Annotated in this window: 193 protein-coding genes and 6 pseudogenes (1 of these 199 only partly in view); 78 read left to right on the top strand and 121 right to left on the bottom strand. The window is 60.8% G+C overall.

Annotation, left to right across the window (positions count from 1 at the left end; genetic code table 11):
- Position 1: a 1-nt sliver of an isovaleryl-CoA dehydrogenase gene (locus L0U84_RS24055; RefSeq protein ID WP_233853233.1), read on the bottom strand. It extends 1,181 nt beyond the left edge of the window; just 1 of its 1,182 coding nucleotides falls inside the window; the start codon is cut by the window's left edge — 1 of its three bases falls inside, at position 1; its stop codon lies beyond the left edge, outside the window.
- A gap of 248 nt (positions 2-249) precedes the next feature.
- Between L0U84_RS24055 and L0U84_RS24050 the strand changes: the two genes are divergently transcribed.
- The 3 genes from L0U84_RS24050 (at position 250) to L0U84_RS24040 (ending at position 3,386) form a co-directional block, all read left to right on the top strand.
- A complete protein-coding gene (locus L0U84_RS24050; protein WP_233853231.1) occupies positions 250-1,038 on the top strand; it encodes a TetR/AcrR family transcriptional regulator in 789 nt (262 codons plus the stop codon).
- A 39-nt stretch (positions 1,039-1,077) separates the two neighbouring features.
- The gene (locus tag L0U84_RS24045) at positions 1,078-2,004 is read left to right on the top strand and encodes a DUF72 domain-containing protein (protein WP_442794044.1); all 927 of its coding nucleotides are present in this window, start codon (positions 1,078-1,080) and stop codon (positions 2,002-2,004) included.
- 263 nt (positions 2,005-2,267) lie between these two features.
- A complete protein-coding gene (locus L0U84_RS24040) occupies positions 2,268-3,386 on the top strand; it encodes a 3-deoxy-7-phosphoheptulonate synthase (protein WP_326491198.1) in 1,119 nt (372 codons plus the stop codon).
- 243 nt (positions 3,387-3,629) lie between these two features.
- Here L0U84_RS24040 and L0U84_RS24035 read toward each other — a convergent pair whose 3' ends face one another.
- Positions 3,630-3,908, bottom strand: a complete 279-nt coding sequence (locus L0U84_RS24035) for an HU family DNA-binding protein (protein ID WP_013092091.1) — start codon at positions 3,906-3,908, stop codon at positions 3,630-3,632.
- A 350-nt stretch (positions 3,909-4,258) separates the two neighbouring features.
- Between L0U84_RS24035 and L0U84_RS24030 the strand changes: the two genes are divergently transcribed.
- The gene (locus tag L0U84_RS24030) at positions 4,259-4,642 is read left to right on the top strand and encodes a hypothetical protein (protein ID WP_233853228.1); all 384 of its coding nucleotides are present in this window, start codon (positions 4,259-4,261) and stop codon (positions 4,640-4,642) included.
- 239 nt (positions 4,643-4,881) lie between these two features.
- A complete protein-coding gene (locus tag L0U84_RS24025; protein ID WP_233853226.1) occupies positions 4,882-6,855 on the top strand; it encodes a putative bifunctional diguanylate cyclase/phosphodiesterase in 1,974 nt (657 codons plus the stop codon).
- A 27-nt stretch (positions 6,856-6,882) separates the two neighbouring features.
- Here the strand turns inward: L0U84_RS24025 and L0U84_RS24020 are convergent, their stop codons facing one another.
- Positions 6,883-7,596 (bottom strand): DUF899 family protein, encoded by a 714-nt coding sequence (locus tag L0U84_RS24020; protein WP_233853224.1) that lies wholly within the window; start codon positions 7,594-7,596, stop codon positions 6,883-6,885.
- Positions 7,597-7,669: 73 nt separating this feature from the next.
- A complete protein-coding gene (locus L0U84_RS24015; RefSeq protein WP_233853222.1) occupies positions 7,670-7,876 on the bottom strand; it encodes a hypothetical protein in 207 nt (68 codons plus the stop codon).
- A gap of 63 nt (positions 7,877-7,939) precedes the next feature.
- On the opposite strand from L0U84_RS24015, the gene L0U84_RS24010 reads away from it, so the two are divergent.
- Both L0U84_RS24010 and L0U84_RS24005 read left to right on the top strand, forming a co-directional pair.
- Positions 7,940-8,887 carry a LysR substrate-binding domain-containing protein gene (locus tag L0U84_RS24010; protein ID WP_233853220.1) on the top strand — a complete coding sequence of 316 codons (948 nt, stop codon included), beginning with the start codon at positions 7,940-7,942 and terminating at the stop codon, positions 8,885-8,887.
- A gap of 82 nt (positions 8,888-8,969) precedes the next feature.
- Positions 8,970-10,250: an MFS transporter gene (locus L0U84_RS24005; protein ID WP_233853218.1), complete on the top strand. Its 1,281-nt coding sequence runs from the start codon at positions 8,970-8,972 to the stop codon at positions 10,248-10,250.
- Positions 10,251-10,293: 43 nt separating this feature from the next.
- On the opposite strand, the gene L0U84_RS24000 is transcribed toward L0U84_RS24005, so the two are convergent.
- Positions 10,294-10,899: a peroxidase-related enzyme gene (locus L0U84_RS24000; protein ID WP_233853216.1), complete on the bottom strand. Its 606-nt coding sequence runs from the start codon at positions 10,897-10,899 to the stop codon at positions 10,294-10,296.
- A 176-nt stretch (positions 10,900-11,075) separates the two neighbouring features.
- On the opposite strand from L0U84_RS24000, the gene L0U84_RS23995 reads away from it, so the two are divergent.
- The 7 genes from L0U84_RS23995 (at position 11,076) to L0U84_RS23965 (ending at position 17,887) form a co-directional block, all read left to right on the top strand.
- Positions 11,076-11,492: a cupin domain-containing protein gene (locus L0U84_RS23995; RefSeq protein WP_129959213.1), complete on the top strand. Its 417-nt coding sequence runs from the start codon at positions 11,076-11,078 to the stop codon at positions 11,490-11,492.
- Between the two features lie 307 nt (positions 11,493-11,799).
- Entirely contained in the window at positions 11,800-12,819 is a 1,020-nt protein-coding gene (locus tag L0U84_RS23990; protein ID WP_233853214.1) for a VTT domain-containing protein, read from the top strand.
- A 247-nt stretch (positions 12,820-13,066) separates the two neighbouring features.
- Complete coding sequence (locus L0U84_RS23985) at positions 13,067-13,288, top strand: hypothetical protein (protein WP_233853204.1); 222 nt, start codon at positions 13,067-13,069, stop codon at positions 13,286-13,288.
- A 269-nt stretch (positions 13,289-13,557) separates the two neighbouring features.
- Positions 13,558-14,358: a gamma-glutamyl-gamma-aminobutyrate hydrolase family protein gene (locus tag L0U84_RS23980; protein ID WP_233853202.1), complete on the top strand. Its 801-nt coding sequence runs from the start codon at positions 13,558-13,560 to the stop codon at positions 14,356-14,358.
- Between the two features lie 34 nt (positions 14,359-14,392).
- Positions 14,393-15,727, top strand: coding sequence for a glutamine synthetase family protein (locus tag L0U84_RS23975; protein ID WP_233853196.1), 1,335 nt, complete (start codon positions 14,393-14,395; stop codon positions 15,725-15,727).
- Positions 15,728-15,777: 50 nt separating this feature from the next.
- Positions 15,778-17,232, top strand: a complete 1,455-nt coding sequence (locus L0U84_RS23970) for an aspartate aminotransferase family protein (RefSeq protein WP_326491197.1) — start codon at positions 15,778-15,780, stop codon at positions 17,230-17,232.
- Between the two features lie 136 nt (positions 17,233-17,368).
- On the top strand, positions 17,369-17,887 hold the full coding sequence (locus L0U84_RS23965; protein ID WP_233853195.1) for a hypothetical protein: 519 nt from the start codon (positions 17,369-17,371) through the stop codon (positions 17,885-17,887).
- A 386-nt stretch (positions 17,888-18,273) separates the two neighbouring features.
- Here L0U84_RS23965 and L0U84_RS23960 read toward each other — a convergent pair whose 3' ends face one another.
- Together L0U84_RS23960 and L0U84_RS23955 are read right to left on the bottom strand one after the other, a co-directional pair.
- Positions 18,274-20,265, bottom strand: coding sequence for a DUF11 domain-containing protein (locus tag L0U84_RS23960; RefSeq protein WP_233853194.1), 1,992 nt, complete (start codon positions 20,263-20,265; stop codon positions 18,274-18,276).
- 115 nt (positions 20,266-20,380) lie between these two features.
- Positions 20,381-22,780 carry a glycosyl hydrolase family 28 protein gene (locus L0U84_RS23955; RefSeq protein WP_233853193.1) on the bottom strand — a complete coding sequence of 800 codons (2,400 nt, stop codon included), beginning with the start codon at positions 22,778-22,780 and terminating at the stop codon, positions 20,381-20,383.
- A gap of 1,074 nt (positions 22,781-23,854) precedes the next feature.
- On the opposite strand from L0U84_RS23955, the gene L0U84_RS23950 reads away from it, so the two are divergent.
- A complete protein-coding gene (locus tag L0U84_RS23950) occupies positions 23,855-24,577 on the top strand; it encodes an alpha/beta fold hydrolase (RefSeq protein ID WP_233853191.1) in 723 nt (240 codons plus the stop codon).
- A gap of 261 nt (positions 24,578-24,838) precedes the next feature.
- Positions 24,839-25,570, top strand: coding sequence for a DUF2278 family protein (locus tag L0U84_RS23945; RefSeq protein ID WP_233853189.1), 732 nt, complete (start codon positions 24,839-24,841; stop codon positions 25,568-25,570).
- A gap of 108 nt (positions 25,571-25,678) precedes the next feature.
- Here the strand turns inward: L0U84_RS23945 and L0U84_RS23940 are convergent, their stop codons facing one another.
- The 5 genes from L0U84_RS23940 to mdlC form a co-directional block, all read right to left on the bottom strand.
- Positions 25,679-26,824: a porin gene (locus tag L0U84_RS23940; protein WP_233853188.1), complete on the bottom strand. Its 1,146-nt coding sequence runs from the start codon at positions 26,822-26,824 to the stop codon at positions 25,679-25,681.
- A 233-nt stretch (positions 26,825-27,057) separates the two neighbouring features.
- Positions 27,058-28,476 (bottom strand): MFS transporter, encoded by a 1,419-nt coding sequence (locus L0U84_RS23935; protein ID WP_442794043.1) that lies wholly within the window; start codon positions 28,474-28,476, stop codon positions 27,058-27,060.
- Positions 28,477-28,562: 86 nt separating this feature from the next.
- A complete protein-coding gene (locus L0U84_RS23930; RefSeq protein ID WP_326491224.1) occupies positions 28,563-29,486 on the bottom strand; it encodes a ketopantoate reductase family protein in 924 nt (307 codons plus the stop codon).
- Between the two features lie 26 nt (positions 29,487-29,512).
- Complete coding sequence (locus L0U84_RS23925; RefSeq protein ID WP_233853185.1) at positions 29,513-30,964, bottom strand: aldehyde dehydrogenase; 1,452 nt, start codon at positions 30,962-30,964, stop codon at positions 29,513-29,515.
- A gap of 36 nt (positions 30,965-31,000) precedes the next feature.
- Entirely contained in the window at positions 31,001-32,638 is a 1,638-nt protein-coding gene (gene mdlC, locus L0U84_RS23920; protein WP_233853184.1) for a benzoylformate decarboxylase, read from the bottom strand.
- A 104-nt stretch (positions 32,639-32,742) separates the two neighbouring features.
- On the opposite strand from mdlC, the gene L0U84_RS23915 reads away from it, so the two are divergent.
- The 5 genes from L0U84_RS23915 to L0U84_RS23895 all read left to right on the top strand — a co-directional run bounded on the left by L0U84_RS23915 (position 32,743) and on the right by L0U84_RS23895 (position 39,042).
- On the top strand, positions 32,743-33,660 hold the full coding sequence (locus tag L0U84_RS23915; protein WP_233853182.1) for a LysR family transcriptional regulator: 918 nt from the start codon (positions 32,743-32,745) through the stop codon (positions 33,658-33,660).
- 166 nt (positions 33,661-33,826) lie between these two features.
- Positions 33,827-34,516, top strand: coding sequence for a DUF969 domain-containing protein (locus L0U84_RS23910; RefSeq protein WP_233853180.1), 690 nt, complete (start codon positions 33,827-33,829; stop codon positions 34,514-34,516).
- The gene (locus tag L0U84_RS23905) at positions 34,516-35,466 is read left to right on the top strand and encodes a DUF979 domain-containing protein (RefSeq protein ID WP_233856749.1); all 951 of its coding nucleotides are present in this window, start codon (positions 34,516-34,518) and stop codon (positions 35,464-35,466) included. The genes L0U84_RS23910 and L0U84_RS23905 overlap by 1 nt, the downstream gene beginning before the upstream one ends.
- Positions 35,467-35,476: 10 nt before the next feature.
- Positions 35,477-36,487 (top strand): DUF2891 domain-containing protein, encoded by a 1,011-nt coding sequence (locus tag L0U84_RS23900; protein WP_233853178.1) that lies wholly within the window; start codon positions 35,477-35,479, stop codon positions 36,485-36,487.
- Positions 36,488-36,642: 155 nt separating this feature from the next.
- Positions 36,643-39,042 (top strand): DNA polymerase II, encoded by a 2,400-nt coding sequence (locus L0U84_RS23895; protein WP_233853176.1) that lies wholly within the window; start codon positions 36,643-36,645, stop codon positions 39,040-39,042.
- A 36-nt stretch (positions 39,043-39,078) separates the two neighbouring features.
- Here the strand turns inward: L0U84_RS23895 and L0U84_RS23890 are convergent, their stop codons facing one another.
- The 4 genes from L0U84_RS23890 to L0U84_RS23875 form a co-directional block, all read right to left on the bottom strand.
- A complete protein-coding gene (locus L0U84_RS23890; RefSeq protein WP_233853174.1) occupies positions 39,079-40,098 on the bottom strand; it encodes a fimbrial protein in 1,020 nt (339 codons plus the stop codon).
- Entirely contained in the window at positions 40,095-40,832 is a 738-nt protein-coding gene (locus L0U84_RS23885; protein ID WP_233856747.1) for a fimbrial biogenesis chaperone, read from the bottom strand. Before L0U84_RS23885 ends, L0U84_RS23890 begins: the two co-directional genes overlap by 4 nt.
- A 40-nt stretch (positions 40,833-40,872) precedes the next feature.
- A complete protein-coding gene (locus tag L0U84_RS23880; protein WP_233856745.1) occupies positions 40,873-43,311 on the bottom strand; it encodes a fimbria/pilus outer membrane usher protein in 2,439 nt (812 codons plus the stop codon).
- A gap of 192 nt (positions 43,312-43,503) precedes the next feature.
- Positions 43,504-44,031: a fimbrial protein gene (locus tag L0U84_RS23875; protein ID WP_233853172.1), complete on the bottom strand. Its 528-nt coding sequence runs from the start codon at positions 44,029-44,031 to the stop codon at positions 43,504-43,506.
- Between the two features lie 1,288 nt (positions 44,032-45,319).
- Between L0U84_RS23875 and mgtA the strand changes: the two genes are divergently transcribed.
- The 4 genes from mgtA to L0U84_RS23855 all read left to right on the top strand — a co-directional run bounded on the left by mgtA (position 45,320) and on the right by L0U84_RS23855 (position 50,862).
- A complete protein-coding gene (gene mgtA, locus L0U84_RS23870; protein WP_233853170.1) occupies positions 45,320-48,073 on the top strand; it encodes a magnesium-translocating P-type ATPase in 2,754 nt (917 codons plus the stop codon).
- Between the two features lie 76 nt (positions 48,074-48,149).
- Positions 48,150-49,262: a porin gene (locus L0U84_RS23865; RefSeq protein WP_233853167.1), complete on the top strand. Its 1,113-nt coding sequence runs from the start codon at positions 48,150-48,152 to the stop codon at positions 49,260-49,262.
- A 127-nt stretch (positions 49,263-49,389) separates the two neighbouring features.
- Positions 49,390-49,641, top strand: coding sequence for a hypothetical protein (locus tag L0U84_RS23860; RefSeq protein ID WP_233853164.1), 252 nt, complete (start codon positions 49,390-49,392; stop codon positions 49,639-49,641).
- 849 nt (positions 49,642-50,490) lie between these two features.
- Positions 50,491-50,862: a BON domain-containing protein gene (locus L0U84_RS23855; protein ID WP_233853162.1), complete on the top strand. Its 372-nt coding sequence runs from the start codon at positions 50,491-50,493 to the stop codon at positions 50,860-50,862.
- 112 nt (positions 50,863-50,974) lie between these two features.
- Here the strand turns inward: L0U84_RS23855 and L0U84_RS23850 are convergent, their stop codons facing one another.
- The 4 genes from L0U84_RS23850 to L0U84_RS23835 all read right to left on the bottom strand — a co-directional run bounded on the left by L0U84_RS23850 (position 50,975) and on the right by L0U84_RS23835 (position 56,418).
- The gene (locus L0U84_RS23850; protein WP_233853160.1) at positions 50,975-52,453 is read right to left on the bottom strand and encodes an MFS transporter; all 1,479 of its coding nucleotides are present in this window, start codon (positions 52,451-52,453) and stop codon (positions 50,975-50,977) included.
- A gap of 141 nt (positions 52,454-52,594) precedes the next feature.
- Complete coding sequence (locus L0U84_RS23845) at positions 52,595-54,550, bottom strand: aconitase family protein (protein ID WP_233853158.1); 1,956 nt, start codon at positions 54,548-54,550, stop codon at positions 52,595-52,597.
- A 132-nt stretch (positions 54,551-54,682) separates the two neighbouring features.
- Positions 54,683-55,585 carry a LysR family transcriptional regulator gene (locus L0U84_RS23840; protein ID WP_233853156.1) on the bottom strand — a complete coding sequence of 301 codons (903 nt, stop codon included), beginning with the start codon at positions 55,583-55,585 and terminating at the stop codon, positions 54,683-54,685.
- 104 nt (positions 55,586-55,689) lie between these two features.
- Complete coding sequence (locus L0U84_RS23835) at positions 55,690-56,418, bottom strand: 2OG-Fe(II) oxygenase (protein WP_233853154.1); 729 nt, start codon at positions 56,416-56,418, stop codon at positions 55,690-55,692.
- 268 nt (positions 56,419-56,686) lie between these two features.
- On the opposite strand from L0U84_RS23835, the gene L0U84_RS23830 reads away from it, so the two are divergent.
- Entirely contained in the window at positions 56,687-57,334 is a 648-nt protein-coding gene (locus L0U84_RS23830; protein WP_233853152.1) for a DsbA family oxidoreductase, read from the top strand.
- 29 nt (positions 57,335-57,363) lie between these two features.
- Positions 57,364-57,846 (top strand): CPBP family glutamic-type intramembrane protease, encoded by a 483-nt coding sequence (locus tag L0U84_RS23825; protein ID WP_233853150.1) that lies wholly within the window; start codon positions 57,364-57,366, stop codon positions 57,844-57,846.
- 85 nt (positions 57,847-57,931) lie between these two features.
- On the opposite strand, the gene ppnP is transcribed toward L0U84_RS23825, so the two are convergent.
- Positions 57,932-58,252 (bottom strand): pyrimidine/purine nucleoside phosphorylase, encoded by a 321-nt coding sequence (gene ppnP, locus L0U84_RS23820; RefSeq protein WP_008917257.1) that lies wholly within the window; start codon positions 58,250-58,252, stop codon positions 57,932-57,934.
- A gap of 196 nt (positions 58,253-58,448) precedes the next feature.
- Here ppnP and L0U84_RS23815 point away from each other — a divergent pair, with 196 nt between their 5' ends.
- Entirely contained in the window at positions 58,449-59,024 is a 576-nt protein-coding gene (locus tag L0U84_RS23815; RefSeq protein WP_233853140.1) for a cysteine hydrolase family protein, read from the top strand.
- A 30-nt stretch (positions 59,025-59,054) separates the two neighbouring features.
- Here L0U84_RS23815 and L0U84_RS23810 read toward each other — a convergent pair whose 3' ends face one another.
- Both L0U84_RS23810 and L0U84_RS23805 read right to left on the bottom strand, forming a co-directional pair.
- Positions 59,055-59,843 carry a GNAT family N-acetyltransferase gene (locus L0U84_RS23810; protein WP_233853138.1) on the bottom strand — a complete coding sequence of 263 codons (789 nt, stop codon included), beginning with the start codon at positions 59,841-59,843 and terminating at the stop codon, positions 59,055-59,057.
- A 3-nt stretch (positions 59,844-59,846) separates the two neighbouring features.
- Positions 59,847-60,026 carry a hypothetical protein gene (locus L0U84_RS23805; RefSeq protein ID WP_233853136.1) on the bottom strand — a complete coding sequence of 60 codons (180 nt, stop codon included), beginning with the start codon at positions 60,024-60,026 and terminating at the stop codon, positions 59,847-59,849.
- A gap of 61 nt (positions 60,027-60,087) precedes the next feature.
- On the opposite strand from L0U84_RS23805, the gene L0U84_RS23800 reads away from it, so the two are divergent.
- Positions 60,088-60,474, top strand: coding sequence for a BON domain-containing protein (locus L0U84_RS23800; RefSeq protein WP_233853133.1), 387 nt, complete (start codon positions 60,088-60,090; stop codon positions 60,472-60,474).
- Positions 60,475-60,616: 142 nt separating this feature from the next.
- Here the strand turns inward: L0U84_RS23800 and L0U84_RS23795 are convergent, their stop codons facing one another.
- Positions 60,617-61,393, bottom strand: coding sequence for a hypothetical protein (locus tag L0U84_RS23795; protein ID WP_233853131.1), 777 nt, complete (start codon positions 61,391-61,393; stop codon positions 60,617-60,619).
- 517 nt (positions 61,394-61,910) lie between these two features.
- On the opposite strand from L0U84_RS23795, the gene L0U84_RS23790 reads away from it, so the two are divergent.
- A complete protein-coding gene (locus tag L0U84_RS23790; RefSeq protein ID WP_233853129.1) occupies positions 61,911-63,050 on the top strand; it encodes a major royal jelly family protein in 1,140 nt (379 codons plus the stop codon).
- Positions 63,051-63,392: 342 nt separating this feature from the next.
- On the top strand, positions 63,393-63,542 hold the full coding sequence (locus tag L0U84_RS23785; protein ID WP_233853127.1) for a hypothetical protein: 150 nt from the start codon (positions 63,393-63,395) through the stop codon (positions 63,540-63,542).
- A gap of 30 nt (positions 63,543-63,572) precedes the next feature.
- Here the strand turns inward: L0U84_RS23785 and L0U84_RS23780 are convergent, their stop codons facing one another.
- The 4 genes from L0U84_RS23780 to L0U84_RS23765 all read right to left on the bottom strand — a co-directional run bounded on the left by L0U84_RS23780 (position 63,573) and on the right by L0U84_RS23765 (position 66,579).
- Entirely contained in the window at positions 63,573-64,565 is a 993-nt protein-coding gene (locus L0U84_RS23780) for a bifunctional helix-turn-helix transcriptional regulator/GNAT family N-acetyltransferase (protein ID WP_233853124.1), read from the bottom strand.
- A gap of 174 nt (positions 64,566-64,739) precedes the next feature.
- The gene (locus L0U84_RS23775; protein WP_233853123.1) at positions 64,740-65,282 is read right to left on the bottom strand and encodes a hypothetical protein; all 543 of its coding nucleotides are present in this window, start codon (positions 65,280-65,282) and stop codon (positions 64,740-64,742) included.
- A gap of 95 nt (positions 65,283-65,377) precedes the next feature.
- Positions 65,378-65,737, bottom strand: a complete 360-nt coding sequence (locus L0U84_RS23770; RefSeq protein WP_233853122.1) for a protocatechuate 3,4-dioxygenase — start codon at positions 65,735-65,737, stop codon at positions 65,378-65,380.
- Complete coding sequence (locus tag L0U84_RS23765; RefSeq protein ID WP_233853116.1) at positions 65,737-66,579, bottom strand: gallate dioxygenase; 843 nt, start codon at positions 66,577-66,579, stop codon at positions 65,737-65,739. Before L0U84_RS23765 ends, L0U84_RS23770 begins: the two co-directional genes overlap by 1 nt.
- Positions 66,580-66,970: 391 nt before the next feature.
- On the opposite strand from L0U84_RS23765, the gene L0U84_RS23760 reads away from it, so the two are divergent.
- Positions 66,971-67,672 carry a GntR family transcriptional regulator gene (locus L0U84_RS23760; protein ID WP_233853114.1) on the top strand — a complete coding sequence of 234 codons (702 nt, stop codon included), beginning with the start codon at positions 66,971-66,973 and terminating at the stop codon, positions 67,670-67,672.
- Positions 67,669-68,976 (top strand): LysR family transcriptional regulator, encoded by a 1,308-nt coding sequence (locus L0U84_RS23755; RefSeq protein ID WP_233853112.1) that lies wholly within the window; start codon positions 67,669-67,671, stop codon positions 68,974-68,976. Before L0U84_RS23760 ends, L0U84_RS23755 begins: the two co-directional genes overlap by 4 nt.
- 23 nt (positions 68,977-68,999) lie before the next feature.
- Here L0U84_RS23755 and L0U84_RS23750 read toward each other — a convergent pair whose 3' ends face one another.
- Positions 69,000-69,899, bottom strand: a complete 900-nt coding sequence (locus tag L0U84_RS23750; RefSeq protein WP_233853109.1) for a DUF1932 domain-containing protein — start codon at positions 69,897-69,899, stop codon at positions 69,000-69,002.
- A 293-nt stretch (positions 69,900-70,192) separates the two neighbouring features.
- Here L0U84_RS23750 and L0U84_RS23745 point away from each other — a divergent pair, with 293 nt between their 5' ends.
- Entirely contained in the window at positions 70,193-70,789 is a 597-nt protein-coding gene (locus L0U84_RS23745; RefSeq protein WP_233853107.1) for a molybdopterin-dependent oxidoreductase, read from the top strand.
- On the opposite strand, the gene L0U84_RS23740 is transcribed toward L0U84_RS23745, so the two are convergent.
- Entirely contained in the window at positions 70,784-72,919 is a 2,136-nt protein-coding gene (locus tag L0U84_RS23740) for a tetratricopeptide repeat protein (RefSeq protein WP_233853105.1), read from the bottom strand. The genes L0U84_RS23745 and L0U84_RS23740 overlap by 6 nt on opposite strands.
- A gap of 288 nt (positions 72,920-73,207) precedes the next feature.
- Here L0U84_RS23740 and L0U84_RS23735 point away from each other — a divergent pair, with 288 nt between their 5' ends.
- From L0U84_RS23735 to L0U84_RS23715, 5 genes are all read left to right on the top strand, one after another.
- Complete coding sequence (locus L0U84_RS23735; RefSeq protein ID WP_233853103.1) at positions 73,208-73,618, top strand: DUF2946 domain-containing protein; 411 nt, start codon at positions 73,208-73,210, stop codon at positions 73,616-73,618.
- A gap of 82 nt (positions 73,619-73,700) precedes the next feature.
- Positions 73,701-76,076, top strand: a complete 2,376-nt coding sequence (locus L0U84_RS23730) for a TonB-dependent receptor (RefSeq protein WP_233853101.1) — start codon at positions 73,701-73,703, stop codon at positions 76,074-76,076.
- Positions 76,077-76,155: 79 nt separating this feature from the next.
- The gene (locus tag L0U84_RS23725) at positions 76,156-77,652 is read left to right on the top strand and encodes a PepSY-associated TM helix domain-containing protein (RefSeq protein WP_233853099.1); all 1,497 of its coding nucleotides are present in this window, start codon (positions 76,156-76,158) and stop codon (positions 77,650-77,652) included.
- A gap of 109 nt (positions 77,653-77,761) precedes the next feature.
- Positions 77,762-78,556: a DeoR/GlpR family DNA-binding transcription regulator gene (locus tag L0U84_RS23720; RefSeq protein WP_233853097.1), complete on the top strand. Its 795-nt coding sequence runs from the start codon at positions 77,762-77,764 to the stop codon at positions 78,554-78,556.
- Positions 78,553-79,698 (top strand): MFS transporter, encoded by a 1,146-nt coding sequence (locus L0U84_RS23715; RefSeq protein WP_233853095.1) that lies wholly within the window; start codon positions 78,553-78,555, stop codon positions 79,696-79,698. Before L0U84_RS23720 ends, L0U84_RS23715 begins: the two co-directional genes overlap by 4 nt.
- Positions 79,699-79,704: 6 nt before the next feature.
- Here the strand turns inward: L0U84_RS23715 and L0U84_RS23710 are convergent, their stop codons facing one another.
- The 6 genes from L0U84_RS23710 to L0U84_RS23685 form a co-directional block, all read right to left on the bottom strand.
- Positions 79,705-80,571: a sterol desaturase family protein gene (locus L0U84_RS23710; protein WP_233853093.1), complete on the bottom strand. Its 867-nt coding sequence runs from the start codon at positions 80,569-80,571 to the stop codon at positions 79,705-79,707.
- 804 nt (positions 80,572-81,375) lie between these two features.
- On the bottom strand, positions 81,376-82,320 hold the full coding sequence (locus L0U84_RS23705; RefSeq protein ID WP_233853091.1) for a M23 family metallopeptidase: 945 nt from the start codon (positions 82,318-82,320) through the stop codon (positions 81,376-81,378).
- A 360-nt stretch (positions 82,321-82,680) separates the two neighbouring features.
- Positions 82,681-82,908 carry a hypothetical protein gene (locus L0U84_RS23700; protein ID WP_129963069.1) on the bottom strand — a complete coding sequence of 76 codons (228 nt, stop codon included), beginning with the start codon at positions 82,906-82,908 and terminating at the stop codon, positions 82,681-82,683.
- Between the two features lie 97 nt (positions 82,909-83,005).
- Positions 83,006-83,149 (bottom strand): hypothetical protein, encoded by a 144-nt coding sequence (locus L0U84_RS23695; protein WP_233853089.1) that lies wholly within the window; start codon positions 83,147-83,149, stop codon positions 83,006-83,008.
- 58 nt (positions 83,150-83,207) lie between these two features.
- A complete protein-coding gene (locus tag L0U84_RS23690) occupies positions 83,208-83,498 on the bottom strand; it encodes a hypothetical protein (RefSeq protein ID WP_233853086.1) in 291 nt (96 codons plus the stop codon).
- Between the two features lie 249 nt (positions 83,499-83,747).
- Entirely contained in the window at positions 83,748-84,080 is a 333-nt protein-coding gene (locus tag L0U84_RS23685) for a DUF2322 family protein (RefSeq protein ID WP_233853084.1), read from the bottom strand.
- A gap of 803 nt (positions 84,081-84,883) precedes the next feature.
- Here L0U84_RS23685 and L0U84_RS23680 point away from each other — a divergent pair.
- Entirely contained in the window at positions 84,884-87,076 is a 2,193-nt protein-coding gene (locus L0U84_RS23680) for a hypothetical protein (RefSeq protein WP_233853082.1), read from the top strand.
- A gap of 140 nt (positions 87,077-87,216) precedes the next feature.
- On the opposite strand, the gene L0U84_RS23675 is transcribed toward L0U84_RS23680, so the two are convergent.
- On the bottom strand, positions 87,217-87,666 hold the full coding sequence (locus tag L0U84_RS23675; RefSeq protein ID WP_233853081.1) for a hypothetical protein: 450 nt from the start codon (positions 87,664-87,666) through the stop codon (positions 87,217-87,219).
- Between the two features lie 36 nt (positions 87,667-87,702).
- Here L0U84_RS23675 and L0U84_RS23670 point away from each other — a divergent pair, with 36 nt between their 5' ends.
- On the top strand, positions 87,703-87,912 hold the full coding sequence (locus L0U84_RS23670) for a hypothetical protein (RefSeq protein WP_233853080.1): 210 nt from the start codon (positions 87,703-87,705) through the stop codon (positions 87,910-87,912).
- A gap of 129 nt (positions 87,913-88,041) precedes the next feature.
- Here the strand turns inward: L0U84_RS23670 and L0U84_RS23665 are convergent, their stop codons facing one another.
- The 5 genes from L0U84_RS23665 to L0U84_RS23645 all read right to left on the bottom strand — a co-directional run bounded on the left by L0U84_RS23665 (position 88,042) and on the right by L0U84_RS23645 (position 94,451).
- Positions 88,042-88,893: a carbohydrate ABC transporter permease gene (locus L0U84_RS23665; protein ID WP_233853079.1), complete on the bottom strand. Its 852-nt coding sequence runs from the start codon at positions 88,891-88,893 to the stop codon at positions 88,042-88,044.
- Between the two features lie 10 nt (positions 88,894-88,903).
- Positions 88,904-89,878, bottom strand: a complete 975-nt coding sequence (locus L0U84_RS23660) for a carbohydrate ABC transporter permease (protein WP_373683111.1) — start codon at positions 89,876-89,878, stop codon at positions 88,904-88,906.
- A gap of 67 nt (positions 89,879-89,945) precedes the next feature.
- Positions 89,946-91,199, bottom strand: coding sequence for an ABC transporter substrate-binding protein (locus L0U84_RS23655; RefSeq protein WP_233853078.1), 1,254 nt, complete (start codon positions 91,197-91,199; stop codon positions 89,946-89,948).
- 88 nt (positions 91,200-91,287) lie between these two features.
- Complete coding sequence (locus tag L0U84_RS23650) at positions 91,288-93,264, bottom strand: beta-galactosidase (RefSeq protein ID WP_233853077.1); 1,977 nt, start codon at positions 93,262-93,264, stop codon at positions 91,288-91,290.
- Positions 93,265-93,284: 20 nt separating this feature from the next.
- The gene (locus L0U84_RS23645) at positions 93,285-94,451 is read right to left on the bottom strand and encodes an ABC transporter ATP-binding protein (RefSeq protein WP_233853076.1); all 1,167 of its coding nucleotides are present in this window, start codon (positions 94,449-94,451) and stop codon (positions 93,285-93,287) included.
- 194 nt (positions 94,452-94,645) lie between these two features.
- Here L0U84_RS23645 and L0U84_RS23640 point away from each other — a divergent pair, with 194 nt between their 5' ends.
- The 5 genes from L0U84_RS23640 to L0U84_RS23620 all read left to right on the top strand — a co-directional run bounded on the left by L0U84_RS23640 (position 94,646) and on the right by L0U84_RS23620 (position 100,310).
- Positions 94,646-95,689, top strand: coding sequence for a LacI family DNA-binding transcriptional regulator (locus tag L0U84_RS23640; protein WP_233853075.1), 1,044 nt, complete (start codon positions 94,646-94,648; stop codon positions 95,687-95,689).
- Between the two features lie 415 nt (positions 95,690-96,104).
- Positions 96,105-97,109 carry a sugar ABC transporter substrate-binding protein gene (locus tag L0U84_RS23635; RefSeq protein ID WP_233856725.1) on the top strand — a complete coding sequence of 335 codons (1,005 nt, stop codon included), beginning with the start codon at positions 96,105-96,107 and terminating at the stop codon, positions 97,107-97,109.
- 97 nt (positions 97,110-97,206) lie between these two features.
- Positions 97,207-98,196: an ABC transporter permease gene (locus L0U84_RS23630; protein ID WP_129957067.1), complete on the top strand. Its 990-nt coding sequence runs from the start codon at positions 97,207-97,209 to the stop codon at positions 98,194-98,196.
- A gap of 20 nt (positions 98,197-98,216) precedes the next feature.
- On the top strand, positions 98,217-99,020 hold the full coding sequence (locus L0U84_RS23625; RefSeq protein WP_233853072.1) for an ATP-binding cassette domain-containing protein: 804 nt from the start codon (positions 98,217-98,219) through the stop codon (positions 99,018-99,020).
- A 45-nt stretch (positions 99,021-99,065) separates the two neighbouring features.
- Positions 99,066-100,310, top strand: coding sequence for an ROK family transcriptional regulator (locus tag L0U84_RS23620; protein WP_233853070.1), 1,245 nt, complete (start codon positions 99,066-99,068; stop codon positions 100,308-100,310).
- 88 nt (positions 100,311-100,398) lie between these two features.
- Here L0U84_RS23620 and L0U84_RS23615 read toward each other — a convergent pair whose 3' ends face one another.
- Both L0U84_RS23615 and L0U84_RS23610 read right to left on the bottom strand, forming a co-directional pair.
- A complete protein-coding gene (locus L0U84_RS23615) occupies positions 100,399-103,518 on the bottom strand; it encodes a transglycosylase domain-containing protein (RefSeq protein WP_233853067.1) in 3,120 nt (1,039 codons plus the stop codon).
- A gap of 304 nt (positions 103,519-103,822) precedes the next feature.
- The gene (locus L0U84_RS23610) at positions 103,823-104,782 is read right to left on the bottom strand and encodes a LysR family transcriptional regulator (RefSeq protein ID WP_233853065.1); all 960 of its coding nucleotides are present in this window, start codon (positions 104,780-104,782) and stop codon (positions 103,823-103,825) included.
- A gap of 159 nt (positions 104,783-104,941) precedes the next feature.
- Between L0U84_RS23610 and L0U84_RS23605 the strand changes: the two genes are divergently transcribed.
- The 3 genes from L0U84_RS23605 to L0U84_RS23595 all read left to right on the top strand — a co-directional run bounded on the left by L0U84_RS23605 (position 104,942) and on the right by L0U84_RS23595 (position 108,132).
- Entirely contained in the window at positions 104,942-105,874 is a 933-nt protein-coding gene (locus L0U84_RS23605; protein ID WP_233853063.1) for a dihydrodipicolinate synthase family protein, read from the top strand.
- Positions 105,875-105,981: 107 nt separating this feature from the next.
- Positions 105,982-107,271 (top strand): NAD(P)/FAD-dependent oxidoreductase, encoded by a 1,290-nt coding sequence (locus tag L0U84_RS23600; RefSeq protein ID WP_233853060.1) that lies wholly within the window; start codon positions 105,982-105,984, stop codon positions 107,269-107,271.
- A 105-nt stretch (positions 107,272-107,376) separates the two neighbouring features.
- A complete protein-coding gene (locus L0U84_RS23595) occupies positions 107,377-108,132 on the top strand; it encodes a TetR/AcrR family transcriptional regulator (protein WP_233853058.1) in 756 nt (251 codons plus the stop codon).
- 97 nt (positions 108,133-108,229) lie between these two features.
- Here the strand turns inward: L0U84_RS23595 and L0U84_RS23590 are convergent, their stop codons facing one another.
- The 4 genes from L0U84_RS23590 to aroQ all read right to left on the bottom strand — a co-directional run bounded on the left by L0U84_RS23590 (position 108,230) and on the right by aroQ (position 113,048).
- Positions 108,230-109,789 carry a glycoside hydrolase family 28 protein gene (locus tag L0U84_RS23590; RefSeq protein ID WP_233853057.1) on the bottom strand — a complete coding sequence of 520 codons (1,560 nt, stop codon included), beginning with the start codon at positions 109,787-109,789 and terminating at the stop codon, positions 108,230-108,232.
- 451 nt (positions 109,790-110,240) lie between these two features.
- Positions 110,241-111,608 (bottom strand): MFS transporter, encoded by a 1,368-nt coding sequence (locus L0U84_RS23585; RefSeq protein ID WP_233853056.1) that lies wholly within the window; start codon positions 111,606-111,608, stop codon positions 110,241-110,243.
- Between the two features lie 49 nt (positions 111,609-111,657).
- A complete protein-coding gene (locus L0U84_RS23580; RefSeq protein ID WP_233853055.1) occupies positions 111,658-112,596 on the bottom strand; it encodes a shikimate dehydrogenase in 939 nt (312 codons plus the stop codon).
- Entirely contained in the window at positions 112,593-113,048 is a 456-nt protein-coding gene (gene aroQ / locus L0U84_RS23575) for a type II 3-dehydroquinate dehydratase (RefSeq protein ID WP_233853054.1), read from the bottom strand. The genes L0U84_RS23580 and aroQ overlap by 4 nt, the downstream gene beginning before the upstream one ends.
- Positions 113,049-113,368: 320 nt before the next feature.
- On the opposite strand from aroQ, the gene L0U84_RS23570 reads away from it, so the two are divergent.
- The 3 genes from L0U84_RS23570 (at position 113,369) to L0U84_RS23560 (ending at position 116,204) form a co-directional block, all read left to right on the top strand.
- On the top strand, positions 113,369-115,261 hold the full coding sequence (locus L0U84_RS23570) for a bifunctional sugar phosphate isomerase/epimerase/4-hydroxyphenylpyruvate dioxygenase family protein (RefSeq protein WP_233853053.1): 1,893 nt from the start codon (positions 113,369-113,371) through the stop codon (positions 115,259-115,261).
- Between the two features lie 200 nt (positions 115,262-115,461).
- Positions 115,462-115,794, top strand: a complete 333-nt coding sequence (locus L0U84_RS23565) for a hypothetical protein (protein WP_129957079.1) — start codon at positions 115,462-115,464, stop codon at positions 115,792-115,794.
- 155 nt (positions 115,795-115,949) lie between these two features.
- Positions 115,950-116,204 carry a hypothetical protein gene (locus L0U84_RS23560; RefSeq protein WP_233853052.1) on the top strand — a complete coding sequence of 85 codons (255 nt, stop codon included), beginning with the start codon at positions 115,950-115,952 and terminating at the stop codon, positions 116,202-116,204.
- Between the two features lie 74 nt (positions 116,205-116,278).
- Here L0U84_RS23560 and L0U84_RS23555 read toward each other — a convergent pair whose 3' ends face one another.
- From L0U84_RS23555 to L0U84_RS23525, 7 genes are all read right to left on the bottom strand, one after another.
- Positions 116,279-116,608, bottom strand: a complete 330-nt coding sequence (locus L0U84_RS23555; protein ID WP_008922170.1) for a hypothetical protein — start codon at positions 116,606-116,608, stop codon at positions 116,279-116,281.
- A 17-nt stretch (positions 116,609-116,625) separates the two neighbouring features.
- Positions 116,626-117,393 carry an AraC family transcriptional regulator gene (locus L0U84_RS23550; RefSeq protein ID WP_233853051.1) on the bottom strand — a complete coding sequence of 256 codons (768 nt, stop codon included), beginning with the start codon at positions 117,391-117,393 and terminating at the stop codon, positions 116,626-116,628.
- Between the two features lie 189 nt (positions 117,394-117,582).
- On the bottom strand, positions 117,583-118,875 hold the full coding sequence (locus tag L0U84_RS23545) for an FAD-dependent oxidoreductase (RefSeq protein ID WP_233853050.1): 1,293 nt from the start codon (positions 118,873-118,875) through the stop codon (positions 117,583-117,585).
- The gene (locus L0U84_RS23540) at positions 118,872-119,147 is read right to left on the bottom strand and encodes a (2Fe-2S)-binding protein (protein ID WP_233853048.1); all 276 of its coding nucleotides are present in this window, start codon (positions 119,145-119,147) and stop codon (positions 118,872-118,874) included. Before L0U84_RS23540 ends, L0U84_RS23545 begins: the two co-directional genes overlap by 4 nt.
- A complete protein-coding gene (locus L0U84_RS23535) occupies positions 119,134-120,291 on the bottom strand; it encodes an NAD(P)/FAD-dependent oxidoreductase (protein ID WP_233853047.1) in 1,158 nt (385 codons plus the stop codon). The genes L0U84_RS23540 and L0U84_RS23535 overlap by 14 nt, the downstream gene beginning before the upstream one ends.
- The gene (locus L0U84_RS23530; protein ID WP_233853046.1) at positions 120,288-121,244 is read right to left on the bottom strand and encodes a 4-hydroxyproline epimerase; all 957 of its coding nucleotides are present in this window, start codon (positions 121,242-121,244) and stop codon (positions 120,288-120,290) included. The genes L0U84_RS23535 and L0U84_RS23530 overlap by 4 nt, the downstream gene beginning before the upstream one ends.
- A gap of 255 nt (positions 121,245-121,499) precedes the next feature.
- Positions 121,500-122,243 (bottom strand): response regulator transcription factor, encoded by a 744-nt coding sequence (locus L0U84_RS23525; protein WP_233853045.1) that lies wholly within the window; start codon positions 122,241-122,243, stop codon positions 121,500-121,502.
- 550 nt (positions 122,244-122,793) lie between these two features.
- Between L0U84_RS23525 and L0U84_RS44030 the strand changes: the two genes are divergently transcribed.
- From L0U84_RS44030 to L0U84_RS23510, 3 genes and pseudogenes are all read left to right on the top strand, one after another.
- Positions 122,794-123,240 (top strand): helix-turn-helix domain-containing protein, encoded by a 447-nt coding sequence (locus L0U84_RS44030; protein ID WP_326491196.1) that lies wholly within the window; start codon positions 122,794-122,796, stop codon positions 123,238-123,240.
- Positions 123,216-124,139, top strand: a pseudogene (locus tag L0U84_RS23515) (MFS transporter); the annotation flags it as partial. The gene L0U84_RS44030 and the pseudogene L0U84_RS23515, both read left to right, overlap by 25 nt.
- 191 nt (positions 124,140-124,330) lie before the next feature.
- Entirely contained in the window at positions 124,331-125,791 is a 1,461-nt protein-coding gene (locus L0U84_RS23510) for an MFS transporter (protein WP_233853044.1), read from the top strand.
- Positions 125,792-125,813: 22 nt separating this feature from the next.
- Here the strand turns inward: L0U84_RS23510 and L0U84_RS23505 are convergent, their stop codons facing one another.
- From L0U84_RS23505 to L0U84_RS23480, 6 genes are all read right to left on the bottom strand, one after another.
- Entirely contained in the window at positions 125,814-126,086 is a 273-nt protein-coding gene (locus L0U84_RS23505) for a hypothetical protein (protein WP_233856721.1), read from the bottom strand.
- Between the two features lie 82 nt (positions 126,087-126,168).
- Entirely contained in the window at positions 126,169-126,603 is a 435-nt protein-coding gene (locus L0U84_RS23500; RefSeq protein WP_018434221.1) for a DoxX family protein, read from the bottom strand.
- Between the two features lie 103 nt (positions 126,604-126,706).
- Positions 126,707-127,114: a VOC family protein gene (locus L0U84_RS23495; RefSeq protein WP_233853043.1), complete on the bottom strand. Its 408-nt coding sequence runs from the start codon at positions 127,112-127,114 to the stop codon at positions 126,707-126,709.
- Between the two features lie 35 nt (positions 127,115-127,149).
- Positions 127,150-127,614 (bottom strand): RbsD/FucU family protein, encoded by a 465-nt coding sequence (locus tag L0U84_RS23490; protein WP_233853042.1) that lies wholly within the window; start codon positions 127,612-127,614, stop codon positions 127,150-127,152.
- A 79-nt stretch (positions 127,615-127,693) separates the two neighbouring features.
- Positions 127,694-127,975: a hypothetical protein gene (locus L0U84_RS23485; protein WP_233853040.1), complete on the bottom strand. Its 282-nt coding sequence runs from the start codon at positions 127,973-127,975 to the stop codon at positions 127,694-127,696.
- Between the two features lie 22 nt (positions 127,976-127,997).
- Positions 127,998-128,366 carry a nuclear transport factor 2 family protein gene (locus tag L0U84_RS23480; RefSeq protein WP_233853039.1) on the bottom strand — a complete coding sequence of 123 codons (369 nt, stop codon included), beginning with the start codon at positions 128,364-128,366 and terminating at the stop codon, positions 127,998-128,000.
- Between the two features lie 425 nt (positions 128,367-128,791).
- On the opposite strand from L0U84_RS23480, the pseudogene L0U84_RS23475 reads away from it, so the two are divergent.
- Positions 128,792-129,819, top strand: a pseudogene (locus L0U84_RS23475) (IS1595 family transposase).
- A gap of 501 nt (positions 129,820-130,320) precedes the next feature.
- Here the strand turns inward: L0U84_RS23475 and L0U84_RS23470 are convergent.
- From L0U84_RS23470 to L0U84_RS23395, 16 genes are all read right to left on the bottom strand, one after another.
- Positions 130,321-131,196: an alcohol dehydrogenase catalytic domain-containing protein gene (locus L0U84_RS23470; protein ID WP_233853038.1), complete on the bottom strand. Its 876-nt coding sequence runs from the start codon at positions 131,194-131,196 to the stop codon at positions 130,321-130,323.
- Between the two features lie 373 nt (positions 131,197-131,569).
- A complete protein-coding gene (locus tag L0U84_RS23465; RefSeq protein ID WP_326491223.1) occupies positions 131,570-131,806 on the bottom strand; it encodes an NAD(P)(+) transhydrogenase (Re/Si-specific) subunit beta in 237 nt (78 codons plus the stop codon).
- Positions 131,807-131,829: 23 nt separating this feature from the next.
- Positions 131,830-132,681, bottom strand: coding sequence for a 3-hydroxybutyryl-CoA dehydrogenase (locus tag L0U84_RS23460; RefSeq protein WP_233853037.1), 852 nt, complete (start codon positions 132,679-132,681; stop codon positions 131,830-131,832).
- 123 nt (positions 132,682-132,804) lie between these two features.
- On the bottom strand, positions 132,805-133,191 hold the full coding sequence (panD, locus tag L0U84_RS23455; RefSeq protein ID WP_233853036.1) for an aspartate 1-decarboxylase: 387 nt from the start codon (positions 133,189-133,191) through the stop codon (positions 132,805-132,807).
- A 1,038-nt stretch (positions 133,192-134,229) separates the two neighbouring features.
- Positions 134,230-135,174: an electron transfer flavoprotein subunit alpha/FixB family protein gene (locus L0U84_RS23450; RefSeq protein WP_233853035.1), complete on the bottom strand. Its 945-nt coding sequence runs from the start codon at positions 135,172-135,174 to the stop codon at positions 134,230-134,232.
- Positions 135,175-135,188: 14 nt separating this feature from the next.
- Positions 135,189-135,938: an electron transfer flavoprotein subunit beta/FixA family protein gene (locus tag L0U84_RS23445; protein WP_233853034.1), complete on the bottom strand. Its 750-nt coding sequence runs from the start codon at positions 135,936-135,938 to the stop codon at positions 135,189-135,191.
- Positions 135,939-136,038: 100 nt separating this feature from the next.
- Complete coding sequence (gene bktB / locus L0U84_RS23440; RefSeq protein ID WP_233853033.1) at positions 136,039-137,229, bottom strand: beta-ketothiolase BktB; 1,191 nt, start codon at positions 137,227-137,229, stop codon at positions 136,039-136,041.
- A gap of 247 nt (positions 137,230-137,476) precedes the next feature.
- Positions 137,477-138,550: a phosphotransferase gene (locus tag L0U84_RS23435; protein WP_233856719.1), complete on the bottom strand. Its 1,074-nt coding sequence runs from the start codon at positions 138,548-138,550 to the stop codon at positions 137,477-137,479.
- Positions 138,543-139,736: an acyl-CoA dehydrogenase family protein gene (locus L0U84_RS23430; RefSeq protein WP_233853031.1), complete on the bottom strand. Its 1,194-nt coding sequence runs from the start codon at positions 139,734-139,736 to the stop codon at positions 138,543-138,545. The genes L0U84_RS23435 and L0U84_RS23430 overlap by 8 nt, the downstream gene beginning before the upstream one ends.
- A gap of 17 nt (positions 139,737-139,753) precedes the next feature.
- Positions 139,754-140,509, bottom strand: coding sequence for an SDR family NAD(P)-dependent oxidoreductase (locus tag L0U84_RS23425; RefSeq protein ID WP_233856717.1), 756 nt, complete (start codon positions 140,507-140,509; stop codon positions 139,754-139,756).
- A 150-nt stretch (positions 140,510-140,659) separates the two neighbouring features.
- On the bottom strand, positions 140,660-141,610 hold the full coding sequence (locus tag L0U84_RS23420) for an NAD(P)-dependent oxidoreductase (RefSeq protein ID WP_233853029.1): 951 nt from the start codon (positions 141,608-141,610) through the stop codon (positions 140,660-140,662).
- Positions 141,610-141,984: a carboxymuconolactone decarboxylase family protein gene (locus tag L0U84_RS23415; RefSeq protein ID WP_233853027.1), complete on the bottom strand. Its 375-nt coding sequence runs from the start codon at positions 141,982-141,984 to the stop codon at positions 141,610-141,612. The genes L0U84_RS23420 and L0U84_RS23415 overlap by 1 nt, the downstream gene beginning before the upstream one ends.
- A gap of 126 nt (positions 141,985-142,110) precedes the next feature.
- A complete protein-coding gene (locus L0U84_RS23410; RefSeq protein WP_233853025.1) occupies positions 142,111-143,607 on the bottom strand; it encodes an aldehyde dehydrogenase family protein in 1,497 nt (498 codons plus the stop codon).
- A gap of 68 nt (positions 143,608-143,675) precedes the next feature.
- Positions 143,676-145,058 (bottom strand): MFS transporter, encoded by a 1,383-nt coding sequence (locus tag L0U84_RS23405; RefSeq protein ID WP_233856715.1) that lies wholly within the window; start codon positions 145,056-145,058, stop codon positions 143,676-143,678.
- Between the two features lie 189 nt (positions 145,059-145,247).
- On the bottom strand, positions 145,248-146,252 hold the full coding sequence (locus tag L0U84_RS23400) for an amidohydrolase family protein (protein ID WP_233853023.1): 1,005 nt from the start codon (positions 146,250-146,252) through the stop codon (positions 145,248-145,250).
- A 386-nt stretch (positions 146,253-146,638) separates the two neighbouring features.
- Complete coding sequence (locus L0U84_RS23395; protein ID WP_233853021.1) at positions 146,639-147,802, bottom strand: acyl-CoA dehydrogenase family protein; 1,164 nt, start codon at positions 147,800-147,802, stop codon at positions 146,639-146,641.
- A gap of 680 nt (positions 147,803-148,482) precedes the next feature.
- On the opposite strand from L0U84_RS23395, the gene L0U84_RS23390 reads away from it, so the two are divergent.
- The gene (locus L0U84_RS23390; RefSeq protein WP_233853019.1) at positions 148,483-149,310 is read left to right on the top strand and encodes a FadR/GntR family transcriptional regulator; all 828 of its coding nucleotides are present in this window, start codon (positions 148,483-148,485) and stop codon (positions 149,308-149,310) included.
- 482 nt (positions 149,311-149,792) lie between these two features.
- Here the strand turns inward: L0U84_RS23390 and mdtD (L0U84_RS23385) are convergent, their stop codons facing one another.
- The gene (gene mdtD / locus L0U84_RS23385; RefSeq protein WP_326491222.1) at positions 149,793-151,220 is read right to left on the bottom strand and encodes a multidrug transporter subunit MdtD; all 1,428 of its coding nucleotides are present in this window, start codon (positions 151,218-151,220) and stop codon (positions 149,793-149,795) included.
- Positions 151,221-151,271: 51 nt separating this feature from the next.
- On the opposite strand from mdtD (L0U84_RS23385), the gene tnpA reads away from it, so the two are divergent.
- Both tnpA and tnpB (L0U84_RS23375) read left to right on the top strand, forming a co-directional pair.
- Positions 151,272-151,688, top strand: a complete 417-nt coding sequence (gene tnpA / locus L0U84_RS23380; protein WP_267940024.1) for an IS66-like element accessory protein TnpA — start codon at positions 151,272-151,274, stop codon at positions 151,686-151,688.
- Positions 151,685-151,852, top strand: coding sequence for an IS66 family insertion sequence element accessory protein TnpB (gene tnpB / locus L0U84_RS23375; RefSeq protein WP_408426680.1), 168 nt, complete (start codon positions 151,685-151,687; stop codon positions 151,850-151,852). Before tnpA ends, tnpB (L0U84_RS23375) begins: the two co-directional genes overlap by 4 nt.
- A 12-nt stretch (positions 151,853-151,864) precedes the next feature.
- On the opposite strand, the gene L0U84_RS23370 is transcribed toward tnpB (L0U84_RS23375), so the two are convergent.
- Positions 151,865-153,958 carry a recombinase family protein gene (locus tag L0U84_RS23370; RefSeq protein WP_233847935.1) on the bottom strand — a complete coding sequence of 698 codons (2,094 nt, stop codon included), beginning with the start codon at positions 153,956-153,958 and terminating at the stop codon, positions 151,865-151,867.
- Entirely contained in the window at positions 153,936-154,133 is a 198-nt protein-coding gene (locus L0U84_RS23365) for a hypothetical protein (protein WP_233847938.1), read from the bottom strand. Before L0U84_RS23365 ends, L0U84_RS23370 begins: the two co-directional genes overlap by 23 nt.
- 300 nt (positions 154,134-154,433) lie before the next feature.
- On the opposite strand from L0U84_RS23365, the gene tnpB (L0U84_RS23360) reads away from it, so the two are divergent.
- On the top strand, positions 154,434-154,652 hold the full coding sequence (tnpB, locus tag L0U84_RS23360; protein WP_049789866.1) for an IS66 family insertion sequence element accessory protein TnpB: 219 nt from the start codon (positions 154,434-154,436) through the stop codon (positions 154,650-154,652).
- A gap of 29 nt (positions 154,653-154,681) precedes the next feature.
- Positions 154,682-156,274 (top strand): IS66 family transposase, encoded by a 1,593-nt coding sequence (gene tnpC / locus L0U84_RS23355; protein ID WP_233853016.1) that lies wholly within the window; start codon positions 154,682-154,684, stop codon positions 156,272-156,274.
- A 354-nt stretch (positions 156,275-156,628) separates the two neighbouring features.
- On the opposite strand, the gene L0U84_RS23350 is transcribed toward tnpC, so the two are convergent.
- The 18 genes from L0U84_RS23350 to L0U84_RS23265 form a co-directional block, all read right to left on the bottom strand.
- The gene (locus tag L0U84_RS23350) at positions 156,629-156,928 is read right to left on the bottom strand and encodes an antibiotic biosynthesis monooxygenase family protein (RefSeq protein WP_233853015.1); all 300 of its coding nucleotides are present in this window, start codon (positions 156,926-156,928) and stop codon (positions 156,629-156,631) included.
- Between the two features lie 774 nt (positions 156,929-157,702).
- Positions 157,703-158,467, bottom strand: a complete 765-nt coding sequence (locus L0U84_RS23345; protein WP_233853014.1) for an alpha/beta fold hydrolase — start codon at positions 158,465-158,467, stop codon at positions 157,703-157,705.
- Between the two features lie 34 nt (positions 158,468-158,501).
- A complete protein-coding gene (locus L0U84_RS23340; protein WP_233853013.1) occupies positions 158,502-159,401 on the bottom strand; it encodes an NAD(P)-dependent oxidoreductase in 900 nt (299 codons plus the stop codon).
- Between the two features lie 197 nt (positions 159,402-159,598).
- Positions 159,599-159,931: a carboxymuconolactone decarboxylase family protein gene (locus L0U84_RS23335; protein ID WP_233853011.1), complete on the bottom strand. Its 333-nt coding sequence runs from the start codon at positions 159,929-159,931 to the stop codon at positions 159,599-159,601.
- A 149-nt stretch (positions 159,932-160,080) separates the two neighbouring features.
- The gene (locus L0U84_RS23330) at positions 160,081-161,403 is read right to left on the bottom strand and encodes an MFS transporter (RefSeq protein ID WP_233853009.1); all 1,323 of its coding nucleotides are present in this window, start codon (positions 161,401-161,403) and stop codon (positions 160,081-160,083) included.
- Between the two features lie 149 nt (positions 161,404-161,552).
- Positions 161,553-162,701 carry a porin gene (locus L0U84_RS23325; RefSeq protein WP_233853007.1) on the bottom strand — a complete coding sequence of 383 codons (1,149 nt, stop codon included), beginning with the start codon at positions 162,699-162,701 and terminating at the stop codon, positions 161,553-161,555.
- A 1,338-nt stretch (positions 162,702-164,039) separates the two neighbouring features.
- Entirely contained in the window at positions 164,040-165,122 is a 1,083-nt protein-coding gene (locus L0U84_RS23320; RefSeq protein ID WP_233853006.1) for an MBL fold metallo-hydrolase, read from the bottom strand.
- A 484-nt stretch (positions 165,123-165,606) separates the two neighbouring features.
- Positions 165,607-166,812: a CapA family protein gene (locus tag L0U84_RS23315; RefSeq protein ID WP_233853005.1), complete on the bottom strand. Its 1,206-nt coding sequence runs from the start codon at positions 166,810-166,812 to the stop codon at positions 165,607-165,609.
- Positions 166,813-167,037: 225 nt separating this feature from the next.
- Positions 167,038-168,360, bottom strand: coding sequence for an MFS transporter (locus L0U84_RS23310; protein ID WP_233853004.1), 1,323 nt, complete (start codon positions 168,358-168,360; stop codon positions 167,038-167,040).
- A 286-nt stretch (positions 168,361-168,646) separates the two neighbouring features.
- The gene (locus L0U84_RS23305; protein ID WP_233853003.1) at positions 168,647-170,005 is read right to left on the bottom strand and encodes an acetyl-CoA hydrolase/transferase family protein; all 1,359 of its coding nucleotides are present in this window, start codon (positions 170,003-170,005) and stop codon (positions 168,647-168,649) included.
- A 52-nt stretch (positions 170,006-170,057) separates the two neighbouring features.
- Positions 170,058-171,677, bottom strand: coding sequence for an AMP-binding protein (locus tag L0U84_RS23300; RefSeq protein WP_233853002.1), 1,620 nt, complete (start codon positions 171,675-171,677; stop codon positions 170,058-170,060).
- An 11-nt stretch (positions 171,678-171,688) separates the two neighbouring features.
- Positions 171,689-172,462 (bottom strand): enoyl-CoA hydratase/isomerase family protein, encoded by a 774-nt coding sequence (locus tag L0U84_RS23295; RefSeq protein ID WP_233853001.1) that lies wholly within the window; start codon positions 172,460-172,462, stop codon positions 171,689-171,691.
- 33 nt (positions 172,463-172,495) lie between these two features.
- A complete protein-coding gene (locus L0U84_RS23290) occupies positions 172,496-173,944 on the bottom strand; it encodes an MmgE/PrpD family protein (protein ID WP_233852999.1) in 1,449 nt (482 codons plus the stop codon).
- A gap of 572 nt (positions 173,945-174,516) precedes the next feature.
- Positions 174,517-175,476 carry a hydroxymethylglutaryl-CoA lyase gene (locus L0U84_RS23285; protein WP_233852997.1) on the bottom strand — a complete coding sequence of 320 codons (960 nt, stop codon included), beginning with the start codon at positions 175,474-175,476 and terminating at the stop codon, positions 174,517-174,519.
- Positions 175,477-175,488: 12 nt separating this feature from the next.
- Positions 175,489-176,274 carry an enoyl-CoA hydratase/isomerase family protein gene (locus L0U84_RS23280; protein ID WP_233852995.1) on the bottom strand — a complete coding sequence of 262 codons (786 nt, stop codon included), beginning with the start codon at positions 176,272-176,274 and terminating at the stop codon, positions 175,489-175,491.
- A 41-nt stretch (positions 176,275-176,315) separates the two neighbouring features.
- The gene (locus L0U84_RS23275; protein ID WP_233852993.1) at positions 176,316-177,437 is read right to left on the bottom strand and encodes a CaiB/BaiF CoA transferase family protein; all 1,122 of its coding nucleotides are present in this window, start codon (positions 177,435-177,437) and stop codon (positions 176,316-176,318) included.
- A 66-nt stretch (positions 177,438-177,503) separates the two neighbouring features.
- Positions 177,504-178,436 (bottom strand): 3-keto-5-aminohexanoate cleavage protein, encoded by a 933-nt coding sequence (locus L0U84_RS23270; RefSeq protein ID WP_233852991.1) that lies wholly within the window; start codon positions 178,434-178,436, stop codon positions 177,504-177,506.
- A gap of 88 nt (positions 178,437-178,524) precedes the next feature.
- Positions 178,525-179,688, bottom strand: a complete 1,164-nt coding sequence (locus tag L0U84_RS23265; protein WP_233852989.1) for an acyl-CoA dehydrogenase family protein — start codon at positions 179,686-179,688, stop codon at positions 178,525-178,527.
- Between the two features lie 280 nt (positions 179,689-179,968).
- Between L0U84_RS23265 and L0U84_RS23260 the strand changes: the two genes are divergently transcribed.
- On the top strand, positions 179,969-180,796 hold the full coding sequence (locus L0U84_RS23260) for a FadR/GntR family transcriptional regulator (protein ID WP_233852988.1): 828 nt from the start codon (positions 179,969-179,971) through the stop codon (positions 180,794-180,796).
- A gap of 498 nt (positions 180,797-181,294) precedes the next feature.
- Here L0U84_RS23260 and L0U84_RS23255 read toward each other — a convergent pair whose 3' ends face one another.
- Positions 181,295-182,521 carry a multidrug effflux MFS transporter gene (locus L0U84_RS23255; protein ID WP_233852987.1) on the bottom strand — a complete coding sequence of 409 codons (1,227 nt, stop codon included), beginning with the start codon at positions 182,519-182,521 and terminating at the stop codon, positions 181,295-181,297.
- Between the two features lie 127 nt (positions 182,522-182,648).
- Between L0U84_RS23255 and L0U84_RS23250 the strand changes: the two genes are divergently transcribed.
- Positions 182,649-183,590, top strand: coding sequence for a LysR family transcriptional regulator (locus L0U84_RS23250; RefSeq protein WP_233852986.1), 942 nt, complete (start codon positions 182,649-182,651; stop codon positions 183,588-183,590).
- A 91-nt stretch (positions 183,591-183,681) separates the two neighbouring features.
- Here the strand turns inward: L0U84_RS23250 and L0U84_RS23245 are convergent.
- Both L0U84_RS23245 and L0U84_RS23240 read right to left on the bottom strand, forming a co-directional pair.
- Positions 183,682-184,082: pseudogene (locus L0U84_RS23245) on the bottom strand (transposase); the annotation flags it as partial.
- 290 nt (positions 184,083-184,372) lie between these two features.
- Positions 184,373-185,014, bottom strand: a complete 642-nt coding sequence (locus L0U84_RS23240) for a LysE family translocator (RefSeq protein WP_233852985.1) — start codon at positions 185,012-185,014, stop codon at positions 184,373-184,375.
- 114 nt (positions 185,015-185,128) lie between these two features.
- Here L0U84_RS23240 and L0U84_RS23235 point away from each other — a divergent pair, with 114 nt between their 5' ends.
- Complete coding sequence (locus L0U84_RS23235) at positions 185,129-185,572, top strand: Lrp/AsnC family transcriptional regulator (RefSeq protein ID WP_233852984.1); 444 nt, start codon at positions 185,129-185,131, stop codon at positions 185,570-185,572.
- Between the two features lie 1,194 nt (positions 185,573-186,766).
- Here L0U84_RS23235 and L0U84_RS23230 read toward each other — a convergent pair.
- The gene (locus L0U84_RS23230; protein ID WP_233856711.1) at positions 186,767-187,861 is read right to left on the bottom strand and encodes a branched-chain amino acid aminotransferase; all 1,095 of its coding nucleotides are present in this window, start codon (positions 187,859-187,861) and stop codon (positions 186,767-186,769) included.
- Between the two features lie 215 nt (positions 187,862-188,076).
- A pseudogene (locus L0U84_RS23225) lies at positions 188,077-189,225 on the bottom strand (2-isopropylmalate synthase); the annotation flags it as partial.
- 333 nt (positions 189,226-189,558) lie between these two features.
- On the opposite strand from L0U84_RS23225, the gene L0U84_RS23220 reads away from it, so the two are divergent.
- The gene (locus tag L0U84_RS23220) at positions 189,559-190,395 is read left to right on the top strand and encodes a transposase (protein ID WP_233852983.1); all 837 of its coding nucleotides are present in this window, start codon (positions 189,559-189,561) and stop codon (positions 190,393-190,395) included.
- A 276-nt stretch (positions 190,396-190,671) separates the two neighbouring features.
- Here L0U84_RS23220 and L0U84_RS23215 read toward each other — a convergent pair.
- Positions 190,672-191,426: pseudogene (locus tag L0U84_RS23215) on the bottom strand (IS6 family transposase).
- 435 nt (positions 191,427-191,861) lie between these two features.
- Positions 191,862-192,749 (bottom strand): LysR family transcriptional regulator, encoded by an 888-nt coding sequence (locus tag L0U84_RS23205; protein ID WP_233852982.1) that lies wholly within the window; start codon positions 192,747-192,749, stop codon positions 191,862-191,864.
- A 709-nt stretch (positions 192,750-193,458) separates the two neighbouring features.
- On the opposite strand from L0U84_RS23205, the gene L0U84_RS23200 reads away from it, so the two are divergent.
- The 5 genes and pseudogenes from L0U84_RS23200 to L0U84_RS23180 all read left to right on the top strand — a co-directional run bounded on the left by L0U84_RS23200 (position 193,459) and on the right by L0U84_RS23180 (position 199,241).
- On the top strand, positions 193,459-193,971 hold the full coding sequence (locus L0U84_RS23200; RefSeq protein WP_233852980.1) for an MFS transporter: 513 nt from the start codon (positions 193,459-193,461) through the stop codon (positions 193,969-193,971).
- A 71-nt stretch (positions 193,972-194,042) separates the two neighbouring features.
- Positions 194,043-195,308 (top strand): IS256 family transposase, encoded by a 1,266-nt coding sequence (locus L0U84_RS23195; RefSeq protein WP_233849448.1) that lies wholly within the window; start codon positions 194,043-194,045, stop codon positions 195,306-195,308.
- A 50-nt stretch (positions 195,309-195,358) separates the two neighbouring features.
- Positions 195,359-196,264 (top strand): annotated as a pseudogene (locus L0U84_RS23190) (MFS transporter); the annotation flags it as partial.
- A gap of 164 nt (positions 196,265-196,428) precedes the next feature.
- A complete protein-coding gene (locus tag L0U84_RS23185; protein WP_233852978.1) occupies positions 196,429-198,009 on the top strand; it encodes a carboxylesterase/lipase family protein in 1,581 nt (526 codons plus the stop codon).
- Positions 198,010-198,158: 149 nt separating this feature from the next.
- Positions 198,159-199,241 (top strand): porin, encoded by a 1,083-nt coding sequence (locus L0U84_RS23180; RefSeq protein ID WP_233852976.1) that lies wholly within the window; start codon positions 198,159-198,161, stop codon positions 199,239-199,241.
- A 924-nt stretch (positions 199,242-200,165) separates the two neighbouring features.
- Here L0U84_RS23180 and L0U84_RS23175 read toward each other — a convergent pair.
- Both L0U84_RS23175 and L0U84_RS23170 read right to left on the bottom strand, forming a co-directional pair.
- Positions 200,166-200,567: a heme-binding protein gene (locus L0U84_RS23175; protein ID WP_233852975.1), complete on the bottom strand. Its 402-nt coding sequence runs from the start codon at positions 200,565-200,567 to the stop codon at positions 200,166-200,168.
- A gap of 48 nt (positions 200,568-200,615) precedes the next feature.
- Positions 200,616-202,232, bottom strand: coding sequence for an MmgE/PrpD family protein (locus tag L0U84_RS23170; protein ID WP_233852974.1), 1,617 nt, complete (start codon positions 202,230-202,232; stop codon positions 200,616-200,618).
- Positions 202,233-203,093: 861 nt separating this feature from the next.
- Here L0U84_RS23170 and L0U84_RS23165 point away from each other — a divergent pair.
- Entirely contained in the window at positions 203,094-203,645 is a 552-nt protein-coding gene (locus L0U84_RS23165) for a hypothetical protein (protein WP_233852973.1), read from the top strand.
- A gap of 77 nt (positions 203,646-203,722) precedes the next feature.
- Here L0U84_RS23165 and L0U84_RS23160 read toward each other — a convergent pair whose 3' ends face one another.
- From L0U84_RS23160 to L0U84_RS23135, 6 genes are all read right to left on the bottom strand, one after another.
- Entirely contained in the window at positions 203,723-204,754 is a 1,032-nt protein-coding gene (locus L0U84_RS23160; protein ID WP_233852972.1) for an amidohydrolase family protein, read from the bottom strand.
- 134 nt (positions 204,755-204,888) lie between these two features.
- Complete coding sequence (locus tag L0U84_RS23155) at positions 204,889-206,238, bottom strand: MFS transporter (RefSeq protein ID WP_233852971.1); 1,350 nt, start codon at positions 206,236-206,238, stop codon at positions 204,889-204,891.
- Positions 206,239-206,388: 150 nt separating this feature from the next.
- Entirely contained in the window at positions 206,389-206,766 is a 378-nt protein-coding gene (locus L0U84_RS23150; RefSeq protein WP_233852969.1) for a carboxymuconolactone decarboxylase family protein, read from the bottom strand.
- Between the two features lie 310 nt (positions 206,767-207,076).
- A complete protein-coding gene (locus L0U84_RS23145; protein WP_233852968.1) occupies positions 207,077-208,393 on the bottom strand; it encodes an MFS transporter in 1,317 nt (438 codons plus the stop codon).
- A 150-nt stretch (positions 208,394-208,543) separates the two neighbouring features.
- Positions 208,544-209,698, bottom strand: coding sequence for a porin (locus L0U84_RS23140; RefSeq protein ID WP_233852967.1), 1,155 nt, complete (start codon positions 209,696-209,698; stop codon positions 208,544-208,546).
- 258 nt (positions 209,699-209,956) lie between these two features.
- A complete protein-coding gene (locus L0U84_RS23135) occupies positions 209,957-210,715 on the bottom strand; it encodes an alpha/beta fold hydrolase (protein ID WP_233852966.1) in 759 nt (252 codons plus the stop codon).
- Positions 210,716-211,211: 496 nt separating this feature from the next.
- Here L0U84_RS23135 and L0U84_RS23130 point away from each other — a divergent pair, with 496 nt between their 5' ends.
- From L0U84_RS23130 to L0U84_RS23120, 3 genes are all read left to right on the top strand, one after another.
- Positions 211,212-211,538: a carboxymuconolactone decarboxylase family protein gene (locus tag L0U84_RS23130; protein WP_233852965.1), complete on the top strand. Its 327-nt coding sequence runs from the start codon at positions 211,212-211,214 to the stop codon at positions 211,536-211,538.
- Positions 211,481-212,494, top strand: a complete 1,014-nt coding sequence (locus tag L0U84_RS23125; protein ID WP_326491195.1) for an NAD(P)-dependent oxidoreductase — start codon at positions 211,481-211,483, stop codon at positions 212,492-212,494. The genes L0U84_RS23130 and L0U84_RS23125 overlap by 58 nt, the downstream gene beginning before the upstream one ends.
- A 229-nt stretch (positions 212,495-212,723) precedes the next feature.
- Positions 212,724-214,232, top strand: coding sequence for an aldehyde dehydrogenase family protein (locus L0U84_RS23120; protein ID WP_233852963.1), 1,509 nt, complete (start codon positions 212,724-212,726; stop codon positions 214,230-214,232).
- Positions 214,233-214,351: 119 nt separating this feature from the next.
- Here L0U84_RS23120 and L0U84_RS23115 read toward each other — a convergent pair whose 3' ends face one another.
- Positions 214,352-215,257: a LysR family transcriptional regulator gene (locus L0U84_RS23115; RefSeq protein WP_233852962.1), complete on the bottom strand. Its 906-nt coding sequence runs from the start codon at positions 215,255-215,257 to the stop codon at positions 214,352-214,354.
- 269 nt (positions 215,258-215,526) lie between these two features.
- Here L0U84_RS23115 and L0U84_RS23110 point away from each other — a divergent pair, with 269 nt between their 5' ends.
- Positions 215,527-216,945 carry an MFS transporter gene (locus L0U84_RS23110; RefSeq protein ID WP_233852960.1) on the top strand — a complete coding sequence of 473 codons (1,419 nt, stop codon included), beginning with the start codon at positions 215,527-215,529 and terminating at the stop codon, positions 216,943-216,945.
- Between the two features lie 74 nt (positions 216,946-217,019).
- On the opposite strand, the gene L0U84_RS23105 is transcribed toward L0U84_RS23110, so the two are convergent.
- The 5 genes from L0U84_RS23105 to L0U84_RS23085 all read right to left on the bottom strand — a co-directional run bounded on the left by L0U84_RS23105 (position 217,020) and on the right by L0U84_RS23085 (position 223,689).
- Positions 217,020-217,262, bottom strand: a complete 243-nt coding sequence (locus L0U84_RS23105) for a hypothetical protein (RefSeq protein ID WP_233852958.1) — start codon at positions 217,260-217,262, stop codon at positions 217,020-217,022.
- A 25-nt stretch (positions 217,263-217,287) separates the two neighbouring features.
- The gene (locus tag L0U84_RS23100; RefSeq protein WP_233852956.1) at positions 217,288-219,315 is read right to left on the bottom strand and encodes an acyl CoA:acetate/3-ketoacid CoA transferase; all 2,028 of its coding nucleotides are present in this window, start codon (positions 219,313-219,315) and stop codon (positions 217,288-217,290) included.
- A 786-nt stretch (positions 219,316-220,101) separates the two neighbouring features.
- A complete protein-coding gene (gene mdtD / locus L0U84_RS23095; RefSeq protein ID WP_233852955.1) occupies positions 220,102-221,529 on the bottom strand; it encodes a multidrug transporter subunit MdtD in 1,428 nt (475 codons plus the stop codon).
- 237 nt (positions 221,530-221,766) lie between these two features.
- Complete coding sequence (locus L0U84_RS23090; protein ID WP_233852954.1) at positions 221,767-222,528, bottom strand: alpha/beta fold hydrolase; 762 nt, start codon at positions 222,526-222,528, stop codon at positions 221,767-221,769.
- Between the two features lie 354 nt (positions 222,529-222,882).
- Positions 222,883-223,689, bottom strand: a complete 807-nt coding sequence (locus tag L0U84_RS23085; RefSeq protein WP_233852953.1) for an SDR family NAD(P)-dependent oxidoreductase — start codon at positions 223,687-223,689, stop codon at positions 222,883-222,885.
- Positions 223,690-223,999: 310 nt separating this feature from the next.
- Here L0U84_RS23085 and L0U84_RS23080 point away from each other — a divergent pair, with 310 nt between their 5' ends.
- Together L0U84_RS23080 and L0U84_RS23075 are read left to right on the top strand one after the other, a co-directional pair.
- The gene (locus tag L0U84_RS23080) at positions 224,000-224,821 is read left to right on the top strand and encodes an SDR family NAD(P)-dependent oxidoreductase (RefSeq protein ID WP_233852952.1); all 822 of its coding nucleotides are present in this window, start codon (positions 224,000-224,002) and stop codon (positions 224,819-224,821) included.
- A gap of 120 nt (positions 224,822-224,941) precedes the next feature.
- Positions 224,942-225,934, top strand: coding sequence for an amidohydrolase family protein (locus L0U84_RS23075; RefSeq protein WP_233852951.1), 993 nt, complete (start codon positions 224,942-224,944; stop codon positions 225,932-225,934).
- Here L0U84_RS23075 and L0U84_RS23070 read toward each other — a convergent pair.
- Both L0U84_RS23070 and L0U84_RS23065 read right to left on the bottom strand, forming a co-directional pair.
- Positions 225,927-226,826: a LysR family transcriptional regulator gene (locus tag L0U84_RS23070; protein ID WP_233852950.1), complete on the bottom strand. Its 900-nt coding sequence runs from the start codon at positions 226,824-226,826 to the stop codon at positions 225,927-225,929. The two genes, L0U84_RS23075 and L0U84_RS23070, sit on opposite strands and share 8 nt — an antisense overlap.
- 530 nt (positions 226,827-227,356) lie before the next feature.
- A complete protein-coding gene (locus L0U84_RS23065; RefSeq protein WP_233852949.1) occupies positions 227,357-229,132 on the bottom strand; it encodes a flavin-containing monooxygenase in 1,776 nt (591 codons plus the stop codon).
- A 246-nt stretch (positions 229,133-229,378) separates the two neighbouring features.
- Between L0U84_RS23065 and aceA the strand changes: the two genes are divergently transcribed.
- Positions 229,379-230,683 (top strand): isocitrate lyase, encoded by a 1,305-nt coding sequence (gene aceA / locus L0U84_RS23060; RefSeq protein ID WP_233852948.1) that lies wholly within the window; start codon positions 229,379-229,381, stop codon positions 230,681-230,683.
- Positions 230,684-230,686: the final 3 nt, after the last annotated feature.

The following is a 230,686-nucleotide window of genomic DNA, read 5'->3' as shown; positions in this document are numbered from 1 at the left end:
TTGCGGTGTCTCCTGAGTTCGTGGGCGGCCGCTGATGGAACGCGAAGCGGCACGCGAAAACGTGTCATGGCGCATTTCACGCCAGATTGACGTAAGCGTCAATAGGTATTTTTGAGTCTTACTCAGAAAATTGACAAATCCGCGTCAGCCGGCTGATTCGGTGCTACGATCGCGCTCATCGGGTACATTCGCGGCGTTCAAGCGCCAGCTTGACCCTCAATCCGCATCGAAAATCTGAATTTTACTCATATGACGGTTGCCGAGAAGGCCGGACTACCTGTCTCGCGTCGCCAGCCGGCCGGGCGCAAGTCACAGCAGCGCGTGAAGGAGATTCTTCAGGCGGGGCGCGACGTGTTCTCCGAAAAGGGCTACGAACGCGCGACCACCGCGGAAATCGCGCAGCGCCTCGGCATCTCCGAGGCGACGGTGTTCAGCTACTTTCGCGGCAAGCGCGAGTTGTGCGCCCGGGTCATCGGCGATTGGTACGACGAGATCATCGACGCGATCGAGGCGGGCCTGCCGCGCGACGGCAACCTGCGCCAGCAGTTCGCGTTCATCGTGCGCATGCATCTGCGGCTGATGCTGGTGAACGGCACCGACCTGTGCGCGCTCGTGCTGTCCGAAGGCCGTGCGCGTCATCACGAACTGAGCGAAGCGCTGACCGAATTGCAGCGCCGCTACACCGCGCCGTTGATGCGCGTGCTCGCGCAAGGCCAGCAAAGCGGCGAGGTTCGCGCCGACATGCCGCTGCGCCTGTTGCGCTCGATGGTGTTCGGCCCGATGGAGCACGTGCTGTGGGACGCGACGCTGGCGAACCGGCAGATCGATATCGAGGCCACCGCCGATCAGCTGATCGACGTGCTGTGGGCCGCGCTGACGCCGCCCGACCTCGCGCTCGGCGCGTTGCAGCGCTTTCGCGTGGAAGTGGCCGAGGCGAGCCGTCGTTTCGACGAAGCCAGCGCCGCGGCCGGCGAAGCCAAAACCGAGGCCAAAACCACCGGTCCGGCAAGCGCCGCGCGCCGCGAGAAAAGCGGCTAATCTACGAGCTTTCCCGTCGCAGCCCGAAGGAGAGCCCAAGTGCCCGCAGCGAAAAGCGCGAAGGAAAGCAGGAAGCAAAGCGAGAAGTCCGGCGAAGAACCCGGCGACAAGCCGAACGCCGCGAAGAAAGCGCCAACCAAAAATTCAACCGGAAAGCCTTCCAAAAACTCCACCTCCGCCGCGCGTATCCGCATCGGTATCGGCGGCTGGACCTACGCGCCGTGGCGCGGCCCGTTCTATCCGGATGACCTCACGCAAAGCCGCGAACTCGAATACGCGAGCCGGCATCTGACGTCGATCGAAATCAACGGCACGTTCTATGGTTTGCAGAAACCGGCCAGCTACGAGAAGTGGTATCAGGAAACGCCCGACGATTTCGTGTTCTCGCTGAAAGCGCCGCGTTACGCGACCAACCGCAAGGTGCTCGCCGATGCCGGCGACACGATCGAGCGCTTCTTCGCAAGCGGCGTGCTGCTGCTCAGGCAGAAGCTCGGGCCCATCAACTGGCAGTTCGCGCCGACCAAAAAATTCGACGCCGCCGATTTCGAGGCCTTTCTGAAGCTGCTGCCCGCGAGCATCGAAGGACAGACGCTGCGGCATGCGGTCGAGGTTCGTCACGACTCGTTCAGGACGCCGGAATTCATCGCGCTGGCGCGCAAGTACAAGGTCGCGGTCGTGCTCGCGGCCGACAGCGAGTATCCGCAGATCGCCGACCTCACCGCGCCGTTCGTCTACGCGCGCATCATGGGCACGAGCGAGAAGCAAGCCAAAGGCTATTCGGCGAAAGCGCTCGACGCATGGGCGCAACGCGCGCGCCAGTTCGCCGCCGGCACGACGCCGGAGGACCTGGAGAGCTGCGCGGAGCCGCCCGCGAAAGCAGCGAAGCGCGACGTCTATCTGTACGTGATCAGCGGCTTCAAGGAGCGCAATCCGGCCGCCGCGATGGCGTTGATCGGGAAGCTCTGACTCCGCCGCGCCGCCTGCCCGCCTGTGCGCCTGCCATCAGGCCGGCGCGAGTGTCATAATCGCGCCAGCGCATCCGTGCGCGGTCGCGTCGGCTTCGTGTCAAGCCCGACGCAAGACCTTGCGTCGAACCTCGCCCGAGGCACGCAGCAATCCAACCCGCACGGTCCACGTCAAACCCACGCAGCGCCCACGCGCCCCCAGCGCGGCGGCGCTCGCATAATCAGGCGGCAACGCCGCCTCATCAACCGATTGCGGAGAACATCTTGAGCGCCCTCGACAATCCCCTGCACGATCAGGAAGTCGGCTCGGCCGACGCCACCCAGGACACCACGCGCATCGACGACGTGCGCATCGGCGCGGTCCGTCCGCTGATTTCCCCCGCGCTGCTGCAGGACGAACTGCCGGTGCCGCCCGCGGTGCAGACGCTGGTCGAGAAGACCCGCGTCGAAATCGCCGACATTCTGCACGGCCGCGACGACCGGCTCGTGCTGATCGTCGGTCCGTGTTCGATTCACGATCACGACCAGGCGATCGAATACGCTCGCAAGCTGAAAGCCGCCGCCGATCACTACCGGGACGATCTGCTGATCGTGATGCGCGTGTACTTCGAGAAGCCGCGCACGACGGTCGGCTGGAAAGGCTATATCAACGATCCGCGTCTGGACGGCAGCTTCCGGATCAACGAGGGCCTGCGTCTCGCCCGGCAATTGCTGCTCGACATCAACGGCCTGGGCCTCGCCACCGCGACCGAGTTTCTCGACCTGCTGAGCCCGCAATACATCGCCGATCTGATCGCGTGGGGTGCGATCGGCGCGCGCACCACCGAGAGCCAGAGTCATCGTCAGCTCGCCTCGGGACTGAGCTGCCCGATCGGCTTCAAGAACGGCACCGACGGCGGCGTGCAGATCGCCGCCGACGCGATCGTCGCGGCGCGTGCGAGCCATGCGTTCATGGGCATGACGAAAATGGGCATGGCCGCGATCTTCGAAACGCGCGGCAACGACGACGCGCACGTGATCCTGCGCGGCGGCAAGAAAGGGCCGAACTACGACAGCGCGTCGGTGCAGGCGACCTGTGAAGCGCTGGGTTCAGCGGGTCTGCGCGAGCAGGTGATGATCGACTGCTCGCATGCGAACTCGAACAAGTCGCATCTGCGGCAGATCGAAGTGGCGGACGATATCGCCCGGCAACTGTCGGCGCGCGAAAGCCGCATCATTGGTGTGATGCTCGAAAGTCATCTGGAAGAAGGCCGTCAGGATCTGAAGGCCGGTGTGCCGTTGCGTTACGGCGTGTCGATCACGGATGCCTGCGTGAGCTGGGCGCAGACCGAACCGGTGCTCGCCACGCTCGCCGAGGCAACCCGCAAGCGTCGCGCGGGCTGAGGGCGCCACGCACGGACCGCGAGACCGCGACTTGCGCGGCGGGTCCGTTCCACACTCGATCGAAGCCGATCGAGCCCACGAACGCCTGGCCCAAAGAGCCAGGCACACGCGCCGCGCCAGCCGCCGGGCGAGCCGCCTGGCCGGATTGGGCAGCGCGTGATCCTCACGACGCATCACTCTCGCGCGCGCCTCACAGCAGGGCTGCAGAGCGCACCGCGAATGCTCCGGCGTGAAGCGCGTTGCTTACGACGCGTTGACGGCTTCCTTGAACGCTTTGCCTGCGGTGAACTTCACCGTCTTGGCCGCGGCGATCTGGATCTCTTCGCCCGTCGACGGATTGCGGCCCACGCGTGCTGCGCGCGCGCCGGTCGAGAAAGAACCGAAACCGACCAGTTGCACCGTATCGCCGCTCACCACGGCCTTGGTCACTGCCTCGACGATCGCGTCGATGGTCTGGCCGGTTGCCGCTTTGCTTTCGCCCGTCGCTGCGGCGACTGCATCAATCAGTTCCTGTTTGTTCATAGCACTTCCCGTATGGTAATCATGGAACCGGCGCCCCTATAAGGCGCCGGGACCGACACACTAACGCATAGGCGCACTTTCGCGCAAACCCTTGGTGTAAGGCTTGTTTCAAGGCAGGGGCGCCGATTTGACGATTTTCCACCCCAAACTGCCATAAGAATCGCGGGCTTATGCATGCCCGATGCCTGATGAGTGCTCGCCGCGCCTCACAATCCGTTGCAATTTCAGTGCTTTAGCTAACGATCCGTGAGCCCGCCCGGCCTTCCCGGTGACGATAGCCCTTTTCTCGAAGCGCGGGCGCGCTATTTGCGGAAGACGTCACAAGTTAACTATCGGCAAGACACAAAAAAGTGAGAATTCGCCACTTTGCAACATGCGTGCTGCTCACCGCGCTGTCGTCGGGGGCTGCCGCGGCCGACGACAACGCGTGCGCCACCCTCGTCGGCGCGTCGAATTCCAGCGCCGCGCAGAACTTTTCTCTACGCGACGGCGAACCGGTCGACTTCGTCGGCGCCGGGAAAACGGTGCACGGCAAGCTGCTTCTGTTTACCGACGGCGACGTGTTTCGCGCGTACTGGCAGCCGGACGACAGGCCGGAAAAATACGTGCTCGCGAATGCGGGCGCAGACGCGGTGCGGCTCGTCGCGTCCGCGCCGCGGGGCACGCCCGCGCCGGCCGGTCAGCCCGGCACCGCGATGCGGCCGCAGCGAGTGCTGTCGTGTCCCATACTTTGAGCATGCGCAATACCCGCCTTTCGTCGGAGTTTCGCCGTCGGCATCCGGCACAAACGTCTGCTTCCAGCGCCACCGCACGCGCCACCAGGTAGTACTTACCGCCCGACGACCCATGCGCGCGGTCGGGTTCAAAGATCCCCGGCCACGATGCTCCGTTATCTCCTCGGAGCGCTCAAGTTAATCAGCGTCGCGCCGATATAAACAGCTGCGTTTAGCGCGCAAACGTTAAAGGGATGCTGATGGTTTGGCTTGCAAGATTGAAGAAGGTGCTGTCGGTCGCCGACGGTGACCGGGAGCTGATGCATGCGCAGTTGCGCGCGTTCAGCCGCCATGTACCGCTTCTCTACTTCATCCTGCTCGTCAACACGGCGGCGGTCGCGGTGACGCATCTGGACAGCGCGCCGGCCTGGCTGTCCCTGTATATTCCCGCCGCGCTCGGCGCACTGTGCGTGTTTCGCTGCGTGCGCTGGTGGCGCAAACGCAACCAGACAATGACGGACGCCCAGGCGGTCCGCGAATTGCGCGGCGTGACGTGGATGGTCGGCCTGTTCGGCGTCGCGTTCACCGGCTGGTCGCTGCTGCTGTTCCCGTACGGCGGTGCGTACCAGCAGGCGCAGGTCACGTTCTATCTGGCGACGACGCTGGTCGGCTGCATGTTCTGCCTGATCAATCTGCGCAAGCCCGCGCTTCTGCTGCTTTGCATCGTCGTCCTGAGTTTCCCCGGGTTCGTCTTGGCCAACGGCTCGCCGGTATTCTTCGCGATGGTGGTCGACATGACGCTGGTCGGCGTCGCGCTCGCGGTGGTCATCCAGCTCTACTGCCGCACGTTTGCGGACGCGGTGCACGCACAACGCGAACTGCGGGCAAGCCAGCAAAACACCCAACAACTCAGCGACGACAACTACCGGCTCGCCAACCTCGACAGTCTGACCGGACTGCCGAACCGGCGCAGTTTTTTTGCGGCGCTGAGCGCGATATCCGAGCAGGCGCTCGCCAGCGGCGGCGGCTTCAACGTCGGGCTCATCGATCTGGACGGCTTCAAGCAGGTCAACGACATCTACGGTCATGCAAGCGGCGATCTCGCGCTGCAGGAAGTCGGCGCGCGGCTGCTGTCGATCGGCGAAACGGGCCTGATGTTCGCGCGTCTGGGCGGCGATGAATTCGGCGTGCTGGTGCGCCACAAGCTGTCGAACGAAGCGCTTGTCGAGTTGGGGCAGCATATCTGCGACGCGCTCAGTCAGCCGTATCTGGTCGCCGCCAATGTCGCGGAACTATCTGGCACGATCGGCTGGGCCGCGTTTCCCGAAGCGGGCTCGACGGTCGCGCAGGTGTTCGAACGCGCCGATGCGGCGCTGTACGTCGGCAAGGAAAACCGTCGCGGCATGCCGGTGATTTTCTCGACCGAACACGAAACCCGGATGCGACGGCTGAGCCTCGTCACGCAGGAGCTGCGCCATGCGGACCTGGATGCCGAGCTGTTCCTCGAGTTCCAGCCGATCTACGATCTGCTCACGCGCCGGCCGATCGGACTCGAAGCGCTCGGGAGATGGCACAACGCGCGGCTCGGCATGGTCAGGCCGGAGGAATTCATTCGGATTGCAGAGCGTAGCGAGCTGATCCTCGGCATCACCGACGTGCTGCTGCGCCAGGCGCTCGCCGAAGTCGCGCAGTGGCCGGCGGACCTGTATCTGTCGTTCAACCTGTCCGCGATCGATATCTCGACGTCGACGCGCGCGCGCCGCCTGATCGACATCGTCGCGGCAAGCGGGGTGTCGCCGCATCGTGTGACGTTCGAAATCACCGAAACCGCGTTGACGCGCGATTTCGAGCAGGCGCGCAGCGCGATGACGATGCTCAAGCAGGCCGGCTGCCGGCTGTCGCTCGACGATTTCGGCACCGGCTATTCGAGCCTCAGCTACGTGCATCGGCTGCCCTTCGACGCGATCAAGATCGACCGTAGCTTCGTGACCGACGTCGATACCAACAGCGCATCGAAGAAGATCATCAAATCCGTGATCGACCTGTGCCGCAACCTCGGACTCGAATGCGTGGTGGAAGGACTCGAAACTCCATTGCAGGCCCAGGTCGTGAAGGCGCTCGGCGCGCGCGCGGTGCAAGGCTATCTGTTCAGCCTGCCGATGCGGGCGAGCGCGATCGGCACGTTTCTGTGGACGGCGCTCGCGCAGAGCCAAGCGACCGAAACGCTTTCGTAGCGCTCGCGCGCGAGAGGGCGGCGCCGCTCAGTACGCGAGCTTCGGATACCAGTCGGTGCCGCGGCCGCCCGGTGTCATGTCGAGGATCGTCCATAGCGGCATCGGATCGGGCGCGCCGCGCGGATCCTGACCGGGGTCCGACGTCGACGGCCCCATCTCCTCGGCCCAGAAGTGCCGCACGACGCCGCCGGTGCGCGTGAATACGTTGAGCGCGGGAACGTCGTCGCCGGCGGGATCTTCGGCCGCGTAATCGCGATTGAACGTGTTGCCGCCCGACGAATAGAGCCGCAAATATCGCCAGCCGCGCTCCTGCTTGAACGCGACTAGCTTGTCGATCGGCGAGCGGCCGATCACGGCGAACGCGACGCGCTGCAGGATATCGGGCGTTTCGCCGTCCCACGCGCTCAGTAGCGACGTGCACATCGGGCACGGCCGCGCGCGTTGCGGTCCGAACATCCAGTTGTAGGTCACGAGCGTGTCGTGCGGGCCGAACATCTGCGATAGCGTGACCGGGCCCGCTTCGCCGTCGAAACGGTAATCCTCCGGCACGATGCCACCTGCCGGCAGCGCGCGACGCCGCGCGGCGACGCGCTCGATCTGGCGGCGCAACTCGATCTCCTCGGCAAGCAACGCGTTGCGGGCGCGTCGATATTCGGGGCTCTCGCCGGGAAAGCGTTGCGGCAGGTCGGCCAGTTCGCGGGCCGGCTTCAGCGTATGCATCGAGGTGTTTGCGTCGTTCATCGGTCATCTCCTTGTGAGAAATCGTCAGAAAAACGGGTGGAAGACGGGCGCTCGCCTGCGCTTGCCGCTCTCCCTACAACGACGACGGATGAGGCCGCGGAAAATCGACAGGCTTTGGCGATGATTTTTTGGCGGCGATTTTTGCGGCGATCTCGTCAGCGGTCTTGCGGGTAGTCTTGCCGGCTTGCGCACGCTGGCGTGCAGGCAGTTTTATCGACGGTTTGCCCACGCACTCGCCATACGCCACCGCAAGGTATGCTTGGGCCAGATAGCAGCCCATCACACCCGCCACCACCACGCGGCACGCGCGCCAAGCACGACGCGGCCGCCCTGGGGAACGCACATGCCGCTTCGTCTGCCACCCCTGCCCGCGCTTCGTTTTTTCGAAGCGGCCGGCAGGCATCAAAGTTTCAAGCTCGCCGCCGCCGAGCTGAACGTCACGCCGAGCGCGATCAGTCACGGCATCGTCGGACTCGAGCAAGCGCTCGGCGTCGAACTGTTCGTGCGCGAGCCGCGCGGCATCTCGCTGACGGCGATTGGCGCGGATTATCTGTCGTACGTGTCCGAGGCGTTTTCGCTGATCGCGATCGGCACGCAACGTCTGCCCAATCATCGCGCGGATCGGACCATTGCGCTCAGCTGCGCACCGACTTTCGCGTCGCGCTGGCTGCTGCCGCGCCTCGCCGGCTTTCGCTCGCGCTGGCCGAATGTCAACGTGAGCGTGGACACGTCGCATCGCCAGGTGGGCTTTCCGGTCGATGGCTTCGATTTCGCGATTCGCATGAGCCGCGCGCCGGTCGCAGGCACCGCATGGACACGCCTGTTCGGCGAGCGCTTCGTGCCGGTGTGCAGCCCCGCATACCTGGCAACGCTGCGCGACGAGCGCGGCGTCCCGAGCCTGCGACACGCGACGCTGATTCACGTGAACGCCGCGAGCGAAGACTGGCAGGCGTGGCTCGATGCAACCGGTGCCGACACCATCGAGCCGGGCGGCGGCTTGCACGTCGACACGATCCAGCTCGCCTTCGAAGCGGCCAGCATGGGCCTCGGCGTCGCGCTCGGCCGCAAGCCGCTGGTCGACGGCGATCTGGCAAGCGGCGCGCTGGTCGAGGCTTGCGCGCACACCGTCGCCTCGACCACCGCCTACTGGCTGGTCAGCGCGGAGAATGCGGACAGCGCGATCCGGCGCCCCGAACTCGCCGATTTCAAGCGCTGGCTGGTCGACGAGGCGCAACGTTTCGACGCGCATGCGGACGCGGCCGCGGACGGCGGCGTAAAAGCGCACAGGTGAGCCGCGCTCACCTGTCGTCGAAGTCTTTTCCTTTGCCGGCCAGGCGGCCGGCTGCGACGATGGTGGCCAAGGAGAAGCCGCCATGTCGACCACCCACAGCAAGCAACCTGCTTCCGTCCTCGCGCCTGCGACGACCACCACCACGACGCTCGTCATCGTCGCCGGCGCGCTGATACTGAGCGCCGCGATGGGCATTCGCCAGACCTTCGGCCTGTTCATCGGCCCGTTCTCGTTCGACCGCGGTCTGCCGGTCACGCTGATCGCCTTCGCGATTGCGCTGCACAACCTGGTGTGGGGCTTCGCACAGCCATTCGCTGGCGCGGCTGCGGATCGCTATGGCTCGGCGCCGGTCGTCGCGTTCGGCGCTTCGACCTTCGCGGCCGGGCTCGCGCTGTCGGCGCTCGCGCCGAGCGGCGCACTGCTCGTGATCGGCATGGGGCTGCTGGTCGGCATCGGCGTCAGTTGCACGACGTTCGGCGTAGTGTTGCCGGCGGTCGGCCGCATTGCGTCGCCGCAGCAGCGCAGCGTCGCGATGGGGCTCGTCAGCGCCGGCGGCTCCGCCGGACAGGTGCTGATGGTGCCGCTCGTGCAAGGCATCCGGCTGCACGCGGGCATCGCGACCTCGCTATTCGTGCTCGCTTTCGTGATGCTGCTGATCGCGCCGCTCGGCATCGTGCTCGACCGGCGCGCGCAGATACGAGCGACTGCTCAGACCCGCTTTGAGGACGCACCCGAGGCGCCGCTGCGCGAAGTTCTGTCACAAGCGACGCGCCATCGCGGCTACCGTCTGCTGACGCTCGGCTTCTTCACTTGCGGCTTCCAGCTCGCGTTCATCGCGACGCATCTGCCCGAGTATCTGACGCTGTGTCATATGCCGATCGGGCTGGGCGCCACCGCGCTGGCGCTGATCGGCCTGTTCAATATGGCGGGCAGTTGGGCATGCGGTTGGCTCGGCGGCCGGTTCCGCCAGCATCAGGTGCTCGGCTGGCTTTATCTGATTCGCAGCGCGACGATCGCCGCGTTCTTCGCGCTGCCGAAAAGCACCGTGTCCGTGGTGATCTTCGCGGCGGTGATGGGCCTCACGTGGCTCGGCACCGTACCGCTGACGAGCGGGCTCGTCGCCAAGGTGTTCGGCACGCGTCACCTCGGCAGCCTGTTCGGCGTGTGCTTTCTGAGCCATCAGATCGGCTCGTTTCTCGGCGCGTGGCTCGGTGGCCTCGTGTTCGATCTGACGGGCTCGTACTCACCGCTATGGGCAGCGACGGTCGCAGCGGGATTGATTGCGGCACTGCTGCATTTCCCGATCGACGACACAGCGGTGACGACGCCCGCGCGGCGTTCACCACGCCCCGCGCAGGCGTGATCCAACCTGGCCGTCAGGGATGCTGAAGCAATTCGAGTCGCAGCTACTTCTTCGGCGCATCCGCCGCGGCTTTCGGCACACGCCCCATCAGATAGAACTCGTCGTTCGGACGCATCGAAATCACGTTCGCCATCCGGTTCGACAACCCGAAAAACGCGGTAATTGCAGCGATGTCCCAGATGTCTGCATCGGTAAAGCCGTGGCCGCGCAGCGTCTGGAAGTCCGCTTCGTCGACCGTGCCCGACTCGCGGCACACCTTCACCGCGAAATCGAGCATCGCCTTCTGACGCTCGGTGATGTCGGCCTTGCGGTGGTTGACCGCGACCTGATCGGCGAGCAACGGCGCTTTTTCGTAGATGCGCAGAATCGCACCGTGTGCGACCACGCAGTAAAGACAATCGTTCAGCGCGCTCGTCGCGACCACGATCATCTCGCGCTCGCCTTTCGTGAGACCGCCTTCTTTCAGCATCAACGCGTCGTGATAAGCGAAGAACGCGCGGAATTCGTCGGGCCGATGCGCGAGCGTCAGAAACACGTTCGGCACGAACCCCGCTTTCTCCTGCACTTCGAGAATGCGGGCGCTGATGTCTTCGGGCCACTCGCTCGGCTCGGGGACCGGGTAGCGGCTGATGGGCTGAAGCGTGGCCATGCGCTGTCTCCGTGATCTGTGTCGGGGATGCCGGCCATTGTAGCAACGCGTTTTCACGGCCGCCCGCGCCTCACCACGTCCGCTCGATCACGTCCGATATTGCCGCTCGTATCGTCTAGACTTTCAGTTCGGCATGCGTGAAGCCGCCCGGCACGGCGGTGACGAAAGGAGCGACCATGTCAAACGTTACGCACGACGCGCGGGCCCCGGTGATCAAGGTACGCCCGGAACGGGAAATGGCGACGATGCAGCGGCTGCCGTATTTCGTCGGCATTTCGGCGGGCACCGCGGGCACCACCGGCCTGTCGATGTACATGGTCGTGGTTCCGCCCGGCGGCCATGCGGAGCCGCACTATCACGCCGACTACGAGACCGCGATCTATATGCTCGAAGGCAAGATCGAGACACGCTACGGCCCGGGCTTGCGCGAGTCGGTCATTACCGAGCCGGGCGACTTCCTGTTCATTCCACCGGGCGTCCCCCATCAGCCGTTCAATCTCGATGCGAACACCGCGGCGCGCGCGATCGTCGCGCGCAATCATGCGGACGAGCATGAGCGCGTGGTGCCCTACGATCCGTCCGAGGATGCGTGAGGCGATACGCCTCTTTTCGGAGCGCCTCGCCTGAAGCGAGGCAATTCATGCTACTCAGTCCGATTTGATCCACTTGCCGCGCGGCGCATGCGGGTCCGCGCCGCGCCGTTTTCCGCCCCGATTCGTCGCGCGCGCGCGACTTCGTCGGCGTTGTTTCACAACGCCGACTCGCCACCTGTGCTTAAATCCGTCTTTCGCGTCGACGCGCGCGCGTGCCCCCGCACGGCCGTTCGCGTCGCTCGTGGCATGCATCGGCCTCGGCGCGGACGATTCTTTTTTCTTTTATTGCCTTATCAGGAGCGCGGTTGTGTGGCATTTCCCGGTCGCTATTCCACCGTCCGCCGGCGTGTGGGCCGTCTTCATGAGCGTGCTCGTCACGCAACTCGGCATGCCGATTCCGGCCGCGCCGATGCTGGTTCTCGCGGGAACGATGGCCGCGGTGGGGGAAGCCTCGTACGTCAACGTGATCTGCGCGGCGGTCGGTGCGACGCTGATCGCCGATTCGCTGTGGTTTTTCACCGGACGCGCGTACGGCCGCCGTCTGCTCAGTTACCTCGTGCGCTTCTCTCTGTCGCTGGACACCACGGTGCGCGTCGCGCGCAATACCTATGAGCGATACGGCGCGCCGATTCTGACGGTCGCGAAGTTCCTGCCCGGTCTCGGCCTGATTTCCGCGCCGCTGCTTGGCACGACCGCGATCAGCGTCGGCGTGTTTTTGTGGTGGGACGTGGTCGGTGCCACGCTGTGGGCGAGCGTCTGGGTGATCGGCGGCGGCGCCCTGCACGACCAGATCGTGCAACTGATGCTGCTCGTGCGGCACAACGGCGGCACGATCTTCGATACGTTCGCGGTGATCTTCGCGGCGGTTCTGCTGTATCGCTGGCTGCGCCGTTTGCAGTTTCGCCGCTGGCTCGCGCATACGCGCATTTCACCCGATCAGCTCGACACGATGATGAAGTCGAACGAACCGCCGCTGATTCTCGACGCGCGGCCGAGCGCCGTGCGCGAACAGGAATCGCACCGCATTGCCGGCGCGCGCCCGCTCGATCTCGAGTCGCCCGATCCGATTCATCCGGCGTATCTGAAGCGGCCGATCGTCGTCTATTGCGTGTGTCCCAACGAAGCGAGCGCGAAGCGCATCGTCAGGCAGTTGCATCGCAAGAACATTCATCATGTGCGCGCGCTGAAGGGTGGTCTCGATGCATGGGAAAAGCGCGGCTATCCGGTCGAGCCATTGCCGCCCGACTTCAATACCGCGATGGCGCACATGCTCGAAGACCAGGGCAACGAAGGCGAATACACAGTGCGCGCGCGTCTCGCGAAGTGAACGAATAGCAGACAAATCAGACGGCATCACGCTTGATGCCGTTTTGCCAAAAAACAAAAATAAATTGACGGCATTTTTAGCTCGTATATCCTAGCAATTGGGCAATCGCATGGGCAGCGCTGCGAATTAAGCTACTACCGTTTAGCGCCGCTTCTTCCCGATCAACCCATGTCCTGTTTCTTCAATGTCCGCTGTGGATTCGAAACAGGCCGTTCAATCCCCTCAACTACGCTAGTCGAGTGTCATCGTGAGAGTCCGAGGCCCTTTGGTGAATTGGAATCGCAGTCAGGCGCGTTGTATTTGCGCTGACGGCGCCAGCGCCGACGGCAGCAACGGCAGCCTTGCGTTTCGCCGCTTTCTGTCCGTCATCACAGTCCTGTCGCGTCGTTCCGTTCGACGCCGCAACGTCCTCTCCGCACGCGCATTCATCGCGGTGCGCACAGACGAAGTCGCTTCGCTGCTGCCGTAGCGCCTCTCTTCTCGCATCTCTTTTCGCTGCTCGATTCGTCCGTTTGCGCGCGTTTTCCGCGAGCTGTCTGTTTGCGTCCGCGCGGCGCTGACCGATTGCCGCGCATCGCCACGGATTCAATCGAACCGCTTCTAATCTGATTAGCGCTGCGCGTTATTGCGCGGATTCGCTTTGGCATTAACTCGCCTTCGCGTTTTCTCTTATCGCCGCACGCGCTGTTGAACGCCGCTCACCTGATGCGCGGCGTGGGATCGACACGCCTATTCTTTATGCGAAACAAACCGATAGTAGGAATCACAGCCGATAGAACGATGCTCGGCGCTCATCCATCGCACGTGGTCGGTGAAAAGTACATCGCCGCGATCGTCGAGGGCTCGCACGCGTTCGCGCTGCTGTTGCCGGCGTTCGGCGAACGTCAGTGCATCGACGATGTGCTCGCCGCCGTCGACGGCTTGCTATTTACCGGCAGCTATTCGAACGTCGAGCCGCACCGCTATGGCGGCACTCACCGCGCTTCGAGCGCGCCCAGCGCATTGCACGACCCCGCGCGCGATGCAACCACGTTGCCGCTGATCCGCGCGGCAGTGGCGGCGGGCGTACCGGTTCTCGCCATTTGTCGCGGCTTGCAGGAAATGAACGTGGCATTCGGCGGAACCTTGCATCAAAGCGTTCACGAGGTCAGCGGACTGAACGACCATCGCGAGAACAGGAACGACTCGCTCGACGTGCAATACGCCGCATCACACACGATCGCGCTGACACGCGGCGGCATGCTGCAGCACCTCGCAGGCGGCGCCCTTGAAGCACGAGTGAATTCATTGCACGGTCAGGGCATCGCGCGGCTGGCGACAGGCCTCACGGCCGAAGCAATCGCAGCGGACGGCCTGATCGAAGCAATCGGCGTCAGCACCGCTCCCGCATTCGCGCTCGGCGTGCAATGGCACCCGGAATGGAAATATGCGGACGACGCGTTATCGACCGGGATATTTGCCGCGTTCGGCGACGCGTGTCGCCAACGCATGAGCGCGCGAAGCAGTAGCGCCGACGCCGTTGCAACCCTGCACGAATGACCCGGATCGCGGATCAAGACAGAGAGAAACAATCATGCATGACATCGACGAATTTCTGAAAAAGCATCACGTCACCGAAATCGAAGCGATCATTCCTGACATGGCCGGCATCGCGCGCGGCAAGATCATTCCGCGCAGCAAGTTCGAATCGGGCGAATCGATGCGTCTGCCGCAGGCGGTAATGATTCAGACCGTGACCGGCGACTATCCTCAAAGCGATTCGCTGACCGGCGTCACCGATCCCGACATGGTGTGCGTACCCGACGCGAGCACGATCCGGATGATTCCGTGGGCAGTCGACCCGACCGCGCAGGTGATCCACGATTGCGTTCATTTCGACGGCACACCGGTCGCGATCTCGCCGCGCTGCGTGTTGCGCCGCGTACTCGATCTATACAAGGCGCGTGGCTGGAAACCCGTGATCGCGCCGGAGCTCGAGTTCTATCTGGTCGATATGAACCGCGACCCTGACCTGCCGTTGCAACCGCCGGTCGGGCGTACGGGTCGCGCCGAAACCGGCCGCCAGGCGTATTCGATCGAAGCGGTCAACGAATTCGATCCGCTGTTCGAAGACATCTACGAGTACTGCGACGTGCAGGAACTCGAAGTCGACACGCTGATACACGAAGTCGGCGCCGCGCAGATGGAAATCAACTTCATGCACGGCGATCCGCTCAAACTCGCGGACAGTGTGTTTCTATTCAAGCGCACCGTACGCGAAGCGGCGTTGCGTCACAAGATGTACGCGACCTTCATGGCCAAGCCGATGGAAGGCGAACCCGGCTCGGCGATGCACATGCATCAAAGCCTCGTCGATATGGAGACCGGCCGCAATCTCTTCACCGCCGCCGACGGCGAGCCGACCTCGCTTTTCACCGGCTATATCGCCGGCTTGCAGAAATACACGCCGGCGCTGATGCCGATCTTCGCGCCGTACATCAATTCGTACCGGCGTCTGTCGCGCTTCATGGCGGCCCCGATCAATGTCGCGTGGGGTTATGACAATCGTACGGTCGGCTTCCGGGTGCCGCATTCCACGCCGGTCGCGCGCCGCATCGAGAACCGCATTCCGGGCGTCGATTGCAATCCGTATCTGGCGATTGCCGCGACCTTGGCGGCCGGCTATCTCGGCATTACGCAACGCCTCGCCGCAACCGAACCGCTGGCAAGCGACGGCTACGCATTGCCCTATCAATTACCGCGCAATCTGGAAGAAGGCCTGACGTTGATGAGTGCATGCGAGCCAATTGCCGAAGTACTCGGCGAACAGTTCGTCCGCGCTTATCTCGCGCTGAAAGAGACCGAATACGAAGCGTTCTTCCGCGTGATCAGTTCGTGGGAACGCCGCCATTTGCTGCTGCATGTGTGAATTGCGCGGGCCAATCGGTCAATCAGAACCTTTGAAAAGACGGAGGCAGTATGAGCTATAAGAATGAAGACGTGATGGATGCGGAACAGGCAACGCCCGCGCCCGACGGCACGATAAGCACGGGGACATCGCAAGCCACATCGCGCAGCACCGCCGAATACCGCGCGCTCGATGCCGCGCATCACATCCACCCGTTCTCGGATATGGGCTCGCTCAATCGCGCGGGTTCTCGCGTGATCGTCAAGGCGCAAGGCGTATATCTGTGGGACTCGGACGGCAACAAGATCATCGACGGGATGGCGGGACTCTGGTGCGTGAACGTCGGCTATGGCCGCCAGGAACTGGCCGATGCCGCATTCCGCCAGATGCGGGAACTGCCGTTCTACAACACGTTCTTCAAGACGACGCATCCGCCGGTGATCGAACTGTCGGCCCTGCTCGCGGAACTGACGCCCGCGCCATTCACTCACTTTTTCTACTGCAACAGCGGCTCGGAAGGCAACGATACGGTGCTGCGCATCGTCCATCAATACTGGGCGACGCAACGCCAGAGCGCGAAGAAGTTCGTCATCGCGCGCAAAAACGCTTATCACGGGTCGACGATCGCTGGGGGCACGCTAGGCGGTATGGGTTATATGCGCGAGCAGATGCCGTCGAAAGTCGAGAACATCGTGCATATCGACCAGCCCTATTTCTTCGGCGAGGCGGCAAGCGATCAGACGCCGGAAGAATTCGCACTGGCTCGCGCGCGGCAACTCGAAGCGAAGATTCTCGAACTTGGTGCGGACAATGTCGCCGCGTTCATCGGTGAGCCTTTCCAGGGAGCGGGCGGCGTGATCTTTCCGGCCGAGACTTACTGGCCCGAAATCCAGCGCATTTGCCGCAAGTACGACGTACTGCTCGTCGCGGACGAAGTGATCGGCGGCTTCGGCCGGACCGGCGAATGGTTCGCGCATCAGCACTTCGGCTTCGAGCCGGATCTGATCACGCTCGCGAAGGGACTGACGAGCGGTTACGTGCCGATGGGCGCTGTCGGCATACATGATCGCGTTGCCCGCGCACTGATCGAGAACGGCGACTTCAATCATGGCCTCACCTACTCCGGGCATCCGGTGGCGGCGGCCGTCGCGCTTGCCAATCTGAAACTTCTGCGCGACGAGAAGATCGTCGAGCGCGTCAAAGCGGATACCGGTCCGTACTTTCAGGCGAAGCTGCGCGAGACGTTCGCCGCTCATCCTATCGTTGGCGAGATCAGCGGCGCGGGTCTCGTGGCGGCCGTGCAACTCGCCGAGAAACCACTCGAGCGCAAGCGCTTTGCGAATGGCGGCGAGGTCGGTACGTTGTGCCGCGACTTCTGCTTCGACGGCAACCTGATCATGCGCGCGAGCGGCGACCGGATGCTGCTGTCGCCGCCGCTCGTGATCAGTCGGCCGGAAATCGACGAAATCGTCTCGAAGGCCAAAGCGGCGATCGATGCGACCGCGCGGCAGGTGGGAATACGGTAGCGCCGCGTCGGGCGGTGTCAGCCGTCAGCCCTGCACCGCCCGCCCTTCGAAACGCGGAAACACTCGCCACACAGCGCTGGTTATTGGAGAATACAGGCTTGTTCAAAACGATACCCCTACTCCCGGGCATGCCTTGATGAAGCAGTTTTTCCTCTCCGCTCCGGGCACATTGCTGGCCCTGACGCTAGCCGTCGTTGTTCCTGCACCAGCCGAAGCGCTGACGGAAACACCTGTGTCGCACAAGGAAACCACGCTCGATCAAAATGCGCCGGCCTTTGCCGCCGCCAGCGTACGCGCCATCGCCGGAACGTGGGACGCGCGCGAGATGATGAAGCGGGCCGCGCCTGAAATCATGACACCATTCGTGCGCCATGAATTGCCGAACAGCTATGCGCGCCTCAATGCGAAGCTCGGCAAGCTCAAGACGCTGAGCGCGCCGGTCAGCGACAACGGTCCGCCACTTCCAGGCAAGAACCCGATGGAAAATCCCGCTCCGGTTACGGTGCCTGAACCGCATGACGGGATGATTCAGCGCTACATGTTCAACGCACAATTCGCGACAGGTGGTCCGGCGCAAGTTGAAATCGTGATGCGTTACCGCGGGAAGTGGCAGATCGTCGGCTTGCATGTCGACTCTGGAGTGCTTCCGAACTAGTGCTCAGATTTGCATTGGACCAGGGGTACGCTCAGGCAATCTGACGGGCCCCTTTCCACATCGCCCGGCATGCGGGCCCGTAGCGTGTGATTCGAGCAGTTGAGGTGATGAGAGTCGGAGTACACCTGGCCCTGTCGTGACGGCGTGCCATCGTACGAGCCGCACGCGCGGCTGGCTGTCGCGCGTGACCTTCTTCGCGACGGAGGTTGCTTTACCGCCCGAACTCGCCGGCCAATTTCGGAAAGTGGTGTGGCCGGTTTGCCAAAGTCAACCGGCCACATTGCCCGAAAGAGAATAGATAACTGCCTGATGCGCAGGTATACGAAGCAGCCTTTACCGCGCATCTTTCTCATCCCGAGACAGGGGGCAATCGCCCCCTAAGCATCTTACGGCTGGATCATGAGTTTCTGGATGACCATCGTGCCGCTCGTGTTGATATTCTCGAGGCGCAACAGCACCGGTACTGTAATTGGCGCAGTCGGCGTGAACGACGTTGCGCCTGATGGCGAACTCGTCAGGAGGTCGGTCTCAGCGCAGACATCGTTCGTGCATGTCGTGCGCGTGGCCGATGTTGTGACGATGTTGTGCCACGTCGTACCGTCGGTCGAGTAGTCGAGCTGATAGCCGTTCGACCCAGCGCGGAAGAACTCGAAGCTGAAGTTGCTCAGGCTGGGAAGATTGAACATCACAAAGCCAGGGTTATTTTGAGCCTTGGATATCTGGATGTTGCCGGCAAGGCTGGTCGGCGTGCCGGACGTCGGGTTCGTCAGGTCCGATGTGTACTTGACCGTCGAGCTCGCTCCAGTCACCGACGCGCTAGTGGCGTTCTGGCTTGCGCAAATGAACTGCCCGCTTTGCGCAACCACCATCGTGCCGCTGGCGGGGCCGTTATACGTACCAGGCCAGCTTTCGATCGTGACCGGATCGCCCGACGTTCCCATGCCGACCAGATAGGTACTGCTGTCAGGGCCAGCGGTCGAAGTCGTGCCGAGGCCGCTCAGGCCCACCGTCTGGCCCGTCGAACCGCCGAAGTTGTTGTTCAGTGTGGTGCGGTCGGTCATCACACCGCAACTACCTGCGATCTGGGCGCCCGCACTGATAGTCGTCGTCGTCGTGCAGTTCGCGGTGCTAGTGCAGCTTGCTCCGGAACCGGGCACAACCGTATTGACGAGCGTACCCACGGCGCTCGCCGCCGTCGTGACGACCACGCTGGCTGTACCGCCGTTGGCCGCAAGGCCGGCCGGAATCGTGCAGGTCAGCGTGTTACCGGCGATCGCGGTACAAGTCGCACCATTCGGTGTGTCGGTGACGCTGCCGATGCCACTGGCGGGCAAGGTATCGGTCAGCGTGATCGGTGCGCTCGAAGCGGCGGTGCCAGAGTTCGTCGCGGTCAGAGTCCAGCTGATCGTGTCGCCGACGAGGCCGCTATTCTCGTTGACGCTACTGCTAACCGTGACATTGGGTGCCGTCGGGACGGAGGCCGAGGTCGTTGTCGTGCATGCCGCGGCAGACGAGCAGGTGGCGCCTTTACCGGGGCTCACCGTGTTCACCAGGCTTCCGGCGGTGCTGGCCGTCGTCGCGATTGCAATCGTCGCCGGGCCGTTCGTCGAAGTCAGACCGGGTGAAATCGTGCAGTTCAGCGTGTTGCCGTTGACGATGGGCGCGCAACTCGCACCAGTCGGCGTGACCGTGACAATGCCGATGCCGCTCGCGGGCCAGGTGTCGGTCACCGTAATTGGCGAGGTCGTCGGGCCGCCGGAGTTCGTCGCAGTGATTGTCCAATTGACGGCCGCGCCAACCACCACGTTGGCCGAATTGACGGCGGAGTTGATGGTCACGTTCGGCGGCGCGTTGACCGTGGTCGTGGTGCTGCAGTCGGCCGTCGAGACGCAGGCCGTCGCAGCGTCGCCTGAAGGCTGCACTGAACTGGTCAGCGTCCCGGTCGCGGTCGTCGTGCCCGAGAACGTTACGGTCGCTGACGCGCCTGCCGCGAAACCGGCCGGGACTGAACAGCTCATCGTACCGCTGGCAGGGCTGCAACTTGCGCCGGTCGGCACGACCGACAAACCGGACAGTGCCGTCGGCACATTGATGAGCAGCGTTGCCGTGCCGGTGGTCGCGGCATTGCCGCTATTGCTCACCGACACCGTCCAGGTCACAGGGCTGCCAACCGTCACAGTCGAGGTCGAGGCGGTTTCGTTGACATTGAGCGCCGCGGCTTGCGGCGTTGTGCCTTGGGGGGCGCTCGACGGACTCGTGCTCGACGAAGTCGTGCTCGACGCAGCCGTGTTACTGCCGCCGCAAGCAGCCAGGCCGAGCGCTAGCACGCTGCTCGCGAGAAGGCGGGCAATCCCATGCGGGTTTTTTATCGATTTCATTGTGTATTTTTTCAATGGTCCAGGTTTCGGCGTGTGGCGTTCTGTCCCGGAACGGCGAGCACCACCGCATCCACAGTGGTGCTCCTCGCCGGTGCAACGAGTGCCTATGTGCTCATCATGGGAATTGCTGCCCCGGGAACGGCGAGCTGATCGGTTTGCCATTGGCGTCGGTGTTGCCCGAAATATTCGCGAACGCCTGGCTGCAATCGACGGTTGCAGTCCCCGCGACCGGCGCGTTCTGCGTGACCGTCACGCTGTTGGCCGTCGACGACGCCAGCGGCGCGGTGCTATTCAGGTTGACGTTCGAGCCCAGTGTGATGTTCGCGACGCTCGCGTTGACCGTACCCGGCGTATCCGAGACCACGTTGTTCAGCGTCAGACCGAGCGGGTTCACCACGTTTGCAGCGAGCGGCGAACCCCAGCCCGAACCCGACATCTGCGAACTGCTCGAATTGAAGCCTTCGAAGTAGAACGTCATTGGGCCATTGCCCGGACCCGTGCCGCCGCCAGGATAACCGACGTCGTGCAAGCCGTTGACCGTGATGTTCTGGTAGCTCGGATACAGGCCGGTGTCACTCGTGGCCGAATAGTATGGGTAGATATAGATCGGCGACTGCGGTGCCGTATCTTCCGGGCTCGGCGACGGGTTGGCCTGCAGGCAGATGTTCGTGTAGTTGATGTTCGACACGAGACCGCCTTCGCTCCAGTTCGTCTTGATACGCAAGCCGTTGTCCGTGTAGTCCAGCACCAGGTCATAAACGTTGATGTTGGACACGGCCGGATACAGCAGCGCATTGCCCGACGTGTTGGTCGCCGTGTAGTAGAGCGGCGTCGTGTTGGCAACCACCCCTGCGCTGTTCTTGCCGACTGCCGTGCCGCCCGAGGTCTGGCTGCCGATCGACATGCCATGACCGTAGAAGAAGTGGTCGTGCGCCACGATCATGTTGTAGAGCGCACCATCACTGGCGATCGAGGTGGGATTGCCACTCTCGCCCTTCACCGCGATGTTGTCATCGCTATCGCTGATGTACGAGTACGCGAGCACGATATTGTTCATGTCACCGAGGTAGGGTGACGACGGGTACGGTGCGCCCGCAGCGGGAACGAATGCGGGTGCTACCGGCGTCGTCAGGCTGCTCTTCGAGCCCTTGAGTTCCGGGTCGAAGCCGTCCGTGTTCTTCACCGAACCGTAGTCGTAGTTCGCGCCCCAGTAGTTCGTCATGCTCTGGTACGCCTTGGTCGGCGTGAAGATACGCAGGCTCCAGGCCGTGAAACCAGGAATGGCGGCCGGCGAGACGTGAATCTTCGGCGCATTCTGCAGCGTGAGGTTGAACAGCGTGAAGTTGTAGCCGTACTGCGGGTAGATCAGACGCGGATTGTTCTGGTCTTCGCCCGAGAGCGCTTCGTTGCCTTCCCAGCCGAGATCCCACCAGCTCATCGCCACGTTACCCGTTGGACGCATGATCAGCGCCGGGGGCGTCCACGTGGTCGCGGAACTGCCCGAGCCGACCGCCACGGCCGTGCCAGCCATCAGCGAATAGAGCGGCTGCCCGCCCTGGCCGTCGATCGTGCCCGGACCCATCACCGCGTTGTTGCTGGTCTGGATCGTCGAGGGCTTCAGTGACGTTCCGGTATAGACGAGGTTGCTGATCAGCGGATTGCAGCCGTCGTCGTTCGGCGAGATCTGGCCGCAGTAGTAAGTGCCCGTGTTCACAGTCGACGGATTCGGGGCCGAGCTCAGCGTTGCACCGGTGGATGCCGTGGTCGGTGTGCTGTAGTACGTGCCAGTCGGTGCGCCCGTCGTGGCCGATTCATAGAGCACCGGGTCACGCGAAGCAAACAGCGTTACGCCGTTGTCGATCAACAGCGTCACGCCGCCCGGCATCGACAGCGGACCCGACACGAATGCCGTTTGCCCACCCGTGCCCGCAGTGAGTTCGACTACGCCGTTGCTCGCGATATCGTTGTTCGAGTCGTAGGCGCTGTTCGCGTTTGCGCAGGCGAACAGCGCGGCCTGAATACGGTTCGTGTCGGGTGCCGTCGGATAACCGTCCGGTACGTTCAGGCCGTTCCCGTTCATATTGATCTTCGACGACATGCCCGGGACGATCGGTGACGGGCCCTTCCAGTTGGCCCCCAGCGCCTGATCGACGTTCTCGGTGCCGTTAGCGGTCAGCGTCGGAATGGCCGGGGAACCTGACGAGAAGTAGTTCGCGGGAATCTTGCAGGTCGTCACCGCCGGATTCTGCGTCGTTGTCGTGCCTGTGGGACCGCTATACGCCGTAGCTGTGCCATAGGTCGTCGCACCGTAGGCGGTCACCGCGGTGGCCCCGCTCGGCGCAACCGGTGCCGCAGGCAGCTTCGCATCGGCCGGATTCAGGCCAACCTGATAGCCGGCAGTCGACCCGCCACTCGGGGCAGTCGACCCAGTCGTGGTAGTCGATCCAGTCGCGGTAGTCGACCCGCCCGCTGAATCCGACGATCCGCCGCTGCACGCGGCAAGCAGCAGGGCCATGAGGCCGGCTGCGCAAAGTTTATGAGGCACCCCGATCATCCACATCTCCAATTGAAATCTTTTTATGAGCGTCACGGCCTTACCACTGGCAATGCGCGCCCAACGCCGACATTCGGCAGCAAATCATAGGATTTGCCCGAAATTTTTGTCAAACAACATGGACGCTATAAAACAAGAAATCTGACCACTCTTTGGTCCCCATGCTTGACACGGGACCGCGTCGACGCGGCCGCACCGTTACGCCAGTGCCGCTGCAACCTGCTTGTAGTTGTCCTTGTGCTCGTGCTCGCCGACTTTCCTTTGGACCTTCGCGGCAGGGAAGGTCATCTTTCTCATGCGAGCCGTGGCTCACATTTATCTTTCCGATTCAGAGGCCCCGAATAAAACAGTAATGTTTTCGCAATCTGTTTTAGCTGCCGCCGTGCGTGCCCAGGACGTTCCCTGGGTCCCCTATTCGAGCGATGATTTCCGCGAGCCGCTGCTTCCAGATCGACTTCCCGACTTCGCGGTCGATTACGAATTAGCATCACACGAGTGCCGCAAACGAACCGTGACGACTTTCGCGCACTTGCGCTGATGAACACGCCGGTTTCGCGACACGTCTCCGCTGGCTGGACATGCCTGCCTTGCTCCAACCCCTGCCGTACGCGCCGGACTCGAAGACACCGCGAATACCAATTTGTCATACCTCACGTGTTTATCGGGCTTGCAAACGGGGCGACTTTCTTCTCGTGGCTCGAAGGATGCTGAATTGGCGAATAAGTTGTCAAGCAACAATCGCTGATAACTTGTTCCGCGTTCCAGCGTTTTCGCACGCATCGACGTAATGCGGCGCCAATTCCGTAATCTGCGGCGACGCAGTCCGCTAAATATCAGCTTACGCTTAGCCTTCTCAGCCCAATCATTTGTCAAACAACATGCCTCCTTTAGGGTTTCAATCAGGCGCAATCGCCCGCGCGCACGCCGACATGCGCGTTTCGTTCAGCGTTTTGCTCGCGCGCCGTTACCATTCGACGATGGCGTCGTATCGAGTGCCTCTTTCTTTATCCGTCTAACGCATCACAGGACCCTCCCATGACCCACCAAATCGTTTTGCTCCCTGGCCTGCTCTGCGACGACGCAGTGTGGGCCGATCAGCGCGGCGCGATCGGCGCGATCGGCGACTGCTTCGTGCCGGACTACGGCATGCGCGACTCGCTCGGCGCGATGGCCGACCTCGTGCTCGAGTCGGTATCGGGAGACCGTCTGCTGGTCGCGGGTCATTCGATGGGAGGACGGGTTGCGCTCGAAGTGATGCGGCGCGCACCGGAGCGCGTCGCCGGGCTTGCGTTGCTCGACACCGGCTCTACCCCGCGCGCCGCCGGCGAAGCCGGTGAAAGCGAGCGCGCGCAGCGACTGCGGCTGCTCGAGCTCGCGCGCACGAAGGGCATGCGCGCCATGGGCAACGAGTGGGCGCCCGGCATGGTCAACGCCGATCGCCACGATTCCGCCGTCTACGAGGCGGTACTCGATATGATCGAGCGAAGCACGCCGGACAAATTCGCGGCGCAGATCCGCGCGCTGCTCGATCGTCCTGATGCGACCGCGCTGCTTGGCGACATCGCATGCCCGACGATGATCGTGTGCGGCCGCGACGACAAATGGAGTCCGCTGGCGCGTCACGAAGAGATGCACGCGCAGATTCGCGGCTCGCGACTTCGCGTGATTGAACGAAGCGGTCACATGTGCACGATGGAGCAGCCGGACGATGTGACCGGCGTGCTGGTCGAATGGGCGCGGTGGGCGGCTGGATTCTGAACCGCGCGCTGATGCTGGCCCCGTCGACTGCACTGTAGCGACGGCGCCGAATTACGCGTCGCTGAGCCCGCGACCTGCCCTTTTGAAAGTCGCTCGCGCTTTGGTTTGGACACCGCAATAGCAGTGGAACAAAAGCATCGAGCTGCCCGCATCGACATTGCAATCGTGTGACAGCCAACGCGGTTGTCTATCCACGAGTAGCACCGTATGCTTGAATGCGAGTCGCTTTCCGTTCGTCAACTTCGACAAGGTCATTCGGTCATGAACGAATATTGCATGTTCAAGGGAACACTACTGCGCGCGGCACCTTTCAAAGATTCGTATGTAGGCAGTCCGCACTATGTGATTACGGTTTCCGGCAACGACAACACGCCATTCAACATCGTCGTGAATTCGGCGTCGACGCAACCGGGCGCAGGCGGTAACGACGACGTGTACTTCTATGCCGATCTGAACTTCGCCGATCCGCTAACCGCGAAACTGCAGCCGCTGAACCTCGGCCTTTACACCAGCGGCTTTCCGCGGCTCGATTACTTCCAGGACAGCAGCCTGCTCGACATTCACCGCATGCGGCCGGTCCCCTACGAGGATCAAAACGGCAATCGCACCGACGTCAACGACATCATCGACGAGATCCTGACCATCGACGAAACGCAGCCGTCGCAAAGCCTGCCTTTCGACAACGGCAGCGGTCAGTTGCACAACCGCGATTTCTGGACACCGACGACAGCGGGCATCGTGGTCTACGGGTTCGGCTTTCTGTTCCTGCCGAAAAAGGACGGCCTTCACGAGACCCACATGAATCAGGGGAATCCGCGCGGCCCGCATTACAACGAAAACGGTGCGTTCCAGGATGGCGCGGTGATCGTGCAGCGCGCCGATGGTTTTGCCGCGATGTTCACCGCGTTTCAGACACAGTATCTGCCGACCAATTCGGCCGGCGATCCGGTCGCGAATGCGCTGGCGTTGCCCGCTTATATCCAGCAAGGTTGATCGCGCTGCGTGTGCGTTTGGCCAATGCGATTCGGCCACGCTCGAATGGAGTGTGGCTGAAACAGCGCGGCAACTACGATGCGGCCGCGCTGTCGCGCAACACGACGATCAGAAGCTGTGCCGCAGCCCCACCATCACCCCAAGCTGACCCGCGCCCGGCGCCGGCGTCGTCCCGCCGCCGCCCTGACTGACCGTATAGGCGGCCTTGTCGCTATTCCACAGATATGCGCCCTGCAGATACACCGCCGTACGCTTCGACAGCAGATACGTCGTGCGCAATGCGGCGATCGTGCCGCGTGCATCGTCGCGGCTATTGACGATGTGATACACGCCGCCATCGACGATCAACGCCGGCGTAACCGGATACGACGCGCTCAGATAGTACTGATCCGAATGCACGTTCGGCGTGGCCGGCGAAACCGTGTCGACACGCCGCCCGAGCCAGCCGCCGCCCACTCGCAAGTTGCCGATGTGGCCGTAGCCGTTCAGTTGCATACGCACGTCGGTGTCGTCCGGATTGGTGAAGTCGAACGTCGGCGTACCGTCGTACATATTCGCCATCGCGCCCGGGCCGCCGTGTTGCTGATCGTAGGCCGCGGCGACACCGTAGCCATTGCGGTCGTAGCGCAGCATCGCGGACCATTCGCGGCAAGTCGGTCCGTTGCCGGCTGTCGGCCCCGCGCAGGTTCCCTGCCCCGGCGAATTGCCGGTGCCCGTCGAATCGCGGCCGAACGACCATGTCGCGCCCAGCGTGAAACCCGCATAGCTGCCCTTGTAGACGATCGTATTGTCGCTACGCGCGCTCGGCAGATACTGATCGAACGACGCGGTGCCGCCGTAGATGTCGGGGCCGAACAGGTCCGCGTCCGACAGCGCCCAGTAGGTCATCGTGTATTGGCGGCCGAACGTCAGCGCGCCATATCGCGTATCGAAGCCGACCCATGCCTGGCGTCCGAACAGCCGGCCCCCCTGATTCAACGTGCCATTACGCATGTTGAAGCCGCTTTCGAGCGCGAAGATCGCCGACAAACCGCTCCCCAATGTTTCGTTACCACGCAAGCCCCAGCGTGACGGCATTTCGCCGGTGATGCCGGGCATCCGCACGACGCTTTCGCCTGCCGCATTCGCGTGCGAGACGTATTCGACACCCGTGTCGACGATCCCGTACAGCGTCACGCTGCTCTGCGCGCACGCCATTGCGCTGACGCTGGACAACACGAGTGCTGCTGCAATCCGCAACTTCGAAGTCTCCATGATTTCCTGTTTATTGTTGGCCTGCCGGTACGAGCGGATAGGCGGCCGGTTGTTATAGGGCGTACCAGACTACGCACGCCCGGCGGCTTTTCGGTTTGCATACCTGACTACATACGGACGTGCTCCATCCACTCGCGATGTGCGAGAAACGGATAACCGCAAGGGGGAAAATCAGAAGATCACGCGCAAACGTCCTTCGCGATACGAACGCACCGCGAAGGACGTCGCGTCGATCAGCGCGCTGTCTCGGCGCCTCGACGCGGAATATGCCGCTGCACCACGGCCAGTGCGATCAGCACGACGACCATCGCGATACCGAGCATCAGCAGATAGCCCGATGCGCCGCCGGCCGTAATCACCGCCGCGCCCGCGAACGCGCTCAGAATCGCACCGACGCGCCCGAACGCGAGTGCCGACGCGGTGCCCGTTGCCCGCACGCTGGTCGGATAAACGTAGGCGCACAGCGCGTACATCGTCGATTGCACCGCATTGACGAACAGGCCGTGCAAGCCGAGGCCGACGATCATCAACGCCGTATTCTGCGTCGCGCTGACGCCGAGCAGCATCCATGCACTCGCGACGCCGCCCACGCAGCACAGCAGCAGCGGCCAGCGCGAGCCGTAACGCCCGATCGCAAGCGCGCACAGCAGCGCGCCAATTACGCCGCCGAGGTTGTACGCGCTCAGGCCGTAGCCCGCCAGCGACACGCTCAAACCCTCGCTGGTCAGCATCGACGGCAGCCAGCTGAATGCCGCGTACACCGCGAGCAGGCACATGAAGAACGCGCCCCAGATCGCGACGGTGTCGCGCGAACGGCCATCGCGGAACAGCGCGGTAAAGCCGACGTGTCTCTCGGCGCTTTGTTCGCGCACGTCGGTGAAGCTCGCATCGGCCGACACGTCGCGCGCCATGCGCCGCAGCAGCTTCACGAGGTCGGGCCAGCGATGCGGACGGCGCGCCATAAAGCGCGGCGATTCGGGCAGCGCGGCGAGCAGGACGATGCCGAGCACGAGCGGCAGCACACCACCCGCCACGAACAGACCGCGCCAGCCATAAACCGGCAGCACCTGGCCGGCGAACAATCCCGCGACCATGCCACCCAGTGGCACGCACAGAATGGTCGCCGTCACAGCGAAGGTACGAAAACGCGCGGGCGTGAACTCGGCGGTCAGCGTCGTCGAGGTCGGCAGCGCGCCGCCAATGCCGAGCCCCGCGATGAAGCGCAGCGCCGCGATGGCCGCGACGTTCGGCGCGAGACTGATCGCGCAGGTCGCCAGGCCGAACACGAACACGCTGCCGATCACGGCCCAGCGGCGGCCGAAGCGATCGGCGAACAGTCCCGCGAACGCACTGCCGATACCCATGCCGATCAGCCCCGACGCGACCACCGGCGCAAACGCGTTGCGCGTGATGCCCCACTCCTTGATCAGCATCGGAATCGCGAAGCCGATCAGCTGGCTGTCGAAGCCGTCGACGACGATCGACAGCGCCGCGAGCACCACCGCGATCTTCTGCAGCAGCGTGTAGGGGCCGTCGTCCAGCGCATGACCGATGTCGACCGTGTTGCCGCCACGCGCGATGCCGGCGAGCGCCGCGCCGTCGCGCGCGGTCGAAGCCGCGGCCGAAGCGGGAGGAACGTAATTCATGAACATGTCTCCGTTGTTTGCGCTGCACGCGCGATTTCTTGTTGTCGTCAGTATGGCCAGCACGATTCGCGCTGGACGTGGTCCGTCAAGCGTCAGTGCGAACCGCGCGCATCGACGAGCCGCACGAGTTGCAGCAGACACTCGGTGCAAGGCACGGCCACACCCGCCGCGCGCGCCGCCGCGACGACCGCGCCGTTGATCGCCTCGATTTCGGTCCGGCGGCCCGCGAGCACGTCCTGCAGCATCGACGGCCGATGCGCGCGATGATGCGCGAGCGCATGCCGCACGGAATCGACGACATGCGCTTCGTCGAACGCGATCCCGCTTGCGCGCGCAACCGCCGCGACCTCGGCGACGATCTTCAGCGTCAGCGCCTCGCCGTCCGGCACGTTCGACAATTCGCCGACCGTGCATTGCGTGAGCGCGCACAGGCTGTTCAACGCGGCGTTGAACGCAACCTTCTGCCAGATCGCCGACCACACATGCGGATCGGCGATGCAGTTCAGGCCGGCGGAGTTCAGTGCATCGGCCGCGCGCCGCACGTGCGCATGCATGTCGCCGTCCGCGCTCATCAGGCGGATTTCTCCGGCACCGTGCGAGCTGACCTGCGCGGGCGCAGACTTGTCCGCGGGCCACGTCGTCATGCCGACCATCACGCGTTCGCGCGGTACGTACCGCTCAATCCGCTCGACGTTGCCAAGCCCGTTCTGCAACGACAGCACCGCCGTGTGCGAACCGAGCAAACCACGCGCCGACGCGAGCGCCGCGTCGGTATGTTGCGTCTTCGTGAAGACGATCAGCAGTTCGGGCGCCGCCTCGGCCTGCTCCGGGCGACCTACGCGCAGCTTGCCGATCACGCGCGAACCAGCGTCCGTAGTGACACGCAGCCCTTCGCTGCGAATCGCGCCGAGATGCGCTTCATCGATATCGACCAGCGTGACGCGATGGCCCGCTTCGGCGAGCAGGCCGCCGAACAGCGAACCCATTGCGCCCGCGCCGAGAATCGCGATGTCCAAAGGCTCAAGCATCGAGATCGTCCTCGTTAGAACGGATAGTGACGCGGCGTCGTTTGCAGCGTGACCCAGCGCAGATCGGTGAACTCGGCGATCCCCGCCTTGCCGCCGAAGCGGCCAAAGCCGCTCGCCTTCACGCCGCCGAACGGCATCTGCGCTTCGTCGTGAACGGTCGGGCCGTTCACGTGGCAGATGCCCGACTCGATGCGCTTCGCGACGTTCAGCGCGCGCGCCGTGTCGCGGCTGAACAGCGCCGCCGACAGGCCGTACTCGTTGTCGTTCGCGCAGGCGATGGCGGCTTGCTCGCCGCGCACGCGCACGATCGGCTTGACCGGCCCGAACGATTCGTCGTGATAGATGCGCATATTCGGCGTCACGCGATCGAGCAGCGTCGCGGGCATCAGCGTGGTTTCGCTCCTGCCGCCGCACACGAGCGTCGCGCCTTTGGCCAGCGCGTCGTCGATCAGCGCATTGCAGCGCTCGACGGTGCTCATGTCGACCACCGAGCCGAGCACGACCGGCCCCTTGCGCGGATCGCCGAGTGGCAACGCGCGCGCACGCGCGGCGAGCCGCTCGACGAACGCGTCGGCGATGCTGTCGTCGACGATGATCCGCTCGGTCGACATGCAGATCTGCCCGGAATTCGCGAACGCGCCGAACACGGCCGCATCGACGGCGGCGCCGATATCGGCGTCATCGAGCACGACGAGCGGTGCCTTGCCGCCGAGCTCGAGCACTGAGGGCTTCAGATTGCGCGCGCAGGTTTCGGCGATCAGGCGACCCACGCGCGTCGAACCCGTGAAGTTCACGCGACGCACGGCCGGATGTTCGATCATCGCGTCGACGATGCGCGCGGCGTCGGCCGGCGCATTGGTCACGAAGTTCACGGTGCCGCGCGGCAGACCCGCCTCCTGCATCGCCTCGATGATCAGGCCGTGCGTGGCCGGGCAGATCTCCGAGCCCTTCAGCACGACCGTGTTGCCGCACGCGAGCGGCAGCGCGATCGCGCGCACCGCGAGAATCACCGGCGCGTTCCACGGCGCGATGCCGAGCACCACGCCCGCAGGCTGGCGCACGCCCATCGCGAGACTGCCGGGCACGTCGGACGGAATCAGTTCGCCGGCGATCTGCGTGGTCAGCGCGGCCGCTTCGATCAGCCCGGCCGCCGCGAGATGCACGTTGAAGCCGGCCCAGATACCCGACGCGCCGGTCTCGGCGGCCATGGCGGCGGCGAAGGCGTCGGCCTTCGCTTCGAGTGCGTGCGCGGCCTTCGTCAGCAGCGCGCGGCGCTCGCTCGGGCCGAGCGCGGACCACACTGGAAAGGCTGCGGCGGCGGCATCGACGGCGGCGACGGCATCTTCGACGGTCGCGGCCGGCGCGCGCGTGGCGACTTCGCCGTCGAGCGGGTTGCGGCGCTCGAAGGTCGCGCCGTTGCGCGCTTGTACCTGTTCACCGGCAATCAGCATCGATACGTTTTTCATCGTTTGTCTCTCTCCACTCCAGATGGGAAATACGCGTTATGCGACGATCGCTTCGACGAGCGTGGGACCGCTTTTCACGTCATCCGCGGACAACGCGCGACGCAACACGTCGGCAAGTTCAGCCGCCTCGCTGACGCGCGCGCCCGGGCAGCCCATGCCCGCCGCGATCGTCACGAAGTCGAGCCCCGGCAGGTCCGTGCCCTGCACGGTCTCGTCCGGCGCGAAGCCGAACACCGGCGCGAAATCCTGCAACGCCGCGTAGCGCGTGTTGTTCAGGATCACGAAGGTGATCGGCAGCCGCATCTGCACCGCGCTCCAGATCGCCTGGATCGAGTACATGCTCGAACCGTCGCCGATCAGCGCGATCACGCGCTCGCCCGGCCGCGCAAGTGCAACGCCAACCGCCGCCGGCATGCCGTAGCCGAGGCCGCCGCTATCCATCGTCAGGAACGTGCCGGCGCGCGCGATCGGCAGATAGGTCTGCATGACGGGCCGCGAGCTCGGCGCTTCCTCGACGACGATGCCATCGGGATCGCGCACTTCGGCGAGGGTCTGCAACGCGAACGCGACCGACATCCGCTCGCCCTGCGCGGGCGGCAGCGCACGCGGCGCCACCGTGCGCGGCGCGGGCAACTCACGCGCTTTGGGCGCGGCGCGCGCGAGCAGATCCTGCACGCCGAGCCGCACGTTGCCGACCGCGGCGATGCCCTGCGGCGTCCATGCGGCCACGCCCGGATCGTCGATCAACTGACACAGCCGCGCGCCCGGCGGCACATGCGGACCGCTGCCTTCGACGTGATACGTGAACGCGGGCGCGCCGATCGCGAAGATCGCGTCGTGCGCGCCAAGCAACTCGACGATGCGCTCGCGCATCGCCGGCAAAAAGCCCGCGAACAACCGGTGCGTTTCGGGGAAGCTGCAACGTCCGGTCATCGGCGCGACGTAGACGCGCGCGGCATGCCGCTCCGCGAGCCGCACGACTTCCGCCGCCGCATCCGCGCGATCGACCGCGCCGCCGACCACGAACGCCGGCCGCTCGCAAGCATCGAGCACCGCGCCGATCCGCTCGAGCATCGCCGGATCGGGACGCATGATGTGCGCGACCTCACGATCCGCGACCCGCTCGGCCGGCCGATCCCAGTCGTCGGCGGGAATCGACACGAACACCGGGCCGCGCGGCTCCTGCATCGCGATCGCGTACGCGCGCGCGATCGCGAGCGGCACGTCCTCTGCGCGAGCCGGCTCGATGCTCCACTTCACGTAGGGCTTCGGCAATTCGGTGGCCTGGGTCGCGGCGAGGAACGGATCGAACGGCAGGATGGAGCGGGCCTGCTGACCCGCGGTGACGACTAGCGGCGTGCGGTTGCGAAACGCCGTGAAGATATTGCCCATCGCGTTGCCGACGCCCGCCGCCGAATGCAGGTTCACCAGCGCCGCATTGCCGGTGGCCTGCGCGTAGCCGTCGGCCATGCCGACCACGACCGCTTCCTGAAGACCGAGCACGTAGCGGAAATCCGCGGGGAAATCGCGGAACATCGGCAGCTCGGTCGAGCCTGGGTTCGCGAAGATCGACGTCATGCCGACGCGGCGCGCGAAGTCGATGACCGCGTCGCGCACGGTCCATTGGGTGCCCTGAACCTGTGCCTGATTCTGTTGCGGCGCGCTGCCTGTCATGCGAGGCCTCCTGTCTGGTGAGCGCGAAAAATCGAAAGGCCATTATCACGGCCACCCTGGTAACCGAAAATTGCCTAAATTGCCAAAAGGCATTACCTTTTGGCATGACTTACAACCTTCAACAACTGCAGGCGTTCGCGGTGATCGTCGAGAGCGGCAGCCTCGGGCGTGCCGCCGAAGCGCTGCACATCACACAGCCGGCGCTCAGCCGGACCGTCCGACGTCTCGAGGAACAGGTCGGCGCGCCGCTGTTCGAGCGGCATTCGCGCGGCATGCATCTGACCGCGGTCGGCGAGGCGCTGCTGCCGCACGCAATCCTGCTGCAGCGCGAAGCCGAACAGGCGCGCGAGGAAATCGACGCGATGCGCGGGCTCGCGCGCGGCACGATCCGCGTCGGCGCGGTGGGCAGCATCGCGAGTCTCGTGCTGCCGCTTGCGGTCAGCGGTGTGTTGACGAAGTGGCCGAACCTGCGCGTGGAGATCATCGAGGGCGTGTGGGACCGGCTGGCCGATGCGCTCGTCAAACGCGAGATCGATCTCGCGCTCAGCATGGCCGTGCCCGATACCGACGAGATCACCGCGATCGCCGATTGCCGCTGGGAAGACGCGAGCTACGTGGTCGCCGCGCTCGATCATCCGCTGCGGCGCAAGCCCGACCTCACGCTCGCCGACACGCTGGGCGAGCGCTGGGCGATTCCGCCGCGCGGCACCGGGCCGTTCGAACACATGCAGGGCGTGTTTGCCGAGCGCGGGCTGGGTCTGCCGAACGTCGTCGTCGAAACGCGCTCGGTCACGGCGCTGAAGAGTCTGGTCGCGCGTTCCGGCTTTCTGAGCTGGATGGCGTCGACGATGTACGTGACCGAAAGCAAGGCCGGCGTGTTCGATACGCTCGGCATTCCGGGCGTGGTCGGGCGGCGCACGTTGACCGCGTTCCGGCGGCGCCAGGGAATCCTGCCGAGTCCAGCGGTCAAGCTGCTGGAGCAGTTGCGGCAGTTGACGTCGGAAGGAATGACCACGGGTTGAGCGCTTCCGGCACGCTCTACCCTCTTCTCGGCGTTTACCCGATAAATAGATTTTCTCGACTATTTATCGATAAATTCTCGTGTTAGATTTCGTCGCCCTGCGCGGCTGCGCCGTGACGCAGTCAGCGCAATCGGGGGCGTCGCGAGAACGAAACAAGGAGATCCGGATGGGGGTTTTGATTGGCGTGCCGATCGTGGTGCTCGGCTTCGCATTGCGCTTCAACGCGCTGCTGGTGGTGACGATCGCGGGCGTCGCGACCGGTATAGCCGGCGGCTTGCAGACGGTGGAGATCGTCAGCGCGTTCGGCAAGGCATTCGCGGACAACCGCTACATGGGCCTGATCTGGCTCACGCTGCCGGTGATCGCGCTGCTCGAACGCAACGGTCTGAAGGAACAGGCGCGGCATCTGATCTCGCGCCTGCATGCGGCCACCACCGGCCGCGTGCTGATGCTCTACTTCGTGATTCGCCAGCTCACGGCCGCGCTCGGCCTCACGTCGCTCGGCGGCCACGCGCAGATGGTACGGCCGCTGATCGCGCCAATGGCCGAAGCGGCCGCCGCGAATCGTCACGGCGAGTTGCCCGATGCGGTCCGCCAGCAGATTCGCGCGAACGCATCGGCCGTCGACAACATCGCCGTGTTCTTCGGCGAGGACATCTTCATTGCGATCCAGTCGATCCTGCTCATCAAGGGCTTTCTCGAACAGAACGGCGTCGTGGTCGAGCCGTTGCAAGTATCCGTATGGGCGATTCCGACCGCGATCGCCGCGCTCGTCATTCATGCGATCCGCCTGATCCTGCTCGACCGCAATCTGTCGCACCAGATGAGCGCGTTCAAACGGAGCGCGGCGCGATGATGATCAAACTCGAATCTCTCTATGTGCTCGCGGGCCTGATGTTCGCCGCGTTCGCGCTGTTCAACCTGCTCGACCGTACCAACCGGCGGCGGGTCGTCAACTGTCTGTTCTGGGGCATTTACGCGGTCACGTTTCTGTTCGGCGCGGAACTGCCGCACTTCGTGACCGGCTGCCTCGCCATCGCGCTCGCGTTGATCGCGGGCTCGGGCAAGCTCGGCAAGGGCCGCAACGACAGCAATGGCGCAGCGGCCGCCGCGCGCCGCGAAGCGAACGCGCGGCGCTTCGGCAACCGGCTGTTCATTCCGGCCCTACTGATTCAGCTCATCACGCTGGCCGGTACGCTGACCCTCAAGTACGCGCCCTTCGTCGAAACGAAGAACGTCACGCTGATTTCGCTCGTGCTCGGCACGCTGGTTGCGTTCGGCGCGGCGCTTTTCATGCTGCGCGACTCGCCCGTGCATGCGTTGAAGGACGCCCGCCATACCATGGACACCGTCGGCTGGGCCGCGATCCTGCCGCAGATGCTCGCCGCGCTCGGCGCGCTGTTCGCGGTCGCGGGCGTCGGGCACGTCGTGTCGGATCTCGTGAAAACGTGGATCCCCGTCGACTCCGCGTTCGCGGTCGTCGCGGCGTATACGTTCGGCATGGCCATCTTCACGATGATCATGGGCAACGCGTTCGCCGCGTTTCCGGTGATGACGGCCGGCATCGGCCTGCCGCTAATCGTGCATCAGTTCAACGGCAACCCCGCGATTCTCGGCGCGATCGGCATGCTGTCCGGTTTCTGCGGCACGCTGATGACGCCGATGGCGGCGAACTTCAACGTCGTCCCCGCCGCGCTGCTCGAACTGAAGGACCAGAACGGCGTGATCAAGGCGCAATGGCCGACCGCTTTACTATTGCTGATCGTCAACACCATACTGTTGTACCTGTTCGTATTCCGTTTCTGAGGAGCCGCCGATGACCACCCAGCTCACCCGCGAATTCGCGTCGAAATTCGCCAATGTCGCGCTCGCCCACCTCACGCGCGAATACCCGAACAAGCTCACGCACTCGCTCGATGGGCCGCAGGACGTGCAGGGTCCGCGCGCCTTGCATCCGATCTTCTACGGCAGCTACGACTGGCATTCGTGCGTGCACGGCTACTGGTTGATCCTGCATCTGCTGGAACGCTTCCCCGATCTGCCCGAGGCCGCGCGCATCGTCGCCGTGGTCGACGAGCATTTCACCGCGGCGAACGTCGCCGGCGAGCTTGCGTATCTCGACCTGCCGCACAACCGCGGCTTCGAGCGGCCGTATGGCTGGGCGTGGCTGCTCGCGCTCGGCGCGCAGCTGCAGTCGCTGAAAATTTCGGAAGCCGCGCGCTGGGCGAAGACGTTCGCGCCGCTCACCGAGGCGTTCGTCGAGCGCTTCCAGGAGTTCCTGCCGAAAGCGACCTATCCACTACGCGTCGGCACGCACTTCAACATGGCGTTCGCGCTCGCGCTGACGCTCGATTTCGCGCGGCAAACCTCGCGCGAAGCGCTCGAGGCGCTGATCGTCAGCACCGCGGAGCGCTGGTATCTGGACGACGTCGCATGCCAGGCGTGGGAGCCGGCTGGCGACGAATTCCTGTCGCCGTCGCTGATGGAAGCCGAGTTGATGCGGCGCGTGTTGCCGCCCGCGCAGTTCGCCGACTGGTTCGGGCGCTTCCTGCCGGACCTCGGCGCGAAAAAGCCGTCGACGCTGTTCGAGCCCGTCACCGTGACCGATCGCAGCGACGGCAAGATTGCGCATCTGGACGGCCTCAATCTGAGCCGCGCGTGGTGCCAGCGTGCGCTCGCGCGTGCGCTGCCCGCCGGCGACGTGCGTCGCACCGTGCTGTTCGATGCGGCCGAGCGTCATCTGCACAGCGCGCTGCCGCATGTGGCCGGCGACTACATGGGCGAGCACTGGCTCGCCACGTTCGCGACGCTGGCGCTCGAAGCTTGAGCGAACCCGAAAGGAACTGAACTGGCGGCGAAGAAGTAAAGCTGTGCCGGTTGGGGCGCTTCGATGTGAAGCGCCCTTTTTATTGCCCGCTCAACAGTGGCTGCCCGCGGCGGTAAAATCGCGCAAGGCGATCGCGCCGCTTTAAAGGTGGAAGTTTGACTGAGTTCGAGCAGGGTTTCATTTTGACCCGACATTGGCGGGACACGCCCGCCGGCACGGAAATCGACTTCTGGCTGGCCACGGACAGCGGGCCTCGCCACATCCGTCTGCGCCCTCAGCCGTCCGTCGCCTTCATTCCAGCCGAACATCGCGAGCGCGCCGAAACGATCCTGCGCCGCGATGCGCCGCTCGATCTGCGTCCGCTCGAGTTGCAAGACTTCCAGCATCGGCCGGTCAACGGGCTTTACTGTGCGCAATACCGGCAATTGAAGGGCTTCGAGAAGCGCCTCAGAGAAGGCGGCGTCGATGTCTACGAAGCCGATATCCATCCGCCCGAGCGCTACATGATGGAGCGCTTCATCACCGCGCCGGTGTGGTTCAGCGGCGAGCCGCGGCACAAGGGCCCGGGGCTCGACGGCCCGTGGCTCGACGGCGAACTCAAACCGGCCAACGAATATCGCCCGCCGTTGAAGCTCGTGTCTCTCGACATCGAAACGAGCGCGCATGCCGAGCTGTATTCGATCGCGCTCGAAGGCTGCGGCGAGCGGCAGGTGTATATGCTCGGGCCGCCGAATGGGAACATGGCCACCGTCACCGATGCCGGCTCTCTCGACTTCAAGCTCGAATACTGCGAAACCCGCGCACAACTGCTCGAAAAGCTCATCGAGTGGATGGAGCGGCATGATCCCGATGCGATCATCGGCTGGAATCTCGTGCAGTTCGATCTGAAGGTACTGCAACAGCATGCCGAGCAGTATCGCGTGCCGCTGCGCATCGGCCGCGGCGGCGCGGTGATGGAGTGGCGCGAACACGGCGTTACGCGCAATCACTTTTTCGCGGGCGTGGCGGGTCGTTGGGTCATCGACGGCATTGAGGCATTGCGTTCGGCGACGTGGAGCTTCCCGTCGTTCAGCCTCGAATATGTGTCGCGCTCGGTGCTCGGGGAAGGCAAGGCGATCGACAATCCGTATCAGCGCATGGACGAAATCCAGCGCCGCTTCGACGAAGACAAGCCCGCGCTCGCGCGCTACAACCTGAAGGACTGCGAGCTCGTCACGCGCATCTTCGCGAAGACCGAGTTGCTGCCGTTCCTGCTCGAACGCGCGACCGTGACCGGCCTGCCCGCCGATCGCAGCGGCGGCTCGGTCGCGGCGTTTACGCATCTGTACATGCCGCGCATGCATCGGCAGGGCTACGTCGCCCCGAATCTCGGCGACGTGGCCGGCGCCGCGAGCCCCGGCGGCTTCGTGATGGATTCGCGGCCCGGCCTCTACGACTCGGTGCTCGTGCTCGACTACAAGAGTCTGTATCCATCGATCATTCGCACGTTTCTGATCGACCCGCTCGGGCTCGTCGAAGGCATGCTGCATCCCGACGACGCGCACTCGGTGCCGGGCTTTCTCGGCGCGCGCTTCTCGCGCACGCGCCACTGCTTGCCGTCGATCGTCGCGCAGGTGTGGCAGGCACGCGAAGCGGCCAAGCGCGAGCACAACAAGCCGCTGTCGCAGGCGCTGAAGATCATCATGAACGCGTTCTATGGCGTGCTCGGCTCGACCGGCTGCCGCTTCTTCGATCCGCGGCTCGCGTCGTCGATCACGATGCGCGGTCACGAGATCATGCATACCACGCGCGAGCTGATCGAGGCGCAAGGCTACGAAGTGATTTACGGCGACACCGACTCGACCTTCGTCTGGCTCAAGCACGCGCATGACGAGGAGGACGCCGCGCGCATCGGGCGCGCGCTCGTCGAGCATATCAACGCGGCGTGGCGCGAGAAGCTGCAGGCGCGCTTTCGCATCGACAGTGCGTTGGAATTGCAGTTCGAGCGACACTATCGACGCTTCTTCATGCCGACGGTGCGCGGTGCCGAGGAAGGCAGCAAGAAACGCTACGCAGGCCTTACGGTATTGCCGGACGGCCGCGAAGACGTGGTCTACAAGGGGCTCGAAACTGTGCGCACCGATTGGACGCCGCTTGCGCAGCAGTTTCAGCAGGAGCTGTATCTGCGCATCTTCAAGCAGCAGCCGTATCAGGATTACGTGCGCGACTATGTGCGCGATACGCTCGCGGGGCGGCTCGACGATCAGCTCGTCTATCGCAAGCAGTTGCGCAGACCGATCGACGCCTACGAGCGCAACGTGCCACCGCATGTGCGCGCGGCACGCGTCGCCGATGAGTTCAATCGCCAGCAGGGACGTCCGCTGCAATATCAGAACGGCGGCTGGATCAGCTACGTGATCACGGTGGCCGGCCCCGAGCCGCTCGAAACGCTGCGCTCGGCAATCGACTACGAGCATTATCTGACGCGGCAATTGCAGCCGGTGGCCGACGCGATACTGCCCATGCTGCGCGACGATTTCACGACGCTGATGTCGGGGCAGAAGCAGTTGTTCTGATGGCGATTTGCTGTTGCGCGACGGCGCTCGGAACCTTTAGTTGTACAGGACCAACACGGTCGCCGTCGCGGTAAACGGTCCGATTTTAGGTGTACCCAACGCATTGAGCGTGGCGGTAAACGGGATCGAGGCCTGAGTCTGCAAGGGGCCGAAATTCATCAGCTCGAAGGGTTCGCCAATCGGTACCTGGTTGCCGCTCCTATCCTGAATTCCAATGCCGAAATTGCTATCCGATGAGGGAACAATCAGGTTGTTCTGCACCGGATTCGAACTTTGGAAATAGCCCAGGATATTGACGCCGGTATCGCACTGCTGCTTGTTTAGAAGAAGGCTGAACGGCCGGGTCGGTTTCGCCGGCGAGAAGCCGGTCGTCGTTGCCTGAATCTGACCAAAATCGACGATACCGGGCTCGGGAGTGACAGTGACGTCGACCGTACACGGCGACGGGGCGAGATTGCTCAGGCCACTAAGCCAGTACTGAAAGTTGTGGTTACCTATGGCGTTGAGGCCAAGCACCCCGTCGAACTGGAAGGCCGCATAGGTGTCCGGTAGCGCACCCGTCCACGTTCCCTGCTTGAGAATCACCACCTGATAGGTGAGGGGCACCGTCGTCGACCGGCACCTTCCCGCATTGAAGTTGGCCTGCGTGCAAGCTGGCACGGAATAGCCCGTGGACATTCTTGCACCGCCATAATAGTCCTGTCCGTTATAACGGATGCCGATCTGTAGCCCAGGCAGCGGCGCACTGTTCGGATTGGGATAGAAGTAAATATCTTCGGCAACCAGATTCTCTGAGCCACCCTGGTCTTTCGAGCAGACCACGTTTGTCGTGCGGCTCGGCGAGATCCAGATGATGGCGCCATTCCCGGCATTGACCGGATAGGTCTGAACCGAACCAATCGGCTCGGTCAGTCTGGTGCTGCCGGTTGTCGACAGACATTGCAGCGCCCACGCCGAGTGCGCCGATAAAGCCAGCGCGACAACGAGCAGTACGCGCACCAGAGTCCGCAGGCCCGAGATTCTTCTGCTCGTCCATTCATTCAGGCCGCTTTTCATTGCTGAACACTCCTGCAGATACCGGCATCACACTGATAACGCACCCGCGTTTGTCCGCCGAAGTCATTCATGTGGGTGACGTACAGCGTCGATAGTTGCGTCTCCTTGAACGGCACGCTCATTTCGCTCATCGGACTCACCATGACGGACTCGAACGGCACGGCGGTCTTATTCTCGCCGGCGCTCAGTTCGACCACGGTCACGTAATAAGGCGTCGGGTTATCGAAGGTCAGCTTGTGCGAAGCGGCATCGATCTTTATCGTCATCAGCAAGGTCGGATCTTCGTCGCGTTTCGCTTTCACACTTTGAGGCCTGTAAAACAGCTTCAATTTTGAGTGCAGCGCAATCTGCAGCGCGTTGACCGCGTCGGTTTTCGGCGGAATTTCACGGATGTTCAGATAGAACACCGATTCGCGATCGGCCGGCAATGCATTGCCCGGCAACATGACGATGCGCAGAATATTGCGCTCGGCCGGCTCGATGCGTTGCAGCGGCGGCAACACCATCAATGGCGCGGATATTTTCTTGCCGTTTTCGTCTTCGATCCACGACTGGATAAGATACGGATACTTTTCGCTCTTGTTTGTGACCGTGATACTTGCCGACTGCGCGCCTTCATCAAAGACAAGGCGCGTTCGATCCGGCACAACCGCGGCATGCGAGACGGCCGGAGCGACCAGCGCGATGGCAGCGCAAAGTCGAGGCAGTATTGAGTTTAAACGTCGTGTATTCATGGCATGAAACTCTTCGATCAGGGGTGGCCGGACGCGTCCCTTATGGATTGCAGGAGACGGGTGTGGCATTCCCGTCCATCTCGAGGTTCTGCGGCAACTCTCCAAGCCGGCACACGGTGTTCTCGCCGACTTGCACGACAAGTTCGCTGTCAGGTTGAACCTGCGACAGATAGGTCACTCCGTGTTCGCCGACAATGCCGACTTCCTTGCCGGTTTTGCGGTCCATCACCGAAGCGCCGAACTGTACGTTGTGGCCTTCGGCGCTCGCCAGCGTGACGAGCAGGTTGCGCCCGCGAGCCGCGTCGAAATGCACGTAGCCGATCGCACCGTCCGTGAGTACCAGTCGCTGCACCGGGTTCGTGACCTGGGTGTCGAGCGACATCTTGTTGACGTTCACGCGTGCGTCGAACGTATCGAACGGCGAGACCGAGCCGATCACGGCCAGACCGGACGCATTCGTGCTCGCCTGTGAGCCGGTCAGCGGCACGTTCGCCACGCCGTCGGTCGACACGAGCAGGCGTGTGTCGCCGTTGTTGCCGTTGGCATGCGGCGTCAAGCCATGGCTCGTCGCCACCAGCGAGCCGTCGAGTTCGAGCGATGCCGCGACGTAGGAATTCACGACCGTCGAAGCCTGCATGCTGACCTGATACGCCGAGGTCATCTTGCGGACGTTTCCGTTCAGCAACGGCCGTCCGTCCGACGATCCGGTGAATACCGAATAGCTGAGGCCTTCGCCGTTGTCGCCACTGACGCCCGCGTTCACGTTGACTCCACCGCCTGTGACCGACGACACGCTCGTCGACGCCGTCTGGCGATTGCCGAGCGGAATCGTCGCGGAAGCGAAGATCTGGTTACCGCTGCCGGTCGACCCGGTCGAGCGGAACGCCGAAAAGTTCAGCGACACGTTCTTGAGTTTGCCGACCGACACAGTACGCGCAAGCGTCAGGCCGACGCGGTCGTCTGATTGTCGATCCCAGTAACTCGAATGGTCGTAAGACAGGAACGTCGAGACGCCGAACATGCGCCTCGCGAGTGTCATCGAAAATCGCTGGCGGCTGCCGGCGAGGCCATAAGAAGTCGGGTCGCCGCTGAACTGCGGAAAAGTGGTGTAAGTTCGATCGGAAAAGCGGTAGCCGAAAAAACGCAGATCAGTGTCGAGCGAATCGAAGTGCTTCGAGTAGTTGATGCGATAGGACTGGCCATTCTGGCTCTGACCGTTCCACCACAGGCGCGCATTCGATGTAGTCACGTCGACCGAAACCGCACCGACCGGGCCGAGGTCCTTGCCGACACCGACCGCGAGCGACTTATACCCCGACGCGTCGATCGTACCGCCGTACAGCGTGAAGTCGAGCGGCAGGCCGTACGCGGCCTCGGCGAAGCCGAACCACGGCGTAATGCCGGGGCTACCGAACAGGCGCGGCTGCCCAGTCGCAAACTTGTAGCGCAATTCGCCCTGGCGCGCGAGAAACGGCACCGACGCGGCTGTAACCGTGAAATGCTGCACCGAGCCGTCTTCTTCCTGAACCGTGACGTCGAGCGTGCCTTGCACGTTCGCGTTGATATCCTGCAACGCGAATGCGCCTGCCGCGACCTTCGTCGCGTACAGCACGCGTCCCTGCTGCGACACGGTGACCGTCGCGTTCGACTGGGCAACGCCAGTCACGAGCGGCGCGTAGCCGCGCATCGACGGCGGCAGCATCCGGTCGTCGCTTTGCAACGCGGCGCCAGTGTACGCGAACGTGTCGAAGATATCGGAATTCAGGTAGTTGTCGCCGACCGAGACCGTCGAGCGAATGCCTGTCAGCGCGCGGAACGCATAGAGGCGGTTGAACTGGAAATTGTTGTTCGAGCCACCGAATCCGCTGCTGGCCCCGGAATTGACTTGCGCCTGATAGTCGCCGCGAAAGCGCCATGCGCCGAAGTTCGAGCCGACCGTGCCGTAGGTTTGCAGCGAATTGTTCTGAGTCTCACCGTAGCCCGACGAGAACTGCCGGTTGGTGGTGCCGATCACGTGATAGTCGAGCATCGCACCGTCGATGCCATCGCTCCAGCGTTCGCGCGGAATGTAGTTGGGGTCGTCGTACTCGAACGCGATCTGCGGGATGCTGATCTTGAGCGCCGCGGTGCTCTTCACGTACTTGATCGTCACACCGTCGATCTGATCGAGCTTCACACATTCACCGTCGTGAATGCGTGGCAGCGACTCGAACAACTTCGGCTTCAGGCCGAAACTTTTGACTAGCGATTCGGGCAGGCACGCGTAGCTCGTGCCAGCTTCGTCGCCTTCAACGAATCTGATCGACTGCCGTCCGTAATACTGGTCGTTGACTGAAATGTCGAGCAGATAGTCGCCCGGCACCGTATGCCCTGCATGCGCAAACTGTGACAGGTCGAGATTCTTTGCATCATCGACACTCAGGAACGCCTTGTTGAATTCGACCGCGTGCGCATGACTGCCGATGAGCACGGTCGACATGCACAGCACGGACTTCTTCAGACGTGCGGACAGAACATTCCAGCGGCCATCCGATAACTCGGGCAACCGGAATGCGGACTTTTCGATACACACAACTAAAGCCTTGGAAACGGTGATGGACGATATGCCTATAAGCGAAGACGAAAGGGGGCATGCCCCCTTTCGTGTCAGCCCACTTCGATGGGCTCGGGATTACTGGTAGCGAACCGTAAAGTTGGCGACCGAGTCTGCAACGCCCGGCGTGACCGTAGCCTGGGTCGCTTCGTACATTGCGGCGAAACGAACCGTGTTGTTGCCGTTCGACAGGACGACCGTGGACTTCTGCTCGGCGCCGTTGTCGAGGTATTCACCAGAGGCCGTTTGCAGGCGGATGCCGACGTTGCCCGCACCGCCCGTTACCGCGAACAGCCCCGGCACGTCTACGTCGGACGTGCCCGTGAACGTGAAGAAAGCGTTCTTCGCGGTCGCGATGTTGCAGTCGGTCAGAACGATGTTGAAGGGGGCCGGGGTCTGCGAACGGTCGCCCGCCTTCGCGAATTCTCCGGCCGGCACCTGACCGAGCGACACGGTCTGGTCGAGCGTGTCCGCGCTGATGCCGCATGCGCCCGCAACGATTTCACCGATGAAATTGATCGTGCCCGGATTGCCGGTAGGCGTTGCTGCGAATGCCGACGACGAGAGAGCCGCAAGAGCTGCCACAGCGATAAGGGCCTTTTTCATGGATTTGTCCTTTAGTGTTAAAAAATATAAAAGCCGTAGTAATGGCGCCACATTTCCTACATCGATAAACAGATGTTTGCGGCGGACTTCATTATTGAGAATCGACTCAATTCGAAAAAGATCCACATTCCTAAAATTTTTATAAAAATCGTAAAACCTATTTATTGGGAAAACAGGACTCTCGACAATTGGTTTTCAGCTCGATGGCTATGTTGATGAAATTTCAATCGGACCAGTCTGCAATCCAGACCTCCCGCATAGACGCGAATCCGGACGCAAAATAGAGTGAGGGAGTCGCCACTGATCCTTCGTTCCGACAAAGGTTCGCGGGCCGAGTCGAACAGTTACTCCGTAGAGCTAATCTTTTAAGTTGACGTTTTCATTAACCAGCCATTAGAATCCGTCCGTCTTCACCAAAGGGGCTCAAGCCTTGGACAGTTGCAGTAGTTACTTTTCGAACAGTTTGATTGCCTGACAGGCAGAACATCCGCTAGCCTCATTCAGCCACCGTTCTGCCAACAGGCAAACGGTGCGCGTCGTAGTACTTCCGTATCACTACTCCCGCGCCCTCCATTTCAGCGCCGCTTCGGCACGCTTGATTGCGTTCGTCCGTACGGCACGTTTTCCGGGCTCATTCGGAATCACGTTCACATGCGCCCGCAGATTGATCCCTGAGGATGCTTGAACAGACACGCCCGTGCGCAACGCATGGGAAAGGAGACGTCATGCCCGACAGCGACATATGGCCTTTACGCCACTCACGTTCTTTCTTTGCCTGATGGATGCCTGCATGCGTCGACCGTCATTTGACTGACTGTCCGAGCGTTGCGCTGCGGGTGTTCCGGCAACCTCGAACCATCAGACGGGCTTAGGCCCGAACGGAGAAACCACATGTATTTCGCTCTTCTCGTATCCCGACTTCCGCAGGTCCGCGAGCCGCACCACTACTACGTCGCACCGGCTGCATGCGCGGCGCAAGCGCCCATCAAACCGTCGCAACGATGCTTGGCGGCGGTCCGGGCCCTGCTCCGGTCAGCAGCAGGTCATCTCTGATCCTGGCGTCGACAGCGAGTGTTCGTCGTATCGAGACGGTGCGCGCGCTGTCGCGCTTTCACATGGTTTCCACCTGATTCAGATAGCGCCCGCGTGTGTCGCGCCATCCGCGCATCAGAGTGGTAGTGGATGCGATCTGCCCGGGTGATCACGGACAGGACCGCTCAATCCACCTATTTCCCGACTTTCAAAAGCCGCGGACTTTTCGCCGCGTGCATTGCAGCAGGTACAGCCCATGCAATACGAATCCATAAACAAACCGCACACCTCCAGGACGACGCAGAAGGGTTTTGTGTCCGGCTCCGCCAACCGCGAACAGCGATCGCGGCCGCACGTTGTGAGTGAAGACAACGAATCCGTCAGCGCCACGCTCACGAAGACCAACAGTTCGCTCAACGGACTGCTGATGTCGGACGCGCTGGAACGACTCCATCTGGCGGGCCCGAACGAAGTCGCCCATGACAAGGCGCCGCATGCACTACTGCAACTGCTGCTGGCCTTCAGGAATCCGTTCGTGCTGGTGCTGCTCGGCCTGTCCGTCATCACCTTCTTCACGGACGTGTACTTTGCCGAGCCCGACGATCGCAGTTGGACGGGAGTCAGCATCCTGCTCACGATGGTGACCGTGAGCAGCCTGCTGCGCTTCGTTCAGGAATACCGGTCGAACAAGGCGGCGGAGCGGCTCAAATCGATGGTCCGGACCACCGCGACCGTAATCCGTCGCGCGAGCGCATTCGCACATCCGGAGAAACAGGAGATTGCGATACGTGATCTCGTCGTCGGCGATATCGTCTGCCTTCAGGCCGGTGACATGGTCCCTGGCGACATCCGTCTGATCGAGTCGCGCGACCTGTTCATCAGTCAGGCCGCATTGACCGGCGAGGCGTTGCCGGTCGAGAAATACGACACGCTCGGCGCAGTGGCGGAGAAATCGGCGCATGCCGCCCCGGATAATGGCACCGATCTTCTCGATCTCGCCCATATCTGCTTCATGGGCACCAACGTGGTCAGCGGGACGGCAACGGCGATCGTCATTGCCACCGGCGCCGATACGTATTTCGGTTCGCTGGCAAGAAACGTCGTTAGTCACAAACGCGTCGAAACCAGCTTCGACCGTGGCGTCAACAGCGTCTCGTGGCTGCTGATCCGCTTCATGCTGGTGATGGTGCCAGTGGTATTCCTGATCAATGGGCTGACCAAGGGCGACTGGCTGTCTGCCGTGACGTTCGCACTCGCGGTCGCAGTCGGACTGACACCAGAGATGTTGCCGATGATCGTGTCGGCGAATCTCGCGCGAGGTGCTGTCGCGATGGCGCGGCGCAAGGTGGTCGTCAAGCGTCTGAACTCGGTGCAGAACTTCGGCGCGATGGATGTTCTGTGTACGGACAAGACCGGTACGCTCACGCAGGACAAGATCATCCTCGAACATCACCTGGACATCAACGGCAACAGGGACGAGCGGATTCTGCAACTGGCCTGGCTGAACAGCTTCCACCAGAGCGGACAGAAGAATCTGATGGACATCGCCGTCGTCGAACATGCCAATGAACCGGGTGCGCCGGCCAGGCTCACGCAGTACGCCAAGGTCGACGAACTGCCGTTCGATTTCGTGCGCCGCAGGCTGTCCGTGGTGGTCGAGGCGGTGGACAGCAACCAGCTGATGGTGTCGAAGGGCGCGGTCGAAGAGATGCTGGCGGTATCGACGCACATCCAGAATGGAGACACGGTCCATGAGCTGACCCTGCTCGAGCGCGAGATGCTGATCGCCCGCGCCCGGGAGTACAACGAGGAAGGCTATCGCGTACTGGTCGTCGCCACCCGCGAGATTCCGCGGGTCGAAGCAAAGTCCCAGTACCAAACCCGCGACGAAGCAAACCTCGTGGTCCGCGGCTTCCTCACCTTTCTCGATCCGCCGAAGGATTCAGCCGCGCCCGCCATCCACGCGCTGAACGAACATGGTGTGGCGGTCAAGGTGCTGACGGGCGACAACCACGTCGTCGCGTCCAAGGTCTGCCGCGACGTCGAACTGGAACCGGGCACCCCGCTGCTCGGACGCGACATCGAAGCGATGGACGATGCGCAACTCGCGCAAGTGGTTGAACACACGACGGTCTTCGCCAAGCTCACCCCGCTGCAAAAGGCACGGGTGGTCAAGGCACTTCAGGCAAACGGCCATACGGTCGGCTTCCTCGGAGACGGGATCAACGACGCGCCGGCGCTGCGTGATGCGGACGTCGGCATTTCGGTGGACACAGGGGCCGATATCGCGAAAGAAACCGCCGACATCATCCTGCTCGAAAAAAGCCTGATGGTTTTGGAGGAAGGCGTGATCAAGGGTCGCGAGACCTTCGGCAATATCCTGAAGTACCTGAACATGACCGCGAGCTCGAATTTCGGCAACGTGTTTTCAGTGCTGATCGCCTCCGCATTCCTGCCTTGGGAACCGATGCTTGCCATGCAGCTACTGATCCAGAACCTGATCTACGACCTCTCGCAGATGTTTCTTCCGTGGGACCGGATGGATCCCGATTTCGTGAAGAAGCCGCGCAAGTGGGACGCCGGTCATATCGGTCGTTTCATGGTGTGGCTGGGACCCACGTCGTCGGTATTCGACATCACGACCTTTGTGTTGATGTGGACGGTGTTCGGTGCCGGCGCGGCTTTCCAACTGCACGGCGGCGGTCAGGCGATCATGAATTCAGGCTGGTTCATCGAGGGACTCGTCTCCCAGACCCTCGTCGTCCACATGCTGCGCACGCGCAGGCTTCCGTTCATCCAGAGTACCGCGTCGCTTCCCGTGTTGCTGTCGACCTCGGCTGCCATCCTCGTGGGATGCTGGCTGCCGTTTTCTCCGCTGGCCGGGGCATTGGGTTTCGTTTCACTCGATCACAGCTACTGGCTCTGGCTCGTCGCAACGATGGTCGGCTATGTGATGCTGACACAAGTCATCAAGACGCTCTATATCCGCCGTTACGGACGGTGGTACTAAACGACGCCGAAGCTGCGCGTCATCCGGTGCGGCGCCGGATGTACGCGACTCATTCACTTTCGACCGGGTTAATAATATGTCAGTACAACAGATCATCTCTTCCACCATTCCGTTTGCCGCGGCCGCCACGCTGGCGTGCTTCGGCGCGCACGTCCACGCGCAGAGCAGCGTGACGCTCTATGGCGAACTCGATGCGGGGCTCGCCTATGTCAGTAACGTCGGCGGCAACGCGCAGTACAAGGCGACCACCGGGCTGATCGACGGCAGCTACTGGGGCCTTCAGGGTTCCGAAGACCTCGGTGGTGGCAACAAGGCTGTCTTCCAGTTGGAACACGGCTTTTCGGTGACGACTGGAGAAGGACTCAACGATCACCCGTACTATGTCGGCCTTGACAATGAAGCATGGGGCAGCTTGACGTTTGGCCGCCAGTACGATTCTATCCATGACTATCTGGCATCGTTCACCCTCACGGGCGGCGCAGGCGGTACGGCGTTTGCCCATCCATTCGACAACGACAATGCCAACAACTCGTACCTCGCGCGTAACGCGATCAAGTATGCAAGTCCGTCGTTCGGTGGCCTCAGTATCGGCGGCATGTACGCGTTTTCGAACAGCGCCGGCCAGTTTGCGAACAACCGTGCCTATAGCGTCGGCGCGAACTATCAGAACGGACCGTTCAGCGCCGGCGCCGCTTACCTTCACGTGAACGGCCGCGGCGACTCGGCGAACGGGGCGTATGACACCGTGAATCTGCCCGGGTCGAACCGCAACCTGTTCGACGCCAACGTCCTGACGCAGAACACATACGGCATCGGTGCGAGCTATGCGCTCGGCGATTTCACGCTCGGTGCCGCGTGGTCGCGTTCGACCTATAGCGGCGTGACCGATGCCGACTCAGGTTCCACCATGCCTTCGGTCGGCTTCAGCAACTATGAACTCAACGGCGTCTACCAGTTGAAACCGGCGGTGTCGCTCGCTGGCATGTACACGTACACGAAGGCCACGGGTCAGCACTGGCATCAGGCGGGACTGCAGGCGGTCTATCTGCTCTCGAAGCGCACAGATACGTACGTCGAAACGATCTTCCAACGGGCGTCGACGGACGCGCCGGCCGTGATCAACAGCGTCGAACCAGCATCAGGACGTAATCAGTTGCTGGTTGGCGCCGGAATCCGGCATCGGTTCTGATTGGTCTGGCCAGGAACTTGGCCTGATATCGAGCTCCGTTCGTGCAAGGAATCCGTCTGCCAGGGCCTGACGGTCTTTGTACGGCGGGGCGAAGCCGCGCCGAGGTTGCCTTAACAGGGAGAACTGCGTGAATTGCTCAGATAAGACCAATCGGGCCGGACATGTCGTGCAGCATGCGCTCATCGTTCACGAGGTCCCGCGACTGCACGCCGTGCTTGCGCTGATCCACGACATTGCGGCGGGACCAGCCATGCCTGACGCACTGGCAGACATTGCCCGCCTTGCGCGATGCGCACTGGTTGTTTCAATGCCGCCTGATCCTCAGATGGTCGAAACCCGTAAATTGAAAGTATGTTTAAGCGATGTCGGTCAAATGTGATCCCCATCGCGAGGGATGCCTTCCATTCGCCGACTCGATCTGGTCGAGGCGACCACGGTAGCACCCACATGTCGCGGAATGTCGCCACGCGGCGCAACCGGCGCCATTGAGCGTGGTCTATTTGGCATCCTGAAGTTCAACACCACGTTGCTCGTCGAGTCGAACCCTTACCGTTTCCCGCAGGACATCGCCGGCGTTCGTGCAAGTCATCGGGCAAAACTGTAGGTGGGGTCGAGCCTGGAGACTGGCATCCTCGGCGCAGCAATCGCAGCGTGCCACTTTTGAACTTTTTACAGCCCTGGATTGAGCGCGGATCGCGTTTTCTGCATCGACCGGCGCCTTCAGGGACGGAGCCGGGCGACTTTGGACGAATTGCCTACTTCACCTTGGACGGCGGCGCCGCCTCACCATGCGAGCGCGCTTTGTGCACGGCGAAGGTGTCGCGGGTCGCGTGCTCCGCTCACTAACCTCCGAAGCGAATCGACGGCCCATCCGTCGCAAAACCGCACCTTTCTGGACGGCTGAATTTGTCAACCCGAGATGGCTGAATAAGTCGATCCGAGATGGCTGAATATGTCGAACAGAAAGAGGTAACCTATTGTTGAAGTTGGAGAAAACCTAATTCAAATTATTGTTTTGCAATTCTGTCAACACAATTAGAGCTCTGTTCAATCTGACGCATTCCAATATCGCCGATTGCCCTCGCAATAGGCCGGGATTGCATTGTTACTTGACCTAACCCTTTATTGTCCTATAGTGCCTTTTGATCCGCCTCGGAAAGAATGTGGCGGTGTTGAGCGATAACCGTGAGTCTGTACCCCAATGATCTGTAACGACAGGAGAAGATGCATGAAAGCAATCCACGCCGTCAGACTGGTCGGCACCGCCCTTCTGATTTCGGGTTCAATTCATGCCTATGCGCAGGCGAGCAACGCTAACGCCCCCGCGTCCGCCCCGACCACGACGCCCGAAGCCCGCTCGCATTACAAGTCGATGAAAGCGGCGAACCGGGCGCTACAACGTCAGGTTCGGAATGCGCTGGTGAAAGACAGGAACATCTCGACGGCCAATATCACCGTTCGCGCCCGCGATGGTGCTGTCACGCTGCAGGGCAGCGTACCGCTGCAGGCAGAAAGCGACCGGGCAACCGAGGTGGCGAAAGGCGTACCCGGCGTAGTTTCGGTCAAGAACGCGCTGTCGATCCGTCCGGTCGGGACCTGAAGCGGTCCTGGACCACACCTTGCAGGAAGACCGACTGTCTGACTGCGCATTGCATTGATGGCATGAACCAATGCGGTACATGGCGAAGGGCCGGCTCGAAAGCCGGCCCTTGCTATGTAGATATCTTCTCGAGTTCGAGCCCTTTCGTCTTCGGCCCCATCAAGCCGATCGCGAGCATCACGATCAGCATCGCGCCCGCGATGAACACGAACACGCCGGTCGTGCCGAAGTAGCGCAACACGGCCGCGATCAGGAAGGCCGTAAAAATCGCCGAAAAACGGCTCCACGAGTAGACGAAGCCGACCGCGCGCGCCCGGATGCTGGTGGGAAACAGCTCGGCCTGATACGCGTGAAAACTGTACGAAATGATGTTGCCGGCCAGCGTCAGGCCCACCCCGAGGCTCACCAGCAACACCGCGCCCGATGCCTGACTGAACCACAGTCCGCATACGATATTGACGCCGGCCATCACGACGATCACCGTCTTGCGCTCGAAGCGGTCGCCGATAAAGAGCCCAATGATCGGTCCGATCGGCGCGGCCAACGCGATCACGCTCGAATACATCAGGCTCGTCGTGATCGTGATGCCCTGCTTGATCAGCAGCGTCGGCACCCAGTTCGCGAAGCCATAAAAGCCGACCGTCTGGAAGATGTTGAAGATCGTCATCATCAGCGTGCGGCTGCGGTACGGAGGCACCCACATGTCGCGGAAGCTGCCGCGCGGCGCGACCGGCACCGGCGGCGCCGGCGGCGGCAACTCGCGGCCGTATTCGTTGCGCACCTTCGCCTCGAGCGCGTTCATCACGCGATCGGCTTCGGCCAGACGCCCTTGCTGCGCGAGCCAGCGCGGACTTTCCGGCAACGCGCGGCGAATCCACCAGACGAATAGCGCGCCATGCGCGCCGATCAGCACGACCCAGCGCCAGCCGTCCAGACCGAACAGCGTGCGCGGCACCAGCAGAAACGACAGAAACGCGACCACCGGCACGGCCGTGAAGCCCACCGCCTGCTCGCACGCGAACGCGCGGCCGCGGATCTGCTTCGGCACCAGTTCGGAGATATAGGTGCCGATCGTCACCAGTTCGACGCCGATGCCGACCCCGGCGACGAAGCGCCAGAAATTGAGGCCCATCGCGGTCTCCTGAAACGCCATCACGACGTTCGCGGCGGTGTACCACAGCAGCGACCAGGTGAACACCGCGCGCCGCCCGAAGCGATCCGCGAGGAAACCGCACGCGATCGTGCCGATAAACAGGCCGCTAAACAGCGCGGCGATGAAACTCGCGACACCGGTCGAGCCGAACAGGCCATGCGTGGTCGCGGTCAGCATGCCGCTTTTCACGAGGCCCGGCGCGATATAGCCGGAGTACAGCAGGTCGTAGAGTTCGAAGAAGAAGCCGAGGCTCAGCAGCACCACGAGCTTCCAGATGGAGCGTGTGGCGGGTAACCGGTCGAGGCGCGCCGAGATGCTGCCCGCGTCGAGTGACGCGTGGGCCGCTGCCTGAGGGACCGCGCCGCCGGCCGCGTCGGCGGAATGCGCCGCGTTGCCGCCGCTGCGCGCGACGGACCCCGCGTGATCGGGGGATGCCATGTTGTCTGTCTCCATTGCAACTGCTATTGCGACTGCTTTCATGCCAATGCTGATAGCTCGCCGCGGCCGATTCGATGCCGGCTTTGGGTAGATTCGCGCGTCGCACGCGCCACGATGCCCGGCCGGAGTCCGGCCAGCATTCTAGCCGTGCGCGCGCCGCAATTGTTCGAACGTGGTGATTTTTCCGGCCAGCGCGCTCGCCGCAACGGTGTACGGGCTCGCGAGCCATACATCGCCCGGTCCCGAACGGCCGGGGAAATTGCGGTTGATCGCGCTGATCGTCACGTCGTTCGCGTTGGCCGATTGTCCCGGCCCGCAGTTCGCGCACGAACCGCAGCCGGGCATCACGAGCGTCACGCCCGCGCGCTCGAACACCGGCAGATAGCCCTGCCCCTCGCAATATGCACGCACCGCCATCGTGCCGAATTGCAGGTACAGACGCGTGCGCTCGGGCACGCGCAGGCCGTGCTCGACGCCCCAGCGCAGCACCTCGTGATAGAAATCGAAGTCCTCGCGCTTGCCCGCGGTGCACGAACCGCCATACGCGATATCGATCGCGACGTCCTGTTCGAGCCGCGGCGCCGGCACGCCGTTGCCGGGGTCGCCCGGACGCGCGAGCATCGGTTCGATCGCGTTCGCATCGATATGGATCGTGTCGCGATAGGTGACGCCCGCGTCGCTTTTCATCCAGTCTTGCAGCGCGAACTCGACGCCGCGCCGCTCCTTGAGGAACGCGACCGTGCGCTCGTCCGGCTCGACGATGCCGGTGAAGCCACCAAGTTCCGCGACCATGTTGGTCAGCGTCGCGCGTTCGTCGATCGACATCGCGCGCACCGCCGCGCCGCCGTATTCGAACACGAGGCCGATCGCGCCGCCCGAGCGGATCGCGTCCATCCGCAGCAGATGCAGCACGACGTCCTTCGCTGTCACGCCGTCGCGCAACCGGCCGTCGATCTCGATGCGCAGCGTCTCCGGCACCTTGCAGCGCACATAGCCCGTGACCCAGCTATTGGCGATTTCGGTCGCGCCCGCGCCGAACGCGAGGCAGCCGAGCGCGCCCGAATGCGGCGTATGCGAATCGGTGCCGCACGCGACCTGCCCCGGCAGCGCGTATTGCTCGGCCATCAACGCATGACAGATGCCCTCGGAGCCCGGCACGCCATCGAGCGCGCCGTGCGAGCGCACCGGGTAGTCGCGCGAGAACGTCGTGTGACCTTCCATCAGATTCGCGACGCCCGGCAGAAGACCGTCGCGAACATGCGGGATGCTCTGCGGGGCGAGCACCAGATGGTCCTGGAACGCGATGATGTGATCCGGCGCATGCAGCGGCGCGGGCTTGCCGAACGCGCGATGCATCAAATGCGCGCACATGCCGGTGAAATAGTCGTGGCTGAAGCGCCAGTCGGCGGCGATGAACACGCCGTCGCCGCGCTTCGCGCTCGCCGTGCCCGGATGCAGATGACGGCCGATGATTTTCTCGACCAGCGTTTTCGGCTCGGCGCCCGGCTCGTCGTTCGCGGCGTCGCCCGCGCGGTCGGCCGGCGCCGGCCAGTCTGCGAACCGGCTATACGCGAGCAGCCCGCCACTGCGGATGATCTGCTGCGTGAGCGCGTCGCGGCCCTTCAGGAATTCATCGATCGGCACCGCTTCGCCCGCGAGCAGGCGATCGAGCACGGAAAAATCCGTCGTGGTCAGAATGCCGATGTTGTCGCAATTCTGCTGATAGATGCGCTCGAAGCTCTCCGCAACGATCAGGCGAATACCCGCGGACAACTCCGCGAGCGGGCTCGATTCGCGCGACGAGCCCTTGCCGTAGCGCTTGCCCGCCACCGTCACGCGAAAGCCGCCGTCCTTCACCGCGTTGCGGCCGATCGGCAGACGCTCGCCCGCCTTGAAGCCGACGTACGGGTACTGGCCGAGGCGCTCGTCGTAGGTGAGCATCACGGTGACAGGCGTGATCTCGTCCGTCGACACGTTGTCGCGCAACGGCCCCGCCGTCTCGCGCGTGAAGTCTTCGCCGGCCAGTTGCGCCTCGATCACGGCCGGGTCCTGCGACAGGTACAGCACGCGGCCATCCAAACGAATCGTATCGCTCATCACAGCATTCTCCTTGCACTAACTATACGGCGCGCAAGGCCGATGCCGAAGTGCCGGTGCGGCAACGCTGCCGTCTCGTTTCGCGAATGCTCGATGTTGGAGCCGCTCTGCGGCGGGCGGGCGGGGGATTGCCTAAGGCTGATTGCCGAGGAACGACACCAGCGCGGCCGCGCTCGCGCTCAACTGCTCGCGCGCCTTGAAGATGATGATCAGATGACGCTCCGCCCACGCATCGGCAAGCGGCAGCAGCCTCACGTCGAGCGTGTTCACGTAGAGCAGGCCCACCGGCTCGGGCACGATCGCGATGCCAAGCCCCGCATGCACCATCCGGCACAGCGCATCGAGACTGCTCACGCGCATGCGCACGTCGAGCTGCCGGCCCGCGCTCGCCGCCTGCTGAGCGAGCAGACGCGTGAGCGCGCTTTCGCTGCGCAAGCCGACGAAGCTGTCATGCAGCAGATCGTCGAAGCTCACCCGCGCCACGCTGGCGAGCCGATGCCCGCCCGGCACGAGCACCGCGAGCCGGTCCTGGCGGTACGGCACCTGCTCGAACGCCTCGCTGCCCGCGACCGGATTGCAGATGCCAAAGTCCGCGCCATGTTCGTCGACGATACGCAGCACGTCCGCGCTGTTTTCTTCTTCGAGTTCGATCGATACATCGGGGAACGCGCGGCCGAACGCGGCCACGTCTTCAGGCAGAAACTGCACGATCGACGACAGATTCGCGACCACCCGCACGCGCCCTTTGACGCCCGTCGAAAAGCGCGACAACTCCGCACTCATCTGCTCGATATTGCCGATGATCGCGAGCGCGTAACGCAGCACGGTTTCGCCGACCGGCGTCACGGTAATGCCGCGCGACTGCCGCTGAATCACCGGCAGGCCGATCAGCGCCTCGATCTCGGCAATGCGCCGGCTCACTGCCGACGACGCGATGAACTCGCGCTCCGCCGCGCGCGCGATATTGCGCTCCTGGCAAACGGCGACGAACAGACGCAGCGAAGTGAGATCGAGCTTCTTGAGCAGGTTTTCCATGGGACGAGACGACGGGTCTTACGACAATGGCGGCGGATCGCTGCAACCGTGGCCGTTATCGTCTCACGGCGCGCAGTGTTACGCCATTGCGCCGACCGCGGTCCTCACAGCGCATCATGAAAGATGATGCCGACCGTATGCCGATGTCCCGAGCGCAGGCGGCTCACGCCATGCCGCAGATTCACGCGATACGGCCCACGCGTACCCTGCACGGGCCGGCTGTTCACGGTAAACACGACCGCGTCGCCCTTCGCGAGCGGCACGACTTCGGCGCGCGACTGCATGCGCGGACGCTGCTCGGTCATCACGAACTCGCCGCCGGTGAAGTCGCGTCCCGGCTCCGACAGCAGCACCGCAACCTGCAGCGGGAAAACGTGTTCGCCGTACAGATCCTGATGCAGGCAGTTGTAATCGCCCTCGCCGTATTGCAGGATCAGCGGGGTCGGCCGCAACTGGCCGGCGTCATGGCAGCGTCGAATGAAATCCGTGTGCTCAGGCGGATAGCGCACGTCGATGCCCATCGCCCTATTCCAGCGGTTCGCGACAGGCACGAGGTGCGGATACAGCGAGCCGCGCAAGCCGTCGACGAGCGACGGCAGCGGATACGCAAAGTACTTGTATTCGCCGCGCCCGAAGCCGTGGCGCGCCATCACGATGCGGCTGCGATAGAGCGCGTCGCGTGGATAAAGCGCGCTCAGCGCGTCGCATTCGCGCGGCGTCAACAGTTGCGGAACGGCGGCGCAACCGTACTGGTCGAGATCGTGTTCGATCCGCGGCCAGTCGAGTGCGTCGACACGTTGGCCGATGGTTTGGGTGGGGGCAATTGCGTTCATCGTCGGTGAGTGGGCGACCTGGCTCGTTGCCGGCGCCGTGAAAGTAGATAGCTCGATGACCCTAGGGCCTGTTCACGCTAATAACGTTCGCAAGCCCGTTATTAGCGTGAACAGGCCCTAGTGTAAGAGCGTGGTGGCGCGAAAACACTCCGGGTCTTGCGGTCAAATTCGGCGGCACTGCACGGGCGCACGATTCACGCTACGCTGTCGGTATCGTTGCGGCCGCATTGGTCCGGCCGCACCGCACTTCATTGCCCCAGGGACAACCATGAAACAGCAGCTCACCATCGATTTCGTTTCCGACATCGCCTGCCCGTGGTGCGCGATCGGCCTGTCGTCGCTACAGCTCGCGCTCGCGCGGCTTCAGGACAAGATCGACGCGCGCATCGTCGTGCATCCGTTCGAACTGAATCCGCAGATGGGACCGGACGGCGAAGACATCGTCGAGTATCTGGGCAAGAAATACGGCCGCACGGCCGCGCAGATCGCCGAAACGCAGACGATGATCCGCGAACGCGGCGCGAGCGTCGGCTTCGATTTCGGACCGCGCACCCGCACCTACAACACGTTCGACGCGCACCGTCTGCTGCATTGGGCCGGCCTGAAGGGCCAACAGTTGCCGCTGAAGCTCGCGCTATTGCGCGCGTATCACACCGAGGGCAAGAATCCGGGCAATCATGACGTGCTGGTCGAAGCGGCCCGGTCGGTCGGACTCGACGCCAGCGAAGCGCGCGAAGTGCTGACGAGCGGAGCGTATGCCGGTGAAGTGCGCGAAGCGGAGAAGAACAATCAGGAAATGGGCATTCAATCGGTGCCGTCGATCATTTTCAACCGTCGCTATCTGGTGACGGGCGGCCAGCCGGTCGAACAATTCATGCAGGTGATCGAGGAGATCCTGGCGAAAGAGACGGCGTAAGATCCCGGCAATCGCGAACGGAGCCCACATTGCACGCGCTGTCGGTTTTAACGAAGAGAAGCTGGAGCGAGCTGCCCCGATGGGGGCTGATAATCGGCGGTGCGGCAATCATGTTTTTTGGGCAGATCGCGCTGATATTCGCTCAATACGCGCTATGGGGCGCGCCGGCACCACATCAAAACCCGCTCGCCGGTAAACCGATTCCGGTCCAGCTGTTCTTTATCGTGATCCTGATGCCGTTTCTGGAGACGATCGTCGGGCAATGGCTGCCCATTCGACTCATCAACGGCGTCTTCCGTTTGTCGTGGCGGGTTGCCGCGGCGGGGTCGATTGCACTGTTCACGCTGATGCACGGTTACGTCGATCGTGCGGTCGTGACCATTCTGTTGGGTGCAGTGGTGCTGGCGGCAGTGTTCATCGTCGAAGCCAAGCGTAACGGACGGCCCGTTCTGAGCACCTGGCTCACGCATGCACTCGCAAATGCGAGCGTGTTGTCGCTTCAACTTCTTTGAAAGGAAAGAGTGGGCCCATTGCCCCAACCGTCCTCGCCGCGTGCAACAGGTCTTTGTTATCCCATTGCACGCGCTCTAAAACCGCTTACAGATAGCTGCAAACGTAGTCCAGCGTTTCAACCACATCGATATCGAAGCGGCTCTTGCCCGGCACCGAGAACGATTCGCCCGCGCCATAGGTCTTCCACTCATCGCTGCCGTCGAGGCGGATGCGGCACTTGCCCGCCTGCACTTCCATCAGTTCCGGGGCGTCGGTACCAAAGTTCAGTGTGCCGGGCAGGATCACGCCGAGCGTCTTGCGCGTGCCATCGGCGAACAGCACGGTGTGCGACACGCACTTGCCGTCGAAGTACACGTTGGCTCGTTTGACAACAGAAACCTGGTCGAATTGCGTTGCAGCCGTCATGGCGGTCTTCCTCTGGGTCATCGTGAATGGATGCGTTGCCGCCCGGTGGGCGCGGCAGACGGCGCGCGATCCGCGCAAGCCGCCCGCGCGGGACGCTGGTCCGGGCGCGAGCCCGCCATCATACAGGCTATCGATTGCGGCAATACGGTAAAGTCTGCCGGAACCCTATCGACACCTGCACAGACTCATTCACCCCATGCGCTCCCCCACTCCTTCCGCCGGCGCTGTACTGTTGCTGATCGATCTGCAACGCGCGATCGATGATCCGAGTTGGGGCGAGCGCAACAATCCCGAAGCCGAGACGCAGGTGAGCCGCTTGCTCGCGCATTGGCGCAGCCGGGGTTGGCCGGTGTGGCATGTGCGGCACGACTCGACGGAGCCCGCGTCGCACTATCGGCCGGGTCAGGCAGGACACGAATTCAAGGCGTCGAACATGCCGTTGCCGGATGAGCCGGTGATTGCGAAATGCACGAATAGCGCGTTCATCGGCACGGCACTCGAGGAGCGCCTGCGCGCCGCCGGCCAGACGACGCTGGTCGTGGCGGGTGTCATCACCAACAACTCCGTCGAGACCACGGTGCGAATGGCCGGCAACCTCGGCTTCGATACGTATCTGGTGGCCGACGGCTGTTTCACTTTTGCGCGGACCGACTGGAACGGAACGCTGCGCAGCGCCGACGACGTCCATGCGATGTCACTCGCGAATCTCGATCACGAGTACTGCACGGTCGTCACGACGGATGCGCTACTGGGCGACCGGCAACCGCAATAGCCGGAACGCCTTCACGGGGCCTCAGCGGCGTCAGTTGCCGCCGAGCTTCAACCTGAACCCATATACCGCCAATTCCTGCTGGGAAAAATCCAGATCTTCCGAGCGCACGAAGCCGAGGCTCTCGTACATGGCCCACGCCGACTGCATCGCCCTGGTGGTATGCAAAACGACCTCGGCGTGTCCGCTTTGACGCGCCAGGTCGATACACGCGAGCGTCAAGGCCTTGCCCGCGCCCTGGCCGCGGTATTCCGGATCGACGCCGAGCAGCCGGATACCGGAAGCATTCTTTACCGCGGTCGCGGCTCCGCCCGATCCGTACTGCGCCATATCGGAGAAGTACACGACCCCACCCAACAGCTCATTCGATTCCGACAGCGCGACCAGCACACGCGTGCCCGGCTTTTCGGTGAAACGGGCGATATGGGCGAGCATGTCGTAATAGCCCGGCTGTTCGTCGGGCTTCGGAAAGCCAGGCAGCGCGGCATAAACTTTGACCAGCAATTGACCCAGTCTGGCCAATTCGTCGGGATTGCCGTCGCGAATAGAAAGTTTCGATTTCATTGGCGTCCTTCTGCGGCCGACGGCGCTTGCGCGAGCAAGCTCATCCGCGCGGTGGTTTTCAGATCGATGAAGCGCAACATCGTATCCCAACCGTGCAAAGTCAGAAACGATCAAATCTCGTGAAAGGTACTCGCTTACGATTGCCGCTTCGACCGTGGCACCGTGTAGCACCCATACGCCGCGCACCGAGAAGCGCGAGCAGGTGACCCGCGAACGCATCGGGGCCGCGCCGCTCATGGGCATCGCGATGAGCGGCATGCACTACACTGGCATGGCTGCGGCGCGGCGAGCGGCATCGGGCCGGAATCGCTCGCGGTGGTGATGGTTCCGGCCGCGCTCGTCATTCTGGTGGTCGCGTTGCTGGCGTTTCATCTCGATGCACGCGCGAAGTATTTCGCGGATTCCGTCGCGCGACTCGACGATCACGTCGATCGCATGCACGACATCTCGCGAGAAGTGAGAACTTCGCGCGCTGTTCAAACCGGGTGGTACAGGAGGACGTGTGAGAAAAGACAGCGCGAGCACCATAATCGGCGCAATTGCCGCGGCAGCGATTGTGATCGGCACTGCGACCTGTGCGAATGCGCAAACCAGTGGCGGCATGCCGAACGATGCATCCGCGCAAAGCCAATCCATCGCGGCATCGCCGGCTCGCAACAGACCCGATAGTGAACTCACCCGCGATGTGCGGCGCGCGCTCTCGCGCACACCGAACCTGCATGCAACGGGGATTCACGTGCAAGCGCGCCGCGGTATCGTGACGCTGACCGGTTGGGTGCCGCAGCGCGCCCAGGTGCAACGCGCGAGCAATGTCGCGAGATCGGTGCGCGGAGTCCGACAGGTGAATAACCGTCTGAATGTGCGCACGAGAGGCGCCAGCGGTCACTAGTGCAAAGCGAATAGAAGAAAGTACTCAGCCCGACGCGAATGCGCCGGGCTGAGTACTTTCCGTCGACCATTCAATCGATGCGCGCGAGCATTCGCTGCAGCGCTCCATTATTGCGGAACGCCGCCACGACTCGCGCGACACCTCAACGCCACATACGATAGCTATATACCGGCGCGCGATACGCATACACGCGCGGCTGCGCCCAATAGACCGGAGGACGATAAACCTGATAAGCGACAGGCGCGACCGGTTGAACGACCGTTTCCACGACCTGCGGCATTTCATCGTATTGCTGCGCCTGCGGATAAACCGGCACGTACTGCACAGGCGGCTGAGGATAGTCCTGCCGCACGTACACCGGCTGGTTGTCGTAGACCGGTTGCATCTGCGCGTAGGCCGGTGCCTGCTGGTATTGCATAGGCGGCGGCGCATATTGCGGCTGCTGGTACACCTGCTGATATTGCTGTTGCGGCGGCGGTTGCGGCACCTGACGCTGCGCGTACTGGACCGGCTGCGGCCTTTGAGGCTGCGGCGGAATACTCGTGTACTTCGAGTTGTCGTCTTCGGGGACGCCCGCCGGCAGCGGCGGCACGTCGACCCGTGCGACGTCGGTCTTGGCGGGTTGCCGTTGACCGTGATTGTGCGAGTCGATCATGGCCTGGTAATCGGCCTGATCCTGCTTGCCGCGATTGATATAGCCATTGCGATACGCGCGAGCCACGTCCGACATCTTCGCAGTCGGATCTTCTTTCATGCCGTCCGCATTGACCTTGTACTCGTTCGGACTGAGCGAGCCGGCCGGCACCTCGTCGGACGCATACGCCGCTTCGGGTCCGTCGGCCCACGCTGGATAACACTGCAGCGTCAGCACCGAAGCGACCGTCGTCACCCCGAACCCCCAAAGCGCCTTTGTTCTCATGATCCACCTCACGGCCGATTAAGAGTATTGAAAGCCGAAATTATTACTTGCATGCTTGGCTATTTGTCTGCGCGTGCAATTGATATTTTTTAGCACATTCCTTAGACGTCGGCATTATTTTTTCTTTGCAAATGAGCGGTGTAGCGCACGAGTGACACGGCGGCTCCGAATGCGAGGCAGGAGAAACCCTGGGAGTCAAAGTTGCCGAAGTGGACCGGTCGGTACGGCGGCTCCGCGAGCCGCCGAGGATCGATTCATTTCACCCCGAATGACACAGTACCGACACGACCTTTTGGTGCGCCAGGTCGCGTGGGACGCTGCGCGACGACTCGGCTTTCCCTATTGCGCGCCCAGCCGTTCTCTGCTCGCGCGAAAGTCAAACAATTTGCATAAAGGGCGATCCGCAATTCACATTGAATACCTTCCGAAAGATTCGCGGATTACGATTCACTTTATCTTCGCACGCGGCATTTGCTTTGCTGAATACGGACATTTTCATCCTGTTCCGGAGACGCCCATGAAAGACAGCGCCACGCCACCCGCCGCGGATCGGGTTCCGCTGACCGCCGCGCCTGCATCGAGCATCGGTGACGACGGCTCGCGGCCGCATCTACGCGAGATTGCGTCGTTTGGGCACCAGGTGAGCGGCGTCGCCGTCGCCGCAGACGGACGCATCTTCGTCAACTTCCCGCGCTGGACGGAAGACGCGCCGATCTCCGTCGGCGTACTCACTCCCGATGGCGACGTCCGTCCGTATCCCGACGACCGATGGAACGGCTGGCGCAATGCGAGGCGTGACGAGTTGAACCCGCAGGATCGCTGGGTCTGCGTGCAGGCGGTGCTGTGCGATTCGCAAAACAATCTGTGGGTACTCGACCCCGGCGCGCCCGCCCAGGCGTTCGTCGTGCCGGGCGCCCCCAAACTGGTCCGCATCGATCTTGCGACGGATAGCGTCGCCGGCTGCATCGCGTTCACGCTCGAGATCGCACCTCAGGGTAGTTATCTGAACGACGTGCGCATCAGTCCCGACGGCCAATTCGCCTACATCACCGACTCCGGAACACGCGGCGCGATCGTGGTGGTCGATCTCGGCACCGGTCAAGCGCGCCGCGTGCTCGACGGGCATCCGTCGACGCAAACGGATCCGCACGTCACCGTCCATGCAGCCGGCGCGCCGTTGCGCCGTCCCGACGGACGCGGCGTCGATGCTTCGGCCGACGGCATCGCGCTGACCCATGATGGACTGTATCTGTACTGGCAGGCGCTGAAGGGCAAAACGCTTTATCGCGTCCCCACCGAAGCGCTTCGCGACACCGCGCTCGCGACCGACGAAGTCGGCGAGCGCGTCGAGAAAGTGCTCGAGCATCGCCCCGCCGACGGGCTGCATATCGACCGGACGGGACGCCTGCTGATTACCGCGGTGGAAGAACACGCGGTGAAGGTATGGGACGGCACGACCTTGACGACGCTGCTGCACGAGCGCGGCCTGCGCTGGCCGGATTCGTTCGCGGAGGGGCCGGACGGCACGATCTACCTGACCGATTCGCGCATTCCCGAGATGAACTGGTTCAGGCCGGGCCATCCCGACGCGCTGTCTTCGCGGTTGCTGATCATTGCCGACGCCGCTCCGTCAGCGGGCGGATCTGCGGGCGGTTGAGCCGAGATCCCTAACGGCTCACCGAGGGCTCACCGAGGGCCCCGACGATCTCACCCCGCCGGGAAGCGGCCCGCTCGAAGACAACGCTCCGACAGCGACGCCGGACACCAAACCGGGCTTCCCGCCAAGCTTGCAACGCGAAGCGGACCGGACCCACTCGCCCGACTTGAGCCGCTTCGCCACACCGCGGCCGCCTACCGTCCCGGCTGCCCGGCGCGCCGAGGTCGCCCGGGAACGCGCGATGCTACTGGAGGATAAGGAGCTGGCGCGTGCCAGCGCGCCTGCCGTCCATTCACGCGTCCAACGGCGCTGGGGGTCGAGGGGATGATCGGCGAAATCTCATTGGCAACGCACTGCCCGCCTGCGAACGGACAGCCGCTGACGCTCGACTCCGCGATCAACGGACACGATGCGCCCGCGCAGGCGGCCGCATTGAGCCGCGTGCTCGGTGAGTTGGCCGACCGGATCGCGGCGACCGTCGTCGCGCACTGACCGAAGGTATCGAGTTCTTTGCTGCGTCGATCACGCAGTACCGGCACCGCCTTCCTTTGCGGAAAGCCGGTTGAAACGCTGCTCGACGACGCGTGTTCCCCATTGCGCGCCTTCCGATTCTTCGCTGAGCCGAAAGCCGAACGACTCGTACAGATGGCGCGCCGCGTCGAGGCCCTTGAAAGTCCATAGATAGGTTTCGTCGAATCGCTCGTCGACGAAACGCATGGCATGCGACAGCAATTGCCGTCCAACCCCGGAGCCGCGCAAAGAATCGTCGACGATGAACCAGCGCAAATGCGCGACACCCGCGTCGTTATCCCCGTCGATTACGACGGAAGCGAGCGTGCGGCCGTTTTCGACGTATAGCCAAAGCCCTTTGCCTTCGGCCGGCAAGGTGCCCGCGAACTCCGCCAGTTCCGTCGCGACCTTTTTCTCGAAGAACGCGCCGAAACCCCAGTGCTCCGCGTAATAGCGCCCGTGCAGACTCGCGATGTCGCCGATGCAGCCGGGTTGATAACCTTGCACGATTCCCGCGGACCCTGCTTCCGTCGCCGCGACCTTGCTGACCTCACCCTGCGCGAGGGCGTCCGCGTAAAGCGCGAGAGAACGGACCAGCGTCTGCTGGTCTGCCGGAACCATGCGCCGCAGCGCGCCGGACACGCGGTCGGTCGCGAACTGGTCGATCTTCTTGCGCAGCTTCTGTCCCTCGGCCGTCAGATACAGCTCGGAAGAGCGGGCATCGTCGACGGAGACGGTGCGCTCGACGAGTCCGCTCGCTTCGAGCTTCGCGATCTGGCGGCTCGTATTCGACTTGTCGAGCCGCAGGATGGTCGCCAGATCTTTGGCGCTGATGCCCGGCGACATGCCGATCTCGATCACCGCATGAACGGCCGAGGGCGCCAGATCGCTGTCGGCGATCGTCGTGCGCATGAAGCCGAGTTCGCGAACCAGTCGGCGGGAAAATTCGCGGAGTTCGAGAATGGTGGTGTCGCGGGACTTGGCGGGGGCGTCGATCAGATCCATGAGGGGCTCGCTATCGGTTGCGTTGCGCAATCAATATAGTTGCGGTCCGCAACTTATGCAAGAGCCTAATTGCGGGCGGGAATCGTCGCCGTGCGGCGTCCAAATTAAAAAAGCCGGGCTCGATCGAACCCGGCTTCCATTTCGGAACGACCCGAATCAAACTGCCGAAACGCCTCAATACCGCCGTTCGGCCATCAGCCGCTTGACGGTCAAAGCCAACGGCACGGTAAAAAAGATGTGCGACATGAACCCGCCGATGATCACGGCCGGGTCGAAATAGTCCGGATGGTTATTCGACGCGATCATGATCGCGACATGCATGACGATCCACGCAATCACCGCATAGAACAGCGCGACCAGCGTCGCTTCATAGCCGCGCCGCCGGAAGTACGGCCAGATCGCCGCAAACAGCACGCCCCACGCGATCGCGAAGAAAAAGTGAATCCCGGTGCCGACGATATAAGCCCAGATGCCAAGCGATGCCTGCACGTCTTTGCCGAACACGAGCCCCGTCGCATTGCGCGGAATGCCTGCGAGCGGCATCAGATGCTGCGCGTCGACCCATACGAGCGCTTCGTAAATCCAGATCACCACGGCGCCGACCAATCCGCCGATCACGCCCGCGCGCAACGTCGCGCCGCGATCCGGTGCACCGGACTCCGCGATTCTCAGCCGCCGGTCCAAACCCCCTTCGCTGATGCCGAACTTGCTGACCATCTCCCCTCTCCCTGGAATGGACTACACATCGGAACTTCAAATCGGCTTGCCCAGCGGACAGTGCCGCCTCGATGCGCCCCTTCGATGCCCGGCCTTCAAACGGCGTCGGGTACCTGGCGAGTCTTCAGAAACGCTTCGAGCGTTTCGCCGCGCATGCTCGCGTACACGCCGAGATTCGTGATCTTCACCACGCGCGCGAATTTTTCGAGCACGAAGAACGACACGCCATAGCGGATCAGGCCGATCCAGTCGGTGTTGTCGACCAGCGCGCGTTCTTCCGGCGTCAGGCCGGCCGCATCGTAAGAGGCGGTGCGGTTTTCGAGCCACAGCGCGCGCGCCGACGCTTCACGCATCTGCCAGAAAAAGCGGTTCAGGCGCATCGCCTTCATGCTCTGGCGGATATCGAACGGATACGTGCCGGTCAATTCCTCGACGCCAACCAGTTGCGGATTCATTACGCCACCTCTTCTTCGTAGATCGTCACGGCCATCGCGGTGCTGGTCGCGAGATAGTAGTTGCGATGCAGTTCGCGGACCTTCTTGCCGAGCGCGCCGCGCATCGCGAGCCACATGATCGTCTCGACGCTCTCCGCGCCGCCGAGGCGCACGTAGTCGACATGCTTCATCGCGGCGAGACGCTCCGGATCGTTGACGATCAGGTCGAGGAACTCCATGTCCCATTCGGTATTGTTGAAACCGCTGCGTTCGCCGTGCACCTGGTGCGACAGCCCGCCCGTGCCGACCACCACGACCTTCAGATCCTGCTCGAACGATTCGATCGCGCGACGCAGCGCCTGGCCGAGCCGGTAGCAGCGATTCGCGGTGGGCAGCGGATACTGCAGCACGTTGACTTCGAGCGGCACCAGCGCCAGCGGCCAGCCGCCCTGATGCGGCAGCATCAGCGACAGCGGCGAATTGACGCCGTGATCGAGCGCGCGGTCCTGGAACACCGTCAGATCGAACTCGTCGGCGACCAGTTGCTCGACGATATGGATCGCGAGATCCGGATGACCGGCAATGTCCGGCAACGGACGCTTGCCCGCACCTTCATCGGCGAATTCGTGATTCGGCGACACGCCGAGCGCGAACGTCGGATAACAGTCGAAGAAGAAGCTGTTCGCGTGGTCGTTGTAGAACATCACCATCACGTCGGGCTTCTGCTCGGCCAGCCACTGCGCCACCGGTTCATAGCCCTTGAAGAGGGGTGCCCATGCCGGGTCGTTCTGCTTGCCCTTGTCGTACGCCAACCCGATCGTGGGTACATGGGACGTGCCGATACCACCAATGATCCTTGCCATATTCGCTCTCTTCCGTCACTTCGTGCTGCTGCCAATCGGATAGGTCGCCGAGGTCACCGCGCTGGTCACCGCGACCGTCTTGGGATACAAAGATAGAAATTGTGCCTCGATACGGGAAGTACGGGTATACCTCAGGCGGGACTGAGTTGATGGGTAAAAACCCGGCATTCGGGCGCCCGGCGAGCGGATGAAGCGCGCCGCGAGCCACGCCGCACTGGGCTTTCTCGGTATCCCAAGCCCGTGCGGCAAGCCTTCCGCGGCACCCCTGCGGCTCGCTTGGCGATAAATAAAACAGATGGCCTGGAAAACAACTCGCAACGCACATTTTTAAGGCTTGGAGCGACACTGCACGCGTGGCTATACTGCCGTGCTTCCGACCAGCGACACAGCGATGAACGAGACGACCCAGCAAGCGATTGTGCAGACCTTACGCGAGAAGATTCTGTCGGGCGAACTGTCGCCCGGGCAGCGGCTCGTCGAAGCGCAACTCGCGCAATGGCTCGGCGTGTCGCGCACGCCGCTGCGTTATGCATTGAGCGTACTGTCGTCGGAAGGTCTGCTCGACCGTTCGGGCTCGCGCGGTTACGTCGTACGCCGTTTCAGCGTGCGCGACGTGCTCAACGCGATCGACGTGCGCGGCGTGCTCGAAGGACTCGCCGCGCGCTCGGTCGCCGAAAACGGCGTGAGCGCCGCGCTCGCCGCCGCGCTCGACGACTGTCTGCGCGAAGGCGACGAAATCTTCGAGCAAAAGCATCTGCAGCCAGGCGACGACGTGCGCTACGCGCAGATGAACGGCCGCTTCCATGCGCTGATCGTCGAAGCGGCGCAAAACCAGGCGGTCACGGCCGCGCTCAGTCTGAACGACAAAGTGCCGTTCGTGTCGCCGTTCACGATCGCTTTCGACGAATCCGCGCGCGAGCGCCAATTCATGATGCTGATGTACGCGCATCGCCAGCATCACGCGATCGTCGACGCGCTGAAAAATGGCGAAGGCGCGCGCGTCGATGCGTTGATGAAGGAGCACACGCATATCTCGAAGGAAAGTTTGAATCTGTCGCTGCCATCGTTGCATCTGATCGCGGGCGCGGCATGAGCAACGACACGGTTTCCGCCGCAACCGGACAGGCAGCCGCCAAAGCGCCGCTGTCGGTCAGCAGCAAGGACCTGCTCAATCTCGCGCAACTGCGCGCATTCCGGCTCGTCGCCGATATGGGCAGCGCGACGCGCGCGGCGGCCGCGCTGTTTCGCGCGCAGTCGGCGGTCACGCGCTCCGTGCAGGAGCTCGAGTCGGCGCTCGGCGTGCCGCTGTTCGATCGCGGTCCTTCGGGCATGCTGCCCACCCCGGTCGGCCGCGCGGTGCTGCATCGTTGCGAGCGGATCTTCGCTGAACTCGAAGAGCTCGCTCAATGGTGCGCCGCGCGACATGCGCGCCGCCGGCCCGTCGCGGAAGGCACATTGCCCGCCTATCTGCTCAACACGCGGCGGCTGCAGCTATTCGCGGCGCTCGCGCGGCATCGGCACATGCCGAGCGCGGCGAAAACCTTCGGCATCAGTCAGCCCGCGGTGAGCACCGCGATTCGCGTGCTCGAAAGCGGCTCGGGGCTGAGTCTGTTCCATCGCAGCCCGCGCGGCATTCTACTGACGGCCGAGGGCGAAACGTTTCTGCTGCACGTACGCCGCGCGCTGAACGAATTGCGCCACGTCCCCGACGACATCGCCGCGTTGCACGGCAAGATTCAGGGCTCGGTGACGGTCGGCGCGTTGCCGCTCGGCCGCACATTGATCCTGCCGAAGGCCATCGCGCGAATGACCTCGGAGAATCCGGGCGTGCGCGTGGTCACCGACGAAAGCGCGTACGAGACACTCGTAGCCGGTCTGCGCGCGGGCGATATCGATTTCATTCTCGGCGCGCTGCGCGACAACGACGCGACGAGCGGCCTGAAAAACGAGCGGTTGATGTCGGAAGACATGGTGGTGCTGGTGCGCCAGGGTCATCCGCTGACTCAGGTGCGCGATCTGACCATCATGGGACTGCGCGACGCGCAGTGGATTCTGCCGCGCAGCAACGCGCCGGCGCGTGCGCTGTTCGAAACGCAATTCAAGCGGCTGAAAGTGAAGCCGCCTCTGCCGACTGTCGAGACCGCCGACCTCGCGGTGATTCGCGGTCTGCTGCTCGGCACCGACATGGCGGCCGCGCTGTCGGCGCAGCAGTTGCATCACGAGATCCAGTCCGGGCAACTGGTGGTGCTCGACGTACCGCTGCACAACACGCGGCGCGAGATCGGCCTGACGATGCGCGCGGCGGGCACGCCGTCACCGGCCGCGCGCGCATTGATCGATGCGATCCGGCTGTCGGTCGTCGATGTGACGCGCACCGTCAGCATCGGCGCGACCTGAGCGTTTGCATTGCAAGAGTTCGCTCAACTATTCCTATCCGGGTCCGGCAGGCCATCGAAAAACGCGCGCCAATCGAACGGCGTGGGCAACGTGCCGTAGTCGATGCCGCCCGCTTCCATCGCATCGACCACGCCGTCCTGCAAGCGCGCGGATGCATCGCTCATGAATGGTGTGATGCCGGCTTCGCGCAGCGTCTGCGATACCTCGCGCATTTCCGCGGCGCGCCGTCGTCCATGCTCGGCAACCCGGCTGACCAGATAGCCAGGCACGCCCGCATCGCCACGCATCCTGCCGAACGTTTCCGCGAGCGATTCGAGCACGATCGACTCCGCATCGTAATGCCGCGCGGCACGCAGACATTCGACGGTCAACGCTTCGATACCCTTGATCATCACGCTGCGGCACATTTTCGCGGCCGATGCGACGCCGACTTTCTCCGCTACCGCACGCGCATGGAAGCCGAGCTCGTTGAGCTGCGACGCGACATGCGCCGCGCTCGCGCCGCCCAGCAGCATCGGCACCGCAAGACCGTAGGGGGGCACCGGCGCCATCACCGCGGCCTCGACGTATTGCGCGCCAGCGCCTTCGATACACGCCTGCGCATGCTGCTTGGTGGCTGGCGACACCGAGTTGATGTCGAGATAAACCTGCTCTCGCCGAATGCATCGCGCGACCGCCTGCGCGACCTCGAGATCGGCATCGGCCGTGACTGCGGAGACGATGAGTTGGGCTCCGTCGAGCGCGCTTTGCAACGTGTCGGCGACGCGAACGTCGGCCGCTCGCGCCTTGTCGCGCAGCGCGTCACGCCGCAGATCGAACATCGACACCTGCACGCCCTTCGCGGCCAGCGCCGCGCCGAGTATGCCGCCTACTTCGCCGAAGCCGATCAATGCGATATGCGTGAATTCGCTCATGCGTGACATTGCGGTATCTCCTTGTGTGATTCTGCTGGTGTGCGCGAGGCTCTTGCCGTGTGCTTATTGCATGCGTCCATTTTCATTGTAGAAGCACTTCGTCATAAACCTGCGAAGACGCGCACCGCATTGGATCGCCGCGCAAGGAACCGTGCCAGCCGCGGCGCGAATCGCATGCGGAAATAGCATAGCGAATGACGCGTAAATGAAGCATCGTCATATCACCTGCGGCGACAATTCTCCGACAATAGAAAGCGCGGGCCTCACCATGCCGAAGCTCAACGTCATCCGGAGAAAATGTAATGAACAAACGCCAGTTTTTGACCAGCGCCGCGGTACTGGGTGCGGCGGTCTCGCCCGCATTCGGCGCGAAACGCGAGCATGCCGAATGCGCGCCCTCTCCAGTTGTCCTGACGATCTCCGGCGCGATCAAGCGCAGCAATCGCGGCGCGCTCAATCCGGCTTTCGATCAACTGCTCGCGAAACATCAGGTGAAGTTTTCGCAAGCGTACGGCGTCGATCTGCCATTGCTCGCCAGCATGAAGACCGTGACGATCCACCCGACGATCGAATACGATGCGCACCTGCATACCTTCAGCGGCCCGCTGCTGACCGACGTGCTCGCGCATGTCGGCGCGCCCGACGCGGGCAGCACGCAAATCGTCATGCACGCGGTCGACGGCTACGCGGTGCAGACGACGCTCGACAAGGTGCGCGAGTATCGCTTCATCGTTGCGACGGAAATGGACGGTAAGCCGCTGGCGCTCGGTGGCGTAGGGCCGTTATGGGCGATCTTCGACGCGGACCAGATTCCCGAACTCGCGGCCAAGCCGCTGAAGGACCGCTTCGAATTGGCCCCGTGGGGCCTGTATCACATGCAACTCACCGAAGCGTCATAGCGCGCCGCCGAATCGCTCGACGCACGCCCTCCGCACGCGCTCGACCGAGCTTGCCCAACCCTCACCCGGCCCGCGCCGGAACAGACGTAGCGTGTGGGGGTACCAAGGCGAATCGTCGCGTTCGTGCATCCAGCGCCAATCGACGTCTCTCTCCGGCAGCATCACCCAGCACGGCTTGCCGAGCGACGCGGCCAGATGCGCGATCGACGTGTCGACGCAGATCACCAGATCGAGTTGCGCGACGATTGCCGCGCTGTCCGAGAAGTCCATCACGCGCGCGCCGAGATCGAGCAGCGGCTGCGCGGCCGGCGGCTTGCGCGCTTCGTCCTCGCCCTGCCCCTTCTGCAAGCTGACGAAGTTCACACCCGGCACGTTCCACAGCGGCGCGAGCGCGGCGAGCGACGCCATCGAGCGATTCGCGTCGTTATGATGCTTCGCGTTGCCCTTCCAGACCAGACCGACCCGGTGGCCGGGCGGCAGCGTGTCGAGCGCGACGCGCCATTGTTCGACGAGCGCCGGATCGGCGCTCAATCGCACGGGGTGTGGAATCGTATCCACCGTCGTGCGCAAATACAACGGCACGCTCAGCAGACTGGTCCAGCAATCGTAGGTCGAGGCGCGCGCGAGCGCTCCATCGTGGTCGAGCACCGCATCCACGCCATCCACCCTGGCGATCAGCCGATGCAACGCCGGCGCACACGCGAACGCGATATGCGCGGCACCCAACGCCTTCAGCATCGGAATATAGCGGCTGAATTGCAGCATGTCGCCGAGGCCGTCCTCCTGCCACAGCAGCACGGACTTGCCCGCTAACGGCTCGCCCCGCCATTGCGGACAACTGAGCATCGTCTGCGACTTTCGATGAATGAAATGGGGCTGCTCATAGCGGCATTCGTAGAGGGGCCATCCCTCGTCGAAGCGGCCGGAGCCGAGCAGCAGCACGGCGAGACTGAAACGCGCCTCGCCATAGCCGGGGTTCAAAGCAATCGCCTGCCGATACTCGCTTTCCGCCTCGACAAAGCGCCCGAGTTGCGTCAGTGCATTGGCAATATTCGCATGCGACTCGGCGAGTTGCGGCGACACCGCGGCCGCATGCCGGAACGCGTCGAGCGCTTCCTGAAAACGCTCGAGCACGCGCAGCACGCAACCCAGATTGTTGTGCGCATGAGCAAGCCCCGGCTGGCAGCGAATCGCGTCCCGGTAAGCCTGCTCGGCTTCCGTATAGCGCTCCTGCCTGAATAGCGCCACGCCCAGGTTGTAATGCGCCTCCGGGTAGTCCGCCCGATGCGCGAGCGCCTCGCGGTACGCCGCCTCGGCCTCGCTGACCCGATCGAGATCGACCAGCACCGCGCCAAGATTGAGATGCGCTTCCGCATAGTCGGGCCGAATGGTGATCGCGAGCCGGCAAGCCAGCTCCGCCTCCGCGAGACGCTGCGTCGCCTTCAGCACACCGGCGAAATTATTGAGCGCCTCCGGATAGTGCGGCTTGAGCGTCAGCGCCTCGCGATACGCGGCGTCCGCTTCCTCGAGACGCCCGAGTTCCGTCAGCACGCTGCCGAGGTTGTTGTGCAATTCGGCATGCGCCCTCAAGCCGCGCAACGCGTGACGATAAGCCGCTTCTGCTTGCTGCGGGCGTTGCAGTTCGCGCAGCACGATGCCGTGGTTGTAATGCGCTTCGGCGTAGTCGGGGAGAATCGTCACCGCCTGCCGATATGCCGCCTCTGCTTCGGCGCGGTGACCGAGCCCGTAAAGCACGTTGCCGAGTTGATAATGCGCGTTCGCGTCGAGCGGGCGCAGTGACACCAGTTGCCGATACGTCGATTTCGCGGCCGACAGACGGCCGAGCGATCTGAATAGCGAGCCGAGACTCGCGTAGACGTCCGCGTGGTCGGGCTTCAGATACAGGCACTGGCGCCAATGATTCTCCGCGTCCGCCCACTGAAGCAGCGCGAACGAACACGCGCCGGCGATATTCAACGCATCGGCCCGCTGATCGTTCGGCAACGTGCAATCGTCGAGCAGCGGTGCGACGAGCGGCAATGCGTCGGCGAACTGCCCAGCCGAACATAGCGCCACGGCCCGTTGGTTGATGTCGGCGATCGAAGAGGCGGGTGTCTGCGTAAGTGTCATGTGTGGTGGCGATGTTTCAGCGGCGTGGCCGTGCAGCGGGTGCGCCGCGGTCGGGCCGCTGTTGCACTGTCGCGCTGTTGCACTGTCGCGCTGTTGCATTGTCGCGCTGTTGCATTGTCGATTCGATACGCGCACCTCGCGCGATTTCACAGCATAAGTGATTCGCCCGTGCTTCAGCGCCTCGAAATAAGCGCCTTTTCACCGTCTAATCCGTCGCTATACCCGTCATTACGAATGAAAGGATCGCGCGGCGATGCTAGAATCGCCCCCGACTTTTCTTCGACGAACATGACTCGACGCTACCGCAACCACCTGACCGCATGGCTTGGCCTCGTCGCCATGTGGCTCGTCGTGTTCGCGCCGCTCGTGAGTCAGTTGCTCGAATCGGGCCGCGCCCACGAGCCGATTGCCGCGCTGTGTTCGGCGCTTCATCCGGCCGGTGCAAGCGATACAGGCGATGCGAGCGTCGTCGCTCGAACCAGCCCCGCGCCCGTGCATCTGAGCCACGACGATGCATTCGGCGCCTGCGGCTACTGTCATCTGCTCGAACATCACGTCGCGATGCCGACGCTCGCCGCCGTCGAGCCGCCGCCCGCGCTGCCGCTGGCCGGCACCGCGCCAACCACGCTGTCCACCCGCTTCACGCCGCTCGGCGCGTTCCCGTCGGGACGTCCGCGCGCCCCACCTGCCGTTTCCTGATCGCTACCGGTTCTGATCGCGCATTCGTCGCTCACGTCGACGAGGCGTGCGATCGCCTGTTCAATGCATCGAGGAAACGCTCATGTTCAACTTCGCGCTGCGAAGGCTGTCTTTTCGCGTCCGTCGTGACGCTGTCTTTTACGCTCACCGCGCGCTTCGTCGCTCCGTTCGTTGGCGCGCGCTCGTTGCGGCTTTCGTGCCTGCTTTCGTCGCGACACCCGCGCATGCCGCCGACGCAAACACCGACGCGACGCTGCCCGCCGTCAGCGTCAATGCGAGCGCAAGCACGAGCGCCGCACCGCGTGCCGTCGACCCGAATCTGCCCGCCTCCATCGAAACCGTCACGCGCGATCAGTTCGCGCACTGGAACGTCGTCAACACCGAGGACGTGCTCAAGTACCTGCCGAACCTGGCGGTCCGCAAGCGCTTTATCGGCGACCTGAATTCAATCATCGCGGTGCGAGGCACCAGCAATACGCAGAGCGCGCGCGGCCTCGTCTATGCGGACGGCCTGCTGCTGAGCAACCTGCTCGGCAATGGCTATTCATTTCCGCCGCGCTGGTCGATGGTGTATCCCGACGAAATCCAGCAGGTCGACGTCATTTACGGGCCGTTTTCCGCGCTATATCCGGGCAATTCGCTTGGCGCGACCGTGCTGATCAGCACGCGCATGCCGAAGCAGTTCGAGGCGAACGCCGACGTGAAGGCATTCACGCAGCACTTCAGCCTGTTCGGCGTGAACCAGAGTTTCAACGGCAGCGAAGCGAGCGCGTCGATCGGCGATCGGATCGGCAAGTTCTCGTACCTGCTCGGCGTCAATCATCTCGAGAACACGAGTCAGCCGCTGCAATTCGCTACGCTCGCGCAATCGGGCACGCCCGCGAAGGCCGGCGACACGCCCGTCACCGGCGCCTATTTCTACAACAACCAGACCAATACGCCGACGGCCGTGCTCGGCGTGAACGGGGAAGGCATCGAGCACACGATCCAGGATCAGTTCAAGCTGAAGATGCAGTACGACTTCACGCCGACGCTGCAGGGCGGCTTCACGCTAGGCTATTGGCACCAGACGTACAACAGCGACACGTCGACGTTCCTGCGCGACGCGAACGGTAATCCTGTGTACAGCGGCAACGTGTCGATCAACGGCTACCACTACACGATTCCGGCGGCCGCGTTTGCGCCGGGTCTCGGGCACAGCGAGAACTGGCTCTACGGTGTGTCGCTGAAAACACGCAACGCGACCGGCTGGAACGGCGAGGCGATCGCCTCGTATTACGACATCGGTAATAGCGTCGCACGCACCACGAAGGCCGGCGGCCCGGGCAATGGCCCCGGCACCATGCTGTTCGGCGACGGCACTGGCTGGAAGACGCTGGATCTACGCGGCACCTTTACGCCCGCGACGAACCAGGCAGGACTGGCCAATCACGCACTAAGCGTCGGTTACCACTACGACAACTACTTCGTCGACAACCAGACCTACAACACGCTCGACTGGCGCGACGGCGACGCCGCTTCGTTCGCCAACTCGTTCACCGGCAAGACCCAAACGCAGGCGCTTTATGCGCAGGACGCGTGGCGCTTCCTGCCGCGCTGGAAGCTCGTCTACGGCGTGCGCTATGAAGACTGGCAAGCCTACGATGGCGCGCAGTCGCTGCCCGGCACGACCATCGCGTACAGCGACGCCAGCCAGCGTCACTTTTCGCCGAAGGCGTCGTTGTCGTTCGATGTCAGCGACGATCTGACCTTGCGCGCGTCGATCGGTCGCGCTTACCGCTTTCCCACCGCGAGCGAACTGTTCCAGGGGCAAATCAATGGCTCCGCGATCGTCAACAACAATCCGAATCTGCAACCCGAAGACGATCTGTCGAAAGAGTTGAGCGCCGAATGGGCGCACTGGAATGGCGTGTTCCGCTTCTCGCTGTTTCAGGACGACGTGAAGAACACGATCTTCAGTCAGACCGACACCACCGTGATTCCGAACGTGACGAACTTCCAGAACATCGGCAAGGTCCGCTCGCGCGGCGTCGAAACGAGCTATTCGGGCGAGGACGTGTTCGTGCGCGGACTCGATCTGCTCGCGAGCGTCGCGTACACGCAGTCGAAGATCCTCGAGAACGCGCAGAACCCGGCCTCGGTCGGCAAGTACTTTTACCGCATTCCGCTGTGGCGCGCGAATCTTGCCGCGACGTATCACTTCGACGCGCGCGCGGCGCTGACGCTCGCCGCGCGTTACTCGGGCCGTCAGTACAACACGCTGACGAATACCGACACGAACCCCAACGTGTTCGGCGGCACCAGCACCTATACGGTCGCCGACGCGAAGTTCACGTTCAAGCCGACCAGGCTGAGCGAGCTCGGCATCGGCATCGACAACCTGTTCGATGCGCGCTACTTCGTCTACCACCCGTATCCGGGCCGCACCTTTTACGTCGAAGCGAAGCTGCGCATCTGAGGCTGACGCCAGACGCCAGACGCGGCAATCAGCCCGTCGCACACGAACCCATCGCTCCATTTGCCCGACGAGGATTTTCATGTCCACGACTCAAACCGCCCAACGCGTGCGCGCGCAGAACGGTACAACCGCTGCCGCCACGAGCGGCCCGACACATCCAGGCTATCGAACACTGTGGCGCTGGCATTTTTACGCGAGCCTGTTCGTGATGCCCTTTTTACTCGTGCTCGCCATCACCGGCACGCTGTATTGCTTTCAGCCGCAAATCGAGCCGCTGCTGTATCGACAGCAAATGGTCGTCGCACCGCAAGCGGTGCCGAGGTTGCCCGACAACGCGCTGCTCGCGAAAGCGCGCGCGGCGATGCCGCCCGGCTCGGTCGCGACGACCGCCGTGATCACACACGATCCGCAACGCAGCGCCGAATTCGTGTTTCGCCTCGCGGACGGCACGCAGCAGAGCGTCTATCTGAATCCGTACAACGGCGATGTGCTGGGCACGTTGAGCGTCGAGCATCGCTTGATGCAGGTGGATCGCATGCTCCATCGCAAGCTGCTCCTCGGCAAGCCCGGCGAACTGCTGATGGAACTGGCCGCATGCTGGACACTCGTGATGATCGGCACCGGCATCGCACTATGGTGGCCGCGCGGCAAGACGACCGCGCGCGCTGTGCTGCTGCCGCGCCTGGCGCTGAAAGGACGCCCGTTATGGAAGAGCCTTCACGGGACGATCGGCATCTGGCTCGCGCTTGGCGCACTCGCGTTCGTATTGACGGGGTTGCCGTGGACCGGCTCGTGGGGCAAGCAGTTCAAGGCGCTCGCGACCGCGACGAAGCTTGGCGCGCCGCCGGGTGCGTGGGGCGGCTTGCCGTTGCGCTCCATCGTCCCGGGCGCGCCCTCGGACCATCCGGACCACGCGAGCGCCGCACTCGCGCATGCCAGGCACGCCGACATGGACTCAATGCCCGGCATGGTCATGGACGACCTGCCGTTGCCACTGAAGCCGTGGGCCGCGGGCCGCTCGAGCGTGCCCTCTTCCGCACCCACAGACGCGGCACAGCCGCTGTCGCTCGGTCATATCGTCGCGCTCGCCGCGTCGCTCGGTATCGCGGACGGCTACAGCATCGTGCTGCCGAACTCCGTAACCGGCGTCTACACGCTTTCCTATTTCCCCGCGAATCCGAAAGATGAACGCACGCTGTACGTCGACCAATACAGCGGCGCGCTCCTGAAGGACATTCGCTACGACGATTACGGCGCGATCGCGAAGGCCGTGTCGTACGGTACGTCGTTGCATATGGGTCGCTACTTCGGCGTCGCGAACCAGATACTGTGCGCGGTCGTTTCTCTCGGCCTCGCCGCACTGGCGGTGACCGGCTTCGTGATGTGGTGGATACGTCGGCCGCAACGCGCGCTCGGCGCACCGTCGCGCGAGCGCGCCGAGCCGCCAATGCGTGGCTGGAAAACCAGCCTCGCGCTGCTCGCCATCGTTTTCCCGCTGATGGGCGCGACCCTCGTCGCGGTATGGCTGCTCGACCGGCTGGCTTTCGGCCGTGAGTCACGACCGAAACCGAATTGAGTCGCGTGAAATCGGCACTAGCGGCGTCAAACCCGCTTGCGCCTCGCGAGAGTTTACGATACATTTTGCTCGTTTATGATCGATTGATGTCGAAACGGAGACGAGACCCATGCAGCGAACCCGGGAAGAAGCGGTCAACGGGCTACTGCCCGAGCAGCGCGAAGCGCTGATTCTGGAGCGATTACGCACGCATGGTCGCGTGCTCGCAGCCGAGTTGGCCGCCGAGTTGCAGATCTCCGAGCACACGGTGCGCCGCCATCTGCGTGATCTCGCGGATCAAGGCCACTGCAAACGCGTGTACGGCGGTGCACTGCTGATGTCGCCCGCCGACAAACCCGCGGCGCTGCGCATGCACGAGGCCGTCGACCGCAAGGCGCGCCTCGCCGCGGCGGCCGTATCGATCGTTCGTCCGAAGCAGATCGTGCTGCTCGACGCCGGCTCGACGAACGTCGCGATCGCGGCGGCGCTGCCCGACGACGCCGGCTTGACCGTCGTCACGAATTCTCCCGAGGCCTGCGCGCGCCTGCTGAACCGGCCGGGAATCGACGTGATCTTGATCGGCGGCCGCATCGCCGGAGGCGCGGCGGGCTCGCTCGGCGCGACCGCGCTGCTGCAGATCCAGCAGATCCGCGCGGACCTCTGTTTTCTCGGCGCCTGCGCATTCGATCCCGACGAAGGCGTCGCCGCATTCGACGCAGAGGATGCCGAACTAAAACGCGCGATGGTCAAAGCGAGCGGCCAGGTCGCCATCGCGCTGACCTCGGAAAAGCTGATCACCGCGGCGCCGTTCGCGGTAGCACCCGTGTCGGCGGTCGATTATCTGTTCGTCGAAGCGGACGTGCCGGGCGCTCGTATCGCGAGCCTCCAGGCCGTCTGCGACAACGTGATGGTGGCATGCCCATGAACTCACTCGTCAGAGAGCGCATCGCGACCCTCGCGGTTTTTCTCGCCAACGGTTTCGGTATCGGCGCATGGGCGGTCGAAGTGCCGCGCATCAAGGAAGGTCTGGCGCTCAGCGACACCTCGCTCGGCATCGCGCTGTTTTGCTTCGCGCTCGGCGCCATCGTCGCGATGCCGCTCGCGGGACAACTCGCGCCGCGCTTCGGCAGCGGCCGCGCCACCGCGCTGCTCGGCGCGGCGTTCGCGATTGCGCTGCCCTTGCCCGCGATCGCGCCCGGCATGCTGACGTTGTGCGTGGTGCTGTTTGCGCTCGGCGCGTCGAACGGCGCGCTCGACGTGTCGATGAACGGCCATGCGAGCGCGATCGAGACGCGCTGGCGCGCGCCGATCATGTCGTCGTTTCACGCCGCGTGGAGCGCGGGCGGCCTGCTTGGCGCGGCGAGCGGCGCGATGCTGCAGAAAGGCGGCGTCGGCGTCGCAGGCGGGCTGCTCGCGCCCGATCTGTTCATCGCGGCCCTGATCATTTTCGCGGCGTCGTTTGCGTTGCGCGATATCGGCCCGCGTGCGGCCGCCGCGTCGAGCGGCTTCGCATGGCCCGACAGCGGCGTGATGAAACTGGCGCTGCTCGCGTTCATGTGCATGCTCGTCGAAGGCGCGGTGGCCGACTGGAGCGCGGTGTACCTGCGCTCCACCCTGAACCAGGAAGCGAGTGTCGCCGCGATCGGCTACTCCGCGTTCGCGCTTTCGATGGCGGCCTGCCGGATCGCCGGCGATGCGTCGGTGCGACGCTTCGGTTCGAGCAAGGTCGTCGCGCTCGGCGGTCTGATCGCGCTCGCCGGACTCGCGCTGGTGCTGAGCCTGCCGACCGTGCTGACCGCGTGCGTCGGCTTCGCGATGGTCGGCATTGGTCTCGCGAATATCGTTCCGGTGATTTTCAGCGCGGCGGGCCGCTCGAGCGCGACGCCCGCGATCGGCGTGTCGATGGCGGCCACGTTCGGCTATGCGGGCTTTCTGGTCGGGCCGCCGCTGATCGGTTTCGGCGCCGGCGTGCTAGGTTTGCGCGCGGCGTTGGGTGTGCTCGTGATGGCCACGCTGATCGTGTCGCTGCTGGGCGGCAAGGCGGTGCGCGGCGCGCAACCCGCTTGAGCCAGGCTACTTCGCTTTCTTATCGAGCACGGCAAGCGGCTTGCGAACGGGCAACGGATCGCGTCCCGCATGCTGCCCCAATGGCCAGCTGAACGCGCCGAGCAGCGAATTCGGCTGCGTGCCATCGTCGAGACCGGTGGCGGGCCACTCGTGTTTCGCGGGCACCCAGCGGGTGCCGAACACGTGATCCCACATCGGCAAAAGCTGCGTGAAATTGTGATTGAAATGCTCGGCGCGAATCGAGTGATGCAAACGGTGATACTGCGGATTGTTGACCCACGTGACGTAGCGGCCAAGATCAACGCGCAGATTCAGGTGTGCAAAGTAGTTGCCGAACATGAACACGATCGAAGTCGCACCGACGATCCACGGCTCGACCTTGAACAGTACGCCGACGAGCGGATAAAGCAGGCAGCCCTTGAGCAGCACTTCTATCCAGTGATGTCGTAGCGTGATCGTCACGTTGAAATCCACCGCGCTATGGTGGAACGAATGCAGCTTCCACAGGATGGGCAACGTGTGCTGCAAGCGATGAAACGCGTATTCGAGGCAATCGATCGTCAGCAGCACGATCACGAACGAAGCAAGCGCGCCCCACCCCCGCGATACCAGCACCACCATCCCGCCGCCGAGCGCATTCACGATCGCGACGCTCGCGGCCGCCGTGAGCGGTTTCGTGGCTTCCACCAACGCCAGATACAGGCCCGCGTACGCCATGTTCAGACGCTGCCCCGCTCGCGATTGCAGCAACGTGGCCGGCCAGCGACGTTCGAGCAGCGCGCCGAGTCCCATCATGACCAGCACGAGCGCGTAGCCTTGCAGCCACAGGCTTGCGTGGTGCAGCAATGACGGAAACGGGCTCGACGCTAACATGGAATTCCCTGGTGTAGCGGATGCATACCGTGTCGTGAGCACTCCTGCGCGGGCATTCGCGTGACCGGCTGCACGGTCTGAACGGCAGCGGTGCGGATCAAGCGGCGCAGCTTCAACGGTGCGGCTGGAACTGACTGTGGCAAACCTCAGACGTGTCGCGGATCCGGGAACGACAGGAGTTAGCATGATCTTCGCAGCCCGCTGGCCCGCGCGCAAGCGCCCTTTCGCCCGGGTCCGCCGCAAGTTCGGATGCGCCGGCAAACGCGGAAAAAATGGCGGGGTCATCGCTTCACGCCGTCGCGATCGCGAGCGGACGGTAGATGCAACCGTATCGTCCACTCGCGTCGTCGTGGTTTGTCGACATCCGTTTGGTGTTGGCCCCGCCGCACCTCGCGAGTTGCGCCACTGTCCCCGAGCGCGAATCGCGAAGAATTTTGCTGCTGTCGGCATTTGTTCACTGCTTGAAATCCCGGCTGCAACATGTGTAGTTCTTGTGCTTTTGTTATTGCAACGGCTATGCCATGGAGGGACGAAGCCTTGCCACGCATGGACGGATGCTTCCCGATGGGCGTCGAAGTGGGCCTGATCGCACGCAATGCATCGGAAATGAGACGCCGCCTAGATACGCCGGATGCCTTCGTGCTGGTTCGCACACGTCGTTCGACGCGGGCGGGAATACCCGAACGCGCATTGACAGGTCAAGGTTTGCGACACGCCCCGGTCAGAATTGCCGGCGCGTCATGCGACGAAACAGCGCCCAGGTCATGCTGACCGGCATGTCGCAAAGCTGAGACGACGAGCGGCTTACAACAGAGCGGTCAATTGCGCGACACGCGACTCGAACTGCCGCAATTCATCGGCGGCAAGCGACCGCTTTCGCGGCAGGTCGACCTTGAGCGGATCCTGCGGCACATCGTTCACGTGGACCTCGAAGTGCAGATGCGGTCCGGTCGCCCAACCGGTCTTGCCGACGTAGCCGATCACCTGATCGCGCATGACACGGCTGCCGGCGCGCAGTCCTTTCGCGAAGCGCGACAGATGCGCGAACGTCGTCGAAAACGGTGCGGGGTTCTGAATCACGACCACGTTGCCATAACCGGACTGGCGGCCGATAAAGCGGATCACGCCGCGCGCGGTCGCGTGCACGGGCGTGCCGGCCGGCGCCGCAAGGTCGACACCGTCATGACTCTGCCAACGATGCAGCACCGGATCGAAGCGGCGCAACGAGAAAGCCGACGACACGCGCGTGAAGTCGAGCGGATAGCGCTCGAACGCTGGCCCCGTGCTGACGCCGTCTTTCGAGTAGTAGAACGGTTGGCCCTGAAGACTTTTGTGAAGGAACACGTCGTGCGCGGTCGAGCCACGTACGATGCGCACCGCGAGCGGTTCGTGCGATGCGTCTTTGCTGTTGTCGCCACTATCGTCGAATACGGCGCTCACGCGATCGCCGGGCTGCAGATCGCGCGACAGATCGAGTTCGCCGCGAAACGCGCGCGACAGAATGGCTGTGGTGCCCGCATCGACGCCGATGCTCTGCGCGGCCGCCGCGAATGTACGCTCGAGCGGCGCTTGTCTGACGGTGAACGCGGGGGCTGGCGCAATCGGCGCGGCCGGTGCCGGGGTTGACGCCGACATCGGCGCACCCGCACCGGCCTTCGTCGAGTCCTTGCTCAACAGCGACACGTCAGGTTCGTCGTTGCGCGTGGCGCGTTCATGAGTGACGAGATACGCCGCGCACGCCGAGCTCATCGCGCATACGACAATGATTTTGCTGGCGCGCCCGGGCAGAAGGCGACCTACAGATAGGGGCATGATCAAGAACGACTGTCGACCGTCGCATGCGCGAAGGGCACGCACGACGAGGTGGTTTCGTTGAATCAGCGTCTCCAGGCACTGCGGAAGACGCTGCATGAGGCTCGGGGCAGCCTAGGGTCGCTTTCTTAAGTCAGCCTTAAGCTGCCCCCAAATAAGCCTGCAATGCGATGCGATCCGTGGGCGCAAACTCGCACCCCGTCAGCTGAGGCATGACGGGCATGACGGCGAAGCCGCCCTTCGCCGGCGAGAGAACAAGCCGGAAGGTTCGGCTCGGCCGCGCGAACGGCGACCTGGTTAAGACAACGAAGCAAGCATGTTCGACAGGCGCCGGACGTGCGCTTTGAACGCGTCGCTCGTTTCGCGGTTCGTGGTGGGGTTCAGATGCGAGCTTTCGGCGAGTTGCGCCTGCTCGTGAAAATCGTTGGCGATCTTGCGCTTGATATCGTCGGGCAGCGACCGCACGATGGAGACCAGCAGAGCCTCTTCGGCATGCAGCATGCCGAGAATCGAATGTGTGTCCATACGAGAACCTCCGGAGGGAACATCGTCGGTGCCGGCCGGCAGTGACGCCGGCGCTCCTCATGTTACCCCGTTGGTTCCGCGTCGTTGGTCGTGCGCGTTACTCGGCGATCGAGTAGCGCGACGCACGCACACATGGCCGTTCCACCTTCCGCTCGACGCGCGGACTTGCGCCACGGATGAACAGGACCGCGCAAAAGGCGACCATGGCCCAGATGCAAAGAATGACGGTCAAAGCGCTCATGTCAGTTTCCGGAACGTCGGGACTACGGGTTAGTACGGTGATGCCGCCGCGAGGGCTGTCAATGGAGGGTGGACCGCTCCGGCGCACCGAACAGCATTTCGTCGATCAGGGCGGTGGTGAAGGTCAACTCCGTTTCGAGCGATTGACGTGCGGCTTGCACGCCCGCCTGATCGCTTCGGGCGACGGCCGCGTGCGCCTGCGTGGCAAGACGCAGGATGGCTTCGGAACCGCGCTGCAGTTCACGCATCGCGTGGTCGTTCGGACCGGGCGTCGGCTGATCCCGTTCGGAGTTGCCAGGTTCCGGCAGGTCGGCGTCGAACCGGCGGGGTTTGTTGTGACGGGATGACATCCGGGGCTCCTGACGGAAAAGCGCGCTATGCGCGACGGGACGAACCCAGTGTGTGCCGCCCCCCCGCTTTTCAATTCACCGAACAGAAGCCGAATCTGAAGCCAATCTGGAGGCTTCGAGAAAAGCGAGGGTTTTTACCGAGCGATCAGCGCCGGCGAGCGGAAAATTCCGTCGCCGAGGGCGCTGGAATGCGCAGTTGCGGCAGGAAAACGTCTACCTTGGGGAAGTGGAAAACGACTTTGAGCGGCCTCAGGCGGCCGGTACGACGTCGATACGCAATGCCTCGCCGCCGGCCGCAATCGCCAGCAGATGGTCGACGTTCGGATGCGCGCCCGGACGGTTGCGCGCGTCGGCCGTGTGCTCGGCGAACAGCGCGAGGCCGTGCTCGGCCGCCTTCGCGTCGAGCGTGCCGAATGCGCCGTGCAGGTAGTTGTACACCGCGAGCGAGCCCTGCTTGCCCGGTTTGTTCTCGATGCTGGCGACCACGGCACCGCTGCCGTCGACCAGATCGATGCGTGCGATGCCGTCGATCGCCGGCATTCTGGCGAGATTTTCCTTGAAAACGTTGCTCGGTTCGATCATTGAAACCACTCCTTCCGTTCTAAAAAATGCATGGCGGGCCGTATCTTATCCGATGGCCGGCGAGCGCGTGAATTGGCGACCACGACGGACCGGAACACGCACCCGATCTCCAGTATTCCTAGTTAATTTTTCGCGCGGGCGGTGGCCTCGACCCAACAGGGAAAACGTTTAACTTGAAGCACTCAAAGAGCACGAATTCGACCACCGTGTAATCACTTTCGAAGGAAGCCGGCATAGAGACGAAAGCAACGCGCCGGCCGCACGACGAGCGAATGCTTCGGCAACCTAACTATTTTTCGAAAAATTAACCGAATCGATAATCACTGCGCATCGCACATAAAATCAACCTCAAAATCCACATCTGACAAAGCGACTCAATCAGTGAAATAACCGGCCATTTCCGCCCCGCACAGTTGCCCGGCCGGGATTTAGACCGCTTGCAAACTGCTTTGAGATATGATCTCCTATGTCTTACAGAATATTTATGTAACGAAATTAAGCGCCGCCTGTAATCGTCGCGTCTCATCTCAGCGACACTCAGGCCAAGGAGACAGCCAGACAGCATAGGGATCAAGGCCGAAAGCAAGGCTAGCAACGAGGATGGCATCAATCCTCGATGCAGGGCGGCGCTTTGCCCGACGATTTATGTCATCTGATGACTGATGTTTTAGTTTGACTGCATTATTCCTGGCAATTCGCCAGATTATTTGAATCACCAGTCCGTTGAAAAAGGAGATGCAAAATAATCGCCAAATATCGGAAAAGTTAATCAGGCCATCAATCAATTAAAATCTGGAGACAAAATGCTTTCCCCGAAGAAAACTACGCTTGCTTTTGCCCTCAGCGCAGCCACGGCGCTCTTATTCACCGCCTGCGGCGGCGGTGTGAATGACGGCTCATCCTCTTCCGCCGGCAATTCGTCCACGAATTCGCCCGCTCCCACACCCGATCCGTCGAAAAACGGTGCGATTTCGCTGCACGGCGTCGTCTACGGCGCGGCCGACACGAGCGTGCCGACCGGCGCCGGCATTTCGATCACGATGATGGGGCAAATGCGTGCGCTGTTCGATCTGATCAGAAAATCGTCCGATTTCACCCAGGTAGTGATGGATCTCGGCGACGGCAGCCCGGTCCACGTGCTCGATACAAACACCGGCGACAAATTCCTGCCCGGCAAGCTCGCGCTCGGTTTGTCGTGGATCCTGATCGACATGAAAACGAAGGGCGATCCGGCCTACGCCGATTATCTGGCGACGTACCAGAAAATCACGACGGCGATGATGACGCAGATGACCGGCTCCAATTACACGTACGCGAATACGTCCTGGGGCGAGTACTACTATCTCGTCGCGCTCAACAATTTCCAGTCGCACGGCATGCTCAACGAGGTGTTCAGCGACGCGATGCTGAAGACGCTGCAGGCGCGCCTGACCTTCTGCGACATGTTCGGCGCGGATGCGAGCGGCAAGACCGACACCTGCCCCGCCGCCGGCACGCCGATCGACGTCGCGTCGCTAAATACCGCGCAGAACTACTACGCGGTGTCGTATGGTATTGCGGGGCTGCGGCAGAAGCTCGGCTGGAGCAATCCGACGTTCTCGTCGACCAGCGATGCGACCGTGGCCACGATGAACGCGCGCGACGCGCTGCTGTACACGCTGACGAAGCACATCCGCAACGACTCGTCGGGCGGCTTCTCCGACGAAGCGTCGAACACTCACACGACCTATTACGACCAGGCGCGCTACGACCGCTACAGCACGCTGCTGATCGGCGAAGTGACCGAGCGCACGCTGGAAATGGGCAATCAGGCGAACCTGACGCCGGAACTGAAATCGTATCTGCGCAACTCGGTCAACCTGATTCTTCCGCAGCTCAACACCAACGGCCAGGGCTTCAACTATGGCCGCTCGATCGGCCCATACGGCGACTCGGCATTCATGGAGGTGCTGACCGCGGCGGCCAACGCCGGCATCCTGACCGATCAGGAAATGAAGGTCGCCTACACGTACATCTACAAGTCGGCTCTGCGCTTCAGCAACTTCTGGTACGACCCGACCCTGCCGACGCCGTCCGTCAACATGTGGGTCAAGGGCCGCGGCACCGACTCGTATCGCGGCAAGCCGCGCGTGATGGGTGAAAACTTCAGCCTGCTGCATCAGTACATGTACGTGAACGCGTGGTGGGACAAGCTCGGCTTCAGCGGCAAGGCGCCGCTCTCCGATACCGATATGCAGTCTTACCTCGACGCGCTCCCGCACCACACGCTGACCTGGTACAACCAGCCGACCGATACCGCGCACCCGTACAGCGCGGCGCTCATCACGGTGCGCGACGGCAAGCGCGTGATCAACCTGAATCTGAGCCAGGCACCCGACTACAACTCGTACACGCCGTACTATCCGGTGCCGTCCTCGGACAATCTCGCCTACGGCACGACGGACCTCGGCTACGCGCTGATGATTCCGCAGGTTACGTACGGCGGCAAAACCTATATTCCGGTCACGTACTACAAGAATCTGAACGTGCAGGAAACCAATGGTCAGGTGGTCGTCACGTTCGACACCGCGAAGTTCAGGCAAGCGGCCAAGAACGCGTTGTACACGACGGATCTCGATCTGCAGGTGCATACGGTGATGACGTTCGGCAAAGGCTCGATCACGCGCACCGATACGCTGAGCTCGGGCACGTTGACGGGCAATCTCGCGGTGGAAACGGACTACACGTCGTTCGCGGACTTCCAGAACACGACGGCAAGTGGCGACGGCTACTCGGTCAGCTACACGAATAGCCCCGCGACGAATTACGCCGCGATGGGTTTCGATGGTTGCGCGCTGTCGCAGTTCGATACGGTGAGCGGTGCGACGAACCCGCTGTCGACCACGCCGATCGGACAGTTGCACTCCAACTTCGCCTGTACGACCACTCCGTTCGCGTTGACGGGCGGCGCCAGCCGTACGCTGAGCTGGACGCTGAAGTACGCTGATCCGGCCTGATAGCGGAAAGCGCCTTCCTTCCTGATTTCAGGGAGGAAGGCCTCGCTTGATGGCTGATAGGGGTAGCGGCAATACCGGTAGCAGAAGTTGCCTTGTTAAGGAATCTCCGAGTCGGAACAATGAGTCCGATCCAGGCAACTTCACCGGAGCTGGCAAACATGCGCATTTCCTTTCTGCACACGATCGAAAACAACCGACAGGTATTCGAACACGCAGCCACCGAGATGGGTCTGCGGCCCGCCGATCTTCGCCATGCGGTGCGAGCGGACCTGCGGGAAGCAGTCGAACGTGTCGGCACGTTTCATTCCGACACAAAAGCGCAAACGCGTGGTTGTCTGCTTGAACTCGCCAGCAACGCCGATGCCGTCGTTCTGACGTGCGCAACGCTTGGGCCCATAGCCGACGAGATCGGCGATGCGCCCGTGCCTTTTATCCGCGCGGATGCCGCGCTGGCTGCCAAGGCCGCTGAAGCCGCTCAAGGCGGTGGCAAGATCGCGGTACTGTGCGCGGCCGAAGGCGCGATCGAATCCAATCGAAAACTCTTCACGCGGTATGCGCAAGAACGTTCTGCGTCGGTGCGGATCATTCACGTGCCGCAAGTGTGGGCACTATTTCGCAGCAGTGAAATGGATGCATGCTTCGCGGCGATCGCAGTGGCGGCGAAAGATGCCTATGCGGCAGGCGCAAGCGTCGTCGCGTTTGCGCATCCGTGGATGGCGCCGGCCGCGCACCTCGCGAGCGACGGCGGCGAAGGCAAGCGGCCCCTCGATAGTCCGCGCGCGGCGTTGCATGCGGTTATGCAGCGGGTCGACCGGACGTCAGCTGAAAAGCACTGATCGAGAAGTCAGCGAGCTCGCAGCAGTTCGCAACGCCGAAAAAAAGCCCGCTTACGCGGGCAACCCTTCTCTACGCAGCATCGCCACGCGCAATCATGCGCAATCATGCGCAATCATGCGCAAGCATCCTCACCCCTTCGTCGCGCCAAACGTCAATCCCGCGACGAAATGCTTCTGCATCGCAAAGAACATCATGACCGATGGCAGCGCCGCCAGAATCGATCCCGCCGACACGAGATTCCACGCGGTCGTCCACTGCCCTTTCAGCGCGGCCACGCCGACCGTGATCGGCGCGGCATCATCGCCCTGGGTCAGACACAAGGCCCAGAAATAGTCGTTCCACACGAACGTGAACACGAGGATCGCCAACGCCGCGAGCGCCGGACGAATCAGCGGCAGCACGATCCGAAAGAACACGGTCCACTCGTTCGCCCCTTCGATGCGTGCCGCCTCCACCAGTTCGAACGGCAACTGCTTGATGAAGTTGCGCAGAAACAGCGCGCAAAAGCCGGTCTGGAACGACACGTGAAACAGAATCAGCGCGCTCACGGTATTGAACAGCCCGAGTTGCAACGACAGGTCGCGCACCGGAATCATCAGCACCTGGATCGGCACGAAGTTGCCCGCGACGAACGTCGCGAACAACGTCGAATTGCCGCGGAACCGATAGATCGCCAATGCAAAGCCCGCCATCGCCGCGAGTGCGATCGACCCGACTACCGAGGGCACCGTGATCAGCACGCTATTCCAGAAGTAATGCAGCATCGGCGATGTCGTCAATGCCTCGCGATAGTTATCGAACATCGCGAAGTGCTTCGGCCATCCCCAGTAATTGCCCTCGCTCAACTCTTCGGTCGAACGCACCGAAGTCACCAGCACCGCGATCATCGGCAGCAGCCAGATCAGGAGTGCAATCGGCAAGGTCAGTTTGTAGGCGCGGCGCGTGGCCGGCTTCCATTTGTCGATTGGAATCGGAAACATCAGCGGCTCCTTATTGCTCGGCGCGCAGCATCCGCCGCAGGTGATAGACGATGTACACGAGCATGATGCCGAACAACACTACCGCGATCGCCGCCGAATAGCCGATGCGGTAGTACTTGATGGCCTGGTCGTACATGAAATAGGCGAGCACCGTCGAGCTTTCGAACGGACCGCCGCCCGTCATCACCGAAATCAGGTCGAAGCTGCGCAGCGCGCCGATGATCGTCACGACGATCGCCATGAAGGTCGTGGGCCGCAACTGCGGCAGGATCACATGCCAGAGCATCGACCAGCCCTGCGCGCCTTCCATTCGCGCGGCTTCGATCTGCTCGGCGTTCAACGTGGTCAAGCCGGTCAGATAAAGAATCATGCAGTACGCGGTTTGCGGCCACAGCGCCGCGAACACAATGCCGAACGTCGCATAGCGCGGATCGCCGAGCACTGGCACGCCGTGACCGAGCATCATCGCGAGCAGGCCGAAGGTCGGATCGTAGAACCATGAAAAGATCAGCCCGACCACGACGCCCGACAACACGAACGGCGCGAAAAACAGCGACTTGACGATGCGGATGCCCGCCACTGCCTGGTTCAGATACAGCGCGACGGCGAGGCCCATCGGCGGTGCGAGCAAAAACAGCACGAGCCAGATCAGGTTGTTCTTCAGCGCCGTATAGAACGTTGGCGTATGGACCAGCTCGATGTAGTTCGCGAGGCCGATGAAGGTCGGCTCGGTCATTCCATCCCAGTTGAAGAAGCTCAGACGGATCGTCGAGAGGATCGGCCACACCACGTACACGGCCACCATGAAGCAGGCCGGCGCGAGAAACAGAAACGCGGCGCGCCGCTGCCGCCGCGCGGTCGGCGTCGGGCCGCGCCGGCGCGACGCGACGGGCGCGCCGCCCAGCGCACCGCCCGGCGCGGGCACACCCTGGCCGCCGGGTTCAACAGAACCGTCGACGCTATGACGGCTGACGGAATGCGACACGATCACTCTCCCGATCCGATCTGATACAACGCGATGCATCGGACAGCGGCCTTGCGGCCGCTGCCGCTCACTTCTTGTAGATACGCTGACGCGTCTGCTCGAGCTGCGCGAGGATGTCGTCGAGTTTCGACGGATCGGAGACGAACTGCTGCATCCCCTTCATCCCTTCGTCGGCCATTTCCTTCGTCATGTCGCGATCGTAGAACTGCGCGATGCCGCCCTTCGTGTTCGACAGGATCTGGAAACCGATCTTCGAAATCGGATCTTCAGGCTCCGGCGATTTGCTGTTCGCCGACAACGAACCGAGTCCCTTGGCGAGCTGCGCGCCGATCTCCGGCGTCTCGACGAAGGCAAGGAACGTGTGCGCATCGGCCTTGTTCTTCGCCTTCGACGGAATATGCAGCGATTCGACCGGCCCATCCTCGGCGGTCGGCACCTTCGAGTCGATGATCGGGAACTGGAAGTACCCCATCTGCGACTTCACGTTGTCCGGGAAACCCGCCGCAATGAACGTCCCCATCAGCATCATGGCGGCCTTGCCCTGGAACAGGAACGGCTGCACCGCGTCGAGATCGTAGGACAGTGAATTGTTGATGAAGTAGCCGTCGTCGATCAGTTGCTTCCACGTCGTATAGACCTTCTTCACGCGCGGATCGGTATACGGAATCTCGCCGGCCATCAGCTTCTGATGGAACGCGTTGCCGTTCAGGCGCAGATCGAGGTAGTCAAACCAGCCGGCCAGCGTCCACGCATCGCGGCCCGCCACCGCGATCGGCGTGATGCCGGCGGCCTTCAGCTTTTTCGCGGCGTCGAGAAACTCGTCCCACGTTTTCGGCTCGCCCTTGATGCCGGCCTTCTCGAACAGGTCCTTGCGATAGAACATTCCCCACGAGTAGTACACGGTCGGCGCGGCATACTGCTTGCCCTTATACGACGATGCTTCCTTCGTCGACGCATACATCTCGTTCCAGCCGTTCTTTTGCCAGTCGCCGGTCAGATCCTCGAACAGGCCACGCTGCGCGTAATACGCCATCCGCTCGCCGTCGTGCCAGTTGACGACATCGGGCGCGACGGTCGAAAGCCAACCCGGCAACTGAACCTTGTAAGCCTCCTCGTCGATGAACGACACCTTTACGTCGACGCCGGGATGCGCCTTCTTGAACTCGTCGACGACCTGCTGCCACACCGCCCGCTGGCTCGCGCCCTTGTACGCGATGTTCAGCGCGAGCGTGCCCGCCTGCGCGGTGCTGACGACCGAGGTCCCCGCGGCAACCGCGGCCAGCGCGAGCGCCAACAGAATCTTGCGTGGTTTCAGTTTCATTCTGACTGTCTCCTTCATTCCATGGTTTTTACGTCGTTGTCGCTTCTGTATCGAATGACTGCGTGGAATTGCCAAGGCCGGACTTCTATTACGAGCGGTAGACCGCTACCCCTTGCGGCACCACCTCCCGGGAGCCGATCACGAATGCGTCGTCGGAAATGTGGTCGAGCGTGTGGGCCTGATCGCCATAGTTGAACACATAGGTGAGCGCGCCGCGACGGCTGATGCGCACGCTGTCGCCGAGTGCCTGCGTTTCGAAGCCCGCTTCCTGTGCGATTCGGGCGAACAGGCGCACCGTCAATGCGTCGTCGAACAAGCTCGCGAGATAGTGGAACACGCCGCTTCGCACATACGCGGGATGACCGTCCGCGAAACGCGCGCGCACGTCGAATGAAGATGATGCATCGCTGTCGATGAAATCGCGCCAATGTCGCGCGACGCCGTCGGCCGCACCGCCCTGCTGTTCGAGCACCACCGCTTCGGTCACGTTCGGCCGCATCGATTCGACGCGCCACACGCGCAGCGGCAGCACCGACGCCAATGCGCCGGGCGGCAGGTTCGCCGGAATCCGCAGCTCGCGCGTCTTCGAACCGGTGCGTGGACCGAGCACGACTTGGGCGCCCGAACGTGCGAGACGCTCGGCGAAATCGTCGGGCACGACCGGCAGCGGCGGCACGACGATGAGGCTGTAGCCATCGAACGATGCATCGGCCGGCACGACATCGACGTCGAGTCCGAGCGCGCGCAAAGCCGAGTAGTACTCGAACGCGAACCGCGGATAGTGAAAGTCCGCGCCCTGAGGATGAATCTCGAACAGCCACTTCGCTTCATAGTCGTAGACGAGCGCGACTTTCGAGCGGATCGACGCATTCGCGTCGGCATTCGCGGCGAGCACCGTGTGGATTTCCGACGCCACCTGCGATGCCTCATTGCCACCAACGTCGAGCCGGTTATCGGGCGTATTGAGCCCCGCATGCATCTGCTCCTGCGCGAACGGCGCCTGACGCCAGCGGAAATACGACACACAGCCCGCGCCGTGCGCAAACGCTTCCCAGCTCCACAACCGCACCATGCCCGGCAGCGGCGCCGGGTTCCACTGCGCCCAATTCACCGGCCCCGGCTGCTGCTCCATCACCCAGAACGGCAGCTTCGACATGCCGCGATACACGTCGTGATTGAACGACGCGAAATCCGGATGACCAGTGCGCAACCAGCGCGCCTTGATGTCCGGCGCGAACCACTGCTCTTCGAGCGCGCCCAGCGGATAGCTGTCCCACGTCGCGACGTCGAGATCGGCCGCGACCTTGTAGTGATCGAACTCGGTGAAGAGCTGCATGAAGTTGTGCGCGACCGGGCGTCCCGGCGAATGCGCGCGAATGATCTCGACCTGCATGCGGTTGTAGCGCGCCACTTCGTCGGAGGCAAAGCGCCGGTAGTCGAGCCGATGCGACGGATGCGCCTCGGTCACGGTGCCCACAGGCGCGTCGATTTCGTCGAAGCCGCGGTACTCCATGCTCCAGAACACCGTGCCCCACGCGTCGTTCAACGCCTGAATCGTGCGATAACGAGCCTTCAGCCACTCGCGAAAGCGCGCGACCGCGGCCGGCGAATAGCTGACCACCGTGTGATGACAGCCGAATTCGTTATCGGCCTGCCAGAAAGCGACCGCCGGATGCTTGCCATAGCGCTCGGCCACCGCCGTGCAGATACGCCGCGACGCCTCGAAATAGGCGGGCGACGAGAAGTCGTAATGACGCCGCGAGCCGAACGCGCGCGGACGGCCATCGGCGCCGACCGGCAGGATGTCCGGATGACGGTCGATCAGCCACTTCGGCGGCGTCGCGGTCGGCGTACACATGACGACCTTCAGGCCAGCCGCGCCAAGCACGTCGACGGCGCGATCGAGCCAGCCCCAATCGTATTCGCCGGGCGTCGGCTCGATCCGGCTCCACGCGAATTCGGCGATCCGCACCTGCTCGATGCCGAGCGCTTTCATCCGGCGCGCGTCGTCTTCCCACATCGACTCGGGCCAGTGCTCCGGGTAATAACAGACTCCTACACGCATCCCTATGTCCCCAATGTTCTTCAAGCGTAGTGTTCGACGGATTCGAGCGATGCGGCCGCGAAGCCGTCCTCGGTAAACAGATGACAGGCCGTGCGCGGCACCCGCAGGCTCGCGGCATCGCCTGGAGCGAGGCGCGTGTTGCCGGGCGCCTTGGCGATCAGCACGGCGCCGCCGGGTTGATCGAGGTGAACGTAGCTGTGTTCGCCAAGCTGCTCGACGAGCGACACGGTGCGCGCGAGCACGCCGTCTTGCGACGCGGCCGGGTTCGTGGCGGCCGGTGCATCGACGAACTCGAGATGCTCGGGACGCACGCCGAGCGTGACCGGTTGCGCGGGCTGCAACCCCGCGCTGCTGACCGGCACGCGCACGCTCTCACCGGTGTGATCGAGGGTGACGAGCACGCCTTGAGAATCGAGTGACGCCACCTTGCCCGGCAGGAAATTCATTCGCGGCGAGCCGATAAAGCCGGCCACGAAGCGGCTTTTCGGGCGGTGATACAGCTCGAGCGGCGCGCCGATCTGCGCGATGCTGCCGTAGCGCTCGGTGTCCTTGCCCGAATGCAGCAGCACGATCTTGTCGGCGAGCGTCATTGCTTCGATCTGATCGTGCGTCACGTAGACCACGCTCGCCTTCGCGAACTGCTTATGCAGGCGGGCGATTTCGACTCGGGTTTGTCCGCGCAGGGTTGCATCGAGATTGGACAGCGGTTCGTCGAACAGAAACACGCCGGGCTCGCGAACGATCGCGCGACCGATCGCGACGCGCTGCCGCTGCCCGCCCGACAGCGCCTTCGGCTTGCGCTCGAGCAAGGCTTCGAGTTGCAGGATGCGCGCGGCTTCACGCACCTTGCGCTCGATTTCATCCTTCGGGGTCTTCGCGAGCTTGAGGCCGAACGCCATGTTCTCGAACACGCTCATGTGCGGAAACAGCGCATAGCTCTGGAACACCATCGCGACGCCGCGTTGCGCGGCCGGCACGTCGTTGACGAGCTTCCCGCCGATCGACAGGTCGCCGTCGGTCACATCTTCGAGCCCGGCGATCATGCGCAGCAGCGTGGACTTGCCACAGCCCGACGGGCCGAGAAACACGCAGAACTCGTTTTCGCCGATGTCCAGATCGACGTTGCGAATCACCGGCGCACCGTCGCCATACGACTTCTGCACGCCTCGTAACGAAATACTCGCCATTGCATCGACTCCGTGATTTAATCGGCGCGAAGTCGGAGATTAAGCGCTTAATCAGCAAGACCGAAAAATCGATCGCAAGGCGATCGTTGGGTCTGTCTCCGATATCGTTTTGTACGTTGGTTCGACGACAGATGTTGCCGCGCCTCGCGCCGCGACGCAAATGTCGGACAGCCATCCCACATATTGACCAGACCATGCCCACACTCAGCGAAGTTGCGCGTCACGCCGGCGTCACGCCGGCCACGGTGTCCAACGTGCTGCGCAATCGCGGCCGGGTTGGCGAAACGACCCGGCAACGCGTGCTCGATGCGGTCGCGGCGCTCGGCTATCGCCCGCATCTCGCCGCGCGCGCGCTGGCCGAGGGCCGCGCGCCAACGCTCGCGCTGATGGTGTCGAGCATCGCCAATCCGTTCTATCCCGAGTTCGCGCTTGCGGTCGAACGGGCTGCGCGCGCGAGCGGCCACTTCGTGATCATCTGCAATACGAACGAAGATCCGCTGAGCGGCCGTGCGTATCTCGACCAGATCGCCGGCACCTTGTCCGAAGGCGTGCTCGTGACCAACGCGAACCTCGATTTCGCCGATCTGCACAAGACCGAAGCGCGCGGCACGCCGGTCGTGCTGTGCATGTGGGAGCGGCCCACCGAGCCGCCCGGCTTGCCGTGTGTCGCGGTCGATTTCCGGCTGGCCGGCAAACTGGCCGGCGAGCATCTGCTCGAACTCGGGCATCGGCGCGTCGGTGCGATCGTCGGCAGCAAGGCCTCGGGCATACACGCGGCGCGCTACGAAGGTTTCGTCGATGCGTTGCGCGCGGCCGGCGTGATGAAGAATCGCGTGCGGCATGCGGTCGACACGATCCACGGCGGCTACCTCGCGGCGCGCGCGTTGCTCGAAGCCGATCCGCAACTGAGCGCGATCTTCTCGACCAACGACCTGCCTGCGCTCGGCGCGATGCACGCGGCCGCGGATCTCGGCCTGCATGTACCGGACGATCTATCGGTGATCGGCATTACCGACATTCAACTCGCGCGCGAATCGCGCCCCGCGCTGACGACTGTCGCCGTACCGACGGTCGAGGTCGCCGGACTTGCCGTGCAACTGCTGCGCGAGCTGATCGAGACGTCGTACGGACAAGCTGAACGCGGCGCGCGGGACGTACCGGCGCGCGTGCCGATGCGGATTTCGTCGGCGCCGAAACTGGTCGTGCGCGCGTCGACGGCCGCGCCGCGTTCGCGTTGATGTGGCCGTAACGGTTGGTTGGAAAGCGACCGCGGGCGAGCGGAATCAGTCTGCGCCGCCGGCACCAGAAATCGAAAAGTCGAAGGCATTGATCGTTCGGCCTGTCAAAGCTGGCCAGGACTTTCCCGAACCCGCGGCGCGGTACCTCGCACCGCAACAAGGCATCAAAGCCTTATCGCACAAGGCTCTCAGCCCACGCGCTCCGCTCTGCCCGGCAATCTTCCCGTGTTCACATTTCCTTGACGAGTGGCTGCTCGCCTGCTGTAGTAAATCAAGCAAAATGATTTAGAAAATTCCCTTCGGACCACATCGCGCCGAAGCGTTGCCGCAAACGCCGAGCCCACGGCTTCATATTCGCAATCCATCTGCAGTTCCAAACGTCGTTGCCAATAAACCGGAGGAGCGTCTCATGAATCTGAATCTGAATTCCCGCAGGCGTCCTGTCGCCAGGACAATCGTGTCGATGTGCGCCGCGGCAACTGCGCTGTGGTGCGCGAGCGCGAGCCAGGCCGCCGACCAGCCCGTCATCGGACTGATCACGAAGACCGATACGAACCCGTTCTTCGTCAAGATGCGCCAGGGCGCGGACGCGGCCGCGTCGAAAGACGGCGCGAAACTGATCACCGCCGCCGGCAAGTTCGACGGCGACAATGCGAGTCAGGTCACCGCGATCGAAAACATGATGACGGCCGGCGCGAAAGCGATCCTGATCACGCCGAGCGACACCAAAGCGATCGTGCCAAGCATCAGGAAGGCGCGCGCGGCGGGTGTGATGGTCGTCGCGCTCGATACGCCGACCGATCCGCAGGACGCGACCGACGCCCTCTTCGCTACCGACAACTTCAAGGCGGGCGTGCTGATCGGCAAATACGCGAAGGCTGCGCTGAACGGCAAGCCCGCGAAGATCGCAACGCTCGATCTCGCGCCGGGCGTGTCGGTCGGCGTGCTGCGTCACAACGGCTTCCTCGAAGGCTTCGGCGTGAAGGAAGGCGATGCGTCGATCGTCTGCAGCCAGGACACGCGCGGCGATCAGGCGAAAGGCCAGACGGCGATGGAAAACTGCCTGCAGAAAGCACCCGACATCAACGTGGTCTACACGATCAACGAACCGGCCGCGGCCGGCGCGTATCGCGCGCTGAAGTCGGCGGGCAAGGACAAGGGCGTGATGATCGTGTCGATCGACGGCGGCTGCGACGGCGTGCGCAACGTGAAGGCCGGCGCGATCGCGGCGACCTCGCAGCAGTATCCGCTGAAGATGGCCGCGCTCGGCGTCAGCGCCGGCGTCGACTACGCGAAGACCGGCAAGAAGGTCTCCGGCTATCAGGACACCGGCGTCACGCTGATCACCGACAAGCCGATGCCCGGGATCGACAGCAAGGATACGAAGTTCGGCCTCGATAACTGCTGGGGCAACAAGTAACGCACAGTGCAAAGCGGTCCGTCGCGCGTGGCGGCGGACCGCCATCCGATTCGTTGCGTGCCCTTCCCGTCACGCTCATGTATCGAGGACTGCCATCATGTCGACTCCCTCCGCGCCCGCCGGTCGCCCGCGCTCGTCTTTCACCGAGCACCTGCCGTCGCTGTCCGAAATCGGTCCGCTGATCGCGCTGGTGCTGGCCTGCGCATTCTTCATCTCGCAGAGCAACCGCTTCCTGTCGTTCCAGAACCTGTCGCTGATCCTGCAACAGACGATGGTCGTCGCGGTCATCGCGATCGGCCAGACTCTGATCGTGCTGACCGGCGGCATCGATCTGTCCTGCGGCATGGTGATGGCCTTCGGCTCGATCATCATGACCAAGTTCGCGGTCGTGCTCGGCGTGCCGCCGGTTCTCGCGATTCTGTGCGGCATCGGGGCAAGCACCCTGTTCGGCTTGCTGAACGGCCTGCTGATCACGCGCATCAAGTTGCCCGCGTTCATCGTCACGCTGGGTACGCTGAATATCGCGTTTGCGCTCACGCAGATCTACTCGAACGCGGAAAGCGTGTCGAACCTGCCCGACGCGATCATGTTCTTCGGCAACACGTTCCGGGTCGGACCGGCGGAAGTCACCTACGGCACCGTGCTGACGCTGCTGATGTATCTGGCCACCTGGTTCGTGCTGCGCGATACGGTGCCGGGGCGCCATCTGTACGCGCTCGGCAACAACGCCGAGGCCGCACGGCTGATGGGCCTGTCGTCGCAAAAGATTCTGCTGATCGTCTACACGCTCGCCGGCGCGATCTACGGCATCGCCGCGCTGCTGTCGGTGTCGCGCACCGGCGTCGGCGATCCGCAGGCCGGACAGACCGAGAACCTCGACAGCATCACCGCGGTCGTGCTCGGCGGCACGAGCCTGTTCGGCGGACGTGGGTCGATCGTCGGCACCTTGCTCGGGGCGTTGATCGTCGGCGTATTCCGCAACGGCCTGACGCTGATCGGTGTTTCTTCCGTGTACCAGGTCCTGATCACCGGCATGCTCGTGATTCTCGCGGTCGCCGCCGATAAACTCTCGCACCGCGGCCGTTGAGCCCACCCAGGAGCCCTGTCATGTCGACGTCGACTTCCACCCCCGCTTCCGTCGCGATGCCCGTCCTCCAGGCGAGCGGACTCGTCAAACGTTATGGCAACGTGACCGCGCTCGACGGTTGCGATTTCGAAGTGCTGCCTGGCGAGATCCTCGCGGTGATCGGCGACAACGGCGCGGGCAAATCGTCGCTGATCAAGGCGCTCTCCGGCGCCACGGTGCCCGACGAAGGCGAGATTCTGCTCGACGGCAAACCGGTCAAATTCCGCAGTCCGCTCGATGCGCGCGCGCAAGGCATCGAGACCGTGTACCAGGAACTCGCCGTGGCGCCGGCGATGAGCATCGCCGAAAACCTGTTTCTCGCCCGCGAATTGCTGAAACCCGGCTGGCGCGGCTCGCTGTTCAAGATGATCGACAAGCGCCGCATGCTCGAGGAGGCGACCGCGGCCATGAAGGATCTGCAGATCGGCATCCGCTCGATGCGCCAGGCGGTCGAAACGCTGTCGGGCGGCCAACGCCAGGGCGTCGCCGTTGCACGCAGCGCGGCGTTCGCGCGCCACGTCGTGATTCTTGACGAGCCCACCGCGGCGCTCGGCGTGAAGGAAGGCAACATGGTGCTCGAATTGATCCGGCGCGTGCGCGACCGCGGTCTGCCGGTGATTCTGATCAGCCACAACATGCCGCACGTGTTCGAGGTCGCGGACCGCATCCATATCCAGCGGCTCGGCCGGCGCGCGGCGCTCGTCAACACAAAAGACGTGCACATGTCGGAAGCGGTCGCTATCATGACCGGCGCCAAGGAAGCCGACGTGAAGGCGATTGCATGATGCGCCGCCGCTCAACCCGCTGAGCCACGAGGCCGATATACGACTATGGACACCTCTAGCACCAGCACGCGTTCGCACGTCAAACGCACGGTCGGTTCGAACCAGATCGGCGTGCGGCAATTCAACGAGCGCATCGTGCTGCAAACGATCCGCCTGCACGGACCACTGCCGAAGGCCGAGGTCGGCCGCCTCACGCGTCTTTCGATGCAGACGGTGTCGATGATCGTCGACCGGCTGATCGCCGATGGCCTGCTCGAAAAGCAGGCGCGCGTGCGCGGCAAGATCGGCCAGCCGTCGGTGCCGATCGCGTTGCGCGCGGACGGCGCGTACACGATCGGCGTGAAGGTCGGGCGCCGCAGTCTCGACGTGCTCGCGATGGACTTCGCCGGGCGCATCGTGTGCCGCGACGTGTTCGAGTATGCGTACCCCGACCCGCGCACGCTGTTCCCCGCGCTCGAAAGCAAACTCGCGCGCGTGAACCAGACGCTCGGCGCGAAGGCCGGCAAGGTGGTCGGCGTCGGCGTCGCGGCGCCGTTGTGGCTCGGCGGCTGGCGCGACTTTCTCGGCGCACCGCCCGACGCGCTCGACGGCTGGAACGACATCGATCTGCGCGCGCGCATCGCGACCATGACCGGTCTGCCTGTCGAGTTCGCGAAAGACACCACGGCCGCATGCGCGGCCGAGCTCGTGATGGGCCAGGGCCGCGGCATCCACAACTTTCTGTATCTGTTCGTCGGCACGTTCATCGGCGGGGGTCTGGTGATCGACGGACGCCTGCATGGCGGTCCGCACGACAACGCGGGCGCGGTCGGTTCGATCCCGCTGCGCGAGGGCAGCGCACGCAAACCCGCGCGGCAACTGCTACACGCGGCATCGGGCTTCGTACTCGAACAACTGCTCAGCGATGCGGGCGCGCCGGCGGTCGCCGCGCACGATCATCGCGCGATGTCGCCCGAGTTGTGGCGGCATACCGAGCAATGGCTCGACAGCGCGTGCCCGGCGATCGCCAACGCGCTCACCAATGCGGCCGCGTTGCTCGATCTCGAAGCCGTCGTGATCGACGGTGAGTTCGACCGCTTATTGATCCGCGAGATCATTCGGCGCACCGAGCGCGTGCTCGATCGCTTCGAATGGGAAGGGATGGTGCGGCCGCAATTGCTCGAAGGCGCGATCGGCGCCGATGCCCGCGCGATGGGCGGTGCGATTCTGCCGCTATATGCGCATTTCGCGCCGGTCCATGAGCTGTTCCTGAAGCCGGCGGCGTCGGAGCCGGGGTATGAAGAGCGGTGAGCGTCCCGTCCTTGGTGATGTCGGAACGCTCAGATTTCAACCTGGATCCACGCTCCCGCCCTTGCGCGGAATCACGACATAGATCGATTTACTTCACGGCGACGGCAACCTTCTTCGCCGTGGCGGTCGCATCCGTCGGCACCGCCGTCACGGTTTTCTGAACCGGCTTGTCGAGCAACGGTTGCAGCGCCGGTGCCATCGACTTCAGCAACTGCACCGCCAACGCACTCGTGAAGTCGTAATGCGCGGCATACGGCTCATGCACCCACGCGGTCAGCGTGCCGTAGAAGCGGTCACCGAGCGCGAACACGAAGGTCGCGCTGCGATTCACCTTGCGCGACTCGATGAGACGCGCACCCTTCGCGTACACGTTCAGGCGTTGATCGCCGGTGCCGGTCTTGCCATAGACCTGCAGCGTTTCGCCGTTCGGGAACGTCATGCCTTGCGCGAGACGCCTCGCGGTGCCGCCCGTCACGACGTCGCGCAACAGCATCCGCACCTCGCCGGCGATCTCCGGCGACACCTGCTGCTGCGGCGCGACCACCGCACGTTTGAAATGCGTTTCGTACGGCGTATCTTTCGCGAAGTCGATCTGCGTCAGCGTTTCGGTCGGCACCTTGTTGCCGTCGTTCGCGATCACGCCGATCAGTTGCGCGAGCGCCGCCGGACGATCGCCCGACGCGCCGATCGCGGCCGCATACGACGGCGTCAGCGACCCGAACGGATAGCCGAGAGCCTGCCACGATTTGCCGATCGCGTCGTAGGCGCGCAGTTCGACCATGCGCTTGATGCGGTGATCCTGAGTCACGTGATAGCGCGTCTTGAAGAGCCACGAGTACGTGGACAGGCGCACGTCCTGGCTCGCGCTTTCGATCTGCGCGAGCGTCGCGTCGGGATGCGAGCGCAGGTAGTTCAGCGTCCACAGTTCGAGCGGATGCACGCTCGAGATATAGCCGCGGTCGTTCAGGTTGAAGCGGTTGATGCCGTACTTGTCGTAGAGCATCGCGAGGTCTTCGTCGTCCAGCATCGAAGCCGACGGGGTGTTCTTCAGCGCCGCGTACATCATCTTGTTGAACCAGGCGTTCGGTTGATCCGGCGCGACGCTGCGCAACGCGGTCGCCACTTTCGGCGGCGACTTGCGCACGCCGAGCAGCAATAGCGTGATCTGCTGATCGGGCGTCTTGCCGTGGTACTTCGTGTAGAAACGCTTCATGTACACGCGGCTTTCCTGATCGGCGAAACGCGTCAGGTACATCTTGCGGGTCGCCGTATCGCCGAGCCATTCCGACGACGGCCCGGTGGTCTGCACCATTTCATAGTGCACGATATCGCGCATCAGCCGCACGAACACGAGGTTCACCGAATGCTGGAACGCGCGATGCACGGTCAGGATGCGGCTGTTGTCGTCGGCCTCGAAGTTCGTGAAGGTCTGCGCGCCGCCGCCGGTAAAGAACGTTTCGCCCGGGCTCGCCGAGTATTTACGCTCGACGGCCGCGTCGAGCATCGGTTGCAGCGAATGGTCGCGTGTATGCAGCAGGTAGTCGATCGCCCAGTGCGTCAGACGATCGTTCGGATCCGGCTTGATCGCCTTCAGCTCGGCGTCGCTCATCGATGCATAACGTGTGTGCAACTCGGTGACGATCTGCAGATACGTGACGACGGTGCGCAGTTTCGCGGTGGAGCCGAGATTCAGGCGCGCGCCCGAATTGATGTCGAACGGCTGGTTCACGCTATCGGTCTGCACGCGCACGAGGTTCGCGTCGCCGTGCCGCTCGTAGAGCGTGAAGCTGTAGGCGATATGCGACGGATCGTCGGACCCGCGCAGCATTTCGAAGCCGACCAGACCCGCGGCCTTCGCGCCGTCTTTCGTCGCGGCGGCGGCGAGACGCTCGGCAACGGCCTGCTGCACGTCGTTGTTCAGCGTGCCTGTCGCTTGCACGTCGAGGCGGTCCAGTTCGTAGAAGCTGCGCACGCCAAGCGCGGCGAGCAGGTGCGAGCGCATCGACGTGACGGCCTTGCGCGACACGAACGAGCCGAGATCCGGGGTGCTGCGCGGCGCGCGATGCAGTTCGACGTGCGCCGCCAGCGCCGCGTCGCGCAACTGCGCACTGATCACGCCGCCGCTCGCGAGCAGCCGCAGATAGCTGTCGGTCAGCCGTTCGAGTTCGGGATAGCCGCGCTGCAGGAAAAACGACGGTGCGCGCTGAGCGATCATCAGCGACAGCACTTCGCGAAACGCCAGGCCCTGGTCGGGCAGATTCGCATCGGTCGACGGCGCCTTCAGCAGGCGGTTGGTCTCGCGGAAATCGCGCCCGTACCAGGCGGCGAGACCGTCGCCGATTCCATTGATTTCGCCGACGCCGGGCTGCGCGGCCAGCGGCACCGAGTTCAGATAATGGACCACGATCTGTTCGCGCGCGGGCAGCGTTTGCGGCCCGTTCAGATACGCGCGCACCGACGCGGACGCGATTTGCCGCAACTTTTCCGGCGGCGTCGCGGTGCGGCCGCCCGCCGAATGACGGAATTTCTCGATCTGCGTCGCGAGCGTGCTGCCGCCCGGCGTCTGCTGATGACGATTGAAAACGCGCGCGCCCTGGTCGACGAGCGCGCGGCTGAAGCGCCCCCAGTCGATCGCCGGATTGCGGTTCGGTTGATTCGGATCGAGCAGATAGCGGTCTTCGATGAACAGCAGCGAGTTCACGACGAGCGGCGGAATGGCGTCGAAGCCGTCGTACACGCGGCCCGGAAACTGGGCGCTGTATAGCGGCACGCCGGTGCCGTCGAACAATTGCAGGCCCGCCGTGTCTTTTTCGTCGTAAGGCAGGAACAGGCCGTCGTCCGCTAGCGACAGCATGCGTTCTGAATCGCGCGCCTGCGAGCTGATTTCGAAGCCATGTTGCAACAGACGCTGCTGGATAGCCGGCAATAACGCATAGCCGAGGCGCGCGTCATACGGGCCCTTGTCGGCTTGCGGAAAGCGGATGGAAGGACTGGGACCGTCGGCGACGGAATAACCGACGTCGCGGGTCAACTCCGAAAGATAGCGCGCCTGCAGCCGCGAGGTATCGATCTCGATCTGCACGAGCCGCGCAATCAGCGCCACCGCGAGCAGCACAAACGCGGCCAGCCCCCATTTGAGCCAACGCCAACTCCGTACCGGCACGGTGCTGGTCGCGCGAAGCGGAAACCGAAGCGGTGGCCGATTCATGGCTGCTCTCCCCCGAGCGATGGCCAGGGTGATGGAGCCTGGCTCAGTGCATCTAAATCAGTGTAGCTCGGAACGAGAAGCCGTCATCGGTCAGGATTGAACCGACAGTGTCGCGGCTACAACACCCACCGGCGCCGGATGACAAAACGCGAACTGGCGTGAGATATTGAAGATCTTTTCACACCCATATAAGACCGCCGCTTCGGGCGGTTTTGCCGTTTCTGGCGGGCATTGCCGAGGTCCCGGCGTTTTTTTGCTGGCGCTTTTACCGGCAAACGGACGACGGCTCGGCAACCCATTCCGGTCACACCGAAGTTCGCGCTTTTGTGTGACCTTGTTGTGTCTGCCCGCGCAACAGCGCAATGAACCGCTCCGCCGGCGGCGACAACACGCCGCCCTTGCGCGTGACGATGCCGAAAGTTTGCGATGGCGATTTGAGCCTGACCGGCACGACCCGCAGCATCTTGTGCCGCACGAACGGCCCCGCGATCGCGCTCGGCAGCAGCGAAACGAGTTCAGTGCTGCTTTGCAGCAGTGCAACCGTCACAAAAGTGGAAGCCGTCGAAATCGGATTGTCGGGCATATCGAGGCCGGCGAGATCCATCTCGCGTTCGAGCAGCGCATGCAGCGGCATGTGTGACGGATACATGACCCAGCGATGCCCGGCGAGATCGCGCAACGTCATCTCGCGACGCGGCAACGGCGCATGCTGATAACCGACCACCACCGCCAACGGCTCGTCGCCGAGCGGACGATACTGATACTTCGACGGATCGGCCGCGACCGCCGCGCGGCCGACCACCAGATCAAGCCGGCCGTCGTCGAGCTGCGCGAGCATTCGCGCGCTGGTGTCCTCTACCACTTCGATCGACAAACCCGGTTGCGCCGCATGCAATTGATTCAGCGCGGGCACCACGCAGTCGGGAATCGCGCCCATGATCGCGCCGAGCGCGAGCCGACCGCCGCGCCCCGAACGTATTTCGGCGACGTCCTGGCAGAGCGCGGTCAGGTCCGACGTCACGACGCGCGCATAGCGGATTACGCAATGGCCGAGCTGATTCGGGATCATGCCGCTTTTCGAGCGCTCGAAAAGCGGCGCGTCGAGCATCGCTTCGAGTTCCTGCAGCGCCTTGCTCGCCGCCGATTGCGTCATCGACATCACCCCGGCCGCTTTGTGCAGCGATTTGTGATCGTCGAGCGCGATCAGCAGATGCAGCTGCTTCATGCGCAGCTTCGACAACAGGACGTTGAGCGTGTCTTTCATCGGTCGGGTGAGTCGTAAAAGCGATCACGATATGGAAACAATTCAATATACCTGCGAGGCCTCACGCCGTATAGTCGCCCAAGGAGACATTCATCGAGTTGCGCCGCCCGTTCGCGGGCCCACGCGCGATCCTTCCATCCCAGCACGGACCACATAATCATGAGCCAACCGTCACCTGCCACCGCCCTGCGCGGCGTCTTCCCCGTCGTGCCGACGATCTTCGACGACGCGGGCCGCCTCGACCTCGAAGGCCAGAAGCGCTGCCTCGATTTCATGATCGACGCCGGCTCGAACGGCCTGTGCATCCTCGCGAACTTCTCCGAGCAGTTCGCGCTGTCCGACGACGAGCGCAACACGCTGATGCATCTCGCACTGGAACACGTCGCGGGTCGCGTGCCGGTGATCGTCACGACCACGCACTTCAGTTCGTACCAGTGCGCGGAGCGCAGCCGCGCAGCGCAGGCCGCGGGCGCCGCGATGGTGATGGTGATGCCGCCGTATCACGGCGCGACGATCCGCATCGGCGAGCGCGGCATCCAGGAGTTCTATCGTACGGTGTCCGATGCAATCCAGATTCCGATCATGATCCAGGATGCGCCGGTCAGCGGCACGCCGTTGTCCGCGCCGTTCCTCGCCCGGATGGCGCGCGAGATCGACAACGTGTCGTACTTCAAGATCGAAACGCCGCAGGCCGCGAACAAGCTGCGCGAGCTGATCGAATTGGGCGGCGACGCGATCGTCGGTCCATGGGACGGCGAAGAAGCGATCACGCTGATGGCCGATCTCGATGCGGGCGCGACCGGCTCGATGACGGGCGGCGGTTATGCCGACGGCATCCGCCTGATCATCGATGCCTATGCAGCCGGCGATACCGAGGCCGCCGCCGCGCACTATCAGCAATGGCTGCCGCTGATCAACTACGAGAATCGCCAGGGTGGTCTCGCCTCGTGCAAGGCGCTGATGAAGGAAGGCGGCGTGATCCGCTCGGACGCGGTGCGTCATCCGCTGCCGCAGATGCATCCGGCGACGCGCGAAGGGCTGTTGAAGATCGCGCGCCGGCTCGATCCGCTCGTGTTGCGCTGGGGTCGATAACACAGATCGATGCGTAGCGGGGCGCCCGCCGACGTGCGGGCTCACGCGGGCTGGACGGCGACACACGATTGCCGCTAACCTAGGGCGTGTCCACAAGCTCGCGCCCCATGCAAAGTTTCTACGAAGCCACCGTCACCCGTTCCACCGCCTACGCGCCGCTCAACGGCCGACGCAGCGCGCACGTCTGCATCATCGGCGGCGGACTCGCGGGACTCTCCACCGCGTTGGGACTCGCCGAGCGCGGCGTCGAAGACGTCGTCGTGCTCGAAGCGCAGCAGGTCGGCTTCGGCGCCTCGGGACGCAACGGCGGCTTCGTGTTCGGCGGCTACAGCCTCGATTGCGCCGACCTGCTGAAGACGCTCGGTCCGACTCGCGCGCGCGAGCTCTATGCGCTGACCACCGACGCGGTCGAGCTGATGCGCAAGCGCATTGCGCGCCATCGGATCGATTGCGACGCGACCGACGCCGGCGTGATCCTCGCGAACTGGTTCGACGAACCCACGCGCCTCGAAGCGCAACGGCGTCTGATGCGCGATTCGTTCGGCGTCGACTGGGAGCCGATCGCGGCCGACGAACTCGCCGCGCAACTGAAAACGAACCGCTATCACGGCGGCCTGTTCGAGCGCAACGCGTTCCATTTTCACCCGCTCAAGTACGTAGTCGGCGTCGCCGCGGCGGCCACGCAGGCGGGCGCGACGATCCACGAGCGCTCGCCGGTCGTGAGCTTGCGGCGCGACGGTGCGGGCTTCGTCGTCGAGACGCCGCAAGGTGCGCTCGACGCGCGTCACGTCGTGATGGCGGGCGGCGGCTATGCGCGCAACGTGTACGCGCGCGTCGAGCGCGCGGTGCTGCCGATCGCCACCTACGTGATGGCAACCGAGCCGCTCGGAGAACGTTTGTCCGACGCGATCGCGACGCGTGCCGCGGTCTACGACACCCGTTTCGCGTTCGACTACTACCGGCCGCTGCCCGACACGCGCATTCTGTGGGGCGGCCGCATCTCGGTGCGCGACCGCGAGCCCGAGGCGATTGCGCGTCTGTTGCGACAGGACCTGCTGAAGGTCTATCCGCAGTTGCGCGACGTGCGCATCGAGCACGCTTGGGGCGGCCTGATGAGCTACGCGCGACACAAGATGCCGCAGATCGGCCGTAGCGCGGATGGCGTCTGGTACGCGGTCGGTTTCGGCGGACACGGCATGGCCCCGACCACGGTGTCGGGCGAACTGCTGGCCGCGGCCATCGCCGGTGAACGGCCAGTGCCCGACGCGTTCGCGAGCTTCGGCCTCACGCGCACGTACGGCGCGCTCGGTCTCGCGGCCGCGCAGCTCACGTACACCGCGATGCAAACGCGCGACGCACTCGCCGCGCGCCGCCGTCCCACGCGCCCGGTCGCGTAAGCGCCACGCAAGCCCCTTCGAGACGCCTGCGTCGATGCCTGAGACCCGCGCCGGAGGCCCATTTCGCCATGCTAGAATGCGCCGTCACTGCCGCTCGAAACCACAATGAAAAAGGGAAGCAAGGCCGCCGAGCCTGATACCAACGGCATCGTGTCTGACACGCCGCACGCCGATGCGCGACGTACCGACGCCAGGCATGGGGACGCAAAGCGTAGCGACGCCCGGCGTGCGGACGCCCCACGCAAATACGATCCCGAGCAGACGAAGCGCAACATCCTCGACGTCGCGACCCAGGAGTTCTCCGCGATGGGACTCACGGGCGCCCGCGTCGACGCGATCGCGGAACGCACGAACACCACCAAGCGCATGCTGTACTACTACTTCGGCAGCAAGGAAGGGTTGTATCAGGCGGTGCTGGAGAAGGTGTATGGAGACATTCGCGCGCTCGAACAGGATCTGCACATCAGCGAACTCGATCCGGTCGAGGGTATGCGCGCGCTAGTCGAATTCACGTTCGACTACCACGACCGCCAGCGCGACTTCGTGCGCCTCGTGACGATCGAAAACATTCACGGTGCGAAGTACGTCGAGCAGGTCAAGACGTTCAAAGGACGCAACGTCACCGTGATTCACACGATCGAGGATCTGCTCGCGCGCGGCATCGCGGCCGGCCAGTTCCGCAGCGACATCGATCCGATCGATCTGCATCTGATGATCAGCTCGCTGTGCTTTCATCGCGTGGGCAACCGGCATACGTTCGGCACTGCGTTTGGGCGCGATCCGTCGCATCCGCGATTGCGCGCGCGGCATCGGGCGATGATCGTCGATGCGATCTTGCGGTTCGTGAAGAAGGACGATTGACGCCGGCGGCGCAATGACCGGCTGAAAAGGAAACGGGATGTGGCGAAAGCCACATCCCGTTTTTTATCGCTTCGAGAAACGCAGCGCGTTCAGCGGCTTACTGACCCGGCAAACCGGTGACGGCAGTCGACGTGGCGGGCAACGTCGGCACGAGGTTCGCCCCGGCGGCATCCTTGATCGTGCTGTTGGTAAAGGTCCAGTTGCCCGCATTGGCGATCGAGCCGGCCCCCACCGAGGTGCCCGACGATTTGACGGCCGTGATGTTCACGTTGTTGAACGTGAAATTGGTAAACCGGCCCTTCTCCGCTTCACCCGCGATCGTATAGCCCGCCACGCCGAACACCGCGCTCTCGACGTGCTTCATCGTGATGTTCTCGAACTTGAAGTTACGGAAGATCGGATAGCCGTCCGACGCGTTGGCGGGCATCACGAGAATCGACGGCCAGTACGGCGGTTCCACATACGTCGTGCCGAACGTGGCCGGCACCGTGCCGCCGGCCGGCCAGTTTTCGTTGCCTTGCATGAAGTAGTACGCGTCGTCGACGTTGATGTCGTGGATATAGACGTTTTCCATCGTGCCGCCGCGCGTCGGCGCGGATTTGAACACGAACACACTGTAGACGGCCGGACCGCCCGCCTTGTAGCCGACGTTGCTGTTGATCTGCCCGGTCAGCGGCGAGACCTGAATGTTCGACACTTCGATATTGTTCGCGCCGCCCGACGTTTCGCTGCCGATCGTAAACGCGGTCGCACCGGCCCGCACCGTCGAGTTGCGGATCACGACGTTCGCGGTCGGCTTGTTCACCCGCAGCCCGTCGCCGTCACGGCCCGACTTGATCACGAAGCCATCGTCGTTCGCGACGATGTCCGCGTTCTCGACCAGAATGTTCGTCGACGAGTCCATGTCGATGCCGTCGGTGCTCGGCATGATGCCGGTCGCGGGGGTCGGGAAGTTGTAGACCTTGACGCCGTCGAGGTGCAACTGGTCCGAATAGCACAGGTGAATGGTCCAGAACGGCGAATTCTGCACGGTCACGTCCTTGATCGTCACGTTCGTCGACTCGTACGTTTCGATGCCGCGCGGCCGCTGCTCGTCCCAGTTGAGCGCCCACGTGACACCGAGCGTCGAATGGAACGACGTGCCATCGGCGTAATAGTGCGACCACCACGCTTGCCCATTGCCGTCGATCACGCCCTTGCCGGTGATCGTCACGTTGCTGGCGTTGCGCACGTTGATGATCGCCGATGCCCAGTTCATCTCGATACCCTGCACGCGGGTCGGCACCTGCGGGTACAGCGAAAGACCATCGGGATAGAAACCGTTGATCGCGCCGGACGCGATGGAGGTTTCGATATTCCACCAGGTCTGCGCCTGAATGGCCTTCAGCGTCACACCTTCATCGATCTGCAAGGTCGTGTCCGACCCGACGAACAGCGCGCCGGTCATGAACGTGCCTTGCGGAAACACGACCGTCCCCTTCGCGGCAGTCGCGGCATTCAGTGCTTTCTGGATCGCGGCGGTGTCGTCCGTCGAGCCGTCGCCTTTGGCGCCGAAGTCGGCAACGTTGAACGTCGTGCTAACGGTCGGTGAAGAGGCCGGCGTGGCCGGGGTCGCCGATGCGGGCGGAGCCGACGCGTCGGAATTACCGTTCGACATCCCACCTCCACCACAGCCCGCCAGAGTCATGCATGCCACTGCAATCGCCAACAATCCCGTCTTCATGTCCCCTCCAAAGGTTTGAACCTACGGCTCGAAATTTATGTTGTAGGCATTCTCTTCATTGATGGGATGTCATACAAGATGGTTTACCCTCGTCTAACAAAGTAATAACCTTAAATAACCACTTCCGCCGTTTATTGCTCAAACCGCGTCTCACATATTGAATATTTGTGAAACTATTCACATTTAACGCAATGTAATTTCTACGCGATTCCGGCAATACTTTCTATGTTTTGCAAATGTAATAAGACATCGTATAAGTACAGGCGCGATAATCTCGCCACGAAAAGCAAAAAATCCCCGGTTGCCGCCGCACTGCGACGACAACCGGGGATTCGAAGGGAACAGCGACCGTCAGACCAAACGAGACGGATGAGCGGAGAGAGACTTAATCCACCAGCACGATCCGCTTGATATCGCCGACGATGAAGATGTACGACAGCGCGCCGATCAACGCGATGACACCGATGAACACCAGCGCACCGACGAACGAACCGGTTGCGGCGACGATCAGGCCCACCACCAGCGGCGTCACGATACCCGCCAGATTCGCGGCGAAGTTGAAGATGCCGCCGGTCACGCCGAGCAGGCCTTCGGGCGCGATATCCGACACCAGCGTCCAGCCGAGCGCGGCCATGCCCTGCGCGAAGAACGCCACCGACAGAATCGCGATCACGACGACGTTGCTCTCGACATAGTTCGCGAGAATGATCGTCGAGGCGAGCAGCAGACCCGCGATGATCGGCAGCTTGCGCGCGACGTTCGGCGATTTGCCGCGACGCAGCAGCCAGTCGGAGAACACGCCGCCGAACATCACGCCGATCGACGCCGCAATGAACGGCATGATCGCGAAGAAGCCGATCTTCAGCCACGCCATGTGACGCTCGGTGGCCAGATACGTCGGGAACCACGTAAGGAAGAACACCAGCGTCGAATTGCCCGCGAACTGGCCGAGGCAGATGCCGGTCAGCTGACGATGCTTGAGCAGTCGGCCGATCGTGCGCCATTCGAAGCCGCTCTTCTTCGGCGCGGCTGCACCTGCCGCGTCCGCGACGTCCTTGTGGCGTTGCGTGAGACCGCCGCCCGCCTCGATATAGTCGAGCTCTTCCTGATTCGCCGACGGATGATCGCGCGGCTCGCGATACAGCAGCCACCACACCACGCCGAACGCGATCCCGACGCCGCCGACCACGAGGAACAGCGAGCGCCAGCCGAACGCACCCATCAGCATGAACAGGAACGGGCTGAAAAATGCGAGGCCGATATATTCGCCGACCGTGTAGGTACCGGTCGCCATCGCGCGTTCGCTTTGCGGGAACCAGGTGGCTACCACGCGGCTATTGGTCGGGAAGCACGGCGCTTCCGAAACGCCGAGGCCCAGACGGAACGCGAACAGCCCGCCGATGCTCCCCACGAGCCCTTGCGCGAGCGTGCACAACGACCAGAACGTCATCGACAGGAAGTACGTGAGCTTGCTGCCGAAGCGGTCGAGAAACAGACCGCCCGGAATCTGCGCGGCCACGTAGCTCCACGAAAACACCGAGAACAGCAGGCCCATCAGCGCGGCGTTGATGCCGAGTTCCTTCGTCAACTGCGGCGCGGCGATGCCGAGCACGGTGCGGTCGAGATAGTTGATCATCGTGCCGACTGCGAGCAGCCCGAGGATCTTATAACGGGCTTTGGAACGGCGCGCGGTGCTCGCCGTCTTGTTCTGCGCGGCTGAGCCCGCGGAACTGGGTTGGAACGATTGCGTCATGCGGTCTTGTCTCCTCGATCAGCTTGGATGCCGGTCTTTACGCGGCCGGTTAGCGTTGCAACAGCGATTGAAAGTGGGTGTAGACGCGCTCGGCGTCCGGCTCGAGGCCCGTAAAAATGCGCATGGCATCGACCGCCTGGTAGACCGCCATGCCGCCGCCGCTCAGCGTGCGGCAGCCGAGCGCTTCGGCAGCCTGCAACAGCGCGGTGCGGATCGGGAAATAGACGATGTCGGCAACCCACAGATCGCGGTGCAGCAATTCGGCCGGCAGCGGCAGGCCCGGCAGTTTAGCCATGCCGGTCGGCGTCGCGTGAATCAGCCCTTGCGCGGCGGCAAGCGACTCGCCCAGCGAGGTGCCCGCGGTGACCCTGGCTTTAGGGAAACGCGCCTGCAATTCGTCGGCAAGCGACTGCGCGCGGGCGGCGTCGACGTCGAACAGCGTCAGCGACTGCGCGCCCATGTTCAGTGCCGCGTGCGCGACCGCAGCGCCCGCGCCGCCGGCGCCGAGCTGCACGACGCGTTCCAGCGACACGTCCGGCAGGCCACGCTGGAACGCGCGCGCGAAACCAGACCAGTCGGTGTTGTGACCGATACGCTTGCCGTCCTTGAGCAGCACGGTGTTGACCGCGCCGAGCGCGCGGGCGTCATCGGACAGCTCGTCGAGCAGCGGAATCACCGCCTGCTTGCACGGATACGTGATGTTCAGGCCGTTGTAACCCATCCGTTCGGCCGCCGTCAGCAGCTCCGGCAGCGCAGCGATGTCGAGTTTCTGCGCATCGAGGTCGATGCGTCGATACACGTAATGCAGACCGAGCTTGCTGCCCTCTTCCTCGTGCATCGCGGGCGTCAGCGAACCGCCGATGCCCGAGCCGATCAGACCGACCAGAAAGGAATTCGGAGTGGCCCGCAAGTTCGCCTGCGCGTTGGCCAACGCGGCCATCTGCGCTTCGGTCCGGGGGTTTGCCTGAGTGTTCGCTTGAGTGTTCATTTTGCCGCCCTATTCTTAAGAATCGTCGCCATCCGTTCCAGCGCGAGCACATAGCCCTGCGTGCCGCAGCCGACGATGATCGCGTCAGCGACCGCCGACACGTACGAGTGATGCCGGAACGCTTCGCGTCGATGCACGTTCGAGATATGCACCTCGATGACGGGCTTCTCGATCGCGGTGAGCGCGTCGGCGATCGCGACCGACGTATGCGTGTACGCGGCCGGATTGATCACGATGCCGTCGACCTTGGTGCGCGCCGCGTGCAGCCAGTCGATCAGCTGATGCTCGGCGTTCGACTGGCAGAAGTCGATCGCGAGGCCAAGGCGCTCGCCCGCGTCGCGGCACAGCTTCGCGACGTCGTCGAGCGTTTCCGAGCCGTAGACGGACGGCTCGCGCGTGCCGAGCAGATTGAGGTTCGGTCCGTTCAGGACCAGTACGGAGGCAAAGCTCATGACAACGACTCCTGCAGAATAAGGCGCGACTCGAACCGCGGCACCCGCGGCGGTTCTTCGACGCATGGCGAAGTGTGCGCGCATTGGCCGTCGCCGTCATTCGGGGTTTCTACGAATTTGTACCATCTAGTTAGTTTGTATAGACTATCGAAACTCCCGGCTAGTGTGGGGTATTCTGGTCTGCGTCTTGCTGCAGTGCGTAACGAACTAGCTCATTTTGCGCATTGCAGCAAGCCCGGCAGACCGCGTCCACAGGGCGCGCCGCAGCGGTTTGTCTGTTCATTTCCTCCGTCGTTTGTGCGTTTTTGCAGGAGTCGTTCATGCAACGTTCGATTGCCACCGTGTCGATTAGCGGCACCCTCACCGAGAAGCTGAGCGCGATCCGCGCGGCGGGCTTCGAAGGTGTCGAAATCTTCGAGAACGACCTGCTGTATTTCGACGGTTCGCCCGCCGACGTGCGCCGCATCGCCGACGACCTCGGCCTGAAGATCATGCTGTTCCAGCCGTTTCGCGATTTCGACGGCGTCAGTCCCGAGCGGCTCGCGCGCAATCTCGACCGCGCAAAGCGTAAGTTCGACGTGATGCACGAGCTCGGCACGGACCGCATCCTCGTATGCAGCAACGTGTCGCCGGACACCATCTGCGACGACTCGCTGATGATCGACCAGCTCGGCGCGCTGGCCCGCGCGGCCGAAGCGGCCGGCGTGATCGCCGGTTACGAGGCGCTCGCGTGGGGCAAGCACGTGAAGACCTACCGCCACGCGTGGAAGCTCGTCGACGCCGTGAACCATCCGAGCCTCGGGCTCGTGCTCGACAGCTTTCACACGCTGTCGCTTGACGACACGCCCGACGCGATCGCCGATATTCCGGGCGAGCGCATCGCGTTCGTGCAGATCGCGGACGCGCCGAAGCTCGCGATGGACGTGCTCGAATGGAGCCGCCACTACCGCTGCTTCCCCGGCCAGGGCGACTTCGATCTGGCGAACTTCACCGCGCAGGTCGTGAAGGCCGGCTACAAGGGCCCGCTTTCGCTGGAAATCTTCAACGACGGCTTTCGCGCCGCCCCCACCACGATTACGGCCGCGGACGGCCATCGCTCGCTGCTGTTCCTCGAAGAGCAGACCCGCGCGCTGCTCGAACGGCAACAGCAGCCGCAGAAGACGACGAGCGACCTGTACCGCTCGCCCGCCGTGCCCGCGCACGTCGGCTATCAGTTCCTCGAATTCGCCGTCGATCATTCCACGCGCACGCAACTCGTCGACTGGCTCGGCAAGCTGCGCTTTCGCCAGGCCGGCGAGCATCGCTCGAAGGACGTGACGCTGTATCAGCACGGCGCGGCATCGATCGTGCTCAATGCCGAGCCCGATTCGTTCGCGAACGCGTTTTTCCAGCAGCATGGTTTGTCGCTGTGCGCGTCGGCGTTTCGTGTCGACGACGCGAGCCAGGCGTTCGAGCGCGCGGCCGGCTTCGGCTACGCGCCGTTCTCCGGCCAGATCGGGCCCAACGAGCGCGTGCTGCCGGCCGTGCAGGCGCCGGACGGCAGCCTGAACTATTTCGTCGACGAAACGCCAGATCAGCCCACGCTGTTCGAGGCCGATTTCGTGCTCACCGACGTCAACGGGCCGACCGAGGTGGGGCCGCTCGAGCGTATCGATCACGTGTGCCTGTCGGTGCCGGCGAACGCGCTCGATACGTGGGTGCTGTTTCTGCGCACCGCACTCGGCTTCCTGGCCGAGCCGGGGGTCCTCGTGCCCGATCCGTACGGCCTCGTGCGCAGCCGCGCGCTGCGCAGCCCCGACGGCTCGGTGCGGATCGCGCTGAATGCATCGGTGGATCGCCATACGGCGGTGGCCGAGGCGCTGCACACGTATCACGGCTCCGGCCTGAACCACGTCGCGTTCAGCACCGGCGACATCTTCAGCGCGATCCCCGAGTTCGTCGCCGACGGCGTGCCGCTCCTGCGCATTCCGCGCAATTACTACGACGACCTCGCGGCCCGTTACGCGCTGTCCGACACGCTGCTCGAAGCGATGCGGGCAAACAATATCCTGTACGACCGCGACGAACGCGGCGGCGAGTTTTTCCACGCTTATACGGAGCAACTCGACCAGCGCTTCTTCCTCGAGATCGTCGAGCGGCGCGGCGGCTATGACGGCTACGGCGCAGCCAATGCGGCGGTGCGGCTCGCGGCGCAGGCGCAGCGGCGCAAGTAACGGGCAGGCACCGCGGGCACGACGGCGGCTTCGTCATTGGAAGCCGCCGCGTCGTTCCGGATTTCGTCTCTTCAGGCACGCGAACTGCGTCCCCGATCGGGGCAGGTTCGCCGTCTCGATATAATGGCGCCTGTTTTGCGGTCCAGCCCGCGCGACGCGTGGACCCGCAGCCGAATCGCCGAATCAATGCCAGGAGAGATATGAAGAAGTTCGCTGCAGTCCTGTCCCTTTCGCTACTGCTCAGCGCTTGCGCGTATTTCCAGAAAGACCCGGATGCCGGCGAGCCCGTCACGGACACGACGACCCAGCGTTCCGTCGACGACGTGGTCGCCTGTCTCACGCAGATGGCCAATCATCACAATGCCGCGTTCAAGTCGACCGGGATCCCGCAAGGCCAGATGCTCGACTTCGGCGACTCGAACATCGTCAAGGTACGCAGCGACAACGGCGCGACAACTTACCGTTTCTATGCGGGCAAGCGTCATGTAAGCAACCTGTGGATCGAATCGGCAGGCAAAACCTGCGCGCCGTAAGGCTCGATGGCGCAAAAAGGTGGAGTTCCTCGCACCGAAATCTGATTCATTGCAACGTTCATGTCACGGTGTTACAGGACAATGGAGTCTTAAGAATCGTTTAAGACTTCGTCCGCAAGATCCCCGGACATGTCCCCGCACGAGGTGCGCTCCCCATGAATCAGCCCGAACCGAACACCACCGAAACACCAGCCAGGCGGCCTACTATCCTGCGCCGTCTGCTGAGCCATCACGAACTCGCGACGCTGCTGTTGTTGCTGCACGCGCCGATCGATGCATCCGCAAAACCTGAAATTCCGCAGCTTTACGAAGCTGGTCTCGTCGAGACCGTTTCGAACGATGCGGGCACGCCTCATATCCGCCTGACCTCCGAGGGCAATGCGGTGTTGCGGGGGCTTGGGGTGAAGTAACGCACGATCATCGCAACTGTGTTCGAGGCCGCGACAACGATCGACGTTGCCGCGGCTTGTCTCATTCCAGCCTCTCAAGCCTGCCACACCCCGTACCCCGCCTCGCGCAGCCCGATCGCCAGCTCCACTTCCATATCCTGCGCGCCGCGGTAAGGCATTGGATTGAACACTTCGTACAGTTCGGGCATCAGGCGCAAGCCGTAGTCGCGCACATAGCGATTCGCCTGAATGCCCGCCTTGTGCCGATCGAAGCGCAAGTCCGGGTCGAGCCCCGTCATGCCGACATATACGCACGGCTTGTCGAAACGGTAATCGGGATTCGCGCGACGAAAGCGCGCCTCGTTCCACACCTTGTCGTCCAGCGCGACGACGTACACGTAGTAGTGATGCGCGCGCCCCGCCATGACGCCTGCGCTGCCGCTCAGTTGCGCAGCGTACCGTGCAGCAGCATCCGGTATTCGGTCGGCGTGACGCCGACGGTCGCCTTGAATTGCCGCGTGAACGCGCTGTGATCGGTGTAGCCGCAACGCGCGGCGACGTCGGTGACCTTGTCGTGCGAAACCAGCAGCGCGGTGGCCGCGTCGAGTCGCGTTTTCAGCAGCACCTGGCGCGGCGTCAGATGAAACACCTTGTGAAAGTAGCGCTCCAGCTGCGCGACCGACATGTCCGCCATCGCCGCGAGCTGCTTCAGGTTCAGCGGCTGCACATAGTTTTCCTGGATCGACTGCACGACGGCGGCGAGCCGGCTGTAGGCCGGGTGGCTGCTTTCGTCGGCTTTCAGATCGCGGGAGATGCCGGCGAGGCCGACCACCTTGCCGGTCGCATCGCGCAATGGCTGTTTGCAGGTCAGACACCAACCCGGTTGACGGCCCGGATACAGATGCAGTTCGAGCTGATCGAGCATCTGGTTGCCCACGCCGATGATCGCCTTGTCCTGCGCGGTATAGATGCGCCCAAAGCGGCGCGGAAACACGTCTTCGGCGGTCTTGCCGAGCAGCGCAGCCTTTTCCTTGAAGCCGCAACGCGAAGCGAGCGTGCGGTTGACGAGCGCATAGCGCGCGTCCGCGTCCTTCACGAAGAACACGACGTCCGGCATTGCATCGAATACCGGCTCGAGCAACCTGAAATGCGACAGCATGCCGGACAGCGTCGTATCGTCCGGTTCGAGCGGATGAGCCAGCGTATTCATCGTGCGGTTCCGTTGGTGCGTGCCTGGTTGAATGCGTTGGAATGCGTTCGTGGAGCGCCGCGCCGCTGCGGCCGGGCGGCCTGCTCGTGCGGTCGATTGCGGTCGATTGCGGTCGATTGCGGTCGATTGCGGTCGATTATAGAGCGGCGCGACGCCCGCCAATATCTACCGAGGGTAAGCGCGAAGCCGTCATGGCGCCGCGGCGGAAGGTTCGGCGGCGCTCATCAGCGTGCCAATCTGCGCCGGGCTGAACGGCGGACGCGGCGCGGCAGCCGGCCAGCCAAAGTACAGGCTCGCGGCCGCGCCGCAGATGCGGCCCTGGCAAGCTCCCATGCCGCAGCGCGTCTGCAGCTTCGCGTCGCGCCAATCGGCGCAGCGGCGCACCTCGCCGACGCTCACATCCTCGCAACGGCACAGCAGCGTCGCATCCGCGGGCGGCGTGCGGGCGGCCTCACCCAATGCGAACGACGCCGCGACGCGCGCGCCAAAGCCCCGCCAGCGCTCGCGTTGCGCAACTAGCGCCGGCAGCGCGGCACATTGCGCAGCGCCTGCGCCGCTCGCCACCAGACCAGCGATCTCGCCTTCCGCGCAAGCGAGCTCCGCGCCGCCGACGCCCGTGCACTCGCCCGCCGCAAAAACGCGTTCGAGCGAGGTACGCTGCTCGTCGTCGACGACGATTTCGCCCGCATCGCTGATCGCGCAGCCGAGCGCCTGCGCGAGCGTGACGTTCGGCAGCAGTCCGTAGCCGCACGCGACCCGGTCGCAATCGAGCGTCACGTCGCGCTCGCCGCGTCGGATCGTCACCTGCCGCACGCGCTCGTCGCCGCGGGCTTCGCGCACGATGCTGCCGCTCCAGTAGCGCAGTCCCGCGAAGCCGCGCGTGAGGCTGATCGCCTGACGCAGCTTTGCGGGCTCGCGCAGCAGCGACACGCCGAAACGCGCGAGCTCGGCCGCCGGTGCCTGCTCGACCACCGCGATCACGCGCGCGCCGGCCTCCCGCGCGGTGGCGAGCGCGGCCATCAGCAGCGGGCCGCTGCCGGCGATCACGATCCGTTCGTCGCGCACCGGCATGCCGCCTTTGATCAGCGCCTGCAACGCGCCCGCACCGGTCACGCCGGGCAAGGTCCAGCCGGGAAACGGCAGAAGACGCTCGCGCGCGCCGGTCGCAAGAATCAGCCTGTCGTAGGTGACCGACGCGCCGCCGTGTTCGGCGGATTCGAGCAGCAAACCTTGCGCGCCGAGCGGCGCGATCACGCGCGTCGATGGCCAGTAGGTGAAGTTTTGCTGCGCTTGCAACGCCGCGAGCAATGCATGCAACGGCGCTTGCGGCGGATAGGCCGACCCCTGGCGCCAGATCTGGCCACCGGCGCGCGGATTGTCGTCGATCTGCGCGACCGTCGCGCCGGCCTGCGCCGCCGCCCGCGCGGCATTGAGCCCAGCCGGACCACCGCCGATCACCACGATGTCGAAGTGCTGCGTCATGCGTGTACCGTCCCGTTTCGCGTCTGCACGCGCTGGCCGTCGCGGCACAGCGTCTGGCACGCGAGCGTGTGCGCGCGGCCGTCGATCGTCACGCGGCACTCCTGGCACACGCCCATTCCGCACAACACGTCGCGCGGCTCGCCCTTGACCGATAGCCGCGAGCCGCTCACACCGGCGATCGCGAGCGCCGCGGCCACGGTCGTGCCGGGTTTCACTTCGATGCTTCGGCCGTCGACCGTCAAACGGATGCGGGCCGCGTCAGTGTCGGTCATGAGTCACCTGTTCAGCAAAACGGACCGGCAGATAAGGTTCAAACGGAATCGGCGCGGCGCGGCCCGCGATCTGCGCCGCGAGCAGTTTCGCGGTCGCGAGCGAGGTCGTCACGCCAAGCCCTTCGTGACCGACCGCGAGCCACACGCGGGACGCGGAACCAGAGTCGACGTCGGCCGCAAACTCGCCGGCCGGTCCGATCAGCGGCAGACCGTCCGGCGACGCAGCGCGAAACCCCGTCCACGCGCGGATCCCGCTGAGCGTCGGCAACGCCGGTAGATACCGCGCGGCGCGTTGCAGCATCTGCGCGAGCACCGGCATCTCGACGGTGGGATCGGTGGTTTCGAACTGGCGCGACGAGCCGATCAGCAGTTGCCCGGTCGGACGCGGCTGCGCGTTGAATGCGACCGACGTGCCGGTCGCGTGATGCGCGCTCTTGATATAGCCGAGTTCGAGCAGCTGATGACGGATCAGCCCCGGGTAGCGGTCGGTGATCAGCAGGTGGCCTTTCTTCGGCTGCAACGGCAGCGACGGCAGCAACTGGGCCGCGCCGAGACCGTTCGCGACGATCACGTGCGCCGCGCTGACGCGCTCGCCGCTCTCCAGCGTGACGCCGTCCGGACCAATCGACGCGACCGTCACACCGAGCCGCACGCTGATATTCGCCGCGCGCGGCGACTGCGTGAGCAGCCATTCGGCGGCGGTCGGCGCATACACGATGCTGTCGTGCTCGATGCGCAAACCGCCCGCCATCGAATCCGCGAGCGCCGGTTCGCAGGCGCGCAGTTCGGCCGCGCCGAGCAGTTGCGCGGCGACGCCTTGCGCAGCAAAGGCCGCATGCATCGCGCGCGCGGCCTGCCATTCTTCGTCGTCGGCCGCGACCCACAGCGTGCCGCAGCGCGCGAACGCGTCGCGCGCGCGCAGCTGCGGCGCGAGTTCGAGCCATAGCTCGCGCGAATAGCGGCTCAGCGCGAATTCGGCGGGCGAGTCGTTCATCACGACGATATGGCCCATGCCGGCGGCCGTCGCGCCGCCGCCGATGCGCTGCGCGTCGAGCACGTCGACGCGCATGCCGAGCGCGGCCAGTTCCGCCGCGCACGCGGCACCGACGATACCCGCTCCGATGATCAGCGCATCCGGGCTCATGCGGTCCGGATACCCCACGCGAACGGATCGCGCTCGTCGAAACACAGACGCCCCTCGGCCATGATGTGCGCGTGACCGGTGATGGTCGGAATCACGTGGATGCCGTCGCCCGCCGCGCGATAACTCGCCTCGAACACGCTGCCGATGATGCTCTCCTGGCGCCACACCGCGCCTTCGGCGAGCTTGCCGTCGGCCGCGAGACACGCGACCTTCGCGCTCGTGCCGGTGCCGCACGGCGAGCGGTCGTACGCATTGCCGGGACACAGCACGAAGCTGCGGCTGTCGAGGCCCTCGCGCGAGCCCGGTCCGAACAGCTCGATGTGGTCGATCAGCGCGCCGTTGGCGCCCGTGATGTTCTGTGCGATCAGCGCGTCGCGAATCGCCGAGCTGAACGCTGTCAGGCTCGCGATGTTCGCGGCGTCGAGCTCGTGTCCATGCTCGGCCACGAGGAAAAACCAGTTGCCGCCCCAGCCGATGTCGCCGGTCAGCACGCCATAGCCTGGCACGTCGACCTGCACGGCTTTGCGGTGGCGATACGCGGGCACGTTACGCACCGCGACGCCGCCGTCTTCGTTCAGGGTCGCCTCGACCACGCCGACCGGCGTTTCGATGCGGTGACGTCCCGGCCCGATCCGCCCCATGTGCGCAAGCGACACGACGAGCCCGATCGTGCCGTGCCCGCACATGCCGAGATAGCCGACATTGTTGAAGAAGATCACGCCGGCCGCGCAAGTCGGATCGTCGGGCTCGCAGAGCAGCGCGCCGACCACCACGTCCGAGCCGCGCGGTTCGGTGACGATACCGGCGCGCCAGTCGTCGAAACGAGTGCGGAACACGTCGAGCCGTTGCGCGAGCGTGCCTCCGCCCAGCTCCGGGCCGCCCGACACCACGAGGCGGGTGGGTTCACCGCCGGTGTGCGAGTCGATGATGTTGAGGGTTTTCATGTCGCTCATGGTAGGAATCGCGCGCCGGGGGGTCTTGGTGCGCGTGCGCGCGGATTGAGACGATTTCGGCATAACGGGGCAATGCATGATCCGCCGCGCGTGCGGCGCACGAAGCGTCCCGCTATTCGGTACCGCCGTCGATATCGGTCACCACACGCAAGGCAATCGTGGCTGACCGATACGGACACGCAAGCAGAATGAACACCGTTTGCCAGCGCGACGGGCTGCAACGCGGATTTCAGCACATACCGAGCCGCGTCGAGTTCATGCCGTGCGTGCCGGCAACAAATCTTCACCCGCTGAACACCGAGTCATCTGATCGTCGAGCCGCAACAACCGGTAGCCGCTCCTGTATACCGGCTCCAGCTTGAAACCATTATGCGGCTCGATTGCGAGCAGCAGACGCAGCCGTGACACGTGGCTGTCGATCGTCCGCGTTAATTCGCGCAGTTCGCGGCCCCATACCGTAGCGAAGATATGGTCGCGCGACATCACGCGATCGATGTTGGAAAAGAACAGTGCGGCGATCCGGTACTGCGTGGGCGACAGCGGCACCGGCGCGCCGCGCAGCGTGACCGCCTGGCGGACCGTGTCGAAACGATAGGAACCGATCTCGAAACAGCTCGCGGCGCTGAACCGCTCCGGATACGCGCGCCGCAGCAGCGCCGTGACTCGCGCGCGAAACTCGGCGTCGCGCAGCGGCAACGCGAGGTAATCGTCGGCGCCGCAGGCGAGCGCGCGCACCATGCTTTCCTCCGACCCGTCGATCGACACGAACATGATCGGCACGCGCTCGCCTGCCACCCGGCGCACCGAGCGCAACAGGTCGGCGCCCTCAGGCCGCGTATCCTGCCAGTCGAGCACCAGCAGATCCATCGTGGAGCGCGCGAGTAACCTCGACATAGCGAAGCCGTCGTCATAGGCTGCGCAGAAATGGCCGGCTCTCACCAGAGCGGATTCAATCGACTGACGTATGACCGGGTCACGCTGAAGAACTGCAACGCGCATGGGATGGACTTGTTGCGCGGAGTTTGGTTTGATTTGGTATCAAATCTACCTTCCGCAACGGCAAGTAAATTTTACCCTGCCTCTCAAAAATAATGGATATCAGGTGATATTTCCCGTTTTTTTCGCCAATAAAGGCAAAAAACACCAATTCCTCCTTGGGAGAGTCAGACTGTGACAAAGCCGGGTGCGCATGAAATCTTTGTTCTCAGTGGGTAGATCCGGCTCATCTTCGGCGGCAAACCTCGCTATCTCCATAGGATCAGTCTGAATTCGTGGTCGCGCGGCTCGACCGGCACACCACTTCGCCCTCAACAGTCTTTCCAATCAAGCAAGCGTCGCCGAATACGGACAATGTGAAGCTTGGCAATGTAAATGTCGAAGCGCTCACGCTAGCAGTTGGAGGGCTGCCGAATTTTGAGCAATACAAAGCGGCATCGAAGAGCCCTTCGTATCGAAAACCGCCGTTTCGGCAGAGACCAAAACCGACCTCTGGCTGCGTACGCGATTCCTCGCGTTATCATTCGCTACGCCCTCACGTCGACTTTTCAATATGCCCGAGACTCCCCTGCTCGCCAAGGAGCAGCTTGCCAAATCAATACTCGCTACCCGCAAAGAAAAGAACATCTCGGGTGACGCTCTATGTGAAAAAGCAAGCGTCAGCAGGAACACGCTCCATCTGATTGAAAACAAATGCGCGAACGCCAGGCTCGATACGATCATGAACCTCGCGGTCGCGCTTAGCGTTGACCCCTGTTATCTTTTTGGTCAAGACAGCTACCCACCTCCTGCAGACGAACGCGTCAAAACGTTTCGCGCGTCGGTGGCCGCAAACATTCAGAGATACCGGTTGTTGCGCGAGATTTCTCAAAACGAATTGGCAAAGCGGGCCGGGCTTCCGTGGGGATACGCGAGTCAAATTGAACGCAAGAGTCTCGACCTTACGCTCGATGTCCTAGACAAAATTGCGACGGCGTGCTGCTGTTGCTGTTCCGCGTGATGCAGGGCGCGGCGGTCGGCGGCGAAGTGCCGGGCGCCTGGGTGTTCGTCTCCGAGCATGTGCCCGGGCGCCACGTCGGCTATGCGTGCGGCACGCTGACGGCCGGCCTCACGGCGGGCATTCTGCTCGGCTCGCTGATTGCATCGGCGGTCAATCGCCATTTCACGCCGGCCGATATTTCCGCGTTTGCGTGGCGTGTGCCGTTCCTCATCGGCGGCGTATTCGGCATGTTCTCGGTTTATCTGCGCCGCTGGCTGCACGAGACGCCGGTGTTCGCCGAGCTCAAGCAGCGCAAGGCGATCGCCGCGGAAGTGCCGCTGAAGGCCGTACTGCGCGATCACGGCCGCACGGTGATCGTATCGATGCTGCTCACCTGGATGCTGTCGGCGGCGATCGTCGTCGTGATCCTGATGACGCCGACGCTGCTGCAAAAGCAGTTCCACATCGAGCCGGCCACCGCGCTGCTCGCGAACTGTGTCGCGACGCTGTGCCTGACGATCGGCTGCGTGATGGCCGGTTCGATCGCCGGACGGATTGGCGCGGGTCGCACGATTTTCGTCGGCGGCATTGCGCTTGCGATCACGTACTACGTGATGTTCCGCCAGTTGGCCGTCGATACGTCCATGCTCGTGCCGCTGTATGCACTGGCCGGGCTTTTCGTCGGCGTGATCGGCGCGATTCCGCTCGTGATGGTCCGCGGATTCCCGCCGGTGGTGCGCTTCTCGGGCATCTCGTTCTCGTACAACGTCGCGTATGCGGTGTTCGGCGGTCTGACGCCGATCGCCGTGTCGCTGATGATGAAATCGAACCCTCTGGCCGCGCCGCTGTATGTCGCAGCGATCTGCGTGCTGGGTGCGCTGACCACGCTGTTCATCGAGGATGCGCCGCGGGCGGGCTGATCTGCGGGTTGGCGGCGGCGCGACTGCTCTGGAATGAGAGGCGCCGTCGCCCGGCGTCGCCTGATACGGTCAGGCATCTGGATTGCGCAGTAGCGGAATGCTCGTTGCGTTCCGCGCTCGCCGCCTATCGCGCATCCATACTTCACGCCGCGCCGAAACATCGCGCGCCGCATCGGGTTCACGATGTACCCATGAACTCAACCTCCCCCTCCTTTTCGCCCGCCCTCGGCCGCGTTCTCGCGACCGTCAGCGTCGGTTTCGTGGTCACGCAACTCGATGTGACCATCGTCAACATCGCGCTGCCACGAATCGGCGCGGATCTGCACGCGAACGTCGCGGGACTGCAATGGGTCGTCGATGCGTACACGCTCGCGTTCGCCGTGCTGATGCTGTCGGCCGGCGCGCTCGGTGACCGCTTCGGCGCGCGGCGCATGTATGCGTGCGGAATCGTGCTGTTCGCGCTCGCGTCGCTGGCCTGCGGGCTCGCGCTCGACGCCCCGATGCTGATCGCCGCGCGCGCGGTGCAAGGCATCGGCGCGGCCGCGATGCTGCCGAATTCGCTCGCGCTGCTCAATCAGTCGTTCGGCCACGAACCGAAGCTGCGGGCCCGCGCGGTCGGCCTGTGGACCGCCTCGGGCGCGATTTCGATCGCGGCCGGGCCGGTGGCCGGCGGTCTGCTGATCGCCGCGTTCGGCTGGCGCAGCATCTTTCTCGTCAATCTGCCGATCTGCGCGGCCGGCCTGCTCGCGACGCTGCTGTGGATCCCGCGTCCGCAAGCCGCTCGGCGCGGCGCGCCTGCCGGGGCTCGCGACAATACCGGCGCGCCGTCGCGCGGCATCGATCTCGGCGGCCAGTGTCTCGCGATCGTCGCGCTGACCGCGTTCGTCGCCGCGGTGATCGAATGGCGGCCGCTTGGGCTCGCGCATCCGCTGGTCGCCGGCGGCTTCGTGCTGGCGCTGCTGGCGGCGGCCGCGTTCGTGTTCGTCGAGGCGCGCGTCGCGCGCCCGATGCTGCCGCTGTCGCTGTTCGGCACGCGCACGTTCAGCGCGGCCGTGTTGTTCGGCATCTGCGTGAACCTGACGTATTACGGCATGGTGTTCGTGCTGAGCCTCTACCTGCAGCGCGTGCGAGGCTACACGCCGTTGCAGGCCGGCCTCGCCTTCCTGCCGCTGACGGGCGGCTTTCTGATCTCGAACCTCGCGAGCGGCTGGGTGATCGGCCGCCTGGGGGTGCGCGTGCCGATGATCCTCGGCGCGATCACGGCCGGTCTCGGCTACGGCCTGCTGCATCTCGTCGACGCCGACACGCCGCTGATCGGTCTGCTGCTGCCGTTTTTGCTGATTCCGTCGGGCATGGGCCTCGCGGTGCCGGCGATGACCACGGCGGTGCTCGCGTCGAGCGAAGCACGGCGCGCGGGCACGGCGTCGGCGGTATTGAACACGGCGCGCCAGGCCGGCGGCGCGGTGGGCGTGGCGGCCTTCGGCGCACTCGCGGGCGGCGCGGCCGCGACGCAGATCGTGCCGGGGATGCAGGCGGCGACGGCTATTTCGGTGGGATTGCTGCTGCTGGGGCTCGTGCTCGCGTGTTTCGTGCATCCGGAGCCGCACGCGGCGGCACCGTCTGCGCGTGGGGCGGGCGCCGCGAGTAAGTAAGCGGTGTGTGTAACGGAATCGCCTACAGCGACGCCTCCTGAATCGCGCCGGTATCGATTGCGCGCTCGATCAGGCCTTCGTTGCGCGCCTTGGCGATCGCATCGGCGACCAGCTTCTCCGGGTCCTCGATCTCCGCCTTCAGCGTGCCGATGAATCCGGACGCATCCAGAACCACCAGCGTCTTCGCCGAATCGGCGAGGCTGATGATTACGCGATGCGGTGTCGGCCCTTCGCCGAGACTCGCGCACAGTTGCGTAACCTTGCCACCGATCATTTGCTCGAAGTTCTGAATCATCATCTGCTCCCTTGGTTGCCGCGGATTGGCTGCCCTGCTGGGTAGCAGGATCCGGGCCGCACCCACTGAGCGCGCTCGCGCCTCACAACCCGCCGAGACCACTGCGCGGCGCACGCGCGTTGTCGATGCTCAGACGCCCCGCGCCCGTCACGAACAACAGCAGGAAACCACCCGCGATTCCGATGTTTTTCCAGAAATGGATCACCATGTCGTGCTGCAAGGCCGGGTCGGTGATATTCCAGAAGTCGTGGCCGAGCACCGCCGTCGCGACCGTGTACACCGCCATGATCAGAGCGAGCGGCCGCACCTTGAAGCCGACCACGAGCAGCAGGCCGCCGAGCACCTCGACCGCGGTTGCGATCGGCGCGGCGATCTGCACGAACGGTACGCCCTTCGAATGCAGGTAGCCGACGAAGCCCGCATAGCCCAGCAGTTTCATCACCCCGCTCCACAGGAACAACACGGAAAGCGCGAGTCGAGCGATGAAAATAATGCCGAAATCGACGGGACGCGACATGGGGGACTCCTGTAATTGAATAAGCAGCAGACCCGATTGGACGGGCTCAGTTCCCCGCCTCGACCCTGAGCATATGTGCAATGGCGGCGATTTCCAAGCCCGCTCAGGCTGGCGGATACGTGGCGACCTCGATCAGGTTGCCATCCGGGTCGCGGCAATACACCGAAATCATCTTGCCGCGCGCGCCGTCGCGCTCCACCGGCCCCGCCTCGATCGCGACACCTTGCGCGAGCCAGTGCGCCTTGACGTCGTCCGGGGACGCGGTGGTCACGAAACACAGGTCCGCCGTGCCCGGCATCGCTTCGCGCGATGTGAACCATGCGACGGTATCGGCCGATGCGGGACGCAGATTGATCTTCTGATTGCCATAGGTCATCGCCACGCGCGTGCCGGTGCGCGACGCGAATTCGGTTCGCCGCATGCCGAGCATCCGCGCATACCACGCCGCGCTGACTTCGACTTCAGCGACGTTCAGAACGAGATGATCGAGACTCTCTAGCTGGAAGCTCATGGTTTGTCGTGATGAATCGGAGAAGGTGGGCGCGACTATGCGCGTGGCGCGTCCGGCGCGAGCAACACGCCCTTCGTGAACACGAAGCAGCCGTAGCCGCGCTCCTCGCCCGTCGCGATCACGCAGTACGCCTCGCGCGCGCGCTCGTAAAACGCGAATCGCTCGATCCCGACGAACGGCACTTCGCGCCCCTCGCCCGCATTGACCTCGGCTTGCGCCTCGCGCTGCACCGCGGGAATCGTATGCGGCTCGCCGACCACTTCCATACGCGACGCGGGATGCTCGATGAAGGTGTCGAGCGGCAGCACCGACAGCACCGCGCGGATCGCGCGCGGCGAACCGACGCCGTCGAGACGCAGCGGCCTGCCGAGCACGGTATCGCGCGCGACCGAGTCGGCCGGGAAGTTGGCGTCGCAGATCACGAGCTCGTCGCCGTGGCCCATCGAGCGCAGCGCGTGCAGGATGTCGGCGTTCAGTAGCGGGTCCAGATTTTTCAGCACGGGGTCTCCTGGTCGTTCGGTTGGGAACATGCCGCGGGGTGAGGTCGCATGCCTGGCGCAAGATGAGGCTTGTTACGCGTCAACCGCACGACGATCGATTGTAGCAAGCGCATCGCGCGGCTTGCGGCGATGCGCTCGCACCGCACTGCCAGCGCAGCCAGCCGACCATCGCAAGCAGCACGAGGCCCGCGCCGCCTAGCACCGGCTCGCGCCAACCTAGCAGTGCAATGAACATGAACGCCCGAGCGCCACCGAGCAGCGCAAAACCCGCGATCGCGCTCGATAACGCATCGAGCGCGGCCGCGACGCGCAGGACCGCGAGATGGACTTGTGCAGGCTTGGCAGCGGCGGGCTGGTGCATGATCGTCTCCGTGAAAAATGCCTCAGGCGGCGCCGGGGGCTTCGTCGAGAAAACCGGTGACCGCTTGCAGGCGCCCATGCGCGTCGACCACGCCGAAGTCCGAGCCCTTCACGATCGCCTCGCCCGCGGGCGTCGTCAGTGCCCACGAAAAGCGCAGTCGATTCGCAAAGCCGTCGACGTCGGTCGTACGGCGAAACGTGTGATGCGGAAACCGCTGATGCACCGCGCGGATCATCGCGTCGATGCCATCGTGGCCCGCCCCCGCCAGCAGCGGGTCGCGATAGTCCGCATCGGCACTCCACGTCGCCGCGATCAAGTCGCGACGACGCGCGCCATCGGTTTCGTTCCAGGTATCGAAATAACGGTCGATCAAATCGGTATGCGCATTCATCTCAAACTCCTCGATTGGCAGGACTGAGCACTTCGCTTGGCATACGTGTCGCATGCGGCGGGCTCGGAATGAAGATTGACCGCTCGCGTGCATTGCGTCGATTACTTGAGAGGTAATGAGCATTAAACAGAGGATTCCTCATTTAATTCATGCAGTTACGATGCCTCGCGCGGTCGCGCGTGCTCCCCTAAGATGCACAATCGCGACCTAATGAAATCAAAGGCTTACAACCCAATTCCCGACGAGGACATCGCCCCTGCTCTCGTGGCGAACTAGCCTTAACATCCACCACCTGCGCGGTGGAAAGGCGCTTACAGCGGACTTCCGGGTTTCGGTATTAGACGGGGACCAGGCGCGCGCTGTGGCATCGACCTGTACAGATTTAAGGGCTATCCATCTAGCTCCACCTGAGCCATGATGGCGACATGAACGAAGCCCAGCATTCGCCAGTTGCCGGCCAGGACTACCCGCAGACGTGGAGCCAGTTCGAAGACTGGTTCTCCAGTGAATCCGATTGCCAGCGCTACCTCGAACGATTGCGCTGGCCTGAAGGCTTTATGTGCCCGCGCTGCGAATGCCGCGATGGCCATATCGTGCCGACCGGGCGAGGCTCGTTTGCAGGGCGTGTCGCCTTCAATGCACCGTGACGTCGGGCACGATCTTCGACAAAACCCGCACACCACTGAAGGTGTGGCTGGCAGCGGCGTGGTACATCACGAGTCAGAAGTCGGGTGTCAGCGCACTCGGGCTGCAACGGGTTCTCGGTCTGGGCAGCTACCAGACCGCATGGACCATGTTGCACCGTTTCCGCCGCGCGATGGTTCGTCCGGGACGCGACCAGCTCAAGGGCCTGGTCGAGATCGATCAAAGCTACCTGGCTATCCGCGAGAATCGGGAAAACCCATCCGGCAAGCCGTCGAAAAAGCGCACGACCAAGGCGTTGATCGTGATTGCCGTCGAAATCCTGGAGCCTCGTGGCTTTGGCCGCATACGCCTGAAGCGTATTGATCGCGAGCGTGTTGAGGATGTGCTTCCGTTTGTAAAGAGTGTCGTAGCCGCTGGCTCGGTGATTCGGACCGATGGCTCACCCATGTACTTCTCGCTGGAGTACCACTATGCACATGACCGAGTTGTGGTGAACTCTATCGCCGATGGCCACCGTCCTCCGGCACACGTGCCACTACCCGGAGTGCATCGAGTCGCCTCGCTGCTCAAACGGTGGTTACTCGGCACGCATCAGGGCGCTGTCAAGCCTGAGCAGCTTGACCATTATCTGGACGAGTTCGTGTTTCGCTTCAACCGTCGCACCTCGCGCTCGCGCGGCCTACTCTTCTATCGCTTGCTTGAACAAGCGGTCGTGACTGCTCCGATTACATACGACGTAGTGGTTCGGAAATCACGCCGTAAAGGCCATCAACTTCCACCATGTGAAATGGTGGAGCTAGATGGATAGCCCTTACCGATATACAGGTGTCGAGATGGGGCTAACGAATCCCTATGCAAGCGCTCGCCCTTTCGATTTCATTGCCTGCGCGAGCCGGCCGAACACCCCAGCCAGGCCTACCCTTGATTTTCAAGCATTTTGCGACCGTAGGTTGATCTTGACCTGATGCAGGTTTGCGACCCGGCCCCGTTAAAATGCCCCGCGAAATAAGCGACTTGCTGTTTGGCTATTTTCGCTTGTTGATCATATGGCGAATCGGTCGCGCGCCGGATTGCCGCTCCCCTCGCCTAGGGCGACCGCGATAGTTCTCGATGTAGGTCTCAACCAGCTTCGCCGTTACCGGACTGACCGGCATCTGACGAACAGAATTAGGTGCAGACAGCCGCGCTGGTAATGGACCGGCTCGCTGGAACGCATGTCGTGCCGGACACGCGCGATACCGAGGGGGGATGCGCACAAGCACACGGGCAGGCTGTCGCACCGGCACTCGCCGTAGCTGTGCAGTCTGCATCATCCGCGCGTCGCGGCCCCGAACTCGAGGATCACCCTGCCCCGTAAGCCGCCTTGTTGAACAAGCGTATACCCAGCTTGTGCACGCTCCATCGGCAAGCGGGCTGCCACCCGCGGCGTCAAAGTGCCTTCCTGCACGCGATCGACGAGCCAGCGAAGTGCCTCCGTGTTGGTGAGCTGTTGTAGAACTCCAATATGGGTATGACGCAGGCGAATGTCCATGGCCACCTGTGAACTACGTAACAAGGCCGTCGCGCCGCCGTCGCGAACGAGCGCCGCCGCGGGGTCGCCGAGAAGGGCGGAGTCGACCAGGCCGTCGACGCCTTGAGGGTGCATCGCACGAACAGAATCAAATAGCCCCGGTCCACGTGACACCACATCGTTTGCGCCCAAGCCGACCACCAGATCCCAATCAGCGCTCTTCGCATCGGCAACGACTCGTAGCCCAGCCCGCCGAGCAAGCTGTACGACATAGCCTCCCACCGCGCCTGCCGCACCGGTCACGAGCAGCACGCTGCCCGGGTCCAATCCAAGTGCATCAAGGCACATCTTGGCCGTCAGCCCATTCATCGGGAGAGTCGCGGCGGCGCCAAGTTCCAGCGTCTGCGGCACAGATGCAACAGATGCTGCGGGCACGCGCACGAATTCGGCCTGCGCACCGCCGCCTGGTTGGCGAGGGTTGATGATACCCATCACTGCTTGCCCAACGTTCAAATCAGCGACGCCTTCGCCAAGCTCGTGAATGAGACCTGAGAACTCCATCCCGCTGACGTACGGAGGAGTCAGCCCTTCCATCAATGCCGCCTGGCGCCCAGCCAGCATCAGCAAATCCGTTGGATTCACGGTGGCCGCAGCCACCTGCACCACCACTTCCATGCTGCCGGGCCGGGGCCGCGGGACCCGCACAAGTTCAAGCACCTCGGGACCGCCGAATCGCTGGTAACCGAGAGCGCACATTGTTGAGCCAGACTGAACGTGATTAGCCATCTCGTGCGTCATTTTGTGAAGCTCTCCGCCAAAGTGATGATCTCGGTTGCCATCTTTACGTGGACGATGTCGATCGGTTCGCCATCGTAGATACAGGAGACGCGGCCCCCGCATTAAGCCTTGTCCAATGCCGCGATCATTCCTCGGTAGAAAGCGACGACTTGGTGAGGGGCTGTACGCCAGATTGATGGTGGAAACGTTGGATGGCCCCCCGTTGCCTGACTCGCTTCGCTGTTCTGCAGCGAGTCAGGCTTCGTGGCGTTCAGGCTTTCAACACCCCGAAGATCTCATCCAGCGTGGCCTTTGCATCGCCGAACAGCATACGATTGTTGTCCTTGTAGAAGAGCGGGCTGTCCACGCCGGCATAGCCCGAGGCCATGCTGCGCTTCATCACGATCGAGGTCTTGGCCTTCCAGACCTCCAGCACCGGCATGCCCGCGATCGGGCTCGCCGGGTCCTCCTGCGCCGCCGGATTCACGACGCCCCTGTGTCCATGAATGTCGTGCGCGTCAGCGCCTTCAACTAGGCGTAGCTATAGACGCCTTGCTTTGTTTTTCGCCCCAAATGACCAGCAGCGACCATTTCTCGCAGCAACGGGCTCGTGCGATATTTTGGATCGCCGAAGTCACCTGCGAGGACATTCATGACGGCAAGACAGACATCCAGCCCAATAAGATCCGCAAGTGCTAGCGGACCGATCGGGTGATTTGCACCCAGCTTCATTCCGGCGTCAATCTCCTCGGCCGTTGCTACGCCTTCCGCCAGAACAAGGAACGCTTCGTTGATCATCGGAACCAGGATTCGGTTGACGACAAACCCCGGGGAGTTCTTAACGGCAATCGGTGTCTTGCCAATACGTTGCGCCAACTCTCCAACGGCGCGTGCCACCTCATCGCTTGTCTGTAGTCCGCGAATGATCTCAACCAGCGGCAACACTGGGACAGGATTGAAAAAATGCATCCCGATAAATCGGTACGGATTCGTCAGCATAGCTGCGAGCGCCGTTATAGAGATCGACGACGTATTGGACGCAATGACGGTGGACTGGCGAACAATGGCATCGACCTGTTTGAGGATCCGTGTCTTGAGATCGAAGTTCTCTGTTGCGGCTTCAATGACCAGATCGACCTCCGCCAGTCGCGCATAGTCCATCGACGCCTCGATGCGCGCGAGGGCGCGGTCAGCTTCTTCTCTCGTAAGTGCTTCCTTCGAGACCAGTCGTGCAAGGCTGCCCGACAAGCCCCCCATGCCTCTTTCGAGTGCCTCGCGTGTCACGTCGATTAGCACGACGTCGATTCCGGACAACGCAAGACATTGCGCGATGCCGCTTCCCATTGTCCCGGCACCAACGACTCCTACTCGTTCGAATTGCATCTTTCTTTTCCTGATGGATGAGTTACGTGACTGTCAGCTCGGTGGCTTGTCCGAACGCGGCCGATGTCCACTTTTCCCGCTTTCGCAGTGTGCGAAAACCTCAAGCAACTGAGTCGTGTGATTTCAGGACCAGCTCTGGGTCGGCACGTGATCGCGGCTGCCTTTCACTGCATTCGCCTCGTCCACGAAAACCAGCTTGGGGTGCCATCCCGCTGCAAGTTCCGTCTCCTCAACCAGCGCAAACGCCGCGATGATCACGAGATCGCCGAGCTGCGCGCGTCTCGCGGCTGAACCATTGAGCGAAATCATGCCGCTTCCCCGCTCCCCCTTGATGGCATATGTGGAGAAACGCTCACCATTGTTGATGTTCCAGACATCGATACGTTCGTTTTCGATAAGACCAGCGGCCTCCAGCAGATCTTCATCAATAGCGCATGATCCTTCGTAGTGAAGTTCGCAGTGGGTAACAACTGCGCGATGTATCTTTGACTTGAGCATAGTACGCTGCATGTAATTTGCCTCTGTCACGCTCCCCGTCCTGATTGCAAGGGACGGAGACGGTTGCGGAATTGCAAGGCGCTGCGGCTGACGCTGCGCCGGTGGAATTTCGGTGCGCCGGATGCAGTTGTGCAGCGGCAGCGTCCGTATCCATACGCAATGGCGGAATTTCCAACCATTAATCAACGTCAATGAAAGGCGAGTACGAGTCCATCCAATCATATCGACCCTGAGAGGACGCCCACGCCCAGTTCGGCTTTGTATTGACCTCACATCCACTGCCGGATGTGAACCGGTCCGAAACAGGCTTGCCATCGACATTGCCTGCCGCAACCGGCTGTTTTACTTCGATCCCGTCATTCATCTCGATTCATCCTCCTAAATAAGGAATGGCTGTTGCCAATGGCTGAGCGTCTTCTGGATTTCCCACGATCTTTGACACCGCAAGGAACGCGCCAAGCCAGCAGACCCCGCTCGCCCACACGTAGCCGCAGCCATACGGCATCAGCACATACCACAATCGTTCAGATTTGCAATCTTGCGTTGCGACTCTGGAATTCTCTGTGCCATTTGAAGAATTCGAAACCGCGTCCAACCTACTGCGGGGCGTGACACACCTTCCAGGTGTGTCGCTTAAGAGATTGCGCCGCATCTAGCGTCAGACCTTTATCGACACCTACTCCAAGGAGGCGGTCACGAAACGGTTCCTCAGTCAGGTTTCCCGTGACAGCGCAAATGGCCGACGAAGTGAGCCATGGATGTTCATCGCCGCGCCCATCACGGGGCGGGGTGGCGCAGGCGGGAAAACGCACCACGAGCCGTCGTCATGGCGGAAGAACACCATTGCGAGCGGACCTTTCTCGCCAGCGGCCTCCACGCACACACAGCGCCATGGCTTCCTGCACGGATTGCTAAAGCGCGTCACGCGAATATTCCCGGCGCCCCGCGAGCCGAGCCACGATTCGACAGCCCTACGCAAAGATCTTTCCCGAACAGCCATAAGCCCCTCCGTCCCGATTGCACCTGCTTCACCTGAAAAGCGTCATGCCTTCAGAGGACTTCGACGAGTTCCGGCACGACCACAAACAGGTCTCCCACAAGACCGTAATCGGCAACGCTGAATATCGGCGCTTCCTCATCCTTGTTAATCGCAACGATGACCTTTGAGTCCTTCATCCCGGCCAGATGCTGGATCGCGCCCGAAATGCCGACAGCGACGTACAGTTGCGGCGCGACGATCTTGCCGGTCTGGCCAACCTGGAAGTCGTTCGGCACATAGCCCGCATCGACTGCTGCACGCGAGGCGCCCAGTGCCGCGTTCAGTTTGTCGGCCAGCGGCTCCAGAACCTTGGTGTAGTTCTCACCGCTGCCCAGTCCACGGCCACCCGAGACGATGATCTTCGCACTCGTGAGTTCCGGACGGTCGAGCGTCGTGACTTCGCGGCTCACGAACTGAGAGAGGCCGCTCCCCGCTGCCGCTTCGAGCTTCTCGACCGCCGCGTTGCCGCCTTCAGCTGGCACTGCGTCGAACGCGGTCGTACGGACTGTGATGACCTTGACCGGATCAGCCGATTGAATCGTAGCGATTGCATTGCCCGCATAGATCGGACGCTCAAACGTATCGGGCGAATTCACTGCGGTGATGTCGCTGATCTGCGCGACGTCGAGCTTAGCGGCAATCCGCGGTGCAACGTTCTTGCCCGCTGCCGTAGCCGGAGCCAGGATGTGCGTGTAGTTCTTCGCGATGGCGAGAACCGTCGCCTCGACGTTCTCAGCGAGACCCGCTGCGAGCTGCGGCGCGTCGGCGAGCAGCACCTTCGCTACGCCTGCGATATTCGCCGCGGCGTCTGCGGCACCTCGCGCAAGGTGACCGGCAACTAGGACATGAACTTCGCCTTCGAGCAATGTAGCCACCGCCGAGGCAGCCGCCACGGTATTCAAGGTCGCGTTCTTGATGGTTGAGTTGTCGTGTTCAGCAATAACCAGGATCGTCATTTTCGTCTCGCTCCTTACAGCACCTTGGCTTCCGTCTTCAGCTTCTCGACCAGCGTCTTCACGTCCGGCACCTTCACGCCTGCCGAACGCTTCGGCGGCTCGGCAACCTTCAGCGTCTTCAGACGCGGCGTGACATCGACGCCCAGGTCTTCCGGCTTCACCGTTTCAAGTGGCTTCTTCTTCGCCTTCATGATGTTCGGCAGCGTGACGTAACGCGGTTCGTTCAGGCGCAGATCCGTCGTCACGACTGCGGGCAGCTTGAGCGACAGCGTTTCCGCACCGCCGTCCACTTCGCGCGACACAGTCGCCTTGCCGTCGGCCACGACCACCTTCGAAGCGAACGTCGCTTGCGGCAGGTTCGCCAGTGCGGCGAGCATCTGGCCGGTCTGGTTCGAGTCATCGTCAATTGCCTGCTTGCCGAGGATCACGAGTTGCGGCTGTTCCTTGTCGACCAGCGCCTTCAGGAGCTTGGCAACGGCCAGCGGCTGGAGGTCTTCATTCGACTCGATGAGGATCGCGCGGTCCGCGCCGATCGCCAGCGCCGTACGCAGCGTTTCCTGCGCTTGCGTGACACCCGCGGAAACAGCGATAACTTCCGTCGCCACGCCCACTTCCTTCAGACGCACCGCTTCTTCCACGGCGATTTCATCAAACGGGTTCATTGAAAACTTCACGTTGACAGTGTCGACGCCCGTGCCATCCGACTTCACGCGGACCTTCACGTTGTAGTCGACCACTCTCTTGACTGGGACAATAATCTTCATTTTTCAGCTACCAATTAACACCGCTGTATCAGCGGTCTTTCAATATTCACGCCTCAACGAACGGGAGACGCACATGCAAAGTGCGCGACACGATCGCGCATCACGCGTTGATCCGTTCGAAAATCGCCGCGATCCCTTGGCCTCCACCGATGCACATCGTGACAAGCGCGTACCGTCCACGTATGCGCTCCAACTCGTACAACGCTTTCACCGTGATGAGCGCGCCCGTCGCACCAATCGGATGGCCAAGCGAAATACCCGAGCCGTTCGGATTGACCTTCGCCGGATCGAATCCGAGTTCCTGAATAACCGCGCACGCTTGCGCCGCGAATGCTTCGTTCGCTTCGATCACATCGAGATCGCTCACCTTCAGGCCGGCGCGTTCAAGCACGTTGCGCGTGGCAGGCACTGGGCCAATGCCCATATATGCCGGATCAACCCCAGCATGTGCATAGGCGACGAGGCGCGCAAGCGGCTTCAGCCTGCGCTTCTCCGCGACACCACGCTCCATCAGCACGACCGCGGCGGCGGCGTCGTTAATACCCGATGCGTTTCCGGCCGTGACCGTGCCGTTTTCCTTTACGAACACCGGCCTGAGCTTGGCGAAATCGTCGGGCGATGCTTCATGGCGCACGTGCTCGTCGGTATCGAAGACGATGTCGCCTTTTTTTGACGGGATCGTGACGGGCAGGATCTGTTCCTTGAAGTAGCCGCTGGCAATCGCATGGGCCGCGCGGCGGTGCGATTCGAGCGCAAGCGCGTCCTGCGCTTCCCGCGAGATGCCGTATTTGCGTGCGACGTTCTCGGCGGTGACGCCCATGTGAATCGTCTGGAAAGGATCGTTGAGCGCACCGACCATCATGTCGACGAGACGCGTATCGCCCATGTGCTGGCCGAAACGCGCGGCGGGCATCGAATACGGCGCGCGGCTCATACTTTCCGCACCGCCACCGATCGCGATGTCGGCGTCGCCTAACAGGATGCTTTGCGCCGCCGAGACTATCGCCTGCAGACCGGAGCCACACAGTCGGTTTACCGTCAGCGCTGGCGTGTGCTGTGCGACGCCGCCGTTGATTGCAGCGACCCGGGCGAGGTACATGTCACGCGGCTCAGTGTGCACGACATTGCCGAACACGACGTGTCCGACTTCGTCGCCCGACGTCGCCGCTCTCGACAGCGCCTCGCGCACCACGCGAGCGCCGAGATCACTCGGTGAAAAGTCCTTCAGGCTGCTACCGAACTCTCCGATGGCGGTTCGTACGCCGCTCACAACCACCACATCTCTGCTCATTTTCAAATCCTTCCGAGGACAAATGATTTACCGTGTATCAGTACAACCAGTACCGCGCTATTCCCGTTCGACTTCGCACGAACTCGATGTCGATACGAGGTGCGAGTTTGACACCCCACAAATCGATGCTTTCCGAAATAGCGGTGGCGATTGGAGATTCCTGGCTGCGCCGCGGCGAGCTTCTTGAGACTCGCCGATGGCGCCTTGCTGGTTCCCTAAAGCTTGCACGTCTGATTGTCACCAGCCGTCATAGACCACTGCTTTCCGCACGGCTCGCCTCGGTCCATGCGATCTGCGCAACGCGGGCGAACCTGTCTCCCATCGCCCGTGCGTCTTCACTGACCGCTGTGCCTCGTGCGACACGCGCGCGAATGCCGTGCAGGATGGCTGCAAAGCGGAACATGTTGAAGACGACGTAGTAGTTGAAGCCGACCAGTTCGTCCCGCCCGGTCCGCCGGCAATAAGCGCTGACGTAGCTCGCCTCGTCCGGCAATGCAAGTTGCGCCAGATCGAGCCCGCCAATGCCGCCGAGAATATCGGGCGGCAACCGATACATCATCGCGTTATAGGCAAAGTCGGCGAGCGGATCTCCGAGCGTGGATAGCTCCCAATCGAGTACCGCGATCACACGCGGTTCAGCGGGATGGAATATCAGGTTGTCGATCCGGAAATCGCCGTGCGTCAGGGCAGTTTCGTCGCGATCGGGCAGGTTGTCGTTCAGCCACGCGATCACATTGTCCATATCGGCATTGCGGCCCGCTGCCTCGTCAGACATGTATTGACGTGACCAGCGCTCTATCTGTCTCGCGACGTAACGTCCCGGCTTGCCGTAATCGCCGAGCCCCAGCGACACGTAATCAAGTTCATGCAACTGGGCGAGCGTGCTGTTCATCGCATCGAGGTAGTGCGAGCGCTCCGGACGAGGCAAAGTCGACAGACTCGATTCCCAGAAGATTCGTCCCCGCACGAGTTCCATGACGAAGAAACCGCTACCCAGCACGGACGCGTCATCGCACGTGCCGAACACTTTGGGTACCGGAAAGGCCGCCGCGCCGACAGCAGAAATGACGCGGGCTTCACGCTCGACGGCATGGGCGCCCTTCAACAGCTGGCCCGGCGGTTTGCGACGAAGCACATACTCCCGGTCAGGGGTAATCAGCCGGTAAGTCGGGTTTGATTGCCCCCCCTTGAATTGCTCAACCTCGAGATTTCCCGAGAAACCTTCGACGTTGTCCCGCATCCATCGAACCAGGGCAGACTGATCGAAACGATGCGCCTCGCGCACCGGGCCTGTGCCCGAAAATTTTGCAGCGTCAGACACGATAGCCTCCTTCAAGAGCAGCGCGCTTGATCTTCTTTGCCAGCGACCATTTGTGCACTTCGGTCGGACCGTCATAGATTCGAAACGCCCTGACTTCCCGGAAGAACTGTTCGACGATCGAATCGCGAGACACGCCGGACCCGCCCATCGTCTGTACGCAACGGTCAGCCACTCTGAACAGCGCGTCCGATACGGCAACCTTTGCCATCGAGCTCTCCATCGTGCCCAGGTCGCCACTGTCGAGCACCCCGGCACACCAGTCGATCATCAATGCTGCCTGCTGCAGATCAATACGGTTGTCGGCCAGCATGAAGCCGACGCCTTCGTGATCGATGAGTCGCTTTCCGAATGCGTGACGACGACTCGCGTACTCAACGGCGACCTCTTGAGCCCGGGCCGCCAGTCCCAGCCAGCGCATGCAGTGGGAGAGCCGCGCCGGCGACAAGCGGATCTGTGCGTATTCGAAACCGGCGTGTACCTCTCCGAGGACAGCCTCGTCCGGGACACGCAAGCCCCGAATCGCGATGCGGGAGTGCCCACCGGGCATGGAGCTATCGATCGTGTCGAGGACTCGCACGACCTCGATGGCCGGATCAGGAAGCTCCACCAGAAACATGGTGGCGCGCGGCTTGTCGCCGTCGTCGGTCCTGGCCATCACGATGCCCACCGATGCGCCGACTGCTCCGGTGATGAACGTCTTGTTACCGTCGATGACCCACCCGTTGCCATCGCGACGTGCGGTCGTTTTCAGCATGGAGGGATCGGATCCCGCACCGTCCTCCTCGGCCGGCTCGGTCATGAAGAATGCCGACCTCGCCTCACCGGTCAGAAGCTTCTTCAGGAAGCGCTCTTTCTGCGTGGGTTTTGCCACCTTGCCCAGCAGAAACATGTTCCCTTCGTCCGGGGCCATCGTATTAACCGCGACCGGACCCAGCGGCGAAAGCCCCGAGCGTTTCAGTACGGCTGCCGTTTCCAGCTGTGTCAGGTGAGTTCCATCCGGGAGGATGTGCGGTGTCATGACTTTCGCGCTGCGCGCAAGCGAGCGCAACTCCGCGACGAGTTCCTCCGAAGGTCCATGTGGCCCCAGGCGGCTGTCGCCTTCATAGGGGATGACGGTTTCGCGAACAAACGCTTCGACGCGGTCCGCGATCTCGCGGCTGCGGGCAGTAGGGGGAGAGGTCAGCATAGCTCGATGATGTTGGCTTACAGGCTGCTTGTCAGATGGCCGCCATCCACGACGAGAACGGTTCCGGTCATGTAGCGGGACGCGTCGGAGCCGAGCAGAAGCATCGGTCCATCGAGGTCTTCGAGCTGCCCGAGACGTCGCTGCGGGATGCGTTTAATGAGTGCTTCGCCGGGGGGCGTCTGCCAGAACTCCTGATTGAGCTCCGTTTCGATGTAGCCTGGAGCAATCGCATTGACACGAACGCCATGACGCGCCCATTCGAGCGCAAGCGATTTGGTCAACTGGACCACGCCCGCCTTCGAGACGGCGTAAGGCAGCACGTTACCGGCCTGGCGCAGGCCCAGAATCGACGCGACGTTGACGATCGCGCCTTTGCGAGCTTTCAGTGCGGCGGCAAGTTCGACTGCGACGAAGAACATCGCTTTCAGATTGGTGTCGATGACGGTGTCCCAATCGGACTCCGTTTGCTGCAGGGCGGGTTTGTCGATCACGACGCCGGCGTTGTTCACCAGCACATCCAGTTCTCCAACGCTCTCCGCCATCGCCTTTCGCGCTGCCGCATCGTTGACGTCCGCCTGTATGCACGTCGCGGTACCCCCCTCAGCCCGCAGGCGCTCGACGATTTCTTCGAGGACGCGCAGACGTCGCCCGACCAGAATGACTTCGGCCTTGCAGGCCGCGAACAGGGAAGCAAAGTGAGCACCCAGCCCGCTCGATGCTCCGGTGACCAGAACGCGCTTTCCCTGCAAATCACAGTTCAACTCAGACCGCATGACATCTCCACATTGGTCCACGCGATTGCTGGACAATACTAAAGAAAGAATTGTTGCTTTTTTCGCTCAATCGAGAAGGTCGAAGAGCACTGCCCGATTCTGATCGGCCTCGAAGCAAACTATTGCGAAATTCCCTCGACGCCACTGGCGTCACTGCCTCGCTGCCGCTAGCGCACGATTCAGTGAGTCGGAGTCGACTTCGATCTTGACGCCTGCACGCTCAGTCTGCAGCTTCAAGAATGCTCGTGAGTCTTGATCACCCCAACCACGTGCCAGAGCTTCAGTCATTTCTTCAAGCGTCATGTTCGCCAGTCGCATCGGAACACCCAGTTCTTTCGCCAGACCGGTTCCCAGACCCATGTCTTTATGAGCGAGTTTGAGCGCAAACGCCGGCGTTTCGAACTTCCCGGGCAAGAATTGATTGGTAAGCATAAACAGCGGTGACTGCTTGCCGACCACGCCGAGACGCAACGCCTCCCAAAGATCGAGCGGTTCTACACCGGCCTTAACGCCAACGGAAAAGACCTCCGCCATAGTCTGGAGAATCATGTAGCCAGCCATATTGTGAGCCAGCTTCGCAACTGTTCCAGCACCGATCTGGCCGACATATCGCGCCTTATCCGCAAAGAGACGAAGCAAGCTTTGATGGCGTTCGAAAACTTCCTTGTCTCCGCCAATCCATAGCGCGAGATCGCCGGATGCCGCTCCGGCTGGGCCACCACTGACCGGCGCATCAAGCATCGCGCCACCCTTGGCTTTAAACGCGTCATAGATACGACGATTCAACGACAGGGCATTAGTTGACAATTCGAAGAGCGTAAGGCCGGGCTTCATGTTTGCCAAAATGCCATTCTCTCCAAGAACAACCTCCTCAACCTGGGGAGGTCCGGGAAGCGAGGTGAACGCCACGTCGACCTGGGAGGCAAGGTCTGCAACGCTTTCCGCAGCGCGTGCACCCAACGCTACGAGTGCTGCTACGGCCTCAGCATTGGTATCGAAGACGACCAGCGGTGCACCACCCTTTGCCAAATTCGACGCCATCCCGCGCCCCATCCGCCCCATCCCGATAAAGCCGACTTTCACTTCATTCATCGTGTTCATTACTTGACCTCCGAAAACACCTGGCGCGCGACGCGCATACCGCCGAAACCTGCCGGCATGCCCGCATATACTGCGACTTGCAGAAGACACTCCTGAATCTCAGTCCGGCTAAGCCCATTTTTCAACCCGGTTCGGATGTGCCCAGCCAACTCCTCTGGCCGATTAAGTGCTGCGAGCATGCCAATATTCAGGATGCTTCTACTGCGACGATCGAGTCCCCGGCGGCCCCAAACCGCTCCGAAGCAAAATTCCGTGACCAGCTCCTGCAGGGGGAATGCGATGTCGTCAGTATTTGCGAACGCGTCGTCGACGACCTTGTCGCCCGACAGTTCACGCCTGAGATCCAAACCTCGCTTGAAATTTTCAGTTTCCATCGAATGCTCCGGTGTTTCAAACAAAAAAGAGAAGCCTTGATCGCACGTCTAAGGCGCGACTCATCGCTTTATACGACGCGACGAACATCGTTTCGTGAGCAACTGACTGCAGCCGCTGAATCGACCTTAGCTATCAAGATCGAAGTTCACCGTCTTAATCTCGGTAAACGCTTCGATAGTCGCCCAGCCGCCCTCCCGACCTATTCCGGATCGCTTAACCCCGCCCATCGGAGCGTTAGGAACTGTGGAATATCCATTGATGCCCACCGATCCGCTTCGAAGGGCTCTTGAAACGCGGAAGGCGCGTGAAATGTCACCGGTATATACAGATGCAGCGAGACCATAATCGCTATCGTTAGCGATTTGGATCGCTTCATCTTCGTTGTCGAATGGAATTAGTGACAAAACGGGCCCGAATATCTCCTCTTGCGCAATTCGCATCTTGTTGTTCACATTGACAAAAAGGGCAGGATTTATCCAATTGCCGTTACTAAGCGCGCCTCCTGGGCTACCGCCTCCGAACGCCAATTGAGCCCCTTCCGACAACCCAATATCGATGTAACTCAAGACCCGATCTCGATGCTTTCGGGTGATCATTGGCGCAGACGTCGTAGCGGCATCAAACGGATTGCCAAAGTGGATAGTCTTTACCTGTTCCCGCGCGTGATGCACAAATTCGTCGACCAGCGACCGATGAACGACGGCACGGGTTGGCGTCCAGCATACCTGCCCCGAGAGAAACATCGAACAAAGACTCATCAGCGTTTTGGCGGCTCTCTCGACATTCGGTGCATCTGGGAACAACAGCGCCGCTCCCTTGCCACCGAGTTCTAACGAGACCCGCTTCATGTTAAGCCCGCTCACGCTGAGAATCTTCTCTCCGACCGCCGGACTGCCCGTAAAGGTCACCTTATCGACGCCAGGGTGAGATGACAGCGCTGCCCCGGTGGCGCCACCGCCTGTCACGAGATTGAAGACTCCCGGCGGGAGGTCACTTTCGGCGAAAATCTGAGCGAGTTTCAGCGCAGCGAGGTTTGTGTTCTCGGACGGCTTCACGACGATCGTGCACCCGCATGCGAGCGCCGGCGCGACCTTGGTAGCGAAAATCGAGATTGGACCATTCCAAGGCAGGATCGCGGCGACCACGCCTACAGGCTCACGAAAGGTCATGTACTGCATATTCGATGAGCTCGAATACTGGGGATACGTTTCGCCGTTGATCTTGTCAATCCAGCCGACATAGTGCTCGAAGATGCCCGCTACAGCCTTTGCGGATGCGCGCGACTCGCGACTGAATGTGAAAGGCAGACTGTTATCTAACGTCTGCATCTGCGCGAGGACCTCCTCTTCTTCGTAGATGCGGTCGATAATTCGCTGCAGAATGCGTCTCCGTTCTTGGGCCGGCATCTTCGGCCATGGGCCCTCGTCAAACGCCTTACGAGCTGCAGCAACCGCCAGATCTACGCCTCGCTCGCCCGCTTCCGGTATGCACGCCATCACCTCGTTGGTTGCAGGATGAACTTGATCAAAATGTGTGTCCTGCCACTCGTGCCATACTCCTCCGATCAGGAGTCCAGTTCGAATTTGCAGTGCATCGCGAATGGGTAACAGACTGAAAGACATAGTGGCCTCTTGTTTCCGATGTTTAAAATTTGCAATTTTTCGCTCTGGTCAGCGCACCTGGAAGCGCGTCATCGAGATGAAACGGTCCGAACCTCGCGTGGCTCTCCGAACTGATCAACGCGATGTGATGCCTCCATTGCCATTGACTTCTTGGCAGCCAAATGGCGGAGCGTCAGGACAGTTAAAGCTGCCAAAACGTCCATTCCAGCCAAGAGGTACAAACCGCTGCTGAAACTTCCTGTCGCGTCTTTGAGAACTCCCATAATCCACAATCCCGCAAAACCACCGAGGGCGCCGATTGAATTCACAACGGCTACGCAGCCTGCCATCGCCACACCCGACATCATCGTCGAAGGAAGAGACCAGAACGCGGGCACACAACCGTAAGCACCCAAGGCAACAACGCAGAACGCCAAAATTTTCACGGTGAGGTCAGAGGTAGTCCCTGCGCCTACTAATCCCACCGCAGCGATCAGCAGAGGAATTGCGGCATGGAAATAGCGTTCCTGAGCGACGTCGGAGCGCCACCCGTTGAACAGCATTCCGATGCTGCCAGCAATGAACGGAATTGCCGAGATCAAGCCGGTTTGCAGGTTGCTGCGGCCGAAAGCACCTACAATTTGAGGCATGAAGAACCCGATGGTGTACACCGTCAGGGCAATGTTAAACATCACGAAGCTAAGCAGCAGGACCTGAGGCGAAGTGATCGCACTCTTGAAGGTGTAGTCTGGCGCGTGTCGCTTCACAGCACGTTCTTCTGTCTCCAACCGGTAGGTGAGAGAGTCACTTTCCTCCTTTGTGAGCCACCGCGCTTCAGTCGGCTTATCGGAAAGAACTCTCAACACAAGACCAGACAGAACAATTGCAGGCACAGCCTCCACAATGAACATCCATTGCCAGCCGCGCAAACCAAGAACGTTATCAAGTCCAAGAAGAGCACTGGATAGCGGGGTGCCGATCACGAAGGTCAAGGTACCGGCCACGTTCAAGTAGCCCAACACCCTGCCGCGGCTGTCTGTTGGAAACCATTGCGCCAAATAATAGACGACGGCCGGGTAGAAGCCTGCTTCTGCGGCGCCCAGCAGAGCTCGCATTACATAAAAGCTGATCGGGCCCTTCACAAAGGCCATTGCACCTGCTACCAGTCCCCATGTGAACATGATGCGGGCAATCCAGCGCCGCACCCCATAGCGCACCATCAAAAGGTTCGAAGGAACCTCCAGGCTGAAGTACATAAGAAAGAAGATACCAGCACCAAAACCGAACATTGACGCAGTCAGGGCAAGGTCCTTGTTCATCTGAAGTGCTGCGACACCGATATTCGATCGGTCGACGTAAGCGACGAAGTAACAGACTATTAGAAGCGGAAGAAGCCGCCACTTCGCCTTTTGAACGGCACGATTACAGTCTGGATCGCCCGGTTCAGTATTCTGTCTTTCGGAAATTAGCATCATGTCTCCTGCTATTTATTCCGGCTTTGTCCATTACCGGTCGTTGATCGTTCAAATGTTGTCAGATGATGTGTCGCATCGATGACGTCGGTGCAATGCTTGTGCAAGATTCAATTCAGAATTGACACATTCACATCGACGTCATCGACGTAACTGATGCATATCATCGGTTCAACTGATCTCACTCACCTATACATCAATCCTATAGACGCTCGCAGCCGTCTTGAAAAACAGAGCAGACTTTTCTTCATCGGAGCATCCAGCGACTGTTCGCTTCAGTGCATTCCATAAGGGTACGAATCCACAGGAGCGAGCGTCAGCCGAAAAATTGCTTTCCATCATGCAACGGTCCGGCCCGAAAGCAGCAATCGCTGATTCCACAAACGGCTTCCACACCTTCGCCAAGTTTTCTGAAGTAACGGGACCATCCTGCTCTTCAAATCCGAAATTCCAGAATGGCAATCCCAGACCGCCAATCTTGCAGAATACGTTTGGTCGCCTCGCGATATCGTTTAGATTTTCTTGCCATTCCTGGAAGATCCGTCGCCTGCCGTCGATATCAGTGTCCAATGCCATCGCAAGCCCCATATGGTTAAGTACGATGCGTACCTCTGGAGCCTCCTCCGCCACTCTCGCAAGCGCTGGCAACTGATGATGAAACACCGACGAATCGAAGGACAATCCACGTCTTCCAAGCGCCCGTAAGCCTTCACTAAAGAGCGGATGACCCATGACGCCACGTTGCGGACGATTTAAGATGTAGCGATAAGGTGCTTCGCTCGAATCCTCAATAGTTACCTGGCGAATTCCGCGAAAGCGAGTGGGAGCAACCTGCAGGGCAAGATCAAGGAATTCGCCAATTGCCTCACCATTAGTCAAATCGGCGTAGCCGACAATTGCCTCGCATGCCCGGCATGTTCCAAGTTTCCCACTTAGGGCCATCGCCGCCGCGCCGTTTGCGAACTCAATCTCGCCGATTGGCCTGAGAATTTCAGGACCACTTGGGCGGGCGAACGCCATCGTTTCGACGTAAACCGAAGCCACAATGTTGTGTCCCGCACTTGCATCCGACATGTAATCATCAAGCATGTAAGATAAGGTCGGATGAAGCCACAGGTGATGATGTGCATCGATTATCTTCAACCCTGGCTCGATGATTGGCTCGTCTCTGCCTTCAAGTCGTCGATTTTTCATCTGTCTCCGAACCCGTCACGTCGATTAATCGTTTCCGCGGACTGCTAACGCAATGTAATGAAGCCATTGCATGAGATTCGCTCACGTAATTTGAAAGCCAAGGCGAATTACTGTGATGGCAATCAAGTGGAAATATCCCGCTCCTCGTCGTCACACTTGACCGGTTTCACATCCATGCTCCATTGGCGATGACCATTCCATTTCGGCACGCGTGGTTCGACTTATCCCTGGGTTGCCTCAACAATCGATCAGTCCCCGCGCGGATAGCTTCTTTGAGGAAATCTGCTAATGCTCCTACATTGCGTGGATTAGGCACTTTTTGCAGTGGCCAGGAACCCGGCGACCACAGGACCGCCGGCCATGACCTTACAGTCGTAACGGCCCGGTCAGTACGACCTGGGCAGATCCAGAACCTTTTCGGCGATGAAGCACAGGATCATCTGCTCGGATACCGGTGCGAGCCGGGAAATCAGCACCTCACGCAGCAGCCGCTCCACGTGGTACTCCTTGGCGTAGCCCATGCCGCCGTGCGTCATGACTGCCTGCAAGGCCGCCTGGTAGCCCGCGCGTGCACCAAGCAGCTTGGCGCTGTTGGCCTCGGCTCCGCAGGGCTTGCCCGAGTCGTACAGGGCCGCCGCGTGGTTCGCCATCAACCACGCCGCCTGCAGGTTCACCCAGCATTCGGCCAGGGGGTGCTGGATCGACTGATTCATGCCGATGGGACGATCGAACACAACCCGATCGCGTGCGTACTGGCTCGCGCGGCGGACAGCATCTTCGCCGATGCCGATCGCTTCGGACGCCACCAGGATGCGCTCGGGGTTCAGTCCGTCCAGCAGGTAGCGGAAGCCCTTGCCTTCCTCGCCAATGCGATGCCCGTCAGGGATGAACAGGTCATCGATGAACACCGCATTGGATTCGACGGCATTGCGGCCGTGCTTCGGAATACGACGCACCTCAACCTTGGAGCGGTCAAGATCCGTATAGAAAAGGGTGATGCCGTCGGTGGGCTTGGCACCGTCCGATTTGGGGGCCGTGCGCGTGAGCAGGAGAATCTTGTTCGCCTCCTGGGCCGTACTGGTCCACATCTTGCGCCCGGTAACGCGGTAGCCGCCCTCGACCTTCCGGGCGAACGTCTTGATGCTTGAGGTATCCAGCCCCGCGTCCGGCTCGGTCACCCCAAAACAGACCTGGTCTTCGCCGCGGACCAGACGGGGCAACCACTGCGCCTTCTGCTCGGCCGTGCCATGCTTCACCACCGGATGCGGCCCGAACATGTTGATGTGAATGGCGGAAGCTGCCGTCTGTGCCCCATACAGGGCCACCGTGTGCATGACGATTGCCGCCTCCCTCACCCCCAGCCCCGCGCCACCGTATTCCTCCGGCATGGTCACCCCAAGCCAGCCGTCCGCAGCCATTGCGCGATGGAACTCCTCGGGGAATCGCTCCGAGCGGTCGCACTCCAACCAGTAGTCGTCGCCAAACCGCCGGCATACTGCGGCGACACCATCTTCGATGGCCTGGTCGCTCGACTCGAGCTGATCCGTCATGTCTCCTCCCTAGTGTCCCGAGTTAGAAATCCGCTTCAATATTTTTCTTTGCCAATTGGCGACCTACTAGTTGAATAGACCCAAAGAAGGCATGTGGTTTGCACGGCCTGGATCAGGCGGAAATACACGCCACGCACCGTCTGCGTGTCGAAAGAAGCAGAGCGCAAACGGATTACCCTCTTCCCGTGACGCTTCGACACGCACGTATCGTCCGTAAGCGCAGCGTGCGCGGCTGAACCGTGTTACCCGCGGCGTTGTGGTCAAAGTTGGGGCAAACCATTTTTCAACCATCGATCGCAAGGACATCTCAACAGTGTTCATCTGACTTTCCTCCGACTACATTCGCTCGAATCTGCCATGCCCATTTGAAGGCACCCAACGTTTTGCTGCGAACTTCTAACTCGGGACACTAGTATTGGTCGCTATCGCTTTGGTTGACCAAACTATAGGTTGGATATTTTATGAAGTCAAGCCTTCTCATCCTGTGCCTGCCCTGCCCGACGGGTGCCGCCCGCCCGGCGAGGTCACGGGCAGCGCTATCCCAGGACAAACCCGCATCCGCGAAACCAGTCGACTGTGACTCGCATGACGGGCAGTCGCCGCCGAAATATCGAAATATCGACCGAATTGACTTTCGGTGCTAGAGTGGAGTTTGGTCAACTAAAGTCATATCAAACCTCATGCAGCGCGATATCCGGGAAACAAAGAAATCGCTCACCGTGAGTCCGGTTGTGGTCCCGCGGGCGCATGAAGTGCTGGCGGGCCAACTGCGGGACCGCATCCTCAAGCGGGAGATACCGGAAGGCCAAGCCCTTCCTACCGAGCGGGAGCTCGTGGAGCAATCGGGCCTCACGCGCAGCGTCGTGCGCGATGCGCTACGCATGCTCTCCGTGGAGGGATTGATCCAAACCAAGCCAGGGCGCGCCGGCGGCAGTGTCGTGACACTGCCCAGCCACGACGCAATGGCATCGGCCATCTTCAGGTTCGTTCAGGGACGCCGAATCTCCATCCGGAGTCTTCAGGAAACGCGCGAGCTGCTGGAGCCGTTTCTTGCGCGACTCGCAGCGGAGCGACGTACCGAGGAACAACTCCAGGAGCTGAAGGCGCTGCATGAAGACCTGGTGAGCAGTGTGAACAGCTTTCAGGATTTCACGCTTGCCAACCTCAAGTGGCACAACGCGGTCGCCAGGGCAAGCGGCAATGAACTGCTGTCGACACTGCTCTATTCCATCTCTCACGGCGTGCAGCTGGCGACAATGGCTGAAGAATTCGACACGCCCGTCATCCGCAAGCAGGTCATCGAGGTTCATTCCCGCGTGAATCAGGCGATCGAGTCAGGCGACCCCGACGCCGCGGAATACGCCATGCGCAAGCATATAACCGCATCGCGACCTCATTCACTCGCGACCTTGTCGGCGCAGGTCCCGCTCGCAGAAGAAGTCGACGCATCTCAGCCCTCCTCGAAACCTCAAGGCCGCCCCAGGACACGAAGATTCGCCGAAAATTGATACCGCGCGGAGATAAAGGCGATCTCGAACGACCGTCCTGTATCGATTGCTCAGGTCCCAGCATAGGCGTCGGCCACGGAAAATGCCGCGCTTTGCACCACGATCTGATGTGCGCGCGCGGCCGTACACAGGACAGGACGGGTGATGTCAACATTCAGCCTTGATCGCCCACTGCAGTTCTACAGCGCGGTCGCATTCGCGCGAACCATTTCTTGCCCTTCTCGCCGCGCTTCGATATATCGAAGAAGTAACATGAGGAGCACGCTTGCGTAACCAACTAAATCGACGTTCCTTCCAGCTTGCCACATTCACGTGTCGTTATCGGGTGAGGACATCTCCAGATTACAAAGCTCTATTGATCTGTATTGGCAGCGACCGTAATCTGCGCGTTGCCGACCCAGTCGAGCCCAGTCGCACAACCCGGCGACAACAAATGCCCATCACGACCTGCCTCCGCCAGTGCGCGCCTGCGGTCGTCACTGTTAGCCTTCCAAGTCATCTACACTAACCCGCCCAGCATTCCCGGTATTCCCTAGATCGCTTGCGCGAGTTGCGAAGATACAAGCGGATAGCGCAGTTAGCACACCGAGGCAAGCGAAAGTTGCATGAAATGCGGAAAGAATATTCTCCGGCTTGTTCTTACCAATCAGCGCGGTAAATTGAGTCAGCAACACGCTTGCGACGGTCACACCAAGACTCATGGACAACATTTGCGTCAATGAAAATAGACTGTTTCCGCTGGAAGCACTGTTGTCATCCAGATCCTTCAGGGTGAACGTGTTCATTGCCGTAAACTGAACTGCGTTGACCATTCCGAAAAAAGTAAACAGCAATACATGCACGAATAGTGGCTGACCAGGATAAATGATCGAAAGAATCAACATGGAAGCACCGACCATGAGTGTGTTGCCAACCAGCACCCGGCGATAGCCAAACCTGGGAATCAGTTTGATCGCGACGCTCCTCGAAACCATCCCCGCGGCTGCGACCGGAAGCATCATTAACCCTGCTTGAGTCGGGGTATATCCTAGACTCACCTGCTGCACAAGAGGAAGCAGATAAGGCATGCCGCCGCAGCCGATACGAGCAAAAAGGTTTCCGGATAACCCAACCTTAAAGGTGGGGATCGAGAACAACTTGAGAGAATACAAAGGGCTTTGCACGGTGCGCGCGTGCGGTATGTACGCAAGAACACACGATACTGCGAACGCAAGAATGCCGATCACCGACAACCCCCGAAACCCAAGGTCGGAGAATCCATCGAGCGCGAATGTGATTAACAACATGCTCAATGCAAGGAGCGCGTAGCCCTTCAGATCAAATGGAAGAGATGACTTCGCGATCTGTCCGTCAGCCATCTGGGTGGCCGTCACCACGCATCCAATAACTCCCACGGGCGCGTTAATCAAGAAAATCCAATGCCATGAGGCAACATCGACGAGCCACCCGCCGAGTGTCGGTCCAATTAGTGGACCAACCAACCCGGGCATGGACGCGAAGCCCAGAGCGGCCAGTAGACGCTGGCGCGAAAAGGAATTGAGCAGTGCCAGACGACCAATAGGGGAGAGCATTCCTCCTCCTACTCCTTGAAGCACACGGAAGAGGACAAGTTGCCAGAGTGATTGCGCATTGGCACAAAGGACGGAGCTTGCTGTGAAAACGATGATTGCCCAGAAGAAGACGCGACGGGTGCCCATTCTATCGGCCAGGAAGCCCGACAACGGAATCGTCAACGCCATCGCTAACGAATAGGCAACGATCACTGACTGCATATGCAGCGGCGGCTCGCCGAGGCTTCTTGCCATTGCCGGCAAAGCTGTGTTGACGATTGTCGTATCCAGTGCCTGCATGAAAAACGACGCTGAGACTAACCACAACGTAAGCGTTGCTTGAGCACCGTCTAGACCGATGACGCCAGAGTGGACACAGTAGGCCCCACCAAACGAGTGGTGGAGACTACTTTGTCACCTGAGATAGCGACAGCAGCGAAACGGACGCGTAAGGGCACCCCCAACCACCCCATCGAGTTTCGACGGGAACTCGCCAGGCTGGCATGTGAACCGGGTGTCTCGGTCGCGCGACTGGCTCTGGAACACGGGCTCAATACGAATCTGTTGTTCAAATGGCGTCGAGCCTATCAGGCGGGTCAGTATGAGCCGCCGACACTGTTGCCGGTAGAAGTGGTGCACGAGGAACGTACGATTGAGAACGTGGCTGCGCTGCCCGTTAAGTCGCGGAGCAACGCCCAGCCGGTCGTCGCGGGAGTGATCGAGATTAGCGTCGGCATCGCGCGCGTGCGTATCGAAGGCACGCCTGACGCGGCCACGCTGCGTGTTGTGCTGCGTACCTTGCGTGCCGCGGCAGAGGCTGAGACGTGATCGGTCTTCCTGTCGGCACGCGCGTGTGGCTAGCTGCCGGCGTGACCGACATGCGGGCCGGATTCAACAGTCTCGCCGCCAAGGTGCAGACCGTGCTGGAACGTGATCCGTTCTGCGGGCACGTCTTCGTATTTCGCGGCAAACGCGGGAGTCTCGTGACATAGTGCATCCTTTGGTTAGAAACCAGGCAGCTTGAGTGATTTCTCTGCTTCCTGTCGGGCCTTGAAGTGAGGCGGTCGCCTTTCCTTGATGGCCCGTACACCTTCCCTGACGGCTTCGGAATCGAGCGCAGCAACAGGCACCTGCCAGGGCGCGGAGGGCATGAGTTGGGTCGCAGGCAGTATTCCCTCACGTATCAGGCGGTGAATCGAGCTTCCGTAGATTCCCAGTCGCCGTGAGGCCTCTTCCACGCTCATCGTCTCCGCATGCGACGCCGTTGGATCGAACGGCGCAATGCCCAGCCGTTCACGCATTTCGGTAACACGAACCGTGGTCCAGGTCTTGCCGTCTGGCGATTTGCATCGCATGCGGTTCATGGTCACCGCAAGCTCCCTGTCCGGCCACTGACCACCAAGCTTGCGCATGACCTCAACAGCACTGAAGTGTTGGCTGGACGGATATCGACCAACATTCACGCGTGCGACGCGCAGCTCCGTGTGCCGGCCACCGGTCCAATGAACCGTGGCGACAGCTTCGTTCGTGTCGTCGTCCAGATCAATCACGACCTCCAGAATGAGAATACGGGTCAGCCGCTGCTTTGTTCGCATGTCGGTGCCCGGCGCATTCCACGTCGCCGGGAGATCGTGCGCGAGCGTCATCAACTGTGTCTGGTCGATCGCGGGCCGGCTTGCAACCTCGCGGTCCAGAAGCGCTGCGCGCTCTTCGAGGTGAGCGACACGCTCGAGGGCCGCATTCCAGCGCGCTTCAAGCTCGCGTGCAACCAACCGCTTCATCGGATCGACAACCTCATACCGGCGTGCGGCGAGAGATGCGTCGTAGCGTGCTTCCTCGAGCTCACAGGCCAACGCACGACGCACATCGTCATCTGCGCGCGATATTTGCTGTGCAGCACGAATGGCCGCTTCCACCGCATGCTCCGAAACCACTTCGACAATCGCGGCCGCCACCGCCTTGTCGATACGTACTCCACCGATTCCGATGCAGCGAAATGCTCCGACATGTGCTTCGTCGCCGCGGCAGTAATAGCGATGCGCGTGGCCGGCTCTCATGCCGTAGTTGACTCGCATCATTCGACCGCACCGGCCACATCGCGCCAGGCCAGTCAGCAATGCGCGTCCGCCACGAGCAGATCGGCGGGAAGCGCGCTTCTTCATGTGTGTGTTCTCGGCGATCATCCTTCGATGCTCCTCGAACTGATCCCACGTGATATACCCTGGATGATGGTCTCGCAACAGGACGCTCCAGTCCTTCATCGGCTTGGAGTGACCTTCAGTCTTACGAGCCCGTCCGTCGACGACGGCAGTGCGTTGGGTCGTCCTTCCAAACACATACGCCCCAGCATAAACCGGATGTTCCAGGATCTGGACGACCGTGTGATATGCAGGCCGACTCCATTCGATCCGGACGCCGGCTGGGCCGTGCCGCGTGACGGGCAGCTTGACGTCCGATTGTATGGCCCATAGCAGCACCTGACGTGCGCTGCCGAGTTCGCGGAACTTACGGAAGAGCACCCGGATGGCCTCCGCAACCCGTTCGTCTGGATCGATCTCGATCTGCCCAAGCTCGTTCCAGCAGTAGCCCGGAGGTAGCGCGAAACGCAATTCGCCGCGCCGAGCCTTCGAATCACGGGCGGCAATGCCGCGCTGACGCAGCAGACTGAGTTCGTACTCCGACATCGTGCCTTTGAGTCCCAGCAGGAGCCGGTCGTTGACCAGCCTGGGGTCATAGATACCGTCGTGATCAACCACGACCGTGCCGACCAGTGCGCAAAGATCAATGAGATGGTGCCAATCGCGGCCGTTGCGCGCAAGTCGCGAGGCCTCGAGACAGAACACGGCGCCGACCGATCCTGCACACACTGACGCGACCAGCTTCTGGAATCCGGGCCGTTCGATACTGCCGGACCCTGAACGTCCAAGATCATCGTCGATGGTTATTACCGAAGCAAAGCCCATGGCCCGTGCAGATTCGGCGAGCGCGTACTGACGATTCTGGCTCTCCGTGTGCTCCACTACCTGGCTCATGGTTGACTGCCGGACGTAGACTACCGCACCTCGGCAGAGATGTTCAGCGGAGATCTTCTGGCTCATCGCGATCTCCTGGGTCGTTGGTGTTCGCCGGTTTGCCCAGCGCTTCCAGCAGAAGTGCCGCGAGCGCTTCGATCACTTCCTCCCGTCGATTCCCCACAATGTCTGCGTTGAACGTTGGGTCTCGGTGCAGTTCCAGCGGAAGTTGTACGCCGGGTTCTCTTTGCGGTCGTCTCATCGGAATGGCCCTCCGTTGACAGAGGTTCCGATGATCCTCCTGCGTCGCAGTGGCGCTTCCGGTCAGACAGGATGCGGCATAGGAGGGCCAGCGCATCCGCGCTCACCTGCGGCTCGCCGAGTGACATTGCCGAGCATGCCGACGCATCGAGCATCCACGCTGGCAATTCGCGGGAGATCTGTTGTGGAACGTCGAGATGAACCATCTGATTCCCACGACGCCCTGTACGGCGGACCAGTCTGTATTCCTGGCCATAGGCAGGGTGCCAGCGGTATGCGATCACAACGATTTGTGATCGGTATGTTGAATGTCGTGCGGCTTGGCGACCTGCTCAAGGTACTGTGGTGGAGCGGCGATGGCATGTGCCTGCTGATGAAGCGACTCGAGAAGGGGCGCTTCGTATGGCCTCAGGCAGACGGTGGCGTTATTTGCCTGAGCCCGGCGCAGCTATCGATGCTGCTGGAAGGCATCGACTGGCGGCAACCGACGAGAACGGCACGACCGACCTCGGCGTTGTAAACGTCGTTGCCGGCGCGTAAACTGCCTGCATGACGCGCGCGAGCCCACTTCCCGACGATGTCGAAACGCTGAAGGCGATGCTGCTCAGCCAGGAAGCGGCGCTGCGCGAGCGCGACGCACAAGTGCTCAAACTGCAGGAAACAGTCGACTCGCAACAAGCTGCGTTGGCTTCACGCATCGCCGAAGTCGAACACCTGAAGTTGCTCATTGCCAGGCTGCGCCGCATGCAGTTCGGCCGCAAGTCGGAGAAGCTGGACTGTCAGATCGAGCAGCTCGAACTGCGCCTCGAGGAGCTTGAGGCGGACGAAGGCGCGGCGCCGGTCGAAATCCCGAAGACGCCGCGCACAGCCGTGGAACAGGCACCGCGAAAGCCACTGCCCGAACATCTGCCGCGCGAGATCCAAACGCACCTGCCCGAGTCTGCCGTGAAGTGCACGGAGTGCGGAGGCGAGATGAAGCCGCTGGGCGAAGACGTCGCCGAACAACTTGAGTACGTACCGGCAAGCTTCCGGGTCATCCGTCATGTGCGCCCGAAGTTCGCGTGCGTGTGTTGCGACCACATCTCTCAGGCGCCTGCGCCGAGTCGTCCCATCCAACGCGGTCTCGCCGGCCCAGGGCTGCTGGCACACGTGCTGGTCTCGAAGTTCGCAGATCACGTGCCGCTTTACCGGCAGTCGGTCATGTACGCGCGAGAAGGCGTCGAGCTTGATCGCTCGCTGCTTGCGAAGTGGGTCGGTCACGCGGCGACGCTGCTGCAGCCGCTCGTTGAAGCGCTGCGTCGACATGTGATGTCGGCGACGAAACTGCACGCCGATGACACACCGGTTCCAGTGCTTGCACCGGGCAATGGCAAGACGAAGACCGGTCGCCTGTGGGTGTACGTGCGCGATGACCGTGCATCGGCCGACATGACGCCGCCGGCGGTGTGGTTTGCCTATACGCCGGATCGCAAGGGCATCCATCCGCAGCAGCACCTCGACTCGTTCAACGGTACGCTGCAAGCCGATGCGTACGGTGGCTACCAGGCCATCTACGAAACCGGGCGCGTCACGGAGGCGGCTTGCTGGGCGCACGCCCGACGTCAGTTCTATGAATTGCACGCAGCGCGCCCCAATGCGTTGAACACCGAAGCGCTTGAGCGTATCGGCGCGCTATACCGGATTGAGGACACCATCAGGGGCAAACCGCCCGACGAGCGCCGTGCGCATCGCCAGGAGCATGCGCGGCCGCTGCTCGATCGATTCCACGCGTGGCTCACTGCGACACTGGAAACGCTCTCGCGCAAATCGGACACGAGTCAGGCGATCCTCTATGCGCTGAACCGGTGGAAAGCACTCACACGCTATTGCGAAGACGGCCAGCTCGAAATCGACAATCTGCCAGTCGAGCGCGCACTACGCGGGGTGGCCATCGGTCGACGTAACTATCTGTTCGCTGGAGCAGACTCCGGCGGCGAACGTGCCGCCGCAATATACAGCCTCGTTGGCACAGCAAAACTCAATGGCGTCGATCCTGAGGCCTATCTGCGCTACGTGCTCGCACACATCGCCGACCACGCGATCAACCGCATCGACGAACTCACACCGTGGGGCGTCGCCGATCAGCTCCGCACTGCAGTCTGAAGATCACGATCTCCAGTCAAGACGTCGCTGGTGCCACGCTTACACCACAACGTGATAGTCAACCGTCGTTCATTCTGCTCTTCCTTCTGAATTTCTGGCGTGACCGGAGACTCTGGCATGGCTTCAAAGGCTGATTTAGGCGTTCAAATCTAAAGCGGACTGGCGCCGACCACTATCTGCGACGGCTATCGCCACATACTTAAAACAACTGCACAGGTGGAAAGTCGTTCCCGTTCGCGGGACGTCAGTGGTGACCGTGAATAAAACAATGCGCCGAGTGGGTAGAGTGAGTGACCGTTGGCACCGCTCGCCGGGCGGTGGCAATAGGCGCAGCAGACAATGCGCCTATTGCCACTAGCAACTTGCGATTATCTCGAAATGCTCCACGAGTGGCCGTTGTGCGAAGAACGGACTTACCAGTGTTTGCCACTCGGCGTAATCCGGAGAATGCCGAAATCCGAGCGTATGGTGTTCGACGGATTCCCAACACACACGTAGTGCGTATCGCTCTGGCGACTCGATACAATGACTGATCTCGTAGCTCAGAAAACCGGGCGCGTTTGAAAGAATATGGCGCAGCCCATGTGAGATCGCCCTCTGAAATCCTTCCTGGTCACTTGCCTTAATCTTGATATCAACGAGTTCGACTATCATGTTTTTCCCTTGTATTGGGAGAGTCCTTTTGGCTAACCAAGCAAATCCCGCGTGAGCATTCCGTTCCATCGCGGTACCCGAGCGCTGTGAGTGCGGGATCGACGATCCAGTCAGGGCACCAGCGCCAGCTTATTCGTGCCTTTCCGCCGCTGGCATTCCTTTGCACACCTTGGAAATTTTTAGGGGTACGGCGCCTGTTCTCCGACGGAGAAGATATCCGTAACTCTCCAACCCGTCGGCTTAGCATCTTTCTTTGCGCAGCATGTCCTTTCAGCTTCTCACCGTGGTTTGGCGTCCGCCGCCGATGTCCCACTGTGGACTGTGAACGCCGGCTGCGAGGCCGTTGACTGCGCCCTTCAGGTAAGCAATTGCGAGACATCCGGACAGGTAGAGAGTACAAAGGCTGATCCAAAGCCCCTTTGTTTTCATAGGTCCCCCTCGACCCGCGATCGCGAGACCTGTCACATATTCCAGTACCGATCGCATCAACCGTTACACCTCCGCCGTTGGCGTGGACTATCATCCGACATATCCGTCGGACATGGCTCGCGTTTGTTCATCCATCCGGGATCGCAGTCCGGTCCCATGTGCCTCCAACTACCACGCGCCACAGGCACGTCCGGTGCAGCATTTCCCTGCTTCCTGAAAGTCCAGGCAGGCGAAGCAATACGCTCAGGTGTAGGGGAACACGAGATCGCTTTGTCGCTATCTCCAATTCCGCCTGCGTAGCGACCCGCGATGCCAATCAAAGCATCGAAAATTATCTTTCCACTTTCACGACCCGGCCACCTCCAGCAACAAAATCACTAGCTCTTCCGGCTGCGTAATCATTGCGTCATGGCCGGTCGCGATTTCTTTGTATTTCCAGCCCTTCATACCCTTTGCAACCTCCCGCGAGTGCGCGGTATTTCGATGCAGCGGCTGTGTGCACGCAATGTAGGTAGCGGGTAGACCATTGCCAACCGGATGTTTCAGGAGCAATTTGTCGAAATAGGTTCGATACGGGTGCGGAGTGACCTTCGTCTTGACCCATTCGGCCATCTTGGGATCAGTGACGCCAAACGATTCCGGCGACCCGGGGGGAATGCTGACTCCGCCACTAGCCTGAGCTCGCTGTTTATAGATCTCAATGATTTCAGGTACGGCCGTGTCCACTGGTGCCTGACCAGATTGAAGAACTTGGGCGTCGAGATAGACGAGGTGACTTATCCGCTCCGGCATTCGATCGGCCAACGCGGAGATTACGGAACCAGCGAAACTGTGACCGACCAATACGACGTCATGTAGATCCTCGTAGCGCAAGACCTGTGCTACATCTTCGATAAACGTATCTAGAGAAGGGTTCGCACCAAGCAGATGCGATCTTTCGCCGAGTCCAGTCAAGGTCGGCGTGTACACATTATGGTTCAGCGAGCGCAGTCGTTTCGCGACACTCTTCCAGCACCACGCGCCGTGGTATGCGCCATGAACCAGCACGAAGGTCTTCTCCGAACCTTCATCTGCCATGTCACCCGCTACCTTCTCCATATCAGTTTGCATTTTTTAATCTCGTGGAAAGTTCACTATTCCGTTGTCAGTTTGATGCTTGTACGGGGACGACGTGAGTACCGGCGATACGATCGAACACCAAGGCGGCGGCATGCACCTGAGCATTGGCACCCAGCTCATTAATGCACATCTGGTAAAACTCGCGCGCGGAACTGCCGAAAAACATTGGCATTCCGGATTCACTCGCCATTTGGCACGCCAACCGCACATCCTTGTGCATGAGGCCGAGGGTAAATCCCGGGCTCACGTTTCCTTTGATAACATGCGGGGCCATGAATTTTTCCAGGAAGGCGTTGTTGGCGCCACCTGACATAAGGATCTTGCACGCAGCCTCGGGGTCGATACCGTTCTTTGCGGCCAACGCGACCGCTTCCATGGTCAAGAGGCGCTGGCTACCCGAAAGCAGGTTGTTAACAAGTTTGATGACGTGGCCGGCGCCGAGACCACCGGCATGGAATACGTTAGTGCTGATGGCGTGCAATATCGGTAGATACGCTTCGAATACCTCCGTCGCCGCTCCAACCATGATGGAAATTGTCCCTGCCTCCGCCCCCTTAATACCGCCGGTTACGGGTGCGTCGATGAGAGTGATACCGCGGTTCGCCAGTTCTGCCCCCATCCTTCTCGTCTCACCAGGGTCACCGGTTGTTTGATCTACAACCACCGTGTTACGACCCGCGCCTTGCACGATCCCGTCGGGTCCAAATAGTACCTCTCGGACATGGGCGGAAGTCGGAAGGCAAAGGAAGACCACATCACAACGCGCCGCGACTTCACCAGGACTTTCACACGCGACTGCACCCAGGCTGACCAGATTGCGGACAGCGTCAGGACTACGATCATAGACGACCAACGGATGAGTCAAGAGAAGCCGGCGAGCAAGCGCTCCTCCCATGCTGCCCAGTCCCACGTATCCCACGTTCATTTAAAGCTCCTGTAGTTGGGCGGCCCGCAGCGACCCTGCACGAACCGATCGCTCACCCCGGTGGCTACCTCTGCCCACCCTAAACTGATGCGGACCGCCTTGTCGCCGGAATGCGACTATGTATCAAATGCGTCCAAAAGCGCGGCACGTGCCGCTCCCCGAGCACGATGAATTGCGAACCTAATTATTCAACCGGCTCACTTATCAGCGAGAATCTCCCGCGCTCGCATAGCCGCCGTGATCGCGCTCGGCCAGCCAGAATAGAACGCCATATGAGTGATCATTTCAATCAGTTCCTCCTTCGTGACGCCGTTACGCAGCGCCCGCGGGAAATGCGTCGTCATCTGCTCAGTGCCCCCCAAGGCCACCAGTGCTGCGCACGTGATGAGGCTGCGATCTCGTTTTGAAAGCCCAGGCCTCTCCCAGATATCCCCAAACAGCACCTCGTCGGTCAATTCGGCCAGTTTCGGCGCGATCTCACCCAACTTCGCCCTAGCCGCGTTCCTTACCGGATCTTGTGAATCGGTCATTGCACACTCCTTCAATTTGTCAAATTACTGGACGAAAGCGACCTGCCAGCCGAGGCCACAAAAGCACTTCGCCGACTGCTGATCAACATGGTGCACCATAGAATTCGAGTCAAAGCGCATCCGAGGTTCGACTATCGAATGCGGTGATCTCACCTCGCTGTCTCCGCACCGTCTGGCATGTCGCTGTGGTTCGAATCTTCGGTCGAAGTACGCAGCTTCAGATGCCGAGTTTCAGGCACGAACTGGATGGCGAGCAACCCAACTGCACCCACGATCGCCGTGTAGACACCCGGCGCAAGAGGAGAGTTGAACTTATGAACCAGCCACGTAGCAATGAAAGGCGTTGTCCCTCCAAAAACTGCGACCGAAAATTGATAAGAGATCGCATGACCCGTCGCCCGATAGGCCGTCGGGAAGACTTCGAGCATCGCTGTCATTGAAGCTGCTCCGTAAATTCCGACCCCGATCCCAAAAACCACCTGTCCGATCAATGCGCCTTCGACGGTACCGGAGCTTGCGAGCCAGAGCGCTGGAAACGCGGAAAGCGCAATCCATACGGCCCCGAGCGACACAATTTTCTTCCGCCCAAAGCGATCACTTAGCGAGCCTGCCAGCGGAAGGGTAATCGCAATGGCTGCGATGCCAGCCGCGTTTGTAAGCAATGCCATGGTGTGAGGCATCTTTACCTGTGTCACAAGGAACGTGAACATGAAACCCAGCAAGAGATAGGCACTCACTGCAAGAACGGGCATCAGCAACAGGACGTGAACCATGCCCTTCGTACCTGAACGCGCTGCGATCAACATCGGATTTCTAGCGGCCGTCTCACTAGCAACCTCTTTGAATTCATCGGGTTCTTCCAGGCCGAGCCGCAACCAGAACCCAACAATACCGAGAAGGCCTCCGATAACGAACGGAGCCCGCCACACCCAATCCGTGTATGCAACTTTCCCTACAACATCTTGCAGCATGAAAAGAATCCCGACGCAGGCATTGGCGATGTAGCCAAACGCATAGGAAGCGCCTACCCAACGGCCTCGCTTAGCTTCCGAGGCAGATTCAATAATATAAGAGGCAGCGCCCGATGTTTCACCACCCAGCGCCATTCCTTGTGCGAAACGAAACATGACTAGCAGAATTGGGGCAGCGACACCAAGACTTGAGTAAGTCGGCAACAACCCGATAAATGCCGTACCCGCCGCCATCAACCACACGGTCCAGGCAAGCACCTTGGTGCGCCCAACAATATCCGCCAGGTAACCAAAGATTACTCCGCCGACGGGCCTTGCAAAAAAAGCAACCGCGTAGACAGCGAACACACTCAGCAGCGCCGCGGTCTTATCAGTTCCCGGAAAAAAATGCTGCGCGATAATTGGTACTGAAAACCCAAAGACAGCGAAATCGTAAATTTCAATGAAATTTCCAATTGATCCCGCCGCTAGTGTTCTCAGTGAAGTTGCCTTTTTCCTCATTGTCTCCTCCGTTTGATACAAGTACAGATGCCTCAGAGCTCAAATCATGAGTAGCACCGCTCGGCGAAGCGGGATTCGCCCTCTTGGGAAACGCCCTCACGACAGACGCCAGTCCCGAGGATAAATTTGAGCGTGGAGCCACGGTCCACTTAGAATTTGTGTCTTAGTCCTACGCGGACAAGCAGCTGGCTTTTGCTGGTCGATGCATCGGGTGCTGCACTACCGCCTTGACCGTACGCGTCCGGCGCAATGCTTGCGACTGTGGCGTCTCCTGCGGCTCTTTGATATACCTCAAGCAAATAGACGTCTGTCCGTTTCGATAGGAAATAATCGATGAGTGCGGAAATCTGATGGTACTTCGGCTGAGCGCCCGTCGAATCAAGTTTCCCATCTGTAAAGACGTAGCTTCCTGCAAGCAAAAGATTAGGTCGGATATAGTACCCCACGTTGAGATCGTAATTGGAGAACTTCAGGGTGTCGCCGGCTGTATCAAATTTCGTATTTGTGTATACGAAAGCCATTTTCACCGACCCGAAGGTATAGTAAGTACCTGCGGCCAGAATGTCTTGCTTTAGCACTGGGGACGTTAATCCATTTACGCCCAGCGCCGATTTGGTCGACAAATCGATATAATCTCCCGAAACGGCACCGGTGGTAGTCGAATTTGGCGAACTGAGCTGAGTGTAGGCAGCACCTACTCCCCAACTGCCGGCTTGGTAATTTCCGCCCAGACTCCACGCCCGATTGGTTGCGAATCCCGAACCGCTGTCAGTACTTGCTGTGTTGCTGAATGCGTACAGACCACCAAACGTCAGACCGCCAATATTGGGGCTCGCGTATTTGATCGTGTTGTTCAGACGCCAACTGCTGATGAGATTATCGTTGTCAAATGGATGCGCGACGCCGATGTACCAGTTACTTGAGGGAAGCGGCACGATGTAATCCACAATCGCGTCGTATTGCCGACCCATCGTCAACGATCCAAACCGGGTGCTATTTATTCCGACCCAAGATTGGCGGGCAAACATACGTCCCTGAGCCAGGCCCCCGTTAGCAATGGAAAAGCCATTCTCCAACTGAAATATTGCCGAGAGGCCGCCGCCAAGGTCTTCGTTACCTTTAAACCCCCAACGGTCGCCCTGTAATACGGTGGACACGGTGTAGTTCGGGTGACCATTATCGTTGCTGACGTAGTTCACCCCCACATCCAAAATCCCGTACAGCGTAATACTGCTCTGCGCGTGCGCCACACCTGCGATGAGTCCTACCGTTGAAAGCAAAGCGATCTGCTTCTTCATGACAAAAAGTCTCCGTTACATTTATTAATAATTTGTATAACACTGTCTACGGCCGAGTCATTCTCTTCGAACCTGGTGGACATCACGAGCTGAAGACAGCTACTTTGTACTCCTACGAAATAACTAGAGATCCTCCTCTCGCGCTTTAATTGTGAGTTCCGAAACACTGTCCATAAATTGATCAACGCTGCCGATCGCGACACCTTCCTTCCGCTCCGCCGCGTTCCTCACGTATTTTTACGCCAGGCCATCCATCAGCGGCCAATGCGAGACGAAACCTCTCTGGGAATCCCTCCAAGTCATCGCATTCCAACTTGTAGTTGTCACTAGATCGCTTACATACGTCAGTTACTCTGTCCCCAATTGAGTCGTCGCCCGATTCGAGTTCCGCTGCATGCCCCCTCCGCATGCCAATTGGTCGCCATTAACTTTGGTTGACCAAAATATAGGTTGGATAATTTCCCAAGTCAAGTGTGTTTACACCCGAGTTCACTCTCTCCGTCTTGCCGGTGTCCACTCGACTCGAGCAATCCGCCCGAGGCCCAGCAAGAAGACGAGGCTAGGCGCATAGGGCCGCGACACGATCCCAACGCCTCCTCGTTGTCCGCGGACAAGACGGCGAGGCGTGTGAGTTCGTTACTTTCTTTAGGCGTTGGATTACTTCGAGTCCGCCATCCCGCAAGAGCAGCCGAATCACGGCCGTACGGTCATCGTGAGGTTCGAGGCCAACTGCCATCCGGGCTTTGCTGTCGTGCTTCTGACGCCGGACGATGAGGGCCACGGCATCAACGAGGGAAAACTGCAGTCGCCGGCACGATAGATCGGGCCCCTTTATCGCGGCTACTTCATCGGGCAGTTTGGGCGTGACAAGATGGGCGCGCGTATGCGCTACGGCGTCGAGTTTCCCTCAAAGTATGTCCATGTGATCTGACAAAAAGGATGAAGGTGGGTGGCTAGCCTGTCGCGTGAACTTCAGCCGGACAGTCCCGAAATTTTCGGGAGATGAATCTGCACAAGGCGTTCTCGCTGTGAATCCGCCTGTCACGCTCGACGGCATTGCCTAATCGCCGCTAGTCGTAGATCTTGAGCCCGGCCCAGGCCTGAATCAGCGTGTCGACCACGTTGAAATGCTCGCCCGACAGGTGCCCGCGCGCGTGAATTCGCCTCGACTGTCTCGTCGTCGCGCGCTAAAAAGGCCAATATGTCCAGCGGGGTGCGGGAGATCGATAGTGACGACTAACCCTTGCCAATGTGCAATTGCGACCGCTCCGCCTACGCCACGGCCGTCGCATGCCCGCTGAAAGCCAGACAGAAATCGATGATTCGACTGAAGCCTACTTAGGGAGAGCAACAGCGCGAATACCAAAAGAAACCGTCGCCGCGCAGTTCACGTTGGACTTCGCCTCGAGACATGAGGTAGTTGAGACACGCGAGGCTTTCGCCGGTGGCGAGACTCATCTGCCCGAGATCGTCCTCCCCGATGGGCCGCGCGAACAGAGTACTGAACACGTCCACCGCTCGACGCGGTTCGGAAAGCGTCACGCGCAGGCGCTCGAAGCTCTTGTTCTGACCCTCGCGCAACCGCTCGATGCGTGCGTGCAGCCCGTAAAAGCATTCGTTATGCGACGGAAGCACGAGCACGTCGTCGGGAACTTCGCGCTGCAGCTTGTCAAGCGAGTCGTACCAATGCGCCATCGGGTTGGCGTCGGGTTCGATCGGGTAAACCGAGACATTCGACGAAATGCGCGGTAGCACCTGGTCGCCTGAAATGAAGAGCTTCAGTGCGGGACAGTAGAGGCAAGCGTGCTCCGGTGAATGCCCCATGCCGACGATCACGCGCCAGTGGTGCGCACCGATGCGCACCACTTCGCCATCCTGCACGCGCCGGAAGCTGTCCGGTAGCGGATGGATTAGTTGCCCGAAGCGGCCAAAGCGCGCGCGGTAAACATCGATGGCCGCGTCGCTCCAGCCAGCGCGACGATAGAACTCGAGCGCGTCGGCGGGTGCTTCGCGACCCGTATCGGAAGTGGCCACGCGGCAATTGAAGTACTCGGCACGCGTCATCCAGAGGCGGCAGTCGAATATGCGAGTGAGCCAGCCGGCCATGCCGACATGATCCGAATGCATGTGCGTGACGAACACGCGCGTAACGCGGTTCGGATTCCTCCCCTCGCTGCTCTGCGCGCACACTGCGCGCCACACGGTCGTCGCCTCATCCGTGCGCGTGCCCGTATCAACGACGGCGCAGCCATCGGCTTCATCGAGGAGCCACACATTGATGTGATCGAGCCGGTAGGGCAGTGGCATGCGCAGCCAACGCACGCCCGGCGCGACCTCGATGGTCGAGCCCGGCGCGGGCGGTTTGGCGTAAGGGTATCGCAGCGTTGCTCGCGCGTGGACGTCGTCAGTGCGTTCAGTCATAAGCTTAAACCTCAACAAGAATGCGGGCGTATGCTTTCACGCATCGACACCGCAGAGCGCGGACGGGAGGATGAAAAAGACAACCCGCAACCAGAACATCGCCTTCAAAGTAGTTTCGATGGCGGCGTCTCACTTCGACGTGGGTTATCCCACGGCGGACTTGTCGGTCAGGGTGCCCGCACTGCCGGCCGGGCCATCGAATTCGCCGATCGCGTCTGCCATCGCCTTTCGAGACACGGCATCATTGACGTCGACATGCCCACAAGGCGCAACACCTCCGTCGGCGCGCACCGCTCTGCAATTCCTTCGAGGATACCGATTCGTCGCCCAACCAGAGTGACTTCGGCCTTGCAGGCCGCGAACAGGGAGGCGAGGTGAGCACCGTGCCTGCACGATGCTCCGGTCGCCAAAACGCGCTTTCCCAGCAGATCACAGTTCAACTTACGCTGCCTGGCATCTCCAAGGAGTTCTGCAGGGATAGGTATTACATGACAGGAACGTCAAGTTTAAGTTCAGCCGTACCATCATCCCTGATTACAAGCTCTGTGCCGAAGACCTTGGAGAACTGTGCGAAGCGCTCGAGGAGAAAGCGAGCTTGGTTCCCTTTAGCGGGCCTGGGAAGACCGCGTGTGCGATGGTACTCGTTAACGTCAAACTGATCGTGCGGATTGGGCAGACCTCTGCCGATCTTATTCATCGCGACCGGTTGGAAACGGATTGCCTTCAGCGTACTGCCTTCGAAGTCGACATAGGCCACCAAGCTTTCCCACATGATCGGCTCTTCCAGGTGAACCGACTCCGGAGGCACCTGGAAAATGAAATTGCCGAGACTGTAAAAAATCGGCTTACCCCTGTACACTTCCATGCCGTGCAGAAACGGGGGGCCATGCATGGCCACGACGTCTGCGCCTGCATCGACTAGCTGGCGAGCCCATGGCTCCAACCAAGGCGCCGGTGCAAGGCGGCCGGGCAATTCAGAAAGCAGAAACTGCATGAAGTCAGCGGGGCGCTCGACATCCGGATAGTAATGGTTGTGGTGAGAGACAATGACGATATCCGCGCTTTCCTTCGCTTCACGAACGCTCTGCAGGATGCGCTGCATATCCTCTGCATTGGGAGTCGCCTCTGTGATTCTCAACTCACTAACGCCAGGCTGGGATTCTGTGGCGCGAGCAGCACCAATCTGGCCCGAAGCGAACGAGATGAAGGCCACCTTGCCTTTTGGCGTCTCGATGTGGATTGCCTTGTTGGCTGCCGCAAGGTCGCGCCCTATGCCGGCGTGGGCCATTTCCAGGCCCTCCGCAGTTTCGAGCGTGTTGACGATGCCGGGTGCTTTAACGTCAAAAGAATGATTGTTGGCGAGCGACAGTAGATTGAAGCCAAATGACTTCAACGCCTCCATCGCCCCGGGCGGCGACGCAAATCGCCCGTCGCGGGCTGTCCCCCCTTTCTTGGGATCGTAGACTGCGGCCTCGAAGTTCGTGAAAGCTACGTCGCCTTTGATTAAAGACCTGATCACCGATGCTGCCTCCGGCGCATCGAGGCGTGTATCGCCTCGGATCATTGATTGCCCCGTCAGCGCAACGGTCAAGGTGCCGGCTTGCGCCGGTGTACCGTGCGAGCCCTCTTCTACCACGGTGAGTCGCGTACCATGCATACCGCGCGCGACGAAATTCCAGAAACTGCTCATTGATGACCTCCTCAGTTCATTTCAGGTGGGATATTGCGCAGCGACGTTCACCCGGCAAGTTCGACTCCATCTACAGTCGCACGTTACCGATTCTCGCCGCTGAGATGCGCCTTCATTCGCGGCCGTACGCCATCGGCGAATCAACCGGAAACTCACTAACGCAGATCGTTGAACGCTTCGACCACTTCTGCCCTGAGTGGAAGCTGGGTCCAATGGACAATAACGTCAGAGTTCGTTTGTCTTTGTCTCGGCCAAACCAAGCACGCAAAGGAGGCTAAGTAAAGACTGTATTGCAAGAAAGACACCGAAGGCAGTCCCGCCAAAGCGGGATGTCACCCACGCCGCAACTATGGGCGTCCCAGCTGCCCCGATGATCTGTGCAAGGTTGTAGCTCAAGCCTGCCGCTGTATAGCGATAACGTGTCGGAAACATTTCTGACAAGAAGGCACTCATCGGACCGAGTGACCAACCTGAGATGAACATCGTCACGCATGTGCTCAGAGCAAACGCCAGAACGGACCTCGTGTTCAAGACAGGAAAGAGGATCAGGGCCCACGGTATCGCCATCATTCCTCCAATAACGATGGTCGAACGCCTTCCGATCCGGTCTGAATACCATCCCGAAAGACACACCCCGAGTGTCAACATTGCTCCGCTGATCGTAATCATCGTGAGGACTTGAGTGCGTGCGAGGTGCAGTTCGGATGCCCCATATCCGGTCAGGAACGACGCTCCCAGGAAGGCGAAGCTCGCGGGAATGATCATCGCCCCACCAGCAAGTAGAACCGTGCGCGGCTGGCACGCGATGGTCTCGAGCAGCGGGGATTTCGATACGCCTCGGCGGGTCGACTCCGACTTGAATACGGTCGATTCTTCCATATTCATTCGAATGTAAAGCCCAACTCCAACGAGCAAAAAGCTACTGAGAAACGGAATGCGCCACCCGTAGCTCAGGAACTGCTGATCAGTCATCGTCGCTCCCGCGACAAGCATTGTGGCCGCAGCCAGGGTCAGTGCCACGCCGCCCCCCGCTGAGACGAACATCGCCCAAAAACCACGCTGAGCTTTTGGTGCATTTTCAACCACGTAAAGCGCCGCCCCTGCCCATTCCCCACCGGCAGCCAAACCTTGCATTATTCGGAGTACTATAAGAAGAGTTGGAGCGACAATGCCGATCTGGCTTGCGGAGGGCATTAGTCCAACCAGAGCTGTTGAAATCCCCATCGTGAGAAGCGTTGCTACCAGAGTCCGCTTCCGACCAAGTCGGTCTCCCAAATGACCAAACAATATGCTTCCGAGAGGGCGAGCCACAAATGCCACCCCGAGGGTTGCGAGTGCTGCCATCGTTCCAGCCGCGGCACCGAGGGCCGGGAAAAAGACCTTTGCGAATACAAGGGCTCCTGCAAAGCCGTATATATGAAAATCGTAGAATTCGACGAGGCTACCGACGAAGCTGGCTATCGCCACCTTGCGCATGTTCGGGCTCTGCTCGCCAATCGAATCTGGATGGGCAACCGATAGTTCGATCGATGGAAAATCCCTTGCCATTCTATGGACTCCTGTATATCAAATCGAGATTCTTTAAAACAGAGAATATTCACGCATGTCTAGTACGCAATCCATGAACATTGACATGATCGTCCCGGTATCGGCTTTGTTTAAAGCAATCCAATGAGATCAAATGTTCCCGATCGGGGTTTCGCGCCCCTATTTCTCCATGAAGATTCTCGCTTGACCCAGTCGCGAGTTTGCGACGCTCCATAACCACTCATACAAGTCTCCTGAATTATTCAGTTTACGTTTTATGACTATTGAAACGGCGTCCGCCTTCGATTCACATACGCGCCACGACTCCGGCTTGGTGTGGCGTGGGACTCGTGCTGCGCGTGATGGATTTCCCTGCCACGTGTACCGCCGCTGATAAAGCCTCCCGATGATTCGGGTGGGCAATCGCCAACATGGCTCGCATCCTTTCGGTGATTGAACGCCCGCGAAGGCACGCCACCCCCCACTCCGTTACGACATACTCGACATCCGACCGGGGTGTCGTGACAGGACCATGCAGGCTTGATACGATCCGACTGATCGAGCCGCCGCGCGCGGTGGACGGCAAGGCGATGATGGATTTTCCGCCAGGTGAGCGTACCGCTGCACGAACAAAATCCAACTGTCCGCCAACCGCGCCAATGTAGCGACCGCCACTCACTTCGGCGTTGACTTGTCCGGACAGATCGACCTCAACCGCGGAGTTGATGGAGCTAAGACGATACTGCCTGCCCAGCGATTCCGGAGAGTGCGTGACGTCGGTCTCAGAGAGGCATATGTCGTCATTGTTGTCTGCGAAGTCGAACAGGCGCCGCGTGCCCAGCAACGACCCGATAACGCTACGGCCCGGATGGGACCCTTTCCGTGCGTTTGTGATATTGCCCCGCATCATCAGTTCAGCGAGGCCGTCGGTCATGATGCCACCGTGCACCCCCAAATCTTTATGGTTGATGAGCCTTCGACAAATTGCATCCATCAGACTACCAACGCCCAACTGCAGGGTTGCTCCATCTTCGATCAACCCGGCTACGTGGGACGCGATCGCCTCCGCAGTATCGTCGGATGCAGCGGATGTGACTTCAATCAATGGCAGATCCGTTCGGACGACGTGATCTATACGCACATCATCTGGCAGAAGTGCGCTGGGCGAGAAAGGAGCGAACGAGGTGAGCTCTGCGATGACAACGCGCGCGCTGCGCGCGGCCGTCGACTGGAAGTCATTCGCCGCTCCGAGGCTGTAACGCCCCTGGAGATCCGGACCGCTGAGCTGTAGCAGCATGACATCCGGGCGTAGCGTGCTCTCCATCAGCGCTGGCAATTGAGAATAGTGGACTGGATGCACATCAAGCAGCCCTCTTCGCTCAAGCAAAGCCGAATCGCCAATCGCGCCATATCCTTCGAAATCAAACCAGGCACCGTGCTCGGGTTTGATCAGGCCAGAATAGCTTCCGCAAATGAAAAGCTTCAGGCGTCCAAACTTTGCGTGCAAGCGCTCGCCTTGCCTGAGCAGTTCACGCACCAGTCCCGTTGGCTCGGAACATGCCTGACCAAAGCAGATTCTGTCTCCCGGGCGCAGGACGGATTCGAAGGGAAAATCTTCGGCACCTGCGAGCGGGTTCTCCAAGACTGTTCGACCTTTGCTTTTCATCCCATTTGTCCTATCTGCATTCTGATCCCCGGCATCGCCGGGTCTCCATCTGCTACTTTTCGAGGCGGATCCCATGCTGCTCTCGGTCCCAGACCTCGCTCAGCCTTGTCTCCGCGGATTCTCGCAACTTGTACTTTTCGACCTTCCCCGTCGCTGTCAATGGGAGATGCGGTAGCAATTCCACGAAACGTGGAACCATGAAGTACGCCATCTGTGGGGCGCAGAATTGGATCAACTCGGCAAGGTCGATGTTGCTTCCTTCCCTGCACACAACACTGGCCATCACCTCATCTTCAAGGAACTCTGCCCGCACCGCGAACACAGCGACATCTGCGACACATTGGTGACGCCTGATAACCTCTTCCACTTGAAGAGCGGAGATGTTTTCGCCGCGTCTGCGGATGAGTTCCTTGTTGCGTCCCGCAAAGTACAGGTACCCCTCCTCATCGAGCCTACCCATATCGCCAGTGTGCAGCCAGTAGTTGCGGAGCGAGGAGACCCAGACTTCTGGCATCTTGTAATAGCCTTGCCGGGCGAACCACGCCTCGTTGGTTCTCAGGCAGATCTGTCCCACCTGCCCCGGTGCCACGGGTTGGTCATCGTCATCCAGGATCGCTAGCGAGACCTCCGGCAAAGGTCGACCGGCCGAGCGAATTTTCTCGCGGGGATCATCAGGTCCAAACATCGTCGCGTACCCGAAATCTCCCAACGCATAGAGCGACGTAATTTTCACGTCGAAGCGCTGCTCGAACTCCGGGGCAAATTCCGGCGCGGGTACCACGAGAGCCGTCTTGAGAGAGTGGCTTCGCTCTTCTTGGGATGGTTCCTTGAGCCATAAGAAGTTGATCATTGCACTCAGCAACGATGTTCTGGTCGCCTTGCACTCATTGATTTCTCGCCAAAACTGGCTTGTCGAGAAACGTCGTGACAGTGCGACCGTCGCACCAGCAAGAAGTGCGGGCAATACAGTGCAATTCAACGCATTCCCATGGAACATCGGCAGGCACGTGTACATGATGTCTTCGCTCGTGTACCCGTAGACCTCAACGTGCTTCTGAGCGGCCCTGATCGCGGTCGCATTGGCGATCATGCTGCCCTTCGAGACGCCTGTAGTACCCGAGCTGTAAAGAATCTGGAGGGTATCGCTATACTCCGGGCCGGGAGCGTCGTCCGACAGTCCGGGGGCATCTGCAATTTCGTCCCACGCAAGAACCTGGGCATGTGCGAACGAATGGTCACAGATTCCGGAGTCCGTCTCATCAGGAAAGACAATAAGGCGCTTCAGCAGGGGGCATTCGGATTCCACCACAGCGAATCGCTCAACAAACGACTCGTCAATCACGAGCGCAACGGCGTCTGATTGCCGCGCGTAGTATGCGAGCAGATCCCCGCGAGAGGCATTATTGATCGGAACCGTCACAGCGCCAATCAATGCCAAGGCGAAGTTCAACCAGACTGTCTCTGGCCTGTTCTCCATCATGACGGCCACATGCTGTTTCGGCTGAATGCCCGAAGCCAACAAGCCACTGGCAATACGGCGGCTCAATTCATAGGCTTCAGCGTACGAAAACGAACGTCCGTAATACATCAGGAATGGCTTGTCTCCATAAACGCAGGCTTGCTCACGCAGCAATCGGGCCAAGGTCCTTTCGTGAAGCGGAATGGTCTTCATGGTTATTTCCTTTAACGCTCATATCCCGGTTTGCGCTTCTCCTTGAACGCGCGCAGTCCTTCTTGACACTCTTCAGATCGAAAGCCGCGTTGCAAGTCGGCATTTGGTGCCGTTGGCAACAGTCGGTTGATGTATTCCGCGTAGAGGCTTCGCGCGGTAGGTGATGTTCGACGAATCTCCTGGATCATCTCGAGAACTCTGGCTTCGAGGGCATCGTCTTCGACGACTTCCGTGATCAGACCGATGCGTTCTGCCTCTGTGGAAGAGATCGACTTTGCCGTGTAAAGGAGGTATTTCAGCTTGGAGAGACTGATCTTGCTCATAAGCAAGCTGGGCATCATGGAGCTAGCCAGCCCAATTCGGGCTTCCGGCGCGCCGAATACGGCGCTGCGCACAGCAATCTGAATATCACAGGCCGACGCAATTGCCAGTCCACCCGCAACGCAAATGCCATTGACTGCCGCGATGGTTGTCTTGCTCGAGTATTTGACGGCGTCAAACGGCATGTTGTCGTCATACGCATACAAGGCGAGAGGGTTTTCGTCCTCCATCCTTGAAAGCACCTCGTCAAGGTCCCCGCCCGTTGCGAAGGCGCGCCCCGTTCCGGTGATAACAATGATGTCAACACCCGGATCCGAGTTTGCCAGGCGCACGGCATTTTTTACTTCGCCGTAGAGCTTTGTGGTGAACGAGTTCAACACATCTGGACGGTTCAGCCGAATGTACGCAGCGGAATCGACCACCTTATACTCGAGCTGTTCAAACGTGATGAAATTACTTGTCATGGCATTTTCCTTCGCGAAGGGTAGCATCGTCGGTTAATTGTTCGTGCCGCTCGTCTCGTGGCGGACATGAAGCAGCTTCATCAGTTCACGAACATCCTCGACGTGTTCAAGATTCCATAATTGCTCTAACGCCTGTTCGATGCGATCAGACGGCAAAACACCTGCGGCATTTCGACGAAACTTCATCGAGATCTCGTCATTCGTCATTTTGGAAGCGGGGTCCGGCGAGAGACTGCCCTTCGGATACAACGCTTCTCCGACGAAGGTCTTTCCTCGAGCTTTGATCTCAATACGAGCCGGTCGGCTTGCTGGGTCGGCGATAAGGCGATCCGCATAGTCAGGATTCACCTCGTAGTGAACCTTTTCCATGAGCGCGAGGATGGAAGGCCGGTAAACGACTTCCGGATCCTGCCACTCCTTGCCAGGAGGGATACGGTGAGCTCCGAGCGCCAAGCCATGAGCCATGCTGAACTGCGCCTGCGTGACATGTGTGATGTCGCGGTTGGTCCATAGCGGCTTGAGCACCCAACCCTCAACCCACGCGGTAATGGACTCAATCTCCGATGGCTGAATGTCGTTGGCTTCAACCATGCCGATCAGGACGTCCAGCGGTGCATGCAGGATGCGGCAATGCGGGTAAGGCTTGTATGACTGTTCGTTCGGGAAGAACCACTTTTGGCCGATATCGGGCGTAATATTCTCGGGGGCCCATCGGTGGCTTCCAATGAGACGCCGGTAGCCATGCTCGCCGTCGTCGAGCACCTGTATGTCGCCGGTATGCCCCAGCTCTGACAGATATGCCGCCGCCATCGCTGCCTGGGCCAATGCCCCAGCCAATCCGTACTTCACGGTCGCCGTGGGCGTGTGAACCGACCACGACCATTGAGTATTGACTGGAGACATGCTTCCCGCGATGGCAAGATCGCCGATTAGTGTTTGAAGGGAGTGTCCTTTGGTCTTTCCAATCGCAGCTGCCGCACCAAAGATCGTGGACGAATACCCGAATACCGGCGGAGGATTTGGCTTTCCATCTTTCATGTCTCGCAGATAGTCCAGGGCCTTCCCAATGCGATTGGAAATCTCATGGGAAATGGCGACCGCACTGAGAAGCTTATCGCCGCCTGCTCCTGCCGCCTCTGCAGCAGCCAGAGCACACGGAATCACATATGGGCTGACATGCCCCGGCGGCAAGATCGCGTCGAAGTCCAGGGCGTTAATGAGTTCGCCGTTTGCGAACGCCGCGGAGATCGCCGACACGCGATCGCCAGTGCCGATGAGGGTAGCCTGCTCTCCTGATGCGCCAGGTCCTTGCAATTTCGCAAACTTCACACCAATCTGACCTTTGGGATGGCTCAACCCGCCCAGCGCGCAACCGACCGAGTCCACCATCAGTCTCTTGGACTCCTCCAGCACTTCTACAGGAAGATCCTCAAGGTCAGTCTCAAATGTAAATTCAGCGAGGGTTTCAACAATAGTTTTCAAGATCTTTTCCGTTTAGATGGTTCCTGGGACGGTCGCCCGCATATAGCCAGTCGAGCAAGGCCATGGAGGATTCTTCAGTGTGCGTGCGAAATGCCATGCCCGCGCACAAGTTTCGACAGGGACTCAAATAGATTGCTGATTTACGGTGCTGAGCTTCCCATTGACCAGATGAAGAGGGCCGCGGACGAACTTCTTTCGGGAGTCATCCAGCAATTTTCGGACACCGGCAAGCCCAATTCGTGACTACGCAACCTGCCATACGATCCGCGGCAAAGCGGATTGGGATTTCGTCCAACTAGGGATATACTCCGAAATCGGTTGATGCCAACGACGCAAGAGCCGTGCGCCTCTGCTGCAACAAAGGCTAGCCTCCCCACGTATGAGGAGAGAAGACTTGAAATCTGCGTGATCCGGAAGCCGTCGGAGCTGAACCGCGATGTACTTTCGTCAATTCGAGTGCAGTCCCGTGCCCGTGACAAGGGTGAAGTAGATTTGTTCATGCTCTGTCTCCGTTTGATGCCGAGTCTATTTTTGACCCTGTATATGTGATGCAGCTTCAGTTGCTAAGATCCTCAGCTAGCTGCATGAATCGAGCTTGATGGAATTCGGCCTGCCTTCATGAACTTGCCTGGAAGCGGATGGCCAACGATTTCTTCGGCCATGCGGGCAACTTGTGCGAGCAGGTCGAGGTCCAACCCAGTGCTGATGCCCATTTCTTCACACATCAATGCAACGTCTTCCGTGCAAACGTTGCCGGCTGCAGCTTTGTTTCCAGCAAACGGGCAGCCGCCCAGGCCAGCAACAGAAGTGTCGAAGCGCTGGATTCCGCATTCCAGACCTGCCAGCACATTGCTTAAGCCCATGCCACGTGTATCGTGAAGATGCAGGGCAAACTCCATTGTGGGCCAGCGGTCGCGAACGAGATTGACCGTCTTCTTGATGCTCAATGGGTTGGCAGCGCCAACGGTATCGCAAAGATAGACGACGCTCGGGGTTTCGGCATGTTCTTCGCATGCTCTTAGCAACGAATCCACAGCGTCGAGGCACTGATCCGCGTTGAATTTTCCTTCGTACGGGCAACCAAACGCTGTGAAAATGTGGGCTGCGCCGAGCCGCATGCCGGCCTGCTTGTAGTGCTCGATTAGCCCCGATTGGACTTGCAGGAGCTCCGCTTTATTTCGTCCAGTGTTATTGCGAGCGAACGTATCGGAGACACTGGTGAATACATTGGGGATCAAGTCCAGGCCCGAGTTCATCGCGCGCTCGAAACCTTTTCCGTTGAGCCAAATACCCGTGTACCGTACGCCATCGCGCCGGCAGATGCGCGCGGCCACTTCTTCTGCGTCAGCCATCTGGGGCACTCTGCGAACGTCCACAAAGGAAGCGCAGTTAATCACTTCCAGGCCAGTTTCGGCCAGACCATGGATCAGACGCAGTTTCTCGTCAACCGGAATAAGGGCTTCGCTTTGAAAGCCCTCACGTGGCCCCTCCTCTTGCAGGATGACGCGGGCAGGGAGCTGATATGTTGACATACGCACCTTTCCTTACTTGCCAGTCCACACCGGCTTGCGCTTTTCCGCAAACGCCGCCAAGCCTTCCGCCGCATCTTTTGTCATGCGCAGGCTGCCGAGCTGCGCCTCCATGAAGGCGATGGATTGCGCGAACGTCATGTCCGCGATCGCCCGAAGGGCATTCTTCCCGCGTCGGATGGCAGTGGGGGATTTGTCGGTAATCCGTGCCAGGAGCCATTCAACTTTCTCATCTAGGGCTGCCGGCTCGACGACATAGTTGACTAGCCCAAAGTCAAGAGCCTCTTGCGCGGTTATGGCCTCCCCCGTAATGCACATTTCCGCAAACTTTCGGTGGGGAATCAGGTGCTGCATAACGCTCGCGACCTGCATGGGAAACATTCCCACCTTTACTTCGGGCAGACCGAACTGAGCATTGGCACTCGCCACCGCCAGGTCACACATCGACAGTAGCCCCATTCCCCCGGCCATGCATGCCCCGTTCACGCGCGCAATCAGCGGAATGTCGAACCCGACAGCCTGGCGCAACAGGTCCGCGTAATCAGTGCGTGGCTCGGAGAAGTCGAAATCAAAGATATTCGAGTTCGGGCGGAGGTCGGCGCCAGCGCAAAACGCACGGTCACCTGCACCAGTAAGCACCACCGCGCGCACGCCAGGGGCATCTTTTGCCGCAGTCAGTGCGGAAGATATCCCTGATATCACGCTCTCATTGATCGCATTGCGAAGTTCAGGGCGATTGATTGTGATCCAGCAGACGTCGTTTCGAAGTTCGAATGCGACACATTGGTCGGAGGGGTTCATTGTCATCGTGAAGGGCTAACTGGGTAATGTGTTGACGGGGGCTAGGAGGTCGCCAGCGATAACGCCGCGATTTCCGCATCGTTGAATCCAAACTCACCGAGAATTTCCTGTGCCGACTCGACGCGTCGGCGCACAACCTCAGGCGAGGTCCGCGAGAACCTTGGCGCTGGCGCCGGTTGCAGAGCCCCTTCGTGGTCGATGAAAGTATTTCTAGCCACATTATGTGGATGAAGCGGTGCCTCCCGGAGGTCGAGTACCGGGGAGAAGCATGCATCCGCACCGTCCATCACGGCACACCATTCGTCGCGGCTTCTGGTCGAGAATATCTGTGCCAAGCGTGCCTTCCACTCAGGCCACCGACGCTGATCGTGCTGCGGCTCAAATTGAGTTTGATCCAGCCCGATCTGGTTCAGAAGATTCGCGTAAAACTGCGGCTCGATCGCCCCCACAGCTACCCATTTGTCGTCGGCACAGCGGTAGGTCGTATAAAAGTGTGCCGCTCCGTCGAGCAGATTACTGCCGCGCTCGACTTGCCAGCGTCCCGCTGCGTAGTAACCGTACGTAGTCGCCATGAGCGCGGCCGCACCATCTGTCATTGCAGCATCGACGACTTGACCCTTGCCGGACTTTGCGGCTTCGATCAGCGCACAGAGAATGCCGAAGGCGAGCATCATGCCGCCTCCACCAAAATCCCCTAACAGATTGAGTGGAACAATGGGCCCGCTATCTGACGTGCCAATTGCAGCCAACGCCCCAGTCAGCGCGATATAGTTGATGTCATGACCGGCAAGATCAGACAAGGGTCCATGCTGGCCCCAACCTGTCATACGACCGTAGACCAGACGCGGGTTGCGTGTCAGGCAAACATCTGGACCTAGTCCCAATCGTTCCATCACGCCTGGCCGGAAACCCTCAATCAGCGCATCCGATTTTTCAGCAAGACGTAGCACGGCATCACGCCCAGCTCCTGATTTGAGATCCACGACGATGGTACGCATCCCACGGCCCACGACCGGGTTGGGACGGTCTTTCTTCGCGCCCGGAGATGGACGTTGGATCCGAAGCACGTCGGCACCCATGTCGGCCAGCATCATGGCGCAAAAGGGTCCGGGCCCCATGCCAGCTATTTCAAGAACGGTCAATCCAGTCAGCGGCCCTGCCATGTCGATCCTCGATATTGCGGTTACTGGTGCTCGCGCATTTCCGTGTTCGGCTCGGGGTTCTGTATTTCAAAACGCCACATTGCCTTGACCTTTGAGCGCCAGCATGTCACGTGCTTCGTCAGGCGTAGCGATTTCCAACGACAGTCCGTCTAGAATCGAGCGAACCCGGCGCACCTGTGCGGCGTTGCTCGCGGCCAGTTGGCCCGGGCCGTCCCACAGGGAGTCCTCAAGGCCGACTCGAACGTTGCCACCTGCCGCTGCGGACTGCGCAGCAATGGGCATCTGGAGGCGCCCGGCGCCAAGTACTGACCAGATGTATTGATCGCCGAATAGACGATCTGCTGTCCGCTTCATGTGGGCGACATCGTCCGCATGGGTGCCAATACCGCCCAGGATGCCGAACACCGTCTGAACAAATAGCGGTCCCTTCACCAGCCCCCGGTCAACGAAGTGGGCCAGGTTGTACAGGTGTGCCGTGTCATAGCATTCGAATTCAAAACGCGTTCCATGGTCCGCACAGGATCGCAGGATGTATTCAATGTCCTTGAATGTATTCCGGAAGACAGAGTCACGTGTGGATTCGAGATATTGCGGTTCCCACGCGTGTTTGAAGTCCTTGTACTTCGCGAGCATTGGATGCAACGCAAAGTTCATCGATCCCATGTTCAGGGAGGCCAGTTCCGGCTTCAGTTGAAGTGCTGGCTGCAGCCGCTCTTCTACGGTCATCGTTTGCGCGCCGCCAGTCGTCAAGTTGATGACGCCGTTCGTTCGCTGCTTGATGTTGCCAACGAACTCCCGGAAAAGCGCAACGTCCTGCGAAGGACGGCCATCAATGGGGTCCCGCGCATGCAGGTGCACAATGGCAGCCCCCGCCTCAACCGCGCCGACAGCAGCCTCTTCAATTTCCTTTGCCGTTACCGGCAAGTGCGGCGACATGCTTGGGGTATGTATCGAACCCGTGACTGCACACGTGATAATGACCTTGCGTGACTTAGGCACTGACTTCTCCAATGATTGGTTTTGCAGTGGCCAGGAATCCGGCGACCACAGGACCGCCGGCCATGACCTTACAGTCGTGTTGACCCTGTCAGTACGACCTGGGCAGATCCAGAACCTTTTCGGCGATGAAACACAGGATCATCTGCTCGGATACCGGTGCGAGCCGGGAGATCAGCACCTCACGCAGCAACCGCTCCACGTGGTACTCCTTGGCGTAACCCATGCCACCGTGCGTCATGACTGCCTGCAAGGCCGCCTGGTAGCCCGCGCGTGCACCAAGCAGCTTGGCGCTGTTGGCCTCGGCTCCGCAGGGCTTGCCCGAGTCGTACAGGGCCGCCGCGTGGTTCGCCATCAACCGCGCCGCCTGCAGGTTCACCCAGCATTCGGCCAGGGGGTGCTGGATCGATTGATTCATGCCGATGGGACGATCGAACACAACCCGATCGCGCGCGTACTGGCTCGCGCGGCGGACAGCATCTTCGCCGATGCCGATCGCTTCGGACGCCACCAGGATGCGCTCGGGGTTCAGTCCGTCCAGCAGGTAGCGGAAGCCCTTGCCTTCCTCGCCAATGCGATGCCCGTCAGGGATGAACAGGTCATCGATGAACACCGCATTGGATTCGACGGCATTGCGGCCGTGCTTCGGAATACGACGCACCTCAACCTTGGAGCGGTCAAGATCCGTATAGAAAAGGGTGATGCCGTCGGTGGGCTTGGCACCGTCCGATTTGGGGGCCGTGCGCGTGAGCAGGAGGATCTTGTTCGCCTCCTGGGCCGTACTGGTCCACATCTTGCGCCCGGTAACGCGGTAGCCGCCCTCGACCTTCCGGGCGAACGTCTTGATGCTTGAGGTATCCAGCCCCGCGTCCGGCTCGGTCACCCCAAAACAGACCTGGTCTTCGCCGCGGACCAGACGGGGCAACCACTGCGCCTTCTGCTCGGCCGTGCCATGCTTCACCACCGGATGTGGCCCGAACATGTTGATGTGAATGGCGGAAGCTGCCGTCTGTGCTCCATGCAGGGCCACCGTGTGCATGACGATTGCCGCCTCCCTCACCCCCAGCCCCGCGCCACCGTATTCCTCCGGCATGGTCACCCCAAGCCAGCCGTCCGCAGCCATTGCGCGATGGAACTCCTCGGGGAATCGCTCCGAGCGGTCGCACTCCAACCAGTAGTCGTCGCCAAACCGCCGGCATACCGCGGCGACACCATCTTCGATGGCCTGGTCGCTCGACTCGAGCTGATCCGTCATGTCTCCTCCTTCCAATTGGTCGCTATTGCTTTGGTTGACCAAACTATAGGTTGGATATTTTATGAAGTCAAGCCTTCTCATCCTGTGCCTGCCCTGCCCGACGGGTGCCGCCCGCCCGGCGAGGTCACGGGCAGCGCTATCCCAGGACAAACCCGCATCCGCGAAACCAGTCGACTGTGACTCGCATGACGGGCAGTCGCCGCCGAAATATCGAAATATCGACCGAATTGACTTTCGGTGCTAGAGTGGAGTTTGGTCAACTAAAGTCATATCAAACCTCATGCAGCGCGATATCCGGGAAACAAAGAAATCGCTCACCGTGAGTCCGGTTGTGGTCCCGCGGGCGCATGAAGTGCTGGCGGGCCAACTGCGGGACCGCATCCTCAAGCGGGAGATACCGGAAGGCCAAGCCCTTCCTACCGAGCGGGAGCTCGTGGAGCAATCGGGCCTCACGCGCAGCGTCGTGCGCGATGCGCTACGCATGCTCTCCGTGGAGGGATTGATCCAAACCAAGCCAGGGCGCGCCGGCGGCAGTGTCGTGACACTGCCCAGCCACGACGCAATGGCATCGGCCATCTTCAGGTTCGTTCAGGGACGCCGAATCTCCATCCGGAGTCTTCAGGAAACGCGCGAGCTGCTGGAGCCGTTTCTTGCGCGACTCGCAGCGGAGCGACGTACCGAGGAACAACTCCAGGAGCTGAAGGCGCTGCATGAAGACCTGGTGAGCAGTGTGAACAGCTTTCAGGATTTCACGCTTGCCAACCTCAAGTGGCACAACGCGGTCGCCAGGGCAAGCGGCAATGAACTGCTGTCGACACTGCTCTATTCCATCTCGCACGGCGTGCAGCTGGCGACAATGGCTGAAGAATTCGATACGCCCGTCATCCGCAAGCAGGTCATCGAGGTTCATTCCCGCGTGAATCAGGCAATCGAGTCAGGCGACCCCGACGCCGCGGAATACGCCATGCGCAAGCATATAACCGCATCGCGACCTCATTCACTCGCGACCTTGTCGGCGCAGGTCCCGCTCGCAGAAGAAGTCGACGCATCTCAGCCCTCTTCGAAACCTCAAGCCCGCCCCAGGACACGCAAACAGGCCGAAAATTGATTGTGCCCGGAATCGGGGACGCGCCCAAAAGTCCCGTCTCGACGAGCGAGGTTTGGAGCGGCTCGCGCTTAAGCAGCATGCGGTAGCAGGCGTCGATCAGGGCAGCCAGGACGATGGCGGAGCCCAGATCCGTCTTGCCGCCCGGCGTTCCTGATAGAAAAATCTTGGCGCCTTCCCCCAACCACGTGTCGCCAGTTAAAAGCACCATCACGTGAACCTTTGAGACCATCGGCTGCATGCCGATGTCGAAGGTCCGGAGCGTCTTGCGTAAGTTGCGGTGCGACTCGACGCGGTGGCATTCGATACGTAGATTGACCCGCTCCGCGAACTCGTGCGACGCGCCAAGCAACCGGGTGTTCACGTGGGCTTTTCGGTCGTGCCGTGAATGCCATAGCGCCAACAGCGGTGGAAAGCAACTCGCGACGACGGTACGCCGCAGCGGCGTGTCGCGCGAAACTGAGCGGTACCCGAAAATCTCGATCTGAGGAATACCCGCGCTCATTCATCACGCTGAGCGATCCAGAATGAGAGCTGCGCGATGGTTCCCGCCACGAGTAAGGTGGTTCCGGCTGCCAGTGCCGGATTGCTGCCAATCCCCGCCAGTGCAGTGCAAATTGCACCTACTGCCATCTGAACGAATCCATACAGCCCTGATGAAGACCCACTGATGTCGGGATTGACATTGAGCGCTTCGGCCATTGCAGTCGGAGAAGCAATGCCGGCACCATACGTCAAAATCAATATGGGGACGATCGTCAATGTCATCGAGAGATTGCCGGACATGGCTGATATGAAGAATATAGCCGCTCCAATGCAGCTCAACGCGTTGCCTCCCACCATGAGCCGAACGACAGGAATCCGTCCAATAAGTCTGACAGCAGTGAGATTTCCAAACCACACGCCAAGGATATTTAGCGCAAGATAAAAGCCTACCTCGTGCGCCGATCTATGGAGCTGATTTACGAAAATGAAAGGTGCGGCACCGATGAAGGCGTAAGTGGAAGTGGTTGCGCAACCGCCCCCAAACGCATAGCCGAGAAAGCGCCTGGATTTGATTAGATGTATGTAGTTATGGATGACGCTGGTGGTGTGGCTAGCAACTCGAACCGTCTCGCGCAACAAGAAAAATACAAGGATGACATTAAGCACGCCGAAAATGGACAGGAGCCCAAAAATGGATCTCCAGCTGAAGCCCTCGGTCAGTGCAGACCCCACAAGAGGGGCAAGGCCCGGCCCCGCCATGATAATGAGGTTGAGCATGGAGAGGCGTTTGGCCGCGTCGTTTCCGGCTACGCTATCTCGAATGATTGCACGTCCCAATACCAGGCCAGAACAGCCACCTAGTGCCTGAAAAAGTCTGGCGATAATGAGTGTCTCAATAGTCGGGGCCACGAATGCCGCGATGCTAGAGACGGCATAAACCACCATCCCAAATATCAGGACAGGACGTCGGCCGAAACAGTCGGAGACTGGCCCATATATGAGCTGTCCAATGGCGAGGCCCGCGATATAGAAGCTCAGAGTCAGTTGGACAGACGAAGCGCTGGCCGCAAGGTCTTGCGCTGCAGCTGGCAAGGCCGGCACGAAGATGTGCATTGCCAGCGTGCCAGTCAGTGTAATCAGGGCCAGGAGCCAGAGGGGCGATCGCTTAGCTGAAGTTAAAGCCAAGGCTGGCTGCTGTGATGTTTCCAACGGCTGATGACTCACTTCCAATGGATAGCTCAATGTCAAATTATGCTGAATTTGATGTTAATGGTGAGTTGCCACGCGATCAATTGGCCGCTCCGGGATTTACTATCGCCAAGAATGGTAAAATCAGGGGTCCGGGCTTCAGACTTCATCGGCGGCTGTCATGGCGAACTGGGATCGCATCCGCACCTTCTTGCGCGTAGTTGAGCGCGGCGGCTTTACCGCCGCCGCCAAGCAGTTGGGGGCACCCGTAACGAGTGTCAGCCGCAAAGTTATCGCGCTGGAGGAGGAACTTGGCGTTCGCTTGCTCAACAGGACGACCCGCCACGTATCGGCGACCCAGGCTGGCCGCGAGTTGTACGACCGCTGCGTCCAGGCTGAAGCAATCGTGGACGACGCTGAGCGGGTCGTCAGGGCCTTGCGTGAGGAACCGGTCGGCGTGCTCAAGATTCTTGCGCCATATACCTTGGGATTAACTGTCCTGGAGCCGGCCCTGACCGAGTTCCGGAGGCGCTACCCGCAAGTGCGTTTGGAACTGACTCTCGATAACCAACCGCTCGATCTCATTGAGCACGGATTCGATATCGCCCTGCACCGCGGTACGTTGCCGGACTCTGGCTACATGTTCAGGATGCTCGGTCAATCGCGGGCTGTGCTGGTGGCCAGCCCGTCATATCTCGATCGTGCTGGGCGCCCTGAACTACCAGAGCACCTTCTTCAGCATGCGTTACTCGTTCTTGGCAGAGTAGAGCCTGCGACTTGGCGCTTACTGAACCCCTCCGGCTCTGTTGTCGAGATCATCGTGAGTCCCGCTATTGCATCTAACGAGTCCTTAGCCCTCGTAAGGCAAGCAATAGGGAGCGCAGGGATAGCATTGGCTTCAGATCAATTGGTTAGTCGGCATGTCGAGCAGGGCAAGCTAGAGGTGGTGTTGCCAGGTTGGCAACGCGCCGAAGACACGGATGTTGCTTTGCTGTTTCCTTCTCAGGCAACGCTCGACCGGAAAGTCCGTCTTTTCATCGACTATTGCGTCGATATTTTTTCCCAGATCCCCGACTTGGCGCCCAACAAATCTCGTCATGCCGCGACCGGTTCAACCGGCTGATCGCTACCAAGCAATGTGCCCGATCACGAGATTGGTCAGTGGGTTGCCGAGATTGCAAATCAGTTCTTCAGAAAAGGCCTCGTTTGTCGCAGACCGTCTTGTCTCTGCGCCGACTGATTCCGAGAAGGTTAGCTTTTCCTCCGGTACTGTACTGCCGGGGCACAAGCCCAACCGATGCCGCGAAGTTGCGGCTGCATCCATAATGTTTGCCGTCGCCCATATCCGCAGCGAGCACGCTTGCCGTGACTGGACCTACTCCCGGAATGCTTAACAGGCGCGGGCCGATATCGTCGTCAGCGAGTTGGCGCGCCAGCTCTTGGCCAATCTCGTCGATTTGTCCGGTGAGGTACTTGAAGTGTTCGTGGAGGCGTTCGAGAATCAGAACCCACCTAGGTGGTAGTTCATGTGCAGCGAGGATGGCCGGCAACCGCGTGAGGCAGCCTTGCCCACTGGCAGACTGACCCCGTACTCGAGCAGGAAACCATCCTTCTGAACCAGCGGACCTAGAATGATCTTCTGGTGCGCGTGCGCCCGCCGCTGGCGCTGCCGCTCCGAGGCTCGATAAGCGGACCAACTCGACGATCGAAGCCACCCAGGATCGTCTGACGTCGGAACAGCGGGAAACGGTTCGGCGAGAAGACGTCACCCGTCCGCAACGCAAGCAGGCCCGGGAGCACGCTGAGTACCAGCGACGCAAGCGGCGGCAGGACATGGCGCACGGGCCCATCTACGAGCCGTACCAACCGGTGCGGCCTGCACTCCGACCGAGGCTCGGCCTTTGATTACGCGACGAGGCGCAATCCAATGACCATCTGGACCAGCCCGAAGGCCCCAATGGCGAAAGCCGACAGGCGGGCGATGCCGTGCATGAACGACGTCGGCATCTTTCGACGCAGCACGGCTGACGTTCCGCTCAGGCATAGCCACCAGGCCGCCGAGCCAATGAACACCCCGGCTACCATTGACGAGGTTGCGAGCCACATCGCGCCGCCGTCCTCCCGTTGTCCCGCGGGAAGCGGGCCAAGTGCCGCAAAGATCCCGATGAACGATAGGATCGTCATGGGGTTGGAAAGCGTCAGGCCAAACGTCGTCAGGAAATCCCGGCACACGGCTGGGGACAATACCTCCTCTGATGCAGGCGATGGCGTCTGCGTGTCCTTGGCGATACTCCACGCCAGCCACATGAGAAATGCGCCCCCACCGATTTTTAAGACGGTTGCCAGCAGTGGTACGGCCGTTGCAACTCCCACGATGCCAATCGCGCCAAGGAGCCCGTAAGCCGTATCAGCACAGGCGGCACCGATACCCGTCGCAAAGCCGGAGCAGAACCCACGCTTCAGGCTTCGTTGGATGCAGAGCAGGCCAATCGGACCTACCGGCGCAGCGATTGAGAACCCGATGGCGACCGATTTGATGAATAACATTTGCCCCTCTCTACGATGGACGTCGATATAAGGCGACATCGTAGGCAACCCATTGGTGACACGGAAGTCTATTTTTAAAGGAAAATGCCGTTTTTACCTTAAAAAATATCCACCATGGACGAACTGGACTGGAAGGTGCTCGGCTTTCTACAGCGAAACGGCCGCATGACCTACACGGAACTTGCCCGGCTCGTCCATCTGTCCGTCCCAGCCGTGACCGAGCGGGTCAGACGTCTTGAAGAGGCGGGTGTGATCGAAGGGTATGCAGCCCGTGTCAATCTGGCGGCGGCCGGTTACCAGGTCGGCGCGCTGGTCGGCATCACCGTGGCCCAACCGGCGAAAGTGAAGTTTCTCAAACTGCTGGACACGATCCCCGAAGTGCTCGAATGCCATCATGTGACCGGAGCAGACTCGTACATCATGCGCCTGGTCGCGGTGAGCATGATCGACTTGGAGCGACTGATCGAGCGGATCAACTTGTACGGCGAGACCCGCACGTCGATCGTGATGTCAACGCCGTTGCCTTCGCGTGCCGTGGAACGGCCAGGGCGAACATGACAGGGGATCAGGACCGGAGGGTTTTCAATTTCCCAGTAGCACGGTTCGCTCGAAAAAACACTTCGATAGTAAACCCCATCGGCAATCATCCGCCCGATCTCGAACGGGGGAGATCCCGACGGTCTTACCCTTCACGGTCCGCACTCGCTCACCAAAGCAAAGTTGTGTTTATTGTTGTGCATCGCAAAATCTCTCACTCTAGTCCGCCAGGCAACGCGAGGTCGGCCATTTCCATTGCAAGTAGAGTTGTGTCTATCGTTAAGCCGCACGTCAAGTAAAGTTGTGTCGCGATGGGGCACTCGAATCACCCACCATGATCGGGGCGTACAAGCTGCACGCCCGTTTCGGCGCACGGTCGAGATAACCACGCATGCCGTGGAGAGTCACTCGGATAGACACAACTTTACTTGGCAACAAGTTCTCCCAGAAAAAGTGAAACGTATCCACGCTATTGAGCTAAGTCTGATTCTGCTTATAGCGCACAGCAGACCTTTCACGCGCGACACGCGAACGCCAACTGTTTGGACGCCACTATCGACGCCGATATGAAAACCAAGACCCTCTCAACGAATTTACCTGCCACTCCTCCATTTCTCGATCGAGTGCGCGCAAGGCTCGACATAGATGTCTGCAATCGAGAACGTCTACGGTCAAAGGTGTTCGAATCGAATGGCCGATGAGGAAGTATTCGATGCGATGGTAATGGCCTATCGCTGCCTGAAGCTTGTCCTGGAACCTGACGGCGCCGCCCCTGGCTGCGGTGCTTCGGCGCAAGGTCGACTTCGAAGGGAAGACCGTTGTGCTTCTTATCTCCGGCGGCAATGTTGATCCCTCTGTTTTCATGCGAGCACTCCATGCATCCTGAAGCCCGTCTTGCCGCGCTCGGCCTGACATTGCAGAGCGCGATTCCGCCCTCCGAACATTAAGTGCCCTTCGGGACTGGCGGCAGTCTGCTGTATCTGTCGGGCCATGGTAGTCGAGCCTGAACGTGACGACTCCGCCGGGATTGGCAGCAGCGTACAGGCCGTCCCGGTCAAAGACCTTATACAGCCTGTCCTGGACTTAAGGATTCCGGAGCTTTGTATCGGTCAGCACGGGCGCAAGCGCTACTTTTTCCTTTGCGTATACCGTCAGACTCCATACCGTCAACAGAACCGTGTAGCGCCCGCCTGCTCAGAGCAGTTCTCTCCATGCTCATTTGACGCGATGGACCCAGCCGAAAGGATCCGCGATCTTGCCGCGCTGGATCCCGGTCAGCAGCGTGCGGATGTGTCGCGTCACCTCGCCTTCGTCGCCGTGACCGATTGTGAATTCCCCGTCAGCATGCCGCACCTGCCCGATCGCGGTGACCACCGCAGCGGTGCCGCACGCGAACACCTCCTTGACGCGGCCGCTGGCGGCGTCGGTACGCCATGTGTCGAACGCGTACGGCGTCTCCCTGACCGCAATCCCTTCCCGTTTGGCCAGCTCGATGATCGACGCACGGGTAATGCCCGGCAGAATGGTGCCCGACAGCGGCGGCGTCAATAGTGATCCGTCGTCCATCACGAAGAACACGTTCATTCCGCCCAGTTCCTCTATCCACCGGTGCTCCGCCGCATCGAGAAAGACGACCTGGTCACAGCCCTTCTCCGAGGCTTCCGTCTGTGCGATCAGGCTTGCCGCGTAATTCCCGCCGCACTTCGCCGCGCCGGTGCCGCCCGGGGCCGCTCGCGTGTATTGGTCCGACACCCACACGTTCACCGCCGTCTTGCCGGCTTTGAAGTACGGACCGACCGGGCAGGCGATCACGCAGAACACGTACTCGCTCGACGCGCGCACGCCGAGAAAATTTTCCGAGGCGAACATGAACGGCCGTAGGTACAGGCTGCCGTTGCCGCCAGGAACCCAGTCGCGGTCAATCGCGACGAGTGCTTCGACTGCCTGGAGGAAGACTGCTTCCGGCAGGTCAGCCATGGACATGCGGGCCGCCGATGCGCGAAACCGTCTGGCGTTTTCCAACGGCCGGAAAAGAGAAATCGCCCCGTCTTCGCCCCGGTAGGCCTTCATGCCTTCGAATATTTCCTGCGCGTAGTGCAGCACCGCACAGGCCGGATCGATCTGGAACGGACGGCGCGCTTCCACCTTCGCGTCGTGCCAGCCGAGGGCGTCAGTCCACCGGATCGTGACCATGTGATCGGTGAACACGCGTCCGAACATGGGGGTCGCGATGCTGGCCGCGATTTGTTCAGGTGATGTGCGCGTGGGGTGAGTTGTCGTGACGAACTGCAACTGTGTGTCAGTGTTCATGGTTCGATATTGCGTCGATGTTGAAGGGTAGTTCAGGTCTCGATGGATGCCTGCGCCATAACGTCCCGAACCAATGCTGCTAAACACCAGCATCGGCTCCGGCGTGCGCGAGGGAGTCCGCCAGCGGCTCTGCCACTGCCCATTTACTGCCGCACGTGGGCGAGTAGCAGAGGAGTCAGCTACTGCCGCGCGACGTGCGTCCCGGCGAAGCCGCATTCCCGTGCCAGTGCCAGCAACGCGTCATCCGAAACCGTCGATTTGCGATCAGCGAGCGCCTTGAAGCGCACGAATGCGCTATCCAGTTCGCTTTCGCTGCTCAGTAGGATACCGAGTTCCTGCAGCCGCTGCCTGAACGCGTTGCGGCCCGACAGCTTGCCGAGCACGATCCGGTTCGCGCTCCAGCCCACGTCTTCGGCGCGCATGATCTCGTAGGTATCGCGCGCCTTCAGCACGCCGTCCTGGTGAATGCCCGACGTATGTGCGAATGCGTTGGCGCCGACCACCGCCTTGTTCGGCTGGACCACGAAGCCGGTGATGTCCGAGACCAGTTGCGAGGTCGCGACGATCTGTGAGGTGTCGATGCCGACCTCGACACCGAAGTAGTCACGCCGCGTCCTGACTGCCATCACAATTTCCTCGAGCGCGGCATTGCCCGCCCGCTCGCCGAGGCCGTTGATCGCACATTCGATCTGACGCGCACCGCCCGACTTGACCGCCGCCAGCGAGTTCGCCACCGCCATGCCGAGATCGTCGTGGCAATGCGCCGAGAACACCGCCCGGTCCGAGTTTGGAATGCGCTGGCGCAGTTCCCTGATCAGCGCGGCGTAGCCCTCCGGCACCGCATAGCCGACCGTATCGGGAATGTTGATGGTGGTCGCGCCCTCATCGATCACAGCTTCCAGCACACGGCACAGAAAGTCCAGGTCGGAACGGCTGCCGTCTTCCGCCGAGAACTCGACATCGTCGGTCAAGTTGCGCGCCAGGCGTACCGCGCGACGCGCCTGCTCGTATACCTGCTCGGGTGTCGTGCGCAGCTTCTTTTCGATGTGCAACGCAGAGGTCGCAATGAACGTGTGGATGCGGAACCGGTTCGCCGGCTTCAGCGCGTCGGCTGCACGCGCAATGTCCAGTTCATTGGCGCGAGCGAGCGAACACACAACGCTGTCGCTTACATTGGCCGCGATCGCGCGAATCGCCTCAAAGTCGCCGTTCGAGCTTGCCGCGAAGCCCGCTTCGATCACGTCGACCCGCATGCGTTCGAGCTGCTTCGCGATGCGGATCTTCTCGTCCTTCGTCATCGACGCGCCTGGCGACTGTTCGCCATCGCGCAGAGTGGTGTCAAAAATGATAAGTCTGTCAGACATGCCCGTCTCCTGTAGGATCGGCCTCTGCATTGATTCTGGACAGGGGGATAACCCGTCCTGCCCGCCGGTGTCGCTGGATCACAGCGCCCCGGCCGATGGCGATTGTAGCGAGTCCATCCATCCACGGACCCAGGATCAACCCTCGCATGCCAAGGGGCCAGGGAAAGAATCCTTGCCGCAATGCGGAGCTGCTGGCCGCAGCACGACTGCCGATACCAACAACTGGTTGCGCGTTTTTTGAGGCCGTGGAATTTGTCTGCGAGCCGTATCGGGACTGGGATGCGGGGTTGGCGAGCCCGGATCGGCTAAAGTCAAGGGTCTGCGCATGCGAGAATGACTGCAAACCATGGCCGGCAGGCGATTCCCACGAAATTGACGGTTGAGCAGTTCGAGCAATTTGTCTTGCCGCATCGGAGCTGGGGCCGGCGCGGCCCGCCACCCACGCTGCCGTTGTACAGGATCTTCAATTACATCCTGCGGGCGCTCTATATGGGGTGTCAGTGGAAGATGCTGCCGATCGAAACGAATGCGCAGGGGCTGCCCGAAAATCACCCCACGCGCATCTACCGGATGATGCGACGCTGGCAGGCCGACGGCAGCATCGACCGTGTCTTTGCGGGTTCGGTCCGCCGGCTTCATGAGGACCAGCTGCCTGATCTGGATGTTATCCACGGCGACGGCACGACGACTGCGGCAAAGAAAGGCGGCGACAACCTGGGCTACAGCGGGCACAAGCACCTCAAGAGCGACAAGGCGGTGGCCTTCTGCGATCGCGCGTGCAACATTATCGCGCCATTCGTGGCGGCGCCGGGCAACCGCAATGAATCGCCGCTGCTGCGCGATGCGCTGCCCAGGCTCACCGCCATGGCCCGTGCCACAGGCATCGACCTGAAAGGCACCATCGTCAGTCTGGATGGCGTGTACGATCGCCGGGAAAACCGCAAGGCAATCTTCAATCGCGGCACGAGACCCACATCCCGGAGAACCCGCGTGGGCGCAAAACACCGAAGCGCGGCCGCAGGCGGCTTTTCGATGCGACCATCTTCGAAGAGCGCTTCCGGACCATCGAGCGTGTGTTCGCCTGGGAGGACACGTTCCGACGTCTGCTGCTGCGCTTCGAGCGCATCAGTGACGCGCACTACGCGCTCAAGACACTCGCCTGCGCGATGATCAACCTGCGGCACTACTGCAGGAACTGATCGCACGAGCTGCCCGAGGCGGCATCATTGGCCCTGTGCTCCGCACCGCGAGCGCACTCGACCTCCCGATAGCATCATCTTCGCATACCGAAATATAATTTCGCTTCCCCGGCGCGCCGTGCCGGATATGGATTGAAGCTTCCGGTTTGCCAGACTGCCCTGTGCATGGTCCGCGTCGAAACTAGCAACCAGTTGGTTGTCAAGTTGGCGATGTAGGCTACTCGTTTTGACGAAAGCATAGTTATCCTTATCCGATGACTGTCCCGACCGCGGCACAGTCAGTCCAACCATGCCATGCCGCCAGGCGTTCTTTGAGCACGGCACGGCACGGCACGGCACGGTGCGGTGACGTGCCGCGTTCATCCGATGTCTGGGTAACGCAAAATGCTGACGGATTGGACCGAAGCATGAAAGAAAGGCCCGCGTGCGGCGCACATCGCGAACGCCGCACATCTGACGTTCGCGCCTGCGGGTCGGCTGGTGGCTCTTCTCGGCTCGGTTGTTCACGCGTGCAGCCGCTTTGACGAAAACGTGCTTCACATGAGCAAGCGCGGGAATGTCAGCCTTTGCCGCCGGATAACTGCGCAACCGGTCGGTCACGATTTTGCACGGCACCGGGTTTGAGCGCAACAGTCTCCGAAAGAGCCGCTTTGCCGCAGCCTTGTCGCGCCGCTTTTACACCAGCACGTCGAGTTCGACACCATGCTCGTCGACCGCTCTCCACAACAGATACGGCTCGCCGCGCAGCGTCACAAACATTTCGTCCACATGCCATGTGTTGCCCGGATTGCGCCGCGCCGCTCTGGCGCAATGGGCGAATCCGGCACCGAACTTGTTGCACCAGCAATGGATCATTTCGTATGTGACCGCAACGCCACGCTCGAGCAGCAACTCCTCGATGTCGCGCAAGCTGAGGCCGAACCGGAAATACCAGCGAACGGCACAGTTGATGACGACAGCGGGGAAGCGGTGGCCGTGATAAAGCGATTTCGATTTCTTCATCACTTCATTCTACCGCCGCATCTCCAACAACCTGACAGTGCCCAATCGCCACCTATTGTAAGCAGAGGGTCGCGACGCGAATCATCCAGCTTGATCTTGACGCCGGCGGAACAATTGCGCGCGTCCGGCAACCCCAGTTGCTCGCACTCAATCTTTACGCCGTGTCACACGGCTCCGTATAGCCAACCTTGCCCCAGGGTACGGGCAATAGAAACGCTTGTGATCGGCGCGTGCGCCATCGCGTTCCACCAAGGCGTGTAGCCGGCAGTAGTCCAACCGACCGTGGTCCTTCGCCTCGAGGTCCTCGAGCCATCGCGCCTCAGAGCGCTCCATGCCGCCGAACTTCGCGCGACACATGTAGAACGACACGTCACTGAACCAGTGCTGCCCGCGCAGCTACGGTACTGAAGCTCTGCTTTCCGCAACGCGCATGCGTTATCCCGACTTAAGCGCATTCACAACAAGTCCGACTGCGCGCGACGACTTACGGCGACTCGGGTAGTAGACGTGATATCCGACGAAGGTGGGGAACCATTCTTCAAGCACCCATTCAAGGCGGCCGGATTTGACGTACGACTCGACCAGATCCTTGGGCACGTATACCAACCCGAATCCGCCGAGCGCAGCGTCGACCATCTGATAGACATTACTGAACGTAAGTTGGCCGTCCACCCGAACCTGGAGTTGGCGTTTGCCATTACTCAACTCCCATGGAAGCAGTGAATTTCTGGTGGGCAATCGAAGGTTGATGCAATTATGGAGTGTCAGATCATGCGGGGTTCTCGTCGCGGACCGCGATTTCAGATAAGCCGGAGATCCAACGATCGCCATCGTCATATCAGGAGCAATGCGCGCCGCAATCATGCCTTGAGCGACTTGATCGCCGAGTCGCACGCCGATGTCATAACGGTCCGCGACGATGTCCGAAAGTCCGTAGTCGGTCACAAGTTCGATCCGGAGTTCCGGATACGCACGCAGCAACCCCTGCACGCGCGGCCAGACGTAGGTGTTCCCCGCGTAGTCGGTGGCTGTGATCCGTACGGTACCGGCCGGTCGATCCGTCATCGCACGCAGCGAGTCAAGTTCGGCCTCAATTTCCTCCAATCGTGGTTCGATCGCGGAAACCAGCCTCTCTCCCGCATCCGTCAATGAAACGCTCCTCGTCGTTCTCATCAGCAACGGCAGACCCATCCGTTCTTCAAGACCGCGCACCGTCCGGCTCAGTGCTGACTGCGACACCCCGATCTGTGCTGCAGCGCGGGTGAAATTACGCTCGCGCGCGACAGCAAGGAACGCTACGAGATCGTTCAGATCTTCTTTCATTGATGCTCCACAGAATAGGAATATGCCGATATTGCCACCTAGTCGGGGCAGCGGACAGTCGATACATTGGACAAACTGAGCGACACGTTAACTGACCGAAACGGCATCACATTGGAGCAAACAATATCGAATTGAAACGCGAAGGTTCCCAACGCTCAATGCAATGTCCTGATGAATGGCTCAGCGGCACGGTGCGGATAGGTCCGCCGAATATCCATCCCCGTCTGCATGGGTTTCGTGCTCAAGGGTCAAGACCGGCATGAGGGTCTACACGAGTGGAGCGCAGCACTGAAGGAGTTCACTCGTCGCCCAAAGGTCTTTTCAGAATTGGTGGCTTGGGTATGTCGTATTGGCCGTGCGATTTCGTGGATCGCGCTAATCTGATCAACTATTTTGAACGCTCCTGTCTGTCAATTCAAGCTCGACGGCGGAGGCACGGAGGAAAAGTAGGCGGCTTGTGTTGCATGGTTTGCGCCGAACGCAAAGGTGCTTTGCTGGAGAAGCTAAATCCGCCAAGCACGCTTTATCCGGAGCGCAACAACACGAGTATATGGTCCTGCGCCGTATACGCCATGACCGGCGCAACGGCACCGGAGGATCGCGATGCGGATCTAATCTGGCTAATTGATGAAAATCACTACGTCGAGACGGGTCGGCCCTGTATAGGCGTCACGCGAGACGGAAATATATAAACTTCTAGGAGGAGACAATGCAAGCGTCAGAATCAGGCAGTGCGAAAAGCGCTGTGGACACACATATTTCGGCAGGAGACGAAAAGATGCTATCGCTTGAACAACGCGCCGTGGGCAAGGCCGCTCGGAATCTCGTCCCTCTAATTGTTATCTGCTTCTTCGTTGCGTATCTCGACAGGACAAACATCGGGATTGCTGCGCTGCAGATGAACAAAGACTTGGGCATGACTGCGTCTATGTTCGGCTTTGGCGCGGGTCTGTTCTTCTTGATGTACTTCGTGATGGAAGTGCCGTCGAACCTCTTGATGATGCGTTATGGCCCACGACTCTGGATCTCCCGCATTCTGTTGAGCTGGGGAGTCGTTGCGGGCGCAATGGCATTCGTCAAAGGCCCGATTAGCTTTTACGCGATGCGCGCGTTGCTGGGAGCGGCCGAAGCGGGCTTCTATCCGGCTGTCCTCTTTTACCTGACCCAGTGGTTTCCAGAGTTATCGTTGGATCTGGTGTACGGGGTTGAGGCGGGGAATTGAGAAGGCGGTGGCGGTTAGCCGAGAATGTTGCTTGTCGAGAGTAACAACCAGCTAACCGGAATCCACCACCAATGAATGAGTTTACGGAAGAAACGAACGGCGGTAAAGCAACAACGTTGGGCAGCCTGGACGATCTGATCCAGCGCGGTGCCCGTCAGATCATCCAGCAGGCGATCGAGGCGGAATTGGCGACATTGCTCGAGCAGTACGGGAACGTGAAGACACTCGACGGCCGGCGGGCCGTGGTGCGTAACGGCTATCTGCCTACACGTGAGGTCGTCACGGCGATCGGTCCGGTTCCCGTCAAGGTGCCGAAGGTACGTGACCGCTCAGGCTCGGGCGTGAAGTTCAATTCGTACATTGTGCCGCCCTACATCCGCAAGTCATCACGCGTGTCGGCGGCGCTGCCGTGGCTTTATCTGCGCGGCGTGTCGACCGGGGACATGAGCGAGGCGCTCAGCGTACTGCTGGGCGAACAGGCTAAAGGGCTTTCGCCGAACGTGGTCAGCCGACTGAAGGCTCAATGGGCAGAAGAGCATCTGCTCTGGAACCGGCGGGACCTGTCGGAAGCACGTTGGGTCTACTGGTGGGCTGACGGCATTCACACGGGGCTGCGCAGCGACGATTCCGACGGCCAGTGCCTGCTCGTCATCATCGGCGTGAAGCCGGACGGAACGAAGGAGCGCGTGGCAATCGCCGACGGCTATCGCGAATCAAAGGACGCGTGGCGCGACGTGTTGCTGGATCTGAAGGCACGTGGCCTGCAAAGCGGCCCGCTGCTTGCAAGCGGGGACGGCGCCATGGGGTTGTGGGCGGCGCTGGCCGAAGTGTTCCCACAGACGCGGCACCAGCGCTGCTGGTTTCACAAAACCGGCAACGTGCTCAACGCATTGCCGAAGTCACAGCATGGTCGAGCCAAAGCCGGCCTACAGGAAATCTGGCAAGCCGCCACGCGTGAAGACGCATTCGTGGCCTTTGATCGTTTCGTCGAGCTCTATTCGGCCAAATATCCCAAGGCGGCCGGGAAGCTGACAGGCGATCGCGATGAACTGCTGGCCTTCTACGACTTTCCCGCAGAGCACTGGCAGCATCTGCGAACCACAAACCCCATCGAGTCGACGTTCGCGACCGTGCGGCATCGAACCACCCGCACGCGCAATTGCGTTTCGCGCGCAACCTTCCTCGGTCTGGCATTCAAGCTCATCGAGTCAGCCGAACAATCGTGGCGGCGCATTCGTGCGCCAGAGAAAATCGCCTCGCTCCTTGAAGGCAAACCTTTCAAAGACGGGCTACCGGTGACCGACAGCACACCGGCTCAGCAACCGCTGGCCGCCTGATCATGCCGAATCCCAAACACCAGATTTGACAGTAACTCTGGTTTCCACCCGCTTACCGTGCGCGCGTCATTGGGTACCTCAATGTCGCTGGACCACTGGCCTTCTTGATTGGCGCACCGATTTCGAGCGCGCTGCTAGGGTTCGATGGGCTGCTGAATCTACGGGGTTGGCAGTGGCTATTCATTATTGAGGCCCTGCCGGCGATATTCTTGGCGGGTGTCGTCTTGAAACGCCTGCCAGATCGTCCGTCAGAAGCGAAATGGCTGGCGCCTGATGAACGCAATTGGTTAGACGAGCAATTGGCCAAGGAAGAACGAGCACGAAAAGCCATTCGTGATTACACGGTCATTCAAGCAATGCTTTCTCCAGCAGTGTATATCCTAGGCTTCGTGATGTGCAGCGTGGTTCTGAACGTCTACAGCGTAGGATTCTTTCTGCCACAAATTGTGAAGGCGTTTGGCTTGACCTATACCCAAACAGGCCTTCTCTCAGCGGTCCCTTTTATCGCGGGGAGCGTCGGTATCCTGTGGATGGCTCGCCGCTCGGACGCGAAGGGAGAGCGTAGATGGCATACAGCTATCCCGCTTTTTCTTGCCGCAATCGGTCTAGTGATCGCTGCGCTTGCGCAAAACCTCGAAGTCAAATTCCTGGCTTTCAGTCTCGTTGCGTTCGGTGCGTATGGCTGCGTTTCAGCGTTCTGGACCTTGCCATCAACGTTCCTGACTGGCGCTGCAATGGCAAGTGGCATCGCTGTGATCAATTCAATTGGCGCACTCGGTGGCTTTGCCGGGCCATGGCTCATGGGCATCGTAAAAGACGCAACAGGCAGCTTTTCCGGTGGATTGCTGTGTTTGGCAATCGTTGATGTGCTCGCGGTTGCGGCGGTATTCGCCCTACCGTCGATGCGCCACGCTTCAGAAGACGCGTGGGGTTCGGGCACCAAGAGGGTTCGCTGACGCAAACGGCGTCGAAGATGCCACATTAGCGCGCCGGATAATCCAACATCTGGCGCGCCCACTAACGTTGCTCAAAGGTGCGAACGGCGGCGTTGTTGAAAAATGGAGTCGCTGAATTGCGACACCTTAGCTTTCCAATTAAATCGAAAAAATGGAGACCCGGAATGTCACTTAAAGACATCTCGACGGCAGTTTGTCTGACGGCGATGTTGACATTTGGTGCGGCGGCCTCAGCTCGGCCCACCGCGACGATCGACATCGACAGCGGTCCTGTTCGTGGCAGTGACGACGGTGCCATGAAGACCTATCTCGGTATTCCGTATGCCGCGCCACCAGTGGGCGAACTACGATGGAGGCCGCCGCAAGCACCAGCACATTGGTCTTCAACGCTTGAAGCAAACACACCAGGAAACGCCTGCGCTCAAAACGGAGATCTCGGAGCGTTTGCGTCGGCGGGCGGTCGCGAGGACTGCTTGTACCTCAACGTTTATGCGCCGAGCAACGCAAGCTCAGCGAGTGCGCCCAAGCCGGTTCTCGTCTGGATTCACGGAGGCAATCTCACGGTCGGGCAAGCAAATGACTACAACCCCAAAATGGTTGTGGGCAGAAATATGATCGTCGTTACCATCAACTATCGACTCGGCGTGCTTGGATTCTTCTCCAATCCTGATATCGACAACGAAGGGCATCCGTTCGGGAACTACGGTCAAATGGACCAAACATTTGCACTCGATTGGGTCCAGCGAAACATCGGCAAATTCGGCGGCGATCCTCACAACGTTACCATTGCCGGAGAGTCGTCGGGAGGGACCAGCGTCCTGGCGCAGATTACTTCACCGTGGGCGCAAGGTAAGTTCCAGCACGCGATTGTGATGAGCGGAGCTGCCGAGATCATCCGACATCCCTATTTCGGGGCGTCCCGCCCGGTCGAATATGCTCGCAACGTTGGCGAAAAGTTTGCCGATGCAGCAGCATGCAAGGGACAAGGCGCAGCTTGCCTTCGAAAGTTGCCGGTTGAGAAGATCCTCGCGCTGCAAAAGGACTATATCGTCAACCAAACGATTATCGACGGTAATTTTATGCCAACGCATCCGGGTGATGCGCTACGTACTGGCAAGTTCAACGATGTATCGATTGTCAATGGCACGACGCGTGACGAAGGGACTTTCTTCTCCGCACTGCCCGAGAATGCGACGGGCCAGGCGATGTCAGAAGAACGTTATCAAGGTACCCTCAAGGCCTTCTTTGGCGACAAGTTGGCGTCGTCGGTCGCAAAGGAGTACCCATCCTCGAATTACGAGACACCTAGTGAGGCATTCGCAGCAGTTGCGACGGACTATCTGTTTTCTTGCCCGGCACTCCAGATTGATAACTGGGCCTCAAAAAAGACAACAGTCCACGCTTACGAGTTCGCGGACAGGACCGCGCCTTCGTATATCCCGCCCACCACCTTCCCTCTGGGGGCTGCACACACATCGGAGCTCGCATATGTATTCGAGGGATTTCACGGAGGTAACCTTGGCGTCGCCCAGCCGTTGAATGCATATCAAAAGAAACTGTCCGACGAGATGGTGCGCTATTGGACAACATCGAATGACACCTCAAATTGGACGACGTGGCCAAAATTCGAATCGGCGCATCCTCAGATCCTCCAGCTTACCCTTCCGGCGGATCGGGTAATAAATGGCGCTCACTACGCAAAATTCCATCATTGCGGTTTTTGGAACGCGACTGGCGTATTTTAACGGCGACGTGACGAAATTAATTCTTGCTTGCTAGAAGCAAGCGAGAATCTCGATAGAATTTCCCCCAATAAACGTTCATCTACGACTTTGCGGTCAAGTCGATAGAGATCTCGTAACCCTGTATTCGTTTTCGGATCACAAAAAATATTATGTACAACGAAATGCGAAAAATCATCATTGCCTCATTTTTTGTCGGCACTGGGATTTGCAGCGTGGCACACGCCCAAAGCTCCGTCACATTGTATGGTCGACTAGACTCCGGCCTGGATTTCATCAGCAATGTTGCTCAACCAAATGGGACATCGAGAAATCTCTTCCGCTATGGTAACAATCAATATTGCATCAGTTGGTGGGGCCTGCAAGGATCTGAAGATCTTGGCGGCGGCTTCTCAGCTGTTTTTAGGCTCGAGAGCATGTTTTCCGCTGGTTCAGGTTCACTACCAACTGACGCCCTATTTGGCCGGTACGCATACGTCGGGGTCGCGAGCGATAAATACGGTAGCCTCTGGCTAGGCCGGGTCATGGCACTAACAGATGAGACCGGCTACTTCCTCGACCCGTTCGGCGAGGAGGCAACTGGTATCGCGAACCTTGCCAAGGGTCGTGCGTGGGGCTCGCGGGCGAATACCGTAACGTACAATTCAAATAAGTACGGTGGTTTTAACTTTCGCTTGCAGAATGGATTCGGAAATCAAGCAGGAAACTTCCGTGGAAGTCGTCAGTTGAGTGCGAGTGCTGCTTACACCCTCACCGGTCTGAGCCTGTACGGTGTGTACGAAGAAATTCGCGACGCGAATGGCAAATTCTCGAGCCTGTACGAGGCGTCGCAGGAATATATGGTTGGTGCCACTTACTCGTGGGGACCATTGAAGTTCTATGGGGGCTATCAACAACTGTGGTCATCAGGCTCTGACACCACAGTCACGGCCGACAATCCCTTGGGTGCCACGAGAAATAGCCAAGAGTGGATTGGCTTGAACTATCAGGCGACGGACGCATTACAGTTGGTAGCGGCTGCTTACCACGCAAATGTCAATCATAACGGCGGAAGCGCCACGCTCGGTGCAATCGGCGCGAACTACTCCCTGTCAAAACGCACGTTGCTCTACAGCACCGTCGGCATGATGTTCAATCACGGAAACGCGGCATTCCCTGTCGAGGCGCAGGATTCACCGCCGCTGCCGGGCCACAATCAACAAGGTTTCTATTTTGGGATAAACCACTACTTCTGACCACATGATTGTCGTCTAGCGCATTATGAAAATTGTACCTCTCGTGCGGGAAATGACGCCAATTATTCAATCCATTGATAATATCCATTTTGCAGCTTAAACCGCCCGCTTCCCCGCGAGAAGTACGCATTTGTCCAATAGCGCCTACCGGTCATCACACCAAACGGCGGCCATTGCGCGGATGTTCACGTTCCCGTGCTTTGCACACTGAACCTCCGCATGGGATCTTTTCCAATGCAACCACAGCCGACGCACCACTGCGGAGCCAGACCCGGCGGGATGGCGTTTGTTTGTGCAGCAAGTCGCATCGTCATCGGATCCGTCAGGCGAGAATCAAACTAATTGACCGCTAGACCGGAAGGAAGAGCCTAAGACGCTGCATATGGTGGGACCGACACGCAGATCAGATGCGCGCGTCGCTCAGGCTCGAAGGGCGGGAGCGAGGCCGATATGGATTCGCTGCGCAAGAAATTGTTGCGACGCGAGCCAAGAGCACCCGGCCGCATGCGCCTGCAAGCTGCTACGAGAGCCGTATGCCGCTGCTCTCAGAGCTTAAGCGCTCAGGGGGGATATAGCTGGATACCGTCTCTACCTGAGGTTCATTTTCAACCGATTCAGTTGCTTTCGCGCGGGCCAGCCGGGCGCTGAAGGCGGTCAGAACTTCCGGCGCGAGGCAGGTTCGTCCTTCCTGCCGAATCTGGCAATTTGACGCTGACAGATGCGATGATCACCTATCAGCGTGTTCGTTGGCCCCTAACTCGGGAGATCATGTACTCAATGACATCAACAGTACTACTTATTTTCGACGCAAGAGACCGCATGGAAAGCTCCGGCCTTCGGGCGCTTGCAGACAGAAGGGCGTCAGCAAACGACATTGGGGACCGAGGCTTGCGCCTGAAATGCACGTTTGGTGTCGCGGCCGCATCAAGTGATCGCCAATGCTCCGACCTTCGCAGCTTGCGCATCCTGCTCCGGTTTCACACCTGACACGCCAACAGCTCCTACGATTTCGCCATTGACCAGCACCGGCACGCCGCCCTCCAGTGCACCCTTAAGCTGAACGCTCAAGAACGCAGCGCGGCCGCCATTGATCATTTCTTCGTAAAGACGCGATTCGCGCCGGCCAAGCGCAGATGTCCGCGCCTTCTCGATGGCAATCTGAGCACTAATGGGGGCCCCTCCGTCAAGCCGCAGCATTCCAAGCAAGTGGCCGCCGTCGTCTACTACAGCGATGGCGACAGGCCAACTATTCTTATCCGCCTCTGCGCGCGCAGCCTCCAGGATTTTCGTCGTCTCGCGGATACTGAGAACAGCTTTAGTCTTCATGTATGCTCCTAAACGTTGATGCAAGGCAAGCAAGTGTTGCGGTTAGTCTCAGCTTTTCGGCCACAATGAGAGCTTCGGCGGCTCGCTTGAGTCTGCACGTAGCAAAGGACCAAGCACGCGGATGTCTGGTTCCTGCTCCAATTTCAGGATTGTTGCAATCAGTGACTCCGCACGCGACGAGCCCAGCACCGGCTCTACCAGGCTTCGGGCCTTCTTCGCGGCCCAATCTCTCGTATAAGGGTGGTTTGGCACGCCTGGCCCCGGAGACACAGACTCCTGCGCGAGGCGTGTGCCGTCGGACAGGACGATCTGAATGGCCGGATCGTTGGATGTGTCTGACGCGTGCGCAGCTCCCGTCGCGCCGATCACCGACCTTTGCTGAGGATCCCCCGCGGTCCGGCTGACAATCTTAATCAACGATCGCAGCCTTACCACTTCAGGATCTGCCAATCGGCTGTAGTCATGGATTGACTTAAACGTCAGGCTGCCGTCGGTAAGCATCAGCGCTACAGCGTGCTGGAGGTTGACGTCGGGTGGGCCGCTATTATCGGTAATGGATCCGGGCGACCAGTAGGACACGACGATCTCCTTGATCTGCCGGGAGTCAATCGCACCGTGCTTCCGAAGAAGAGCATCCAACGCGTCCAACGGTGCCGCTATTGGACCACCAACAGGCCAGTGCTTAAATAGCGCCTTCCGAATGTAAAAGTCCTCCCCGAGCTTGTAATTAAGCAAATCTGGCCTGGCTGACCCTGAGTAGGCGGAGAAGAACGTCACGTCGCCTGACATGATGTCGCCGACACCGTTGAACCCCGAAAGAACGAGCAAAGCCGAGGTGACACCGTTGCGTGCCCCCATCCCGCCATTCATGAAAGCTTTCTCAATATGCTCAGGGTCGCGGCGGAAATCGTCAATTCCAGAGCATTGTTGCGCCGCGTATGCCAGCGCCCACCGGGTCTGCTCCTCGGTCAAGCTACCAGCGCAGATCGCAGCAGCTGCGGCACCCCAGTTTCCGCCCATACTATTCGTTGGCGAACGAAAATCCATCTTCACACCGGTCGCCTGCATGACTCGCGACCCGATGTCGTACCCCAAGGCGACAGCCCGGAGAAAGTGGGTCCCGCTGATTCCGTACTTCTCGCCGACTGCGAGCGCAGCAGGGATTACGTTGCAACCTGGATGCCACGGGCCGACCAGAACGTCGTCAGTCTCGTCGGCATGACCCATGGTACCGTTGGCTAGGGCGGCGGTCACCGGATCGCATGCGGTCAGCGCTCCGATGACCGTCGATGTCGGCTTGCCGCCAAACTCCTGAGCGAAGCGAATAGCCGCCCTACCCGCCTTCAACTGCGAACCCGAAACAATGGCTCCAAGGGTGTCGAGCAACGCCCACTTCGTCATCTCTAACACGTCTTGTGGAAGTGGCAAGATGCGCGCATCGCTGACATATGTGCTAAACGTTGCTGTCAACTTGCTTACGGGAGAATCGGCGGCTGTGCCATTGGTGCCGGCGCCTTGAGGCATTGGACCGTTCTGTGCGTAGGCGCCCTTGCTGGTACTCAGCGCTGCCGCGGATGCTGCCACCAATCCACCAATACTCTTGACGGCGCGGCGCCGTCCGGCAAAAAAACGATTGAGAGCCGCGTCGTCCTGCTCGCTTTCCATACTGTCTCCCTTTTTGGTTGTCCACCCGATCGGCGACCTCTCCCTTATCGCCTCGATCAAGCATTTTCAATCTCAAATTATATGCAGTCCTAGTTTTATCGATCACTAGTCACTTGGTAAGCTCCTTTGCCGTATAAGCAAAGGAGATCTTTGTTTCGATCGGGTACCGTTGAAGAGTCGGCTACAAGCCATAGTAGTATTGAGCCGTTCCCAGAGAAAGCCAACTTTGTCGCGGAACCTACAGCGACGCCGCTACTTGCCGCTCTCCTCTCGCGTTCACAGGCTCCTCGGACGATTCTCGCGTCACGTCAGACGATCTCCATGACGAAACATACGCAGTGCAAACGCAAGCCATCAGAGACTGTGGACAGCCCCATTTCCCTCGCACGGCAGGGAAGCTTTTATGTCGGTGGACGGCGAGTAAAGGCAGTTGGCATCTTTGATTCGACGTCTGCGATGCCATCTAGTGCCGGTCAGACGTATTGGATCGACCAAATGTATATGCAATATTAGATACCTGTCAGCCCTCGAAAACTGCCGATCGTCCTCGTCCATGGCGGAGGTTGCACTGGGCGCGTCTAGGAAACGACTCCGGATGGGCGCGAAGGCTTTGCTACCATCCTGCTGAGGCAACGCTTCTACGTGTACATCGTGGACCTCCCGCGCGGAGGTCGCTCTGGCTATCCTAGCTTCACGGGAGAGTTAGGAAAACTCGATGACCAGCAAAGATTCGTGACGCCGCTCACTTTCTCGCCAGGACGAGAACATGCTTGGGTTCGCTGGCGTGTGGGGCCTCGATATCCCGAGGTTTTCAGAAACCAAGCGTTTCGGATGGACGCCGCAGATTCGCCTCTCGAGGGCATGCAACCTTCCGTTACCGACGATCCCAAGGTAATGTCAGATGCGCTTGTTTCGTTGCTGGAAAAGATCGGCCCTTCCAACCTAGTGACACACAGCAATTCAGGGCTTTACGGCTGGTTGGCTGCCGCGAACACAAACCTTGTGAGGGCCATTGTTAGCTACGAACCAGCGTTCGTGTATCCAGAAAGTCAGTCGACTGAGATTCTCTCTGACGAGCGCATCCAACCGAAGTCTGGACAGCAACCTGCCGTCACCCCGATCCCCGACGAACAATTCGCGCGATTGCTCGACGTGCCAATGCAAATTGTGTTCAGGGACAATATCCCTCTTGAACCAATCTCAAATCCCATTGCCGACGGTCGTCGTATTCAGTTCTATGTCGCGACAAGGTTCACCGGACTTGTCAATGAACGAAGTGGTAGTGCAGTCCTCTTGCCTTTACCAGAAGCCGGATTGCGCGGCAACCCCCACTTCATGTTTTCAAACCTCAATAATACGGAGGTCGCCAACTATTTATGCAACTTCCTAGCGCACCATGGACCGGATAAGTGACGCCTGCGGCAAAGAGAATTCACCTTAAACGCGGCGCGGAAAAGCCGCCGCTCATTTGTCCCAGATTCCACCACTCGTTAACTGCTTCTGTGAAGGTTTGCGGGCTCCTCGATTCGATAGATGCGTTTCGCTGTGCCAGAAAACAACGCAACTTTGTCTGCCGCCGACATGTCCCGAACACTCCACTTGAGCGCGTTCCATAACGGAACAAAGCCGCACGAGCGAGCGTCAGCCGAAAAGTTGCTTTCCATCATGCAACGATCCGGGCCAAAGGCGTCGATTGCCGCAAGCACATACGGGCGCCATAGTGCCGCGAGCTCTTCAAAACCAATTGCGTCGTCTCGCTCTTCGAGGCCAAATCCCCAGTATGGAAGCCCCAACCCCCCAATCTTGCACAAAACGTTCGGTCTCGCAGCGATCTCCCATAAGAGCCGGCGCCACTCCTGAAACACAGCGGCGCGGCCGTCCTCGGCCATGTCGAGTGCGACCGCAAGGCCCATGTGGTTGATGACAATATGAAGGTTTGGAGCCGCATCTGCGAGTTTCGCTAGTTGCGGCAACTGCTGATGAAAGACCGATGCATCAAACGAAAGTCCACGCTTCTCAAGCTCCTGGAGTCCGACAACGAAGTTCGGGCTCTCCATGATTCCGCGCGGGGGGCGCTGTTTGAAATACCGGTACGGCGCCTCGTCGGGATGCTCGTTTGTGACTTGCCGAATACCCCGAAAGCGGCTCGGCGCGATCCTTATAGCCCAATCCAGCAATTCGCCGATCGCACTGCCCTGCCTCAGATCAGCGTGACCCACAATCGACGCACAAGCTCGGCACTGCCCGTACGCACCACTGGCTGCCATCGCCGCCATGCCATTCGCGAATTCAATTTCTCCGAGTGGGCGTAGTAACTCCGGGCCATCGGGGCGAACAAATGCCTGCGTCTCTACATAGACGGATGCGACAATATTGTGACCGGCCGCTGCGTCGGAGAGATATTCCTCGAGCAGGTACGGCATTGTCGGGTGCATCCAAAGATGATGGTGCGAGTCGATGATCTCAAGTTCGGGTTCGATGATTGGCTCATCTCTGCCGTCTAGCCGTTTATATCGAGTCACGATAGCGTTTCACCTGCGGTTCAAGAGATAGCGAATGGAGCCGGAATTCGGACCCTGGCGCTCTCGCCAAATTCCAGATTTTGTGATCAAAAGCTCGCTTTCAGCAGATTATCGGTCATACACCGTATGGCGGTTCAGGTGTTCTGGCACTGGTTCTCATGAAGTACGCGACTTTTCGCATTTTGCTTCAACAGCAGGCTGCGAACCAACAGAATGGCGAGAACTGCAAGGGCGTCCATACCGGCCACGAAGTAGAGCCCTCCTGCGAAACTGCCCGTAGCATCCTTCAGCAACCCCATAATCCATAGGCCCGCAAATCCTCCCAAGGCGCCGATCGAGTTGATGACTGCGACGCCCCCGGCCATTGCTTTGCCTGACATGAACGTAGACGGAAGACTCCAAAAAGCGGGAACACATCCGTAAGAGCCGAACGAGACCAAGCCGAAGGCAATAATGCTGACAGTCAAATCTGACGACATGGCCGCGATTACCAGTCCCACTGCTGCAACGAACATAGGAATGGCAACGTGAAAATATCGCTCACGCGTGACGTCCGATCTCCAGCCGACAAGCAACATTCCGATGCACCCAGCAATGTATGGCAGGGCAGACACAACACCCGTATGGAAGTGGCTAAGTCCGAAAGAGTTAACAATCTGCGGCAGAAAGAAACCCACACTGTAGACAGTAACCACAACGTTAAACATGAAGAAACCGAGCAGAAGAACGGGCGGAGAGAGCAGCGCCTGTACAACGGTGTATTCGCGAACATGCTCCTTAATGTCAACGGCTTCCTTCCTGAGCTTTTGGGAAAGCCACGCCGCCTCGTCCCGCGTCAACCATTCGCTCGTGCACGGACCATCGGGAAGATATTTGAGGACCACGCCGGCGAGGATAATCGCTGGAATGGACTCAATGATGAACATCCATTGCCAGCCCGGCAAACCTAGTCCGCTGACGCTCAGCAGGGCTCCAGAAATTGGCGCACCGATGAGAAATGTCAGAGGACCTGCGACGTTGAGGTAGCCCAGTACCCGAGCGCGGTACCCGGACGGAAACCACAACGTGAAGTAGTACACGATGGCGGGATAAAAGCCGGCTTCCGCCGCACCAAGAAGTCCACGCATTGCGTAGAACCCAATCGGCCCCTTGACAAAGGCCATCGCGCCGGCAATAAGCCCCCACGTGAACATGATCCGGGCAATCCACCGCCTGACGCCGTATCGGAACATGAACAAGTTCGATGGGACCTCCATCGTGAAGTACATGACGAAGAACAGGCCTGCACCGAACCCGAACATGGACGCTGTCAGACCAATATCTTTATTCATCTGCAGCGCAGCGACGCCTACGTTTGTCCTGTCAAGGTAGGCGAAGAAATAACAGAGGATGACTAGCGGCAGAACTCGCCATGTGACCTTTTTTATGGTCCTGCGCTCTGTGCTGTCGGCAAACACGGGTTCGCGCTGATTCGATTCTTGCATTTTGTCTCCCACTAACTCCAGCTGGCTTATGCGCGCGGCCTATAGGGCCCTTGCTTTCGTTAAGCAGAGCCAACACCACATCCGCGCCTCGCGTATAAGGGCTCCAAACGTATGAATTTCAGAGCGCTGCAGGCAAAGCTTCACTATCTTTCAGATCCCAAGTTCTTCGAAGACCTTCCGCGCAATGCGGAATGCGGTGACACCTGCAGGCATACCACAGTACACGGCTACCTGAAGCAAGCACTCTCGGATTTCCTCCTTCGTCATTCCGTTCTTAAGAGCGATCTTCACATGACCCGCGAATTCCTCTGTTCGATTAAGAGCCGACAGCATTCCAAGGTTCAAAATGCTACGACTGCGGCGATCGAGCCCAGGTCGGCTCCAGACGGCTCCCCAGCAAAACTCCGTCAGGATTTCGTGGAGCGGCACACTGTAGTCGTCGGGGTCACTGAAGACCTTATCGACATACTCTTTTCCTGCAAGCTCCGTGCGAAGTGCCAAGCCCTTCTCGAAATTCTCCGTTGCCATATGTTCTCCCGACTTAAGATTCAGAGCTGCAATCCCTGACCGCGCTACAAATGGTTGTCGATAAACCCCGGGTTTGCGATCACCCTGACAAAGTACCGCGTGTTTTATTTTTTCACCTTCGTGAGCCGAGGTGCGAATATAGCGACGGGAAACCGCCCGTCGTTCGCGCTCCTCTGGCCTCTGCCCGTACGCACCTTATACTAAAGAGAGAGCATTCGAAGATGCAGCGCCGCATGTCGCGGCGCTGGCACGCCCAGTCACAGCAAGTTACATCGAGGTTTATAAACAGGATCTAACTCGATTATCGCGCCTACCTGACCACTGCTCCTGTCGGATCTTCCGGACTGCCCTCAATCGACTGACGCAGTTGAATTCCCCTCGTCTCTGGCACAAACTGAATCGCGACGAACGCGATCAAGCCGCAGACTGCCGTATAGATCCCAGGTGCGGTCGGAGTACCAAACTTTGCCACCAACCAGGTCGCGATCAAAGGTGTCGTACCGCCCATGATTGCCGCGGCGAGTTGGTAAGATATTGCGTGTCCGGTAGCGCGATAGGCAGTCGGAAACACTTCTAGCGTCGCCGTCATCGATGCACCTCCATAGAGACCGACACCGATGGCGAATAGAATCTGGCCGAGCATCGCGCCCTCGACCGTTCCTAAACTCACTAACCAGACAGACGGGTACGCGCTGATCGCAATCCAGAGAGATCCAATATTGAGCAGAGCCTTTCGACCGAACCGATCGCTAAGCGCCCCTGCAATCAAGATTGTGATTCCGATCGCCATGATACCGGCAGCATTAGTCAATAGCGCGACTTCGGGGGCGACTTTTACCTTCGTCACAAGGAATGTGTACATGAAGCCTTGGATGAAGTAGCCACCTACTGCGGAGAGAGGTACTAACAGGAACACATGAAGCATGCCCTTCGCTCCAGATCGTGTTGCAGTCGCGACAAGGTTCTCGACTTTTGCCTCACGAGTAGCTTCGATGTATTCCTTTGGATCCTCCAAACGCCGCCGGAACCAAAAGCCGACGACTCCAAGTACGCCTCCGAAAACAAATGGAATTCGCCAAATCCAATCCGTAAAAGCCGCAGGATCGGAGAACAATCTGAGTGCGAGCAAGAGTACCGCTACGGCTGCGTTAGGGACATAGCTGAAAAAATAAATGAAGCCGATCCACCGCCCCCGTTGATTGTCTGGTGCCGACTCGATGACGTAGCTTGCGCTTCCAGAGGTCTCCCCCCCTAACGCCATCCCCTGGGCGATGCGTAGTAGGACGAGAAATGTTGGGGCCATGATTCCAAGACTCTTATAAGTCGGCAGCAGACCAATGAGAGCGGTGCTCCCGGCCATCAACCAGACTGTGGAAGTAAGAACCTTGATACGACCAACCCGGTCCGCCATGATCCCAAACAACAGGCCGCCGACTGGTCGCGCGAAGAACGCGACAGCGTACACGCCGAATGTGCTCAGAATAGCAGCCATTCTGTCGGTTCCCGGGAAAAAGTGCATGGCAAGAATCGGCACCGAAAGTCCGAACACCGAAAAGTCATACACCTCAATGAAATTGCCGATCGCACCGGCACCTAGGGTGCGTCGCATAGCCTTCTTTGTACCCACGTCTCCTCCGAGTATCATAGATCTACAGCAGCAAATAGCCAGAACCTCAGACGACTCTCGGCATCGTCGCAATCGCCAATTTTTTTTTGTTTTAAGGCAGCGCTAGCTTTCCAGCCGAGAGCCCAAGTTCTAGTTACAAATTCAATATCTTCAGAACTTGGTTCGAATTCCGGCGCGCAGCAGTAGCTGACTCTTGCTTGTCGACGCGTCGGGCGCAAAGCTACCGCCTGCACCATATGAGTCGGGAGCGATCGAGGCAACCGGTGCGTCACCCGCAGCCCGCTGAAAAACGCCGAGCAGATACAGATCTGTTCGCTTCGAAACAAAATAGTCCCCGAGCAGACCCACCTGGTGGTACTTCGGCTTAGCACCGGTCGAGTCAAGCTTGCCGTCAGTGAAAGTGTACGTAGCCGCAAGTAGTACGTCAGGACGAATTTGATAGCCCATGTTCACATCATAGTTGGAGAACGTCAGGTTATCTCCTGTCGAGCTTATCCTTGAGTTGCTGTAGACGAACGCGAGGTGAACGGCGCTCAGCTGATACGAGATGCCCGTTGCAAAGATCGCTTGGCGTTGAACGGCGCCCGGTAGCCCCGCACTGCCAAGCGCCGATGTTGGCGAAAAGTTGTTGTAGTCGCCAACAATGGCGCCGGTAGTGTTTTCATTGGGTGAACTCAGTCGAATATATCCAGCAGCGAGAGCCAGGCCGCCGTTTTTATAGTTCGCGCCCAGGCTCCATGCCCGATTGGCCGCAAATCCCGACGCCTCTCCGTTCGAAGGCGTATTACTGAACCCATAAAGCCCCCCAAATGTCAGGCCGTTATAATCGATGCTACTGTATTTAATGGAGTTATTTATGCGAAAGCTGTTGATGAGGTTGTCGTTGTCGAAAGGATGGCCAACACCAATGTAGATGTTCGAAGATGGAAGCGATTGAACGTAATCGATGATTGAGTCGTACTGTCGACCGAGGGTGACCGACCCGAACCTGGCACTGCTCAGTCCAACGTAGGACTGGCGCGCAAACATGCGACCTTGCGCGAGGGCGCCACTGGAGATAGAAAAGCCGTTCTCCAACGTGAATATGGCCTTCAGGCCGCCGCCCAAATCCTCCGAGCCTTTGAGCCCCCACCTCGGCCCATTCAATACGCCGCTAGTGTTCGTCCAGTTCGCGTGACCACCATCGTTGCTGATGTAGTTGATCCCCTGGTCCAGCAAGCCATACAACGTTACGCTGCTTTGCGCATGTGCGGCACCAGCCATAACGCCGATGACTGCGGCTCCAATCAGCTTGCTCTTTTCCATATCATCTCCAATTTGTTCGCAGAACGTAATATATGAATTGCATCTGCTCTGGTTTGAATTTTTATTACCTTCGTACGGTGACTCATTCACCCAAAACTACACTTATCCCTTCATCCCTTACAAATCTTGAAGCGAGGGAAAAATGCTCCCCAACTTGCTCCTACTGGTTTTTCTGGCGCCGAAGGTGGTTCTGAACACTTGAGATCTTACTTTTGCCGATCAGGTAGGTGCCTTTCGCCACTACGACTGCTGTATGAACTAGTTGATGTCATCAAGCATCCGAGCCAGTTCGTCTGGCCACGTCAGCATTGCGTCATGGCCAGTTTCGATCTCGAGGTAGGTCCAGCCTCGTTGAGCTCTAGCTACTTCACGCGAATGCGCCGTGTTCGGATGCAGAGGCTTCGTACACGCGATATATGTGGCCCGAATACCGTTCCCAAGCGGGTGATGCAAAACCAGCTTGTTAAAATAAGCGCCGAACGGATGTGCGGTCACGAGCCTCCTTGCTCGCTCGAGCATATCTGCGTCAACGATTCCAAAATTTTCCGGAGGCGGTGGCGGCACGCCGATGCCCGTGCTATTGCACTCGCGCGCTCGCTCGAGATAGCGTTCGATAATTTCTGGAGGAGCAGTGTCTGCCGGCGCCTGCCCAGACATGAGAACCTGGGCGTCCAAATACACCAAATGGCGCAACCGCTCCGGCATCCGATCCGCCAGTGCTGATACGATCGTTCCGGCGAAGCTGTGCCCTACCAGAATTACATCATTCAACTCTTCATATACGAGGACCTGCTCAACATCTTTAATCATTATGTCGAGCGTGGGGCGCGTCTCGATCAGGTGCGAACGCTCGCCGAGCCCGGTCAGAGTCGGGGAATACACCGTATGGCCCTTGGAGCGCAGGTGCGCGGCCACCTCCTTCCAACACCACCCTCCGTGGTAGGCGCCATGAACGAGGACATAGGTCTTCGTCTTAATCAGGGGATCCGGTTGAGCCGGATAGTTCAGACTGGTCATGCTTTTCTCAGTTTAAGAGCCGACTTTACTCCCGCACGCCCCTTGCGCTGTCTCGCGCAGGTCATGTCTCCGTTCCGACAGGGCGTTTGCAGGCCGATGGACGAGCCCATACTACTCACGGGTCACGGCGCTAACCAGCAGCCAGCCCGGCAAGGATCATTGCCTGCTGCGCAAAGATCCAACTCGTGTCTTTCCGCGAGATAACTCCTAGAGGTTCCTGAGCCCTGAGTGGCCCCAGCACAGCACGCCATCCCCTTGCGTCAGGCTCGGAGCTGCGAAAATTGAGGGCGATTGGATGTGGCCCCGTCACCGCGGCCAGCGCGGAAGGGCGTCTTCGGACTTTGCGCGCCGAGCAAAGCTACTTGGCATGGCACCACCTCCCCCCGGTACGGAGGCGGCGATAAACTCGGACGGTGCTCAAAAAATCGTAGCCGTCTTACGCGGAAACGATACCTCCCTTTCATGAGCACTTCAAATACGCAAACAGGAGACGCAGATGACTGAACTCACGCCCTCACAAAAAGCCAGACAGTCCCTTCAAGAGATCGCACCGAAGCTGGTCGAACTGGGCGACACCGTGCTTTTCGGGGACATCTGGGAACGCCCGCAGCTGTCGAAGCGTGACCGAAGCTTGATCACCTGTACGGCTCTCGTCGCCTTTGGCTGGACGGAACAGATGAAGACTCATTTTCCGCGCGCAATCCAGAACGGGGTTACGAAGGAAGAGCTCATCGAGATGATCACTCACATGGCGTTCTATTCGGGGTGGCCGAGCGCAAACGTAGCGGCATTCCAGGCCAAAGAGATCTTCGCGAATCTGTAACTGACATCGCGACAGAGCCGACATCGAATTTGCTACGGTACGGAGTACACGGTATGAAAGTTGGTTACATCGGGCTTGGCGAGATGGGCGGAGCTTTGGCTCGGCGGCTTCAGCTTCGACAGCCATTGGTTGTTTTTGACCTCAATTCGGCCTCGCTAAAAAGTCTTGCAGAGAGCGGCGCATCGCCTTGTGCCTCGGCGCGTGAGCTTGCCGCGTCTTGTGACACTGTCTTCTTTTGCCTTCCGACTAGCGAGCACGTGCGCACTGCCCTATTTGGCGAGAATGGCGTCGCACAATCTCTAAGGCCGGGCACGGTCGTCATCGACCAGACCAGCGGCGATCCAAGCATCACGCGCAGCATCGCTGCGGACCTGGCAAAGCTTCAAGTCAAATTCGTCGACGCCCCTGTGAGTGGCGGCCCGGAAGGAGCTCAGGCTGGCACGATCGCTATCCTGGTCGGTGCCGAGCCGTCCACGTTCGACGAGGTGCGCCCGTTGCTCGAACTCATAAGCCCGAATATCTCGCACGCTGGCGGTGTCGGTGCAGGCCACGTCATCAAGTTGATTAACAATCTGGTCTCAGGCGCACAGAGACTGCTCAGTCTCGAAGCTATCTCGCTCGCGACAAAGAATGGAATCGATCCAGCGAAGGCCTGCGAGATGCTGGTAAGCGGCAATGCGAGGAATGCATTCCTCGAAAAATACCTGCGGCAGCACGTGCTCACCGGAAAGCTCAATTTCGGCTTCACGTTAAGCCTAATGCACAAGGATCTCCGGCTTGCATGTCAATTAGGTAACGATTCCCGGGTACCGATGTTCTTCGGAAATCTGACGCGAGAAATGTATCAGATGTGCATTAGCGAGAAGGGCCCCGATGCCAATGTCCACGCCTGCACCCTGGTTATGGATCGCCTTGCGGGAACGCATCTGGTTCCTGCCGATAACGATCTGGAATAAATTCTAAGTGTCGGGCAAACATGCGATTCCCGACTAATCGCATGTGCATATCAAGTTGACGGCTCGCGCCGCCGCCCCCACCTGTCGAGCAGTTGCCGGGAAGTCCCAGCATCAGACTTTCCCTCGTTGAAGCGTCGCTTGCATGGCTGGCGACTGTAGAGGCGCCGAGGCAACAGCAACACAGTTGGGGGCGAGGACCACACATACCTTTACTTCCCTCGAGGGAGCAATGAACATGAACTTAGCGAACGCTGGGGAACGACAATCGATTGGCCTTGGCCATCATAAGGCTCTCGAATGGATCAAGGGCGGCCCGAAGCAGCTACTGATCGATGGCAAGTGGGTGAATGCGCAATCTGGGAAAACGTTCACCACCTATAACCCGGCAACCGAAGAAGCGCTTACGACGGTCGCAGATGCGGACGAAGCGGATGTCGACGCTGCCGTCGCAGCAGCTCGACGTGCGTTTGTGGCACCTTCGTGGGCCTCAATGACGCCGGACCAGCGTACGGTTGCGCTGCTAAAAATTGCAGATGCTATCGAGGAGCACGGCGAGGAGCTTGCAGCGCTCGAGACCTTAGATAACGGGATGCCCCTGTGGTACAGCACTAACACCGTGAAGAAGTGTGCGGAGGTGGTGCGATATTACGCTGGATGGCCAACCAAGATTCTCGGCACTACCAACCCGAGTGACCCGTCGTCCTTCATCTACATGGTTCGTGAGCCGGTTGGAGTCTGCGGCCTCATCAATGCGTGGAACACGCCCCTCATGATGGCGTGCATGAAAGTGGCCAACGCGCTCGCTTGCGGGAACACCGCCGTGGTCAAGCCAGCCGAATTGACTCCACTGTCGACGCTGCGCTTCGGTGAAATCGTTCAGGAAACGGGACTTCCCCCAGGCGTAGTCAATATTCTGCCAGGGCCCGGCGCAGTCGCAGGTGCCGCACTTGCCGCGCATCCTGACGTCGATAAAGTCGCTTTTACGGGCTCCACCGCAGTTGGCAAACAGATTCTCGCAGCCTCGACTGGCAACCTGAAGAAGATCACGCTCGAACTCGGTGGGAAATCGCCGAACATCATTTTCCAGGACGCTGATCTGGATAGCGCAGTTGCAGCTGCGGTCCGAAGCTTCTGTGGGAACTCTGGTCAGATCTGCTCCGCCGGAACACGTCTGTTTGTACACGAGAGCATTCACGACGAGGTAGCTCGGCGGGTCAGTGAACTGGCCGCGACCTACAAGGTCGGTTCACCTTTCGACGCTGACACCAAACTCGGCCCGCTCATCTCTCAGGATCAGTTGCATCGCGTGATGTCATATGTCGATGCTGGGACCACGGATGGAGCTGACCTCTTGCTCGGCGGTTCGCGGGTTGGAGATGTCGGCCACTTCATCCAGCCAACCGTCTTCGGCTCAGTCTCGAACTCGATGAGGATTGCCCGGGAGGAGATTTTCGGCCCCGTCCTTTCGATCATTCCCTTCAGTGACGAGCAGGATGCAATCGCGAAGGCCAACGATACGCCATACGGCCTGGCAGCCGCGGTATGGACCCGTGACTTGACCCGCGCCCATGCCATATCACGCGCGATCAAAGCCGGTCGCGTATGGGTGAACACGTATGGAGAGGCACATCCGGTAATGGCTTCTGGCGGCTACAAGCAGTCGGGGCTCGGCCGGGAATTCGGTGCAGAGTCCCTCGAGGCATACACGCAGACGAAGGCCGTTCTGGTGCGACTTTGATCGCAAGAGGTAACCCAGACTCAACAATCGACTAGTCGAGCGACATTAGGCGGCTACCATGACGGATGGTAAGCCGCCAACCTCCTTCTCGCGACGCGAAACGAATCGATACAGAAGACCTACGTCCTCGGCATTGCCGGGAGCTTGAGCGCATTGATAAGCAATGCTAACGCGGCAGAAGGCTGCTTTCTGTTGGCGTAATACAAGTGGAAGCCGGAATACGGGGCACACCAGTCCGAAAGTACACGCTCCAACGCACCACTAGTCAGGTCCGCGTTCACGTAGTCTTCCGGGATGTACGCAACGCCGTGGCCAGCCCTCGCGGCATTCAAGGCTGCCATCATGTTGTTGAACGTGAGTTGACCTCCCACGCGAAGCCTCGCCCTCTTGTTATCGAGCGAAAATTCCCACGGTACCACCCTCCCCGTCATCGGACGTCTGTAATTGATACATAGATGATTGGACAGTTCGTACGGCGTCATTGGTCGCTGCCGTCCTGAAAAGTATTCAGGTGAGGCAACAACGGCCATTCGCAGCTCCGGCCCGAGCGGGACAGCAACCATGTCCTTGGGAACCTCGCGCCCGAGTCGCACCCCCACATCGAACCTCGCGTCAACGATGTCGACATCACCAGCGTTGAGCTCGACCTCCAGCTTGATAGAGGGGTGGCTACGCATGAATTCACTGAGCTTTGGCCAAAGGACAGTCGTAAACGCGTGCTCCGGAGTGCTGATCCGTATTGTTCCACTCGGTTCGGATCCAAGCTTTTCGATGAAGCTCAGCTGCTCAGAAATCTCCTCAAAGGACGTTCGCAACGTCTCAAGGAGAAGCTGCCCCGCTTCCGTCGGTGCCACACTTCGTGTCGTTCGGTGCAAAAGACGCACACCAAGTCGATCCTCCAGTCTTCGGACCGCGTAACTAATCGCCGACTGGGAAGTCCCGAGCCGCACGGACGCACGGGTGAAGCTTCGCTCTTCCGCGACCGCGGCAAAGGCGTTTAAGTCGACAAGTGCTTCCCGATGCATGATTCGTTTCCAGGGCAAAAAAGACGATGATCGAACTATAAGTTTGGGACCGATGTTTGATGGCTACAAGCGATTTATGAAATACAGATATAGCCTCAAGCCTACGTGCAGAGTTACTCGTGACGGGATAAGGCCGTAAACTTGATGGCGGTGGCGACCGCGTTCGACCTGAAACGACGCGTCAACTACCCTCCTCGCAAGCCCAGCGCATTTCCGCAGTATCTCTCTCACTTCCACCGGAACCCACTAAGGTGACGACTTCAGGCAATATGAGCATTGACCAGCGCAAACAGCAAGCTGCCTCGTTACTGGTCATTATCGGCAGCTACTTGATGATTGTTTTGGACACCTCCATCGTCATCGCGGGGCTCCCACACATTCGTGCTGACCTCGGTCTCACACCTGCGCAACTCTCCTCCGTTCAAAGTGTCTACACGCTTTTCTTCGGAGCGTTCTTGCTCTTCGGCGCCCGATGCGGAGACCTCGCTGGGGCACGACGCATCATGCAAGTCGGGCTATCTGTATTTATCGTGTCCTCTGCAGCCATCGGAATGGCCCACGACTCTCTTTGGCTGATAGTAGCGCGTGCGATCCAGGGAATCGGCGCATCGCTCATCGCACCGTCTGCCCTCACCCTTCTATCCCAGAACTTTGAAGAAGGCGAGGCGAGGAACAGCGCGCTCGCGTGGTATGGTTCGACAGCAGGAATTGGCGCAAGCGTCGGCCTCGTGCTGGGAGGCGTGTTTGCGGAGACCCTTTCATGGCGCGCGGGATTCTTCCTGAATATTCCCGTGGGCATCGCCCTCCTCTACATTACGCGGCGTTCTCTCAATGAGAGCCCACGCTTCCCTACGCGCCTCGACACTTGGGGAGCACTTCTCTCTACGTTTGGATTCAGCTCGATCATCCTTGCTGTAATGCGAACTGAGGTCGAGGGGTGGCTGAGTCGCGGTGTGCTGCTTCCCGCGGCGATCGGTGTGGTAACCATCGTGGCTTTTCTATGGCATGAACATCGAACCAGCCAACCTCTGATGCCGATGCGAGTATTCGCGCATCGTCGCAGGCTCGGAGCCTATATCATTCGCTTCCTGTTTCTGGGTCCGATGGTCTCCTTCTTCTTCTTTGGATCCCAGTTCATGCAGGATGCGTTGGGTTTCTCCGCAATCGAGGCCGGGCTTGGCTTTCTTCCAATGACCGTCGTGGCATTCGTCGCACCCTTCTCTGTTCCAGTGTTAGCGAGGCGCATGGGCGAAGATGCGGTCTTGCTCCTGGGTCTGCTCTCAACATGTGTCGGCATACTGTGGATGAGCTTTCTCGATACCTCTGCGACATTTTGGATGTCCATCGCTCTTCCCATGTCGCTCATCGGAGCCGGACAAGGACTCAGTTTAGCCCCGATGACGTCTGCAGGCGTATCCGGCGTCGCAAAAAGTGAAACTGGCGTAGCTTCCGGTGTACTCAACGTCGCACACCAACTCGGGGCGTCGCTCGGCCTAGGATTGCTCACCTCCGTTGCGGTGTGGGCGCAACGCGGAATTGCCGACCATCAAACCGCACTCGTACATAGTACGCGGGCAGTCTTCATCGTCGGCGGCGCCATGCTTATCGCAGCAATGGTCGCCGTCGTCGTATTCTTGCGCCCGTCTGGAAATCATAAGCCTTGCCTTAAAGTGACCGAATATCAATGAGGTTCGCGGCTTCCTCTTTGTGCGATGACTGGGCCGCCTGCCGCAAGCGCGGAGTAATTCTGGAGCAGCCCGGTTCACTTGAGTGTGGCGCGAGTGGCATTGGCCAGCGCGCCACCCGTCGAGCCATTAACGTCCCATTGAAATTCCTTGACGCTATCCGGCCGGCCCAAATCTCCCTCGAAGGTACGTTCACGCTTTCGGACGCCGCCTTTCGTTGCGATCGTTACAGACGTCGTCTGTCGTGATTCTCGCGGAAATCTTGCCGGATTGGTCTCTGCGGTAAGATCGTGAGTATCGGACGCGTTCTCGTCGTTCATCCCCATGCCGGACAGCCTTGTTCGATCAGTCGGAAGCGCGCTTCATCCCATGCTCGCGCGCCTCCTCCGGACTTTCATAGATATAGGGGGCGACGCCCCTGCGCTTGAGCGCATCACCGAGCTTCATGCGCAAAAAGCTGCTTGTCGTGTAGCGGGTGACGCCGTGGTAATAGTCGCGAACCAGCTGGGTGACCATCTCCGAGTAAGCATCCAGCATGTCGGGACGAATCGCGAAGTTATCGTAATTCACGATGGCATGCGGCTTGACTGATACGCCAGCCAATTTCTTCCTGACCTCGCGGCGGATCGCCTCGACATCGCTTATTTGGACGACTTCGTGTCCTTCAAAGTTGATGAAGAAGAGGTTCTTCTCGGGGTCGTAGCTGAAACGCTCGCTTAGATTGAGCCTGAGCAGAACGCTGCGCAAACTCATTGGTACATCTCGAAAGATGCGCTCGTCCATCAAGCGCGGCGGCGCCTTCATCACGGGACGGAAATCCATTTGCGAGACGATATCGCGTTCAATATCGATGCCGGGGGCAACTTCCGTCAACGTCAGTCCTTCTTCAGTGAGTTCGAATACGCAGCGCTCGGTGATATAAAGAACGACTTGTCCGCGCTCGACAGCATATCGACCGCTGAAAGTTCGATGTTCAACCGCATTCACGAACTTTCGGCAATCGCCTTCACGACGAATCGCGAGCTTGCCCTGGTCGATTGCAATATCGAATCTGCCGGCACTGAACGTGCCGACGAACACTACTTTTTTTGCAGCTTGACTTATGTTGATGAAACCGCCGGCACCCGCCAGCCTGGGACCGAACTTGCTGACATTGAGGTTACCTTCCTTGTCCGCTTGCGCAAGGCCAAGGAAGGCGATGTCGAGACCACCGCCGTCGTAGAAGTCGAATTGATACGGTTGGTCAATGATCGCCTGAGTATTTGATGCGGCGCCAAAGTTAAGACCTCCCGCGGGAATTCCCCCAATCACGCCGGGTTCGGTGGTCATCGTGAAGAGATCAATGACCTGCTCTTCGTTGGCAACGGCCGCGATGCCTTCCGGCATGCCGATGCCTAGATTCACGACGCTATTGGCCATCAACTCGAATGCGGCGCGACGCGCAATGACTTTGCGTTCGCTCATTGGCATCGGCGCGATAGAGCTCGTTGCCACGCGTAATTCACTTGAAAACGCTGCATTATACTGAGCACCAAAGGTCTGCCAATGGTTGGCCTGCTGCGCGACGACGACGCAATCCACCATAACGCCTGGTATCTTTACTTGACGTGAGTTGAGCGTGTTCGATTCCGCCAGCCGCTCGACTTGCGCAATCACGATACCGCCCGAATTGCGTGCAGCCATCGCGATTGCCAAAGCTTCCAACGTGAGCGCTTCCTTCTCCATGGTCACATTGCCATCCATGTCGGCAGTCGTGCCGCGCACGATGGCAACATCGATTGGAAACGCCTTGTAGTAGAGGTAATCTCTGCCGTCGATGGGCATGAGATGGACGAGTTCCTCCGTCGTACGGATGTTGAGCTTGCCGCCGCCATTGCGTGGGTCGACGAACGTGCCCAGCCCGACCGTCGACAGTTGCCCCGGTCGATGGGCAGCGATATCGCGAAACAACTGCGATATCACGCCTTGTGGGAGGTTATACGCTTCGATACGATTTTCGATCGCGAGCTTCTGCAGGCCCGGCACAAGTCCCCAATGACCGCCAACCACGCGCTTGACGAGCCCTTCATGCGCGAGATGATTCAATCCTTTGCCGCAGCCATCTCCCTGACCTGCAGCATAGACAAGTGTGAGATCAGCAATCGGCTCATCTCCCTCTTCGAGTATCTTCTCGCGGCCGTCGAGAAAGCGCTTCTCCAGTGCAATGGCGATCTCTTCCGCGAAACCTATGCCGACGAAACCGCTTGTCGCAAGCGTATCGCCCGAGCGGATAAGGCGCACCGCTTCCAATGCTGATACGACTTTGCCTCGTTCGACAACACGCACGGAAGGAACGAAAGTATGATGGCCGGCCGGGGCCGAGTTTGTCGTCATGTTTGCTGCGCGTCCGGACGAGCGCGCTCCTTGCAGTTGGTTAAGATCCGTACGCGCTATCAAAGCGCCAACACATAAATCCCGATGCGCACCCAACTCGATGACACGATCTGTCGGCGAATGTAGATAGACCGCATCGTCGCCTACGTTGCAAATCATGAGCGCGAAAAGTCATTTCCACCATAAGGTCATGCCCTTGCGTGGCGACAGGGATCACCGTTGGCGCGAGAAGAAAACTGAAGTTTGCGATCCATCGAATTTGCTCCCCAGTACCGCGGTGAGCGATGCCGCTCGCAACCTTTCGCGCTATTGGTCCCACAGCGACTCACTAATGCAAGCCAGTGGCCGAGGCACCTACCTTTTTGCTAGATACGCGAAATCGACTTGCTGGGCGCCGTGCCTTTCGCCTCGGAGACCGCGCTCCTGCGCTCCATTCTGAGATTCTTCACGTGGGTCCGGGCAATCATCGCGGTGGTGTACTCGCGACCGTCAGCCCAGACTCGACAATGCTCATCTCAATACACGGTCATCTTCGGCGACCGACAGACCGACTACCTACCTTTCAAACCGTGCTCAATGCTCGGCCAAGTAGATAATGTAGGGGAACAATTACCATATATAATTTGTATTCCTACTGATTTGCTTGACAAGCGTCCAATGCTGCGACGTCCAGACGGCAAGGCAATCTAACGTATCCGCCGTCAGAATTTATTTACACCGATTGTCACTGGCATGTGACTGTACCCGCAATCGGCCCAGTGCTCTTGAGCGTCTTGCTTGATTTCGTCAAGCCCCTTGTTCGCTCGCTCGCGTCGAGAAGATCCAGGCGGACAAGGCGGTAAGCACGCCCAGTAAAACGAAGGTTACGTGAAATGCGGAAAGGATATGCGACGGATTATGCCTTCCGATGAGCGCGGTAAGTTGCGTCAACAGCATGCCGGCCACGGTCACACCAAGACTCATGGACAACATCTGTGCTAAAGAAAATAGACTGTTTCCGCTTGAAGCAGTGTTGTGATCGAGATCCTTTAGGGTGAACGTGTTCATTGCCGTAAATTGAACCGCATTGGCCATTCCAAACAAAGTGAACAGCAATACATGTACGAAAATCGGCTGACCAGGAGAAGCAAGCGCAAGAATCGACATGGATGCGCCAACCAAAAGCGTATTGCCAACCAGCACCCGTCGGTAGCCAAACCTCGGAATCAGGATGATCGCGATTTTCCTTGAAGCCATTCCGGCGGCAGCGACTGGAAGCATCATTAACCCCGCCTGAGTCGGGGTATAGCCCAGACTCACTTGCTGCACAAGAGGAAGCAGATAAGGCATGCCGCCGCAGCCGATACGAGCAAAAAGGTTTCCGGATAACCCAACCTTAAAGGTGGGGATCGAGAACAACGTGGGAGAATACAACGGGTTTTGCGCGGCGCGCGCGTGCCATATGTATGCAAGGGTGCAGCATACTGCGAGCGCCATAAGGCCGAACACTGCCACACCTCGGAGCCCAAGCTCGGAGAATCCATCGAGAGCGACGGTGATCAGGAGCATGCTCAATGCCAAGAGCACATAACCCCTCAGATCAAAAGGAAGAGACGACCTGGCGGTCTTTCCGTCAGCCATCTGTGTGACCGTCATCACGCATCCAATGATTCCCACTGGCGCGTTAATCAAAAAGATCCAATGCCATGAGGCAACATCGACGAGCCACCCGCCGAGCATCGGTCCAATTAGTGGACCAATCATTCCAGGGATGGAGGCGAAGCCAAGAGCGGCAAGTAGACGCTGGCGAGAAAAGGAATGGAGCAGTACCAGACGACCAATAGGGGACAGCATGCCCCCTCCTACCCCTTGGACGACGCGGTAGATGACTAGTTGCGGGAGCGCCTGTGCGTTGGCACAAAGCAGGGAACCTACCGTGAAAACGATGATTGCCCAGAAGAAGATACGACGAGTGCCCAGCCTATCGGCCAAGAATCCAGATAACGGAATAGTGAGCGCCATCGTTAGCGAATAGGCGATTATCACCGACTGCATATGCAGTGGCGACTCGCCCAAGCTTCTCGCCATCGCCGGCAATGCCGTGTTGACGATTGTCGTATCCAGCGCCTGCATGAAAAACGACGCGGCGACCAACCATAACGTAATGGTCAGTCGACGCTCGTCTTGCTCTTGATTCCCTTTCTGAATTTTTTGCGAGACCGGAGACTTGGACATGGCTTCAAAGGCTGATTTCGTCGTTCAAATCCAACGCGCATCGGAGTAAGCGATCATTTCCGCGCGCCACCTCCACATCCATGCTGGGTCGACAAGTGCGCGACTGGATTGTTAAACAAGGCACTTTTTTGAACTTGCCTGCGACGCTTGCAACTGGATACTTGAGTCCCCCTAAGCGTAGCAAGCCCCATCACGTAGACGAATGGTTGCTCGGATAAAGCACCGGCGTTCGGATCCTCAACAAATATCTTCCAACATTCGCGTCAACTCCTCCGGTTCAGTCAACATCGCGTCATGTCCCGTCGCAATCTCTAGGTATCTCCAGCGGTCTTGTGCCTTCGCATATTCTCGCGAAGAGGCAATATTCGCAAAATATGGCTTCGAACATGCGATGTATGTGACCGGCTTGCCGTTTCCGAGCGGATGCTCCAAGCTGAGCTTGTCAAAGTACGTGCGATACGGATGCGGCGTGAGGAGCTTCTTGACCCATTCAATCATTTGTGGGTCTGAAATTCCAAAGTTTTCCGGTGGGCCGGGCGGGACGCTAACGCCCCCGGTTGCCACAGCTCTTTGCCTGTAGACCTCAATGGTCTCCGGCGACACTGTGTCGACAGGAGCTTGTCCCGATTGGAGCAATTGCGCATCCAAATAAACGAGATGGCGCAACCGCTCCGGCATGCGGTCGGCCAGGGCCGACACAACCGAACCGCCAAAGCTATGACCCACCAAGATTACGTTGGAGAGCTCTTCATAGTGCAATACCTGCGCAACGTCCTGGATGAAGGTCTCGATCGAAGGGTTTACATGGAGAAGGTGGGAGCGCTCGCCGAGACCAGTGAGAGTGGGGGTGTATACCGTGTGACCGCTCGCTCTCAGACGATTTGCTACGGTCTTCCAGCACCAGGCGCCGTGATACCCGCCATGAACGAGAACATACGTTTGCGGGTCTTGACCCGCAGGCGCCTGGTCAGTAATGGATTGGTTGAGACTTTCAGGCATGCTATTTCTCTCTGGATCAATTGATATATGCCTACCGGTTGGCACTTTCCGCATAAGGGTAGCTGGCGTGCACCACATCGATCGGGGGCGCGAGCGGCACTAAACTTTATTGAATCGTACCGAACGAGGGTCGCGGCGACCATCAGAGGGGACAGTAAGCATCCTTGCCCCGCGCGCAATGATCGAAGCCAGTAAAGGTATTCTCAGAGGCGTCGATGCGAGAAGCCGCGCAGGCAAGCGGAGGATGTACCGCGATAGTGGGAACGGGATTTTGCGTTTGCAAAAGGCAGAAATGCTGACTCTCCAAACGTAAGACCGGCACCTCAAGGTGCCGATCCTATCCTCTCTCGACGCTTACCATCCGATCTTAGCGAGGGCCCCACCGTCGACCGGAAGAGATACACCCGTAACAAACGCTGCCTCGTCCGACGCAAGAAACACAGCTGCATTGGCAACGTCCCAGGCGCTTCCGCCTTGCTTGCGTAGCGGCACCTTGCTGTTGCGCTCATTCACGATGTCTTCTCGAGTACGACCACTCAGGCGCATCCGGGTGTCGACGGCCATTGAGGTTTCGATAAGCCCGGGAAGAATTGAATTAGCTCGAATACCATATTCCGCATTGCGCATCGCGAAATACTGAGTGAACGCAGTCAACCCTGCCTTGCTAGTTCTGTACGCAATCAACGGCGTGAAAGTTTCGATGGCTGTGATTGACGACACGCTGACAATGGCGCCGGAGCCTTGCTTTCGCATGATCGGCTCGACGAACTTCGCCGCCATCACAGCGCCTCGGAGGTTGATACGATTCACCCGGTCGAACGTTTCATCCGTAATTTGGTCGAGCAGCTGCTCGCCGCCCATTACGCTCACGCCGACGTTGTAGACGAGGACGTCGATCCGCCCCCAACGGCTCATTGCTGCGTCCACAGCAGCACTCAGACGAGGCGTGTCTGTGACATCGGCCTCGAAAACATCAGCATCAACGTTCTCACCTCCCTGCTCCACGCTTTCCCGCGCTGCTGCTGCGTTGCGGTCGACGGCGAGCACAGCGGCACCCTCGCGCAAAAAGCTGATCGTCGTTGCTCTTCCGATTCCCATAGCTTCACCCGGGCTCTGACCGGCGCCGATGATGATCGCTACCTTTCCCTTCAACCGCTCCATCGAAGACTCCTCCATTCGTTATCAATGCGAATACGCTCGTCATTTTCAAAGCCGACGTTACATAGACAATTATAGGCACGAGCGGGCTTCGTAACCGGATTCACCATTGCGTCCGGAGCAATGATGCTTGCCACTCGGCTGCCTAGTGAGGCGGAGCCTTCATTTCTATAATTTTGTCGTGATTGAGGCTCGGGAGGCGGGCCTTTTGTGCACGCGCAGCTTGCGCGCAATGCAAGAGACTACACACTGGGCTGTGCGCAGTCGGCGCATCGCGCAGTTGACGTAGCTCTATTACTATGAGGATATCGACATGCTGGATCTAAGCGGCAAGGTGGCTTTCGTGACGGGCGCGGCCTCCGTAGGTGAGGGTTGGGGCAACGGAAAGGCGACGGCAGTGTTGCTTGCGCGTCGCGGCGCAAAGGTCTTCGGTGTCGATATCAACAAGGACGCACTCCTTGGCACTTCTTCCGCGATGGAGACCGAAGGCCTGGGCGACCGCTGGAAAGGTCGAGTGTGCAATATGACTTCGAGCGATGATGTCAAGGCAGCGGTCGACGAATGCGTTTCGCAGTTCGGAAAAATCGACATCCTGGTCAACAACGTCGGCGGAAGCGCCCCGGGCGATCCTGTTTCCATGAGCGAGGAGACGTGGGATGGTCAGATGGAACTGAACCTCAAGACGACATTCCTCGGTTGCAAACATGTGTTGCCCATTATGGAGCAGCAGTTCGCCGACACCGGCAAAGGTGGCGCGATCGTCAACATCTCGAGCATCGGCTACATGAGCCATCAGGTGGGGGGACGGGTACATGTGGCATATGCCGCGTCGAAGGCCGGAGTCGTATCTTTCAGTCGCGCAACAGCAATCGCTTATGTGAAGAAAGGCATTCGCGTTAACGTCGTTGTCCCTGGGATGATGCACACTCCTTTGGTTGAGAACCGGCTGATCAAGCAACTCGGATTTGACGACGCGAAAGACCTCATTGCACAGCGTCACGCAGCGATTCCTATGGGTCGCATGGGGGACGCGTGGGACATCGCGAACGCTGTCTTGTTTCTGGTCAGCGACGAGGCCAATTACATCACCGCAACCCAACTGGTGGTCGATGGCGGCGTGACAGCTGCTCGCTAGCCTGTCAAAGCCAGCGAGCTGATCCGAATTTCAGTAAAAGCGAAGATCTCCATGACAAGCGCAGACCCTTTACATTTCGCGATACGGCCTGATTGGCTTGCTTCGCGACATGAGGAACCAATGGCCGCGACTTTGCCAGTGATAGACGCGCATCACCACTTGTATGATCGCCCGGGCAAGCGGTATTTGCTCGAGGACATGCTCGAGGACATCCGTTGCGGACACAATGTCCGTGGCTCTGTCTTCGTGCAAGCTCGAGCGATGCAGCGTGCTGAAGGTCCCGAGGAAATGAAGCCCGTTGGCGAAACTGAGTTCGTCAACGGCATGGCCGCTATGTCGGCAAGCGGAATCTACGGAGAGTCGCGCCTGTGCGCCGGCATCGTTGGTTATGCCGACTTGCGCTTGGGCCAAGCCATCCGGCCTGTACTGGAAGCTCACATCCAGGCCGGTGGTGGGACTTCTTTGACCGGAGGCCGATTCTGCGGAATACGTCAACCAGCAACTTGGGACAGTGATCCCAGCCTATTTAATTCAAGCTACCCGACGGCGCCGGACATGTTTGAATCGCCGGCCGTCGGCGCAGCCATGGGTGAGCTCGCCGAACTTGGTTTGACATTTGACGCTTGGGTGCTCTTCACCCAAATTCCGCATGTAACTGCCCTCGCCCGGAGCTTTCCGCAGTTGAGAATCGTGCTGGATCACTGCGGTGGCATTGCCCTTAGCGGTCAGTATCAGGGCCGCAACGAAGAGGTATTCGCTCGATGGAGCGACGCTATTCGCGAACTCGCCAAATCGCCGAACGTGACGGTAAAGCTCAGTGGGCTTGGCATGCGCCTCTCGGCATTTGGCTTTGATTCGCGCGATGTAGCGCCGTCTTCCGCGGAACTAGCGAGCGCTTGGCGGCCTTGGGTCGAAACGTGTCTGGAGACGTTCGGCTCATCGCGCTGCATGTACGGAAGCAATTTTCCTGTCGACAAGGGCAGCTACGGTTATGGGATTGGGCTCAACGCGCTGAAACTCTTGTGCGAGGGAGCGACGCCCTCTGAAAAAGAGGACGTCTTCTGGCGCACCGCAATGCGCTTCTACAACCTGCCTCAGCACCTAGTCAATTAAGCTCTTCGAAGATCTCGACGAGAAAGTCAACGAAGACCCTCACCTTGCGCGAAAGGCCACGACTACTCACATATACAGCAAAAAGATCGGCGTGGTCCGAATGCGGCGCTACAGTGTAGTCGCCAAGGACTTTCATCAACGTGCCATCGGCAATGTGGTGACGCACCATGTAATCCGGCACAACGACTAATCCCATGTCGGCCAAAGCACACCCAAGCAGCACCATGCCGTTGTCAGCGCGAACCGGACCACTCACCTCAATTTCTTTGTACTCTTCGCCTTTCGTAAAACGCCATCGGTTGTCATACGTTGGCGCGGCGAAAACGATGCACTGGTGATTTTGCAGCTCGTCTGGATCTCTCGGCACACCATGCTTACGAAAATAAGCAGTCGATCCGCAGACAATGCGACGGGTTGGACTGATGCGACGCGCGACAATCTCCGCGTCGGGAAGAACACCCAACCATATCGCAACATCAATATTATTGGCAATTAAGTCGCGTCGTTCATCCGTAAGCGTCACGTCTACTGTCAGATCCGGGTACCGCTCCAAGAGCCTCGGCAATGCAGGAACGACAAAGCTCGCGCCAGCAGTAACTCGGAGGGATACCCGAAGCACCCCCTTCACCTCTTCTTGCAGCGATTTGATCTCGGACTTTACCGAATCAAAGTCGTTGACGATGGTCGTTGCGCGCTCGTAGAGCCGACGCCCTGCTTCCGTGAGAGAGAGATTCCGGCTATTTCGATTCAACAGACGAGCACCAAGTTCGTCCTCGAGAGACTTCACCTGGCGTGCGACAGAACTGACTGCGGACGCTTCCCTGGCGGCCGCCGAAAAGCTTCCCGCCTCGACCACCTTCAAGAACGTTCTAACCTGCGTAAATTCATCCATCAAACGTCTCCGTGCCGCCATTGCATACGGCGGATCATATTTTTAGGCGTCGACCTGTCAGAAACAACTTTCTGGCCGTAGAGCTCTGCCAGATGCCACCCCTCCCAAAAACGGAGACAGACGCGACGACACGCGGCCGCCAGAGCGCGTCGCGGTGATATGGAAAGACAGTCTCCGCGCTGCATCTCCTATTCAATCAATTATACAGGGGACAAAGCGCGTTCCGGCACGACGAGGAATACATATCCGGAACGCGAGGCGCCCTCGCAACGGACCGGTGACAATGTCTCTCGAGGCGGGAAGGAATGTCCCGGCGACGGAGCTTCGCCTGCGGGAGTCGTCCCTTCGAAATACTACTTCAGGGCTCCGCCGCGATGCGTGCGCTGCCCAGCCCAAAAGGCAAACAAGCTCTGTGCCCCGAGGCCAATTCGGCCCGAGATCGCAGAGCTGTTCGCCCCAATCCTCGCATCAACGGCAAGTCATTGCCGCCGCGGTCCACCCCCATTTTCTCAGCGGACTATTGACCAAGTTCAATCCACGAGACCGGCTTCACGGGCCTTGATCTGCAGGGCGACGTAGTGCGACCACACACGACCCTGCGCGAAGCCGCCGCCCGTGATCCACAGACCCTTCTGCGCGGTCGGCTTGTACATGTTGGCCATCTCGCCGGTGCTGTCCGTCCCCCAGATCGGCCCGATCTTCTGGACAATCTCTTCGCCCAGGAGCTCACGCACCACGTCCGTCGGCGGGTGATAACCCGTCGCCGCCACCACCAGGTCCGCCTTCTCGATGTGTCCGTCCTTCATCAGCGCGCCTTCGGGCACGAAGCGGTCGAGGTCTTCGTAGTGAAGCAGACCCACGTCGCCGCTGACAATCAGGTCCGAACATCCCACGTTCAGGTAATAGCCGCCGTGGTTCCGGCGAATCTTCATCTGGTGACCGCCGTTCTCCGGACCAAAGTCCAGCTTGAACCCCCTCGCCTGCAGACCTTCAATCAGGTCCTTGTCGATTTCAATCATGCGCTGCGTGGCCAGCTTGTAACCGCGCAGCAACACGTCTGCCGTATTGCTGGTCGCGATCAGGTCGCAGTCCTCCAGCGGCAGGTTCTCCTGGTAGTAGATCGCGTGGTTGATACTGGCCGCCTTCACGCTGAACACCGTCAGCGAACCGCGCTGGATCATCTTCACGTTCGCGCCGTGCGCATGCAGATCCTGCGCGATGTCGTGCGCGCTGTTGCCCACACCCAGCACCAGCACGTTCTTGCCCTTCCACGGCGCACCGCTCTCGAACCCCTGCGCGTGGATCAGCTTGCCCGCGAAGTCCTTCAGTCCGGGCACGTCGGGCATCTTCGGCTCGCCGACCACACCGTTGGCGAACACAATGTGACGCGGATGCAGCACGCGCTCCGTGCCGTCTGCACGACGCACCCGTGCCGTCCACTCGCCGCGCGCTTCATCGTAGCGGCCTTGCACAAAATTCGTGTTGGTCCAGACGTTGCATTCCATCGCAACGGCATACGCCTCCAGCCAGTCGCCCAGCATGTCCTTGGGCAGGTACTTCGGCCAGCTCGACGGGAACGGCATGTACGGCATGTGGTTCAGATGGATTTCGTTGTGCAGTGCGAGCGCGCTGTAGCGCTTGCGCCAGACATCGCCGACTTTGGGCAGCCGCTCGACCACCAGCGCGTCCACGCCCAGCAGGCGCAGGCGCGCAGCAATCGCCAGACCATTGTGCCCGCCGCCGACAATCAGCACCGCCGGCTCGCGGTCGGCGTATTCCTGCTCCTGCGCGCGCCGTTCACCCCACGCCTGGCCACCAAACGTGCGCTTGTTCGCACCGTCGGGGCGCTTCTTGTCCACCGGCTCCTCGAAGCCCTTCAGTTCACGCAACGCGGTGCTGATGATCCACGCCTTCTGCGTCTCGACGACTGGCAGCCGGAGAATACCTACGCAACGCCCTACCGCCGTCTCGCATTGAAAAATCGCCTCGATAATCTCCACGCCGGCGCGCTTCACGCGCCGCGGCGGGGTGCGGCCTTCGGCAATCTTGAACTCCTTCGCCTGCACGCGCGGCTGCTCGCGCAAAAATGTCGACACGACAGCCTCCCGGGAATCCGACGGTGTCAGATTCCACGTGAACGCGAACAGATCCCGCCAGTGCGAGTCCTCAATGAACAGCCGCTCCATTCCCGCACGGTCACCCGTGGTCAGCGCCGCTTCAAAAGACCCCAGCCACAGCGTCACGCTCTCCGCAGGCGTCAGCGCACGTGCTTCCTCGAGCTGCGTTTCGGTCGTCGCATCGTACATTTGCAGTTTCCTCTTTCCATTATTCCGGAGCAAAGCTTCCGTTGCTGATTGCGCGGAACTTCCCGATGTCGAAGATTCTAGAAATCCGCCGTCACGTCAGCTAGACAATCACATGCGAAGGATCATTGCCCGTAGCGCTAAGATGAATCTGCCCAGCGCTGGTTACACTTATCTAACGAATTCGGAGCATTCACGAAGACGGTAATCGCGTTTCACGTATGTACCCGCAAACGCCAGGAGATTTGTATGCAGCGCTTACACGCAGCACGCCAACTTCAACAGCAATGGGAAACCGATCCCCGCTGGAAGGGCATCAAGCGCAACTACATCGCTGAAGACGTAGTGCGCCTGCGCGGTTCGATCCAGCGCGAGCACACGCTCGCGAAGAACGCCGCCGAAAAGCTCTGGCAAGGGGTGAACACCGAGCCGTTCATCAACGCACTGGGCGCGCTGACCGGCAACCAGGCGATGCAGCAAGTCAAGGCCGGCCTTAAGGCGATCTATCTCTCGGGCTTGCAAGTCGCGGGCGACGCCAATTTCGCCGGCGAAATGTACCCGGACCAGGCGCTCCACCTGGCCAATTCGGTGCCGCAGGTGGCCAAGCGCATCAACAACACGCTCACGCGCGCCGACCAGATCCAGTGGTCTGAAGGCAAGAACCCCGGCGACGAAGGCTACACCGACTGCTTCCAGCCGATCGTGGCCGCCGCTGAAGCGGGCTTCGGCGGCGTGCTCAACGCGTTCGAACTGATGAAGGCCATGATCGAAGCGGGCGCAGCAGGCGTGCACTTCGAAGACCAGCTCGCCTCGGTGAAGAAGTGCGGCCACATGGGCGGCAAAGTGCTCGTGCCGACGCACGAGAACCTCGCCAAGCTCACGGCCGCGCGTCTGGCCGCCGACGTCTGCGGCGTGCCGACCGTGCTGCGCGCCCGCACCGATGCGGAAGCCGCCGACCTCGTGACCTCGGACATCGACGACAACGACCGCCCGTTCCTGACCGGCGAGCGCACCGTGAAAGGCTTCTTCCGCACGAAGAGCGGCCTCAAGCAGGCCATCTCGCGCGGCCTCGCCTACGCGCCGTATGCCAACATGATCTGGTGCGAAACGGGCAAGCCGGATCTGGAGTTCGCGAAGAAGTTCGCCGAAGCAATCCACAAGCAGTTCCCGGGCAAGCTGCTCGCGTACAACTCCTCGCCCTCGTTCAACTGGAAGAAGAACCTGGACGACGCGACCATCGCCAAATTCCAGCGCGAGCCGGGCACGATGGGCTACAAGTTCCAGTTCATCACGCTCGCGGGCTTCCACTCGCTCAACTACTCGGTGTTCAACCTCGCGCACGGCTATGCGCGCCAGAACATGACCGCGTTCGTCGAACTGCAACAGGCCGAGTTCGCCGCCGCCGAGAAGGGCTTCACCGCCGTGAGGCACCAGCGCGAAGTGGGTACCGGCTACTTCGACGCCGTCACGCAGACGGTCGAGTGCGACGCCTCGACCACGTCGCTGCACGGTTCGACAGAAGACGAGCAGTTCTTCGACTATGGCGAGGACTAACGC

The organism is Paraburkholderia sp. HD33-4 (genome assembly GCF_021390635.1).
Taxonomy (GTDB): domain Bacteria; phylum Pseudomonadota; class Gammaproteobacteria; order Burkholderiales; family Burkholderiaceae; genus Paraburkholderia.
The sequence above is the reverse complement of the archived record's forward strand: the minus strand, read 5'-3'. Positions and strand labels throughout refer to the sequence as shown.

Coding starts and splice junctions, on each gene's coding strand:
- L0U84_RS23845 (WP_233853158.1), bottom strand. CDS start 54,550: ATGAGCGATACGATTCGTTTGGATGGCCGCGTGCTGTACCTGTCGCAG.
- aceA (WP_233852948.1), top strand. CDS start 229,379: ATGCAGCGCTTACACGCAGCACGCCAACTTCAACAGCAATGGGAAACC.
- L0U84_RS23780 (WP_233853124.1), bottom strand. CDS start 64,565: ATGGATCTGATCGACGCCCCCGCCAAGTCCCGCGACACCACCATTCTC.
- L0U84_RS23170 (WP_233852974.1), bottom strand. CDS start 202,232: ATGGAAAGCGAGCAGGACGACGCGGCTCTCAATCGTTTTTTTGCCGGA.
- L0U84_RS23585 (WP_233853056.1), bottom strand. CDS start 111,608: ATGACGCAATCGTTCCAACCCAGTTCCGCGGGCTCAGCCGCGCAGAAC.
- L0U84_RS23140 (WP_233852967.1), bottom strand. CDS start 209,698: ATGGAAAAGAGCAAGCTGATTGGAGCCGCAGTCATCGGCGTTATGGCT.
- L0U84_RS23875 (WP_233853172.1), bottom strand. CDS start 44,031: ATGAAAAAGGCCCTTATCGCTGTGGCAGCTCTTGCGGCTCTCTCGTCG.
- L0U84_RS24020 (WP_233853224.1), bottom strand. CDS start 7,596: ATGAACGACGCAAACACCTCGATGCATACGCTGAAGCCGGCCCGCGAA.
- L0U84_RS23905 (WP_233856749.1), top strand. CDS start 34,516: ATGATCAAACTCGAATCTCTCTATGTGCTCGCGGGCCTGATGTTCGCC.
- L0U84_RS23195 (WP_233849448.1), top strand. CDS start 194,043: ATGAATGAGTTTACGGAAGAAACGAACGGCGGTAAAGCAACAACGTTG.
- L0U84_RS23855 (WP_233853162.1), top strand. CDS start 50,491: ATGAAAGCAATCCACGCCGTCAGACTGGTCGGCACCGCCCTTCTGATT.
- L0U84_RS23980 (WP_233853202.1), top strand. CDS start 13,558: ATGCGAAACAAACCGATAGTAGGAATCACAGCCGATAGAACGATGCTC.
- L0U84_RS23915 (WP_233853182.1), top strand. CDS start 32,743: ATGACTTACAACCTTCAACAACTGCAGGCGTTCGCGGTGATCGTCGAG.
- L0U84_RS24015 (WP_233853222.1), bottom strand. CDS start 7,876: ATGGGCTGCTATCTGGCCCAAGCATACCTTGCGGTGGCGTATGGCGAG.
- L0U84_RS23745 (WP_233853107.1), top strand. CDS start 70,193: ATGAACAAACGCCAGTTTTTGACCAGCGCCGCGGTACTGGGTGCGGCG.
- L0U84_RS23935 (WP_442794043.1), bottom strand. CDS start 28,476: ATGTTCATGAATTACGTTCCTCCCGCTTCGGCCGCGGCTTCGACCGCG.
- L0U84_RS24025 (WP_233853226.1), top strand. CDS start 4,882: ATGGTTTGGCTTGCAAGATTGAAGAAGGTGCTGTCGGTCGCCGACGGT.
- bktB (WP_233853033.1), bottom strand. CDS start 137,229: ATGAGCAGAGATGTGGTGGTTGTGAGCGGCGTACGAACCGCCATCGGA.
- L0U84_RS23485 (WP_233853040.1), bottom strand. CDS start 127,975: ATGCACCAGCCCGCCGCTGCCAAGCCTGCACAAGTCCATCTCGCGGTC.
- mdtD (WP_233852955.1), bottom strand. CDS start 221,529: ATGTCCAAGTCTCCGGTCTCGCAAAAAATTCAGAAAGGGAATCAAGAG.
- L0U84_RS23595 (WP_233853058.1), top strand. CDS start 107,377: ATGAAAAAGGGAAGCAAGGCCGCCGAGCCTGATACCAACGGCATCGTG.
- L0U84_RS23940 (WP_233853188.1), bottom strand. CDS start 26,824: ATGGAGACTTCGAAGTTGCGGATTGCAGCAGCACTCGTGTTGTCCAGC.
- L0U84_RS23450 (WP_233853035.1), bottom strand. CDS start 135,174: ATGACGATCCTGGTTATTGCTGAACACGACAACTCAACCATCAAGAAC.
- L0U84_RS23505 (WP_233856721.1), bottom strand. CDS start 126,086: ATGATTCAGAACTTCGAGCAAATGATCGGTGGCAAGGTTACGCAACTG.
- L0U84_RS23750 (WP_233853109.1), bottom strand. CDS start 69,899: ATGTCACGCATGAGCGAATTCACGCATATCGCATTGATCGGCTTCGGC.
- L0U84_RS23555 (WP_008922170.1), bottom strand. CDS start 116,608: ATGGCGGGGCGCGCGCATCACTACTACGTGTACGTCGTCGCGCTGGAC.
- L0U84_RS23180 (WP_233852976.1), top strand. CDS start 198,159: ATGTACAACGAAATGCGAAAAATCATCATTGCCTCATTTTTTGTCGGC.
- aroQ (WP_233853054.1), bottom strand. CDS start 113,048: ATGAGCTTTGCCTCCGTACTGGTCCTGAACGGACCGAACCTCAATCTG.
- L0U84_RS23775 (WP_233853123.1), bottom strand. CDS start 65,282: ATGGTCAGCAAGTTCGGCATCAGCGAAGGGGGTTTGGACCGGCGGCTG.
- tnpC (WP_233853016.1), top strand. CDS start 154,682: ATGACGCGCGCGAGCCCACTTCCCGACGATGTCGAAACGCTGAAGGCG.
- L0U84_RS23480 (WP_233853039.1), bottom strand. CDS start 128,366: ATGAATGCGCATACCGATTTGATCGACCGTTATTTCGATACCTGGAAC.
- L0U84_RS23165 (WP_233852973.1), top strand. CDS start 203,094: ATGCAACCTTCCGTTACCGACGATCCCAAGGTAATGTCAGATGCGCTT.
- L0U84_RS23730 (WP_233853101.1), top strand. CDS start 73,701: ATGTTCAACTTCGCGCTGCGAAGGCTGTCTTTTCGCGTCCGTCGTGAC.
- L0U84_RS23155 (WP_233852971.1), bottom strand. CDS start 206,238: ATGCAAGAATCGAATCAGCGCGAACCCGTGTTTGCCGACAGCACAGAG.
- L0U84_RS23325 (WP_233853007.1), bottom strand. CDS start 162,701: ATGAAGAAGCAGATCGCTTTGCTTTCAACGGTAGGACTCATCGCAGGT.
- L0U84_RS23295 (WP_233853001.1), bottom strand. CDS start 172,462: ATGACAAGTAATTTCATCACGTTTGAACAGCTCGAGTATAAGGTGGTC.
- L0U84_RS23910 (WP_233853180.1), top strand. CDS start 33,827: ATGGGGGTTTTGATTGGCGTGCCGATCGTGGTGCTCGGCTTCGCATTG.
- mdlC (WP_233853184.1), bottom strand. CDS start 32,638: ATGACAGGCAGCGCGCCGCAACAGAATCAGGCACAGGTTCAGGGCACC.
- L0U84_RS23310 (WP_233853004.1), bottom strand. CDS start 168,360: ATGGCAAGGGATTTTCCATCGATCGAACTATCGGTTGCCCATCCAGAT.
- L0U84_RS23110 (WP_233852960.1), top strand. CDS start 215,527: ATGAGCATTGACCAGCGCAAACAGCAAGCTGCCTCGTTACTGGTCATT.
- L0U84_RS23840 (WP_233853156.1), bottom strand. CDS start 55,585: ATGGAAAACCTGCTCAAGAAGCTCGATCTCACTTCGCTGCGTCTGTTC.
- L0U84_RS23090 (WP_233852954.1), bottom strand. CDS start 222,528: ATGCCTGAAAGTCTCAACCAATCCATTACTGACCAGGCGCCTGCGGGT.
- L0U84_RS23955 (WP_233853193.1), bottom strand. CDS start 22,780: ATGGCCCTGCTGCTTGCCGCGTGCAGCGGCGGATCGTCGGATTCAGCG.
- L0U84_RS23715 (WP_233853095.1), top strand. CDS start 78,553: ATGAACTCACTCGTCAGAGAGCGCATCGCGACCCTCGCGGTTTTTCTC.
- L0U84_RS23700 (WP_129963069.1), bottom strand. CDS start 82,908: ATGGACACACATTCGATTCTCGGCATGCTGCATGCCGAAGAGGCTCTG.
- L0U84_RS23665 (WP_233853079.1), bottom strand. CDS start 88,893: ATGTTTCCGATTCCAATCGACAAATGGAAGCCGGCCACGCGCCGCGCC.
- L0U84_RS24050 (WP_233853231.1), top strand. CDS start 250: ATGACGGTTGCCGAGAAGGCCGGACTACCTGTCTCGCGTCGCCAGCCG.
- L0U84_RS23085 (WP_233852953.1), bottom strand. CDS start 223,689: ATGGAGCGGTTGAAGGGAAAGGTAGCGATCATCATCGGCGCCGGTCAG.
- L0U84_RS23305 (WP_233853003.1), bottom strand. CDS start 170,005: ATGAAAAGCAAAGGTCGAACAGTCTTGGAGAACCCGCTCGCAGGTGCC.
- L0U84_RS23790 (WP_233853129.1), top strand. CDS start 61,911: ATGAAAGACAGCGCCACGCCACCCGCCGCGGATCGGGTTCCGCTGACC.
- L0U84_RS23510 (WP_233853044.1), top strand. CDS start 124,331: ATGAACTCAACCTCCCCCTCCTTTTCGCCCGCCCTCGGCCGCGTTCTC.
- L0U84_RS23390 (WP_233853019.1), top strand. CDS start 148,483: ATGCAGCGCGATATCCGGGAAACAAAGAAATCGCTCACCGTGAGTCCG.
- L0U84_RS23560 (WP_233853052.1), top strand. CDS start 115,950: ATGAATCAGCCCGAACCGAACACCACCGAAACACCAGCCAGGCGGCCT.
- L0U84_RS23670 (WP_233853080.1), top strand. CDS start 87,703: ATGGATGCATGCTTCGCGGCGATCGCAGTGGCGGCGAAAGATGCCTAT.
- L0U84_RS23405 (WP_233856715.1), bottom strand. CDS start 145,058: ATGCTAATTTCCGAAAGACAGAATACTGAACCGGGCGATCCAGACTGT.
- L0U84_RS23120 (WP_233852963.1), top strand. CDS start 212,724: ATGAACATGAACTTAGCGAACGCTGGGGAACGACAATCGATTGGCCTT.
- L0U84_RS23570 (WP_233853053.1), top strand. CDS start 113,369: ATGCAACGTTCGATTGCCACCGTGTCGATTAGCGGCACCCTCACCGAG.
- L0U84_RS23615 (WP_233853067.1), bottom strand. CDS start 103,518: ATGAATCGGCCACCGCTTCGGTTTCCGCTTCGCGCGACCAGCACCGTG.
- L0U84_RS23320 (WP_233853006.1), bottom strand. CDS start 165,122: ATGACTGAACGCACTGACGACGTCCACGCGCGAGCAACGCTGCGATAC.
- L0U84_RS24000 (WP_233853216.1), bottom strand. CDS start 10,899: ATGGCCACGCTTCAGCCCATCAGCCGCTACCCGGTCCCCGAGCCGAGC.
- L0U84_RS23815 (WP_233853140.1), top strand. CDS start 58,449: ATGCGCTCCCCCACTCCTTCCGCCGGCGCTGTACTGTTGCTGATCGAT.
- L0U84_RS23965 (WP_233853195.1), top strand. CDS start 17,369: ATGAAGCAGTTTTTCCTCTCCGCTCCGGGCACATTGCTGGCCCTGACG.
- L0U84_RS24010 (WP_233853220.1), top strand. CDS start 7,940: ATGCCGCTTCGTCTGCCACCCCTGCCCGCGCTTCGTTTTTTCGAAGCG.
- L0U84_RS23445 (WP_233853034.1), bottom strand. CDS start 135,938: ATGAAGATTATTGTCCCAGTCAAGAGAGTGGTCGACTACAACGTGAAG.
- L0U84_RS23130 (WP_233852965.1), top strand. CDS start 211,212: ATGACTGAACTCACGCCCTCACAAAAAGCCAGACAGTCCCTTCAAGAG.
- L0U84_RS23685 (WP_233853084.1), bottom strand. CDS start 84,080: ATGATCGAACCGAGCAACGTTTTCAAGGAAAATCTCGCCAGAATGCCG.
- L0U84_RS23770 (WP_233853122.1), bottom strand. CDS start 65,737: ATGAATCCGCAACTGGTTGGCGTCGAGGAATTGACCGGCACGTATCCG.
- L0U84_RS23425 (WP_233856717.1), bottom strand. CDS start 140,509: ATGCGGTCTGAGTTGAACTGTGATTTGCAGGGAAAGCGCGTTCTGGTC.
- L0U84_RS23865 (WP_233853167.1), top strand. CDS start 48,150: ATGTCAGTACAACAGATCATCTCTTCCACCATTCCGTTTGCCGCGGCC.
- L0U84_RS23240 (WP_233852985.1), bottom strand. CDS start 185,014: ATGTTATTCATCAAATCGGTCGCCATCGGGTTCTCAATCGCTGCGCCG.
- L0U84_RS23470 (WP_233853038.1), bottom strand. CDS start 131,196: ATGGAAGTGGTGGTGCAGGTGGCTGCGGCCACCGTGAATCCAACGGAT.
- L0U84_RS23710 (WP_233853093.1), bottom strand. CDS start 80,571: ATGTTAGCGTCGAGCCCGTTTCCGTCATTGCTGCACCACGCAAGCCTG.
- L0U84_RS23610 (WP_233853065.1), bottom strand. CDS start 104,782: ATGAAAGACACGCTCAACGTCCTGTTGTCGAAGCTGCGCATGAAGCAG.
- L0U84_RS23300 (WP_233853002.1), bottom strand. CDS start 171,677: ATGAAGACCATTCCGCTTCACGAAAGGACCTTGGCCCGATTGCTGCGT.
- L0U84_RS23680 (WP_233853082.1), top strand. CDS start 84,884: ATGCTTTCCCCGAAGAAAACTACGCTTGCTTTTGCCCTCAGCGCAGCC.
- L0U84_RS23265 (WP_233852989.1), bottom strand. CDS start 179,688: ATGACGGATCAGCTCGAGTCGAGCGACCAGGCCATCGAAGATGGTGTC.
- L0U84_RS23395 (WP_233853021.1), bottom strand. CDS start 147,802: ATGACGGATCAGCTCGAGTCGAGCGACCAGGCCATCGAAGATGGTGTC.
- L0U84_RS23630 (WP_129957067.1), top strand. CDS start 97,207: ATGTCGACTCCCTCCGCGCCCGCCGGTCGCCCGCGCTCGTCTTTCACC.
- L0U84_RS23430 (WP_233853031.1), bottom strand. CDS start 139,736: ATGCTGACCTCTCCCCCTACTGCCCGCAGCCGCGAGATCGCGGACCGC.
- L0U84_RS23115 (WP_233852962.1), bottom strand. CDS start 215,257: ATGCATCGGGAAGCACTTGTCGACTTAAACGCCTTTGCCGCGGTCGCG.
- L0U84_RS23205 (WP_233852982.1), bottom strand. CDS start 192,749: ATGAAAGAAGATCTGAACGATCTCGTAGCGTTCCTTGCTGTCGCGCGC.
- L0U84_RS23460 (WP_233853037.1), bottom strand. CDS start 132,681: ATGCAATTCGAACGAGTAGGAGTCGTTGGTGCCGGGACAATGGGAAGC.
- L0U84_RS23755 (WP_233853112.1), top strand. CDS start 67,669: ATGAGCAACGACACGGTTTCCGCCGCAACCGGACAGGCAGCCGCCAAA.
- L0U84_RS23975 (WP_233853196.1), top strand. CDS start 14,393: ATGCATGACATCGACGAATTTCTGAAAAAGCATCACGTCACCGAAATC.
- L0U84_RS23810 (WP_233853138.1), bottom strand. CDS start 59,843: ATGCCGCTCATCGCGATGCCCATGAGCGGCGCGGCCCCGATGCGTTCG.
- L0U84_RS23655 (WP_233853078.1), bottom strand. CDS start 91,199: ATGAAACTGAAACCACGCAAGATTCTGTTGGCGCTCGCGCTGGCCGCG.
- L0U84_RS23565 (WP_129957079.1), top strand. CDS start 115,462: ATGAAGAAGTTCGCTGCAGTCCTGTCCCTTTCGCTACTGCTCAGCGCT.
- L0U84_RS23720 (WP_233853097.1), top strand. CDS start 77,762: ATGCAGCGAACCCGGGAAGAAGCGGTCAACGGGCTACTGCCCGAGCAG.
- L0U84_RS23530 (WP_233853046.1), bottom strand. CDS start 121,244: ATGAGCGACATGAAAACCCTCAACATCATCGACTCGCACACCGGCGGT.
- ppnP (WP_008917257.1), bottom strand. CDS start 58,252: ATGACGGCTGCAACGCAATTCGACCAGGTTTCTGTTGTCAAACGAGCC.
- L0U84_RS23725 (WP_233853099.1), top strand. CDS start 76,156: ATGTCCACGACTCAAACCGCCCAACGCGTGCGCGCGCAGAACGGTACA.
- L0U84_RS23835 (WP_233853154.1), bottom strand. CDS start 56,418: ATGAACGCAATTGCCCCCACCCAAACCATCGGCCAACGTGTCGACGCA.
- L0U84_RS23970 (WP_326491197.1), top strand. CDS start 15,778: ATGAGCTATAAGAATGAAGACGTGATGGATGCGGAACAGGCAACGCCC.
- L0U84_RS23315 (WP_233853005.1), bottom strand. CDS start 166,812: ATGAGCAGTTTCTGGAATTTCGTCGCGCGCGGTATGCATGGTACGCGA.
- L0U84_RS23995 (WP_129959213.1), top strand. CDS start 11,076: ATGTCAAACGTTACGCACGACGCGCGGGCCCCGGTGATCAAGGTACGC.
- L0U84_RS23945 (WP_233853189.1), top strand. CDS start 24,839: ATGAACGAATATTGCATGTTCAAGGGAACACTACTGCGCGCGGCACCT.
- L0U84_RS23500 (WP_018434221.1), bottom strand. CDS start 126,603: ATGTCGCGTCCCGTCGATTTCGGCATTATTTTCATCGCTCGACTCGCG.
- L0U84_RS23335 (WP_233853011.1), bottom strand. CDS start 159,931: ATGACCGATTCACAAGATCCGGTAAGGAACGCGGCTAGGGCGAAGTTG.
- L0U84_RS23185 (WP_233852978.1), top strand. CDS start 196,429: ATGTCACTTAAAGACATCTCGACGGCAGTTTGTCTGACGGCGATGTTG.
- L0U84_RS23900 (WP_233853178.1), top strand. CDS start 35,477: ATGACCACCCAGCTCACCCGCGAATTCGCGTCGAAATTCGCCAATGTC.
- L0U84_RS23765 (WP_233853116.1), bottom strand. CDS start 66,579: ATGGCAAGGATCATTGGTGGTATCGGCACGTCCCATGTACCCACGATC.
- L0U84_RS23580 (WP_233853055.1), bottom strand. CDS start 112,596: ATGAACACTCAAGCGAACACTCAGGCAAACCCCCGGACCGAAGCGCAG.
- L0U84_RS23105 (WP_233852958.1), bottom strand. CDS start 217,262: ATGAACGACGAGAACGCGTCCGATACTCACGATCTTACCGCAGAGACC.
- mgtA (WP_233853170.1), top strand. CDS start 45,320: ATGCAATACGAATCCATAAACAAACCGCACACCTCCAGGACGACGCAG.
- L0U84_RS23760 (WP_233853114.1), top strand. CDS start 66,971: ATGAACGAGACGACCCAGCAAGCGATTGTGCAGACCTTACGCGAGAAG.
- L0U84_RS23925 (WP_233853185.1), bottom strand. CDS start 30,964: ATGAAAAACGTATCGATGCTGATTGCCGGTGAACAGGTACAAGCGCGC.
- L0U84_RS23740 (WP_233853105.1), bottom strand. CDS start 72,919: ATGACACTTACGCAGACACCCGCCTCTTCGATCGCCGACATCAACCAA.
- L0U84_RS23065 (WP_233852949.1), bottom strand. CDS start 229,132: ATGTACGATGCGACGACCGAAACGCAGCTCGAGGAAGCACGTGCGCTG.
- L0U84_RS23340 (WP_233853013.1), bottom strand. CDS start 159,401: ATGAACGTGGGATACGTGGGACTGGGCAGCATGGGAGGAGCGCTTGCT.
- L0U84_RS23075 (WP_233852951.1), top strand. CDS start 224,942: ATGGCCGCGACTTTGCCAGTGATAGACGCGCATCACCACTTGTATGAT.
- L0U84_RS23705 (WP_233853091.1), bottom strand. CDS start 82,320: ATGAGCTCGGCGTGCGCGGCGTATCTCGTCACTCATGAACGCGCCACG.
- L0U84_RS23070 (WP_233852950.1), bottom strand. CDS start 226,826: ATGGATGAATTTACGCAGGTTAGAACGTTCTTGAAGGTGGTCGAGGCG.
- L0U84_RS23535 (WP_233853047.1), bottom strand. CDS start 120,291: ATGAGCCCGGATGCGCTGATCATCGGAGCGGGTATCGTCGGTGCCGCG.
- tnpB (WP_049789866.1), top strand. CDS start 154,434: ATGTTGAATGTCGTGCGGCTTGGCGACCTGCTCAAGGTACTGTGGTGG.
- L0U84_RS44030 (WP_326491196.1), top strand. CDS start 122,794: ATGCCCGAGACTCCCCTGCTCGCCAAGGAGCAGCTTGCCAAATCAATA.
- L0U84_RS23600 (WP_233853060.1), top strand. CDS start 105,982: ATGCAAAGTTTCTACGAAGCCACCGTCACCCGTTCCACCGCCTACGCG.
- L0U84_RS23690 (WP_233853086.1), bottom strand. CDS start 83,498: ATGTCATCCCGTCACAACAAACCCCGCCGGTTCGACGCCGACCTGCCG.
- L0U84_RS23250 (WP_233852986.1), top strand. CDS start 182,649: ATGGCGAACTGGGATCGCATCCGCACCTTCTTGCGCGTAGTTGAGCGC.
- L0U84_RS23175 (WP_233852975.1), bottom strand. CDS start 200,567: ATGAAGACTAAAGCTGTTCTCAGTATCCGCGAGACGACGAAAATCCTG.
- L0U84_RS23420 (WP_233853029.1), bottom strand. CDS start 141,610: ATGAACACGATGAATGAAGTGAAAGTCGGCTTTATCGGGATGGGGCGG.
- L0U84_RS23330 (WP_233853009.1), bottom strand. CDS start 161,403: ATGAGGAAAAAGGCAACTTCACTGAGAACACTAGCGGCGGGATCAATT.
- L0U84_RS23495 (WP_233853043.1), bottom strand. CDS start 127,114: ATGAGCTTCCAGCTAGAGAGTCTCGATCATCTCGTTCTGAACGTCGCT.
- L0U84_RS23410 (WP_233853025.1), bottom strand. CDS start 143,607: ATGTCTTTCAGTCTGTTACCCATTCGCGATGCACTGCAAATTCGAACT.
- L0U84_RS23370 (WP_233847935.1), bottom strand. CDS start 153,958: ATGAGCCAGAAGATCTCCGCTGAACATCTCTGCCGAGGTGCGGTAGTC.
- L0U84_RS23830 (WP_233853152.1), top strand. CDS start 56,687: ATGAAACAGCAGCTCACCATCGATTTCGTTTCCGACATCGCCTGCCCG.
- L0U84_RS23415 (WP_233853027.1), bottom strand. CDS start 141,984: ATGGAAACTGAAAATTTCAAGCGAGGTTTGGATCTCAGGCGTGAACTG.
- L0U84_RS24005 (WP_233853218.1), top strand. CDS start 8,970: ATGTCGACCACCCACAGCAAGCAACCTGCTTCCGTCCTCGCGCCTGCG.
- L0U84_RS23625 (WP_233853072.1), top strand. CDS start 98,217: ATGTCGACGTCGACTTCCACCCCCGCTTCCGTCGCGATGCCCGTCCTC.
- L0U84_RS23260 (WP_233852988.1), top strand. CDS start 179,969: ATGCAGCGCGATATCCGGGAAACAAAGAAATCGCTCACCGTGAGTCCG.
- L0U84_RS23590 (WP_233853057.1), bottom strand. CDS start 109,789: ATGTCGAACGGTAATTCCGACGCGTCGGCTCCGCCCGCATCGGCGACC.
- L0U84_RS23280 (WP_233852995.1), bottom strand. CDS start 176,274: ATGAACCCCTCCGACCAATGTGTCGCATTCGAACTTCGAAACGACGTC.
- L0U84_RS23640 (WP_233853075.1), top strand. CDS start 94,646: ATGCCCACACTCAGCGAAGTTGCGCGTCACGCCGGCGTCACGCCGGCC.
- L0U84_RS23100 (WP_233852956.1), bottom strand. CDS start 219,315: ATGACGACAAACTCGGCCCCGGCCGGCCATCATACTTTCGTTCCTTCC.
- L0U84_RS23285 (WP_233852997.1), bottom strand. CDS start 175,476: ATGTCAACATATCAGCTCCCTGCCCGCGTCATCCTGCAAGAGGAGGGG.
- L0U84_RS23645 (WP_233853076.1), bottom strand. CDS start 94,451: ATGGCGAGTATTTCGTTACGAGGCGTGCAGAAGTCGTATGGCGACGGT.
- L0U84_RS23960 (WP_233853194.1), bottom strand. CDS start 20,265: ATGAAATCGATAAAAAACCCGCATGGGATTGCCCGCCTTCTCGCGAGC.
- L0U84_RS23275 (WP_233852993.1), bottom strand. CDS start 177,437: ATGGCAGGGCCGCTGACTGGATTGACCGTTCTTGAAATAGCTGGCATG.
- L0U84_RS23880 (WP_233856745.1), bottom strand. CDS start 43,311: ATGTCGACCGTGCTCATCGGCAGTCATGCGCACGCGGTCGAATTCAAC.
- L0U84_RS23235 (WP_233852984.1), top strand. CDS start 185,129: ATGGACGAACTGGACTGGAAGGTGCTCGGCTTTCTACAGCGAAACGGC.
- L0U84_RS23695 (WP_233853089.1), bottom strand. CDS start 83,149: ATGAGCGCTTTGACCGTCATTCTTTGCATCTGGGCCATGGTCGCCTTT.
- L0U84_RS23550 (WP_233853051.1), bottom strand. CDS start 117,393: ATGAATACGCTGGCTCATCCGCTCGAACCGGACGATACGACGCTGTCC.
- L0U84_RS23230 (WP_233856711.1), bottom strand. CDS start 187,861: ATGAACACTGACACACAGTTGCAGTTCGTCACGACAACTCACCCCACG.
- L0U84_RS23890 (WP_233853174.1), bottom strand. CDS start 40,098: ATGAAAAGCGGCCTGAATGAATGGACGAGCAGAAGAATCTCGGGCCTG.
- L0U84_RS23525 (WP_233853045.1), bottom strand. CDS start 122,243: ATGCGCGTTGCAGTTCTTCAGCGTGACCCGGTCATACGTCAGTCGATT.
- L0U84_RS23950 (WP_233853191.1), top strand. CDS start 23,855: ATGACCCACCAAATCGTTTTGCTCCCTGGCCTGCTCTGCGACGACGCA.
- L0U84_RS23135 (WP_233852966.1), bottom strand. CDS start 210,715: ATGACCAGTCTGAACTATCCGGCTCAACCGGATCCCCTGATTAAGACG.
- L0U84_RS23080 (WP_233852952.1), top strand. CDS start 224,000: ATGCTGGATCTAAGCGGCAAGGTGGCTTTCGTGACGGGCGCGGCCTCC.
- L0U84_RS24035 (WP_013092091.1), bottom strand. CDS start 3,908: ATGAACAAACAGGAACTGATTGATGCAGTCGCCGCAGCGACGGGCGAA.
- L0U84_RS23220 (WP_233852983.1), top strand. CDS start 189,559: ATGACTGCAAACCATGGCCGGCAGGCGATTCCCACGAAATTGACGGTT.
- L0U84_RS23545 (WP_233853050.1), bottom strand. CDS start 118,875: ATGACGCAGCACTTCGACATCGTGGTGATCGGCGGTGGTCCGGCTGGG.
- L0U84_RS23735 (WP_233853103.1), top strand. CDS start 73,208: ATGACTCGACGCTACCGCAACCACCTGACCGCATGGCTTGGCCTCGTC.
- L0U84_RS23540 (WP_233853048.1), bottom strand. CDS start 119,147: ATGACCGACACTGACGCGGCCCGCATCCGTTTGACGGTCGACGGCCGA.
- L0U84_RS23345 (WP_233853014.1), bottom strand. CDS start 158,467: ATGCAAACTGATATGGAGAAGGTAGCGGGTGACATGGCAGATGAAGGT.
- L0U84_RS23885 (WP_233856747.1), bottom strand. CDS start 40,832: ATGAATACACGACGTTTAAACTCAATACTGCCTCGACTTTGCGCTGCC.
- L0U84_RS23650 (WP_233853077.1), bottom strand. CDS start 93,264: ATGCGTGTAGGAGTCTGTTATTACCCGGAGCACTGGCCCGAGTCGATG.
- L0U84_RS23350 (WP_233853015.1), bottom strand. CDS start 156,928: ATGATAGTCGAACTCGTTGATATCAAGATTAAGGCAAGTGACCAGGAA.
- L0U84_RS23620 (WP_233853070.1), top strand. CDS start 99,066: ATGGACACCTCTAGCACCAGCACGCGTTCGCACGTCAAACGCACGGTC.
- L0U84_RS23850 (WP_233853160.1), bottom strand. CDS start 52,453: ATGGCATCCCCCGATCACGCGGGGTCCGTCGCGCGCAGCGGCGGCAAC.
- L0U84_RS23795 (WP_233853131.1), bottom strand. CDS start 61,393: ATGAGAACAAAGGCGCTTTGGGGGTTCGGGGTGACGACGGTCGCTTCG.
- L0U84_RS23150 (WP_233852969.1), bottom strand. CDS start 206,766: ATGGCAACGGAGAATTTCGAGAAGGGCTTGGCACTTCGCACGGAGCTT.
- L0U84_RS23200 (WP_233852980.1), top strand. CDS start 193,459: ATGCAAGCGTCAGAATCAGGCAGTGCGAAAAGCGCTGTGGACACACAT.
- L0U84_RS23365 (WP_233847938.1), bottom strand. CDS start 154,133: ATGAGACGACCGCAAAGAGAACCCGGCGTACAACTTCCGCTGGAACTG.
- L0U84_RS23400 (WP_233853023.1), bottom strand. CDS start 146,252: ATGAAAAATCGACGACTTGAAGGCAGAGACGAGCCAATCATCGAGCCA.
- panD (WP_233853036.1), bottom strand. CDS start 133,191: ATGCAGCGTACTATGCTCAAGTCAAAGATACATCGCGCAGTTGTTACC.
- L0U84_RS23605 (WP_233853063.1), top strand. CDS start 104,942: ATGAGCCAACCGTCACCTGCCACCGCCCTGCGCGGCGTCTTCCCCGTC.